The sequence below is a fragment of the Gordonia zhenghanii genome (genome assembly GCF_021738965.1).
GTDB classification, from domain to species: Bacteria; Actinomycetota; Actinomycetes; order Mycobacteriales; family Mycobacteriaceae; genus Gordonia; species Gordonia zhenghanii.
In genome coordinates this window covers 57672-228881 of record NZ_JAKKOQ010000004.1, presented here as the reverse complement: position 1 = coordinate 228881, position 171210 = coordinate 57672, and the positions used below count along the sequence as shown (strand labels likewise).

At 67.1% G+C, this 171210-nt stretch carries 165 protein-coding genes, 4 tRNA genes and 3 pseudogenes (1 of these 172 cut by a window edge); 63 read left to right on the top strand and 109 right to left on the bottom strand.

What is annotated here, in order from left to right; all coding sequences use genetic code 11:
* Positions 1 to 1033: mycothione reductase (locus tag L5G32_RS04705; protein WP_237009863.1), on the top strand; the 1033-nt coding region annotated here is incomplete at its 5' end.
* Between the two features lie 30 nt (positions 1034 to 1063).
* Here the strand turns inward: L5G32_RS04705 and L5G32_RS04700 are convergent.
* From L5G32_RS04700 to map, 3 genes are read right to left on the bottom strand one after another with little or no spacing between them, the layout of a single operon-like run.
* Entirely contained in the window at positions 1064 to 1888 is an 825-nt protein-coding gene (locus L5G32_RS04700) for an alpha/beta fold hydrolase (RefSeq protein ID WP_237009862.1), read from the bottom strand.
* Positions 1857 to 3407 (bottom strand): cobyric acid synthase, encoded by a 1551-nt coding sequence (locus L5G32_RS04695; protein WP_237009861.1) that lies wholly within the window; start codon positions 3405 to 3407, stop codon positions 1857 to 1859. Before L5G32_RS04695 ends, L5G32_RS04700 begins: the two co-directional genes overlap by 32 nt.
* On the bottom strand, positions 3404 to 4267 hold the full coding sequence (gene map / locus L5G32_RS04690) for a type I methionyl aminopeptidase (RefSeq protein WP_237009860.1): 864 nt from the start codon (positions 4265 to 4267) through the stop codon (positions 3404 to 3406). Before map ends, L5G32_RS04695 begins: the two co-directional genes overlap by 4 nt.
* Before the next feature lie 152 nt (positions 4268 to 4419).
* On the opposite strand from map, the gene L5G32_RS04685 reads away from it, so the two are divergent.
* From L5G32_RS04685 to L5G32_RS04675, 3 genes are read left to right on the top strand one after another with little or no spacing between them, the layout of a single operon-like run.
* A complete protein-coding gene (locus L5G32_RS04685; protein WP_237009859.1) occupies positions 4420 to 5388 on the top strand; it encodes a heme/hemin ABC transporter substrate-binding protein in 969 nt (322 codons plus the stop codon).
* Positions 5381 to 6454 (top strand): FecCD family ABC transporter permease, encoded by a 1074-nt coding sequence (locus L5G32_RS04680; protein WP_237009858.1) that lies wholly within the window; start codon positions 5381 to 5383, stop codon positions 6452 to 6454. Before L5G32_RS04685 ends, L5G32_RS04680 begins: the two co-directional genes overlap by 8 nt.
* Positions 6448 to 7236, top strand: coding sequence for a heme ABC transporter ATP-binding protein (locus tag L5G32_RS04675; protein ID WP_237009857.1), 789 nt, complete (start codon positions 6448 to 6450; stop codon positions 7234 to 7236). The genes L5G32_RS04680 and L5G32_RS04675 overlap by 7 nt, the downstream gene beginning before the upstream one ends.
* A gap of 10 nt (positions 7237 to 7246) precedes the next feature.
* Here L5G32_RS04675 and L5G32_RS04670 read toward each other — a convergent pair whose 3' ends face one another.
* From L5G32_RS04670 to dxr, 6 genes are all read right to left on the bottom strand, one after another.
* Positions 7247 to 7657: a hypothetical protein gene (locus tag L5G32_RS04670; protein WP_237009856.1), complete on the bottom strand. Its 411-nt coding sequence runs from the start codon at positions 7655 to 7657 to the stop codon at positions 7247 to 7249.
* A 359-nt stretch (positions 7658 to 8016) separates the two neighbouring features.
* Positions 8017 to 9822 (bottom strand): penicillin-binding transpeptidase domain-containing protein, encoded by a 1806-nt coding sequence (locus L5G32_RS04665; RefSeq protein WP_237009855.1) that lies wholly within the window; start codon positions 9820 to 9822, stop codon positions 8017 to 8019.
* 19 nt (positions 9823 to 9841) lie between these two features.
* Complete coding sequence (locus L5G32_RS04660) at positions 9842 to 10678, bottom strand: GNAT family N-acetyltransferase (RefSeq protein WP_237009854.1); 837 nt, start codon at positions 10676 to 10678, stop codon at positions 9842 to 9844.
* Positions 10679 to 10744: 66 nt separating this feature from the next.
* Positions 10745 to 11914, bottom strand: coding sequence for a flavodoxin-dependent (E)-4-hydroxy-3-methylbut-2-enyl-diphosphate synthase (gene ispG, locus L5G32_RS04655; RefSeq protein ID WP_237009853.1), 1170 nt, complete (start codon positions 11912 to 11914; stop codon positions 10745 to 10747).
* 36 nt (positions 11915 to 11950) lie between these two features.
* Positions 11951 to 13159 (bottom strand): M50 family metallopeptidase, encoded by a 1209-nt coding sequence (locus tag L5G32_RS04650; protein WP_237009852.1) that lies wholly within the window; start codon positions 13157 to 13159, stop codon positions 11951 to 11953.
* A gap of 18 nt (positions 13160 to 13177) precedes the next feature.
* Positions 13178 to 14350: a 1-deoxy-D-xylulose-5-phosphate reductoisomerase gene (dxr, locus tag L5G32_RS04645; protein ID WP_237009851.1), complete on the bottom strand. Its 1173-nt coding sequence runs from the start codon at positions 14348 to 14350 to the stop codon at positions 13178 to 13180.
* 134 nt (positions 14351 to 14484) lie between these two features.
* Here dxr and L5G32_RS04640 point away from each other — a divergent pair, with 134 nt between their 5' ends.
* Complete coding sequence (locus L5G32_RS04640) at positions 14485 to 14748, top strand: DUF2631 domain-containing protein (protein WP_237009850.1); 264 nt, start codon at positions 14485 to 14487, stop codon at positions 14746 to 14748.
* A 78-nt stretch (positions 14749 to 14826) separates the two neighbouring features.
* Here L5G32_RS04640 and rlmN read toward each other — a convergent pair whose 3' ends face one another.
* The 4 genes from rlmN to pyrH form a co-directional block, all read right to left on the bottom strand.
* On the bottom strand, positions 14827 to 15933 hold the full coding sequence (gene rlmN / locus L5G32_RS04635) for a dual-specificity RNA methyltransferase RlmN (RefSeq protein ID WP_237009849.1): 1107 nt from the start codon (positions 15931 to 15933) through the stop codon (positions 14827 to 14829).
* 63 nt (positions 15934 to 15996) lie between these two features.
* A complete protein-coding gene (locus L5G32_RS04630) occupies positions 15997 to 16830 on the bottom strand; it encodes a phosphatidate cytidylyltransferase (RefSeq protein WP_237009848.1) in 834 nt (277 codons plus the stop codon).
* Positions 16827 to 17384 (bottom strand): ribosome recycling factor, encoded by a 558-nt coding sequence (frr, locus tag L5G32_RS04625; protein WP_237009847.1) that lies wholly within the window; start codon positions 17382 to 17384, stop codon positions 16827 to 16829. The genes L5G32_RS04630 and frr overlap by 4 nt, the downstream gene beginning before the upstream one ends.
* Before the next feature lie 31 nt (positions 17385 to 17415).
* Positions 17416 to 18165 carry a UMP kinase gene (gene pyrH, locus L5G32_RS04620; RefSeq protein ID WP_237009846.1) on the bottom strand — a complete coding sequence of 250 codons (750 nt, stop codon included), beginning with the start codon at positions 18163 to 18165 and terminating at the stop codon, positions 17416 to 17418.
* Positions 18166 to 18359: 194 nt separating this feature from the next.
* Here pyrH and L5G32_RS04615 point away from each other — a divergent pair, with 194 nt between their 5' ends.
* Positions 18360 to 18725, top strand: a complete 366-nt coding sequence (locus L5G32_RS04615; RefSeq protein WP_237009845.1) for an ArsR/SmtB family transcription factor — start codon at positions 18360 to 18362, stop codon at positions 18723 to 18725.
* A gap of 5 nt (positions 18726 to 18730) precedes the next feature.
* Positions 18731 to 19210: an SRPBCC family protein gene (locus tag L5G32_RS04610; protein WP_237009844.1), complete on the top strand. Its 480-nt coding sequence runs from the start codon at positions 18731 to 18733 to the stop codon at positions 19208 to 19210.
* Between the two features lie 77 nt (positions 19211 to 19287).
* Here L5G32_RS04610 and tsf read toward each other — a convergent pair whose 3' ends face one another.
* Together tsf and rpsB are read right to left on the bottom strand one after the other, a co-directional pair.
* Complete coding sequence (gene tsf / locus L5G32_RS04605; protein ID WP_237009843.1) at positions 19288 to 20112, bottom strand: translation elongation factor Ts; 825 nt, start codon at positions 20110 to 20112, stop codon at positions 19288 to 19290.
* Between the two features lie 120 nt (positions 20113 to 20232).
* Positions 20233 to 21108: a 30S ribosomal protein S2 gene (gene rpsB, locus L5G32_RS04600; protein WP_237009842.1), complete on the bottom strand. Its 876-nt coding sequence runs from the start codon at positions 21106 to 21108 to the stop codon at positions 20233 to 20235.
* Positions 21109 to 21439: 331 nt separating this feature from the next.
* Here rpsB and L5G32_RS04595 point away from each other — a divergent pair, with 331 nt between their 5' ends.
* Positions 21440 to 21979, top strand: a complete 540-nt coding sequence (locus L5G32_RS04595) for a M23 family metallopeptidase (RefSeq protein ID WP_372491635.1) — start codon at positions 21440 to 21442, stop codon at positions 21977 to 21979.
* On the opposite strand, the gene L5G32_RS04590 is transcribed toward L5G32_RS04595, so the two are convergent.
* Both L5G32_RS04590 and L5G32_RS04585 read right to left on the bottom strand, forming a co-directional pair.
* Positions 21927 to 22826, bottom strand: coding sequence for a tyrosine recombinase XerC (locus L5G32_RS04590; RefSeq protein WP_237009841.1), 900 nt, complete (start codon positions 22824 to 22826; stop codon positions 21927 to 21929). The two genes, L5G32_RS04595 and L5G32_RS04590, sit on opposite strands and share 53 nt — an antisense overlap.
* A gap of 46 nt (positions 22827 to 22872) precedes the next feature.
* The gene (locus L5G32_RS04585; protein ID WP_237009840.1) at positions 22873 to 23676 is read right to left on the bottom strand and encodes a siderophore-interacting protein; all 804 of its coding nucleotides are present in this window, start codon (positions 23674 to 23676) and stop codon (positions 22873 to 22875) included.
* An 89-nt stretch (positions 23677 to 23765) separates the two neighbouring features.
* On the opposite strand from L5G32_RS04585, the gene L5G32_RS04580 reads away from it, so the two are divergent.
* Positions 23766 to 24350, top strand: a complete 585-nt coding sequence (locus L5G32_RS04580; RefSeq protein ID WP_237009839.1) for a hypothetical protein — start codon at positions 23766 to 23768, stop codon at positions 24348 to 24350.
* 43 nt (positions 24351 to 24393) lie between these two features.
* Here the strand turns inward: L5G32_RS04580 and dprA are convergent, their stop codons facing one another.
* From dprA to rpsP, 12 genes are all read right to left on the bottom strand, one after another.
* Positions 24394 to 25527, bottom strand: a complete 1134-nt coding sequence (dprA, locus tag L5G32_RS04575) for a DNA-processing protein DprA (RefSeq protein WP_237009838.1) — start codon at positions 25525 to 25527, stop codon at positions 24394 to 24396.
* Positions 25524 to 27041, bottom strand: a complete 1518-nt coding sequence (locus L5G32_RS04570) for a YifB family Mg chelatase-like AAA ATPase (protein ID WP_237009837.1) — start codon at positions 27039 to 27041, stop codon at positions 25524 to 25526. The genes dprA and L5G32_RS04570 overlap by 4 nt, the downstream gene beginning before the upstream one ends.
* Positions 27042 to 27051: 10 nt before the next feature.
* Entirely contained in the window at positions 27052 to 27447 is a 396-nt protein-coding gene (locus tag L5G32_RS04565; protein ID WP_237009836.1) for a YraN family protein, read from the bottom strand.
* A 162-nt stretch (positions 27448 to 27609) separates the two neighbouring features.
* Positions 27610 to 27921, bottom strand: a complete 312-nt coding sequence (locus tag L5G32_RS04560) for a DUF2469 domain-containing protein (protein WP_237009835.1) — start codon at positions 27919 to 27921, stop codon at positions 27610 to 27612.
* Positions 27921 to 28595 carry a ribonuclease HII gene (locus tag L5G32_RS04555; protein WP_237009834.1) on the bottom strand — a complete coding sequence of 225 codons (675 nt, stop codon included), beginning with the start codon at positions 28593 to 28595 and terminating at the stop codon, positions 27921 to 27923. The genes L5G32_RS04560 and L5G32_RS04555 overlap by 1 nt, the downstream gene beginning before the upstream one ends.
* A gap of 29 nt (positions 28596 to 28624) precedes the next feature.
* A complete protein-coding gene (gene lepB / locus L5G32_RS04550; protein WP_372491634.1) occupies positions 28625 to 29419 on the bottom strand; it encodes a signal peptidase I in 795 nt (264 codons plus the stop codon).
* Positions 29420 to 29513: 94 nt separating this feature from the next.
* The gene (gene rplS / locus L5G32_RS04545; RefSeq protein WP_236997456.1) at positions 29514 to 29855 is read right to left on the bottom strand and encodes a 50S ribosomal protein L19; all 342 of its coding nucleotides are present in this window, start codon (positions 29853 to 29855) and stop codon (positions 29514 to 29516) included.
* Positions 29856 to 30073: 218 nt separating this feature from the next.
* Positions 30074 to 31360: a hypothetical protein gene (locus L5G32_RS04540; protein ID WP_237009833.1), complete on the bottom strand. Its 1287-nt coding sequence runs from the start codon at positions 31358 to 31360 to the stop codon at positions 30074 to 30076.
* Between the two features lie 92 nt (positions 31361 to 31452).
* Entirely contained in the window at positions 31453 to 32136 is a 684-nt protein-coding gene (trmD, locus tag L5G32_RS04535) for a tRNA (guanosine(37)-N1)-methyltransferase TrmD (RefSeq protein WP_237009832.1), read from the bottom strand.
* 4 nt (positions 32137 to 32140) lie between these two features.
* The gene (gene rimM / locus L5G32_RS04530) at positions 32141 to 32677 is read right to left on the bottom strand and encodes a ribosome maturation factor RimM (RefSeq protein WP_237009831.1); all 537 of its coding nucleotides are present in this window, start codon (positions 32675 to 32677) and stop codon (positions 32141 to 32143) included.
* Between the two features lie 13 nt (positions 32678 to 32690).
* On the bottom strand, positions 32691 to 32933 hold the full coding sequence (locus L5G32_RS04525) for an RNA-binding protein (protein WP_237009830.1): 243 nt from the start codon (positions 32931 to 32933) through the stop codon (positions 32691 to 32693).
* Entirely contained in the window at positions 32930 to 33415 is a 486-nt protein-coding gene (rpsP, locus tag L5G32_RS04520) for a 30S ribosomal protein S16 (RefSeq protein ID WP_237009829.1), read from the bottom strand. Before rpsP ends, L5G32_RS04525 begins: the two co-directional genes overlap by 4 nt.
* A gap of 303 nt (positions 33416 to 33718) precedes the next feature.
* Between rpsP and L5G32_RS04515 the strand changes: the two genes are divergently transcribed.
* Complete coding sequence (locus L5G32_RS04515) at positions 33719 to 34375, top strand: hypothetical protein (protein WP_237009828.1); 657 nt, start codon at positions 33719 to 33721, stop codon at positions 34373 to 34375.
* A 167-nt stretch (positions 34376 to 34542) separates the two neighbouring features.
* Here the strand turns inward: L5G32_RS04515 and L5G32_RS04510 are convergent, their stop codons facing one another.
* The 20 genes from L5G32_RS04510 to rsmD form a co-directional block, all read right to left on the bottom strand.
* On the bottom strand, positions 34543 to 35613 hold the full coding sequence (locus L5G32_RS04510) for an amidohydrolase family protein (RefSeq protein ID WP_237009827.1): 1071 nt from the start codon (positions 35611 to 35613) through the stop codon (positions 34543 to 34545).
* A gap of 11 nt (positions 35614 to 35624) precedes the next feature.
* Positions 35625 to 37199, bottom strand: coding sequence for a signal recognition particle protein (gene ffh, locus L5G32_RS04505; protein WP_237009826.1), 1575 nt, complete (start codon positions 37197 to 37199; stop codon positions 35625 to 35627).
* Between the two features lie 42 nt (positions 37200 to 37241).
* Positions 37242 to 37640: a DUF2752 domain-containing protein gene (locus L5G32_RS04500; protein WP_237009825.1), complete on the bottom strand. Its 399-nt coding sequence runs from the start codon at positions 37638 to 37640 to the stop codon at positions 37242 to 37244.
* Between the two features lie 9 nt (positions 37641 to 37649).
* The gene (locus tag L5G32_RS04495) at positions 37650 to 38189 is read right to left on the bottom strand and encodes an NINE protein (protein WP_237009824.1); all 540 of its coding nucleotides are present in this window, start codon (positions 38187 to 38189) and stop codon (positions 37650 to 37652) included.
* Positions 38190 to 38275: 86 nt separating this feature from the next.
* Positions 38276 to 40651, bottom strand: coding sequence for a [protein-PII] uridylyltransferase (locus tag L5G32_RS04490; RefSeq protein ID WP_237009823.1), 2376 nt, complete (start codon positions 40649 to 40651; stop codon positions 38276 to 38278).
* Positions 40626 to 40964 (bottom strand): P-II family nitrogen regulator, encoded by a 339-nt coding sequence (locus L5G32_RS04485; protein ID WP_237009822.1) that lies wholly within the window; start codon positions 40962 to 40964, stop codon positions 40626 to 40628. Before L5G32_RS04485 ends, L5G32_RS04490 begins: the two co-directional genes overlap by 26 nt.
* A 69-nt stretch (positions 40965 to 41033) precedes the next feature.
* On the bottom strand, positions 41034 to 42368 hold the full coding sequence (locus tag L5G32_RS04480) for an ammonium transporter (RefSeq protein WP_237009821.1): 1335 nt from the start codon (positions 42366 to 42368) through the stop codon (positions 41034 to 41036).
* A gap of 149 nt (positions 42369 to 42517) precedes the next feature.
* On the bottom strand, positions 42518 to 44137 hold the full coding sequence (locus L5G32_RS04475) for an acyl-CoA dehydrogenase family protein (RefSeq protein WP_237009820.1): 1620 nt from the start codon (positions 44135 to 44137) through the stop codon (positions 42518 to 42520).
* Positions 44134 to 44712 carry a TetR/AcrR family transcriptional regulator gene (locus L5G32_RS04470; RefSeq protein WP_237009819.1) on the bottom strand — a complete coding sequence of 193 codons (579 nt, stop codon included), beginning with the start codon at positions 44710 to 44712 and terminating at the stop codon, positions 44134 to 44136. Before L5G32_RS04470 ends, L5G32_RS04475 begins: the two co-directional genes overlap by 4 nt.
* Before the next feature lie 145 nt (positions 44713 to 44857).
* Positions 44858 to 46279, bottom strand: a complete 1422-nt coding sequence (gene ftsY / locus L5G32_RS04465) for a signal recognition particle-docking protein FtsY (RefSeq protein WP_237009818.1) — start codon at positions 46277 to 46279, stop codon at positions 44858 to 44860.
* Positions 46280 to 46293: 14 nt separating this feature from the next.
* A complete protein-coding gene (gene smc / locus L5G32_RS04460) occupies positions 46294 to 49887 on the bottom strand; it encodes a chromosome segregation protein SMC (protein WP_237009817.1) in 3594 nt (1197 codons plus the stop codon).
* Positions 49888 to 49912: 25 nt separating this feature from the next.
* A complete protein-coding gene (locus L5G32_RS04455) occupies positions 49913 to 50191 on the bottom strand; it encodes an acylphosphatase (protein WP_237009816.1) in 279 nt (92 codons plus the stop codon).
* 4 nt (positions 50192 to 50195) lie between these two features.
* The gene (locus L5G32_RS04450; protein WP_237009815.1) at positions 50196 to 50603 is read right to left on the bottom strand and encodes an OsmC family protein; all 408 of its coding nucleotides are present in this window, start codon (positions 50601 to 50603) and stop codon (positions 50196 to 50198) included.
* 94 nt (positions 50604 to 50697) lie between these two features.
* A complete protein-coding gene (locus tag L5G32_RS04445; protein WP_237009814.1) occupies positions 50698 to 51234 on the bottom strand; it encodes a GNAT family N-acetyltransferase in 537 nt (178 codons plus the stop codon).
* A 23-nt stretch (positions 51235 to 51257) separates the two neighbouring features.
* Positions 51258 to 52115, bottom strand: coding sequence for a bifunctional DNA-formamidopyrimidine glycosylase/DNA-(apurinic or apyrimidinic site) lyase (mutM, locus tag L5G32_RS04440; RefSeq protein ID WP_237009813.1), 858 nt, complete (start codon positions 52113 to 52115; stop codon positions 51258 to 51260).
* 6 nt (positions 52116 to 52121) lie between these two features.
* Entirely contained in the window at positions 52122 to 52865 is a 744-nt protein-coding gene (gene rnc / locus L5G32_RS04435) for a ribonuclease III (protein ID WP_237009812.1), read from the bottom strand.
* Positions 52862 to 53413 carry a YceD family protein gene (locus tag L5G32_RS04430; RefSeq protein ID WP_372491633.1) on the bottom strand — a complete coding sequence of 184 codons (552 nt, stop codon included), beginning with the start codon at positions 53411 to 53413 and terminating at the stop codon, positions 52862 to 52864. Before L5G32_RS04430 ends, rnc begins: the two co-directional genes overlap by 4 nt.
* Before the next feature lie 35 nt (positions 53414 to 53448).
* A complete protein-coding gene (locus tag L5G32_RS04425) occupies positions 53449 to 54243 on the bottom strand; it encodes a DivIVA domain-containing protein (RefSeq protein ID WP_237009811.1) in 795 nt (264 codons plus the stop codon).
* 186 nt (positions 54244 to 54429) lie between these two features.
* Positions 54430 to 54918 (bottom strand): pantetheine-phosphate adenylyltransferase, encoded by a 489-nt coding sequence (coaD, locus tag L5G32_RS04420; RefSeq protein WP_237009810.1) that lies wholly within the window; start codon positions 54916 to 54918, stop codon positions 54430 to 54432.
* Positions 54915 to 55475 carry a 16S rRNA (guanine(966)-N(2))-methyltransferase RsmD gene (gene rsmD, locus L5G32_RS04415; RefSeq protein WP_237009809.1) on the bottom strand — a complete coding sequence of 187 codons (561 nt, stop codon included), beginning with the start codon at positions 55473 to 55475 and terminating at the stop codon, positions 54915 to 54917. The genes coaD and rsmD overlap by 4 nt, the downstream gene beginning before the upstream one ends.
* A 27-nt stretch (positions 55476 to 55502) precedes the next feature.
* On the opposite strand from rsmD, the gene L5G32_RS04410 reads away from it, so the two are divergent.
* The 4 genes from L5G32_RS04410 to L5G32_RS04395 all read left to right on the top strand — a co-directional run bounded on the left by L5G32_RS04410 (position 55503) and on the right by L5G32_RS04395 (position 58777).
* Positions 55503 to 56417, top strand: coding sequence for a Sir2 family NAD-dependent protein deacetylase (locus tag L5G32_RS04410; protein ID WP_237009808.1), 915 nt, complete (start codon positions 55503 to 55505; stop codon positions 56415 to 56417).
* 106 nt (positions 56418 to 56523) lie between these two features.
* The gene (gene ectA, locus L5G32_RS04405; protein ID WP_237009807.1) at positions 56524 to 57048 is read left to right on the top strand and encodes a diaminobutyrate acetyltransferase; all 525 of its coding nucleotides are present in this window, start codon (positions 56524 to 56526) and stop codon (positions 57046 to 57048) included.
* 35 nt (positions 57049 to 57083) lie between these two features.
* The gene (gene ectB / locus L5G32_RS04400; protein WP_237009806.1) at positions 57084 to 58352 is read left to right on the top strand and encodes a diaminobutyrate--2-oxoglutarate transaminase; all 1269 of its coding nucleotides are present in this window, start codon (positions 57084 to 57086) and stop codon (positions 58350 to 58352) included.
* Entirely contained in the window at positions 58349 to 58777 is a 429-nt protein-coding gene (locus L5G32_RS04395; protein ID WP_237009805.1) for an ectoine synthase, read from the top strand. The genes ectB and L5G32_RS04395 overlap by 4 nt, the downstream gene beginning before the upstream one ends.
* Before the next feature lie 75 nt (positions 58778 to 58852).
* On the opposite strand, the gene proB is transcribed toward L5G32_RS04395, so the two are convergent.
* The 16 genes from proB to L5G32_RS04315 form a co-directional block, all read right to left on the bottom strand.
* The gene (gene proB / locus L5G32_RS04390) at positions 58853 to 59968 is read right to left on the bottom strand and encodes a glutamate 5-kinase (protein WP_237009804.1); all 1116 of its coding nucleotides are present in this window, start codon (positions 59966 to 59968) and stop codon (positions 58853 to 58855) included.
* Positions 59961 to 61475 (bottom strand): GTPase ObgE, encoded by a 1515-nt coding sequence (obgE, locus tag L5G32_RS04385; protein WP_237009803.1) that lies wholly within the window; start codon positions 61473 to 61475, stop codon positions 59961 to 59963. The genes proB and obgE overlap by 8 nt, the downstream gene beginning before the upstream one ends.
* A gap of 137 nt (positions 61476 to 61612) precedes the next feature.
* Positions 61613 to 61876: a 50S ribosomal protein L27 gene (gene rpmA / locus L5G32_RS04380; RefSeq protein WP_237009802.1), complete on the bottom strand. Its 264-nt coding sequence runs from the start codon at positions 61874 to 61876 to the stop codon at positions 61613 to 61615.
* A 39-nt stretch (positions 61877 to 61915) separates the two neighbouring features.
* Positions 61916 to 62227 carry a 50S ribosomal protein L21 gene (rplU, locus tag L5G32_RS04375; RefSeq protein WP_237009801.1) on the bottom strand — a complete coding sequence of 104 codons (312 nt, stop codon included), beginning with the start codon at positions 62225 to 62227 and terminating at the stop codon, positions 61916 to 61918.
* A gap of 224 nt (positions 62228 to 62451) precedes the next feature.
* A complete protein-coding gene (locus L5G32_RS04370; RefSeq protein ID WP_237009800.1) occupies positions 62452 to 65832 on the bottom strand; it encodes a translation initiation factor IF-2 N-terminal domain-containing protein in 3381 nt (1126 codons plus the stop codon).
* Positions 65833 to 66162: 330 nt separating this feature from the next.
* On the bottom strand, positions 66163 to 66579 hold the full coding sequence (gene ndk, locus L5G32_RS04365; protein ID WP_237009799.1) for a nucleoside-diphosphate kinase: 417 nt from the start codon (positions 66577 to 66579) through the stop codon (positions 66163 to 66165).
* A 39-nt stretch (positions 66580 to 66618) separates the two neighbouring features.
* A complete protein-coding gene (locus L5G32_RS04360) occupies positions 66619 to 67113 on the bottom strand; it encodes a hypothetical protein (RefSeq protein ID WP_237009798.1) in 495 nt (164 codons plus the stop codon).
* A 91-nt stretch (positions 67114 to 67204) separates the two neighbouring features.
* Positions 67205 to 67606: a DUF4233 domain-containing protein gene (locus L5G32_RS04355; protein WP_237009797.1), complete on the bottom strand. Its 402-nt coding sequence runs from the start codon at positions 67604 to 67606 to the stop codon at positions 67205 to 67207.
* A complete protein-coding gene (folC, locus tag L5G32_RS04350; protein ID WP_237009796.1) occupies positions 67603 to 68997 on the bottom strand; it encodes a bifunctional tetrahydrofolate synthase/dihydrofolate synthase in 1395 nt (464 codons plus the stop codon). Before folC ends, L5G32_RS04355 begins: the two co-directional genes overlap by 4 nt.
* A complete protein-coding gene (locus tag L5G32_RS04345) occupies positions 68997 to 71660 on the bottom strand; it encodes a valine--tRNA ligase (RefSeq protein ID WP_237009795.1) in 2664 nt (887 codons plus the stop codon). The genes folC and L5G32_RS04345 overlap by 1 nt, the downstream gene beginning before the upstream one ends.
* A gap of 9 nt (positions 71661 to 71669) precedes the next feature.
* A complete protein-coding gene (gene mobA, locus L5G32_RS04340) occupies positions 71670 to 72272 on the bottom strand; it encodes a molybdenum cofactor guanylyltransferase (RefSeq protein WP_237009794.1) in 603 nt (200 codons plus the stop codon).
* A gap of 177 nt (positions 72273 to 72449) precedes the next feature.
* Complete coding sequence (gene clpX / locus L5G32_RS04335) at positions 72450 to 73733, bottom strand: ATP-dependent Clp protease ATP-binding subunit ClpX (protein ID WP_237009793.1); 1284 nt, start codon at positions 73731 to 73733, stop codon at positions 72450 to 72452.
* An 88-nt stretch (positions 73734 to 73821) separates the two neighbouring features.
* Positions 73822 to 74502: an ATP-dependent Clp protease proteolytic subunit gene (locus tag L5G32_RS04330; RefSeq protein WP_237009792.1), complete on the bottom strand. Its 681-nt coding sequence runs from the start codon at positions 74500 to 74502 to the stop codon at positions 73822 to 73824.
* A 41-nt stretch (positions 74503 to 74543) separates the two neighbouring features.
* Positions 74544 to 75122 carry an ATP-dependent Clp protease proteolytic subunit gene (locus L5G32_RS04325; protein ID WP_237009871.1) on the bottom strand — a complete coding sequence of 193 codons (579 nt, stop codon included), beginning with the start codon at positions 75120 to 75122 and terminating at the stop codon, positions 74544 to 74546.
* Positions 75123 to 75371: 249 nt separating this feature from the next.
* Positions 75372 to 76733, bottom strand: coding sequence for a trigger factor (tig, locus tag L5G32_RS04320; RefSeq protein ID WP_237009791.1), 1362 nt, complete (start codon positions 76731 to 76733; stop codon positions 75372 to 75374).
* A gap of 40 nt (positions 76734 to 76773) precedes the next feature.
* Positions 76774 to 76847: transfer RNA gene (locus L5G32_RS04315), tRNA-Pro, on the bottom strand.
* A 133-nt stretch (positions 76848 to 76980) separates the two neighbouring features.
* On the opposite strand from L5G32_RS04315, the gene L5G32_RS04310 reads away from it, so the two are divergent.
* A tRNA-Gly gene (locus L5G32_RS04310) sits at positions 76981 to 77054 on the top strand.
* A 296-nt stretch (positions 77055 to 77350) separates the two neighbouring features.
* Positions 77351 to 78058: a L,D-transpeptidase family protein gene (locus L5G32_RS04305; protein ID WP_237009790.1), complete on the top strand. Its 708-nt coding sequence runs from the start codon at positions 77351 to 77353 to the stop codon at positions 78056 to 78058.
* A gap of 113 nt (positions 78059 to 78171) precedes the next feature.
* On the opposite strand, the gene L5G32_RS04300 is transcribed toward L5G32_RS04305, so the two are convergent.
* From L5G32_RS04300 to L5G32_RS04290, 3 genes are all read right to left on the bottom strand, one after another.
* Positions 78172 to 79059 carry a PE-PPE domain-containing protein gene (locus L5G32_RS04300; RefSeq protein WP_237009789.1) on the bottom strand — a complete coding sequence of 296 codons (888 nt, stop codon included), beginning with the start codon at positions 79057 to 79059 and terminating at the stop codon, positions 78172 to 78174.
* Positions 79060 to 79156: 97 nt separating this feature from the next.
* Positions 79157 to 79975 carry an Fpg/Nei family DNA glycosylase gene (locus L5G32_RS04295; RefSeq protein WP_237009788.1) on the bottom strand — a complete coding sequence of 273 codons (819 nt, stop codon included), beginning with the start codon at positions 79973 to 79975 and terminating at the stop codon, positions 79157 to 79159.
* Positions 79976 to 79990: 15 nt separating this feature from the next.
* Positions 79991 to 80470: a ribose-5-phosphate isomerase gene (locus L5G32_RS04290; RefSeq protein ID WP_237009787.1), complete on the bottom strand. Its 480-nt coding sequence runs from the start codon at positions 80468 to 80470 to the stop codon at positions 79991 to 79993.
* Positions 80471 to 80492: 22 nt separating this feature from the next.
* On the opposite strand from L5G32_RS04290, the gene L5G32_RS04285 reads away from it, so the two are divergent.
* Positions 80493 to 81533, top strand: coding sequence for a M48 family metallopeptidase (locus tag L5G32_RS04285; RefSeq protein ID WP_237009786.1), 1041 nt, complete (start codon positions 80493 to 80495; stop codon positions 81531 to 81533).
* A gap of 10 nt (positions 81534 to 81543) precedes the next feature.
* Here L5G32_RS04285 and L5G32_RS04280 read toward each other — a convergent pair whose 3' ends face one another.
* The gene (locus L5G32_RS04280; RefSeq protein ID WP_237009785.1) at positions 81544 to 82152 is read right to left on the bottom strand and encodes a DsbA family protein; all 609 of its coding nucleotides are present in this window, start codon (positions 82150 to 82152) and stop codon (positions 81544 to 81546) included.
* A 91-nt stretch (positions 82153 to 82243) separates the two neighbouring features.
* On the opposite strand from L5G32_RS04280, the gene pepN reads away from it, so the two are divergent.
* Positions 82244 to 84826 (top strand): aminopeptidase N, encoded by a 2583-nt coding sequence (gene pepN, locus L5G32_RS04275; RefSeq protein WP_237009784.1) that lies wholly within the window; start codon positions 82244 to 82246, stop codon positions 84824 to 84826.
* A gap of 91 nt (positions 84827 to 84917) precedes the next feature.
* Here pepN and L5G32_RS04270 read toward each other — a convergent pair whose 3' ends face one another.
* Together L5G32_RS04270 and ctaJ are read right to left on the bottom strand one after the other, a co-directional pair.
* A complete protein-coding gene (locus L5G32_RS04270; RefSeq protein WP_237009783.1) occupies positions 84918 to 85385 on the bottom strand; it encodes a DUF5130 family protein in 468 nt (155 codons plus the stop codon).
* Complete coding sequence (gene ctaJ / locus L5G32_RS04265; protein ID WP_237009782.1) at positions 85372 to 85620, bottom strand: aa3-type cytochrome oxidase subunit CtaJ; 249 nt, start codon at positions 85618 to 85620, stop codon at positions 85372 to 85374. Before ctaJ ends, L5G32_RS04270 begins: the two co-directional genes overlap by 14 nt.
* Positions 85621 to 85787: 167 nt before the next feature.
* On the opposite strand from ctaJ, the gene L5G32_RS04260 reads away from it, so the two are divergent.
* Both L5G32_RS04260 and L5G32_RS04255 read left to right on the top strand, forming a co-directional pair.
* Positions 85788 to 86180, top strand: coding sequence for a globin (locus tag L5G32_RS04260; protein ID WP_237009781.1), 393 nt, complete (start codon positions 85788 to 85790; stop codon positions 86178 to 86180).
* Positions 86181 to 86202: 22 nt separating this feature from the next.
* On the top strand, positions 86203 to 87828 hold the full coding sequence (locus L5G32_RS04255; protein ID WP_237009780.1) for a glycoside hydrolase family 13 protein: 1626 nt from the start codon (positions 86203 to 86205) through the stop codon (positions 87826 to 87828).
* Positions 87829 to 87998: 170 nt separating this feature from the next.
* Here L5G32_RS04255 and L5G32_RS04250 read toward each other — a convergent pair whose 3' ends face one another.
* The 8 genes from L5G32_RS04250 to L5G32_RS04215 all read right to left on the bottom strand — a co-directional run bounded on the left by L5G32_RS04250 (position 87999) and on the right by L5G32_RS04215 (position 97808).
* Positions 87999 to 88682 carry a DUF8185 domain-containing protein gene (locus L5G32_RS04250; RefSeq protein ID WP_237009779.1) on the bottom strand — a complete coding sequence of 228 codons (684 nt, stop codon included), beginning with the start codon at positions 88680 to 88682 and terminating at the stop codon, positions 87999 to 88001.
* Entirely contained in the window at positions 88679 to 89155 is a 477-nt protein-coding gene (locus L5G32_RS04245) for an acyl-CoA thioesterase (RefSeq protein ID WP_237009870.1), read from the bottom strand. The genes L5G32_RS04250 and L5G32_RS04245 overlap by 4 nt, the downstream gene beginning before the upstream one ends.
* 23 nt (positions 89156 to 89178) lie before the next feature.
* Positions 89179 to 93729 carry an NAD-glutamate dehydrogenase domain-containing protein gene (locus L5G32_RS04240; RefSeq protein ID WP_237009778.1) on the bottom strand — a complete coding sequence of 1517 codons (4551 nt, stop codon included), beginning with the start codon at positions 93727 to 93729 and terminating at the stop codon, positions 89179 to 89181.
* A 126-nt stretch (positions 93730 to 93855) separates the two neighbouring features.
* Positions 93856 to 94059 carry a hypothetical protein gene (locus L5G32_RS04235; RefSeq protein WP_237009777.1) on the bottom strand — a complete coding sequence of 68 codons (204 nt, stop codon included), beginning with the start codon at positions 94057 to 94059 and terminating at the stop codon, positions 93856 to 93858.
* A gap of 11 nt (positions 94060 to 94070) precedes the next feature.
* Entirely contained in the window at positions 94071 to 94262 is a 192-nt protein-coding gene (locus L5G32_RS04230) for a hypothetical protein (protein WP_265738685.1), read from the bottom strand.
* Between the two features lie 98 nt (positions 94263 to 94360).
* On the bottom strand, positions 94361 to 95371 hold the full coding sequence (locus tag L5G32_RS04225; RefSeq protein WP_237009775.1) for an oxygenase MpaB family protein: 1011 nt from the start codon (positions 95369 to 95371) through the stop codon (positions 94361 to 94363).
* Between the two features lie 171 nt (positions 95372 to 95542).
* Positions 95543 to 97216, bottom strand: coding sequence for an energy-dependent translational throttle protein EttA (ettA, locus tag L5G32_RS04220; RefSeq protein ID WP_237009774.1), 1674 nt, complete (start codon positions 97214 to 97216; stop codon positions 95543 to 95545).
* A gap of 148 nt (positions 97217 to 97364) precedes the next feature.
* Positions 97365 to 97808: a hypothetical protein gene (locus tag L5G32_RS04215; protein ID WP_237009773.1), complete on the bottom strand. Its 444-nt coding sequence runs from the start codon at positions 97806 to 97808 to the stop codon at positions 97365 to 97367.
* Positions 97809 to 97919: 111 nt separating this feature from the next.
* On the opposite strand from L5G32_RS04215, the gene L5G32_RS04210 reads away from it, so the two are divergent.
* A complete protein-coding gene (locus L5G32_RS04210; protein WP_237009772.1) occupies positions 97920 to 98330 on the top strand; it encodes a hypothetical protein in 411 nt (136 codons plus the stop codon).
* Positions 98331 to 98757: 427 nt separating this feature from the next.
* Here L5G32_RS04210 and L5G32_RS19335 read toward each other — a convergent pair whose 3' ends face one another.
* The 4 genes and pseudogenes from L5G32_RS19335 to L5G32_RS04200 all read right to left on the bottom strand — a co-directional run bounded on the left by L5G32_RS19335 (position 98758) and on the right by L5G32_RS04200 (position 101248).
* Entirely contained in the window at positions 98758 to 99066 is a 309-nt protein-coding gene (locus tag L5G32_RS19335; protein ID WP_308192012.1) for an AMP-binding enzyme, read from the bottom strand.
* Positions 99067 to 99231: 165 nt separating this feature from the next.
* Positions 99232 to 99702 (bottom strand): annotated as a pseudogene (locus tag L5G32_RS19330) (AMP-binding protein); the annotation flags it as partial.
* A 218-nt stretch (positions 99703 to 99920) separates the two neighbouring features.
* Positions 99921 to 100394 carry an AMP-binding protein gene (locus tag L5G32_RS19325; RefSeq protein WP_308192011.1) on the bottom strand — a complete coding sequence of 158 codons (474 nt, stop codon included), beginning with the start codon at positions 100392 to 100394 and terminating at the stop codon, positions 99921 to 99923.
* A complete protein-coding gene (locus tag L5G32_RS04200; protein WP_237009771.1) occupies positions 100391 to 101248 on the bottom strand; it encodes an alpha/beta fold hydrolase in 858 nt (285 codons plus the stop codon). Before L5G32_RS04200 ends, L5G32_RS19325 begins: the two co-directional genes overlap by 4 nt.
* A gap of 26 nt (positions 101249 to 101274) precedes the next feature.
* On the opposite strand from L5G32_RS04200, the pseudogene L5G32_RS19435 reads away from it, so the two are divergent.
* Both L5G32_RS19435 and L5G32_RS04195 read left to right on the top strand, forming a co-directional pair.
* Positions 101275 to 101961, top strand: a pseudogene (locus L5G32_RS19435) (AraC family transcriptional regulator ligand-binding domain-containing protein); the annotation flags it as partial.
* 167 nt (positions 101962 to 102128) lie between these two features.
* Positions 102129 to 102527 carry a PGPGW domain-containing protein gene (locus L5G32_RS04195; RefSeq protein WP_237009770.1) on the top strand — a complete coding sequence of 133 codons (399 nt, stop codon included), beginning with the start codon at positions 102129 to 102131 and terminating at the stop codon, positions 102525 to 102527.
* A 12-nt stretch (positions 102528 to 102539) separates the two neighbouring features.
* Here L5G32_RS04195 and L5G32_RS04190 read toward each other — a convergent pair whose 3' ends face one another.
* On the bottom strand, positions 102540 to 104678 hold the full coding sequence (locus L5G32_RS04190) for a bifunctional copper resistance protein CopD/cytochrome c oxidase assembly protein (RefSeq protein WP_372491632.1): 2139 nt from the start codon (positions 104676 to 104678) through the stop codon (positions 102540 to 102542).
* 61 nt (positions 104679 to 104739) lie between these two features.
* On the opposite strand from L5G32_RS04190, the gene L5G32_RS04185 reads away from it, so the two are divergent.
* Positions 104740 to 104813, top strand: a tRNA-Arg gene (locus L5G32_RS04185).
* Between the two features lie 45 nt (positions 104814 to 104858).
* Here the strand turns inward: L5G32_RS04185 and L5G32_RS04180 are convergent.
* From L5G32_RS04180 to L5G32_RS04155, 6 genes are all read right to left on the bottom strand, one after another.
* Positions 104859 to 106079 (bottom strand): lipase family alpha/beta hydrolase, encoded by a 1221-nt coding sequence (locus L5G32_RS04180; RefSeq protein WP_237009769.1) that lies wholly within the window; start codon positions 106077 to 106079, stop codon positions 104859 to 104861.
* 78 nt (positions 106080 to 106157) lie between these two features.
* Entirely contained in the window at positions 106158 to 106463 is a 306-nt protein-coding gene (locus L5G32_RS04175) for a GlsB/YeaQ/YmgE family stress response membrane protein (protein WP_237009768.1), read from the bottom strand.
* 39 nt (positions 106464 to 106502) lie between these two features.
* Positions 106503 to 107150: an HAD-IA family hydrolase gene (locus tag L5G32_RS04170; protein ID WP_237009767.1), complete on the bottom strand. Its 648-nt coding sequence runs from the start codon at positions 107148 to 107150 to the stop codon at positions 106503 to 106505.
* Positions 107144 to 108250 (bottom strand): FAD-dependent oxidoreductase, encoded by a 1107-nt coding sequence (locus L5G32_RS04165; protein ID WP_372491631.1) that lies wholly within the window; start codon positions 108248 to 108250, stop codon positions 107144 to 107146. The genes L5G32_RS04170 and L5G32_RS04165 overlap by 7 nt, the downstream gene beginning before the upstream one ends.
* A 5-nt stretch (positions 108251 to 108255) precedes the next feature.
* The gene (locus L5G32_RS04160) at positions 108256 to 109056 is read right to left on the bottom strand and encodes a crotonase/enoyl-CoA hydratase family protein (RefSeq protein WP_237009765.1); all 801 of its coding nucleotides are present in this window, start codon (positions 109054 to 109056) and stop codon (positions 108256 to 108258) included.
* Entirely contained in the window at positions 109053 to 110183 is a 1131-nt protein-coding gene (locus L5G32_RS04155; protein WP_237009764.1) for a thiolase family protein, read from the bottom strand. Before L5G32_RS04155 ends, L5G32_RS04160 begins: the two co-directional genes overlap by 4 nt.
* 80 nt (positions 110184 to 110263) lie before the next feature.
* Between L5G32_RS04155 and L5G32_RS04150 the strand changes: the two genes are divergently transcribed.
* The 4 genes from L5G32_RS04150 to L5G32_RS04135 all read left to right on the top strand — a co-directional run bounded on the left by L5G32_RS04150 (position 110264) and on the right by L5G32_RS04135 (position 118042).
* On the top strand, positions 110264 to 114229 hold the full coding sequence (locus L5G32_RS04150; RefSeq protein WP_237009763.1) for a bifunctional nitrate reductase/sulfite reductase flavoprotein subunit alpha: 3966 nt from the start codon (positions 110264 to 110266) through the stop codon (positions 114227 to 114229).
* Between the two features lie 185 nt (positions 114230 to 114414).
* Positions 114415 to 116940 carry a nitrite reductase large subunit NirB gene (nirB, locus tag L5G32_RS04145; protein ID WP_237009762.1) on the top strand — a complete coding sequence of 842 codons (2526 nt, stop codon included), beginning with the start codon at positions 114415 to 114417 and terminating at the stop codon, positions 116938 to 116940.
* Complete coding sequence (nirD, locus tag L5G32_RS04140) at positions 116937 to 117353, top strand: nitrite reductase small subunit NirD (protein WP_237009761.1); 417 nt, start codon at positions 116937 to 116939, stop codon at positions 117351 to 117353. Before nirB ends, nirD begins: the two co-directional genes overlap by 4 nt.
* Positions 117350 to 118042 (top strand): sirohydrochlorin chelatase, encoded by a 693-nt coding sequence (locus L5G32_RS04135; RefSeq protein ID WP_237009760.1) that lies wholly within the window; start codon positions 117350 to 117352, stop codon positions 118040 to 118042. The genes nirD and L5G32_RS04135 overlap by 4 nt, the downstream gene beginning before the upstream one ends.
* A gap of 31 nt (positions 118043 to 118073) precedes the next feature.
* Here the strand turns inward: L5G32_RS04135 and L5G32_RS04130 are convergent, their stop codons facing one another.
* Positions 118074 to 119210 carry a uroporphyrinogen-III synthase gene (locus tag L5G32_RS04130; RefSeq protein ID WP_237009759.1) on the bottom strand — a complete coding sequence of 379 codons (1137 nt, stop codon included), beginning with the start codon at positions 119208 to 119210 and terminating at the stop codon, positions 118074 to 118076.
* Complete coding sequence (locus L5G32_RS04125) at positions 119207 to 120610, bottom strand: MFS transporter (RefSeq protein ID WP_372491630.1); 1404 nt, start codon at positions 120608 to 120610, stop codon at positions 119207 to 119209. The genes L5G32_RS04130 and L5G32_RS04125 overlap by 4 nt, the downstream gene beginning before the upstream one ends.
* Positions 120611 to 120859: 249 nt before the next feature.
* Between L5G32_RS04125 and L5G32_RS19180 the strand changes: the two genes are divergently transcribed.
* Positions 120860 to 120991, top strand: coding sequence for a hypothetical protein (locus L5G32_RS19180; RefSeq protein WP_265738668.1), 132 nt, complete (start codon positions 120860 to 120862; stop codon positions 120989 to 120991).
* Between the two features lie 89 nt (positions 120992 to 121080).
* Complete coding sequence (locus L5G32_RS04120; RefSeq protein ID WP_237009757.1) at positions 121081 to 123144, top strand: ABC transporter ATP-binding protein; 2064 nt, start codon at positions 121081 to 121083, stop codon at positions 123142 to 123144.
* Here L5G32_RS04120 and L5G32_RS04115 read toward each other — a convergent pair.
* A pseudogene (locus L5G32_RS04115) lies at positions 123049 to 123645 on the bottom strand (SMP-30/gluconolactonase/LRE family protein); the annotation flags it as partial. The gene L5G32_RS04120 and the pseudogene L5G32_RS04115 sit on opposite strands and share 96 nt — an antisense overlap.
* 110 nt (positions 123646 to 123755) lie before the next feature.
* On the opposite strand from L5G32_RS04115, the gene L5G32_RS04110 reads away from it, so the two are divergent.
* The 5 genes from L5G32_RS04110 to L5G32_RS04090 all read left to right on the top strand — a co-directional run bounded on the left by L5G32_RS04110 (position 123756) and on the right by L5G32_RS04090 (position 128248).
* On the top strand, positions 123756 to 124307 hold the full coding sequence (locus L5G32_RS04110) for a PadR family transcriptional regulator (protein ID WP_237009756.1): 552 nt from the start codon (positions 123756 to 123758) through the stop codon (positions 124305 to 124307).
* A gap of 49 nt (positions 124308 to 124356) precedes the next feature.
* Positions 124357 to 126420 (top strand): NADPH-dependent 2,4-dienoyl-CoA reductase, encoded by a 2064-nt coding sequence (locus L5G32_RS04105; protein ID WP_237009755.1) that lies wholly within the window; start codon positions 124357 to 124359, stop codon positions 126418 to 126420.
* 171 nt (positions 126421 to 126591) lie between these two features.
* Complete coding sequence (cmrA, locus tag L5G32_RS04100) at positions 126592 to 127398, top strand: mycolate reductase (protein WP_237009754.1); 807 nt, start codon at positions 126592 to 126594, stop codon at positions 127396 to 127398.
* Positions 127399 to 127433: 35 nt separating this feature from the next.
* The gene (orn, locus tag L5G32_RS04095) at positions 127434 to 128033 is read left to right on the top strand and encodes an oligoribonuclease (RefSeq protein ID WP_237009753.1); all 600 of its coding nucleotides are present in this window, start codon (positions 127434 to 127436) and stop codon (positions 128031 to 128033) included.
* Positions 128034 to 128175: 142 nt separating this feature from the next.
* Positions 128176 to 128248, top strand: a tRNA-His gene (locus L5G32_RS04090).
* Between the two features lie 141 nt (positions 128249 to 128389).
* Here the strand turns inward: L5G32_RS04090 and L5G32_RS04085 are convergent.
* Together L5G32_RS04085 and L5G32_RS04080 are read right to left on the bottom strand one after the other, a co-directional pair.
* Entirely contained in the window at positions 128390 to 128770 is a 381-nt protein-coding gene (locus L5G32_RS04085) for a PIN domain-containing protein (protein ID WP_237009752.1), read from the bottom strand.
* 23 nt (positions 128771 to 128793) lie between these two features.
* Entirely contained in the window at positions 128794 to 129324 is a 531-nt protein-coding gene (locus tag L5G32_RS04080) for a helix-turn-helix domain-containing protein (RefSeq protein WP_237009751.1), read from the bottom strand.
* Positions 129325 to 129486: 162 nt separating this feature from the next.
* Between L5G32_RS04080 and L5G32_RS04075 the strand changes: the two genes are divergently transcribed.
* From L5G32_RS04075 to L5G32_RS03970, 22 genes are all read left to right on the top strand, one after another.
* Complete coding sequence (locus L5G32_RS04075; RefSeq protein WP_237009750.1) at positions 129487 to 130440, top strand: aldo/keto reductase; 954 nt, start codon at positions 129487 to 129489, stop codon at positions 130438 to 130440.
* A 126-nt stretch (positions 130441 to 130566) separates the two neighbouring features.
* Positions 130567 to 132576 carry an ArnT family glycosyltransferase gene (locus L5G32_RS04070; protein WP_237009749.1) on the top strand — a complete coding sequence of 670 codons (2010 nt, stop codon included), beginning with the start codon at positions 130567 to 130569 and terminating at the stop codon, positions 132574 to 132576.
* Between the two features lie 116 nt (positions 132577 to 132692).
* The gene (locus tag L5G32_RS04065; protein WP_237009748.1) at positions 132693 to 133037 is read left to right on the top strand and encodes a YciI family protein; all 345 of its coding nucleotides are present in this window, start codon (positions 132693 to 132695) and stop codon (positions 133035 to 133037) included.
* A 17-nt stretch (positions 133038 to 133054) separates the two neighbouring features.
* A complete protein-coding gene (locus tag L5G32_RS04060) occupies positions 133055 to 134296 on the top strand; it encodes an RNA polymerase sigma factor (protein WP_237009747.1) in 1242 nt (413 codons plus the stop codon).
* Positions 134297 to 134300: 4 nt separating this feature from the next.
* Entirely contained in the window at positions 134301 to 135338 is a 1038-nt protein-coding gene (locus L5G32_RS04055) for a PQQ-dependent sugar dehydrogenase (protein ID WP_237009746.1), read from the top strand.
* Between the two features lie 29 nt (positions 135339 to 135367).
* Positions 135368 to 135985 (top strand): histone deacetylase, encoded by a 618-nt coding sequence (locus L5G32_RS04050; protein ID WP_237009745.1) that lies wholly within the window; start codon positions 135368 to 135370, stop codon positions 135983 to 135985.
* 58 nt (positions 135986 to 136043) lie between these two features.
* The gene (locus L5G32_RS04045; RefSeq protein ID WP_237009744.1) at positions 136044 to 136439 is read left to right on the top strand and encodes a hypothetical protein; all 396 of its coding nucleotides are present in this window, start codon (positions 136044 to 136046) and stop codon (positions 136437 to 136439) included.
* A gap of 169 nt (positions 136440 to 136608) precedes the next feature.
* Positions 136609 to 136971 (top strand): NADH-quinone oxidoreductase subunit A, encoded by a 363-nt coding sequence (locus tag L5G32_RS04040; RefSeq protein ID WP_237009743.1) that lies wholly within the window; start codon positions 136609 to 136611, stop codon positions 136969 to 136971.
* A 2-nt stretch (positions 136972 to 136973) separates the two neighbouring features.
* On the top strand, positions 136974 to 137528 hold the full coding sequence (locus L5G32_RS04035) for a NuoB/complex I 20 kDa subunit family protein (RefSeq protein ID WP_237009742.1): 555 nt from the start codon (positions 136974 to 136976) through the stop codon (positions 137526 to 137528).
* Entirely contained in the window at positions 137525 to 138217 is a 693-nt protein-coding gene (locus L5G32_RS04030) for an NADH-quinone oxidoreductase subunit C (protein WP_237009741.1), read from the top strand. The genes L5G32_RS04035 and L5G32_RS04030 overlap by 4 nt, the downstream gene beginning before the upstream one ends.
* Positions 138217 to 139518: an NADH dehydrogenase (quinone) subunit D gene (gene nuoD / locus L5G32_RS04025; RefSeq protein WP_237009740.1), complete on the top strand. Its 1302-nt coding sequence runs from the start codon at positions 138217 to 138219 to the stop codon at positions 139516 to 139518. Before L5G32_RS04030 ends, nuoD begins: the two co-directional genes overlap by 1 nt.
* A complete protein-coding gene (nuoE, locus tag L5G32_RS04020) occupies positions 139515 to 140183 on the top strand; it encodes an NADH-quinone oxidoreductase subunit NuoE (RefSeq protein WP_237009739.1) in 669 nt (222 codons plus the stop codon). The genes nuoD and nuoE overlap by 4 nt, the downstream gene beginning before the upstream one ends.
* On the top strand, positions 140180 to 141520 hold the full coding sequence (gene nuoF / locus L5G32_RS04015) for an NADH-quinone oxidoreductase subunit NuoF (RefSeq protein WP_237009738.1): 1341 nt from the start codon (positions 140180 to 140182) through the stop codon (positions 141518 to 141520). Before nuoE ends, nuoF begins: the two co-directional genes overlap by 4 nt.
* On the top strand, positions 141517 to 143880 hold the full coding sequence (locus L5G32_RS04010; protein ID WP_237009737.1) for an NADH-quinone oxidoreductase subunit G: 2364 nt from the start codon (positions 141517 to 141519) through the stop codon (positions 143878 to 143880). The genes nuoF and L5G32_RS04010 overlap by 4 nt, the downstream gene beginning before the upstream one ends.
* Positions 143877 to 145307, top strand: coding sequence for an NADH-quinone oxidoreductase subunit NuoH (nuoH, locus tag L5G32_RS04005; RefSeq protein ID WP_237009736.1), 1431 nt, complete (start codon positions 143877 to 143879; stop codon positions 145305 to 145307). Before L5G32_RS04010 ends, nuoH begins: the two co-directional genes overlap by 4 nt.
* Positions 145307 to 145816 carry an NADH-quinone oxidoreductase subunit NuoI gene (gene nuoI, locus L5G32_RS04000; RefSeq protein WP_237009735.1) on the top strand — a complete coding sequence of 170 codons (510 nt, stop codon included), beginning with the start codon at positions 145307 to 145309 and terminating at the stop codon, positions 145814 to 145816. The genes nuoH and nuoI overlap by 1 nt, the downstream gene beginning before the upstream one ends.
* Positions 145813 to 146646, top strand: a complete 834-nt coding sequence (locus L5G32_RS03995; protein WP_237009734.1) for an NADH-quinone oxidoreductase subunit J — start codon at positions 145813 to 145815, stop codon at positions 146644 to 146646. Before nuoI ends, L5G32_RS03995 begins: the two co-directional genes overlap by 4 nt.
* Positions 146643 to 146942: an NADH-quinone oxidoreductase subunit NuoK gene (gene nuoK, locus L5G32_RS03990; RefSeq protein WP_237009733.1), complete on the top strand. Its 300-nt coding sequence runs from the start codon at positions 146643 to 146645 to the stop codon at positions 146940 to 146942. Before L5G32_RS03995 ends, nuoK begins: the two co-directional genes overlap by 4 nt.
* 4 nt (positions 146943 to 146946) lie before the next feature.
* A complete protein-coding gene (gene nuoL, locus L5G32_RS03985) occupies positions 146947 to 148848 on the top strand; it encodes an NADH-quinone oxidoreductase subunit L (protein WP_237009732.1) in 1902 nt (633 codons plus the stop codon).
* Positions 148845 to 150374: an NADH-quinone oxidoreductase subunit M gene (locus tag L5G32_RS03980; protein ID WP_237009731.1), complete on the top strand. Its 1530-nt coding sequence runs from the start codon at positions 148845 to 148847 to the stop codon at positions 150372 to 150374. The genes nuoL and L5G32_RS03980 overlap by 4 nt, the downstream gene beginning before the upstream one ends.
* A complete protein-coding gene (nuoN, locus tag L5G32_RS03975) occupies positions 150371 to 152026 on the top strand; it encodes an NADH-quinone oxidoreductase subunit NuoN (protein ID WP_237009730.1) in 1656 nt (551 codons plus the stop codon). Before L5G32_RS03980 ends, nuoN begins: the two co-directional genes overlap by 4 nt.
* A gap of 117 nt (positions 152027 to 152143) precedes the next feature.
* The gene (locus L5G32_RS03970; RefSeq protein ID WP_237009729.1) at positions 152144 to 152476 is read left to right on the top strand and encodes a TfoX/Sxy family protein; all 333 of its coding nucleotides are present in this window, start codon (positions 152144 to 152146) and stop codon (positions 152474 to 152476) included.
* Between the two features lie 7 nt (positions 152477 to 152483).
* On the opposite strand, the gene L5G32_RS03965 is transcribed toward L5G32_RS03970, so the two are convergent.
* The 5 genes from L5G32_RS03965 to L5G32_RS03945 form a co-directional block, all read right to left on the bottom strand.
* Positions 152484 to 152762 carry a 4a-hydroxytetrahydrobiopterin dehydratase gene (locus L5G32_RS03965; RefSeq protein ID WP_237009728.1) on the bottom strand — a complete coding sequence of 93 codons (279 nt, stop codon included), beginning with the start codon at positions 152760 to 152762 and terminating at the stop codon, positions 152484 to 152486.
* Positions 152763 to 152794: 32 nt separating this feature from the next.
* Complete coding sequence (locus L5G32_RS03960) at positions 152795 to 153622, bottom strand: DUF4190 domain-containing protein (RefSeq protein WP_237009727.1); 828 nt, start codon at positions 153620 to 153622, stop codon at positions 152795 to 152797.
* Positions 153623 to 153713: 91 nt separating this feature from the next.
* A complete protein-coding gene (locus L5G32_RS03955; RefSeq protein ID WP_237009726.1) occupies positions 153714 to 153968 on the bottom strand; it encodes a hypothetical protein in 255 nt (84 codons plus the stop codon).
* 292 nt (positions 153969 to 154260) lie between these two features.
* Positions 154261 to 155670: an HNH endonuclease signature motif containing protein gene (locus L5G32_RS03950; protein WP_237009725.1), complete on the bottom strand. Its 1410-nt coding sequence runs from the start codon at positions 155668 to 155670 to the stop codon at positions 154261 to 154263.
* 247 nt (positions 155671 to 155917) lie between these two features.
* Positions 155918 to 156676: an IclR family transcriptional regulator gene (locus tag L5G32_RS03945; RefSeq protein ID WP_237009724.1), complete on the bottom strand. Its 759-nt coding sequence runs from the start codon at positions 156674 to 156676 to the stop codon at positions 155918 to 155920.
* 183 nt (positions 156677 to 156859) lie between these two features.
* Here L5G32_RS03945 and L5G32_RS03940 point away from each other — a divergent pair, with 183 nt between their 5' ends.
* Positions 156860 to 158137 carry a DUF6986 family protein gene (locus L5G32_RS03940; RefSeq protein WP_237009723.1) on the top strand — a complete coding sequence of 426 codons (1278 nt, stop codon included), beginning with the start codon at positions 156860 to 156862 and terminating at the stop codon, positions 158135 to 158137.
* Complete coding sequence (locus L5G32_RS03935; protein ID WP_237009722.1) at positions 158134 to 158949, top strand: bifunctional allantoicase/(S)-ureidoglycine aminohydrolase; 816 nt, start codon at positions 158134 to 158136, stop codon at positions 158947 to 158949. The genes L5G32_RS03940 and L5G32_RS03935 overlap by 4 nt, the downstream gene beginning before the upstream one ends.
* Before the next feature lie 82 nt (positions 158950 to 159031).
* Here the strand turns inward: L5G32_RS03935 and L5G32_RS03930 are convergent, their stop codons facing one another.
* Positions 159032 to 159754 (bottom strand): aspartate/glutamate racemase family protein, encoded by a 723-nt coding sequence (locus L5G32_RS03930; RefSeq protein ID WP_237009721.1) that lies wholly within the window; start codon positions 159752 to 159754, stop codon positions 159032 to 159034.
* Between the two features lie 18 nt (positions 159755 to 159772).
* Positions 159773 to 161278: an NCS1 family nucleobase:cation symporter-1 gene (locus L5G32_RS03925; protein ID WP_237009720.1), complete on the bottom strand. Its 1506-nt coding sequence runs from the start codon at positions 161276 to 161278 to the stop codon at positions 159773 to 159775.
* Positions 161279 to 161514: 236 nt separating this feature from the next.
* On the opposite strand from L5G32_RS03925, the gene allB reads away from it, so the two are divergent.
* Positions 161515 to 162882, top strand: coding sequence for an allantoinase AllB (allB, locus tag L5G32_RS03920; RefSeq protein WP_237009719.1), 1368 nt, complete (start codon positions 161515 to 161517; stop codon positions 162880 to 162882).
* A 28-nt stretch (positions 162883 to 162910) separates the two neighbouring features.
* Positions 162911 to 163474 carry a Type 1 glutamine amidotransferase-like domain-containing protein gene (locus tag L5G32_RS03915; RefSeq protein WP_237009718.1) on the top strand — a complete coding sequence of 188 codons (564 nt, stop codon included), beginning with the start codon at positions 162911 to 162913 and terminating at the stop codon, positions 163472 to 163474.
* Here L5G32_RS03915 and L5G32_RS03910 read toward each other — a convergent pair.
* Genes L5G32_RS03910 through L5G32_RS03900 form a run of 3 tightly spaced genes read right to left on the bottom strand, consistent with a single transcriptional unit; the run spans position 163464 to position 165590 of the window.
* On the bottom strand, positions 163464 to 163973 hold the full coding sequence (locus L5G32_RS03910) for a GNAT family N-acetyltransferase (RefSeq protein WP_237009717.1): 510 nt from the start codon (positions 163971 to 163973) through the stop codon (positions 163464 to 163466). The two genes, L5G32_RS03915 and L5G32_RS03910, sit on opposite strands and share 11 nt — an antisense overlap.
* Positions 163974 to 164005: 32 nt before the next feature.
* Positions 164006 to 165121, bottom strand: coding sequence for a methyltransferase (locus L5G32_RS03905; RefSeq protein WP_237009716.1), 1116 nt, complete (start codon positions 165119 to 165121; stop codon positions 164006 to 164008).
* Positions 165122 to 165146: 25 nt separating this feature from the next.
* Positions 165147 to 165590, bottom strand: a complete 444-nt coding sequence (locus tag L5G32_RS03900; protein WP_237009715.1) for a MarR family winged helix-turn-helix transcriptional regulator — start codon at positions 165588 to 165590, stop codon at positions 165147 to 165149.
* 67 nt (positions 165591 to 165657) lie between these two features.
* Between L5G32_RS03900 and L5G32_RS03895 the strand changes: the two genes are divergently transcribed.
* On the top strand, positions 165658 to 166761 hold the full coding sequence (locus L5G32_RS03895; protein ID WP_237009714.1) for an aminotransferase-like domain-containing protein: 1104 nt from the start codon (positions 165658 to 165660) through the stop codon (positions 166759 to 166761).
* Between the two features lie 29 nt (positions 166762 to 166790).
* On the top strand, positions 166791 to 168263 hold the full coding sequence (locus tag L5G32_RS03890) for a SulP family inorganic anion transporter (RefSeq protein WP_237009713.1): 1473 nt from the start codon (positions 166791 to 166793) through the stop codon (positions 168261 to 168263).
* 9 nt (positions 168264 to 168272) lie between these two features.
* Here the strand turns inward: L5G32_RS03890 and thiD are convergent, their stop codons facing one another.
* The 4 genes from thiD to L5G32_RS03870 all read right to left on the bottom strand — a co-directional run.
* The gene (gene thiD, locus L5G32_RS03885) at positions 168273 to 169070 is read right to left on the bottom strand and encodes a bifunctional hydroxymethylpyrimidine kinase/phosphomethylpyrimidine kinase (protein ID WP_237009712.1); all 798 of its coding nucleotides are present in this window, start codon (positions 169068 to 169070) and stop codon (positions 168273 to 168275) included.
* Complete coding sequence (locus tag L5G32_RS03880) at positions 169063 to 169563, bottom strand: nuclear transport factor 2 family protein (RefSeq protein ID WP_237009711.1); 501 nt, start codon at positions 169561 to 169563, stop codon at positions 169063 to 169065. Before L5G32_RS03880 ends, thiD begins: the two co-directional genes overlap by 8 nt.
* A gap of 76 nt (positions 169564 to 169639) precedes the next feature.
* Entirely contained in the window at positions 169640 to 170779 is a 1140-nt protein-coding gene (locus L5G32_RS03875) for an acyl-CoA dehydrogenase family protein (protein WP_237009710.1), read from the bottom strand.
* A gap of 139 nt (positions 170780 to 170918) precedes the next feature.
* Positions 170919 to 171210, bottom strand: the final stretch of a protein-coding gene (locus L5G32_RS03870; RefSeq protein ID WP_237009709.1) for a L,D-transpeptidase. It continues 920 nt past the right edge of the window; the window shows 292 of its 1212 coding nt (coding positions 921-1212); its start codon lies beyond the right edge, outside the window; it ends in the stop codon at positions 170919 to 170921.

Here is a 171210-nt window from a genome sequence, read left to right as displayed (position 1 = left end):
CGACACCGGCCGTTCCCGGTTGTGCACCGCCGCCGGCGAGAGGGTGCTGCCCACTGCCGTCGTCGTCGCTGCGGGCGCCCGCAGCGACGTCCCCGATGTGATCGCCGAGTCGGGCGTGCCGTTCCACACGAATGCCGATGTGATGCGGCTGCCGGAACTCCCGAAGCGCCTGGCGATCCTCGGCAGCGGATTCATCGCCGCCGAGTTCGCGCACGTCTTCTCGGCGCTCGGCACCCAGGTGACGGTGATCGCACGCGGACCCAAGCTGCTGCGCGCCCTCGACACCGACGTCGCCGACCGGTTCACCGAGGTCGCGTCCCGACAGTGGGACGTACGACTCGACTCACCGGTCGCATCCGCGGCACAACTCGCCGACGGCTCGGTGCGTCTCGAGTTCGCCGACGGCGACGCGGTCGAGGCCGACGCCCTCCTGGTCGCGACCGGACGCACCCCGAACGGCGACCGACTCGGCCTGGACAGCATCGGCATCGCACTCACCGACGACGGACGCGTGCCGGTCGACGCGCACGGCCGGACATCCGCGCGCGGTGTGTGGGCTCTCGGCGACGTGAGCTCGCCCTACCAGCTCAAGCACGTCGCGAACCACGAGCAGCGCGTCGTCCAGGCCAACCTGCTGAAGGGGTGGGACGCCGACGATCTCGACTCGTTCGACTACCGGGCCGTCCCGGCCGCCGTGTTCACCCACCCCCAGATCGCGTCCGTCGGCCTCACCGAGGAGCAGGCGCGCGGCCAGGGCGTCGACATCACCGTGAAGGTGCAGAACTACGGCGACGTCGCCTACGGGTGGGCGATGGAGGACACCGACGGCATCTGCAAGGTGATCGCCGAACGCGGCACCGGCCGCATCGTGGGCGCGCATCTGCTGGGTGCGCAGGCGTCGTCGATCGTCCAGCCGCTCGTGCAGGCGATGAGCTTCGGACTCACCGCCCCCGAGATGGCTCGCGGTCAGTACTGGATCCACCCGGCACTGCCCGAGGTGCTCGAGAACGCGTTGTTGGGGCTCGACGTCTGATCGGGACCGCCGGGGTCCGGATCGGTCGAGTCAGAACAGGCTGGACCTCAGGGACACCTCGCTGGCCACGGCGGGCGCTGCGTTCTGCGGCACCCAGTGGTCGACCCCGGCGATCACTGAGAACCGGTAATCGCCGTAGGCGTACCGGCCGCTGAGTTCGGCCTGTTCGCGGCCGAGCGCATCGTCGGCGTCGCTCCACACCATCGTGGTCGGGATCTCGACGGGCGGGCACGCCAGCTTGGTAGCGATGTCACCGGTGAAGTTGGCGCGATACCAGTTGAGGGGCCCGGTGAGCGCTCCCGGCTCGAGCAGCGGCTCGATCTCCGCCGCGCTCACACCGAACGTGCGCAGGCTCGCGCCGCCGTCGGCCGTCAGGCGGTCCTCGGCGTCGGGTTCGACGAACCACTTGATGTACGTCGACCGGTCCCGCTGGTCGCCGGCCATGAGAGCGTCTCGCATGGCCGACGGATGGCCGGTGCTGACTGCAACGAGGCTGGTGAAGCGATCCGGGTTGTTCGCGGCCAGGTGCCACGCGACGATGCCGCCCCAGTCGTGGCCGACGACCATCGAGTACGCGATGTTGAGGTGTCCGAGGATGGCGAGGACGTCGCCGGTCAGCTTGTCCAACGTGTACGCGTCGACTCCCTCGGGCCGTGCGCCCGGGCTGTAGCCGCGCTGGTCGATGGCGACCGTCCGCAGACCGGAGTCGTGCAGACGCGGGATCACGTCGTCCCAGCACCGCGAGTCGACCGGAAATCCGTGCAACAGCACGGCGACGGGCCCGCGGGCCGGTCCGGACAGATGTACGTCGAAACTCAGGCCGTCATGGTCGATGGTCAGGTGTTCGGTCTCCACTCAGCCAGGATAGGACGGTCGGCAGCCCGGGGGCACCCGCCGACAACAATCTGTGCACAGCTCGCATGTCGAGGTGCGAGGTGACCAAGTCGGCTATCGCGTCGAGTTGAGTCTCACGCACCTCCTTCGCCGACACCCGGGACGCTGGAACGAACCCAGGCTTTCCGACCGCTGCCGCCACTTCGAGCAGGTAGGAACGCCGGAAGTCGTCCGCGTCGAGCAGCCCGTGACAGTGGGTGCCCGCGACGGCGCCGCGCCTGGCCCCTTCCGGACCCCTCTCGTCGTCGACGAGCCACGTGTCCTCGGTGCTGCGAGCAATCACACCGTGGTGGATCTCATACCCGGACACTGCGTCCGATCCGCGGTGCCCGACGAACGGACGCAGCGTCTTGTCGGAACGGAACTCGATGTCGACGTCCAGCACGCCGAGCCCGTCGACGGCCCCCCGACCCGACTCGACCGAGTCGACGATCCGGCGCGCGAGCATCTGGAACCCGCCGCAGACCCCGAGTACCGGCCGGGCCGCCCGTGCGCGCTCGACCACGGCGTCGGCCAGCCCGCGATCGCGGAGCCAGTCCAGGTCGGCGAGGGTCGCTCGCGACCCGGGCAGCACGACGAGGTCGGCGGCCCGTACCGCGGCCGGGTCGTCGACCCAGGTGACGTCGACGTCGGGTTCGCACGCGAGCGCTTCGACGTCGGTGGTGTTGGAGGTGCGGGGGAACCGGATCGCGGCCACCGTCAGCCGCGGGCCGCCGGTGTACGCGACGCGCCCGCCGACCCGTCGCCCCACCGGGGATGCGAGGGAGTCTTCGGCGTCGATCCACAGGTCGTCGGCGTACGGCAGCACACCGAGGGTCGGGCGCCCCGTTCGTTCGCCGATCGTGTCGAGGCCGGGCGCGAGCAGAGCCGGGTCGCCGCGGAACTTGTTCACCACGAAGCCCGCGACGAGTGCCTGATCGGCTGGATCCAGGAGCGCGAGCGTGCCGAACAGATGCGCGAGCGAGCCGCCGCGGTCGATATCGGTGACCAGCAGCACCGGCATGCCCGCCGCGCGTGCCAGCCCCATGTTCGCGATGTCGGTGGCTCGAAGGTTCACTTCGGCGATCGAACCGGCGCCTTCGCAGATGACGACGTCGAATTCGTCACGGAGAGAAGCGAGTTCAGCAGCGACGACCTCGGCTAACTCGGTGCGCCTGGCGTGGTAGTCGGCCGCTCCGACGTCGCCGTACGGCCGACCGCGGACGATGACGTGCGATCGGCGGTCGCTCCCGGGCTTGAGCAGCACCGGATTGAAGCGGGTGTCCGGGAGAAGACCGCACGCCGTGGCCTGCAACGCCTGGGCGCGGCCGATCTCCCCGCCGTCGAGGGTGACGGCCGAGTTGTTCGACATGTTCTGGGCTTTGAACGGCGCGACCCGCACACCCTCGCGAACCAAGGCGCGGCACAGTCCGCCGACGATCAGGCTCTTTCCCGCGTCACTGCTGGTTCCACCGACCAGCAACGCGCCGCCCGGCGTCATGCGTCGGGCAGGGTGAGGACCTCGGCGCCGGTGTCGGTCACGACGAGCGTGTGCTCGAACTGGGCAGTCCAGCGGCGGTCTGCGGTGACGACGGTCCAGTCGTCGTCCCACATCTCCCAATCGAGTCCGCCGAGGTTGATCATCGGCTCGATCGTGAACACCATGCCGGGCTCGAGGACCGTGTCGACCGCAGGTTGGTCGTAGTGAAGCACGACGAGGCCGTTGTGGAACGTCTCGCCGATGCCGTGCCCGGTGAAGTCGCGGACGACGCTGTATCCGAACCGATTCGCATACGCCTCGATGACGCGGCCGACCACGTTCAGCGCGCGACCGGGCTTGACGGCCTTGATGGCACGGTCGGTCGCGATCCGCGTGCGCTCCACGAGATCCCGCGCCTCCTGCGAGACGTCGCCGGCCAGGAACGTCGCGTTGGTGTCGCCGTGCACGCCATCGATGTACGCCGTCACGTCGATGTTGACGATGTCGCCGTCCTGAACGACCGTCGAGTCGGGGATGCCATGGCAGATGACCTCGTTGAGCGAGGTGCAGCACGATTTCGGGAACGCCTTGTAGCCGAGAGTCGACGGGTACGCCCCGTGATCGATCATGTACTCGTGAGCGATCCGGTCGAGGCGGTCGGTGGTGACCCCGGGTTCGACGGCGCGGCCTGCCTCGGCGAGCGCATTGGCTGCGATCTTCGACGCGAGTCGCATCTTCTCGATGGTCTCGGGCGTCTGCACCCACGGCTCGTGGCCTTCGGCGACAGTGTCCTTCCACGCATACTCCGGGCGGTCGATGGAGTCGGGAACGGGCAGGATCGGCGAGACGACGCCAGGAGTCAACGGAGAACGAACTGTCATGTCCCGATTATTTCACGTCACGGTTCGCCGGACGCCCCGGCTCACTCGCCGACCCCGCGGGACCGGACGGTCGCCATCGACCGAGGATAGGTAAGGTGGTCCTAACAGTTCATTCCAGACAGGCAGGCTCGACGGTGGTCCACTCTCCGCGTATGCGCGTGGCGGTACTGCTCGCGGCGGCACTGCTCGCGGTGACGGGTTGCACGACCGAGCCGATCGACACCGGAGCTCTGCAGTCCGAGTCGACTGCTCCCCTGCGAGGGGGGCCTACAGTCGCGCACATCGCCGACGAGGACGTCGTCCCGGTGCAAGCCGATCCACCGGCGCCCGCGAAAGCGGACCGGATCGTCGCCCTCGACCGAAACGGCACGCTCGGCACGATCGTCTACGCGCTCGGTCTCGGATCGCATGTCGTCGGCCGCGACAAGTCGACGACGTTCCCGTCTGCGCTGGGTGTCCCCGAAGTGACCGAGACCGGGCACGCGATCAACACCGAACGCGTCCTCGACACCGATCCGACGATCGTCCTGGCGGGGACCGACGCCAACCCGACGACGGCGGTCGATGCGCTGCGCGACTCCGGAATCGACGTCGCGACCTTCGACTCGGAGCGATCGGTCGCGACCTCGCCGAAACTGATCCGCGACGTCGCGGCCGCGCTGGGGGTCCCCGAAGCGGGCGAGCAGTTGGTCGACCGGACGCAGGCCGAGATCGACGTGGCCGAGCGCTCGATTCCCGACCCGTCCGGTGATCCGACGATCGCGTTCCTGTACATCCGCGGTGAACACCTCATCCTGTTGGCCGGGCCCGACTCCGGCGCCGACGACCTCATCGAACAGCTCGGCGGAGTCGACGCCGGAACAAAGGCGGGCCTGTCGGCTCCGTTCACCCAGGTGAGCACGGAGAAGATGATGCGGGCCGATCCGGACGTGATCCTGGTGATGACACAGGGCGCCGATTCGGTCGGCGGCATGGACAAGGTGCTCGAGATGCCCGCCGTCGCCGAGACGAAGGCGGGCCGCGCCAAGCGGATCGTCGCGATGGACGAGACCCAGATCCTCATGTTCGGTCCGGACACCGGCCAGGTACTGCAGGCGCTCGCGAAGGCGATCTATGTCTGACGGGCCGTCAGCGGTGCGTGCACGGATCCTGCGCGTCTCCCGCAGCCGTACCGCGATCGCCTGCGGAGTCCTTCTGGTGCTCCTCGGCGTGATCGTCGTCTTCTCGGCAGGCACCGGCGCGGTGCACGTCTCCCCCGCCGAAGTCCTCGGCTCCATCGCGCACCACTGGCACCTCGACATCGGGCCGTTGCCGTCGCATCCGAACGGCGAGAACGCGCTGTGGGTCACCAGGTTCCCGCGCATCGTGCTCGGCCTGCTCGTCGGCGTCGCGCTCGGCGCAGCAGGCTGTCTCCTCCAGGGCATGCTCTCCAATCCGCTCGCCGAGCCCGGCATCATCGGCATCTCGTCGGGCGCCGCGGTGGGCGCGTGCCTGATGATCGTGATCGGCGGCACCGGGACCAACGGGTGGGCGATCGCGGGCGCGGCCGGTCTGTTCGGGCTGCTCACCACCTTCGCCGTCTACACGCTGAGCATGCGCGACGGCGCCTCGTCGACCGTGATGCTCGTGCTGACCGGTATCGCAGTGAACGCCTTCGCCCTCGGCATCATCGCGTACCTCACCTATGTCGCGAGCACGGCGGCACGCGAACAGATCGTGTTCTGGCAGCTCGGTTCGCTGGCAGGCAACGTGACCTGGGACCAGGTCAAGATCGTCGCGCCACTCGTGGTCGCGGGAGTCGCGGGCGGCATGGTGCTGGTCCGCAAACTCGACCTCCTCGCGCTCGGCGAGGTACAGGCTGCCGCCCTCGGCATCAATGTCGAGGTGGTCCGGCGCCAAGTGATCGTGCTGGTGGCGATCCTCACTGCCGCGGGCGTCGCATTCACCGGCATCCTGATGTTCGTCGGTCTCATCGTCCCGCACGTGATGCGTCTGATCGTCGGGCCGCGGCACGCGATCCTGCTGCCTGCCAGTGCCCTCGGCGGCGCACTCGTCGTCGCGGCGGCCGACCTCGCGGCGCGCACACTCACTGCGGGCGAACTCCCGCTCGGCATGCTGACGTCACTGATCGGCGGTCCCGCGTTCTTCATCTTGTTGCGCCGACGCAGCGCCGGTGCCGGATGGTGACCGCAACGCGCCCCGGGGCGCCGATCTCCGTCGACTCCGTCACCGTCGAACTGGGCCGCCGCCCCGTGGTGCGCGACGTGACGTTCGACGTCGCTCCGGGCGAACTCGTCGCGCTCGTGGGACCGAACGGGTGCGGCAAGTCCACGCTCCTGTCGGCGATCTCCGGCATCCGGACGCCCACCAGCGGCCGCGTGATGATCGGCGACGACGACGTCGCTCACCTCGATGCCCGGTCGCTCGCCCGCCTCCGGTCGCTCGGCACCCAGTCGAATCGGCTCGACACGCCGTTCACGGTCCGGGAAGTGGTCGAGATGGGTCGCTACCCGTGGACACGCACACCGGAGGCCACACACTCGGAGGAGTTGATCGACGCCGCCGTCGCCGAATGCTCGCTCGACGACCTCGTCGACCGCCCCTTCGCACACCTGTCCGGCGGGCAGCAGGCTCGCGTGTCACTCGCCCGCTCCCTCGCCCAGCACACCCCTGTCCTGTTGCTCGACGAACCGACCGCGGCCCTCGACATCGGGCACAGCGAACAGGTCCTGTCGATCCTGTCGGCGCGCGCGAAGGCCGGGGCGACCGTCCTGCTCGTGCTGCACGACCTGTCCCTGGCCGCCGCCTACGCCGACCGCGTCGCCGTCATGAAGGACGGCCTCGTCCGCGCCGTCGGGCCGGTCCCGGACGTGATGACCGAAGAACTCCTGTCGAGCACGTACGACCACCCGGTGATGGTGTTCGACCATCCGGAGACCGGCGAACGGATGATCGTCCCGCGTCGGTGACGACCCGCCCTCAGTGACGTCTCTCGACGACGAGAGTGGCGATCCCGACAGCGATGAACGCGAGTCCGCCGACCAGGGTGAGCCAGAGGCCGAACCCGACCGAGAAGTCGAAGACGAACCCGAACCCGGTCACCTGAGAGTCACCGACACTCGAGATGTCCACGATCGCGATCAACGTGACGATGACCCCGACGACGACCGACACGATGCCCGCGATCCGCGGAAGCAACTGCTGCCGGGCCGTGAGGAAGATCGCCGCCACCGCGACTGCGCCTGCGATCACCGCGACGATCAGGGTGAACACTCCGTCGCCGCCGCCCTGCGCACCGGACACGGACCCGCCGTCGAACGACACCCACGGAAGGAACGCAGCGACGAACACGACGAACGCGACCACCGCCGTCGCTCCGAGAAACGGCATGAGTCTCGGATTGACCGTTGCGGTCGGCGCCGCCGGAGATGGATACCCGCGCCCGACGTCACCGAAGGCCGCATGCCCGCCCATACCGGGATGTCGACCGCCGGGTTGCTGAAAGCCTGGTTGAGCGCCGGGTTGCTGAAATCCGGGTGGAGACTGGGGCGCGATCGGTAGAGACTGGGGCGGAGCCTGCGGGACTCCTGGTGATGGGTACTGCAGGCCTGGATCCTGGGGATTGGGAGGGGTCGGACCGCTCATGACCTTGACCGCCTTTCGTGACGAAGGTCACATGATCATGTCATGCCGCGGTTGTCTGAGTCATCCGATTAGTGCACTATTCATCCGCGCAGCCTAGTCATCCGTCACGGACGGAAGTCTGCGGGAATCCCGGCGAGGAAGTCCCGGGTGATGCCGACCGCCGCGTCCGATCCGCCGCCGAGGACGATCAGCGTGGCGAAGGCGATGTCGCCCCGGTACCCGGCGAACCACGCGTGCGATCCGCCGTTCACTTCCGCCTCGCCCGTCTTACCGAACACCTCGCCCTGATCGGCGATCGTCGACGCCGTGCCCTCGGTAACCACCGACCGCATCATCGGGCGCAGTCGCGCGTAGACGTCGCCGTCCAGCGAGACGTCCGGCCCGGTCACCTTCGTGTCGCGGCCGTTGATCAACTGCGGCACGGGCAGTCGGCCGGTAGCCGCGGTCGCCGCGACCAAGGCCATGCCGAGCGGGCTGGCCAGCACGGTGCCCTGACCGAAACCGTCTTCGCTGCGCAGCACCAGCTGCGGTTCGATCGGAACCGACCCCGATTCGGCTTCGATGCCTGCGATGTCGTACTCGGACCCGAGCCCCATCGCCGCACCCGCATGCGCGAGGTCGGACGGTCCCATCTGCGATGCCAAGTGCGCGAACGTCGTGTTGCACGACGCGGCGAACGCCTGCTGCAACGTCACCGCGCCGAGCGCGAATCCGTCGTAGTTGGGGATGGTGCGGTCGCCGATGGTGATCTCGCCGGGACAGTTCACCATCGCGTCCGGACGCGACAGATCGGCACTCATCGCGGCGGCCGATGTGACCATCTTGAACGTCGAACCGGGCGGATACTGACCTGCGGTCGCAGGCAGGCCGACCCGGTCGGCGTCGCCGTTCTGGGCGATCGCCAGGATCTTTCCGGTCGACGCCTGGACCGCCACGGTCATCGCCGCATGCCCCTGCACCGCGTTCACAGCACGCTGCGCTGAATCCTGCACCGAACGCGACAGGGTCAACGACACCGCAGGCGCCGGAACACTCGGCTCCTGATGCACGACGTCGGCGACGACTCCGTTCGGATTCACCACGGCCACTTGCCATCCGGGCTTCCCGACGACGTCGGCGCCGACCGTGGCTCCGACCCGCGTCAACACTGCCGACGCGAAACGGGGGTCGCGAGGTTGCAGTACCGACCGTTCATTCAGAACGATGCCCGGCAGGTCGAGTTCCCCGCGAAGTCGTTCGACGTCGCCCGCGGGCAGCACGCCGATCGGCAGGGGCTCCGCAGATGCGGTCGCCTGCTCCGCGAGCCGTTGCACCGACAACCCGGGCACGAACGGACCCATCACCAGCACCAGGCGCGCCGCCGACCCCACGACGTCGCCGCCCTCGATCGCCGCGCGCCCGTCGAACGACACGGAGGTGACGATCCCGTTGACCATCACCTCCGAGCCGTCGGACTCGTTGACCGACGCGCGCGGCGGGCTGAGGTCGCTGAGCAGGAGCCGCTGGTCGGCGCCCAGATGCGGATGGACCGCCGTCGAGGACCACCGGACGGCCCAGCCGGTGTCGCTGCGCCCCATCGAGAGCGTCGTGTCGTACTCCCAGGTCCGTCCGCGCGGCAGTGTCCACGTGTAGGTGACGTCGACGTCCGCGATGTCCTGGTCGAGGTGGACGCGCCCGGTCCGCGCGGACAGCGACTGCGCCGCCAACCCCTCCCACGCGCCAGCCAACACGGTCCGCGCGCGATCCGGCACGGTGGTCTGCGCCGCGGCGGCGTCGACGTCATGGTCGGCGAATGCACCGACGAACGCATCTGCGGCAGCGCGCGGCCCGTCGTCGTCCGACGCGCAGGCAGCGGCCGTCACCACGAGCAGGAGCGCACACAGCACAGCGAGAAGTCGTCGGAGAGGCATCGTGGACGAGAGTAACGGGTCAGTCGACGAGGACTGTGGCGAACGTCCCCACTTCGTCGAAACCGACGCTGCGATAGGTGGCCCGAGCCGCGGTGTTGAAACTGTTCACGTAGAGACTCGCGATCCGCCCCTGGCGAGCGATCGCGGCGGCGACCGCTGCGGTCCCGGAGGCGCCGAGCCCCCTGCCTCGTTGCTCCGGGTCCACCCAGACCCCCTGGATCTGTCCCACGCGGCGGGACATGGACCCGATCTCGGCCTTGTAGACCACTCGCCCGTCCTCGAAGCGGGCGAACACCCGGCGCGCCGAGATCAGCGCAGCCAGACGACGGCGGTACGACCGTCCGCCGTCACTCGCGCACGGGTCGACGCCGACCTCGCCGCGGAACATCTCGACGGCCGCGGGAAAGTAGGCCTCGAGGTCGGCGGTGCGGACCAGTCGAACATGCGGGTCCGGTTCGATCGCGGGGGCTCCGCGCAATGCGAGCAACGGCTGCTCGGGCCGGATCTCACGTGGAGTGCCCCACTCGGACTCGACTCGGTCCCACAGCCCGAGGGCCAATTCAGCATCGCCGACGACCGACGTGCACATACGCGGCGCGCTGAGCACTCGGTCGGCGAAGTAGTCGAGGTCGTTGGCGTCGCCGACGAGCGGCATCAGGTTGGCTCCCGAGAAGCACAGGGACTCCCCCGGCGTCGACGCGCTCCACATCTCACCGCCGAGCAGGCGTGGAATGATCCCGTACGCCTCGATGCGCGCCGCAACCATGCAGGACGCGACCGGATCTGCGTCGAGAGCGCGCGTGACCGCTTCCGCGTCCCGGGCCCCGAGCGGACGGCCGCCGAGCAGTCGAAGCACGTCGCACCTCCGATAGTCAGGTCAGTGACGTCAATCAGGTCAGGGACGACCTCACGGACTCGGACATCAACTGACGGACACCGTCGGTGTCCCGCTACCAGTGTCCTCTGTGCTCTCGGCGATACGCAGCGCTTCGGCGATCAATGTCTCGACGATCTGGGCTTCGGGTACGGTCTTGACGACTTCGCCCTTGATGAAGATCTGGCCTTTGCCGTTCCCCGATGCCACGCCGAGGTCGGCCTCGCGCGCCTCGCCCGGCCCGTTGACGACGCACCCCATCACGGCGACCCGCAACGGAACCTCCATGCCTTCGAGGCCTGCGCTGACCTCGTTGGCCAGCTTGTACACGTCGACCTGCGCGCGACCGCACGACGGGCAAGAGACGATCTCCAGCTTGCGGGGACGCAGATTGAGCGACTGCAGGATGGCGTCGCCGACCTTGATCTCCTCAGCAGGCGGCGCCGACAGCGAGACGCGGATCGTGTCGCCGATGCCGTCGGAGAGCAGCGAACCGAACGCGACGGCCGATTTGATGGTGCCTTGGAACGCGGGCCCGGCCTCGGTGACGCCGAGGTGCAGCGGGTAGTCGCTCTGCGCGGCGAGCTGACGATAGGCCTCGACCATGACTACCGGGTCGTTGTGCTTCACCGAGATCTTGATGTCGCCGAAGCCGTGTTCCTCGAACAGGCCCGCCTCCCACAGTGCGGACTCGACGAGCGCCTCGGGCGTCGCCTTCCCGTACTTCTTGAGCAGACGCGGATCGAGGGAGCCCGCGTTGACGCCGATACGGATCGGGATGCCTGCGTCGCCTGCGGCCTTCGCGACCTCTTTGACGCGGCCGTCGAACTCTTTGATGTTGCCGGGGTTGACGCGGACGGCGGCGCAGCCCGCGTCGATCGCGGCGAAGATGTACTTCGGCTGGAAGTGGATGTCCGCGATCACCGGGATCTTCGACTTCCGGGCGATCGTGGCGAGCGCGTCCGCGTCCTCCTGACGCGGGCAGGCGACGCGGACGATGTCGCAGCCCGACGCCGTCAACTCGGCGATCTGCTGAAGCGTCGAGTTCACGTCGTGCGTCTTGGTCGTACACATCGACTGCACCGAGATCTGATGGTCGCTCCCGACCCCGACGGATCCGACCTGGATCTGTCGGGTCTTCCGGCGCGGCGCGAGCACGGGCGGCGGCCCGGCGGGCATCCCGAGGCCCACGGCCAGCGGTCCGGACGATTCAGTCATTGACATCACTCCTATATTCGCTTGCCAGACTACCGGTCAGAAGATGCGGATCGGGTTGATGATGTCGGCCGTCACGGTCAACACCATGAACGCCCCCATCACCGCGACGACCGCGTACGTCAGCGGCAGCAGTTTGTAGTAGTCGACGGGTGCACCGTCCGACCGCCCGAATGCGCGGCGGAGCAGATTGCGCACCTTCTCGTAGATCGCGATGATCATGTGCCCGCCGTCGAGCGGCAGCAGTGGCACGAGGTTGAACGCTCCGAGGAAGAAGTTGATGCTCAGCAGCAACCCGAAGAACAGGTCCCAATAGCCGCGCTCGACCGCCTCGCCCCCGAGCCTCGAGGCTCCGACGACGCTGACCGGGGTGTCGGCAGCGCGTTCGCCGCCGGTGACGGCGGTCCACAGGTCGTCGATCTTGGACGGTAGCGACGCGAGCGACTTGACGGTCTCCTCGGCGATGTCGCCGGTGAACGAGACGGCTCCGCCCCACACCGACGTCCAGTCGTAGTGGGCGACGGTGACCCGATCCAGGGTCACGCCGATCGCGGGCACCGTGACCGGAACGAGAGTGCCGTCGTCCTTCTCCGTCATGCGCTGCACTTGGGTGACGGGAATCGTCACGTCCATCGTCTGACCGTCGCGGTGCACGGTCAGCCGGGCCGACGACGTCGAATCGCGCACCTTGTCGACGAGGTCGGACGAGTTCGCGACTTCCGCACCGTTCACCGCGACGATCTGATCGCCCAGGCGCAGTCCCGCCTCCTCGGCGGGCGCCGGGCCCGTGCACTCGACCGGATTGCCGGTCGCGTCCGTCGTCGGCGCGACGCAGGAGAGCGCGGTCGCGTGGACCGGCTGGTCACCGAGGATCGGCAGCCCCCATCCCAGTGCCAGCACGATGATCAGGATGAAGCCGAGAATGAAGTTCTGCACCGGACCTGCGATCATCACGACCAGGCGCTTCCACGTCTTCTGCTGGTACATGGCGCGACCTTGCTCGGTGACCGAGAGTTCGTCGTGGGGCGTCATGCCCGCGATATCGCAGAATCCGCCGAGCGGGATCGCTTTGAGCCCGTACTCGGTCTCCCCCACGTGCGTGGACCAGACCGTGGGACCGAAGCCGACGAAGAAGCGTCGCACCTTCATTCCGGTCGCCTTCGCCGCGACGTGATGCCCGAGCTCATGCCAGGCGATCGAGATCAGCAGCGCAGCCGCGAACAGCACGATGCCCAGGACGAAACTCAACTACCGACTCCGCTCAGATCACTTCGAGGCCGCGGCGACCAGGGCTGCCGCACGGTCGCGCGCCCAACGGTCTGCTGCCAGAACCTCGTCCAGAGTACCCGGCTTCGACGACCATTGATCTGCGTCGGCGAGCACGTCGGCGATAGTGCCGACGATCCGCGGGAACCCGATGTCCCCCGCGAAGAATCCGTCGGCGGCGACCTCGTTCGCCGCGTTGAACACGGCCGTCAGGCTTCCGCCGACGGTTCCGGCCTCGCGCGCCAGTGAGATCGCCGGGAACACCTCGTCGTCCACCGGCTCGAACGTCCACGTCGCCGACTGTGTCCAATCGCACGCCGCCGACGACCCGGGGACCCGGTCCGGCCAGCCGAGCGCCAGCGCGATCGGCAGTTTCATACTCGGGGGCGACGCCTTCGCGATGGTCGCACCGTCGACGAACGTCACCATCGAGTGGACGATCGACTGCGGGTGGACGGTCACGTCGATCCGGTCGTAGGGCACGTCGAACAACAGGTGAGCTTCGACGACCTCCAGCGCCTTGTTGACCAGCGTCGCGGAGTTCAGGGTGATCATCGGGCCCATCGACCACGTCGGATGCTTGCCTGCCTGCTCCGGGGTCACGTCCCGGACCTGTTCGGCCGTCCAGCCGCGGAACGGCCCGCCCGATGCGGTGAGCACGAGGCGATCCACTTCGTCCGTCGACCCGCCGCGCAGACACTGCGCGATGGCCGAGTGCTCCGAGTCGACGGGAACGATCTGGCCGGGCGCTGCCGCGTCGAGGACGAGCGATCCGCCCGCGACGAGCGACTCCTTGTTGGCCAGCGCCAGGCGGGCGCCGGTCTCGAGTGCCGCGAGGCTGGGGCGCAGACCAATCGCTCCGACCACACCGTTCAAGACGACGTCGGCCTCGACGGTCTCGATCAGCCGGACCATCGCGTCGTCGCCCGCCAGGACGCCGCCGCCGATCCGGTCGGTCAACGCCGCTGCGGCCGCGGGGTCGGCCACCGCGACCCGCGACGGGGCCAGCCCCGTCTCCGCGATCTGCTGACCGAGGAGTTCGAGGTTGCCGCCGCCTGCGCCGAGGCCGACGGCCTCGAACCGATCGGGGTGGTCGGCGATCACCTCAAGAGCCTGGGTGCCGATGGATCCCGTCGAGCCGAGAATCAATACGCGTGTCCTCACGGAAGCCATTGTGACGCACGCGCGGCCCTCGTGTGCGAGCGGTGAGACCACCGAGCGCGCCACGCTCCACCACATGCATACGCGCCACACCCCGCGGGTTATGCTGTAGCCCGAACTACTACCGGCTGTCATAAGGAGTGGACGTGGCAAGCACTGAGGTCGAACAGATCGATACCGGCTGGGTCCGCGAGCCGGCCGATGCGCCGTCGGCCCGCTTCGGCTGGAGCGGTACCGCACCCCGTACCTACGCGATCGCCGCGTTCGTCTCGGGCCTGATCTGCCTGGCCATGCTGGTCGGCAACCACGTCGGCCACGTCGAGGACATCTACCTCATCGTGATCGCCGTCGGACTGATCGGTTTCGCGGGTTACAAGATGATCCCGCGCAAGGGCGCCTGGCGACGCTAGAAATCGCAGACAGCAGGGCCGGACACCGTATGGTGTCCGGCCCTGCTGCTTGTGTCGGGTCGTAAGGAGAACGGCGTCCTAGCGCTCTTCGGCCGCCAACTGGCCACATGCCGCGGCGATCTCCTGTCCGCGCGTGTCGCGGACGGTGCACGAGATCCCTTGTTCGCGGACTCGACGCACGAACTCGGCCTCGACCGGTTTCGGGCTCGCGTCCCACTCCGAGCCCGGTGTCGGGTTGAGGGGGATGACATTGACGTGCGCGAGACCGCCGAGCTTGTGTCGGAGCTTCTCACCGAGCAGATCGGCACGCCACGGCTGGTCGTTGACGTCCCGGATCAGCGCGTACTCGATGGAGACGCGTCGACCCGTCTGGTCGGCGTAATAGCGAGCGGCGTCGAGCACCTCGGTCACCGACCAACGATTGTTCACGGGCACCAGAGTGTCGCGGAGTTCGTCGTCGGGTGTGTGCAGGGAGACGGCGAGCGTCACGGCCAACCCTTCGTCGGCGAGCCGCCTGATCGCGGGGGCCAGGCCGACGGTCGAGACCGTGACGTGTCGCGCCGAGATGCCAAATCCGTCTGGGGCGGGACGGGTGATCTTGCGAACGGCGTCCACCACTCGCTTGTAGTTGGCGAGCGGCTCCCCCATGCCCATGAAGACCACGTTGGACAGTCGCCCGGGTTCGCCCATGTCGCCGTCGCGAACAGCCCTCGCCGCGGCACGCACCTGGTCGACGATCTCCGCCGTCGACAGATTGCGGTCGAGTCCGCCCTGCCCGGTCGCACAGAACGGGCAGGCCATGCCGCAGCCGGCCTGCGACGAGATGCACAGGGTGTCTCGGTCGGTGTAGCGCATGAGGACCGATTCCAGGAGCGTCCCGTCGTGCAGGCGCCACAGCGTCTTGCGAGTGCTGCCGTCGTCGACCTGCTCGTGCCGGACCGGCGTCATCAGCGTCGGGAACAGCGCCTCGCCGACTGCATCGCGCTTGGCTGCGGGAACGTCGGTCATCTCGGCGACGTCGCCCGTCAACCGGCCGTAGTACTGCTTCGCGAGCTGATTCGCGCGGAACTTCGGGAAGCCCAGATCGGTGACTGCTTTGATTCGCCCCGCCTCGTCGAGGTCGGCGAAATGAGTGGGCGGACGCCCGCGTTTGGGCGCGTCGAAGACCAGCGGCAGAGACGTCATGCCCTCATTCTCTCACGGAGCGCGCACATGTCCGCTCCACACAGGATCACGATGCGCGCAGGATCACAGGAGAATCGTCAGCACCGCCCAGGTGACGAGCGCCGACGGGAGCAACGAGTCGAGGCGGTCCATGATGCCGCCATGGCCGGGGAGCAGGGTGCCCATGTCCTTGATGCCGAGGTCGCGTTTGACCTGAGACTCGACGAGGTCGCCGGTGGTCGCGACGATCACCATCAACGGGCCGAGCGCGATTCCCACCCACCAGGCCGCGTCGAGCAGGAACATCGAACACAGGACCGCGCCGACCGTCCCGACGACGAGCGAGCCGACGAATCCCTCCCACGATTTCTTCGGGCTGATCGCCGGAGCCATCGGATGTCTGCCGAACAGGACTCCGGCGGCGTAGCCGCCGATGTCCGAGCAGACCACCACGATCACGAGCGTGAGCACCCGGAAGTTGCCCTGGTCCTGCGCAACCATCTCGGTGCCGAACGTCGCCAGCATCGGCAGCCAGGCCAGCACCAACACAGACAGCGACAGGTCGCGGACGTAGTTCTGCGGAGCGTTCGAGAGCCCCTGGGCGAACAGCTTCCACACCATCAGCACGAGCACGGTCGCGGCGAACGCGACGAACGACGCCTCGATCCCCCACGGCCACGAGACCCAGATGGTGACCTGTCCGCCGACGAGGAGCGGCCAGAACGGCACCCCGAAGTCGCCGTCGTGCAGTCGCTTGCAGACCTCCCACGTCGCGATCCCCAACGCGACGGAGACGATGCCGTACCAGGCCATCGGCACCAACGTTAGGACCGCGATGAGCACGGCGCCGAGGCCGGCCCCCACCGCGATCGCCGCGGGGAGGTTTCGGCCGGCCTTGGACGTCGTGGGGGTCGTCATACCTCGAGCAGCTCGGCTTCCTTGTTCTTCACGAGCTCGTCGACCGCGTCGGTGTACGAATGCGTGGTCTTGTCGAGTTCCTTCTCGGCGCGGGAGACCTCGTCCTCGCCCGCCTCGCCGTCCTTCTGGATGCGCTTGAGCTCGTCGACGGCCTTGCGACGCACGTTGCGGATCGCGACCTTCGCATCCTCGCCCTTGCCGCGCGCCTGCTTGCCCAAGTCCCTGCGACGCTCCTCGGTGAGTTGCGGGATCGCGACGCGGATGACGTTGCCGTCGTCCGTCGGGTTGACGCCGAGATCGGAGTTGCGGATCGCCGTCTCGATGTCACGCATCAGCGACGGCTCGTAGGGCTTGATGACCACCAAGCGGGGTTCGGGCGTGTTGATGCCCGCGACCTGAGTGATCGGAGTCATCGCGCCGTAGTAGTCGATGACGACCTTGTTGAACATCGCCGGGTTGGCACGGCCGGTCCGGATGGACGCCATGTCGTCGCGTGCGACACTGACGGCCTTCTCCATCTTCTCCTCGGCGTCGAGCAGAGCTTCGTCGATCATGTCGATGTCCTTATCTTGTTGAGAAGAGTCTCTAGGGTGCCGGTTCGGTGCTGACGAGCGTTCCGATCGTCTCACCCGCGACCGCGCGTGCGATGTTGCCCCGTTCGAGGAGGTTGAATACGAGGAGCGGCATGTTGTTGTCCATGCAGAGACTGAACGCCGTCGCATCGGCCACCTTGAGCTCCTTCTCGATCACCTCGCGGTGGGTGATCTCGTGGAACAGCTCGGCGTCCGGGTTGGTGCGCGGATCATCGGAGTAGACCCCGTCGACGCCCTTCGCAAGCATGACGACCTGGGCCTTGATCTCGAGGGCGCGCTGAGCCGCGGTCGTGTCGGTGGAGAAGTACGGCATACCCATGCCCGCACCGAAGATCACCACACGCCCCTTCTCCAGATGCCGCACGGCACGCAACGGGAGGTACGGCTCGGCGACCTGACCCATCGAGATCGCCGACTGCACTCGCGTGATGATGCCGCGCTTCTCCAGGAAGTCTTGCAGCGCAAGGCAGTTCATCACAGTGCCGAGCATGCCCATGTAGTCCGACCGCGCGCGGTCCAGGCCTCGCTGCTGCAACTCGGCTCCCCGGAAGAAGTTGCCACCGCCGATGACGATGCCGACCTGCACACCGTCGGCCACGACCTCGGCGATCTGGTCGGCGACAGCGGCCACGACATCCGGATCCAGACCTACTCTGCCACCCCCGAACATCTCACCACCGAGCTTGAGAAGCACTCGCCGGTAACCGCCGGCCGGCGCACCGACTGGAGCCTGAGCAGTCATCAATCCTCTTCCGCTTCGACGTCGTGGTCTCGGCAGCACTCAGCGCCGCCGAAACCGATCCCATTCATCTTAGAAGAAGGCTCGTCGAATACGCCGACCGGCTGCGAACCGGGTGTCGGAACAACCGAACCGTTGACGTCGTCGCCGCCGTGTGCCACAGTTAAGTAGTCGCTTACTTAAGGAGATGCTTACGTATGGATCGTATCGATCCGCTGAGTGCCACGTTCCAGGCCCTCGGCGACCCGACCAGACGGCAGATCCTCGAGCGACTCGCCCACGGCCCGGCGACGGTGTCCGTTCTCGCCGAACCACTGGCCATGAGCAGACCCGCCGTCACACAGCACCTGAACGTGCTCGAGCACGCCGGGCTCATCGTCCGCACCAAGCAGGGACGTTGGCGGACCTGCGAGATGCGCGAGGAACCGCTCACGCAGGCGCAGGCGTGGGTCGTCGAGCACCGCAGCATCTGGCTCGAACGGTTCGCTCGACTCGAGGAGACCCTCGAAGCACTCGAAGTCGCTCGAACAGCCACCACATCCGAGACAACGGAGAAGGAGTAAGAAAGATGACCACCGACACCGAGAAGCAGTTCACCATCGACTACAGCTTCAATGCCTCACGCCGCCGAGTCTGGGAGGCGTGGACCGACCCGAGCATCGCCATGCTCTGGTGGCATCCGCACGACGTCGTCGTCAAAGAAGGGTCGCTGTACATCGACCTCCGCGAAGGCGGCTCGTACGGCTACACGATGGTGATCCCCGACGGGACCGAGTACCCGACCGTCGGCGCCTACACGAAGATCGTGGAGCCCGAACTGTTGCAGTTCACCTGGGGCGCCGACACGTCGTCCGCCACCGCCGAGGCGATCGATCAAGAGCCGCCGCTGATCACCGTGGAGCTCAGCGAATCAGGCGACGGCACGTGCGACATGCGATTCCACGTGCAGGGCGTCGCCGACGACCGCGGATCCGAGCACGGCATGTACGACGGCTGGGTTGAGGCGTTCGAGGAGCTGACCACCGCGCTCGCACACATCCACCAGTGAAGACGACGAGAGCCCGGCACCCCGTGAAGGAGTGCCGGGCTCTTGTCGGAATTCAACCGATCAGGTCGCGGACCAGATCAGACCTGTCCGACCTCGAAGCGGCTGAACGCGACGACGGAGGCGCCTGCCTCGTCGAGGATCGCCTTGACCGTCTTCTTCGAATCGGTGACCGACGGCTGGTCCACGAGGACGACGTCCTTGAAGAAGCCGTTGACGCGACCTTCGACGATCTTCGGCAGCGCCTGCTCGGGCTTGCCTTCTGCCTTCGCGGTCTCCTCGGCGATACGACGCTCGCCCTCGACGATGTCCGAGGGGACCTCGTCGCGGCTGGCGTACTTCGCCTTCAGAGCTGCGACCTGCATGGCGGCGCCGCGAGCGGCCTCCGCAGCGGTGTCGCCCTCGCCGGTGTACGAGACCACGACGCCGACTGACGGCGGCAGGTCCGACGCACGCTTGTGCAGGTAGACGGCGACCGGGCCGTCGTACGATGCGACGCGCTGCAGGACCAGCTTCTCGCCGATCTTGGCCGACAGTGCTTCGACGGCCTCGGCGACGGTGCCGTCGCCCAGCTTGGCTGCCGACAGCTCGGCGACATCGTTGGTCCGCAGTTCGACTGCAGCACCGAGGACGTCGTCGGCGAGCTTCTGGAACTCTTCGTTCTTGGCGACGAAGTCGGTCTCGCTGTTCAGCTCGACCATGACGCCGTCACGCGCAGCGACGAGGCCCTCGGCGGTGGAGCGCTCAGCACGCTTGCCGACGTCCTTGGCGCCCTTGATACGCAGCTCTTCGACAGCCTTGTCGAAGTCACCGTCGTTGTTGGCCAGTGCGTTCTTGCAGTCGAGCATGCCCGAACCGGTCATTTCGCGCAGACGCTTGACGTCCGCCGCGGTGTAGTTCGCCATGTGCGGCGATCCTCCTTCTTAGGATTCTTCGGTGTGACTAGCCCGCCCCGTCGCCTCGTCGCTGTCCGCAGGGAACCTACGGACAGCGACGGTACGGCGAGGAGACTATGCGGTCACTGCCTATTCTGCGGCAGGAGCAGCCGGAGCGTCGGCCGGAGCGGCAGCGGCCTCGGCCGGAGCGGCCTCAGCTGCCGGAGCGGCCTCAGCTGCGGGAGCGGCCGGAGCGGAGGCCTCGGCGAGCAGATCCTGCTCCCACTCGGCGAGCGGCTCGGCGCCGGCTTCGGGCTTCGCGTCGCCCGAGCCCTGGCCGGCACGCGCCTGCACGCCCTCGGCGACGGCCGATGCGATGACGCGGGTCAGCAGAGCAGCGCTACGGATCGCGTCGTCGTTCGCCGGGATCGGGTAGTCGACGACGTCCGGGTCGCAGTTGGTGTCCAGGATCGCGATGACCGGGATGTTCAGCTTGCGAGCCTCACCGACGGCGATGTGCTCCTTGTTGGTGTCCACGACCCACACGGCCGAGGGAACCTTGGCCATGTCGCGGATGCCGCCGAGGGTGCGGACGAGCTTGTTCTTCTCACGCGTGAGCATGAGGATTTCCTTCTTGGTGCGACCCTCGAAGCCACCGGTCTGCTCCATGGCCTCGAGCTCCTTCATACGCTGAAGGCGCTTGTGCACGGTCTGGAAGTTGGTGAGCATGCCACCGAGCCAACGCTGGTTCACGTACGGCATGCCGACGCGGGTCGCCTCTGCGGCGATCGATTCCTGCGCCTGCTTCTTGGTGCCGACGAACAGGATGGTGCCGCCGTGAGCGACAGTCTCCTTGACGAACTCGTAGGCGCGGTCGATGTACGACAGCGTCTGCTGCAGGTCGATGATGTAGATGCCGTTGCGGTCAGTGAAGATGAAGCGCCTCATCTTCGGGTTCCACCGACGGGTCTGGTGACCGAAGTGTGCGCCGCTGTCCAGCAGCTGCTTCATGGTTACGACAGCCATGAATGTGTCCTCTCTTGCAGTTTGCCGTCCTCCCCCAAGTCGGGTTCGGACCCTGGCGCCCGCAATCGCCTGCACCCGAACCGATTTCAGGGTCCGGGACCGCGCAGGACGACCGGTAGACCTTCGCTTTCGCGAGAGGTCCGCGCGGACGCGCGAAGTCACCCAGGCATACCCGGGTGCGTCGGAAAGACTACTCCAATGCGGCGCGACCAGGCAAATCAATGCAGTTCGCAGTAGGTGCGGCGAGTTGCGGAACCGTGCGAAGACCCGGTGCGTCTGACCTTGTATGAGATCGGTCCGGCCAGGTGTCGTCACGCGTCGAGTTGCTTCCGTGTGGCTCCCGACGGCCGTCTGCCTTCTGCTCGCTCTGCCGTTCGGGTCTACCGCGACCTCCGAGCCCGGATCTGCGTACCGCTGGCCGTTGGCGCCGACGCCCCAGGTGGTACGTCCTTTCGACCCGCCGGCACAGCGCTGGCAGGCCGGCCACCGCGGTGTCGATCTGGCGGCCCGCGCCGACGACGCCGTCCTGTCGGCGCGAGCGGGCACCGTGAACTTCGCGGGAAGCGTCGCGGGCCGTCCGACTGTGTCGGTGATGCACGCCGACGGAATCCTCACCACGTACGAACCGGTGGTGGCTCGGGTGCGTCGAGGCGATCACGTCGGGCGCGGCGAGGTGATCGGACTGCTCGCCGCCGGTCATGACGGGTGCCGGGCGTCGGCGTGTCTGCACTGGGGCGCCCGGCGTGGGCGCGGACGCGACGCCGTCTACCTCGATCCGCTCGGCCTTCTCGGCGTCGTGCAAGTCCGGTTGAAGCCGCTCACGCCCGCGGATGCGCCTGGTCGTGCACGGCCCGCAGACGCTCCACGCTGACGTGCGTGTAGAGCTGCGTCGTCGCCAACGACGAGTGTCCGAGAAGTTCTTGGACCACGCGCAGATCCGCCCCGCCTTCTAACAGGTGAGTGGCGGCGCTGTGCCGCAACCCGTGCGGACCGATCGAGGAGCCGTCGCCGTCGTCGGTGGCGCGGTGCACCACGCTGCGCGCCATCCGCTGGTCCAGCCTGCGTCCTTTGACCCCGACGAGCAGCGCCTCCCCCGACTCTGCAGTGGCCAGGGCCGGACGTCCGCTGCGCAGCCACGCGGTGAGCGCCTTCTCGGCGGGTCCGCCGTACGGAGCCGACCGCTGTTTGTCGCCCTTGCCGATCACCCGGACCACGCGACGGTCCCGATCGACTTCACCGAGGTCCAGTCCGCACAACTCCCCGACTCGGATCCCGCATGAGTACAGGAGTTCGACGATCAGCCGGTCGCGGAGCGCGACGGGATCGGTCGGGTCGGACAGCTCGGGCCGGGCCGCGGCATCGACGGCCGCCGCTGCCGCCTCCGGGTCGAGGACGTGCGGGAGGACGCGGTGCGACTTCGGAGCCTGCAGCCGGGCAGCCACGTCGGTCGCGAGGATCTCTTCGCGAACGGCCCACGCGCAGAACGTCTTCGCCGACGAGACGCGTCGTGCGATCGACGTTCTGGCCGCGCCTCGCCGAGTGTGTTCGGCGAGCCAGGCACGCAGCAGCGCGAGGTCGATGTCGGCGAGTTCGACGCCCCGGGCTCCGGCGAAGCTGATCAGTCCGCGTACGTCGCCGGTGTACGCGCGCACCGTGTGGTCACTACGCGCCTTCTCGTGGCGCAGGTGATCGGCGAATGCGCTTAGGACGTCGGCCATGATGCCCAGGGTAGGCCAGCGACTGCCCCGATCGTGGGAGCAGTGTTCAGACGTTCGACCAGGCTTCTTCGTCCGCCGCGATCGCAGCCTTCTGGTCGGCCTTCCACAACCGGAACCCGTCCTCGGTGCGTCCGCGTCGCCAGTACCCGGAGATCGAGGCGCGCGCTTTGCCCACGCCCCGCTCCTTGCGGATGTATGGGCGGAGGTTCTTCATGACGGCCTGCGCCTCGCCGTGGATGAAGACGTGCGGCTCGCCGTCGAGCCATTCGGCGTCCTTCACCGCGGTGATGATCGGCGCATTGTCGCCTGCGACGTCGTCGGGCGCGTCGTCTGATCCGTATCCGCGGTGGATCCAGGTGATCTCGGCACCGTCCGGGGCGGACAGTTCTACCTCGTCGTCGGGTCCCGCCACTTCGATGAAGACCTTCGCGACGGCGTCCGCGGGCAGTGTCGCGAGCGCTGCGGCCACCGCGGGCAGGCCTGCCTCGTCGCAGGCCAGCAGATGCCACGGGGCCGCCGGATCGGGACGGTAGCCGCTGCCGGGTCCGAGGAACGTGATCGTCTCCCCCGGCTGCACATGTGCCGCCCACGGGCCCGCGAGCCCTTCATCGCCGTGCACGACGAAGTCGACGGCGATCTCGCGCGCCACCGGATCGTGGAAGCGCACGGTGTAGGTGCGCAGTACCGGTCCGTCGCGGTCGGGTTGTGCGAACTGGAACTTGACGTACATGTCGGTGTCGTCGGTCGCCTGGAAGTCGTCGAATCCCGGATCGCCGAACCAGATCCGACGCATGTGCGTCGTCAGGTCCTCGGTGCGCAGCACCGTCATCGTGTTCTGTCGCTTCGCCATTGCGCAGCACCTCCTTCTTAGGTAATCCTAACGAACTGTGCTCTCGAACGTCGGGGCGGGCCGCACGGCGACGGTGTACAACTCTCCCTATGCCTACTCCGACAGCGCCGATCACGCGGACTCGGGCGGCCACGGTCGGGGCCGCGGTTGTGCTGTGCGCCGTCCCGATCGCCGCGTGTTCATCCGGCGGCGACGCTCCCGCCGGCGTCAGCGTCGAACTGCGATCGACGCCCGACCACGGGGCTACCGGCGCAGTCCCCCGGCTGGCCTTGACGGTGCACAACGACTCCGACGCTCCGTGCGCTGTTCCCAAGCACGGCATCGGCAGCGCGATCGTCACGTCGGTGACACGTGACGGGACGGACGTCGCGTCGTCGTCCCGACCGATCCCCACGTTCGCGCCCTCGATCGACGCGGTGCGCGCCGCCCTCACCGCGTTGCCACCAGGCGAGTCGCTCGCCTTGGACGTCCAGACTGCGACCGATCCGCCCGCGGTCGAGAGTCACGTGATCGACGCCGACGGGACGTTGATTCGAACCAGTTGGTCCCTCACGGAGCGCGGCGCGTACCGGATCACGGCCGCGCTTGCGACGCCACCGGCCGCGGCGCGCGACGATCTTCCGCCGCTCTGTGCCCCGACCGATCCGTCGACGGCGACGTTCACCGTGCAGTGACGGCGCCCCAGCGGTCGAGTCGCCGCGGCCCGTGGTCAGATCGTCACCGACGCAGTCGCCACAACCCGCCGTCCTCGTCGACGAGACCCGCGACGTCGAGACCCGCCAGCGCACTGCGCACCGCGTCGACGGGGATTCCCGCGCTGAAGGAGATCTCGTCGATGGACATCGATTCATGGGCGGGCAGAGCTTCGACCACGCGGAACTGGTCCGGCGGCAGCCCGTCGGTGTCGCGGAGCCGCGCCGGTCCACGCGTGTCTTCTCCGTCGGGTGCGACCAGCGACGCGACCCCGTCGACGTCGGCGACGAGCGTCGCCTGACCGTCCGCGATCATCGCGTGCGCGCCGACCGACGTCGCGCTCGTCACTGGTCCGGGCACTGCACCGAGCGGGCGACCCAGTCGAGTAGCCCACGCCGCGGTGTTCGCCGCGCCCGACCGTCGACCGGCCTCCACGACGATCGTCGCACCCGACAGCGCAGCGACCAGGCGGTTGCGCGTGAGGAATCGGTGCTTCGCTGCCGTCGTGCCTGGTGCGTATTCGGAGACGATCAGACCGCGTGTCGCGATCTCGTGCAGAAGCCGTGCATGACCGGTCGGATAGTCGCGGTCGATCCCACAGGCGAGCACCGCCATCGTGCGACCGCCTGCGGCCAATGCGCCGCGGTGTGCGGCTCCGTCGATCCCGTACGCGCCACCGGACACGATTGTCTTCCCGTGGCCGGCCAGGCCGGACGCGAATTGGCCTGCGACGTATTCGCCGTACGACGATGCTGCGCGCGAGCCCACGAGCGCGACGGCCACGTCACCCGACGACGCCAACGTCCCCGGACCTCGCGCCCACAGTGCGAGCGGGCCGCCGCCACGCGCGGCCGTCGATGCACGGTCCAGGACTGACAACGGCCAACCGGGCCACTCCTCGTCGTCGGGAGTCACGAGCCGTGCGCCGATCCGGTCGGCCGTGTCGAGGTCGCGGTCGGACGTGTCTGTCGCATAACGGGCCTCGGTCGCCGCGAGCGCCGCGAGATGACCTGTCGGAGCCTTCCGATCGCGAACCGCTGTCGCCGCATCGATGGCGCCGATCGCCGACACGAGCGCGATCACCGACGCCGACGGCGGCTCCGCGGCCGCTGCGAGATACGCCCACGCTCTGCGCTCGGCGTCGTTCATATCGGTCATCTCCCGGTCCCCCGATCTCGATACATCAATGCTTGCGCGACGTCGTCGGTGTCGGGGCGCTCGCTGCCGCGTAGGTCGGCGAGTGTCCACGACAGACGGAGTGCGCGATCCGCGCCGCGCGCGGTGATCCTCCCCTGTCCGAGGAATGCTTCGATGGGCCGCATCGCTTCCGGCGCAAGGCGATACCGCCGCCGCAGCGCACTGCCCGGTACTTCGGCGTTGGTCAACCAGCCGTGCTCGGCCCACCGTTCCTGGGCCGCCGCGCGCGCGTGTGCGACCCGGGCGGCGACGACCGCCGTCGACTCCCCTTGTTCAGTCATCAGTGCGGTGTTTCCGGGTGGCTCCATGTGGACGCGGATGTCGACCCGGTCCATCAACGGTCCGGACAGCTTCCCGAGGTATCGACGGCGGACGATGGACGTGCACACGCAGTCGACGTCGTTGGCCGGCGCGCACGGACACGGATTAGCGGCCAGCACGAGTTGGAAGCGCGCCGGGTACGACGCCGTGCCGTCGCGGCGTGACACCCGGACGACGCCGTCTTCGAGTGGCTGCCGCAGCGAGTCGAGGACCTTTGCGCCCATCTCTGCGCATTCGTCGAGGAACAGCACGCCGCGATGGGCCCGCGACACGGATCCCGGCCGGGCCATCCCGGTCCCGCCGCCGAGGAGCGAGGTGATGCTCGCGCTGTGGTGCGGCGCGATGAACGGCGGCGTCTCGATGAGTGGCCGGTGCGCGGGGAGCATGCCCGCGACCGAATGAATCGCCGTCACTTCGAGCGACTCGTCGTGGCCGAGTGGCGGCAGGATGCCGGGCAACCGGCAGGCCAGCATCGTCTTCCCGATTCCCGGCGGGCCGGTCATGAGCACGTGATGAGCTCCAGCCGCAGCCACTTCGAGTGCGTGCCGAGCCGCGGGTTGCCCTACGACGTCGGTCATGTCGGGGATCGGAGCGGGCGAGGGCCCCGATTCGGTGTCGGACACCGTGTCGAGAGCGCGATCCCCGGCGAGCCATGCGACGACGTCCGACAGCGAGTCCGCGCCGCCGATGTCGAGTCCGTCGACGAGCGTGGCTTCGCGAACGTTCCCGACCGGGACGACGGCACGCCGGAAGCCCGCAGCGCGGGCGCCGAGGAGTAACGGCAGGACGCCGCGCACCGGCCGAACCCGTCCGTCGAGCGCCAGTTCGCCGACCAGGACCGTCTCACCGAGAAGCGTGGTCTGCGCCTGACCCGTGGCGATCAGCACCGAGATCGCCATCGGCAGGTCGAACCCCGCACCGGACTTCGGCAGGTTGGCCGGAGCCAGCGCGACGACGATCTTCTTCTCCGGGAACTTGGCGCCGCTGTTGCCGATCGCCGCACGCACTCGGTCCTTCGCCTCGCGCAGCGACGTGTCGGCGCTCCCGCTGATGATGAACCCGGGCAGCCCGTTGCTGATGTTGGCTTGAATCTCGATGACGTCGGCGGCGAATGCGTTCAGACCCACCGAGTGGACCCGTCCCAAGCCGCTCATGACCGTGTCCTCACTCGACGACGCCGGCGTGGTGTGCCAGCGTCGCGCGTTCGAGGTCTTCGGGATCGGCGAGGTCGAGCCGGATCGACACGACGTCGAATCGAATCACCGGCCAGTACCGCTCCTGTTCGGACAGCCACTGCCGCGCGACGAGGCGCATGGTCCGCAATTTCTGCGGCGTCACGGCCGCGACCGGATCGCTGAAGGTCCGACTCGCCCGCGTCTTCACCTCGACGATGACGAGCGTGTCGCCGTCGGCGGCGATCAGATCGAGTTCGCCGTACCGCGTCCGCCAGTTGCGGTCCAAGACCTCCCACCCGAGGCCTGCGATGTACTCGGCGGCGACATCTTCACCGAGCCGACCGATTTGTCTGCGCCGGTCCGGGCGCTTCGTCGTGTCCCCCATGCGCAGACAATGACTGACAGACCCGACGTGCGGAAGATGATTTCAGCCAGATCCGCCAATCTGTGGAGAACGCAGAATCCATCCACAAATTCACCTGGACGCTTAACCCTCTCGTTGGTGTCACCTGGTGACACCAACGAGAGGGTCAAGCGAGATCGTCGATCACGGCTCGTCGGGTAGCCGCAGCTCCGCGCGCTCGAGTTCTTCGACGTTGACGTCCTTGAAGGTCACGACGCGCACCTGTTTGACGAAACGAGCCGGGCGGTACATGTCCCACACCCACGCGTCGGTCATGTGGATCTCGAAATACACTTCACCGTCGTTGCTTCGCGGGATGAGATCGACGCCGTTCGCGAGGTAGAAACGGCGCTCCGTCTCCACGACGTAGGTGAACTGACCGACGATGTCCTTGTACTCCTTGTACAGAGACAGCTCCATCTCGGCTTCGTACTTCTCGAGATCTTCAGCGCTCATCATGCAAGCCTATCGCGGACGTTTCGGTACGAGAGCCGGTGCTCTCCCGACGGACCGAGCGCGTCGAGTCGCGCCATGTGGCGAGCCGTGCTGTACCCCTTGTGAACTGCGAAATCATAGCCGGGGACCGCGTCGTCCATGGCGACCATGATGCGGTCACGCGTCACCTTCGCCAAGACGGACGCGGCCGCGATGCACGCCGCTGTCGCGTCTCCGCCGATCACCGGGAGCGAGGGTGCGGGCAGTCCCGGAACCTGGAACCCGTCGGAGAGCACGTAGCCCGGTCGCACGTCGAGCCCTGCGACTGCGCGACGCATCCCCTCGATGTTCGCCACGTGCACGCCGATCCGGTCGACTTCGGCGGCAGGCACCACGACGACGCTGTGGCTGACGGCATGCCGGTGCACCGCGTCGAACAGCCGCTCACGCGTCGCCTCGGACAGTCGTTTGGAGTCGTCGAGGTCGGCGAGCGATTTGAGTTGCGTCGGACCGAGCACACACGCCGCGACGACCAGCGGCCCGGCGCACGCGCCGCGTCCTGCCTCGTCGACGCCTGCGACCGGTCCCAGCCGGTGTCGCGCAAGCGTGAATTCGAGAGTGCGTAACGACGCTGCTTTGCGGACCGGTGAACGCGGCGGCCAGCGGTCGGAACGAGTCGTCGTGGACGAAGTCATCTGGAATCGGGGCGGTCTGTCGGGGTGGATCAGCTCTGCGGGTCGTGGTCGCCCACGCCGCCGATCCTCGAGAACGGGAACAGGATGAAGCGGACCTTGCCGCGGATATCGTCGACCGGCACCGTGCCGTGGTACTGGTCCTCCTGGTGGAAGCGCGAGTCGGCAGAACTCGACCGGTTATCGCCCATGACCCACACGTTGCCGTCGGGAACCTTGAGCGGGCCGAAGTCGTCGCCGTAGCAGGACCCGCCGCCGAGGATGCCCTCGGTCGACGTGTTGGTGTCGACTTGAAGATCCTTGTCGATGTACGGCTCGTCGAGCGGCTTCCCGTTGACGGTCACGCCCTTGCCGTCGGCGTTGTGGCATTCGACGGTCTGGCCGCCGGTCGCGATCACTCGTTTGACGAGATTGTTCTCGTCTGGCGGCGCCAGCGCGACCCACGACAGGACGTCTTGAATCTTGTGGATCACGGGATTGGACGATCGGGGCGACTGCCACGTGCCGTCCCACGACTCCGACGGAGCCTTGAACACGACGACGTCGCCGGGCTGCGGCTCGCCGAACCGGTACGCCATCTTGTCGATCACGATGTGGTCGTTGCTGCACCCGTAGCAGCCGTGGAGCGTCGACTCCATCGATTCGGACGGCACGACGTACTGACGGAAGAGGAACTGGGTGAACACGAACATCAAGACCAGGACGATCGCGACGACGATCGCGATCTCCTTGACGATCTTTCCGAAGCCCGAAGACTTCGCGTCGTCACCTGTGGCGTCGCCGTCCTTGATCACGAATTTCGGCTCGTCGTCGGTACTGTCATTCACTCGGTCAGCGTAGCGGCTTCACGTGTGAGGCAGCGAAAAGACCCCGATCACTGCGAGCGGCAGCGGTCGGGGTCTTTGGCTTAAGCGACTCAGATCAGCGCTTTTCCTTGATCTTGGCAGCCTTGCCGCGCAGATCGCGCAGGTAGTACAGCTTGGCGCGACGCACGTCACCGCGGGTCAGAACGTCGATCTTGGCGATGTTCGGGCTGTGCACCGGGAAGGTACGCTCCACGCCGACGCCGAACGAGACCTTGCGGACGGTGAACGTCTCGCGCACGCCGCCGCCCTGGCGACGGATCACGACGCCCTTGAACACCTGGACACGCTCTTTGGAGCCCTCAATGACCTTGACGTGCACGTCAAGGGTGTCGCCAGCGGCGAAGTCGGGGACGTCGTCGCGCAGCGACTGCTTGTCGAGGAAGTCGAGGGTGTTCATGTCTGGATCCGTTTCGTTCGGCTGGACAGAGGAACCTGGCGGCCCTGCTCGCAGGAGGCCTGCAGCGGGTTCGACCGGTTCGTGCCCGAATCATTGGTCTTCGTGCGCTGAGCGCGACAGACGCGTCGGCACAGGCAACCTGAAACATTCTGCCAGATCTCCGCTCGGAGACGAAATCGCCTCGGTGCCCGGCCCGTGAGGTCCAACCACAGGTCAGGTCACAGGGTCGGGTCGAGTTCCTGGTCTGCGTCGTCGCGGACGCCGCCGACCTCACCGTCCACCGCGACGTCACGCTCGTCGCCGGACTCGACCGGCGGTGGCAGGACGGCAGGCGTGACGAGCGGCGCGGTGCCGAGGAGCAGTTCCCCCTCCCTCGCCGACCGGAGGTAGTCGGCCGCGGTGTGCTCCTCGTCGTCTTGTCGGCGAACCGCGCCGGGCCCCATCGCCGGGCTCGCTCCCGTCCCGCGAGACGCCGCACTCGCCGCCGACGACTGCGCCGCCGTGGGCGATCCGTAGGCGATCGGTCTCGCCGTCCCCGCCGTCTGGGACTGTGGGGATCCGGCCGCGACCGATGGCGACGCCGTCCCACCGAGCCCCGGAATCGGCATTCCTCCGGGCACGATCGTGCCCGGCGTCGTCGGCGAGAGCCCGTCTCCGTCTCGCACAGGGGTAGAGACCGTGCGCGCCGACGTACCGACCACGGAGCCGGACACGCCTGATCCTGCTGGCCCCGATCCGCCCGGACCCGGTCCCGTCGGACCCGATCCCGCAGGCGCCGAACCCGTCGGACCTGAGCCGGTCCCGGCGGTGGCGGTCGGCGACGTCGCCTGCCCCACACCGTTCGACGCGGCATCGCCGGCGGTCGACGGCGCCGATGACGGGCTCGCGGCCGGCTGCGGTGCGGCCGGGTCCGATCCTGCTGCTCCGAGCGTCGACGCTCCGGAATCGTTCGACACGCCCGCACCCGACGCCTGGACGGCGCTCGTTCCCGGCACAGTGGGCACGGTAGCCGCCGAATTCGGGTCCGAGGTCGTACCCGGCCCGCCGGTGCGTTCAGCGCCCGAACTCGGCCCGCTCGGGTCGGCGATCCCGGTGGTGCTCGACGACATCGGAATGTTGTAGCTGCCCGCCATCATGGCGTGCACTGCGGTCCGCGCTGCGATGCGTATCTCGGGCGTCCGCGTCGCCCCGGTGAGCGCTGCGATCCGCTCGCGCTGCGCGATGCTGGCCGCGAGAGCGCCCGCCGCATCGTCGAGTGCGCCTGCCCCGGACTCCAATCCCGCGACCGACGTCTGCACGTGTGTTCCGAGCGCCACGCCGGCAGTCGTCGATGCGTCGGCCGCAGCGCCGGAGAGCACGCCTTGCGACGCGAACACTGTGACGAGCCGCTCGCCGACGGCTTTCGCCGCGGTGACGATGCGACGGATCTCTGCGGCGTCGCCCGCCGCGGCGCCTGCGTCCATGGAGTCGATGCGCGCCAGAGTCTGCTCGATGTCCGTCCACACGGTGCCCACATCAAGTCAGACGCACCGGACCCGAATTCGGTTCCACGACACGCGGAGGACTCTCGGGGACGATCTCGGGGATTGGGGCCGCGCTACTCGTCGGGAAGGAGGTTGGGACGACGTTCCCTGGTGCGCTCGAGCGACTGTTCGCGTCGCCACTGAGCTACCTTGCCGTGGTCGCCCGACAACAGAATCGGCGGGACTTCGAGGTCGCGCCACAGTTTCGGACGGGTGTAGCTCGGGCCTTCGAGAAGGCCGTCCGAGAACGAATCATCTTGGTGCGACTGCGGATTCCCGATCACGCCGGGAATCAGCCGGGTGGTGGCCTCCACCATGGCGAGTACCGCGACCTCGCCGCCGATGAGGACGAAGTCGCCGAGCGAGACCTCCTCGACACGGACGCGGCGCGCCGCGTCGTCGAACACTCGCTGGTCGATGCCTTCGTAGCGTCCGCACGCGAAGACGAGATGATCCTCGGCGCTCCACCGCTCTGCGGTCTCCTGGGTGAAGGGCCGCCCGGCCGGAGTCGGAACGACGAGCAACCCGTCGTCCGGGCACACCGCGTCGAGCGCTTCGCCCCATACCTGCGGTTTCATCACCATGCCTGGTCCGCCGCCGTACGGGGCGTCGTCGACGCTGTGGTGGACGTCGTACGTCCACTGCCGCAGGTCGTGGACACCGAACTCGAGGAGACCTGCCTCCACTGCCTTGCCCAGCAGCGCGGCCTTCAGTGGTTCCAGATACTCGGGAAAGATCGTGACGACGTCGATCCGCACGCGATCAGTCCCGATCCGAGACTGCCGCGTCGAGGTCGAGGAGGCCTTCGGGCGGATCGATCTCGATGAGCTCGGGGGTCACCGTCGGCACCATGGCGCGAACGAACGGCACGAGGACTTCCCGCTTGTCGGCGGCGCGGACGGCGAGGACGTCGCCGCCCGGCAGGTGGAGAATCGACTCCAGTACGCCGACGTCGACGCCGTCGACGGTCACGACTCGTGCGCCTTCGAGTTCGTGGTCGTAGAACTCGTCCGGATCGTCTCCCGAATCGACGTCCGCGGCATCGACGACGAACAACGTGCCGCGCAGTGCGTCGCCCGCCGTGCGATCAGCGACGCCCTTCAACGACAGCAACAGCCGCCCGGAATGATTCCGGGCGGCTGTCACCGTGTATTCAGTCGATCCTGCGCTCTTCGGAGCACGCCCGATCAGGCGTGCGCCGACAGCGAATCGGGTCTGCGGATCGTCGGTGCGGACATCGACGACGAGTTCCCCGCGGACACCGTGCGTCTTGACGACGCGACCGACGACGAGATCCATCGAGACGGACTCGTCAGCGATCTGTGTCGACGATGTCGACGCGCATCCCGCGGCCACCGATACCGGTGACGAGGGTGCGCAGAGCGGTCGCGGTGCGACCGTTGCGACCGATCACCTTGCCGAGATCCTCGGGGCTCACATGAACCTCGACCATCCGGCCGCGGCGACCGGTGATCAGGTCTACGCGAACGTCATCGGGGTTCGCGACGATTCCGCGGACCAGGTGCTCTACTGCGTCAGCGACGACAGTGCTCACGCCTGCGCCTTGTCCTCGCCGGACTTCTCGTCAGCGGCCTTCTCCTCGGCAGCAGGAGCCTCGGCGGCTGCGTCGTCGGCCTTCTCCTCGGCCTTCTTGTTCTTCTTCTTCGCGGTGGTGGCCGCGGCGGCAGGCTCGTTCTCGGCTGCGGCGAGCGCGGCGTTGAACAGGTCGAGCTTCGAGGTCTTCTCGGCCTTGGTCTTGAGGGTGCCCTCGGTGCCCGGGAGGCCCTTGCTCTTCTGCCAGTCACCGGTCACCTTGAGGATGGCGGCGACGGGCTCGGTCGGCTGTGCGCCGACACTCAGCCAGTACTGAGCGCGCTCCGAGTCGACCTCGATCAGCGACGGCTCTTCCTTCGGGTGGTACTTGCCGATGGTCTCGATGACGCGGCCGTTGCGGCGGGTACGCGCGTCAGCGACGACGATGCGGTACTGGGGATTGCGAATCTTGCCCAGTCGGGTCAGCTTGATCTTGACAGCCATGTCGGCGTCTCCTTGTGTCACAGCGCAATTCAGCGACCCGACGATTGTCGACGAGCCCGGTTTTGCGATCTCTTACGGGGTGACCGTCGGCCGGCCGTGGCCGGTTCGACGAACCAGCGTTGAATTCTGCCAGAGTCGAGGCGCTTACCCAAACCGGGCCGCCGCCGATCCCGATTCCCGAAGTCTCCGACATGTCGTTCACATGCGCGAATCCCGTCTCGCCGACCGATGCCGGTAGCGTGGCACCGAACATCGGCGCTTCGACGGAGAGCGCCGCGCGACGATCCGGAGACCAACGAGCCCATGCTGCACGCTTTGTCGTTCGCATTCATCGACTCGGTCAACGTCCTCCTGATCGGTGTCCTCGTCGCGCTCGCGATCATGGCCGCCCCCGGCCAGTACCGGCGGATCTCTCCCCTGCTGCTGCTCGGCGACTGGCTCGGCGTCCTCGTCTTGGCCCTGATCGTCCTCCTCGCCTTCGACGGACTGCAATCGATCGTCGATGCGGTGATCTCGTCCCCGCTGTTCGGCATTCTGCTGATCTTGACGGCCCTGCTGACGGCGGTCCTGACCTGGCGCGGCGGCGACTCGTCCGATCTCGTCGACCGAATCCTCACCCCACTGCGAAGTCCGTCGCCGCTGACGGTGTTGGTCGGGTTCATCCTCGGTGTCATCCAGTCGGCGACGTCCGTCCCGTTCTATGCCGGGCTCGCCGTCCTGTCGGCCAGCGACGTCGACACGCTGCACCGCTACCTGGGCCTGCTTCTGTACGCGACCGCCGCGCTGAGCCTGCCGTTGCTCGCCGGACTCGCCCTGGTCGTGGTGCGGGCTCGACCGCATTCGTGGATCGGCCGACTGTTCGCCCGCGCACGAACCAATCGAGACCAGGTCACCCGCTGGGCCGGCTGGCTGGTCACCGTGCTGCTTCTGGTGATCGGCATCGCCCAGATCCTTTCCTGAGGGGGTCGCGGCTCCGCTCGACCAGCAGGGTCTCGACTCCGCTCGACCAGCGAAGCTGTCTCAGCAGACTCCGCTCGACCAGCGAAGCTGTCTCGCAGACTCCGCTCGATCAGCGAAGGTCTCGACTCCGCTCGACCAACGAAGGGCGCTCGACCAGCGGGAAAGGCCTAGGCCAGTTTCTCGCCCGAGCACACGATGTGGACGGGGCGACGCAGCGTGGACAGGTCCTCGCCGGGGTCGGCGTCGAGGACCAGGAAGTCGGCGCGAGCGCCCTCAACGATGCCCGCGACGCCCAGCCAGTCGCGGGGCCCGGTGGACGCCGCGGCGACCGCCTCGGACGCCGAGAGCCCGATTCCGGTCAATGCGTCGATCTCGTCGACGATCCGCCCGTGCTCGATGGTGCCGCCTGCGTCGGTGCCCGCGTAGATCCGCACGCCGGCCTCACGCGCCTTGCCGATCACGTCACGACCGCGCGCATACAGCGAGCGCATGTTGGCCTGATAGTCGGGATACTTGTCGGCGCCGTCTGCGATCTCGGGGAACGTGTCGAGTTGAATGAGCGTCGGCACCAGCGCGATGTCGCGGCGCACCATCTCGTCGATGAGGTCTTCGTCGAGTCCGCTGCCGTGTTCGATGGAGTCGAAGCCCGCACCGATGATGTCGGGCAGCGCATCGGAACCGAAGACGTGCGCGGTGATGCGGGCGCCGTTTTCGTGAGCGGCCGCGACGGCGGCGTCGAGTTGCCCGCGCGTCCACAGCGGCCGCAGGTCGCCCACGCTGCGATCGATCCAGTCGCCGACGAGTTTGACCCACCCGTCGCCTGCCCTCGCCTGCGTCGCCACTTCCTGGGCGAGCGTGTCGGGGTCGTCGAGCTCGACGCCGTAGTCGCGCAGATACCGCTTGGGGCGCGCGATGTGCATCCCCGCCCGCAGAAACTGCGGACAGCGAGGATCGTCGTCGAGCGGGTGGGTGTCGACCGGTGAGCCGACTTCGCGGATGAGCAACGTCCCCGCGCGCACGTCCTGGTACGCCAGTCCGCGCGCCTGGTCGATGGTCACCCCGAGCCCCGGGGCGATCCCCACGTGGTTGTGGGCGTCGACGAGGCCGGGAACGATCCAGCCGCCGTCGACGGCGGTCTCCGCTCCCGCGATCTCCTCCATCGAGATCACCCCGTCGGACACCCAGAACTCCAGCGGTCGACCGGTGAACGGGTCGGTGCCTGCGAAACGCTGCGGCACGGCTCAGACTCCTATTTCTTCGGGAACTTCAGCTCGTCGAGGTCGATGCCTTCCAAGCCGGGAGGCAACTGGTCGAGCCCGGGCGGCATGTTCGACAGGTCCATGCCCGCGGGCAGCCCCATCCCCGGCGGCATCCCCGGGAATCCGCCGCCGCGCATCCCCTTCGGCGGCGTCGGTCCGCGCCCCTTGCCTTTGCCCTTCTTGCCCTTCTTGCCCTTGCGGTTGTTCTTCCGCTGGTTGCCGCCCATGCCCATCCGGCCGGACATCTGCGACATCATCTTGCGCGCCGAGAAGAAGCGGTCGACGAGCTGGTTGATGTCGGTGACGGTGACACCCGAGCCCTTGGCGATGCGGATACGACGCGACGCGTTGATGATCTTCGGGTTCTCGCGCTCGGCCGGCGTCATGCCGCGAATGATCGCCTGAATCTTGTCGAGCTGCTTGTCGTCGACCTGCGACAGGGCATCCTTCATGTCGCCTGCGCCCGGCAGCATGCCGAGCAGGTTCCCGATCGGACCCATCTTGCGGATCATCAGCATCTGCTGCAGGAAGTCGTCGAGAGTCAGCTCGCCTTGGCTGATCTTCTCCGCGGTCCGCTGCGCGTCGGCCTCGTCGAAGTGTTGTTCGGCCTGCTCGATCAGGGACAGGACGTCGCCCATGCCCAGGATGCGGCTCGCCATCCGGTCCGGGTGGAAGACGTCGAAGTCTTCGAGCTTCTCGCCGGTCGACGCGAACATGATCGGCCGACCGGTGATCTCGCGAACCGAGAGCGCGGCGCCGCCGCGGGCGTCGCCGTCGAGCTTGGTGAGGACCACGCCGGTGAAGTCGACGCCCTCGGCGAACGCCTGCGCCGTGGCGACCGCGTCCTGACCGATCATCGCGTCGAGGACGAACAGCACCTCGTCCGGGCTCGTCGCGTCGCGGATGTCGGACGCCTGCCTCATCAGTTCGGCGTCGATGCCGAGTCGGCCCGCCGTGTCGATGATGACGACGTCGTGCTGGCGCGATCGCGCCTGGTCGAGCCCGGCCTGCGCGACGGCGACCGCGGCCTGTGAGCCGTCGACTCCGAGGTCGCCTGCGCCACCGACCGAGGTTCCTGCGTGCGGTGCGAACACGGGGACGCCCGCGCGCTCACCGACGATCTGCAACTGCTGGACGGCGCCCGGACGCTGCAGGTCACATGCGACGAGCAGCGGTGTGTGGCCTTGACCGGCGAGCCAGTGCGACAGCTTGCCCGCGAGCGTCGTCTTACCGGCGCCTTGCAGTCCGGCGAGCATGATCACCGTCGGCGGTGTCTTCGCCAACTGGATACGACGGGTCTCGCCGCCGAGGATGCCGACGAGTTCCTCGTTGACGACCTTGACGATCTGCTGTGCCGGGTTCAGCGCCGCCGAGACCTCGGCGCCCTTCGCCCGCTCCTTGATCCGGCCGATGAATGCGCGGACGACGGGCAGTGAGACGTCGGCTTCGAGCAGTGCGAGCCGGATCTCCCGGGCGGTGGCGTCGATGTCGGCGTCGGTCAGTCGACCTTTGCCGCGCAAGTCCTTCAGCGCACCAGTCAACCGGTCAGAGAGGGATTCGAACATGCCTCCATCTTTCCACGTGCGAGGCGATCGGTGGCGGCTGCCTCACCCGGCGACGATCATCCGGGCGATCGCGTAGGCCATCCACACACCGACCCCGAGCAGGACGACGGGATGGGTGACGGCCTCCCGGAGGGCGAACGGGCCGCTGCCCCGCGCACGCCGCACGCCCATGACGACTGCCGACACCACGGCGAGAACGACGACGAACGGGCCGAACGCGTGGGCGGTCACTGCGGCCGAGAAGTCGCCGTGCATCGTGTAGACGAACGCACGCGTCAGACCGCACCCCGGACACGGCAGGCCGGTCAGATGCCGGAACGGACAGATCACCGGACCGTCCTCGACCGCAGACACCGGAATGCACGCCGCCGCGACGACCGCTGCCGCCCCGATGGAGGCCAACACCGTCGACTCGGCGACGCGCACAGTTCCGGTTCCCAATCGACAGCCCTAACGCAGTGCTCGGCCGTCGACGTCCGGGACGTTGCGCATTGCGATCAGGACCAGGTCGATGAGCGACCAGATGCCGCACCCGCCGAGAGTCAGCAGCTTCGCGACGCCGAGGCCCGTGTAACCGAGGTAGAACCGGTCGACGCCGATTCCACCGAGGAACAGAGACAGCAGCAGCGCGGTCATCCACTCTTTGTCCGAGAACACGCCGGGCAGCGACGACGCGGGCTGGTACTGCTGTCCGGTCGACGACCGGACGCCGTCTTCGGGCTTGAGCTGGCGGGCGCTCGCCATTTGGGCGAGGGTCGGGATGTCGAACGGCCCCTGCTCCTGGTCGAACGTACGGACGTAGAAGGTTCCGCCTACACCTGGTCCCGGAGGCATGCCGCCGGGGAACTGCGGCTGTCCACCGGGGTACTGCGGTGGCGGCCCCTGATACTGCTGGCCGCCGGGAATTTGCTGGCCGCCCGGGTACTGCTGGCCGGGCTGGCCGTCGGGGTACTTCGGGCCGCCGGGGAACTGCTCATTGGGATCTGTCATAGGTCAATGATCACCCACTCGGACGAGGATCCAACCACCAGAGCGGCGGGTTAATTCAATCAGACGACAGGTCGTCGCCCATCGGTTCAGCACACCGCCAGGACGGCCTTCGCCAGGGCCTCTCGAGCGTCGTCCGATCGCTCGGGAAGGGTGAGGCAGAAGGTGTCCACGGCCGTCGCGCCCATCGTCGCGACGCTCGCCCATGCGATGTCGAGACCCGCCTGCTCGAGTTCGCCTGCGACCCGCGCGAGGAGACCTGCGTCGTCGCGGCTCCGCAACTCCAGCAAGTCCTGCCCCGGCTGGTCGGCGCCCAACCACCGCACGCGCGGCGGCGCCGCGATCCGTGACGCCGGAACCGCCGCGTCTCCGACTCGAGCCGCGGCCCCGCGCTCGGCGGTCCGTTTCGCGAGGACGGCGTGAATGTCGAGACCCCCGTCGACGGCCGCTGCCAGTCGCTGCCGCAGCAGGACCGCATCGGGCGGAGTCCCGAACGTCGGCATCACGACGAAGGTGTTGACGGCCGATCCGGCGTGTGTCCGGACCGTCGCCGAGTGCGCCTGCAGATCGGCCAACGCCAGGACCGCCGACATCTTCGACAGCACGCCCCGACCGTCGGGCGCGATCATCGTCACGCTCGTCATGTTCGGACCACCGGCGCGCGCCGAGTGCACCTGGACGCCACCGGCCTCGGCGAGGGCCGAGATCTCCGGGGCGAGCGGTTCGGGTCGAGGAGTCTCGTGGCCGCCGAGATGGTCGACGACGCGGTCGACGAGGCCGCCGATGAGCGTCGCCTTCCAGTCGTTCCACACACCCGGACCGGTGGCCCGAGAGTCCGCTTCGGCGAGGGCGCCCAGCAGTTCCACGAGGACGCGGTCGCCGCCCACCTGGTCGGCGACCCACGCGATGGTCTCCGGCGCGGTCACGTCGCGGCGGGTGACCACCGTGGGCAGGAGCAGATGGTGCCGGACCAGTTCGACGAGGATTCGCCGGTCGTCCGGCCACAGACCGAATCGGTCGGCGATCGGTCCGACGAGGTCGGCGCCGATCACACTGTGGTCGCCGCCCCGCCCCTTCCCGAGGTCGTGCAGCAACGCGCCCAACAGGAGCAGGTCGGGCCGCGCGACACTCGTCGTCAGGGCGCCCGCGTACGCGACCGCCTCGAGAAGATGCCGGTCGACGGTCCATGAGTGGATGGCGTCGCGCGGCGGCAGATCCCGGACCGCGGGCCACTCCGGGAGGATCGTCTCCCACAGTCCCGTCGCGTCCAAGGCCTCGACCGCGCCGACGACGTCGTCACCGGAAGCCAACAGCACCAACAGATCCGACAGGTCTTCGGCCGACCACGGCGTGGGGATCGCGGGCGCGTAGTTGGCGAGGCGAGCGAGCGCCTGGCCGTTGATCGGCAGGCGGTTGCGTGCCGACGCGCTCGCGACTCGTAGAACCAGCCCGGGATCCGTGCTCGGCATCGCGTTCTTCGCGAGCACCACCTCACCGCCGTGTTCCACGACGCCTTCGTCGAGCGGCCGACGCAACGGCATACGGCGCAGCTTGGACAGCCCGCGCCTGCCGACGGCGTTCTGGGCGGTCCGGAAACCGGCGTCGACGGCGTACGACGTCGTCCGTGCAGCGTGGGAGATGACCCGCGACAGGTCGAAGCGATCGCCGACGTCCAGGGCTGCGGCGATCTCGTCCGCGTCCTGTGCTCGGACCTGGTCGCGGGCTCGGCCGGCCACGAGGTGGAGTTCGGTCCGGACGGCGAGCAGATCGCTGTACGCCGTTCGCAACGGCGACTCCACGCGTCCCGGGTCGAAGCGCCCGAGTCCGTCGGTCAGTTGAGCGAAGGCCAACGCGTCGAGCAGTTGGATGTCGCGGAGACCGCCGCGTCCGTTCTTCAAATCCGGTTCGGCACGGTGCGCGATCTCGCCGGTCCGATCCCATCGGGCCCGAGCACTGTCGATCACTTCGGGCAGTCGCATCCGGGCCTCGGCTCGCCACAGACCACGCACCGACGACGTCATCAGCGAGGCGAGATCCGCGTCGCCGGCGATGAAGCGGGCGTCGAGCAGACCGAGCGCAGCCGTCACGTCTTCGCGCGCGACCTTCATCGCCTGCGGGACGGACCGGACGCTGTGGTCGAGCCCGATCCCGGCGTCCCAGATCGGGTACCAGAAGCCGTCGGCCACGTCGGCCAGCCGATCGGGGTGGCGGTCGTCGTGGACCAGGACCAGGTCGACGTCTGAGTATCCGACCATCTCGCGCCGCCCGAGACTTCCGACCGCCACCAACGCGAACCCGCCGCCGTCGACGACGCCGAGTTCGTCAGCGCGACCGGCGAGCCAGGCCTCCACGTGGTCGGCGAGCGCGTCGCGCAACGCCTGACCGTGCAGATCGCCCGACGCGAGCAGCGACGTCCGTCCGGCCGCGAGCGCCTCGGCGCTAGATCGCGTCGGGTCCGCGTTCACCGGTTCGCACCCGGATGATCGTGTCCACCGACGTCACCCAGACCTTTCCGTCACCGATCTTGCCCGTACGTGCGGATTCGACGATGGTCTCGGTGACCTGATCGAGGAGGTCGTCGTCGACGATCACCTCGATCCGCACCTTGGGGACGAAGTCGACGGCGTACTCGGCGCCCCGGTACACCTCGGTGTGGCCCTTCTGCCGTCCGTACCCCTGCACCTCGCTGACGGTCATGCCGACGATCCCGATCTGTTCGAGTGCGGCCTTGACGTCTTCGAGCGTGAACGGTTTGACGATTGCGGTGATCAGCTTCATTGTTTGACCCTTCCCTCTACTTCGAGCCTAATGCGCGAGTCACATGCGGCTGCAACATGTTCGGCGGAATCACGCGGTCTCATATGCACTCTCCGCGTGCTCAGCTGCGTCGATGCCGGTCAGTTCGGCTTCCCGATCGACCCGCCATCCCAGTGGCTTCAGAACGAATGCGATGGCCGTCGTCAGCACTGCGGTGAACGCGAGCGCGACGAGTGCGATGACAGTCTGAACCGCCAACTGTCGGGCGTCGTGACCGTAGAGCAGGCCGCTGTCCTTGGCGAGCAGACCGACGCCGACGGTGCCCCAGAGTCCGGCGACCAGGTGGACGCCGACGACGTCGAGCGAGTCGTCGAAGCCGAACTTGAATTTGAGGCTGATGGCGAGTGCGGCCAGGGCGCCTGCGATCAGACCGAGGAGCAATGAGCCGACCGGAGTCAGCGCGCCGCAGGCGGGAGTGATGGCCACCAGTCCGGCGACGACGCCGGAGGCGGCGCCGACGCTGGTCGCGTGCTTGTCGCGGAACCACTCGACTGTCAGCCAGCCGACCATCGCGGCAGCGGTCGCGGCGGCGGTGTTGATCCAGACGAGTCCCGCGGTGGCGTCGGCGGCGAGTTCCGAACCCGAGTTGAAGCCGATCCAGCCGAACCACAGCAGAGCCGCGCCGAGCATGACGAACGGAATGTTGTGCGGGCGGTACGCCGTCCGACCGAAGCCACGGCGACGTCCCACGACGAGTGCGAGGACCAGACCTGCCATACCGGCGTTGATGTGGACCACGGTGCCGCCCGCGAAGTCGATCGGCACGACGTTCGCCTCCCCGTCGGTAGACCCGAACATCCAGGACGCGAACCCGTCCTCCGAACCCGCCAGGAGTCCGCCGCCCCACACCATGTGCGCCAGCGGGAAGTAGACGATGGTGGAGAACAGCACGCTGAACACGACCCACGTCCCGAACTTGACGCGTTCGGCGACCGCACCGCTGATCAGTGCGACGGTGATCACCGCGAACGTCAGCTGGAACGCCATGAACACGATGGCCGGGATGCCGGTGGTCCCCCAGACGACGACCTGTGTCTCGCCGGCGACCTCGCGGGTCTGCGTCAGCTGGTCCGAGCCGAACAACGCGAACGGGTTCGCGAAGATGCCCGCGATGTCGCCGGTTCCGGTGAGTCCGTTGCCGAACGACATCGAGAAGCCCCACAGGATGTACACGATCGTCACCGCGCCGAGTGCGGCGAACGACATCATCATCATGTTGAGGACCGACTTCGCTCGGGTCAGTCCGCCGTAGAAGAACGCCAGTGCCGGTGTCATCAGGAGCACGAGTGCCGCGCTCATGATGACCCAGGCGGTGTTCCCGGTGTCGATTGGGCCGAACACATCGTCCGGCAAAGCTGCATTCACTTGGCGCAGGCCTCCTCACTCGTCGCTTGTCGACGTGTGAGGACGACTTTGTCGCTCTCAGGTTGCGCTGTCGGTCTCCCCGTGTTTCGCGGGCGTCAACCGTGAGCGCTGCAGGTTTCCAGTGCGTTACGCGCCTTCTGCGAGGTCCGTCATGCGCGCGCAGCGATCGCGGCCAGGTCCAGACGCGAGTCGAGCACGCCGTACATCTGTCCCGCGTCCTCGAGCCTGCCCGACACGAATGCGTCCGACACGGACGCTGGCGCCTGCCTGATCAGGATCGACGCCTGCAGCGCCAACGCCAACGATTCAGTGAGACGACGCGCGACGGCTGGGGCGCCCGCCGGGTCGGCGGCGACCTGCGCGACGAGCTTCCGCGTGCGTTCCACGTGCAGGTCGTAGGCGCGGTGCTCGCCGAGCGCGAGCTCGAACTCGCTGTCGAGGGCGTCCACCGACAGCGGGTCGCGGACCATCGCGCGTAGGACGTCGAGCGCGATGACGTTGCCGGACCCCTCCCAGACCGCCATGACGGGCTGCTCGCGGAATCGCCGTGCGAGCGGGAACGCTTCGGTGTAGCCGTTGCCGCCCAGGCATTCCAACGCCTCGTAGGCGTGGTTGGGGCCGCGCTTGCACACCCAGTACTTGCCGACGGCCGTGGCCAGCCGCCGGAACGCCTGCGACTGCTCGCTGTCGTCGTCGTAGGCCGCTGCCAGACGCATCGCCGTCCAGGTGGCGGCTTCGGCTTCCACCTGGAGATCGGCGATCACCGCGGTCATGGCGGGCTGGTCGATCAACGACGCGCCGAAGGCGGAGCGATGCCGGACGTGCCAGGCCGCTTCGGCGACCGACTGGCGCATCCCCGCGGCGCTGCCGAGTGCACAGTCCAGTCGCGTCTGGTTGACCATCTCGATGATGGTGCGGACGCCGGAGCCCTCGTCTCCCAGCCGCCAGCCGATCGTGTCGGCGAACTCGATCTCCGACGAGGCGTTCGCCTTGTTCCCCAGCTTGTCCTTGAGTCGCTGGATAGCGAAGACGTTCCGTGTGCCGTCGGGCAGCGTGCGCGGCACCACGAAGCAGGTCACTCCGGGCTCGGTCTTCGCGAGGACGAGGAAGGCGTCCGACTGTGGTGCCGAGCAGAACCACTTGTGTCCGGTGATCCGGTACGTCCCGTCGTCGTTCGCCACCGCGCGGGTGGTGTTGGCCCGCACGTCGGACCCGCCCTGCTTCTCGGTCATCGCCATGCCGAAGATCGCGGACTTCTTCGCCGGGTCGGTCAGCGACGGGTCGTAGTCGCGCGACAGCGTCCTCGGGATCCACTGCTCGGCGAGTGCGGAATCCACGCGCAGCGACGGGACCACGGCGTGCGTCATGCTGACCGGGCACGCGTGGCCGGGCTCGATCTGACCGAACTGCGTGAACATCGCGGCCCGCGCGACGTGGGCGCCGTTCCGGGGTTCGTCCCAACAGCTGGTGTGCGCGCCGTGCGCGATGGCGTCGCCGATGATCCGGTGATAGGCCGGGTGGAACTCGATCTCGTCGACCCGGCGCCCCCACCGGTCGTGGGTGTGCAGGACCGGCGTGATCGTGTTCGCGAGGTCGGCGTCCCGCTGGAAGTCGGCTCGTCCGACCAGCGCCCCGGCTTCGGCGAGGTCGACGCTCGCCCAGCCTGCGCCGTACGCGTCGACGGCTTCGACCATCGGCAGGTTGGTCGTGTATTCGTTCACGTCGACGCGCGGCGGCGCCTGATTGAAGACCTCGTGAGTGGCGGTCATCGCTTCTCCTTCTGTGGCGGGACGGCGCCGAGCGCGCGGAAGCAGAACGCCCGGGTAGTGGCGAGCAGGACGTCGGGGTCGTCGCCCGCGAGCGGCGACGTGTCGGGATTCAACGCTCCGACGAGCGACTCGGCAATGGCGCCGAGCAGAGCCGACGCGGCCACGCCCGCATCCTGGTCGACGAAGGTGCCGTCCGCGATCCCGTCGGCGATCACGCCTGCCCCGAGCGCGCGGTACCAGCGGCGCAGACGGAGGCGTTCGGCGTCGACCGTCGGGATCACCGGTTCGAACAGCAGGGACCACGCGAGGCGCCTGCCACGCAGGGCGCGGTCGGCGAACGTCGAGACCAGCGCGTCGAGTCGGTCGGCGGACCCTGCCGTGGCGTCGACTGCCGCCGCCACCTGCGCGTACTCGTGCTCCGCACTGTCGCGGAACACCTCGGCCAGGAGGGCGTCCCGATTGTCGAAGTACGAGTAGACCGATCCGACGCTGACGCCGCTTCCCGCCGCGATCGCCGCGACCGTCGCCGCCGAGAAGCCCGCATCGGCGACCAGACGGCGAGCGGACGCCAGCATAGCGGCACGTCTAGCGTGCGCGCTGCGCCGAGTCTGCTCGGTCGGGCGATACGGCACGGTCGCCTCCTGCGGTGAGAAATGAAACTCTGAACTCTGTTTCAATTCTTACCACGTGCGGGCGCGGAGGGTGACGAGACGAGTCGAGCTACAGCAGCGCCTCGACGAAAGCCTCCGGCTCGAACGGCGCGAGGTCGTCGGCGCCTTCGCCGAGACCGACCAGTTTGACCGGGACCCCGAGCTCTTCCTGAATGCGGAACACGATGCCGCCCTTGGCCGTGCCGTCGAGCTTGGTGAGGACGACGCCGGTGAGCGAGACCACCTCGGCGAACACCTTGGCCTGCATCAGACCGTTCTGTCCGACCGTCGCGTCGAGGACCAACAGAACCTCGTCGACGGCGACCTTCTTCTCCACGACGCGCTTGACCTTGCCGAGCTCGTCCATCAGGCCCGCCTTGGTGTGCAGGCGGCCCGCAGTGTCGATGAGGACGACGTCCACACCGTCGTCGATTCCCTTGCTGACCGCATCGAAGGCGACGGACGCCGGATCCGCGCTTTCCTTGCCGCGCACGATGCCCGCGCCGACCCGCTCGCCCCAGGTCTGCAGTTGGTCGGCGGCCGCCGCACGGAACGTGTCGGCCGCACCCAACGACACCCGACGACCGTCCGCGACGAGGACGCGCGCGAGCTTGCCGGTGGTCGTCGTCTTACCGGTGCCGTTCACCCCGACCACCAGGACCACGGCGGGGCCCTCCGCATGCGGCAGAGCCTTCACCGACCTGTTCAGTTCCGGACGCAGTTGTTCCACGAGGATCCGCTTGAGGGCAGCACGCGCATCGTCTGCGGTCCGCACCTTGCCCGCAGCCAGTTCTTCGCGAAGCTTCTCAACGACGGTCGCCGTGGTCGCCGTGCCGAGGTCTGCCATGACGAGCGTGTCCTCGATCTCCTCCCACGAGTCCTCGTCGAGGTCGCCCGCGCCGAGGAGTCCGAGAACGCTCGCGCCGATCGCGCCCTGCGACCGCGACAGCCGGCCCCGCAGGCGGGACAGGCGACCCTCGGTCGGCTCGATCTCGTCGAGCTCAGGCTCGGGAGCGGCTTCGGGTTCGGGGGCAGGCTCGGGTTCGGGCTCGGTTGTGGGAACGACCCCCGCTTCAGGTGCCGTCCCCGTCTCGTCAGCCGGAGTCTCCGCTGCCGACCCGGCCTCTTGTGTCCTCTCGTCCTGGGGCGCGACGTCGGTCGGCATTGCCTGCTCCGACTCCCGCGTGGGAACAGGGTCAGGTGCCGGCGCAGCCGGCGGCACAATCTTCGGCTCGGTCGCTGGCTTCGGCTCCGGTCGCTCCAGCGTCGCGGATCCGCTACCGCCCTGGCTGAAGTTGAATCCCGATCCCGCCTGATAGCCGCCGGATCTGTCGACCTGCCGGGTGGTGCCGTCGGCCGCGTCCATCTGGTCGGTCGTCTTCTCGCTGATCGAGATCCGCCGTCGGCGGTTGATCACGTAGCCGGCCACGCCGATCAGAACGATCAGTGCGACCACTCCGACGATGACGCCGATCAGGACTTTAGTACTCACAGGGAGGATGCCTTTCAGGTGGAGGTTGCGAGGTCGACTCCGCGGAGCCGTTGCGAGATGACCTGGGTGATTCCGTCGCCGCGCATGCTGACGCCGTACAGGGCGTCGGCGACTTCCATGGTCGCCTTCTGGTGGGTGATGACGATCAGCTGCGACTTCTCCCGCAACTGTTCGAACAAGCTGATGAGGCGACGCAGGTTCGCGTCGTCGAGAGCGGCTTCGACTTCGTCCATCACGTAGAAGGGCGACGGTCGGGCACGGAAGATCGCGACGAGCATGGCGACCGCCGTCAACGACTTCTCACCACCGGACAGCAGTGACAGTCGTTTGACCTTCTTGCCGGGAGGACGCGCCTCCACCTCGATGCCGGTCGTCAGCATGTCCGACGGGTCGGTGAGCACCAGGCGCCCCTCCCCGCCGGGGAACAGCGTGGAGAAGACCTGTGTGAACTCCTTCTCGACGTCCGCGTACGCATCGGTGAAGACCTGCAGGATGCGGGCGTCGACGTCGGCGACCACGTCGAGGAGATCGTCGCGGGCCTTCTTGACGTCTTCGAGTTGGGTCGAGAGGAACGTGTACCGCTCCTCCAACGCCGCGAATTCCTCGAGGGCAAGCGGATTCACTTTGCCGAGTGTCGTCAGGTCCTTCTGCGCCTTCTTCGCGCGGGACTCCTGCGTGGCCCGGTCGTACGGCATCGACGCAGGCGCGACGACCTGCTCGCCACGCTCCTTCGCCTGCTCGTACTCACGAAGCTCCAACTCGGACGGCGGCATCGGGACATCGGGGCCGTACTCGGCGACCAGATCGTCCGGCGCCATCGCGAACTGTTCGAGGATCTGTTCTTCGAGCTGCTCGATGCGCAGCGCCGCCTGTGCTTTCGCGATCTCGTCGCGGTGGACGGCATCGCGCAGCTGGTTCATGGTGGCGGTCAACTCGTCGACGAGTCGCCGCAACTCCTCGGCTTCGGCCGTTCGCGCCGCCTTGACCTGCTCGAGTTCGTCGCGTCCACGCGCGGCGTCGTCGGCGGCCCGCGCGACGGCCTGCGCGACCGACTCCCCGGCATCGACGACTGCGCCTGCGACGCCTGCCGCATAGCGTCGGGCTGCGTCCTGCCGCTTGATCCGCTCGCGGCTGGCGCGCTCGTTGACCGCGGCGCGGCGGAGACTCTCGGCTTTGCCGCGGACCGAGCCGAGACGTTCTTCGGCGGTTCGCAGAGTCAGTCGGGTCTCCACTTCCACCGACCGCGCCTCGGCGACCTCGGCGGCCGCGGCCTCGCGCATCTCGCTGTCCATGTCGGTGGCGGCGCCCGGGTCGTCGTTCTCGTCGCGCGCACGGGCCAGGCGTTCTTCCACTTCGGTGAGCGCGGTCAGGTTATCCGCGCGCCCTTCTTCTGCGAGACGCCGTTGGCGCGTCAGCCGGTCGGCTTCGGCGCGCGCGGCCCGAATCTCCATGCCGAGTCGGCCGAGTTGTTCGTACGCGGCCCCGACGTTCGCATCCGACTCGTTGAGGGCGGCGAGCGACCCCTCGGCAGCCTCGTGCGCCTGTTCTCGGGCTGCAGTCGCCGCGCCCAGTTCGTGCCTGGACTTCTCGACGGTCTTGCGAGCCGTCTCCAGGTCGGCCGCCGCGGTATCGATGGCGGCCTGCACTTCGAGGGTCGACGGACGCGTGGACGATCCGCCTTCGACGGCTGCCGCAGACATCCGGTCGCCATCGCCGGTCACCGCGACGAGTCCGTGCTCGATCGCCAGCGCGAGTCCCTGCTCGGGGTCGTCGACGATCACGACGTCGCCGAGCAGGACGTCGACCGCTCCCCTCACCGAATCCGGCACGTCGACGACGTCGCGCGCCCACACGACGCCGGATGGGACGTCGGGACGGTCGCTGCGCGCGCGCCCGGAGAGTCCGCCGACGATCAGTGCTGCGCGACCGCCGTCCCCGTCCCGGAGCGCGGCGAGCGCCCGGACCGCGGTGACGCCGTCGACGGTCGCGATCGCGTCGACCGCCGGTCCGAGAGCCAACGCGACCGCCGTCTCGTACCCGTCGTGCACGGTCAGCAGGTCCGACAGCGGGGACAGGAGTCCGTCCGCGGCATTCTCCTGCAGCCAGGCGCCGCCGTCACCGCGTTCGAGCCCCATCTCGAGGGCCTCGATCCGCGCGGTCAGGGACGCGATGGCGTGCTCGGCGTCGCGCTCGGTCTTCTCCACCGTGGTGACGGTCGAGCTGGTCGCCTCGAGCGCCGCCATGCAGCGTTCGTGGTGTTCGTCGAGGCCCTGTTCCCGCGACTCGAGTTCCGCGGTGACCGCGGCCTGCTCGTCGAGTCGGACCTGAGCGGTGTCGGCGCGCTCGTGCGCGGCTTCGATCGCGGTGGTGAGCCGGTCGGTCTCCGCGTCCACCGACTCGACTTTGGTACGCAGATTAGCGGCTTGCCCTTCGAGCCGGGCAAGCCCCTCGCGCCGGTCGGCGACGGCTTGGACCGCAGCCATGTGCGCCTGCTCGGCAGCGGCAGCGGCCTGTTCGGCAGCCTGCAGGGCAGCGGTCGCGTATTCGAGCCGTCCCGCGGCCTCTTCGACGGTCTCCTGGTGTTCGGCCTCGGTCATCGCGGCACGCTCGGCCTGCGCTTCGAGCTCTTCCGGGTCCGGTCCGGTCGGGGCGGCGGCCGGACTCGCCAAGTGCGTCGCACGCTCACCAGCCACCCGGCACGTGCCGTCGACGCGCTCCCGCAGCGTCGACAACTGGTGGAACACGCGTCCGGCTTCGGCGGCCGCAGGCGCGACCTGCGCCAGATGCTCTTGCGCCGCGGTCAGTGCGGTGGTCGCCTCGTCGAGCTGCGCGGCCACCTCGTCCTGCCGCGCACGGATCTCCTGCTCGGTGCTGCTGTGCTCGGCCATCTCCGAGCGTCGGACGACGAGGTCGTCGGCGGCCAAGCGCAGACGGGCGTCACGTAGGTCGGCTTGGACCGTCGCGGCCCGACGCGCGATCTCGGCCTGCCTGCCGAGCGGTTTGAGCTGGCGACGGAGTTCGGTGGTGAGGTCGGTCAGTCGCGCGAGGTTCGCCGCCATCGCGTCGAGTTTGCGGACTGCTTTCTCTTTGCGGCGGCGATGCTTGAGGACGCCGGCCGCCTCCTCGATGAAGGCACGGCGGTCTTCGGGCTTGGACTCGAGGATCGCCGACAGTCGTCCCTGGCCGACGATGACGTGCATCTCGCGGCCGATGCCCGAGTCTGAGAGAAGTTCCTGTACGTCCATGAGCCGGCAGGAACTGCCGTTGATCTCGTACTCGCCCGCACCGTCGCGGAACATCCGGCGCGTCACCGATACTTCGGAGTACTCGATCGGGAGGGCCCCGTCGGAGTTGTCGATGGTCAGCGTGACTTCGGCGCGGCCGAGGGGCGCACGACCCGAGGTGCCCGCGAAGATGACGTCGGCCATCTTTCCGCCGCGCAGCGCTTTGGCGCCCTGCTCGCCCATCACCCAGGTGAGGGCGTCGACGACGTTCGACTTGCCCGACCCGTTCGGCCCCACCACACAGGTGATGCCGGGCTCGAACCGCAGCGTCGTCGACGACGCGAACGATTTGAAACCCTTCAGGGTGAGGCTCTTCAGGTGCACGACCAGCGAGTCTACCTGCGGTGGGTCATCGCTCGACGAACCCGGCGTGGTCTCCGCGCGCCGATGCGAAGTCCTCGACGACGAGGTCGACGCGACCGGGAGTCTCCCCCGAACGCAACGCGGCGACCAGTGCGTCGAGCGCTTCGGGCGGCCCCTCGGCCACGACGTGCACCCTGCCGTCGGCGTGGTTCGACGCATAGCCGACCAGACCGAGCTCCAGCGCTCGGGATCGAGTCCACCACCGGAAGCCGACGCCCTGGACGCGCCCGTGCACCCAGGCGCTCAGCCGCTGCGACTCCCCCACGGGCTCAGTCCGTCTCGATGGCCAGCTCGACCTGGGCACCGGCCTTGATGGTCCGCCCGACGGTGCACACCTTCTCGACCGCCCGCTCCACGACGACCAGAAGTCGTTGGGCGGCTTCGGGATCGAGCTCGGAGAGGTCCACTTCGAGGGTCTCCGACAGCACCGGATACACCTCGTTCTCGCGGTCGGCGGCACCCGAGACCCGCACGGTGGCGTCGTAGTCGTCGCCGAGACGACGCGAGAGCGGCTTGTCCGACGACATCCCGGTGCAGGCCGCGAGTGCGATCTTCAGCAGTTCGCCCGGAGTGAACACACCGTCGACGTTCTCCGAACCGATCAGCACCTCGGCGCCGCGCGAACTCTGCCCCGTGTACCGCCGGGTTCCGGTGCGCTGCACCCACAGATCAGTCATGTCTGACCAGACTCCTCATGTCTTTCAAAACGAATGCTTCCCCCGTCGACAACTGCCTGCTCCGAGAGTTTGTTCCAACATACGGTCCGGAGTCTCAGAGCACGTACTCGAACAGATGGAACCGGCTCAAGTCCGTGCCCTCGTAGGCCACCGTGTGACATCCGAGATCGGTGAATCCGTAGCGCTCGTACAGCTTCCGCGCAGGGATGTTCTCGACGTAGGTGTCCAGCCGGACGGCCTTGCAGCCCTGCTCGCGGGCGACGTCGAGCGTCGCGTCCACCAGGAAGCGCGACACGCCCTGGCCGAGGCGGCCGGGGACGACGCCAAGCGCGTGGACGACGAGCACCTCGTCTGGCGCTGCCTCGACGGCCCACGCCGCATTCTGGTAGGCGTCCACGGCGTCGTGGTTGAGTACCGTGACCCCGGCGACCTCCCCGTCCTCGCCCAACGCGAGGTAGAGCTCACCGGCCGCGACCCAGCCGACGACCTCGTCCGGGGTCGGATGGTTCTCGGTATGCCAGTGGGGGAAATCAACGGTCTCGGCCAGGTGGCCGACGATCCGCCGGTAAGCCTGCTGCGCGGCTGCGGTGTCTCCGGACTCCGCTCGTCGGAAACTCAGGGTCGTGCTCAAATGGGTCCTTCTGTTGTTCGCGCTCAGCGCTTCCGCTGACACACCGGGCAGAAATGGCTCGACCGGTTCATGAACGACTCCCGTTTGATCGGGGTTCCGCACCGGGGGCACGGCTCGCCGTCCCGGCCGTAGACGTTCAGGCTCCGGCTGAAGTAGCCGGACTGCCCGTTGACGTTCACATACAGCTCGTCGAACGACGTGCCGCCGACTTCGATCGCCTCGGCCATCACTTGCGTCGCCGCGTCGACGACGCCCGCCAACCGAGCCTTAGACGTGCGGCCGGTCTTCTGCGCGCCGTGTACCTGTGCGCGCCACAGTGATTCGTCCGCGTAGATGTTCCCCACGCCGGACACGACGGTCTGGTCGAGCAGCGCGCGTTTGACCTCGGTGTCCTTGCGGCGCAGCACCGCCACCACTCGCTCCGGGTCGAACGCGTCCTCGAACGGGTCGGGCGCAATGTGCGCAACAGACTCCGGCACGGCTCGTCCCCCGACGGTGACCAGGTCGTCGATGTGCCAGCCACCGAAGGTCCGTTGGTCGACGAACCGGAGTTCACGACCGTCGTCGAGACCGACTCGGATACGCAGGTGCTTCTGATGCGGGACGTCGGCGTCGGTGATCAACAGTTGCCCGCTCATCCCGAGGTGAACCACGACGGCGACCTCGTCGGTCGCATCGGCTCCGGTGAGCCACAGGTATTTGCCTCGCCGCTCGACCGCGTCGAATCGCTTGCCGCGCAGTCGGTTCTCCAGATCCGTGGCGCCGCCGACATGCCGTCGGACCGCCCGCGGATGCAGAATCGACACGTCGGCGATCCGCCGCCCGGTGAGGTGCGGGGCCAGCCCGGACCGGATGGTCTCTACTTCGGGGAGCTCGGGCACGAGAAGCTAGCTGCTCGACGCAGCGCCGTCGTCCGCGCTGCCGACGAAGTCGGTGGCCTCGCTCAACTCACGCCACGCGAGCGCTGCCGCATTCTGTTCGGCTTCCTTCTTGGTCCGTCCACGGCCTTCGCCGAGCTCTCGTCCCGCGACGACGGCGACCGCCGTGAACTCCTTGTCGTGGTCGGGCCCGGTCGAGGTCACCTGATAGTGCGGCTGTCCGGCATTCTTCTCAGCCGACAGCTCCTGCAACGACGTCTTCCAGTCCAGGCCTGCGCCGAGTTCGCCTGCACGGGCGATGATCGGCTCGAACAGAGTCATGATGACTCGCTTGGCCTCCTCGATGCCGTGATCGAGGAACAATGCGCCGAACACCGACTCGAGCCCGTCGGCCAGGATGCTCTCCTTGTCGCGGCCGCCCGTCAGCTCCTCGCCGCGACCGAGGTGGATATGCGCGCCGAGACCGCCTTCGCCGAGTCCGCGGGCGACGTCGGCCAATGCGTGCATGTTGACGACGCTCGCGCGGATCTTGGCGAGCTCGCCTTCCGGCCGATCGGGAAATCCGACGTACAGACGTTCGGTGACGACGACGCCGAGCACCGCGTCTCCCAAGAACTCGAGCCGTTCGTTGGTCGGGAGCCCGCCGTTCTCGTACGCGTACGAACGGTGGGTCAGCGCCAGGGTCAGCAGCTCAGGGCCGATCTGGACACCGAGCGCGTCGAGCAGGACGCCGGGATCGGGTTGTTTGGTCATTCGCGGTCGTCCGGAGCCGGGTCGACCAGCTTGTCAGCGAGCTTGGCCCACCGAGGATCGATGATGTCGTGACCGTGGTCTGGTTCGGCGTCGGCGAGCCGTACGCCGCACACCTGACACAGACCAGGACAGTCCGGTCGGCACACCGGCGTCAACGGGAGCTCCGTGGCGATCGCATCGATGATGGTCTGCTCGAGGTCGATCTCCTCGTCGACGATCCGCTCGACGTCTTCGTCGTCGGTGGTCTTGTCGGTCTCCGAGTCCAGATATGCGAACAGCTCGGTCAGGTACACCGACACCGAGTCGTCCATCGGATCCAGGCAGCGACCGCACTGCCCCTGAGTGCCTGCACTCACTGTCCCGGACACGAGGACGCCCTCAGTGACCGACTCCAGTCGCAGGTCGAGCCGCACCGGAGAGTCGGCCGGGATGCCGATCATCTCCGCACCGATTCGATCGGGAGTGGTTACGGTGCGGTCGACCTCGACCATGGACCCGGCACGCCGCGGCACGCTGCGGACATCGATGACGAACGGTTTGACACTCACGTTCAGTGATTTTACGCGAGCACTCAACCGCTGTGTCAGCCCGCCATCTGCGCGGGACTGCGGTCGTCCTCGTGCGCGACGTCGACGCTGTGCGGGTACTCGACGTAATCGTGCATGCCTGCGCCGGTGCGAAGCTGCTGTCGACCGCGATTGACCGACCGCAGAGTTCCGGTCAGGACGTCTTCGAAGTCGGCGAGCTTGTCGTCGACGTAGATGTCGCATTCGCCGCGCAGGCGGTCCGACTCGGCATGTGCAGCGTCGACGATTCGCTCGGCCTCGCTCTTCGATGCGGCCACGATCTCCGAGTCGGAGACCAGTCGCTGCTGTTCGGCGATGCCGTCGGCGACGGACTTGTGGTAGCTGGAGTCGCCTGCCTCGACCACCCGTGCGGCTTCGGCGCGGGCACGGCCGGTCACGGCTTCGAACTCACGGTTCGCGCTGGTCTCCAGACGCTGAGCCTCTTCGGCTGCGGCGTCGACCGTGTGCTGCGCGTGGATGCCCGACTCGGCGACGATGCGCTCGGCCTTGGCCTCGGCTTCGGCCAGGATGCGATCCGACTCCGCCTTGGCGTGCGCGAGCATCGCCTCCGAGTCGTTCTCGGCTCCGGTGATCAATCGGTCGGACGTCTCACGAGCATTGCCGACGAGGGTGTCGCGCTCGTCCAGCACGTCCTGTGCGTCGTCGAGCTCGGCGGGCAGCGCATCGCGCAGATCGTCGAGCAGTTCAAGCACGTCGCCCCGAGGGACGAGGCAGCCTGCGGTCATCGGGACGGTGCGCGCCTCTTCCACGAGAGCGACGAGCTCGTCCAGCGCTTCGAATACGCGGTACACGGTTACTCCGATCCGGCACAAGGCCTTGACGTCAATGAGGCCATTGTGCCGAATGTTGCGCGTGTGACTGGAGAGGCTGGGTCGGCGTGTCGGTATCTACGTTGTGGGCTGTTCGGCGGGGTCTCGACTCCGCTCGACCAGCATGGGGGCTCGACCAGCATGGGGGCTCGACCAGCGTCACAGCCGTCAGACGGACTGGACGCCGTCGATCTTGCCGCGGAGGGCGGCGTGGATGTGCGGCGCGAGGTACGGGGTGACGTCGCCGCCGAGCTTCGCGACTTCCTTGACCAGGGAGCTCGAGACGTGGGCGAACTTCGGGTCGGTGAGCATGAACAGCGTCTCGGCGTCGGCGAGTTCGCGGTTCATCTGCGCCATCGGCGTCTCGTAAGCGAAGTCGGTCTCCGACCGCAGACCCTTCACGATGGTCGGCAGGTCGTCGTCCCGGACCAAGTCGACGAGCAGGCCGGACCAGGACCGGACCTCGACGTTGGGCAGATCGGCGCAGTCACGTCGGATCAAGTCGATCCGCTCGTCGATCGAGAACATCCCCTGCTTGTTGGGATTGACCACCACCGCGACCACCACGCGGTCGAAGCGAGCCGACGTGCGCTCGACGACGAACCGGTGACCGAGGGTGAACGGGTCGTACGAACCGGGGCACACCGCAGCACTCATGACGGCGAATCTACCCGCTGCAGCAAGTGCACCACCGAGTCGCCGTACTTCTTGTCCACCACGGCTTCCAGTCCCACGGGCAGCTCGACGGGCCCACTCCGAGATCCCCGTTCGACCACCACCCAGGCGTCGTCCGCCAACGCGGGAACAAGCATCGTCAGGACTGCCGCGACGTCGTCGGACGTCACGTCGTAGGGCGGGTCGATGAAGACGAGATCGAACGGGCCTGCAGTCGAGGCGAGGAACGATTCGACGCTTCGGCCCACCACACGCACCCGACGTCCGGCCTGACAGACGGCGACGTTGTCGGCGATCACCTTCGCCGCACGACGGTCGGCTTCGACGAGCACGGACGACTCCGCGCCGCGCGAGACGGCTTCGATGCCGAGCGCACCGGTCCCCGCGTACAGGTCGGCGACCCGCACACCGTCGAGGTCGGTGCGGGCGCCGAGCATCGAGAAGACCGCCTCACGGACACGGTCGGACGTGGGTCGGGTCGTATCGGCTGGCACGCCCAGACGGCGTCCTCGGAACTCTCCGGCGATGATCCTGGTCATATCGGTGAACCATCGTATCCTCGAAGCATGCGCACGCGCGTCACTGCTTGGACTCCGGCACCGCCGACCCTCGCCGACACCGACCCCGTCGGACGCGCGAGCCTCGCGACCCGCGTCTTGGCCGGGCGACGGACCGTCGTCCTCACCGGGGCCGGAGTGTCGACGCCGTCGGGCATCCCCGACTACCGCAGCCCGGACGCCGTCCCCCGCAACCCCATGACCATCGAGCAGTTCCTCTCCTCGGCCGACTTCCGTCGCCACTACTGGGCGCGCAACCATCTCGGGTGGCGCCACATGGACGCGGCGACCCCGAATGCCGCCCACCGCGCGATCACCGATCTGCAGCGCGCGGGCGTCGCAACCGGAGTCATCACCCAGAACGTCGACATGCTGCATCTCAAGGCCGGCTCCCGCCCGGTGCTCGACATCCACGGTTCGTACGGGCGGGTGATCTGTCTGTCGTGCGGACACACCCAGTCACGTCATCTGCTCGCCCAGTCTTTAGAAGAAGCGAACCCGGGTTTCGCCGACCGAGTCCGTGGTCGCGGAGCCATCGAGGTGGCACCCGACGCCGACGCGGTGCTCGACGACACCTCCGACTTCACGATCGTCGACTGCGCCGCGTGCGGCGGCGTCTTGAAGCCCGACATCGTCTACTTCGGCGAGAGCGTCCCCCGGCCGGTCGTGGACCGTGCGTTCGCGATGGTCGACGACGCCGACGCCATGCTGGTCGCGGGCTCGTCGCTCAGCGTCATGTCCGGGCTCCGGTTCGTTCGGCATGCGGCCCGTTCGGGCAAGCCCGTCGTCATCGTGAATCGGGGCCGCACCCGCGGCGACGACGTCGCCGCGGTCAAGATCGATCACCGGTGCGAGGCGATCCTGCCGATGCTCGTCGATCTGTCACGAGCGTCTGCTCGGCACGTTTCGAACGCTTTCGTGTGATTTAATGCACAACCCGTGGTTGGCCTGCACAAAGCACAGGCTTTATCGGGGCTCCTGCGCCGATCGTGTGACATCGATGTGACCGCTGGCTAACCTTGAACACGTCATGAACCCGGAATCAGAGACTCAGTTCGATTTGAACGACGACAACGGTGTCGCCTACCGGCGGCCCCGGGTTGACGATGGAATCAGAATGTGGGAGATCGCTCGCGACTCGCAGGTACTCGATGTGAATTCGAGTTACGCCTACGTGTTGTGGGGCGCAGACTTCTCCGACACCTCCATTGTCGCCGAAGTAGAGGGAAGGGTCGTAGGCTTCGTCACCGGATACCGCCGACCGCAGGCCGATTACGCACAGATGGTGTGGCAGGTCGCGGTCGACTCCGATCAGCGCGGTAAGCGGATCGCCGGAACCATGTTGCGTGAGCTGTTCAAGCGCAACGCCGGGTCGGGCGTGACCGCGATCCACACGACGATCAGCCCAGACAACGAGGCGTCGCAGGCGCTCTTCGCCGGGGTCGCCCGCGAACTCGGGCTTGAGTTCACCCGCGAACCCTTCCTCAAGGCCGAACTCTTCGGCGATTCGCACGAGCCGGAAGATCTCTACCGGCTGTCGCCGGCGTCCAAGTAATCACGACGCCGACAAACTGTAAGGACAACTACACAATGACGCAGAAAAGCTCCGTGACGGAAGACATCTTCACCACGTACGAATCACAGGTCCGCTCCTACTGCCGTAACTGGCCGGCGATGTTCGACACCGCCAAGGGAAGCTGGATCACCGACGTCGACGGCAAGCGTTACCTCGACTTCTTCGCCGGTGCAGGCGCACTGAACTACGGGCACAACAACCCGACCTTCAAGGAAGCGCTGATCGACTACATCTCGCGCGACGGCATCACGCACGGCCTCGACATGAACACCGTGGCCAAGGGTGAGTTCCTCGAAGCATTCGCGAGCAAGATCCTCGCACCGCGAAACCTGGACTACGTCGTCCAGTTCCCCGGACCGACCGGCACCAACGCCGTCGAGTCCGCGCTCAAGCTGGCCCGCAAGGTCACCGGGCGCGAAGCCATCGTGAACTTCACCAACGCGTTCCACGGCATGACCCTCGGCTCACTGTCGGTCACCGGCAATGCGATGAAGCGCGCAGGCGCAGGCATCCCGCTGGTCCACTCGACCCCGATGCCTTTCGACAACTACATGGGCGGCGCCCACGAAGACTTCAGCTGGTTCGAGCGCGTCCTCAACGACGAGGGCAGCGGGCTCAATCACCCGGCCGCCGTGATCGTCGAGACCGTTCAGGGCGAAGGCGGCGTCAACGTCGCCCGCGCCGAGTGGCTCCAGGGCCTCGCCGAGCTGTGCAAGCGCCAGGACATGCTGTTGATCGTCGACGACGTGCAGATGGGCTGCGGCCGCACCGGCGACTTCTTCTCGTTCGAAGAGTCGGGCATCACCCCGGACATCGTCACGCTGTCGAAGTCGATCGGCGGCTACGGCCTGCCGATGGCACTGACCCTCTGCCGTCGTGAACTCGACGTCTGGGAGCCGGGCGAGCACAACGGCACGTTCCGCGGCAACAACCCGTCGTTCGTGACCGCCAAGGCCGCCATCGACACCTACTGGTCGGACGACTCCTTCGCCGAGCAGACCAAGGTGAAGGGCCAGCGCATCGCCGATCGCTTCGACGAGTTGTGCAAGCGCAACGAAGGCATCAAGCGTCGTGGCCGCGGCATGATCCAGGGCCTCGCATTCGAAGACGCCGAGAAGGCGGGCAAGGCCTGCGCCAAGGCGTTCGACAGCGGAATGTTGGCCGAGACGTCGGGACCGTCCGACGAGGTCATCAAGCTGCTGCCGCCCCTGACGCTCAGCGAGGACGAGCTCGAGCAGGGCATGGACATTCTGACCGCATCCGTCGAAGAGGTACTCCGATGATCGTTCGCACCACCCAGGAAATCACCGGCACCGACCGTGAGGTCGCCGACCCCAAGGGCAATTGGGTCTCCAAGCGCATCGTGCTCGGCGGCGACCGCGTTGGCTTCTCGTTCCACGAGACCACGATCAAGGCCGGCTCGGTCAACGAGTTCCACTACGCGAACCACATCGAGGCCGTGTGGCTGGTGGAGGGCGAAGGCGAACTCCTCGATCGCGAGACGGGCACCACCTACCCGCTCGCCGCGGGCACCATGTACATGATGGACAAGTACGACCGCCACACCGTCACCGCGAAGACGCAGCTCCGTATGCTGTGCGTCTTCAACCCGCCGGTCGTCGGCACCGAGGTGCACGACGAGAACGGCGTGTACCCGTTGGTGGAGGTTCCGCCGGTGGAGGACGCTGCGGGCAAGCACCGCGCCTGATCCGACGAGACTGACGACGAACGAGCGCGTCGCGGCCACTCGATACGAGTGGTGGCGACGCGCTCTTTCTCGTCTCTACGCAGGCACGAGGTGATCGGCGTGGATGATCGGACGTTGCAGATCCGACGGGAGGTCGTCGGTCGACTTACCGATCGTCCGTGCGACGTCGTCGGCGTCGTACCCCACCACTCCCCGGCCGCGAACGCGCCCGGCTAGGTCGACGAGGTCGACGACGTCTCCACTGGAGAAGTCACCGTGCGCCGCGACGACGCCTGCGGCGAGGAGCGAACGCCGCCGCAAGCAGACCGCCGTGACCGCACCGTCGTCGAGGACGAGTCGGCCGTGCGACTGCGCAGCGTGGCGCACCCAGAACCGGCGCGCCGACAGACGTTCCGGCCGCGCGGCGAACGCCGTGCCGACCGTCGCTCCGCGGAGTGCGGCGTCGGCGTCGGACGCTGAGGCCAACAGCACCGGCACACCCGAGTCGGAGGCGAGACGAGCCGCAGCGAGCTTGGACGCCATTCCGCCGGTCCCGAGAGCTCCGCCTGATCCGGCGATCACGCCGTCGAGGTCGTCGGGTCCGTCGACCTGCTCGATGAGGCGCGCCGGTGTGCCGTCGGGCCCCGGTTTGCGGGGGTCTCCGGTGTACAGCCCGTCGACATCGGACAGCAGAACCAGTGCGTCGGCGCTCACGAGATGCGCGACGAGAGCCGCGAGTCGGTCGTTGTCTCCGAACCGGATCTCGTTGGTCGCCACGGTGTCGTTCTCGTTGACGACGGCCACCGCGTGCAGCGAGCGCAGGCGATCGAGCGTGCGCTGCGCGTTCGCGTGGTGCCCACGATCGGAGAAGTCGTCGGCGGTCAACAGCACCTGGCCGACCACGCGACCGTACCGGGCGAACGACGTCCCCCACGCGTGCGCGAGCGCCAACTGGCCGACGCTCGCGGCCGCCTGTTTGGTCGCCAGATCGGTCGGCCGCTTACGCAGGCCGAGGGGCGCGATCCCGGCGCCTATCGCGCCCGAGGACACCACGACGACGTCCGTTCCGGACTGCATTCGGCCTTCGAGCGCGTCGACGAGCGCATCGAGACGGTCTCGGTCGAGTCCGGTCGTCATGTCGGTGACCGCAGACGAACCGATCTTGACCACGATGCTGCGTGCGGACGCTATGCCGCGGCGGACCTCACTCATCGTCCTCGAGCGAGTCGTCCCCGAGCGCATCGTCGCTCTCCCAACCGAGTGCGTCCGTGGACTCGTCGTCGGAGCTTCGACGACGCATCTCGCGAGCGACCTTACGTTCAGCGGCGCCGATGCGATCGGTGCGATCGAGACGGATATCGGTCCCTCGACCCGTCAGCGGCACCTGTTCGATGCCCGGCGTCGTCGGCTCCCAGTCGAACGTCACGCCTGCGATGGTCACGCCCGCGCCGGGCTGTGCGCCCTTCTTGACGAGTGCTGCCTCCACACCGAGTCGGTTGAGGCGGTCCGCGAGGTAGCCGACGGCTTCGTCGTTGTCGAACTGCGTCTGCCGGATCCACCGCTCGGGGCGAGCACCGCGAACGATGAAGCCGCCCTCGATCGCCGGATCGGCTTCGACCGTGAACTCGCCCTGGTCGACGGCCTTGGGCCGGATCACCTGACGGCGCGCGACGGGCTTCGCGTGCGCGGCACGGTACTCGCGGACCATCTCGCCGAGCGCGAAAGTCAACTCCTGCAAGCCCTTGTGCGCGACGGCGGAGATCCGGAACACCGGCCAGCCGCGTTCGGCGATGTCGGCTTCGACGAGCTCTGCGAGTTCGTCGGCCTCCGGGATGTCGACCTTGTTGAGCACGACGATCCGGGGCCGGTTCGCGAGATCGCCGAGCGAGTGGTCGGCGTCCAGTGCGGGCTGGTAGGCGGCGAGTTCGGCTTCGAGCGCGTCGATGTCCGACAACGGGTCGCGCCCGGGGTCGAGCGTCGCGCAGTCGACGACGTGCGCCAGAACCGCGCAACGTTCCAGGTGGCGCAGGAACTCCAACCCGAGCCCGCGACCCTGCGATGCGCCCGGGATGAGACCCGGAACGTCGGCGACGGTGAACACGTCGGCGCCTGCGGTGACGACACCGAGATTCGGGGTCAGGGTCGTGAACGGGTAGTCGGCGATCTTCGGTTTCGCGGCCGAGAGCACCGAGACGAGCGACGACTTGCCCGCTGAGGGGAAGCCGACGAGCCCGACGTCGGCGACCGACTTGAGTTCGAGTACCAGTTCGCGCTCCTCCCCGGGTTCGCCGAGGAGCGCGAAGCCGGGAGCGCGGCGTGCCTTCGACGCGAGGGCCGCGTTGCCGAGACCGCCACGACCACCCTGTGCGGCGATGAATTCGGTGCCCTCGCCCACCATGTCGGCGAGGATCGTCCCCTTGTCGTCGAGGACGACGGTGCCGTCCGGGACCGCGAGTACCAATTCGGTCCCGGTTGCCCCGCTTCGGTTTCCGCCCTCGCCGGGACGGCCACTGGTGCCGCGAGCGTGCGGACGGAAGTGGAAGTCCAGAAGCGTGTGCACCTGCGGATCGACGATGAGGCGTACGTCGCCGCCGTTTCCGCCGTTGCCGCCGTCGGGGCCGCCGAGCGGCTTGAACTTCTCGCGGTGAACCGACGAGCAGCCATGCCCGCCGTTACCGGCGACGACATCGATCTTGACGCGGTCGACGAAGCGCGACACGGCGTCTCCTTCCTAGGATGAATCTGTAATGGCCATCACGAGACAGGCCAGAAAAACGAAGCAGGGCGGGTCGGGGTTCTCGATGACCCTGACCCGCCCTGCTGCAGAGCTGAGTTGTTACCAGTTCGACCGGGTCGTCAGACCGAGGTCGGCTCCGGAACGATGTTCACAGTCTTGCGTCCGCGCTTGGTACCGAACTCCACCGCGCCCGACTCGAGAGCGAACAGCGTGTCGTCGCCACCGCGTCCGACACCCACGCCGGGGTGGAACTTGGTGCCGCGCTGGCGGATCAGGATCTCGCCCGCGCTGACGACCTGGCCGCCGAAGCGCTTCACGCCGAGTCGCTGAGCATTCGAATCGCGCCCATTGCGCGAGCTGGATGCACCCTTCTTATGTGCCATTGTTCATTCCTCCTGGGGAACTAAGAAAAAGTGGAGCTACTACTTGATGCCGGTGACCTTGAGGACCGTCAGGTTCTGACGGTGGCCCTGGCGCTTGTGGTAGCCGGTCTTGTTCTTGAACTTGTGGATACGGATCTTCGGGCCCTTCACGTGCTCGAGGATCTCGGCGTCGACCGACTTGCTATCCAGCTTGTCTGCATCGGTGGTGAGGTTCGCACCGTCGACGATCAGCGCCACAGGCAGCGACACGGTGCTGCCCTGCTCGGCGTCGATCTTCTCGACCTTCACAATGTCGCCCTCGGCGACCTTGTACTGCTTACCGCCGGTCTTGACGATCGCGTACGTTGCCATTCCCGCTGTCCTCTTACTCGTCTCATAGGGCCGAATCCGCAGGCCAGTCCTGCTCATCAGCGAATCTTTGGTGTGCTGCAGCTCCGATAACTCTCGGAGCAGCTTCCGCGCCGTGCGCGCACGTCAGCGCGCGTCTGCGGAAGGCGACTTGTCAAGGCTACGGGACCGCAGCCTATCGGGTCAAACTCATCGGCCGCGCGTCGGCGGCCGTCCCGCGACGCCGCTCACTGCTCTGACGGCGGCGGCCCCGCCGCGCGTCGCCCGGTCCGCCTGCGTGGTGTCCGCGTGACGGCGACGACCGGTTCGGCGGTCTGCGCCGCGACCGTCGTGACCGGCTCGTCCGACGTCACCGTGATCGGTTCCGGTGCGATCGCAGTCGGTGCCGACGTGCGTCGCACCGCGCGACGGCGACGCGTCACCGTCGTCACCGGCGCAACGGGTTCGGACTCCGGTGTGGCGGGCGCAGGCGTGGTCGGCGCTGGTGCCGCCTCGACGACCGGACTCTTCTCGGCGTCGGACGTGCTGGCTGCGTCTGTCGTGGCAGCGGAGTCCCCATCACGAGAATTCCCGTCACGAGAGTTCCGGTCCCGCGAGTTCTTGGTTCGCGAGTTCCGGCTGCCCGAGTTCCCGACGCCCGAATCCTTGGCGCCCGAGTCCTTGGCGCCCGTGGTCTCCGCTCCGGAATCGTTCGCTCCGGAGTCGGCCGCCTCGGCGTCGTCGTGGTGAGCCATCGCTCGGAACAGCGGGTGCTCGGCCGCAGGCTTGTGCGGGGCCTCCTTGGGCTGCTCCGATGCCTGCCGTGCCGACGACTCGGTGTTGCCGTTGCCGCCCTTCTTACGCCGCGAGCGCCTGCCACTCGAATCCGATCGGGACCCGTCGTCGGACGAACGGACCTCGACCGGGTTGGCGTGCACGATGACGCCGCGGCCCGAGCATGCGGTGCAGGTCGTCGAGAACGCTTCGAGCAGGCCGGTGCCGAGGCGCTTGCGCGTCATCTGCACGAGTCCGAGCGACGTGACCTCGGAGACCTGGTGGCGAGTACGGTCCCGACCGAGCGCCTCAGTGAGACGACGCAGCACCAGGTCCCGGTTGCTCTCGAGCACCATGTCGATGAAGTCGACGACGATCATTCCGCCGATGTCACGCAACCGCATCTGGCGCACGATCTCCTCGGCCGCCTCCAGGTTGTTGCGGGTGACGGTCTCTTCGAGGTTGCCGCCCGACCCGGTGAACTTGCCGGTGTTCACGTCGACCACAGTCATCGCCTCGGTGTGCTCGATGATCAGCGTTCCGCCGGACGGGAGCCACACCTTACGGTCGAGGGCCTTCGCAAGCTGCTCGTCGATGCGGTGCACAGCGAACGAGTCCGGTGCGTCGGCGTGCGCCTTGGTGAACTCCTCGACGCGGTCGAACAGGTCCGGCGCCACGTCACGGACATACCCGGAGACGAGCTTCCACGACTTGTCGCCTTCGACGACGAGTTTGGCGAAGTCCTCGTTGAACAGGTCCCGGACCACGCGGACGAGCAGGTCCGGCTCCTCGTACAGGGCGCGGGTGGTGCCCGACCCCTTCGCCTTGTGCTCGGTGGCTGCGGCCTCGATGGTCTTCCACTGCGACTCCAGGCGTTCGACGTCGGCCGCGAGCTCGGGCTCGCTGACGCCTTCGGACGCCGTCCGGATGATGACGCCTGCGCCGTCCGGCACGACCTTCGAGAGGATCTGCTTGAGTCGCTTGCGCTCGGTGTCCGGCAGCTTCCGACTGATTCCCGTCGACGAACCGCCCGGCACGTACACCAGGTAACGACCCGCGAGCGAGATCTGCGTCGTCAGCCGGGCGCCCTTGTGTCCGACCGGGTCCTTGCTGACCTGAACGAGAACGTTATCGCCCGGTTTGAGCGCCTGTTCGATCTTCCGCGAGCGACCGTCGAGCCCGGCGGCCTCCCAGTTGACCTCACCGGCGTAGAGGACGCCGTTGCGTCCGCGACCGATGTCGACGAACGCCGCTTCCATACCGGGCAGCACGTTCTGGACACGGCCCAGGTAGATGTTGCCGACCATCGACTGCGATGTCTCGGTCGTGACGAAGTGCTCCACGAGGACGCCGTCTTCGAGGACTGCGACCTGCGTGTAGTCCTCGGTCGGCGCGGAGTGCGAGTCGTGCGAGTTGACCGCCGAGTTCGCATTGCGCTCACGGACCACCATGACCCGCTCGACGGACTCGCGACGTGCCAGGAACTCGGACTCGGTCAGGATCGGCGGACGACGACGCCCGGCGTCCCTGCCGTCCCGACGGCGCTGACGCTTGGCTTCGAGACGAGTGGAACCCGAGATGCCTTGCACCTCGTCGCGGACGCGCTTGGTCCGCGGCTCACGCTCGTGGACCACCGTGTTCGGCGGATCGTCGGTCGGGGTCGAGTCGTCGCCCTCCCCGGTGCCACGGCGGCGGCGACGGCGGCGACGGCGCTTGCTCGTCGGCGACGAGTCGTCGTCCGAGTCGCCGTTCGACGACTCCTCGTCCGTGTCGTTGTCGTCAGAGTTCTTGTCGGCCGCGTTCTTGTCGGCACCACTCTTGGCAGCCGAGTTCTTGTCAGCGGAGTCTTTGGCGTCGGCGTCGTTGGCGTCGTTGGCGGAGCGGTTCTCGTCACCCGACTTGGTGCCGTTGCCGTTCCTGCCGCCGCCGTTCCGGCGGCCGTTCTTGTCCGCAGACGAGTCGCCGTCGGCACTGGACTCGGACGCGTCGCTCTGGCCGTCGTCGGAGCCACGGTCGTCGGCGTCCCGGTGGTCGCCGTCCTCGGCCTGATCTCCACGCCCGCGACCACGCCCGCGACGCCCACGGCGCCTGCGCCGCGACCTCGACTCGGCATTCGACCCGTCCGAATTCTCGCCGTCTGAGTTCTCGCCGTCTGAGTTCTCGCCGTCTGAGTTCTCACCGTCTGAGTTCTCACCGTCTGCGGAGTCACCTGCGGCGGTCTCACCGTTGGCGTTCTCGTTGTTCGCGGGTGCGGAATCGCCAGCGGACGCAGCAGACCCGGTCTCGCCGGTCTTCGGCGCGTTCCTCCGCGGCGACTTCTTACGCTCAGGGGTCGAATCCGCAGACTCGCTGTCTGCGGACTTCTTCGCCTCCGGCTCGTCCCCTTCGGGCTTCGCGGTCTCGTCGGGCTTGGTCGTCTCGTTAGGTTTGGCCGTCTCGTCTGGTTTGGCGGCCTCGGCCTTCTTCTTCGCACCCTTTGCGCCGGACTCCTCCGGCTCCGCGGCCAGGAACAGCGGCGCAGCGACGTCTGCGGCAGACGTTGACGCCGACGGCTCGACGACCTCGACCGCCGAGAACAACGACGGCCCGTCCGGTGTTGACTCCGACGGAGCCTCTGCTGCTGGTACATCCGGTGCGAGGGCACCGAAACGCGCTGCGACGCGCATGGCGTCGTCGCGCGAGATCGACGACTGCGCGGTGCGCGCCGTCACCCCTAACTCGCCGAGGTGCCCCAACACGTCCCGGCTGGTGGAACCCAGCAGTCGGGCGAGTGCGTGCACGCGGAGTCGTAGGGGAATGTCTTCCGCCGAGAGATGCGCCGAATCGGCGTTCACCGGCGACCCGTTATCGGTCACGTGGTCTCCTTGAGACCCCCGGGCGCGTCGAAAGAGCTGTACGACGCGGCCACGCGAGGGCCTTCCCAATGTGTGCCGGTCGTCGTGCGACCGGGTGTTGTGTGGTCTTCGCGTCTGAACTTCGACGCCTTGCTGTGACGGTTCCCATGCGACCACCGCTCACCCGGACCCTGTGGGGTGCAACCGATGGCGGGCGGGCCGCTAGCGTTCCGTCGAGCCCTCGAAGTCAAAGTGTGACTCCGCGGACCCAGTCAAGTATCCCACACAGACGGGGCGCTACCCGCACAGCATTGGAAAAGTAGTCCTCGCGCGCCGCGGCGCACGGGTGTTTCAGGAGTTCAGAGCCGGGAACCAGAGTGCGATCTCGCGTGCGGCAGACTCCGGCGAGTCCGACCCGTGCACGAGGTTGAACTGGGTCTCCAGTCCGAGATCACCGCGGATCGTGCCGGGAACGGCCTTCTCGACGGGGTCGGTGCCGCCTGCGAGCTGACGGAACGCCGCGATCGCGCGAGGGCCTTCGACGACCGCCGCGACGACGGGCCCGGAGGTGATGAACTCCAGCAGCGACCCGAAGAACGGGCGCTCGGCGTGCTCGGCGTAGTGCTCGGAGGCCAGCTCGGTGGTGACCGCCCTCAGTTCGAGAGCGGCCAGGGTGAGGCCCTTGCGTTCGATGCGGGAGATCACGTCGCCGATTACGCCGCGCTGCACACCGTCGGGCTTGATGAGTACGAGAGTCTGTTCAGTCACCAGCACACTCTAACAACGGGTGCGCGGTGCCGACTCACGTCACCGGGGGCAGTACTCCGGTTCCACGGCGTAGAAGCCGTACGTGAACAGGCCTCCGTCACGCGGACCGCCGACGATCACCTGGACGCACGCTCCGCGCTCGGCGACTGCAGCGTCCAGCTGGCCGCCGAGGACGTCGGCCATCGCCCGGTTGTCGTCACGGTGCCCGACGGGCAGGTTCGCGATGATGTTCTGGGGCTGGCGCTCGGCCATCCACCGGGTGGCAGCAGGCGTTGCGATGTACCCGAACGAGCCGTCGGCGACAGGCTGCGGAACACCCGGCTTGTTCGCCTGCTCCTCGACGGACATCGTGCTGGTCGACGGGGCGGTGCTGGTCGGGGCGCTCGTGGACGGGGTGACTGTTCGGCTCGCATCGGCATGAGCAGGCGCCGCGATCAGGGTCGTCGCCGTTCCTGCCGCCACTGCCAGGAGCGCGAAACGTGCGATCGCACGGTGACTGCCACCGCGACCGTTGCCGTCGTACCGAAATCCCATTGAGCGCACCTGTCTCTCGCCTCGGCGAGGTCGTCGAACTACCGAGTGTAGTCGAGGCATTCTGTCGAACAGTCGACGCCGCACGCGAGCTTCAGTTCAGGCGTTGACTCGGAAGCAGCCCGTGTTCGATCCGTCGGGCGACGTCGCGTCGAATGTACGCGATGTAGACCCAGACACAAAGAAAGATCACACCGATCACGGCGAGTGACCAATGAAACAGTCCGCCGACGATGAGCACCAGTTGCAACGCCAGGATCGTCGGCAGCGCCCACGACCGCGAGCACATCCCGGACAACGCGATGAACGCCACGGTCAACGCACCGAGGAGCAGTCCGGACCCCCACGAGAGACCTCCCCCGATCTTCGCGACGATCGGGAACGCGAGCAGGACGATGATGACCTCGAGGATCAGCGTTCCGGCCATCACTCCCCGGAACCCCTTCCACGGATCGGTGGCGGGCGGGTTGATCCCCGGTGGCAGGTTCGAGGTCATGACGGGTCCTTCCCGAAGAGTGTGCGTCCCGCCCCCGCCGTGACGACCGACCCGGTGATGACGACGCCCGCGCCGGACACGGATCCGCCTTCGCCGTCCTCGGCGAGTTCGACGGCCCGCGCGACGGCGTCGGGCAGGAACGCCACGGTCTCGACGCGCTCGTCGCCGAAGATCGGACGGGCGATGTCAGCGAGCGTCTCGGTGTCGAGGGCGCGCGGCGAGCCGTTGTTCGTGAGCACGACGGAGTCCAGCACCGGTTCGAGCTCGGTGAGGAGCCCTCGCGCATCCTTGTCGCCGAGCACGCCGACGACCCCGATGAGTCGACGGAAGTCGAACTCGGACGTCAACGCTTGAGCGAGCGCCTTCGCCCCGTGCGGATTGTGGGCCGCGTCGATGAAGACACTCGGGGCGTTGCGGAGGCGTTCCAGTCTGCCCGGCGTCGTGACACCGGCGAATGCTTCACGGACGGCGTCGACGTCGAGTCGACGGTCGGAGCCCGCACCGAAGAACGCTTCGACGGCGGCGAGCGCGAGCGCAGCGTTCTGCGCCTGGTGCGCGCCGTGCAGCGGAAGGAACACCTCGTCGTACACTCCGCCGAGCCCCTGGATGGTCAGGAGCTGTCCACCGACGGCAGTCGCCGAGGACAGCACACTGAACTCCGAGTTCTGCCGGGCCACGATCGTCCCCGCGTCGACACTCGCGCGGAGCAGGACGTCGGCCACCTCGGGTTCCTGCTGGCCGATTATCGTCACCGGGTCGGCTGGCACGATCGCGTCCGACGGCCCGGGCTTGATGATGCCGGCCTTCTCCCCCGCGATCGCGGTGAGCGTGTCGCCGAGGTAGTCGGCGTGGTCCATCGCGATCGGCGTGATCACAGCGACCTGGGACTCGATCACGTTGGTCGCGTCCCAGCGTCCGCCCATGCCGGTCTCCACGACCGCCACTTCGATCGGAGCCTCCGCGAACGCGGCGTACGCCATCGCGGTCAGCACCTCGAACTTGCTCATCCGCGGACCGTCCTGGGCCGTCGACGAGTCGTCGACCATCGTGATGAACGGCTCCAGCTCGCGATAGGTGTCGATGTAGAGGCGCGGGCTGATCGGCGCGCCGTCGATCGCGATCCGCTCGGTCGCCAGTTGCAGGTGCGGGCTGGTGATGCGGCCGGTCCGCCGGTGGAACGCCTGCAGCAGAGCGTCGATCATCCGGGTGACCGACGTCTTGCCGTTGGTCCCCGCGATGTGGATGGACGGGTACGCGTGCTGCGGGTTTCCGAGCAGCTCGAGCAGTGCGGTGATGCGCGTGAGCGACGGCTCGATCTTGGTCTCCGGCCACCGCGTGTCGAGTTCGGCTTCGACTGCCGCGAGCTCGGCGAGTTCGCTCGCGTCCGCCATCAGGCGCCCAGCGCTTCGAGCTTGGCCTTGAGGCGTGCGACGTCGGCCTCGGCGAGGTCACGCCGAGCCTTGATCTTCTCCACGACCGCGTCCGGAGCCTTCGACAGGAACTGCTCGTTGCCGAGCTTCCCGGTGGTGCCCGCGAGTTCCTTCTCCGCTGCGGCGAGGTCCTTGGCCGCGCGCTTGCGTTCGGCTTCGACGTCGACCGTCCCGGACGTGTCGATCGCGACGTTCGCGGTTCCCGCCGACAAGCGCACCTCGACGGTGGCCGTCGCCGTGAAACCGTCGTCGGCCGCTTCGAGTCGCGCGAGCGAGTCGAGCTGGCCGCGGAGCTCCGCGAGACCGAGTTCGTCGAGGCCCTCGACCACGGCGGCGACACGTTGTCCGGGCTTGAGACCCTGGTCGCTGCGGAAACGGCGCACCTCGGTCACCAGCTTCTGCAGGTCGTCGATGCTCTGAGCGGCGGCCACGTCGATCGGCTGCCCGGACGATGCGGGCCACTCGGCGATCACGACGGACTCGCCGCCGGTCAACGTCTTCCACAGGACTTCGGTGACGAACGGCATCACCGGGCTCAGTGCGCGCAGCAGCTTGTCCAGGACGGTGCCGAGCACGAGCGCGGTGCGTTCGGCGCGCTCCCCGCCCTCGGCCACCTGGACCTTCGACAGCTCCAGGTACCAGTCGCAGACCTCGTCCCACGCGAAGTGGTACAGCGCCTCGCACGCCTTCGAGAACTCGTACGTCTCGAAGCCCGTGTCGACGTCGGCGAGGACCTCGTCGAGGCGACCGAGGATCCAGCGGTCCGAGATCGTCAGATTCTCGACGTCGAGACCCTCACCCGCAGCGGGGACCCGCGCTCCGTTCATCAACGCGAACTTGGTCGCGTTGAACAGCTTGGTCGCGAAGTTGCGCGAGCTCTGCGCGTGCGACTCGCCGACCGAGATGTCGCTGCCCGGATTGGCGCCGCGCGCCAGCGTGAAGCGAAGCGCATCGGCGCCGAAGCGATCCACCCAGTCGAGCGGGTCGATGCCGTTGCCTTTCGACTTGCTCATCTTGGAGCCGTGCTCGTCGCGGACCAGGCCGTGCAGGAAGACGTCGGTGAACGGCACGCGCGCCGAACGATCCGTGAGCCCGGCGATGTCGAGTCCGCCGACGTAGGTGCCGAACATCATCATGCGGGCGACCCAGAAGAACAGGATGTCGTAGCCGGTCACCAAGACCGACGTCGGATAGAACTTGTCGAGCTCGGCGGTCTGCTCGGGCCAGCCCATGGTCGAGAGCGGCCACAGACCCGACGAGAACCAGGTGTCCAGGACGTCGGGGTCCTGCTCCCAGCCTTCCGGCACGCTCTCGTCGGGACCGAAGCATTCGATCTGGCCGTCCGGGCCGTACCAGACCGGGATGCGGTGGCCCCACCAGAGTTGACGCGAGATCGTCCAGTCGTGCATGTCGTCGACCCACGCGAACCAGCGGGGTTCCTGGCTCGTGGGATGGATGACGGTGTCGCCGCCGCGGACGGCGTCGCCTGCCGCGGTCGCGAGCGAACTGACGTCGACCCACCACTGCATGGACAGGCGCGGCTCCACCGGCTCGCCTGCACGCTCGGAATGGCCGACGCTGTGCACGTACGGGCGGACCTCTTTGACGATGCGCCCCTGCTCGGCGAGGGCTTCGCGCACGGCGACCCGAGCCGCGAACCGATCGAGTCCGTCGAACTGGGTTCCCGTGCCCTCGATGACGGCCGTCTTGTCCATGATCGTGATCATGGGGAGTTTGTGGCGCTGCCCGATCGCGAAGTCGTTCGGGTCGTGGGCCGGGGTGATCTTGACTGCGCCGGAACCGAATTCCGGGTCGACGTAGTCGTCCGCGATGACCGGGATCTTGCGGTCGAGGAACGGGTGGTCGAGCTCAACGCCGATCAGGTCGGCGTAGCGGGCGTCCTCGGGGTGGACGGCGATCGCGGTGTCGCCGAGCATCGTCTCCATTCGCGTGGTGGCCACGACGATGTGCGGCTGCGAGTCGTCCATCGAGCCGTAGCGGAACGAGACGAGCTCACCGTCGACGTCCTGGTACTTGACCTCGATGTCGGAGATGGCGGTCTGCTGAGCAGGCGACCAGTTGACGAGCCGTTCGGCACGATAGATCAGTCCGTCGTCGTACATCTTCTTGAAGACGGTGTGGACGGCACGGGACAGACCTTCGTCCATGGTGAACCGGTCACGGTCCCAATCGACGCCGTCGCCGAGGCGTCGCATCTGGCCTTGGATGGTGCCGCCGGACTCGGCCTTCCACTGCCAGACACGATCGATGAACTTCTCTCGACCGAGGTCTCGGCGGCCGACGCCTTCCTCGGCGAGCTGCTTCTCGACGATGGTCTGGGTCGCGATGCCCGCGTGGTCCATGCCCGGCAGCCACAGCACCTCGTACCCCTGCATCCGCTTACGTCGCGTGAGGGTGTCCATCAGCGTGTGGTCGAGTGCGTGACCCATGTGCAAGGAGCCGGTCACATTGGGCGGCGGCAGCACGATCGAGTAGCCGGGCTTGTCGGACGAGGCGTCGGCACGGAAGTATCCGGCGTCCACCCAGCCCTGGTACAGGGCCGATTCGTGGTCGGACGGGTCCCAGGTTTTGGGCAGGGCGTTGCTCAGCTCGGGGTTGCTCACCCTTTGATTCTAGGAAACGCCGGTGGCGCGTAGTCGGTGCAGGTCCTCGGGGGCGTCGACGTTGGTGAGCCAGTTCTCATCGCTGACCGTCACGCGGCGCGTCGCAACGGCGTCGACGGCCGCTCCCATCCGTAGTTCCCCGGCGTCCACCAGCTCGTGGAGCCCGCCCACAGCGCGGGTGCGGTAGACCCCGGCCATCGGGTGGTCACGCTGGCTGTCGTGCGCGATCACGACGTCGATCGACTCGGTGAGCCCAGCGAGGAGTTCGTCGACGAGGCCTGCCTCGATGAGCGGCATGTCGGTGGCGCAGACGAAGGCCACGTCGGCACCGGCTGCGTCCGCCGCATGCAGGGCGGCGACGAGGCCGCCGAGCGGCCCGCTCCCCTCCTTCTCGTCGGTGACCCACTGCAGATCCGACTCGTTCGACAGTTCGCGGTAGGCCTGCGACGTGGCGGGGGCCGCGACGAGGACCGGGGAACACCGCTGCGCGATCGTGTCCGCTATCCGGGTCAGCATCGTCACCCCGTCGAACTCCAACGCTGCCTTGTCCTGCCCCATCCGGCGCGAACGCCCGCCCGCGAGAATGATTCCGGCGACTGTGTCGTAGCTCATGCTGACCACCGTAGCGGGAGCGTCGCGCACGCGACGCCGCTTCGCTCACCTTGCCTGCACGGCGCGGTCCGACGAACGCGAACACGCGTGAGGCGTCGACTCCCGCTCCATGTCTGGACATAGAGCGGGAACCGACGCCTCACGCGTGTACGGCCCTGCAGTGGACTCTGCGGCGGGTTACGCCGACTTCTCGGCGGGACTGTCGTCGTCCTTGCGCGGGACGACGGTGGGGAGCACGTTGTCGCGGACCGTCTCCCCGGTCACGACGACCTTGGCGACGTCGTCACGGCTCGGGATGTCGTACATGACGGGAAGCAGGACTTCCTCCATGATCGCTCGGAGACCACGCGCACCCGTGCCACGATGGATCGCTTGGTCGGCGATCGCCTCGAGTGCCTCGTCGGTGAACTCGAGCTCGACGTCGTCCATGTCGAAGAGCTTGGTGTACTGCTTCACCAGTGCGTTCTTCGGCTCGGCGAGAATCGAAACGAGCGCTTCCTTGTCGAGGTTGCGCACCGACGCCACCATCGGCAGACGCCCGATGAACTCAGGGATCAGACCGAACTTGATCAGATCCTCCGGCATGACCTCGGCGAAGTAGTCGCTCGTGTCCGTCGCATCCTTACTCGGCACCTCTCGGCCGAAACCGATGCCGCGCTTGCCGATCCGGTCCGCGACGACCTTGTCCAGGCCGGCGAACGCGCCGGCGACGATGAACAGGACGTTGGTGGTGTCGAGTTGGATGAACTCCTGATGGGGATGCTTGCGCCCGCCCTGCGGCGGCACCGACGCCTGCGTTCCCTCCAGGATCTTCAGCAGCGCCTGCTGCACGCCTTCACCGGACACATCGCGGGTGATCGACGGATTCTCACTCTTGCGAGCGATCTTGTCGACCTCGTCGATGTAGATGATGCCCGTCTCGGCCCGCTTCACGTCGTAGTCGGCTGCCTGGATCAACTTCAGCAAGATGTTCTCGACGTCCTCACCGACGTAACCGGCCTCGGTGAGGGCGGTCGCGTCGGCGATCGCGAACGGCACGTTCAGCATCTTGGCGAGAGTCTGCGCCAGATACGTCTTACCGCACCCGGTCGGTCCGAGCATCAGGATGTTCGACTTCGCCAGCTCGACCGTCTCGGCAGTCGAGCGCTTGTCGCCCTTCTCGCCGGCCTGAATCCGCTTGTAGTGGTTGTAGACCGCCACCGCGAGCGTCCGTTTGGCCGTGTCCTGTCCGACGACGTAGTTGTCGAGGAAGTCGCGGATCTCCGCAGGCTTGGGAAGCTCGTCGAGCTTCACATCGCCACTGGTCTCGGCGAGCTCCTCCTCGATGATCTCGTTGCACAGGTCGATGCACTCGTCGCAGATGTAGACACCCGGACCTGCGATGAGCTTCTTGACCTGCTTCTGACTCTTACCGCAGAACGAGCATTTGAGGAGGTCACCACCGTCTCCCATTCGGGCCATGTGGCCACACCTACTTTCTCGGGGGTGCTGTGCGCGTCACCGTGAACGGTACTCGCGCGTGGGCGGGTTCGAAGGAGAAGAACACGACTTACTTGCGAGCCGACTTCTTGCGGTAGTCGAACACCTCGTCGATGATCCCGTACTCCTTGGCGTCGGTGGCCGTCAGAATGTTGTCGCGGTCGGTGTCCTTGCGGATCTTCTCGGTGTCCTGCCCGGTGTGGAACGAGAGGATCTCGTCGAGACGCTTACGGATGCGCTCGATCTCCGCAGCCTGGATCTCCAGGTCCGAGACCTGCCCCTGGTAGGCGCCGCCGGTGCGCGGCTGGTGGATCAGAATGGTCGCGTTCGGAAGCGCAGCGCGCTTGCCCGGCGTGCCGCCTGCCAGCAGGATCGCAGCGGCTGATGCAGCCTCGCCGAGGCACACGGTGACGACGTCGCAGTGGACGTACTGCATGGTGTCGTAGATGGCGAGCATGTCGGGGACGCTGCCACCCGGCGAGTTGATGTACATCGTGATGTCGCGGTCGGGATCCTGGCTCTCCAGGACCAGCAGCTGCGCCATCACGTCGTTCGCGACGGTCTGGTCGATCGGCGTGCCGACGAAGACGATGCGCTCCTCGAACAGCTTCGCGTACGGGTCGTACTGGCGCTGACCGTTCGGCGTGTTCTCGATGAACGACGGCAGGATGTAGCGGGCTTCGATGCTCTTGAGCGCCAGCGCGGCATCGGAGATGCCTGCGCGGACGTCGGCGGGAAGAGATGAGTTCATGGTGTCTCCGTAACCGGTGAAGGGTGTTGGGCGGGTGGCGTTCACACGCCGGGACGGGTCACGTGCGTCACAACGTGGTCGACCAGGCCGTAGTCCTTGGCTTCGGATGCGGTGAACCAGTTGTCACGGTCGGCGTCGGCTTCGATCCGCTCGAGCGACTGACCGGTGAACTCGGCGTTGAGCCGGTTCATCTCGCGCTTGGTCGCTGCGAACTGCTCAGCCTGGATGGCGATGTCCGACGCGGTGCCGCCGATGCCTGCGGACGGCTGGTGCATCATGATCCGCGCGTGCGGGAGTGCGTGCCGCTTGCCCTTGGCGCCTGCGGCCAGGAGGAACTGTCCCATCGACGCGGCCATGCCCATCGCGTAGGTCGCCACGTCGCAGGGTGCGAGCTGCATGGTGTCGAAGATCGCCATGCCCGCGGTGACGCTTCCGCCGGGCGAGTTGATGTAGAGGTTGATGTCCTTCTCCGGATCCTCTGCGGAGAGCAGCAGGATCTGTGCGCAGAGCCGGTTGGCGATGTCGTCGTCCACCTGGGTTCCGAGGAAGATGATCCGCTCGCGAAGCAGGCGCTCGAACACTGAATCAGTCAGGTTCAGGCCGGCGACGCCCGAGCTCATGGAGGGCGTGTCGAGATTGCTCACTTGTTGTCCCTATCTGTCGAAAATGATGGCCGTGCTCACGCGAAGGTGTGCGGCGTTGTCACCGAGGTTAATCAATTTCACCCCTCGAATTGTTCCGCCGACACCCCGTATTCGCTCACAGCGGAACAATGTCCGTCCGTTCGAACACTCGACCCGAACAGCACGACAGCCGGGACGCATTCGCCGTCCCGGCTGTCGAAGTGTGCCCAATGCAGGGCGTGCGGATCACGCGTCGGCGTCGTCGCCTTCCGTGGCGTCCTCGTCGTCGCTGCCGCCGAAGAACGCGTCGGTGTCGATCGTCTCGCCGTTGGTGTCGGTGACCGTGACCTTGCCGATGACGTCGGCGAGCGACTTGTTACGTCGCACGTCCGCGTACAGGGCGCCGATCTGGTTGGCGCTCTGCAACTGCTGGATGAACTCCTGCGGGGCGACGCCGTAGCGCTGGCTCTGCATGAGGATCTGCTGGGTCAGCTCGTCCTGGCCGACCTCGGTGCCCGCCTCGTCGGCGATCGAGTCGAGCAGCAGCTGCGTACGAACCGACTTCTCCGCGTCGGTGCGGCTCTCGGCGTCCCACTCTTCGCGGGTCTTGCCCTGCGCCTCGAGGAACTTGTCGACCTGCGCGTCGTCGTGGCCGAGCGCGTGGACCAGCTGGTGCTGGACGCCTTCGACCTCGGCGTCGACGACTGCCTCGGGCAGCGGGAACTCGACGGTCTCGAGGAGCTGATCGAGGACGGCGTCCCGGATGGCTGCGGCCTGCTCGTACTTCTTCGAGTCGGCGACCTGGTCCGAGAGGCTGGCGCGCAGTTCCTCGGCGGTGTCGAACTCGCTTGCGAGCTGAGCGAAGTCGTCGTCGACGGCCGGGAGCTCGCGCTCCTTGACCGAGTTGACGGTGACGACGACGTCGGCATCGGCTCCGGCGTGATCGCCTGCGACGAGCTTGGTCGTGAAGTTCTTCTTCTCGCCGTCCTTGAGCCCCTGAAGTGCCTCGTCGAGACCCTCGATGAGGTTGCCGCTGCCGACCTCGTGCGAGAGGCCTTCGGTGGTGGCGTCCTCGACGGGCTCGCCGTCGACGGTCGCTTCGAGGTCGATGGAGACGAAGTCGCCGTCCACTGCGCCGCGGTCGACGCCGACCAGCGTGCCGAAACGGGCGCGCAGGTTCTCGAGCTCTTCTTCGATGTCGGCGTCGGAGATCTCGATCGGATCGACCTCGACCGACAGAGTCGAGAAGTCGGGAAGCGCGATCTCCGGGCGGATGTCCACCTCGGCGGTGAACTTGACCGGCTCGCCGTAGACGAGCTCGTCGACGTCGATCTCCGGCTGGCTGATCGCCTTGATGTCGGCCTCGGCGACAGCCTCCGAGTACTTGTTTGGCAATGCGTCGTTGACGACCTGCTCGAGGATCGACTGGCGGCCGACGCGCGCCTCGATCAGCTTCGCGGGCGCCTTGCCGGGACGGAATCCCGGGATACGGATCTGCTGAGCGAGTGCCTTGTACGCCTGGTCGAAGTCACCGGAGAGTTCCTCGAACGGAACCTCGACATTCAGCTTGACTCGGGTCGGGCTGAGCTGCTCGACGATGCTCTTCACGGGGTAGAACTCCTTAGATCTTACGGACGACTCGTGATCGTCGGGATGACAGGATTTGAACCTGCGACCCTCCGCTCCCAAAGCGGATGCGCTACCAAGCTGCGCCACATCCCGCGGTCGGGTCCGTTGTACGGACACGGCCAAACGCACATAGTACGGCCACCCGGGTCGCAGACACGAACTCGGGACTGGTTTTGAAGTTCCGCGACCGACTGCTGTAGTGTTTTGCCTCGCACAGCAGTGCAACGCGGGTGTAGCTCAATGGTAGAGCCCTAGTCTTCCAAACTAGCTACGCGGGTTCGATTCCCGTCACCCGCTCCAGACGAGAACGACCCCGGTCCGCAAACATGCGGGCCGGGGTCGTTTCCGTTTCAAAGCCCTGACCGAGAACCTCGACTCACACACCCAGCACACATCCAGCACACATCACGGACACCACGCGCCCCAGATATAACAGCCGGGAGACGAGCATCACCGCTCGATACACCACTATTCGGACAAACCCCTCGTTTTCCTCGGCGTTTTGAGTTGGCGCGAAGGCAACGGTTGTGTAACGATGATGTTCGAGCGTCCACGGGGGTGGCGTGTCGTTACGACGAAACGAAGGTAGAGACGACGTGTTCAAGAAGAAGAGTGCGAGCCGTGCGGCTCGCCTGACCGCTATCGCAGTCAGCGTGGCGGCCCTCGGCGCAGGCGTTCCCGCCGTCGCCAGTGCGACGCCTGTCACCGTGATCCCGGGCCTCCCGCCGGTCGAGGTTCCCGAACTCCCCAAGGTCCCGAACGTTCCTAACGTTCCGAACCTCCCGAAGCCGGATGCTCCGAAGACCAAGGAGACGCCTAAGCCGACTCCGAAGTCGACGACCCCGAAGGCTCCGGCCATTCCGGCCATGCCGAACGTCAAGTCGGAGACCGGCTACGTGGCGCTGGCCTCGGACCGCACCCACCAGGTCTACTGGTGGAAGGACGGCAAGTTCATCAAGCAGATGCCTACCTCGATGGGCACTGACAAGCACCCGACCTCCAACGGTGTGTACTACACCAAGGAGAAGTACCGCGACATGTACATGGACTCGTCCACGTACGGTGTCCCGGTCGACTCCCCTGAGGGCTACCGCACGTACGTCGAGTACGCGACCCGTATGTCCTGGGACGGCATCTTCATTCACGCCGCACCGTGGTCGGTCGCACAGCAGGGCGTCTCGAACGCCAGCCACGGCTGCCTCAACGTGAGCACCGCGAACGGCAAGTGGGTGTACGACAACGTCGGACGCGGCACTCCGATCGTGGTCCGCGGCACCGTCGGCGGCCAGTACAACGGCGGCTAGTCAGTACGACGACTGCGCCTGCCGCAGACATCGACCGGGCCCCTTCCGACACTCGTCGGTAGGGGCCCGGTCTCGTCAGTAGGTCTTTGTCTTTGTCTCCGCTCGGGCGGCGGTCAGGCGACGAGCGCGACGTTCGCTCGGTGCATGGTCGCCTCGACCTGCATCCACTGTGCGAGCACCTGGCAACCGGTGATCTCCGGATCGGTCAGCGGCGCACGACGGTACGGCTCGCCGTCGTAGGAGACGTGGCGTCCACCGCCCGGATTGGTCAGTCGCCACATTCCGACGGCGATGGTCGACGGCAGGTAGCCGCGTACTTCGCGGACCGCCGCGCGAAGACGATGTGCGTCGCGCCGCCACTGGCGCGGCGTGACCGACGTTCGCTCGGCATTCTGCATCCGGCGAGAGAAGACTGCGCCCCACATGTCGGCCACCCAGCGTCGCACGTGCAGAACCGACAGCGAGTCCGTGAGATCGGCGACGTCCCGGATCAACGAGTCGTCGGACGCATTGCAGATGACATCGTCGGGAACACCGACCCAGCACGCGGGCACCGCGCCCGGAACCTCGGCTCCGGGGCCTGCGACGCCCCAGCCCGTGCAGCCCTCGACGACACCGGGCGGCTGGTGTGGATCGGCGACGAACCCGACGGCGAGTACGCGTCCGACGAGTGTCGTCGACGCTGGATGTGCGAGGAACGTCCGGATGACGGCAGCGCCCTGCGAGTATCCGATCACCATGACGGGACCGTCTGCGGCTCGCACAGCCCGCGCGAGTGCGGCCACACCGCACGCGACGCTGTCGACATACGCCATGCCCTCTCGGCCGGCAGTCGGTCCGTACGCTGCGGGATACCCCACCCAACGACTGGTGAATCGATGGTCGAGAGTCGAAGTGACGGCCGCGAGCATTCCAGTGACCTCGGTGCGATCGTCTCCAGGATGCGATTCGCCGGTACCGCCTACTGCCAGAACAGTGATCGGTGCGCCAACCTGCTTCATGCTCTCCATCCTGCACCTCGACTCTGACAACTCCCCGCCCCAAAGGCTGAGGGTGCGCTGAGACATATAAATCGCCGGGATGTGGGATCTCAGGATGTCAGGCCTGGCAGGTCGGGCACCAGAACAGATTTCGGGACTCCATCTCCTGCGCGGCGATCGGGTTCCCGCAGACACGACACGCCTCCCCCGCCCGGCGGTAGACGTAGGTCCGCGGTCGATCTGCGGCGTACGACGGCGCACCGTGATCGTCGTCGGGACGGATGACGTGCATCTTGCCGCGACGCACCCCGATCGGCATGAGGAACAACAGGTCTGCCCACAGGTCGTCGAACTCGGCGCGGGAGATCGTCGTCCCCGGCCGGTGCGGGTCGATGCCCGCCCGGAAGAGCACCTCGGCACGGTAGACGTTGCCGACTCCGGCCAGCACCTTCTGGTCCATCAGGAGCGCACCGATCGCGCGACGCGACGTCGAGATCGTTCGCCACGCCCGTTCCGGGTCGGCGTCGCTGCGCAGCGGGTCGGGGCCGAGTCTGGCCACGAGGGCGTCGAGGTCGGCCGGCGTGTACAGCTCGCACGCGGCCGGTCCGCGCAGATCGGTTCCGACCTCGGACCCTTCGATCCGCATCCTGACCTGTCCGACGGGCGGCGCCATCGGCGTCGGCTCTTCGCTGAACGCCCCGTAGATGCCGAGATGGACGTGCACCATGAGGCCGCCGTCGATCGGGCCGAGCCGGTCCGACGTGTATCGGTGGATCAGGTGTTTGCCCCATGCTTCGGCGCGCCGGAACACCAGCCCGTCGAGGCGGCCCGCCTCCGGGGAGAACCGCCCCTGCGGACTCGTCACGCGAACCCGCTGCCCGCCGAAGAATCGCTGCTGGCGCCGCGCGAGGCGGTGGAGTGTGTGGCCTTCGGGCACGACTGCCCTACCTGGTCAGCGCGGCGGCGCGGGGAGTTCCGGTGCGACGCCGGTGGTCTCGTACTCGGCGAGGATGTCGATGCGGCGCTGGTGCCGCGCCTCGTCGGACCACTCGGTGCTGATGAAGGCGTCGACGATCGCGAGGGCTTCCTCGGTGGTGTGCATACGTCCACCGATGCCGATTAGCTGCGCATTGTTGTGCTGGCGGGCGAGTTGAGCGGTCTCGACGCTCCACGCGAGAGCGCACCGGGCGCCCTTCACCTTGTTGGCCGCGATCTGCTCGCCGTTTCCGCTTCCGCCCAGCACGAAACCGAGGCTGCCGGGGTCGGCGACGACACGCTCGGCGGCGGCGACGCAGAACGCCGGGTAATCGTCCACCGCGTCGTATTCGTGAGCGCCGCAGTCGACGACGGCGTGCCCTGCGGACGTGAGATGTTCGGCGATCTGGTTCTTCAGTTCGAATCCAGCATGGTCGGCCCCGAGGTAGATACGCATGGCGTCACTATAGTTTGGAGGGGTGGAGAACGCTGAACCGATCCCCCGCACTCGCCTCCCTGGCGCACCGATCCCGTCGGTGCCCGACGTGGACGACTCCGTCGTCCCACTCGAGCCTGCGCCCATCGGGCCGGACACGGTGTGGCAGCCGCCTGCCCTGTATGCCCGCGAACCGCGTCGTCACCCGTGGGAGATACCTGTCCTGGTGATCGCGGTCCTGGCGTCAGTCGCCGCGTACGGCCTGGTCATCACGCTCGTGGCGCTCGGAATGATCAGCCAGTTCCTGCTCATCCCACTGGTGCTGCCGCTCCTTGTCTTCCTCGGCCGCGGACTGGGCTACGCGAGCATGCGAGCCAACGCCGTCCAGGTGACGCCGACGCAGTTCCCCGACGCGTTCGCGATCGTCGTCGAGGCCGCGGCGCGGTACGGGATGGAGTACGTCCCAGACGCTTACGTGATGAACGGCAACGGCCAGGTCAACGCATTCGCGTCCGGGCACGGGTTCCGCCGGTACATCGTCGTCTACTCCGACCTGTTCGAGGTCGGCGGACGCGCCCGCAGCCCCGAGGCTCTGAAGTTCGTGATCGGTCACGAAGTCGGCCACATCGCCGCCGGGCACACGTCGTACTGGCGTCAGTTGTTCAGCAGCCTGATCATGAGCGTCCCGATCCTCGGCTCGCTGCTGTCGCGAGCGCAGGAGTACACGGCCGACAATTACGGCTACTATTCGCGGCCGGACGGAGCGGCCCCGATGATCGGACTGCTGTCGTCGGGCAAGTATCTGCTCAGCGCTATCGACTTCGACCAGTTCGCCGACCGCGCCGTCCACGAACGCGGCTTCTTCATCACCCTCGTCAACGCACTGTCGGCGCATCCGGTCTTGACGTGGCGGGCAGCGGCGTTGCGCGACCGCACCCGCAGCGGTGCGATCCTCTTCCGGCCGCGGGCATTCGTCCGCGGCACGGGCAGCGGGCACGTCACCGCCGTGCCCGCCCCGCACGCCCCCGCTCAGGTAGCCGCAGGCTCGCTGCCGAACGGACTGTCGGAGACGGGTACGTACTGACCTGTCGGGCTCAGTCGAAGACCGGGTCTTCGGTGCGGCTGCGCTTGAGTTCGAAGAAGTGCGGGTACGACGCGAGAGCGACCACGCCGTCCCACACCTTGCCCGCATCTTCGCCGCGCGGGATGCGCGAGAGGACCGGGCCGAAGAACGCGACGCCGTTGACGTGGATGGTCGGAGTGCCCACATCGTCGCCGACCTTGTCCATGCCCTCATGGTGGCTGGCGCGGATGGTCTCGTCGAACTCGGTCGCGTCGACCGCGTCGGCGAGATCGGCCTCCAGGTCGGCGGCCGCCAACGCGGTGGCGACGAGGGACGGCACATCCCGGTTGCCGTTGTTATGCAGTTCGGTCCCCATCGCGGCGTACAGCGGGGCGAGCACCTCGTCTCCGTGACGCGCCTGCGCGGCGGCGAGCACCCGGACGGGACCCCACGCGTCCTTCAACATCTCGCGGTACGAGTCCGGGATGTCCTTGCCTTCGTTGAGGACCGCCAGGCTCATGATGTGGAAGCGGACGTCGAGGGTGCGCACCTGTGCCGCCTCGAGGATCCAGCGCGAAGTGATCCAGCACCACGGGCAGAAGGGGTCGAACCAGAAGTCAACGCGATCGTTTTCAGCCATGCCTCCGATTCAACCACCGTGAGCCACGTCCGGCCACGAACGTCGTCGCCCCGCCCCGCGCGGTGCGCCGCCGATCACTAGAGTGGGCCGAGTGAGCGCACCGAATCTGACACGTGACCAGGCGCAGCAGCGCGCAGCACTCCTCGACGTCGACGCGTACGTCGTCGACCTCGACTTGACCGACGGGTCCGGCGGCCCGGGCGAGGCGACGTTCTCGTCGTCGACCACCGTCACCTTCCGCGCGACGGCAGGGTCGTCGACGTTCATCGACTTGATCGCTCCCCGCATCCTGTCGGCGACGCTCAACGGCGTCGAGCTCGACGTGGCCGGGTACGACGAGTCCGCCGGTCTGACACTCCCCGACCTGGCCGCCGCGAACACGCTGCGAGTGGTCGCCGAGTGCGAGTACTCGAACACCGGCGAGGGTCTGCACCGATTCGTCGACCCCGCGGACGGCGCCGTCTACCTGTACTCGCAGTTCGAGACGGCAGACGCGAAGCGGATGTTCGCCTGCTTCGATCAGCCCGATCTGAAGGCCCGCTTCACCACCACGGTGACCGCACCGTCCGACTGGCAGGTCATCACCAACGGCGAGCCCGTCGGCGAACCCGAGGCGACGTCGTCGGGCTCGGTCGTCCACCGGTATGCAACCACCGAGCTGATCAGCACGTATCTCGTCGCGCTGATCGCAGGCCCGTACGCGAAGTGGACCGACGAGTACACCGACGAGCACGGCACCATCCCGCTCGGGCTGTACTGCCGTGCCTCGCTCGCCGAGTTCATGGACTCCGAGCGGCTGTTCACCGAGACCAAACAGGGCTTCGGCTTCTACCACCGGATCTTCGGGGTGCCGTACGCGTTCGGTAAGTACGACCAGTTGTTCGTCCCCGAGTTCAACGCGGGAGCCATGGAGAACGCGGGAGCCGTCACGTTCCTCGAGGACTACGTCTTCCGGTCCCGTGTGACTCGTTACCTGTACGAGCGGCGCGCCGAGACGATCCTGCACGAGATGGCTCACATGTGGTTCGGCGACCTCGTCACGATGACGTGGTGGGACGATCTGTGGCTCAACGAGTCGTTCGCGACGTTCGCCTCGGTTCTCTCTCAAGTGGAGGCCACCGAGTACACCAACGCGTGGACCACGTTCGCGAACGTCGAGAAGTCGTGGGCGTACCGCCAAGACCAGCTGCCGTCGACGCACCCGATCGCAGCAGACATCCCCGATATCGCAGCAGTCGAGGTCAACTTCGACGGCATCACGTACGCGAAGGGCGCGTCGGTCCTCAAACAGCTCGTCGCGTACGTCGGGCTCGATCCGTTCCTCGCCGGGCTGCGGGACTACTTCGCGGCCCACCGATTCGGTAACGCGACGTTCGCGGATCTGTTGGGCGCGCTGGAGAAGGCGTCCGGTCGCGACCTGTCGGGCTGGGGCGGCCAGTGGCTCAAGACCACCGGAATCAACGTGATGCGTCCCGAGTTCGAGACCGACGCAGACGGCCTCATCACGTCGTTCGCCGTCCTGCAGGACGGGGCCGCCCCGGGTGCAGGCGAGACGCGGGTGCACCGGATGCGCGTCGGCGTGTACGCCGCGAACGACGCCGGACGGCTCGTCCGCACCGAGTCGGTGGAGCTCGACGTCGAGGGATCGCGCACCGAGGTGCCTGCGCTCGTCGGCAAGCACCGCGGCGCACTGATCCTGCTCAACGACGACGACCTGACGTACGCCTCGGTCCGGCTGGACTCGGAGTCGCTGGCGACGGCCACCGCTCGGATCGGCGACATCGACGACTCGATGCCGCGCACGCTCGTGTGGTCGGCGGTCTGGGAGATGACCCGTCAGGCCGAGATGAGCGCCCGCGACTTCGTCGAACTCGTCAGTCGCGGTATCGAGACCGAGACCGAGGTCGGCGTCGTGCAGCGCGTGCTCATGCAGGCGACGACCGCTCTCGAGGCGTATGCGTCGCCCGAGTGGGCGGCGTCGACGGGATGGCCACGGTTCGCCGAACGTCTCCTGGAGTTGGCTCGCGGCGCAGAGGCCGGATCCGATCACCAGTTGGCGTTCGTCAACACGCTCCTCGCCGGGGTCACGACCGACGACCAGCAGACGGCACTGCGTTCGCTCTTGGATGGCGCCGAACCGTCGTCAGTCGGACTCGACGGCCTCGTCGTCGACGACGAACTGCGGTGGCGCCTGGTCAAGGCGCTCGCGACGCACGGCAGCATCGACGACGCGGTGATCGCCGTTGAGGCCGAACGGGACAACACTGCGGCAGGCGCCCGGCATGCGGCCGCGGCACGCGCCGCGTTCCCGACCGCCGAGGCCAAGCAGACGGCCTGGACCACGGCGTTCACCGACGACGACGTCCCCAACGTGACGGTCCGTTCCATCGTCGAGGGCCTCACTCGCCCCGGACAGTCCGCTCTCCTCACTCCGTTCACGCACCACTACTTCGACTCGATCGTCGACGTGTGGGCCCGCCGCACAAGTGAGGTCGCGCAGACCGTCGTCATCGGCCTCTACCCAAGTTGGGACCTCAGCGACGACGCGATCGCCGCGGCCGACGCCCTCCTCGCCACCGACCTCCCGGCGGCGCTGCGCAGGCTCATCGTCGAGGGCCGCGACTCGGCACAGCGCGCCATGCGTGCCCGGGCCTTCGACGCATCGCAGGCCTAGCCGGACTGACGACTGCGGAGCAACGGCTGCGGCCCCCGACCTTGAATAGGTCGGGGGCCGCAGCCGTTGAGATGTCTTAGGGACGCACGTATTACGGGCGCGCGACCGCGGTCGCCATGACGCGCAGCGCCGAGACGAGACCGTCGATCAGGTCCCCTTGCTTGAACCCCGAGAGCGCAGCCTGCACGCCGAGTTCGGCGACACGGTCGTTGACACGACCTGCGACGTCCGAACCGGACACGACTGCGACGTCGCGCGTGTTGGGCGAGACGGCGATGAGCGCACCGTTGTACGGCTCGGGAGCCTCGGCGAGGGCTGCACGCGCACCGCCGATGACGTCGGTGCCGAGGTCGCCGATGAAGACCGAGAAGCGCACGAGGGCGACTTCGCTGGTCTCCTTGAGCGTGTCGTCGAGAAGGATCAGGTCGTCACGAGAGAACGGCGGGGTGCCGAAGCCGTCGCGCGGCCACAGAGCCGCGGAGACGCGCCCACTCGACGTGACGACGGTACCGACCGGCAGCGATCCGGCGTCGACCTGTGCGATGTCACCACTTGCCACTTGCAGATCCTCCCTCGGTGTCGCCCGGCGAGGTGTGCCGTGCGAGAGTCATCGGATCGATCTCGGTCGCGGAAAGCAACTCGGGAGCGCGATCCCACCGCTGATCGAGCGTGTATTCCTTTGGCTGTGGGCGCTTGACGCTCCACGAGAACAACATCGACACAACGCAGAGCAGCACTGAGATCACGCACAGCACGACGACCGTCATCCCGACGGGGACAAGAAGCTGGTCCACACCCCACCCTTTCGACTCGCGCCTGAATTGAGAAGCGCATACGACCTGCCGTGTGCAGATCACTGGTGACCAATTTATCGCACCGCCCCGCCGTTGTCCCCATAGGGCCTACAGAGCGTCGTAGACGTTTGCGGTCCGTCAGCACCCAGTCGCGGCGATCATGGACAATGGGGCTCGTGAGCACCTTTTACGACGAGGTCGGCGGCCACGACACGTTCGCGCGGATCACCGCGCGGTTCTACGAAGAGGTGGCCGACGACGAGATCCTGCGCCCGATGTACCCCGAAGCCGATCTCGGTCCGGCCGAGCGGCGGCTCCGCATGTTCCTCGAGCAGTATTGGGGCGGACCGCACACCTACTCCGACGAGCGAGGACATCCGCGACTCCGGATGCGGCACGTGCCGTACCACGTCGGTCCGATCGAACGCGATGCGTGGCTGCGCTGCATGACGATCGCGATCGGTTCCATCGAGCCCGAGGTCCTCGACGAGGATCACCGCGCGCAGCTGATCGGCTACATGGAGATGGCTGCGAACTCGTTGATCAACAGTCCACTCTGACGAATATGGAAGAATCGCGACGGTGAGCGAACAGTACGTGACCAATTACGGGCCCACAGACGACTGGTGGCGCAACGCCGTCGTCTATCAGGTGTATCCGCGATCGTTCTCGGACTTGAACGGTGACGGGGTCGGCGACCTCGCAGGCGTCATCGACAAGCTCGGCTACCTGGAGTTGCTCGGCGTCGACGCGATCTGGCTGTCGCCGATCATGCGGTCGCCGATGGTCGACCACGGATACGACGTCGCGGACCCGCGGGACATCGACCCGCTGTTCGGCGACCTCGCCACTTTCGACAAGCTCGTCGCGGAGGCTCACGACCGCGACATCAGAGTCACGATGGATCTGGTGCCCAACCACACGAGCGACCAGCACGAGTGGTTCGCTCAGGCGCTGGCCGCGGAGCCCGGCAGCCCCGAACGTGACCGATACTTCTTCCGCGACGGACTCGGCGACGATGGCTCGCAGCCGCCGAATAATTGGACCAGTGTGTTCGGCGGCCCCGCGTGGAGTCGCGTCACCGACGAGGACGGCGAGCTCGGGCAGTGGTATCTGCACTTGTTCGCACCGCAGCAGCCCGACCTGAACTTCGAGAACCCGGATGTCCTCGACGACCTTCGCGCCACGATGCGGTTCTGGCTCGATCGCGACGTCGACGGCTTCCGGATCGACGTCTCACACGGGATGGCCAAGCCGGCCGATCTCCCGGACATGACCGACGCAGTGGAGATCCTCCGACACACCGACGACGATCCGCGGTTCAACGATCCGGGCGTCCACGCGATCCATCGCGAGATCCGCGCCGTGATGGACGAGTACCCGGGCACCGCGAACGTCGGCGAAGTGTGGGTGTCGTCCAACGACGCGTTCGCCGAGTACGTGCGCCGCGACGAACTGCACCTGGGATTCAACTTCCGGCTGGCCACCGTCGACTACGACGCAGACCAAGTCCGGGAAGCGATCACCGAGTCGCTCACCGCGACCTCCTCGGTCGGCGCAGTCCCGACGTGGACGCTCTCGAACCACGACGTGCCGCGCGAAGTGACTCGGTACGCGCCCGACCCTGCCGAGTCGGGCCTCAACGGTGGCCAGGCACTCGCGATCGGAGCACTGCGTGCCCGCGCGATGGCCCTGGTCGAGTTGGCGCTCCCCGGCACCGTCTTCATCTACAACGGAGCCGAGCTCGGGCTCCCGAACGCCGACCTGCCCGACGACGCCCTCGTCGATCCGGTGTGGGAGAACTCCGGTCACACGGACCGTGGCCGCGACGAATGCCGAGTCCCGATGCCGTGGGAGGGTGCAGAGCCGCCGTTCGGCTTCAGTTCGACGCCTGACACCTGGCTCCCGGTTCCCGCCGACTGGGCCGGGCTGACCGTCGAAGCGCAGTTGGAGGACATCTTCTCCACCCTGTCGCTATACCGGCAGGCGTTGGAGTTGCGGTACGCACGTCCGGAATTCTCCGGCGACACCGTCGAGTGGTACGGCGCGCCGGACGGCTGCATCGCGTTCCGCCGTCCCGGCGGCCTGATCTGCGCGATGAACGCATCGACCGAGCCGATACCGCTGCCCCCGGGCCAGGTCCTGTTGGTCAGCACTCCCCTCGACAACGGTCTGCTCCCGCCGAACACTGCAGCCTGGCTCATCTGAGGTTCTCCCCCTCAGCTGGTCGAGCGAAGTCGAGACCGAAAGTTTCGGTCTCGACTCCGCTCGACCAGCGTGGTGGCTCGACCAGCGTGGTGGCAGGGTCTCGACTCCGCTCGACCAGCGTGTCGACTCCGCTCGACCGGCGTGTTGGGGCTCGACCGGCGGCAGCAGGCTCAGCTGACGTTGAGGCTCAAGACATTTCGGCGACGGTAGACGGAGCCGAAGCGGGCGTCGAGACGCAGCCAGGCAGACGAGGCGCGAACCCGGACGGGCTCGTCGGATGCGATCGCGTCGATCGGTGAGTCGCCGGTGATCTCGTGCCCGGCCGCGTCGCGGACGAAGCCCATCGAGGTCAGAGCGAACACCGCGCGCATGCTCACGTCGACCGTCACGTCGCCGCCCGTCGCCGACAACACGTTCTGGTCGAGGAGCGATGACGCCATCCCGAGCGCACCCGACTCGTCGCGGGCGACCTCGGCTCCGCGTCGAGCGAGGTCGATCACCTCACGGGCGGGCACGTCGTCCACGTGCACGAAGCCGGAGACTCCGGGCAGTGCCCCCTGCCAAGCGATCGTCGGCATGGTCCCGACGTCGAGGACTTCGTCGCCTGCGGCCAACGACGCCGCGATCGACGCAGCGTCGGCGACGACGTCGTTCGGCGTCACCGAACCGAACACCGATCGCGTTGCGAGGACGTCGAATCCGGTCCGAACCCACAGGCCGACACGGGCGTCGTCGCGTTCATGGACACGCAGCACGCCGCCTTCGTCGGCCCGGCGCGCGCGTGCGACGAAAGCCGAGATGTCCGAACGGTCCGATGCACGATACGGCGAGATTCCGCGGCCTGGCGCGGTCACGGACGCACGAACTCGGTCAGGTACGCCTTCTCTTCCGGGGTCATCCGGCGAGGTCGTTGGGTGTCGATGTCGAAGGAGACCAGTTGTGTGCTCGCGACGACGGCGGGCTTGGAGTCGGGTGCCGCACCGTAAGGGCGGACCTCGTAGCCGACGGTGAAGTCGACTGCCCGCAACCGCTGCACGTACATCGTCACCGAGATCGGCGACTCGTCGTGGCGGATCTGCCCCTGATACTTCACGTGCAGGTCGGCGACGAGGCAGCCGCGACGCATCAGTGCCGTCGGCTTGTCGTCGTAGAACAGCCACGGGATCCGCGCCTCTTCCAGAAGCGTCACCATCCGTGCGTGATTCACGTGCGCGAACACGTCCATGTCCGACCAGCGGACCGGCACCGTGACGACGTATCCGTCGTCGGTGCGATGCCCGTCGTCGTCGAACAATCGCCGGTCAGGCTGTGCGCCCCGCTGCTCCACTTCCTCAGACTCCCCTCGTCGACTCACCCGATCACACTACGCAACGCGCGCACCGCCACTGACAGGGTGGCGATGTCCCAGCGCGCTGCCGCGGTCAGATCGTCGAGAGTCGCGCCTGCGCGAGCCAGCAGCGCCGTCCGGCCTGCCGACCACTCCGCGATCTTCTCGCTCGGCGATTCGTCGGTCTCACTCATCGACAGAATCGAATCGGTCAGTCCGCGAACCACAGTCAGCAGATCGTCGTGAAGCGCGACCCGCGCGAGCAGATGCCACCGGTCGCCGTGGTCGAGTCCGTCGACAGCGGCGAGGAGGCGGTCGATTCCGAAGTGGTCGAGCACCGCGAACAGCAGCTCCCCCACTTCGGACCGATCCCGGTCGGCGATGTCGGCGATGTCATGGACGTCGAGCAGATGCACCCGATGTTCGCTCTCGGCGACGGCACGTGCCACGGCGGGATCGGCTCCGGCGTCTCGATACGCCTGCTCGACGACGTCCTCGCCGTCCCGACGCAGCCATCCGCCGAGGTCCGCTGCCGAATCGGCGACGTCGGAGTAGCGGGTGATCTCGGCAGCGATCGCCAACGGCTGAGGGCGGTGCGCCAACAGCCAGCGCGACGAGGTCGCCAACAGACGGCGCACGCGACGGGTCATGTCGTCGCCGACCGCCGCAGGCACCGGCTGCTCGCGGATCGCGTCGATCAGACCGGTGATACCGAAGACTCCGTCGGCGACGACGAACGCCCTGGCGCCCTCGCCGGTGTCCGCGCCGGTCGACTCCTGGATCGACAACAGGTGCCCGATACCGCCGTCGTCGACGATCTGATTCACCAAGCTGGTCGTGACGATCTCGCGGCGCAACCGGTGATCGGCGATCCCGTCGGGAAACCGTTCCCGGATCGCGGGCGGGAAGTACTCGGCGGCCAGCGGAGTGAACAGATCGTTGTCGGGGAGGCTCGTCGCCAGCAGCGTCCCCTTGGTCTGGAGTTTGACGTGCGCCATCGTCGTCGCGAGTTCGGGGCTGGTGAGTCCGCGACCGAGCTCGCCGTGGCGGCGCGCACGCAGTTGCCGGGGATGCGGCAACGCCTCGAGTTCCAGGTCGACCCCGCCGTCGGCGAGTTCCCCGAGGAGCCGAGCGTGCAGTTCGACGTCGTCGTCGGCCGTCGCCCGAGCCAACCCCAACTCGGCGTTCTGCGCGATGTTGTCGGCCAAGACGAGGTCGGCGACGTCGTCGGTCATCGACTCCAGGAAGTCGACACGGTCGTCGGCGGCCAGTGCCCCGGAGGCGATCTGCGAATCGAGCAGCACCTTGATGTTGACCTCGTGGTCCGAGCAGTCGACGCCCGCCGAGTTGTCCATGGCGTCACTGTTGATCCGCACGCCGGACAGGTCTGCTTCGATGCGCCCATGCTCGGTCACTCCGAGGTTGCCTCCCTCCCCGACCACTTTGACGCGCAGCTGCGCACCGGTCACGCGGATCGGGTCGTTGGCCTTGTCGCCGACCTCGGCATCGGCTTCGTCGCTCGCCTTCACGTAGGTGCCGATACCGCCGTTGAACAGCAAGTCCACCGGCGCCAGAAGCACGGCGCGGATCAGTTCGGGCGGTTCGAGTTCGACGACGCCTTCGACCAGCCCCAGAGCGTCACGCATCTGCGGGCTCACCGGTATCGACTTCACATCGCGTGGCCACACACCGCCGCCCGGCGAGATGAGCGACGTGTCGTAGTCGGCCCACGACGACCGCGGCAGCCGGAACAACCGGTCACGTTCGCCATACGACGACTCGGCGTCGGGTTGGGGGTCGACGAACACGTGGCGGTGGTCGAACGCGCCGACCAGCCGGGTGTGGCGGGAGGCCAGCATTCCGTTTCCGAAGACGTCGCCGCTCATGTCCCCGACGGCGACCGCGGTGAAGTCCTGCGACTGCACGTCGACGTCCATCTCGCGGAAGTGCCGCTTCACCGACTCCCACGCGCCGCGGGCGGTGATGCCCATCGCCTTGTGGTCGTAGCCGACCGATCCGCCGGAGGCGAACGCGTCGCCCAGCCAGAACCCGTAGTGCGCCGACACTTCGTTGGCGATGTCGGAGAACGACGCGGTCCCCTTGTCGGCGGCGACCACCAGATACGGGTCGTCGCCGTCGCGGCGCACCACTCCGGGTGGGGCGACGACCGCCCCGGTCGTCGTATCGAGGTCGTCGGTCACCTGCAGCAAGGACGCAATGAAGGCGCGATAGCATTCGATCGCCTCGTCGCGAGTCGCCGGGCCGCGACGGACGACGAAGCCGCCCTTCGCCCCGACCGGAACGATCACGGCGTTCTTGACGGCTTGTGCCTTGACGAGGCCGAGTACTTCGGTGCGGAAGTCCTCCAAGCGGTCGGACCACCGGAGGCCGCCGCGTGCCACGTCGCCGAATCTCAGGTGAACGCCCTCCACCAGCGGCGAGTGCACGAAGATCTCGTACTTCGGGCGGGGTTGCGGCGCCTGCGGGACGTCGCCGGTCTGCAGCTTCACCGCGATCGTCGGGCGGGTCCATCCGTCGGACTCCGTGTAGAACGTGGTGCGCAGCGTCGCGCGGATGAGTGCCGCGAACGCCGACACGACGCGATCGGCGTCGAGGCTGAGGATCGCCGCTATCTGCGCGTCGAGCCGCTCGGACGCCTCGTCGCGTCGTGCGTCGTCATGACTGTCGGGGTCGAACGACGCCGCGAACAGGTCGACGAGCGCCTCGGTCGCGGTGCGCTGATCGCCGAGTACCCCGGCGATGTGCGAGAGGCTGTAGCCGAACCCGCACTGTCCCAAGTACCGCGCGTAGACGCGGAGCATCGCCACCCACCGCGAGGTGAGGCCGGTACGGAGCACGAGTTCTCCGAGCCGGTCGACGTCCGCGTGACCGAGCCACATCTGCTCGAACGCGTCGGCGACGCGAGCGGGCAGGTCGGGCGTCCGGTCGGCCTCGATCCCAGGGGCGGGCGCCACGGTGAACTCGTAGACGCGAACGGTGGGCTCGGCCGGGCGATCGATCGTGTACGGATGCTCGTCGACGACGGTCAGTCCCAGACTCTGCAGCACCGGAAGCACATCGGTGAGTGCGGCTTCCCGGTCGCACAGGTACAGCGTGAACGTCCATACGCCGTCGGCGTCGGGCGAGTCGTGGTCGTCGGGTAGGTCGACCCGCACGTGCAGGTCGCCCGCCGCGAGTGACGCCGCGATCGGGAGGTCGACCGCCGCAGCGGCGGGGTCACGACCGTCCCGATACCGTTCGGACACCTGTTGCAACAGGTGCAGCGAATCTGTGTCCGCAGCGGCGTGATCGCGTACTTTGTCGTCCCACGTACGAACTGCGTCTGCGAGCTGTCGCTGACAGGAGATGCCTTCGGCGTCGTCAAGGACCACTGGGTGTGGAACGTGCATGAGCAATTGCAGTTGGGCGAGCGGCGACTGCGACAAGCGCGTCGCGAACTCGGTCTCCTGGCCGCCGTGAGCGGCCTTGATGATCTCCGTGAGCCGGATGCGGACGGCCGTCGAATACACCTCTCTGGCCATGAACACCATGGCCGACACCGTGTGCCCGTCGACTCCTGGACGGACCTGGAACCGTGGGGTGCGCGCAGCCTGTGCGTCGAGGAGTTCGCCGACGCGCGCGGTGAGGTCGGCGGCGTCGGCGGCGAAAAGTTCGACGAGCGGGAACGCCTGGAGCAGGTCGACGGCTGCTGTACCGCCGTACGAGTCCGCGGTGAAGCCGAGCCCGTCGAGCACCCGAGCAGTCGTGACGCGCACGCCGGGGACGTCGTGGATCGACTGGTGCGCCCCCGCCCCGGTGATGATCCCGAGGAACTGGTGCTCCACACCGTCGTCGGTGACGCGCAGGAGGGTCGGGAACTGACCGCGCAAGAGGCCGGTCGGCAACCACGCCCGATCGACGTCGACGCCGGAGTCGGCCGTCAACGGAGTCGGACGATGAGTCGCTCGGGCCCGCCACACTCCGAGGACCTCGCCGCCGTCCGGATCGACTGTCGCAGCACGGTATCCGACGCCGACGAAGTTGCCTCGCGACGCGAACCATTCCAGGAGTCGCACGTCCTCGGGATCGGCTCCGTGGTCGGCGATCGCCGCGGTGACGTCGGTGAGTCGGGCGCGCATCGTCGCGGTGTCGTCACGGACCGACATCGCCAGGGACGCCGCTGCAGCCACCGACGATTCGAGCGCGCCCAGATCGGCGTCGGGCTCCGGTGCTGTGATGACGGTGATCCACGATTCGGCGATGCCGTCCTCGTCGAAACTGACGAGTCGGCCCTGCGCATCACGCTCCACGGTCAACTGAGGGTGATCGATCGCGGTGATCGCGTAGCCGGCGTCACCGACTGCGGTCAGGATCGACTCGACGAGAAGCGGAACATCGTCGAGAACCGCATGCACGTCGATCCCGCCGCCGTCGGCACGGGCCGCCGAGACCAGGATCTCGCCCGGCGATCTGGTGTCCCCCACCGCCAAGTGCCGTTCGAGTCGGCGATCGATCTGCTCTGCCGGTACATCGCCCGCTCCTGCGCGGTAACGTGCCGCGAGTTCGGATCTCACTGATGCCCACACCCTCTCATTGACTGCCCCAACCCTACGGCGGGCGACGCCGCCTCGTCGGAGCATCGGCGAGGTGGACAGGCCACATCGCCGAGCGGGTCGATCAGGTCCGAAACGGGCCAGTCGTCACTGCTGGGTGTCGTTGAGCAGGTCGATCAGTTCGGGGATCAGCGAGACTCCCCACGCGATGAGTGCGACGACCGCGCCGATCACCGCGATCAGCACGAGCCAGGCCGCCATGCGCCCGAGCACGTTCCGGTGACCAGGAGCGCCGACCAGTAGTTTCACGAATTCGACGAGCACGTCGATGAGTCGAACCAGAAGCATCATTGCGGGCTCCCCTAGGTCATGGTGACGTTCGAGAACGTCAGGACGGGCCAGCACACGATCGAGCCGAGGAACGAGATGACTTGATCCACGGGATTGTCGATGTCGGTCAGATGCGACGTGTGGGTGAGCGTCCAGATGACGCCGACGATCCCGTACGGGATCCCGATGAGGATCAGTGCGCCGAGGAACTCGGACACCTTCATCTCGTGGTCGAGTATCTTGCTGATCTGATTCCACACCGGAGGGAATCCTTTCGACGGTCGCGCGCGGCTAGGTGGGCAGACGTGCAGGCTGGGCCCGGTCAGATCAGATCCTTGTTCTTCTCGATCTTGTGGCGCAGGTCTGCCATGTTGAAGTAGAAGCTGCCGAAGCGCAGCGGGCGCGGCAGGAACCGGTTGACGAAGCCCACGAACAGGAAGAGGTTTGCGAACCGTCGCTGATCGACGGCTCGCCACCGTAGGCCGATCTTCTCCCGGAACAGCGGCGGCATCATGCCGATCGACAGGAAGCGCAGAAGGCCGCGCAACGGGAGTCCGAGCATCGGAGTGATCATCTTGAGGTCGATGAGGTCGTTGATGAACTGGATCTGTGTCTCGTCGTAGGAGATGCGCTCACAGGCGACGTTCCAGTAGTGGTCGAACTCTCGGCGCGTGCTCGGCCACATCTCCTCGGTCACCTGCAACGTCGTTCCGAGACTGCTGGCGCCTGCGTAGAACTGTTCGGCCTGCTCGTCGTCCATCTTCCCGTGCAGGAGTTCATGCGCGTCTTCGAAGCCGATGTAGAGGCAGGCTGCGACCCACATCTGGAGCTCGCGGTTGAACGCGTTGTACTTGACCGGCGAGTTCTCGTCGTCGCGCACATGCCGATGCGCAGTGTTGATCGCGTCTCGGTATGCGTCGCGCTCATCCTGCGTACCGAGGACTGCGACGGCCAAGTAGGTCGCGGTGGTCCGCAGCCGCTTCCACGGGTGGTGCATGAGCGCGCCGGACTCGACCTTGGACTCCATCACGCCGTAAGCCACTTCGCGCCAGCCGAGTTGCATGGCCACGTTCGCCGCCGACCCGGCCGCCGCCCAGAAGTCGAAGGCGTCCTGCAGGTCCGCGCGATGGTATTCGTCGTTTGGCTTGCGCTGCGGCGTCGTGATCTCGATCCGAGTGTCGGCGACGGTCAACGTCGGCACGGTGTCCCGCCAGTCCGGCACGTACCCGCGCCGTCCACGCCGCGTGCTCTCCGGTTCGTCCGTGGCGTCGTCGCCGACCACACTGCGAGCCATCGAGCCCTCCGCCTGAATGCGAGTGTCAACACCGTCCATAGTGTTACACACTATTATTATTTGTATCATTCAGGCAAGGTTTCGGCCCCCGACCATTCATCCCGCCCCTACGACGCGAAATTCCCCGCTCGGCGGCGGCGACCCCTGAGAAGGGGATGCCGACTCCGAACGGGGAATCGTAGGACGCGGACGCCCTTAGAGCGCTGGGCGTCAGTCGCGCGTGAGCTTGCGGTGCGTCACGCGGTGCGGGCGGGCCGCTTCCGCGCCGAGACGCTCCAGCTTGTTCGCCTCATAGGCTTCGAAGTTGCCCTCGAACCAGAACCACTGACCCTCGGCGACGTTGCCCTCCCACGCGAGGATGTGGGTACAGGTCCGGTCAAGGAACCACCGGTCGTGCGAGATCACGACGGCACATCCCGGGAACTGCTCGAGCGCGTTCTCCAGCGAGCCAAGGGTCTCGACGTCCAGGTCGTTAGTCGGCTCGTCCAACAGGATCAGGTTTCCGCCCTCTTTCAGGGTCAGCGCAAGGTTGAGCCGGTTGCGTTCACCGCCGGAGAGCACCTCGGACCTCTTCTGCTGGTCGGGTCCCTTGAACCCGAACGCACTGACGTACGCCCGCGAGGGCATCTCGTTCTGGCCGACCTCGATGAAGTCGAGTCCCTCGGAGACGACTTCCCACACGGTCTTCTTCGGGTCGATGTTGGCGCGGCCCTGGTCGACGTAGCTGAGCTTGACCGTCTCGCCGACCTTCACCTCACCCGAGTCGGGCTCTTCCAGTCCGACGATCGTCTTGAACAGCGTCGTCTTACCGACACCGTTGGGGCCGATGACGCCGACGATGCCGTTGCGCGGCAACGTGAACGACAGATCCTTGATGAGGACGCGGCCGTCGAAGCCCTTGTCGAGGTTGCTGACGTCGACGACGACGTTGCCCAGACGCGGCGGCGTCGGGATCTGGATCTCCTCGAAGTCGAGCTTGCGGTGCTTCTCGGCCTCCGCCGCCATTTCCTCGTATCGGCCGAGGCGGGCCTTGTTCTTGGTCTGTCGGGCCTTCGATCCGGACCGGACCCACTCGAGCTCCTCCTTGAGGCGCTTCTGCAGCTTCTGATCCTTCTTGCCCTGGACTTCGAGGCGCTCGGCCTTCTTCTCCAGGTACGTCGAGTAGTTGCCCTCGTACGGGTGCAACTGGCCGCGGTCGACCTCACAGATCCAGCCTGCGACGTGATCGAGGAAGTATCGGTCGTGAGTGACGGCCAGGACGGCGCCCTCGTAGTTGGCGAGGAACTGCTCGAGCCACAGCACCGACTCCGCGTCGAGGTGGTTAGTCGGCTCATCGAGGAGGAGCAGATCGGGCTTGCTCAGGAGCAGTTTGCACAGCGCGACGCGGCGGCGCTCGCCACCGGACAGGTGCGTGACGGGCGAGTCGCCGGGCGGGCAACGCAGGGCGTCCATCGCCTGTTCGATCTGACTGTCGAGGTCCCAGGCGTCCGCGTTGTCCAGGTCTTCCTGGAGCTTGCCCATCTCGTCCATGAGTTCGTCGGAGTAGTCAGTCGCCATCAGTTCGGCGATCTCGTTGAAGCGGGCCAGCTTGACGCCGATCTCGCCCATTCCCTCTTCGACGTTCTCCTTGACCGTCTTGTCCTCGTTGAGTTCCGGCTCCTGCATGAGAATGCCGACGGTCGCGTCGGGATCGAGGAACGCCTCACCGTTCGACGGCTGGTCGAGGCCGGCCATGATCTTCAGGATCGACGATTTTCCGGCGCCGTTCGGGCCGACGACGCCGATCTTGGCGCCCGGGTAGAAGCTCATGGTGACGTCGTCGAGGATCACCTTGTCGCCGTGCGCCTTGCGCACCTTCTTCATCGTGTAAATGAACTCAGCCATAGCGTTTTATACTCCTACCTGCATGGATGGTGTTCTCGGGTGTTCGTGAGGTCAAGCATTCAGTGAGCGTCGTCAAGGCAGAGTGCGAGCGGTGGCGCTTTCAGCATCGGACTCGACTACGAAACTGGGACGCCACCACCCTATCCGGTCAGTCCTTGCGAACCTGGTGGACGGTGCGCCGCGAGCCATAGAAGTGCGCCACGAGTTCACGAGTCGCCACAGCGAGCAGGATCAGCGCGAACGCGGCAATTTTCGGCACGCGCGGATCGACGCCTGTCGTATGATCGAGTGTCCACAGAATCAGCGCTCCACCGACAACGGGTGCCGCGACTACGACGATGCCGACCGATGGGCGGCGGACGATCACGGCGTGGACAAGTGCCGCGATCACCGTGACAGCTAGCGCCGCGAACGAGATCGACGTCAAGGCGTTCGAGTCGGTGAACGAACCGCCGATTACATCGACTCCCTGCGCATCGGAGTAGCGGACAGAGACGCCAGAAGTCGGCATCGCCAGCGCTGCCATGAGTTGAGCGATGACGAACACCCACCATCCCGCACGCCCGATCATTACGACAGTAAGAAACATCACAGAACGACCCTACCGAAGCGATGTGTGCTGTATGTTTGCCACACCCGTAAGGGTCGCGCCGATTCTTTGGGGGACGGTGCGTACATATGCACAATCAAGAGGGGGCCGACCATGGGGTCAGTCAAGAAATTCATCGCCGGGGCATGCGCCGCGGCAGCCATCGGAACACTCGGGGTCACCGCCACGAGCGCGTCTGCGGGAGAAGCCGGTGCGGTGCAGGTAGTCCAGAGCCGGAACTACGTCATGATCTGGCTCACCGCCAGTGAAACCAAGCAAGCCGCCCACATGGGACTTGCAAACTTCCTGAACCAACCCGTCGTCCGCCAGCACAGCACGGTCTCAGTAGAGCCCGATTCTGTGTACCAGCCGGTCGCCGTGCCCGGCAAGGACAAGAAGATGATCTACACGACCCCGCAACGCCTGGTCAACGAGGCCGCAGCGCACCGGGGCGGGCGCGCTGGCATCGGTATCCACACCAGCCGACCAGACAGGCCGATCACCATCGCCCAGTACTGGCCGTAGTCACCAACAGACGGTTCACCCGAACCTGTCCCTAGAACTGTGCCCCGCATTTCATATCGAGATGCGGGGCACGTCCACGCCCACCCACACCGCGAACGACGAGACCGATCCATGAGAACACCACTCGCCAATAGCCACTTGTCGATCCACGAGCGCCAGCACCGGAACCAGGCCACCACCTGGTGCACATTCCACGATGTTTGCTTTACGATTGCCTGAATCTGTTTCCGTTGCGGATCTGAGGATCATCGAACGACGAGATTCACAGCCTGTGGTCGGCCATTCGAGAAGCTTGGGTTTTTGAGGACACTGTCTACGGACAGTGGGGCTTGCATATACTCTCTCGCCCGCATGCACTTCGCGATCAAGAAGATGATGGAATCCGGAGGCGACAACTACAGGGAACGGACCGCCCAGCGTCCCTAGTTCACCTGCTGCCGGTCGTGCGGTCACGAAGATCTCGACGTAGCAGCTTCCCCACCGACGAACGTGGCAGGGCATCGACGAAAACGACGTCCCTGGGCACTTTGTGCCGTGCGAGATTCGCCTTCACATACTCACGCACCTCACCTGCGTCGAGATCCGCACCCGCCGATCGCACAACGAATGCGGCGAGTCGCTGCCCGAAGTCGGCGTCCGGGACCGCCGCGATCGCGGCTTCCGCGATACCGGGGTGGCCGTACAGCAGTTCTTCGACCTCGCCGGGAAAGACGTTCTCCCCGCCCGAGACGATCATGTCGTCGTCGCGGCCGTCGATGAAGAGTCGGCCGTCGGCGTCCCAGTGTCCGACGTCGCCACTCGACAGCAACCCGTCGATGACCTTCTTCTGTCCGCCACCGCTGTACCCCGTGAACGACAGCAGTCCGCCGACGTAGATCGTCCCCGTCTCATACGCGGCGTCGATACGACGGTCGTCGGAACCATAGAGTCGCACCACCGAGGTCACGGGCGGTCGGCCGACGGTCCCAGGCGAACACGCCAGATCGTGCGGGGTGGCCACGGCCACGACCCCGACTTCACTCGCCCCGTACAGGTTGTAGAGAACATGCCCGAACCGCTTCGTCGCCTCGGCAGCGACGGACACCGGGAGCGCGGATCCGGCACAGAAGATGACCGAGACGCTCGACGTGTCGAACCGGTGCAGCACATCGTCGCCGAGCGCGAGGATTCGGCTCAGCATCGTGGGCACGAGTACGACAGTCGTGCACGCGAATTCGTCGATCAACCACAGCGTCCGCTCCGGATCGAACTTTCCCATCAGGACGTTCGTCGTTCCCAGAGAGACTGACAGGAGAAACTGGCTGAGCCCCGTTCCATGGAACAACGGCGCCGCAAGGATGGTCGTACCGCGCGCAGGCAGCGGTATGCGGTCTAGGAACTGCGCTGCAGCGAGGGGTGAGCGGACAGTTCGAGGCGCCCCCCTTCGGCGTCCCCGTCGTTCCCCCGGTCAGGATGGTCAACGAACCCGGTCGTGGCAGTCGGCCGACCCTCGGAGACCGTGAACCTCGGGTGATGCACGCATCGAATCCGTCGTCGATCCCACCGATGACGAGTCGCTCGGCTCCGACATCGGTCGCCCGATCAGAGAACTCAGCGTCGTGGGATCAACAGATCGACCCGTTCCCGACGACAGACCTCACGCGTCTCGACGGCGCTCATCCCGGTATTCATCAGAACAAGCCCCGCACCGGTCTTCGTCGCGCCGATCATCGCTTCGACCATCGCGCAATGATCGCGGCACATCACCGCGATGGTGGTCCCCGAGCCGCGTCCGTCCGCGACCAGCGCCGCGGCGACGTCGTCGGTCCTGCAGTCCAGTTCGGTGAAGGTGACCGACCGTTCCTCATCGACCAGCGCTGTCCGCGCACCGTATCGCCGGACCGCGATGCGGAGCGCTCCAGCGACCGGGCCGTGCGTTCGAAAGTCTCTGACCGCAGCGAGCATCGACCACGGGCGGGCCAGGTCGACCATCCCGGAGCCCGCTATGACGTTGGCGGCACGCACCTGTTCCGTCGCACCGCCGACGGCAGTGACGATTCCTCGGGTTCGCTCGGCGATGTTCACGACACCGCCTCCGGGTCGCCCGCGATCTGCCGCCCCAGGAACTCGAGCATCGTCCGAGCCAGCCAGTCCGGATACTCCAACTGTGGGCAGTGCCCGGCCTGCGCGTGCACAGCCAGTTCGCTTCCAGGAACCCTCGCGTGAAGCGCCACGCTCGCGGAGGTGGGGATGAGCCGATCGTGTGCGCCGTGCACCACGAGGGTCGGGCACTCGACGGCTGCCGTGGGATGCCAGGCCTTCGCCTCGCACGCTATCCGATGAACGAGATCGGCGTACTGGCATAGAACGGCCGATGAGTCGACCGAAGCCACCCACCGGTCGACGACGCTGCGCTCGACGTGCGCGCGACGGTGGTAGATCAACCCTGGCACCGTCGCCCGAATCAGTGCTTGCACGAGTGAGAGAGGCAGCCGGTCGAGGATCGGCGAACACGCCACCAGTTCCAGCGCACGCGACTGCGCCAACCTCATCGGTCGATGGTCGGCCAGGAACGGGTCGTCGACGGCCACAACAGTGCTCACCCGGTCCGGTCGCCGAGCAGCAGCGCGGATGGCCGCTGCTGCACCGAGAGAGTTGCCGACGACGGCGACCTCGCCGTACTCGTCGATGACGTCGTCGACGAAGCAGTCCCATTGCGGCATGACGGGATCGGCCGTGAGTGGCTGCGTGACGCCGAAGCCTGGCATGTCGAACGCGACCGCTGTATGCCCTGCCTGTTCGAGACGCGTCAGAACACCGCGCCAGGTGTCCGCGCTGTCACCGAACCCGTGGAACGGGACGAAGGTGGCGCTGCCGCCGCCCACCGCCAGCGTTCGGGTATCGATGTCGCCGAAGCGGCGACGAGACTCCACGATCATGAGTCCCGCCCCGTGCCGAGCAGGCCCTTCGCGACGAACTCTTGGGATTCGGACCGCGAGACTTTCCCGTCGGCTCCCTGAGGCTCGCCGGACTCACCCTGATCCACGCCCGTGACCTGGGATCGGCGCTCACCCGCGTCACCGATTTCATCTCGGTCACCATGGGAGTGACCCTCCGCACTTCTGTCGAATCCGGAACCGCGACACTGAGTGCGGAGACCCCGATCGCTGAACGGTTCGACCCAGTCCTCGCCTTCGTGGCTACAGCGGGAGTTCAACGACTAGCGGCATGGTTGATAGACGCGCCGATACCAGCGATCCGGGTGGAGTATCCATTCGATGGAAGTCACCTCGCGAAGGACTACGAACAGATATTCGGAACCCCCGCAACGTTCCATGCGACCAGAGTGTCCATTTCGTTCAGCGCGAGCCTTCTCGAGCGTCCCGTCGTCCGCACTGAACCCGACATGGATGACCTCGTTCGTAATGCGCCCGGATCTCTCTTCTATTCGCGTGGGGCGCCGACGACCCTGACATCGCGAATCGAGCGCATCCTGGCCAACCGCAGTTCCGGGCCGTGGATCGATTCAACGGACCTCGCCGGCTTTCTCTATATGAGTGCTCCTCACATGCGGAGAACGCTACGAGCCGAGCGCCTTCCGTCGCGCGTTTCGCAGGTGGACCGGGCACGCCCCGATCGATTACCGCAATGATCGGACCAGCGCGATCGAATGACACGCGGTCACACCGAGTACAGGATTACAGTGTCATGTGTCACACTGGGAACCGCTTCGGCGTCGTCGTCCGTTGCATCTACAGCCCGGGGCGAAAGCCACCAGGGAAGAACCCATGAGGGACGAACTACGAGAGGTCGACGGTTTTGAGCACTCGTCTGCGGATCAAGATCTGGCACCGGAAGCAGCGTTACACGATCCGGAGCCACCGCAAGCTCAACATGTTGTACCGGGTCGGCGTCGCCGTCGTCGGTACCGTCCTCTTTCTGGCGGGGCTCGTGATGATTCCCTTGCCGATCCCCGGCCCCGGGTGGGGTGCGTTCTTCCTCGGCCTCGGCGCCCTCTCGACTGAATTCGCGTGGGCTCACCGAGTCACGTCGTTCATCTTCGCGTTCTTGCGCCGTGTCGGCCACATCACTCACGCGGTGTGGAATCGCTTCGACGCCGCCGTCCATCGTCGTGTCGAGCGGATCACCGGTGCACGCCTGGTGCAGACCTGGCTCGACTTCCAGTGGTCGTTCCAGACCCCGTACGCCCTCGCGTAGCAAGCGCCTTCTCTACTTCTCTACTTCTGACGTCCCCACTTCGTCGTGGGCCGTCGTCGCCGACTCGCCTTCGGTCACGTCTGCGTCCACGTCCGTATCCGGAGCCGTCGGCGCGTTCATTTCCCGCAACATCGCGTTGTAGCTCTCGAGTTCGGCGTCCTCGTCGCGCGCTTCCTTGCGGTCGAAGCGGCGGGCGACCTTCTCGTCCTGCCTGCGCCATTGGACGAGGAGCGCGAGCATCACGATGACGAGCGGGAACTCTCCCGTCGCCCATGCGATGCCGCCACCGACTCGTTGATCTGCCGCGAGGTCGAGCGCCCATGGATGCTCAAGGCCGCGGTAGTACTTCTCGGCGATGAGCGCCGTCGTCATCATCAACGCGACGCCGAAGAAGGCGTGGAACGGCAGCGCGCCCATCACCACTCCCAGCTTCGCGACGTGACTCGTCTGGCGTGGCGCCGGGTCGATGCCGATCACCAGCCAGTAGAAGAGGTAGCCGCTGATGAGGAAGTGGATGTTCATCAGCAGGTGCGCGGAGTGGTGTTCGACGACGACGTCGAAGAGCCCGCCCAGGTACAGCACGTAGAAACTGCCGACGAAGAAGATCACGACGATCGCCGGGTGCGTGACGAGCTTCGAGAACTTGCTGTGCAGAGCGGTCAGAATCCATTCACGCGGGCCGTCCGGGTTACCTCGGCCTGCGGGCGGGATCGCTCGCAGCGCCAACGTCATCGGTCCACCGAGGACCAGCAGCACCGGAACGAGCATCGTCAGCATCATGTGCGACATCATGTGACTGCTGAACAGTGCAGGCGAGTACCGACCGATGCCCGACGAGGTCGCGACCAGGAGGCTCAAGCACCCGAGGAGCCACGCCGCGGTCCGGCCGACCGGCCAGGCGTCGCCGCGCTTATGCAGGCGCCACACGCCGCGCAAGTACACGATCGCCATCACAAGGGCCGCCGTGCCGAAGATCAGATCGAACCGCCAGTCGAACAACAGGCGCATGAGAGTCGGCGGACCGTCGAGGTCGTAGCCGATCTTCAACGCCATCGGTGTCACGTCGGCCGTCGCCAGGTCCGGGGGCGGCGTCCGCGACAGTCCAGCGGCGAATCCGAACGCGATCGCGAACACGATCAGCTCGACGGCGGCGAAGCGGACGAACAGCGACTTACGCGGCTCGTCGGAGCCCTCGAGCTCGGCGACGGTGATCCTGCGGTGCAGTCCGCCGATCGCGCCCGCCACGACGAACGCCAGCGCCTTTCCGAGGACGATGAGTCCGTACGTGGTGGTGAACAGCTGCCCGATCGGCATCCGCACCAACGCGTTGACGACACCGCTGATCCCGACCACGATCAGGCACCAGAAGGCCACCCGTGAATAGCGCCGCACGGCGAGTGTTCGCCACCGGCCGTTGCCGAATGCATAGGCGACCACTACGAGCAGTCCGCCGGTCCACACTGCGGCGGCGACGATGTGCAGGATCAGACTGTTGGTCGCGACGTCGTGTCCGCCGCCCGCCGAGGAGTGCCCGGCCAACGCCGACGGCATCAGCGACAGGAACGCCAGTCCCAGGACGACGAACGTCCAGCCCCACTTGAGTGCTGCGCGCGCGACGATCGCCGCGAGAATCGCGAAGATGGCCGTCCACAACCAGTACCGCGCATCGGCGACCTGCCCGTAGGCGGTGAACAGGTTGTCCGGCTTCAACGTCTCACCGAGCGGATAGCCGCTCACGTTCGAGATCGTCAACGGGATCATCACGAGCGCGCAGAGCGCCCACACGAGCATCGCCGCGTAGGTCCACCGGACGGCGCGGAATCCACCGACGTCGAGGTGGCCGCCGCGCTGCGGCGGAACGAAGAACGCCGCGAACATCGCTCCGCCGAGACCGATCGCAGCGCTGAGCTGTCCGACGGCGGTGACGACGGGCACGCCGTAGGTGGTGAGGACGCCCGCATCGGGCACGCCTGCTAGCCGCAGCGCTGTCGCCGCGGACGCTGCTGTCACCAATGCGCCTGCAACAGCGCCTACGACCAGCATCGCCGCGACGATCACGCGTCGGGGCCCCGACGGATCAGTGAGGTGGTCGCGGTCGATCACATGAGCGGAACCAGGCTCGGTATCGGCCGTCGCAGACGTCGTTGACATACGTCCATCGTAGGACCCGATATACTTACTTCTCGCCGGCGCTCCCACCGCGACGGCGAATGCCCCCGTAGCTCAGGTGGATAGAGCAAGAGCCTTCTAATCTCTAGGTCGCAGGTTCGAATCCTGCCGGGGGCACCCTACGACTTCAGACGGCGCCGATATCCCGCACCGGAACCCAGTTCAGCCGATCCATTCGACGAGCATCTCGGTGACCGCCGGGGCGCCGAGCAAGGTGAAGTGGTGCGCTCCCGGCAGGTGCAAGCCGTTCTCCGGGTCGAACCCGATGCGTCGCGCCTTGTGCGAGCCGCGAGCACTCGGAGAGAGCACCAGGCCGTCGCCGATGACCCGGCCAATCGGGTTCTGCGGCGATCGGGTGACCGTGGCCGACACGAAGTAATGCTTCGCCTGAGGAAGTAGTGGCACTTCGGCGGCGACGGCCTTCCCCAGGGCGTCCGGATCGCGGCCGACCCAGTCCTCGTCGACGAGACTGCCGCCGCGCAGGTCACGGATGCCGACGCTGCGGCGCCGCAGCAGGCCGCCGAATGCGGAGGTCTCCGGAAAGAACGAAAGGCCTGCACTCGCGTAGTGCGCGAGATTCTCCAGCGGAGCCCCGAGATGCGGCGTCCCGAGACTCACCGTCGTCGTGACATCGCGGACCCATTCCCGGCCGTCGAGATCGGCCTGGTGCGCCGCGCTGCGGAGTACCAGGCCGCCCATCGAATGGCCGATCAGAACGATTCGTTCTACCGGCACCGGCCAGTTCCGGACCAGTGCGTCGAGCTCACCGGCGATGTCGCGCCCATTCACCGACACCCGCCTGCCCGTGTTGTAGCGGAGGTGCGCGGCGGTGAAGCCGCGCTCGGCGAGCACCTGCTCGTAGTGCGGACCTTCTCCGTACCGGAACGCGTGCTCGGTCTCCATCAATCCGTGCGCGAACACCACCAGTGTTCCTGTCGCCTCCGGGAAGGCCGCGGCCGCCCCGGATGCCGTGCAGTCCACCGGCTGTCCGTCGACGCGAACGCTGACGGCTTCCTCCGTGAGAGGTGAGCGCCTGCCCTCGAGTTCGTCCCCGATCAGACCGTTGACCGCTGCGATGACCGCCGATCCCGCCACGGTCTGGGAGACCGATGCCTTCAGCGGAAGGTCGGCGACGTGTCGGCCGACGACACCCGCCGAATCGACCCCGGCCCGCACCGCGGTGTAAACGCCATCGGTGATGACATCGTGCATCACCTTGACCGGCGTAGCCGACCGACGCGTGAACAGGCCGACCCCGCGGAACACCCGATCGGAGATCGCCCGATGCGTGTGGTGGATCCCACCGGTGGCACGACCGGTCTCCGACAACAGCAGACCGACCAGCTCCCGGACTTCTCTCCGGCGCACGTCACGATCATTCATGACGTGTCAGTGTACACCTGTGCACTGATATTCGCGGGTATCCGACGCCCCGCGCTCCCGGTGTTCAAGCCAGTGACGCTATACCCTGGTCTTCTGGAACTTTCCGACGATCCACAACAAGATCACCGAGCCCAGCACCGCTGTGAAGAGCGTGAACCACCAGCCGCCGCCCGCAGTGTCCAAGAAGAAGCTCAGAATGAATCCGCCGAGAAGCGCTCCGACGACGCCCACGACGATGTTCATCAGGAACCCGGAACCGCCGCCGTTGACGATCTTGCCTGCGATGAGTCCAGCGATCGCGCCGATGACCAGATAGCCAATCCAGCCGACGTTCGTCAGTGTGGATGATCGGGCGAGAATTTCTGTCGCTGCCAAGGTGTTCATGACTTGCCCCCTCTAGTGAAGTGACTTGCAGCACTCACCCTATCGGTCAATCAGATGAATCTGCACCGACTCGCCGTCGAAGTGCACCGAAGTGAGATCCGCGACGGTGTGATCGGCCCCGTAGCCGGCGACGTCCTCGCCGACGCCGATGACCGTCGCTCCGGCTGCGAGTCCGGCGGCGATACCGGCGCGGGAGTCCTCGAACACGACACACCGAGTCGGATCTACGCCGAGGATCTCCGCTGCCCGAAGGAATCCGCGGGGACTCGGTTTGGATTCGGTCACGTCGTCGGCTGTCACGGCGACGTCGGGGACGACGAGCCCGGCCGCCGTCATGCGTGCTTGCGCCAGCGGCAGGGTCGCGGACGTGACGAGGGCGTGTGGGACGTCGACGAGCGCAGCGAGCAGCCTGGCCGCCCCCGGGATCTCGACGATCCCGTCAGTGTCCGAGATCTCCGCGGCCAGCAGTTCCTCGTTGTCGGCGAGATTCTCTTCGGCGGGACGGTCCGGCAGGAGTTCGGCCATCACCTCGTGGCCTTGCCGACCGTGCGACATGCGCAACACTGTGTCGACGTCGAGACCGTGCGCAGACGCCCACCGCCCCATCAGCCGGTCGACGACCGCATCGGAGTCGACGAGCGTTCCATCCATGTCGAGCAGAATCGCGTGCGCGGGAATCGTCAGCATGACTCCAGTGTCCTGGAGAACGCGCGTCGCGACGCGACGGTTGCCAGATGCGCGCGGACGGCCACGTCCGGAACTAGGACACTCGACCGGATGAGGGCTTCCCACACGGCCGCTGGCCTCCCGTTGACTACGCGTCCGATGAGTTCGGATTCGCGCACCACAGCCCGGATGCGGCGCCGACGGACGCTCGCGTACCGCATCGTCGCCAGCGGGAGATCGTCTCCGGTACCGATGCATTCGGCGAGTGTCACTGCGTCTTCGATCGCCTGGCAGCCGCCCTGCCCCAAGTGCGGCCGCATGGGATGCGCAGCGTCGCCGACCAGCACCACACGTCCGCGGTGCAGCACCGTGGCCGTCGGTCGGTCGTACAGGTCGTTGCGCAGTAGATGGTCCGGATCGGTCGCGGCGACCAGCCGCGGCAGCGGATCGGCCCATCCGTCGACGAGCCCGCGGACGTGGGCGGCCTCGTCGTCGAAGGACGTGCCTGCAGGCAGCCGCGCAGTAGCGAACCAGTATGTGCGGTCGGCGCCGAGCGGGACCAACCCGAACTGGCCCTCGCGCCCGAGTACCTCACCGGCGAGGACCGGATCGAATCCCGCATCGGCGATGCCGCGCCACGCCGTATAGCCGGCGTATGTGTGCGGCAACGGGCCGTTGAGCTCACGGGCGAGCACCGACCGCGTGCCGTCCGCGCCGACGACGAGGTCGGCGTCCAGCCCGGCCGAGCCGTCGACTCTCGCCCCGAACTGCACTGTGTCCGGCGGGAGCATCCCCGCGAGGACGTCCCGCAGGGTCGCCCGCTCGATCACGACGAGCGGTTCGCCGAGCGCAGCGACGAGCCGGTCCGGGTCCGGTCGTCGAATCCAGCTCCCGTCGCGCCACCGCATCGCACCCGCGGTCACCGAGCCGCCCGACGCGCGGACGGCGTCGCCCGCACCGATACGGTCGAGTGCCGCAAGCGCATTGGGCCACAAGCTGATCCCGGCTCCCGCAGACGTGTCGTCGCGTGCTTCGAGCACGCGCACGTCATGACCCTGGCGGTGCAGCGCAATGGCTGTCGTCAAACCGGCTATGCCACCGCCCACCACGATCACGCGCACGGGGGTCACCGTCCTTGATAGACGCCGGCGCGCTTCTCGAGCATCGCCGCGATCGCTTCCTTGTGATCCTCTGTCTGATGGGCGATGCCCTGCATGGCGGCCGACATCTCCAACAACTGGTCGAGCGTCTGCTGCGACGACTCGCGCAACAGCTTCTTAGCCATCCGCACGGCGATCGGCGGGTTCACCGCGACGCGCTCGGCGAGCCTGCGGGCCTCCCCGAGCAACTCGTCGGGCTCGACAACGCGCGAGACCATTCCCCAGTCGAGCGCGGTGGCGGCGTCGACGCGGTCGCCGGTCAACGCCATCTCCGCCGCTCGCGCCGGGCCGATGATGCGCGGCAGGAACCATGCGCCGCCGTCACCCGGGATGATCCCCAGCTTCACGAAACTCTCCGCGAAGAATGCGGTGTTGGACGCGATCCTCAGGTCGCACATCATCGCCAGGTCACAGCCCGCGCCGACCGCCGGACCGTTGACGGCGGCGATCACCGGAACCTCCAGCCCGTACATGGCCCGCGGAATCCGTTGGATGCCATCGCGATACCCGACTCGCTGATCGTGCGCGGCACCACCGAACAGGCCTTCGCCCGCTTGCATAGCCTTCACGTTTCCGCCTGCCGAGAACGCCGATCCGGCACCGGTCAGAATCACCGCGCGGACACTCTGGTCCGCGTTGGCCCGAGCGACGGCGTCGATGATCGCGTCGATGATCGGCTCGTCGGAGATCGCGTTGCGCAGGTCGGGGAGATTGATGGTCCAGGTGACGACGTCGCCGTCGCGTTCCACCAGCAGTTCGTCGCTCACAGCAGCTCCAGGATCGTCGCGTTGGCCATTCCGCCTGCTTCACACATCGTCTGGAGGCCGTACCGAATACCGTTGTCGCGCATGTGATGCACGAGTCTAGTCATCAGAATGGCTCCCGACGCGCCGAGCGGATGGCCGACCGAGATGGCTCCGCCGAGCGGGTTGAGGACCTCGTCCGATGCGCCGATCTCCTTCTGCCACGCCATCGGAACCGGAGCGAACGCCTCGTTGACCTCATACGCTCCGATGTCGTCGACGGACAGACCCGACCGGTCGAAGGCCTTACGCGTCGCCGCGATGGGCGCCGTCAACATGATGACCGGGTCGTCGCCCGCCAGGACGGTGGTGTGCACGCGCGCGATCGGCGTCCAACCGTTGGCCGCAGCGGTCTCGCTCGACGTCACGAGCAGTGCGCCCGCGCCATCGGAGATCTGCGACGCGTTGCCCGCGGTGATCATCCCGTTCGGGTCGAACGGTGTCTTGAGGCCGGCGAGCTTCTCCGCGGTGGTACCCCGGCGAAGCCCTTCGTCCTGAGTGAGGTCGCCGATCGGAGCGAGTTGGCCGTCGAACGCTCCGGCGTCTGCGGCTGCCGCTGTGCGCTCATGCGACCGCGCCGAGTACTCGTCGAGTTCCGTGCGGGTCATCCCCCACCTCGTGGCCACCATCTCGGCGCCGATCCCCTGATCGAACCGCTCGATCTCGTAGCGATCGAGCACCGACTGCGGAGTGGGCGTGCCGCCTTTGCCTGCGGTCCCCATCGGCACGCGCGACATCGACTCGACGCCGCCGGCGATCGCGACGTCGTACTGGCCGGACATCACGCCCGCGGCGGCGAACGCGACCGACTGCTGACCGGACCCGCACCGCCGGTCGACGACGACCGACGGCACCGACTCGGGCCACCCCGCGGCGAGGACGCCGAGGCGGCCGATGTGGCCCGCCTGGTCACCGACCTGACTCACACAGCCCCACACCACGTCGTCGACGACGGCGGGATCGAACCCGACGCGATCGGCGAGTGCGTTGAGGACGTGCCCGGACAGGTCGCCCGGGTGGATGTCAGACAGGGCACCGTTTCGCTTGCCGATGGGGGTACGCACCGCATCGACGATCACTGCATCACGCATAGCCCCATCCTCTAGCACTGTTGACACTCGCGTAACACGAAACGGCGCAATCGGAAACATGTCACATCGACCATCGGGGCATGGACGATCCCTCGCGCACCGTGCCGACTGTGTGCGGATACTGCGGGGTCGGATGCGGACTCACGCTGCGGATCGACGGCGACCGAGTCGCGGCGTCGACCGGGACGCCTGATCACCCGACAAACCGCGGACGACTCTGCACCAAAGGCGCGACGACGGCCGAGATGCTCTCCGCGCCAGGACGTCTCATGTCCGCTACCGTTGACGGCACCCGAACCGGAATCGACGACGCGATCACCGAGACAGCCCGACGCCTCAGCGCGATACGCGACGAGCACGGCCCCGACTCGATCGCCGTCTACGTGTCCGGACAGATGACGACCGAAGCCCAGTACCTGGCGAACAAGCTGACGAAGGGGTTCCTCGGGACCAACCAGATCGAGTCGAACTCGCGGCTGTGCATGGCGTCGGCGGGCACCGGTTACAAGCAATCGCTCGGCGCGGACGGACCGCCCGGCAGCTACGACGACCTCGACCACGCCGACCTGTTCCTGGTGATCGGGTCCAATATGGCCGACTGCCATCCGATCCTGTTCCTGCGCATGATGGAGCGTGTCAAGGCGGGGGCCCGCCTCGTCGTCGTCGATCCTCGACGTACCGCGACGGCCGCCAAAGCAGACCTGTACCTCCCGATTCGCCCGGGGACCGATCTGGCACTCCTCAACGGCGTGCTCCGGTCGATCGTCGAGTCGGGTGGGGTGGACGCCGTGTTCGTCGCCGCGCACACCTCCGGGTGGGAGACGATGGCTCCGTTGCTCGACGACTATCCGCTCGACGTGGTCGCCGAGACGACGGGACTGCCCCTCGACGACCTGCGCACCCTCGCGCAATGGATCGTCGACGCGGACGACTGGATGTCGTTGTGGACGATGGGCCTCAATCAGTCGACACACGGCACCTGGCACACCAACGCGCTCGTGAACCTGCACCTGGCGACTGGAACGATCTGCCGCACCGGGTCGGGACCGTTCTCGCTGACCGGGCAGCCGAATGCCATGGGCGGTCGCGAGATGGGATACATGGGGCCCGGGCTGCCGGGCCAACGCACCGCGCTCGACGCGGAACACCGGGCGTTCACCGAGAACCTGTGGGGACTGCCCGCCGGGGCGATCCGCGACGATGCGGGCGGCGGCACCATCGACATGTTCGAGCGGATGGCCGCGGGCGAGATCCGCGCCGCCTGGATCATCTGCACCAACCCGGTGGCGTCGGTGGCAAACCGGAGCACGGTCATCGCCGCGCTCGAAGCGGCGGACCTCGTCATCGTCCAAGAGGCCTTCGACGGCGCCGAGACCACCGCGTACGCCGACATCGTGCTGCCCGCCGCCCTGTGGTCGGAGACCGACGGCGTGATGGTGAATTCCGAACGGACCCTGACGTTGTGCCGACCCGCACTCGCTCCACCCGGCGACGCTCGTCCCGACTGGAGGGTGATCGCCGACGTCGCGACCGCACTGGGTTTCGGCGAGGCCTTCGACTACCCGGACGCGTCATCGGTGTTCGACGAGTTGAGCGCATTCCAGAATCCGACGACCGGATGGGACGTGCGAGGTGCAAGCCACGAACGGCTGCGCGAGGGACCCGTCCAATGGCCTGCTGCGCCCGGCTGCGACGCCCGCAATCCGATCCGATACCGCGACGGCGCCACGCTGCGCTTCCCGACCGCCGACGGTCGAGCCCGATTCCTGCCACGCCCGTTCCTGCCGCCCGCCGAATTGCCGGACGACGAGTACCCGGTGCTGCTGACCACCGGCCGCCTCGCCCACCAGTGGCACACCATGACCAAGACCGGTCGGGTCGCGAAGCTCAACAGACTCGATCCGGCCAGTTTCGCCGAGCTGCACCCGGACACAGCTGCCGAGCACGCCATCGTCGACGGCGACCGCGTGACGGTCGCGTCCCGCCGTGGGTCGGTGACCGTCCCGGCCCGAGTGACGGCCGACATCGCACCCGGCTGCTGCTTCGTCCCGATGCACTTCAACGATGCGTCGGGGCCGGAGCTGGCAGTCAACGCCGTCACCAGCGACGCCGTCGACCCCGACTCGCTGCAGCCCGAGTTCAAAGCGTGCGCGGTGTCGTTGACGCCCGTGCCCGCCGAGCCTGTCTCCAGCCCGCCAGACTCCACTACACAGGGGGATCCATCTGTGACCGCTCTCGCGTCCGTTTTCGGCGGAGCTCCGACGCCCTCGACCGACGCCGCGGAGTCGGCGTACCTCTCCGGTCTGGCAGCAGGCATCGCGGCGAACCCGCCCGTGGACGCCGTACCGGTGATCCCGGTGACCGCTCCCCTCTCATCCGCCGTCCGGGCGTGGGCCGACGGAGTACTCGCGGGCTACTTCTCGCGCTCGGCCGTCCCAGTCGCCGCTCCGGCTGTCGCGACGACGGGGCCGCGCCTCACTCTCGTCTGGGCATCGCAGACCGGTACCGCCGAGGAGTTCGCCGAACGCGCCGTCCCCGGCCTGACCGCGGCAGGCTTCACCGTGTCGTCTCGCTCCGCGGCCGAGGTCGGTATCGACGAGTTGACCGGCCCGGTGCTGTTCGCGGTGTCGACCACGGGTGACGGCGATCCTCCCGACAACGCGACCGCGCTGTGGACGCGATTGACGGTAGCGACGTCCTCGGACGTGGCCGATCTGCGATTCGCCGTACTCGGCTTCGGCGACTCCTCGTACGCGGACTTCTGCGGGTTCGCTCGCAAACTGGACGGCCGACTCGAACTGCTGGGCGCGGACCGCATCGTCGACCGCGTCTCGTGCGAGCCAGGCGACGACGCCGTCGCCGATGCCTGGGTCCACACCGTGACCGAGGCACTGTCCGTGGAATCGGATGATCCCGTGGAGACTGTTCCACCCGTGGACTATTCGCGCCGGAATCCACTCGCTGCGCGACTCGTCGCCAATGAACGCCTGTCGGGAGACGGCTCGGCGAAAGAGGTGCGGCGCTTCGCTTTCGAGCTTCCGCCGGACACACTCACCTACCAGGCAGGCGACGCGCTCGGCGTCGTCCCGACGAACAGTCCCGCACTCGTCGACGAGTGGCTCGCGGTGACAGATCTGGACGGCGATCTGCCCGTCGACGCGGCAGGCGACACGATGCCGTTGCGGACCGCGCTCGCCGACCACTTCGAGATCGCGCGCATCACTCGAGACCTCGTCGGCTTCGTCGCCGACCGTCATGACGATCCGCATCTGCGGAGCCTGCTCGAACACCGGGACGCATTCGACGAGTGGGTGTGGGGTCGGCAGTCGGTTGACCTGCTCGCGGCGTATCCCGTCGACGCGGAGATCGCCGACTGGCTCACCGTCCTGCGGCCACTGCAGCCACGTCTCTACTCGATCTCGTCCAGTCCGGTCCACACCCCCGACCGGGTGGAGGTGACGGTGTCGGCAGTCCGGTTCCACGTGGGTGAGGTCCTACGCGGCGGCGTCTGCTCGACGTATCTCGCCGACGCGCCCGAGCCCACTCCCGTCAAAGTGTTCGTCCAGCCCAACAAGCATTTCGCCCCTCCCGCGGATCCAACGGCCCCGATCATCATGATCGGACCTGGTACCGGCATCGCCCCGTTCCGCGGTTTCCTGCACGAGCGCGGGGCCACCGGCTCCGCGGGCGACAACTGGCTGTTCTTCGGCGAGCAGCACCGTGCCACCGACTTCCTCTACGAGGAGGAGTTGACCGAGTTGCGCGACGTCGGTGTCCTGACGCGTCTCGACGTCGCCTTCTCCCGTGACCAGACCGACAAAGTGTACGTCCAGGACCTGATGCGCGAGCACGCCGCCGACCTCTGGGCATGGCTCTCGCGCGGCGCGTACGTGTACGTGTGCGGCGACGCGTCGAGGATGGCCCGCGACGTCGACGACACGCTGCACCAGATCATCGCCGAACAGGGCCGCCTCGCTCCCCGCAGTGCCGACGCCTACGTCGCCGCTCTCGCCGCCGAGCATCGGTACGTCCGCGACGTCTACTGAACGCCGGATCTCGACTCCGCTCGATCAGCGGGCGGAAGCTCGATCAGCGGGCGGGAGCTCGATCAGCGGGCGGGAACCTCTGCCGACGCCCTCACACACCGCGCCGTAACACGGTGAGGAGGCGGTGACTCGGAAGCAACCCGAAGCGCGATCGACGGCAACACCGCGTCCATAACGTCGTCGACATGAGCAGAACAGTTGCAGTCATCGGGCACGGAATGGTCGGGCACCGTTTCGTCGAAGCACTCCGCACCCGCGATGTGGACGCTTCGTGGAACGTCGTCGTGATCGGTGAAGAACACGAGCGCGCGTACGACCGGGTCGCGCTCTCGTCGTACATCGGCGGGTGGGAACGCAACTCGCTCGCATTGGCGGGCAACGACTACAGCGGCGACGACTCAGTGCGCGTCCTGTCCGGTCGTCGGGCGGCGGGCATCGACCGCGACACGAGAACGGTGCGCCTCGACGACGGCACCACAGTCGACTACGACGCGGTGGTCTTGGCCACCGGCTCGTACGCGTTCGTCCCGCCGGTGCCGGGGCACGACGTCGCCCACTGTCACGTGTATCGAACCCTCGACGGCCTCGACGCCATCCGGGCCGACGCGGACGCTGCGCTCGCACGCAGCGCAGGCGACCAACCGGTCGGCATCGTCATCGGCGGCGGTCTGCTCGGCCTCGAAGCCGCCGACGCCCTCCGCCGTCTCGGCCTGCGCCCGCATGTGGTCGAGATGAATCCGCGTCTCATGCCGCAGCAGGTCGACCCGGCGGGCGGCGAGCACCTGACTCGGTTGATCGGGGCCCTCGGGATCGACATCTCGCTGGAGACCGGCACCTCCTCGATCGCACCCGCCGGCGACGACCTCACCGTGACGTTCTCCGACGAGTCCACCGTCACGGCGGCGCTCGTGGTCTTCGCGGCCGGTGTCCGTCCCCGCGACGAGCTCGGTCGCGAATCCGGCCTCGACACGGCCGAACGCGGCGGCGTCCTCACCGACACCGCATGCGTGACCAGCGACCCCGCCGTGTACGCGATCGGTGAGGTCGCGGCCATCGACGGTCGCTGCTACGGCCTCGTCGGCCCGGGCTACGCGAGCGCCGAAGTCGTCGCCGACCGACTGCTCGGCGGCGACGCCTGCTTCCCCGGGGCCGACATGTCCACCAAGCTGAAACTCCTCGGCGTCGACGTCGCGAGCTTCGGCGACGCACACGGACAAGCGCCTGGCGCCCTCAATGTCGTCGTCAGCGATCCGATCAACGGAACGTACGCCAAACTCGTCCTGTCCGACGACGCATCGACCCTCCTGGGCGGTGTCCTCGTCGGCGACGCCTCCTCGTACGGCGTGCTCCGTCCGCTCGTCGGCTCGTCGATCCCCGGTGACCCTGTCGCCCTCATCAGTCCGGTCTCCGACGGCGCCCCGGCGCTCGGGGTCGGCGCGCTCGGTGACGACGCCCAGATCTGTTCGTGCAACGACGTCTCGAAGGGGACGCTGTGCAGCGCGATCGCCGACGGCGCGTGCGACGTCGCGGCCCTCAAGAAGTGCACGGGCGCAGGCACCTCGTGTGGGTCGTGTGTTCCGCTGCTCTCGCAGATCCTCGCCGACTCGGGCGTCGAACAGTCGACGGCGTTGTGCGAGCACTTCGACGTCTCCCGCGCCGAACTGTTCGAGTTCGTCCAAGCCAGCGGCATCCGCACCTTCTCCGGACTCGTCGAGCGTTTCGGCTCCGGCACCGGCTGTGACATCTGCAAACCGACGGTGGCGTCGATCCTCGCGTCGACGAGCAGCGACCACATCCTCGACGGCGAACAGGCGTCCCTGCAGGACTCCAACGACCACTTCCTGGCCAACATCCAACGCAACGGAACCTACTCGGTGGTGCCGCGGGTGCCGGGCGGCGACATCAGCGCCGAACACCTCATCCTGATCGGCGAGGTCGCCCGCGACTTCGGGCTGTACACGAAGATCACCGGCGGTCAGCGCATCGACATGTTCGGGGCCACCGTCGACCAGCTCCCCGACATCTGGCGCCGCCTGGTCGACGGCGGGATGGAGTCCGGGCAGGCCTACGGAAAGTCGCTGCGCACGGTGAAGAGCTGCGCGGGCTCGGACTGGTGCCGGTACGGGCAGCAGGACTCGGTGCAACTCGCCATCGATCTGGAGCTCCGCTACCGCGGGCTGCGATCACCCCACAAGCTCAAGATGGGCGTGTCCGGCTGCGCCCGCGAATGCGCGGAGGCGCGCGGCAAGGACGTCGGCGTCATCGCCACCGAGAACGGCTGGAATCTGTACGTCGGCGGCAACGGCGGTATGACCCCCAGGCACGCGCAACTCCTGGCAGGCGACCTCGACACCCAGACGCTCATCTCCTACATCGACCGATTCCTCATGTACTACATCCGGACCGCCGACCGTCTGCAGCGGACCGCACCGTGGTTGGAGGGGCTCGACGGCGGTCTCGATCGTCTGCGCGCCGTGATCGTCGACGACAGTCTCGGTCTGGCCGCCGACTTCGAGGCCGACATGGCCCGGCACGTCGACGGATACGAGTGCGAGTGGAAGGGCGTCCTCGACGACCCGGACAAGTTGTCTCGATTCGCCTCGTTCGTCAACGCCCCGAACGTGCCAGACCCGACCGTCTCGTTCGGCGAGAGCCACGGCCGCAAGGTTCCCGTGCTGCTCGGTGAGCCGACTGTGAGGAGCAACGCATGACCATCAACTTCGACCTGCACCGCTGGACCCGCGATTGGACCCCGGCCTGCGCGTACGACACGCTGCAGCCGCTCCGAGGGGTCGCCGTCCTGCTCCCCGACCACGGCCAGGTGGCGTTGTTCCGACTCGCTGACGACTCGCTGCGCGCCGTCGGCAACATCGACCCCATCGGTCGGGCCGCCGTCTTGTCGCGCGGCATCGTGGGCGACCGCAACGGCTTCCCCGTCGTCCAGTCACCACTCAAGAAGCAGGCGTTCAGCCTGATCGACGGGCGGTGCCTCGACGCGGACGGCGTGAAGATCCCGGTCTTCGCGACGCGCATCGGGATCGACGGGACCGTCTTCGTCGCGAACTCTCCGCTGGTCGGGTTCGGCCGACGCCCGGAACCGGTCACGGTGGACGCAGTGTCGTGACCGTACTCCTCGTCGCCCACGGCACCCGCAATCCGCACGGAGTCGCACTGATCGGCGACCTCGCCGCCGTGATGCGCGACCGCCTCGCCGAGCGTGTCACGGTCTCCTTCGTGGACGTACTCGGCCCGAACCCGTCCGAAGCACTCGCCGGTCAAGGGCCCGACCCCGTCACGGTCGTCCCCGCATTCCTCGGGCGCGGCTACCACGTCCGTCGAGACCTCCCCGAGTATCTCGGACGCCGCGGGCTCCCGCCGACTCGCGTGACCGACTCGCTCGGCCCGTCCGGCGAGGTCGTCGCGGCGCTCGCCGACCGTCTCCACCGGGCCGGACGTCGGGCCGGTGACGCCGTCGTCCTGGCGGCCGCCGGGTCGTCCGACCCGACAGCGCACCGGGATGTGGAGTCGGTGGCGGCGGCACTCGCCCTCGTCCTCGGCGCGCCGGTCGAGGTCGCCTTCGCCGCGCCATCGGCGAAAGCTCCGCAATATCCGGCGGTGAGCGACGCCGTCGCCCGACTTCGGCGCCGACACGCTCGGGTCTCGGTCGCCTCACACCTCCTCGCGCCGGGTCTGTTCCAGACCCGGCTGGAGCACTCGGGCGCCGACGTCGTCGCCGCGCCGTTGGGTCTGCACCCGCTGATAGTCGAGCGCGCGTGTGCGCTGGCGCGCAACACCGCACTCGTCGCTGGCTGAGCCTCGCTGACCTTCGCGTCAGCGGTACCACTCAGTCGATCGCCAGCCGGTAACCACGCTTGACGACCGTTCCCACGATCTCGCGGGCGCCCAGCGCGGTCCGCAGCCGGCCGACGGCCACCTCCACCGCGTGCGCGTCCTCGCCTGCCGCGGGAAGCAGGTCGAGCAGGTCCTGCCGTGACACGACGTCGCCGGGTGTCGCGGCCAATGCCTTCAACACGGCCAGCCCGGTCGCCGACACGTCCCGTACCTCGCCGTCGACCACTGCGGACGACGCATGCACGCCGAGACGGTGACCGGCCACCGCGATGTCCGGGGCCCCGGCAGGCAGGTCCTCAGCCATGAGTCGAGCGAGTGCGCCCAGCCGCATCCGGTCGGGCGCGACGCTCGGAACACCGTCCGCGTCGAGCGGCGCCGAGGTGACGGGCCCGACGCTGTAGGCGGTGATCGGGCCACGCATCGCGGCGACCAGCCGGTCGCGGACACCGAGTTCGCTCGCGCGCAGCAGGGTCGACGCGACGGCGGGAGCCGAGGTGAACGCGACCGCGTCGACGCGGACGTGGACGATGTCGTCGATGAGCGCATCGAATGCGGCCGCATCGCTCGGCCCCTCCCATCGGTAGACCGGTACGCCGACGACCAGTCCGCCGCGCGCGGTCAAACCGTCGAGGAATCCGGGGTTCGGATCCCACGAGTGCGTCGCGCCGTGCAGTTGCACGGCGACTCGCCTCTCCGCGAGGTCGTCGGCGGTCAAGTACTCGAGGACCTCTGCGGACGACTCCGATACCGGTGACCACTCCTCGCGCAGACCCGCGGCACGCAGCGCACCGGTAGCCTTCGGTCCGCGTGAGATGACGCGTGCCGACCCGAGTGCTGCCAGCAGGTCGTCGGCCATTCCCCACTCGTCGGCGGCTTCGATCCAGCCGCGAAAGCCGATGCCCGTCGTCGCGATCACGAGGTCCGGGGGCGTGTGAATGAGGCTGCGCGTCGCGTCCAACAGCCCCCGATCGTCGGCCAGCGGAACCATCGAGATCGCGGCGGCAGACACTACGCGAGCACCGCGACGAGTCAGCAGCGCGCTGAACTCCTCCGCGCGGCGTGCCGCGGTGATCGCAACGGAGAACCCCGCCAGCGTAGGCGGGGTTCCCTGATCGGAGCGTGAGGTCATGAACTCATCGTTCCAGACACGCGGGTGTCTTCCAGAGCAGGCGTCGTCGCAGGCACTGCGACGTACGCACGCCAAGTGACGAGCGCGGCGACGGCATAGAAGGTGGCGAACACGCTGAACGCCCACACCGGCGAACCGCCGTCACCCGATTGGTACGACTGCCGCAGCACCAGGTTGATGCCGACACCGCCGAGTCCGCCGAGCGCACCCGCGATACCGATCACCGCGCCGGACATCGACCGCGAGTAGGCGGCCCGGCCTGCAGCGTCGAGGGGAAGGTCGCGCGACGCTGCGTCGAACACCGACGGGATGATCTTGTACACCGAGCCGTTGCCCATGCCCGACAGGATGAACAGAAGCACGAACGCGATCGTCATCACGACCAGTGATCCGTTGCTCGCGATGAGGATCGCCGCTGCGCCGATCATGCCGACGAACACCGCGAGAGTCACGGTGCTGCCGCCGAACCGGTCGGCCAGCTTGCCGCCGTACACGCGACTGATCGAACCGAGCAGCGGTCCGATGAAGGCGATGGACGCTGCGTGCAGCGCAGCATCGGTGGCCGACTGGCCGTCAGCGCGGAAGTTGATCGCCAGCACTTGCGCAAAGGCGAACGAGAAGCCGATGAACGAGCCGAACGTACCGATGTACAGGAGCGAGATGATCCAGGTGTTGCGGTTCCGGGTCGCGGCTCGCATCGCGGCCGTGTCCACCCCCGGCCCCTGCAGATTGTCCATGTATACGGCGGAGCCGATGCCTGCCACCACGAGCGCCACTAGGTAGAACGCGCACACCCAGTACGGCTCGGTGTCGCCAGCCCAGGCAAGCACGAGGAGTCCGAGGAGCTGCACCGCGGGCACTCCGAGATTGCCGCCGCCCGCGTTGAGGCCGAGCGCCCAACCCTTGAGTCGCTGCGGGTAGAACGCGTTGATGTTCGTCATCGACGACGCGAAGTTGCCTCCGCCCAGTCCGGTGAGCGCCGCGCACACCAGGTACATCCACAGCGGCTGCCCCGGGTTCGCAAGGAGCACGATCGTCGCCGACACCGGGATCAGGAGGACGACGGCGGAGAAGATCGTCCAGTTCCGACCGCCGAAGCGCGTGGTGGCCATCGTGTACGGGAACCGCAGGAGCGCGCCAGTCAGTGTGGCGACGGCTCCGATCAGGAACTTGTCGCCGGTCGAGATGCCGTACACGTCGGTTGGCATGAACAGCACCATCACCGACCAGAGCGACCACACCGAGAAGCCGACGTGCTCGGCGACGACCGACCAGATCAGATTGCGCCGGGCGACGGCGGCTCCGCCCGCCTCCCACGCCACCGTGTCTTCGGGGTCCCAGTGCTCGATCGTGTGGCTTCGTCCCACGAGGTGCCGCCTCTCGTCGCGCCGACGGCGCATCCGCCAGCTGATTCGTCGAACCTACGAATCGCGTGTTGCGCACGAGGGCAGGCGCTGTCACCGCGAAGTTATGAACACCTCGCAGTGTGTCGAACCCGGGTGTGAGGACGTCCAGGAAACCGGCAGGGAATGACCTCCTGATCGTCCAGGAATCACTCCTACCTTGATCTGTGTGGCACCGAGAACCCCCCGGAGTCACACCCCCGAAAGAGATGCAGTCCGCATCTCCTGTCACGAAGGAGAAGCCGCATGGCAACCCCGAACAAGAACCGTCAGGCCGGCCGCGGCCAGCAACAGCAGCATCACTCGACGCCGCAGCGTCGTCGCCGCGTTCGTCAGTGGGACCGCCGCAGCCGCCGGTGGACCTGGATCTGGCGCTGATCTTCCGGCCCCGCCCGTAACCCCCGCGCGTGCGTCGGGCTCGTCGACGAGCCCGGCGCACGCGGCGTTCCACCCGAAGGACCCCACCCGTGAACCGTCACGCCGTCACCCGATTCCTCCCGTTGCTCCGCGGTCATCGACGACCGTTGATTCTGGCGGGCGTGCTGTTCGTCGCCGCAGCGGCGTGTGACGCGGCGGGCGTCTTCGCTCTCGCCGACGTGGTGGACACCGCGCTCGCCTACTCGTCGCTCATTGCGCTGATTCCGCTTGCCGCCGTGTGGATCTCGGTGACGGCGGTGTCATCGGCAGCCGACTACGTCGGCCAGGTGATGGCGGCGCGTGAATCGGAGAAGATCGTGTTGGCGCTACGCGACCGAGTCTTCGCGCACGTGCAGCGGCTCTCCCCCGCGGCTCACCGTCGACGCGGCATCGGCGACCTGGTGGTCCGTCACTCCAGCGACCTCGAGGCCGTCGAACACGCGATATCGTCCGGTCTGCTCGCCGCGGTCGTCGCCGCGGTCAACGCCGTCGCCCTGGTCGGTGCGGCGTGGTGGATGAGTCCGATCCTCACGCTGGTCGCACTCTGCTCGGTACCTCCGATCTGGGCGTTGTCGGCCTGGTACGGACGGCGCCAGAGCACGCACACCTGGCGCGAACGCGATGCCGAGAGCGCGCTGGCCGACACCCTGCAGTCGGCCTTCACCGGGCACGAGGTGACGATCGCCTACAACCGCGAGAGGGTCGAACAAACCGCACTGCACCGGCGTGGACAGGACGCGATGGCGGCGCGCGTCAGTCTGGCCCGAGTCGAGGCCGGGTTCGGCTCAGTCCTCGGCTTCGCGCAGATCCTGGTCACGCTCGCCGTCGCTGTCGTCGGCGTCTCACAGGTACGGTCGGGACACCTGACCGTCGGCCAACTCATGGCGTTGACCGGATATCTGGCCATGCTGTACCCGAAGCTTCAGGAGATCGCCGACGTCCGCCTGTCGCTGGCCGCGACCGGCGTGAGCGCCGCCCGCATCGGCGAGCTCCTCGACGAGCCGCCGCACTCCCCTGACGTCGACGGCGCTCCCGATCTCAGTGCGCCACACGGGGTCGTCGAGTTCCACGACGTGGTGCGCAGCCGCGGCGACCGAGTGGTCCTCGACGGCGTCGACCTCGCCTTGTCACCGGGCTCGATCACCGCCCTCGTCGGTCGCAGCGGCGCCGGAAAGTCGACGATGGCGAGCCTAGTGGCGCGGATGGACGCGCCGTCGGCGGGAATCGTCCGGATCGACGGCGTCGACGTCGGCTCGGTCACCGCCCGCTCCGTCCGCGACGCGGTCACACTGCTCCCCCAGACCCCGATGATCAAACCCGGATCTGTCGCCGACAACATCGCCTACGGAGTTCCCGACGCCACTCGCGCGGACATCGTCGCCGTCGCCACGGCGGCGGGCGCCGCCGACTTCGTGACTGCACTCGACGACGGCTACGACACGATTCTGGCCGCTGAAGGGCTGGAGTTGTCCGGCGGTCAACGCCAACGTCTGTGCATGGCGCGCGCACTGTTGCGCGACACCCCGATCCTGATTCTCGACGAGCCGACCGCGGCCCTCGACGACGACACCGTCGCCGGTCTCGTCGGACCGCTGTGCACGTTGGCCGCCGGGCGAACCACCCTGCTCATCACGCACGACGCGCGGATCCTCCCGCTCGCCGACGACGTCTACGAGCTCTGCGACGGCCGGTTACGCGCCGGGCACATCGAGCACGCCGATCGCATCGTGCATGATCGTGCCGAAGTAGAGGACGCCGTCGCGTTCGACGACGCCCGTGACGAACGAGAAGTCGGGATCGTCGATGTGGACGTCGTGCACGATCTCGCCGTCGAATCCGATGCCGAGGGCCCACACCGTCTCTTCGGGAGCCGGCCCCACCCGCTGCGGGGCGCGCGCCAGGACCTTGCGAGCCCGCGACGGCAGCTTGAACAGCGATTCGAGGACGGCGTTGCGCGGCGACGCCAACGCGACCCAGACCAGCCCGTCGCTGCCGATCGACATGTTGTCCGGATAGCCGGGCAGGTCGTCGACGAACAAGTCGGTGGTGCCCGCGGCATCGCCGGTCAGCCAGTAACGAGTGATCCGAGCGGCACCGGTCTCGGCGACCAGTAGATACGACTCGTCGGGCGCGAGCACGACGCCGTTCGCGAACTGCAGCCCGCCGAGGAGCACGTCCACTCGACCGTCGACGGACCGTGCCAGGAGACGGCCGGTGCCCGAGTGCTCGATGAGGTCCGAGCGCCATTTGTCGATGGTGAAGCGCTGCGTCGACGAGGTGAAGTACACGGTTCCGTCGGACGCGGTCGTCGCGTTCGACGCGAAGTGCAGCGGTCGTCCGTCCACTGTGTCGGCGAGGACCGTGGCCCGACGCTCCCCGGCGTCGAGCAGCAGAAGTCCACGGTCGTGATCGCAGATCACGACCGATCCGTCCGCGCGCACGTCGAGTCCCAATAGGTGACCCGCGGTGTCGGCGAGTATTTCGACGTCGCCGGTGTCGGGATCGACGGCGAGAAGTCGGCCATCGGCGAGGCCGGTGCCGATGCGGCCGTCGGACAGTACGACGACGTCTTCGGGCGCTGATCCGGGAAGCGAGATTCGACGCAAGCTGGTCACGGCACATTCTTAGCAGGGTTCGGACGGCGGCGCTGTCGCTCGCCTAGCCACACCCCGAATTGATATGAACATCGTTGCATAACACTTTGTTGCACTGCTACCGTGACGATATGGCTTTGGAACATGCCATCCTCGTGTCGCTGTCCGAGCGTCCGGGAACCGGCTACGAGATCGGGCAGCAGTTCGTGCGGTCCATCGGATACTTCTGGTCGGCGACGCACCAGCAGATCTATCGGACCCTGAAGAAGCTGCACGACGACGGCTTGGTGAGCTTCGAATCAGTCAGCCAGGACGGCCGCCCGGACAAGAAGGTGTACACGATCTCCGACGCAGGACGTGAGGTCCTGTCCGAGTGGGTCGTCACCCCGACTCCACTGCCGCCGTTGCGCAGCGAACTCGGCGTCAAACTCCGAGCCGCCGAGTTCGGCGATCTGTCGCAGGTCGTCAAACAACTCGAAGAGCATCGGGCCGAAGCCGCTGCCTCGCTCGAGCTCTACCGCGGATTCGAGCGCGACTACTACCCCGAACCCGACGCATTGCACGGCCGCAAGCTGCACCAATACCTGGTGCTTCGCGGTGGCGTACGCGTCACGCAAGGAACTGTCGAGTGGTGCGACGAGGTCCTCGCCGGACTGCGTCGCGAACTCGACTCACAGATCTGACTGTCGCCCGATCCACGAGTGGACAGCCCCGAGAGAGAAAGGTCCAGCCATGTCAGCCCCGACGGCCGAACCCAACACCCATTACCCGCTTCTGTTCGAGCCGTTGCAGATCGGCGGCACGACATTGAAGAACCGTCTCGTCATGGGCTCCATGCACACGGGTCTGGAAGACCGCCTGTGGGACACCCCCAAGCTGGCCGCCTACTACGCCGAGCGCGCCCGAGGCGGCGTCGGCCTCATCATCACCGGCGGGTTCGCGACGTCGCGCACCGGTCTGCTGCTGCCGTTCGCAGGCAAGATGACCAACCAGGCAGACGTGATCCGCCACCGTGAGTTCACCAAGGCGGTCCACAACGAGGGCGGCAAGATCGCCTTGCAGATCATCCACGCGGGCCGCTACGGGTACACGCCGTTCAAGGTCGCCGCCGGCAGCGCACCGTCGCCGATACATCCGTTCAAGCACGTGCAGATGACCGAGGCGATCATCTGGCACGTGATCCGCTCATTCGGGCAGAGCGCCAAACTCGCTCGCCGCGCGGGATACGACGCGATCGAGATCATGGGCGGCGAAGGCTATCTGATCAACCAGTTCCTGTGCCCGCACACCAACGACCGCACCGACAAGTGGGGCGGGTCCACGGAGAACCGTCAGCGCTTCCTGCTCGAGATCATCAAGGCGATCCGCGAGGAGGTCCCGCGCGACTTCCCGGTGATCCTTCGCCAGTCCGTCGCAGACTTCGTCAAAGGCGGCCAGACGTTCGACGAGATCGCGGGGCTCGCGAAGCGCGCCGAGGAACTCGGCGTCGACGCGATCAACACCGACATCGGCTGGCACGAGGCACAGGTGCCGACGATCGTCACGTCGGTTCCGCGCGGTGCGTTCGTCAAGTTCACCGAGCGTCTGCGCGATGTCGTGTCGATCCCGTTGATCGCGTCGAACCGCATCAACACGCCTGATCTCGCCGAGGAGATCCTCGCGGGCCGCAAGGTGGACGCCATCTCGATGGCGCGTCCGCTCCTGTCGGATCCGGACTTCGCGAACAAGGCTGCGTCCGGTCGCGCCGACGAGATCAACACGTGCATCGGCTGCAACCAGGCGTGCCTGGATCACGCTTTCGTCGGCAAGAAGGTGTCGTGCCTGCTCAACCCGCGTGCCGGCCGTGAGACGACACTGACGCTCGGCCAGACGCGCCGCGCCAAGCGGATCGCTGTGATCGGCGCCGGTCCGGCAGGGCTCGCGGCGGCCGTGTCCGCGGCCCAGCGCGGCCACCGCGTCGACCTGTTCGAGGGCGGTGAGCACATCGGCGGCCAGTTCTCGATCGCCGCCCGCATCCCGGGCAAGGAGGAGTTCAACGAGACGATCCGTTATTACACTCGCCAGCTCGAGGTGAACAACGTGAACGTCCGACTGGGCGTCAAGGCGTCCGCGCAGGACATCATCGACGGCGCGTTCGATCAAGTCGTCGTGGCGACCGGCGTCGTCCCGCGCATCCCGACGATCGACGGCATCGATCACCCGATGGTCATGTCGTACGCGGAAGCCGTCCTCGGCCATCGCGAGATCGGCAAACGCGTCGCGGTGATCGGCGCGGGCGGTATCGGTTTCGATGTCACCGAGTTCCTGACGACCGACGAGTCGCCCACTCTCAATTTGAAGGAGTGGGAGCAGGAATGGGGTGTCACCGAGGATCTCGACACTCCCGGCTTCGTCACCAAGCATCGCCCGCTCCCGGCAATCCGCCAGGTGTACATGGTGCAGCGCAAGCCGGGCAGCCAGGGCAAGACCCTCGGCAAGACCACCGGCTGGGTTCACCGTGCGACTGTCAAAATGAAGGGCGTCGAACAGATCTCGGCCGCGACCTACGACCGGATCGACGACGACGGCCTGCACATCACCGTGCACGACAAGCAGGGCAACGTCACCGGAACTCGAGTCCTCGAAGTGGACAACGTCGTCGTCTGCGCGGGCCAGGAGTCGGTCCGCGAACTCGTCGACCCACTGACCGAGGCCGGCATCATCACTCATGTGATCGGCGGTGCCGACTTCGCCTCCGAGCTCGACGCCAAGCGCGCCATCCGCCAGGGCACGGAAGTCGCCGCCGGCATCGAGTGACCCCTACTGCTTGCTGATCGAGCGTTCTGCTTGCTGATCGAGCGTTCTGCTTGCTGATCGAGCGGAGTCGAGATCGCCCTCGACTCCGCTCGAGCCCACTCCGTCGATCGAGCCCTTCCCCGTCGATCGAGCGGAGTCGAGATCCCCCCGCGCCCAGATATCATGTCCCTCATGCCTGTCCCTCCTCGTCACACAGCCCGCGCCGTCGTCACCGGAGCGTCGTCCGGAATCGGGATGGCGCTCGCACGCGCACTCGCACGTCGTGGCCACTCGGTCATCCTGGTCGCGCGACGCGGAGAGATCCTCGAGGCGCTCGCCACCGAGATCCGCAGCCGTTTCGACGTCGATGCTGAGGTCCGCGCGGTGGATCTCTCCGACCTGGACGCCGTCGCAGTTCTGTGTGACGAATTGCGTGGCCGCGAGGTCTCGGTACTGTGCAACAACGCCGGAATCGCCACCTTCGGCCCCGTCGCCGAGGCCGACCTGGACTACGAGCGCGCGCAGGTCCGCTTGAATGCGAACGCCGTCCACGACTTGACGCTCGCGGTTCTCCCCCAGATGGTCGAGCGAGGTACGGGCGGGATCCTGATGGTCGGGTCGGCTGCGGGCAATATGGCGATCCCGAACAACGCCACCTATGCGGCGACCAAAGCGTTCGTCAACACCTTCAGCGAGTCGCTGCGCGGCGAACTCAAAGGCACCGGTGTCCGCGTCACCCTGTTGGCTCCCGGGCCGGTTCGGACGGCGACACCGTCGGCCGACGAGGAGTCGATCGTCGACAAGATGGTGCCCGACTTCCTGTGGCACTCCTCCGACAAGGTCGCAGAGATGAGTCTGGACGCGTTGGCGCGCAACAAGATGCGCATCGTGCCCGGCACGCTCTCGAAGGCCATGTCGGTGGCGGGCGGGTATTCGCCCCGCGCGCTCGTCGCCCCGATCGTCGGACACTTCTACGGCAAGCTCGGCGAGGGCGACTGACACCGACGACCCGCATCGGGCATAGAGTCGATCGCGTGCAGGACAAACTCGTGTGGATCGACTGTGAAATGACCGGCCTCGACGTGGGCTCCGACAAGCTGATCGAGATCGCTGCGCTCGTCACCGACAGCGACTTGAACATTCTCGGCGACGGCGTGGACGTGGTGATCCACGCCGACGACGACGCCCTCGCCGCGATGCCCGAGGTGGTTGTGAAAATGCACGCCGCTTCCGGACTCACCGAAGAGGTCAGGGCGTCGACGGTGACACTCGCCGAAGCGGAGAAGATGGTCTTGGACTATCTGCGTGAACACATCACCGGCGACGCCGCCGCTCCGCTGGCCGGCAACTCGATCGGGACCGATCGCGGCTTCATCGCACGCGACATGAAGGAACTCGACTCGTTCCTCCACTACCGCATGGTCGACGTCAGCTCGATCAAGGAGCTGACCCGTCGCTGGTTCCCGGCGATCTACTTCGGTCAGCCGCCGAAGGGGCTCGCGCATCGCGCCCTCGCCGACATCCGCGAATCGATTCAGGAGTTGCGCTATTACCGCGCCGCAGCGTTCGTGCCCGCGCCGGGCCCTGATGCGAAGACGCTCGAGAAGGTCGTCGCCGACCTGCCTCCTATGTGAGGCTCGGTCCGCCGTCTGCGCCGCCAAAGATCTCGGCGGAACACGCAGGTCAGAAACCGATTGGAATTTAGCGCTTGGAACCGGATAGAGTATGAGCCTGGCTCGGCCAACAGCGTGTGAACGCTGAAAGTCGGTGCCGATGGTGGCTGTAGTTCAGTTGGTAGAGCACCAGGTTGTGATCCTGGCTGTCGCGGGTTCGAGTCCCGTCAGCCACCCCGCAGGTGGGAGACCCTTTCTAAGGGTCTCCCACCTTTTGCATTTCTGACCGTTGCGACCTTATGCCCTGATCCGGTGGAAGTAGAACTGCCAGACAGGTTCTCCGATCTGAAATGCTCACCGCTCATCCCGCAGCCGCGTCAACTCCCTGATTCGAAGTAGGGTGCGATCTCTCGGACGAAACCCCTTGCGCCAGAGGCGGCGAGAGATTCGAGAAACTCCTCGGTGGTTGCCGGTGGGTGGCCGCGTTTGTCGGCGGTTTGGGCTACGCAGGCGACCGCGCGTGCCGGGTCTCGATGGAGTAGATCGAGGAGGAACCGGTCGGAGCTGCGCGTGTGGAGCCCCAAAGGCTCCAAGACGGCCGGCGGAAAGTGTTTGATGTTATCGGTGACGATAGCGGACGCGTGGCCTCTCACTGCGGCTGCGACAACATGCCGGTCGTCGGGGTCTGGCATCCCCGTGATCGCCGCTTCGAGTGGCTCCCAACCTTCCACACAGGCATCCTCGAATACGTCATTCATGAAGCCGACGCGAAACCCTGCCACTATCCCTTGCGCTCCTCGGCGATCTGGTGGCGAGCGGTGCGTATCGCACTGTGGTAGTCCTCGGCGGGCACCTCGTACAGGGCGCTCTCCTCCGCGTCGTCCACAAGAGCTTGTAGCGCCTTGCGGCGGTCGACGGTGCGCTGTGACCGATAGTCGAGTAGGTCGCCCAACTCTACGCGCCTGTGGCGGCTGCCCTCGACGGTCTCGTGGGGGATTTTGCCGCTCTCTAGGAGCTTGATGAGTGTGGGTCGGCTGATGCCGAGGTAGTCGGCGGCTTCCTGTGTCGAGAGCTTCTGATCGACTGGAGCGACAACGACCGCGCGGTGAGCACGCATTGCTTCTACGATCTGCGTAAGCGTGCTGTAGACCTCTAACGGGAGGGGGATTTGCTCCCCCTCGGGACCGACGAGGGCTGCGGGCTCGTCGTGGTGGTCGAGGAACTTTGACAGGTCCATTAAGGCGTCGAAATTCGCGGCGTCTGTCGGAGGGAAGAACGTTCCTTTTCTGCGGGGTGCGGTGGCTGTGCTCATGCATCCAGTTTGCCGACTAATCGAAATAAACGCAACGCCCTAGGCCTCGGGGAGTCCGGCGGAAAGGGGTTGCCGGGGATCATCGTCCACGACCAACACCACCCCAGCCTCGCTCGATGTTGCACCATGGACGTGACACACCCGAGCGTCCGGAGGCATCCCATGACGAGCACCGATCCGAAACTTCCTAGCGTTGCGATGGGCACGTGGGCGTGGGGCGACAGCGGAGAGTCCGGCGACGGGATCTTCGGCAGTCGCATCACCGAGGCCGACGTGCAGGAGATCGCAGATCGGGCGCAATCGAACGGCTTCACTCTGTGGGACACAGCGGCGATCTACGGGATGGGCAGGTCCGAGACCGTGCTCGCCCACGCGTTGCGCGACTATCCGCGGGACGAGTACCAGATCTCGACGAAGTTCACTCCCCGGATCGCAGGCGCAGGCCAGAACCCCGCCGCCGACATGCTCAAGGAGAGCCTCGCCCGACTCGGCACCGACTACATCGACCTGTATTGGATTCACAGCCCCGCCGACGTGGCGCGGTGGACTCCACATCTGATCCCGCTCCTGCAGTCCGGCAGAGTCAAGCGGGTCGGCGTCTCCAATCACAATCTCGCCGAGATCAAGCTCGCGGACCAGATCCTTGGCGAGGCAGGCTTCCGGGTGGACGCCGTCCAGAATCATTACAGCCTCCTGTACCGCAATTCCGAACGAGCGGGCATCCTCGACCACTGCGCCGAACACGGCATCGACTTCTTCTCGTACATGGTGCTCGAGCAGGGGGTACTCACCGGCGTGTACAGCCCCGACCATCCACTGCCCGAGGGCAGCAATCGGGCCTCCGTCTACAATCCGATGCTCCCCCACCTGAAGGCTCTCACCGACCTTCTGACGTCCATCGGAAACGGCAACGACTCGTCCGCAGCCGACGTCGCGACAGCGTGGGCGATCTCGAAGGGGACCGTCCCGATCATCGGAGTGACGCGACCGGAGTACATCGGCGACGCCGTCAGCGCGAGCGGCCTCACGTTGAGCCGCGCTGAGATCGACGAGATCGAGTCGCTCGCCGACAGCATCGGCGTCGACACTCGCGGCGCCTGGGAGAACGAGATCTGACAACTGTCCACCCCAACGGAGACGTCCTCTGACGTTCACAGGAATCCCGCAGCTGCATCCCAGCCACGGCGAATCCTGGTTCCGCATCCTCGGTAGTCGATGAGGATTCAGAGAGGACACCCACCGATGACCGCACTGCTCCACCGACCGGCGCCTCCCCTGACCGCCGACGACCGTCTTCCAGACGAGAAGACGCCCCGCACTCCCGGATGGTGGGGGCCGCCTGCTCTGGCCGCGCTCCTCGTCGTCACCGGGGTTCTGTATCTGTGGAACCTCTCGGCGAGCGGTTACGCGAACACCTTCTACGCGGCGGCTGCCCAGGCCGGGTCGCAGAGTTGGACTGCGTGGTTCTTCGGCGCACTCGACTCGTCGAACTTCATCACGGTCGACAAGCCGCCCGCCGCATTGTGGGTGACCGGCCTGTCTGTCCGGATGTTCGGTATGAACAGTTGGGCCCTCCTCGTGCCACAGGCGTTGATGGGCGTCGCCGCCGTCGGACTCGTCTACGCTGCGATGCGGCGAACGTTCACCGATCGTGTCCATGGGACGGCAGCCGGTCTCATCGCGGGCGGTGTGCTCGCATTCACGCCGGCAGCAGCTCTGATGTTCCGCTTCAACAACCCCGACGCACTCCTGGTGCTCTTGATGGTCGCGGCCGGGTACGCCCTCATCCGCGCTGTCGCGACGAACTCCACTCGTTGGCTGGCGGTCGTCGGAGTCGCACTCGGCTTCGCGTTCCTGACCAAGATGCTGCAAGGGCTCCTCGTACTGCCCGCGTTCGGGCTCGCCTACCTCCTGCTCGCGAACAACACGTGGCTCAGACGTGTCGGCCAACTCGCGATCGCCACGGTGTCGCTGATCGTGTCGGCAGGCTGGTTCGTCGTCGTGACGATGATCGTCCCGGCATCGGCCCGCCCGTACATCGGCGGATCTGCGGACAACACCTTCATGGACCTGATGCTCGGCTACAACGGCATCGGCCGTATCAGCGGCAACGAAGGCGGCGGTGGCGGTGGTGGTGGCGGCATGGGCGGTGGCGCTGCCGGAAGCTCGTTCGGCGGCGAGACCGGATTGTCGCGCCTGTTCGGCTCGGAGATGGGCAATGAGATCTCGTGGCTCCTGCCCGCCGCTGTCGTGGCCCTCGTGTTCGCGGCCTACCTCGGAGCACCGAGTGTGTGGCGACGCCCGTTCGAGGGCGGTCTGTCGCGCGGGGAAGGCGCCGCTGTCGTTGCCTGGGGCGGGTGGCTGATCGTCACCGCGATCGTGTTCAGCTTCATGAGCGGCACCATCCACCCGTATTACACGGTGGCTCTCGCTCCGGCGATCGCCGCGCTCGTCGGTCTGGCCGCCGTGTTCGCGTGGCGGAAGCGCAATCAGTGGGACGGCCGCCTGGCGATCGCCGGGATGCTGGCCGCCGCATCGGCATGGTCGATAGTCCTGTTGAACCGCAACGACTTCGGACCGACGTGGTGCCGTTGGCTGATCGGTGCAGTAGCGATCATTGCGATCGTCGCGCTGCTGGTCGGCGGGCGGCTCGGGTGGCGCAAGACCGTCGGTGCTGCGATCATCGCGGGCTCGCTCGCCGGCTTCGGCGGGACGGCGGCGTTCTCGATCGCCACAGCGGCGACCACCCACCAGGGCTCGATCCCGACCGCAGTACAGACCTCGCTCGAGTCCGGCGGCATGGGCCCCGGTGGGGGTCACGGTGCAGGAGGCCCCGGTGCAGGAGGCCACAGTGCAAGAAGCCACAGTGCAGGTGGCTCACAGCGTCCCGGCAACGCAGCAGGCGGCGGTCCCGGCGGGGACGGCATGTCCACCAACGCCGAACTGGCGGCACTGCTCCGAACCACATCGACGAAGTGGGCCGCGGCGACCGGCGGTTCGCAGTCCGCGGCAGGCATCGAGATCGCTACCGGCAAGGCTGTGATGGCGATCGGCGGGTGGAGCGGCGATCCCGCTCCGACGCTCGACCAGTTCAAGGAGTATGTGCAGTCCGGCCAGATCGCCTACTACATCGGCTCGGGCTCGAGCAGCGGACACGGCGGGCCCGGCGGAAACTCGGAGATCTCGACCTGGGTGGCAGCCAACTTCACTGCGACGACGGTCGGCGGGACCACGGTGTACGAGCTGAGCTGATCGCCCCAGATCGGATCAGCGGGAGATTGTTCTCGCGCATCTGTCGATTTCGGCGCATCCCATCCGTCACCATGGTGTCGGACCGATCGGGTTCGACGAATCACCAAGGAGGAAACATGAAGTACGCATTGCTTCTCATGGGACACGTCGACGACCCGGCGTGCGGCGAAGACGGCGGCGCGAAGCCGGAAGAGTTCTTCGCCTTCGATCAGGAGATCACCGCCGCCGGCGTGGTCGTGAGTTCGTTCGCCCTGGAGGACGAGCGGGTCGTCGTGCACACCGATGAGTCCGGTGAACGCGTCGTCGCCGCATCCGGCCCGTTCGCGGAGGTGCAGGAGTTCGTCGGCGGTGGCTACATCATCGACGTCCCCGACGTCGATGAGGCAATCTCGTGGGCCCGGCGCAGCCCGGGGTCGGCACCGGGCGGACACGTCGAGATCCGTCCGCTCGCCCCGTACTGACCGGGCAGCTCTGACTGATGGATCACGAGACGCAGCAGGCGCTGGCGGCCGTCGACCGAGACGACCGCTCGCGCCTGCTCGCGGCGTTGACCCGCAGGTTCGGTGATCTCGACCTCGCCGAAGACGCGCTTCACGACGCCTTCACGAAGGCCCTGACCTCGTGGCCGACGTCTGGTGTCCCCAACTCTCCGGCGGCGTGGCTGATGACGACCGCCAAGCGCAAGGCGCTCGACGTCGTCCGACGCGATGCGGTCCTGGCAACCAGGCTCGCCGAACTGCACATCGAGTCGACGCGGCGCTCACCCACGCCCGAACCGACCGATCGAGCCGTGGTCCCGGACGATCGGCTCGGCATGTTCTTCGCGTGCACGCATCCGGTGCTTCGCCCGGAGGACCGGATCGCGGTGACGCTCCGCTTCGTTGGCGGACTGACCACGTCCGAGGTGGCTCACGCACTCCTCGTGCCGACGCCGACGGTCCAACAGCGAATCGTGCGCGCCAAGAAGCGGATCCGATCCCTGAGTGTTCCCTTCACCCCGCCGGAGGCCGACGACCTGCAAGATCGTCTGGGCGCCGTCCTTCGCGTCGTCTACCTGATGTTCTCCGAGGGCTTCGTCCGCTCCGCCGGCGACGCACACGTCAGCGACGACCTCGCCGATGAGGCGGTCCGGCTCGCCAGGATCCTGCACGGGTTGCTCCCCCGCGCCGAGACCAGCGGCCTGCTCGCCCTGCTCCTGCTCACCCACGCTCGGCGACCGGCTCGACTCGCCGCCGACGGGTCACCGGTGCCGCTGGCCGATCAGGACCGGACACTGTGGGATCGGATGCTGATCAACGAAGGAGTCGCCCTGGCCGAACGCGCGGCAGGATCCGCCGACGCCGGACCGTACGCGGTGCAGGCGTCGATCGCCGCCGTTCACGCCGAGGCCGCTGTCGCCGCCGACACGGACTGGCAACAGATCGCAGTCCTCTACCGCATTCTCGAGGGCTTCGACCCGGGGCCGGTGGTCCGAGTCGGGCGGGCCGTCGCCGTAGGTCGGGCCTTCGGCGCCGACCGCGGACTGCAGATGCTCGACGCGCTCGCGACCGATCCTGTGCTCGAGAAGTACCGCGGCTATCACATCGCCCGCGCCATCACGCTCGCCGAACTCGACGACCACGACGGCGCGGCCGCGGCATACCGTCGCGCTCTTGATCTTCCTGGGAACAATGCCGAGGACGCTTTTCTCGCGGCCGCCCTCGACTCCGACATACCCTGAGGACATGAAGCGGAGTGCACTCGCCGTGGCCGTGTCCGTCCTCGCCCTCGCGCCTGCGGCTTGCGCCGCCGACGAGCCGCGCACCCGTCCGACGTCCGCGGTGCGCGCAGACGCTGTCGTCGCCCAAGATCTCGACTCGCCCTGGTCGATCGCGTTCTACGGCGCGACTCCCCTGGTCAGCGAACGGGATTCTGCGCGCGTTCTGGAGCTGGACGCTGCCGGTACGCCACGGGAGGTCGCCGTGATCGACGACGTCGAACCGTCGGGTGAAGGCGGACTGCTCGGCATCGCCGTGCACGAGGACTTCCTGTACACGTACTTCACCGCCGACGACGAGAACAGGGTGCAGCGGTTCCCGATAGCTGGCGACGCCGGGGCACTCACGCTCGGCGAACCCGAGACCCTGATCGACGACATCCCGGCGGCGTCCAACCACAACGGCGGCCGGATCGCGTTCGGCCCCGACGGCATGCTCTACGTGACGACCGGCGACGCAGGCGAGGCCGAGAACGCCCAAGACTCCTCGTCCCTGTCCGGCAAGATCCTCCGGTTGACACCCGACGGAGCCGTTCCCGACGACAACCCGTTCCCCGGCTCGCCCGTCTACAGCTTCGGCCACCGGAACCCGCAGGGCATCGCCTGGGCCGACGACGGCACGATGTACGCCTCCGAGTTCGGGCAGGACACGTGGGACGAGTTGAACGTGGTCGAGCCGGGCCGCAACTACGGCTGGCCCGACGTGGAGGGAGTCGCCGATCGCTCCGGTTTCGTCGACCCGATCCAGCAGTGGTCGCCGTCGGAGGCGAGCCCGAGCGGCATCGCCGTGGTGGGCGACGACATCCTGATCGCGAATCTGCGCGGCGAGAGTCTGCGCCGCGTTCCGCGGAACGGACGCGACACGTCGACCGAGACGTTCACCGATCTCGGCCGTCTTCGCGACGTCGTGGTGGCCCCGAACGGCGAGGTATGGGTCGTCACCAACAACACGGACGGCCGCGGCGACCCGGCCGACGGCGACGATCGGATCATGCGCGCGCGGTGAGCCCGCCGCCACGAACTAACGTGCACAGCATGCCCGACGACACGACTCACCTCTGGTACGTCAGCTACGGCTCCAACCTGTGCACGGACCGACTCGCCTGTTACCTGCAGGGCGGCCGACCCGAGGGCGGACTCCGCACGTATCCGGGAGCGCGTGACACCACCGAGCCGCTGGATGCCCGCGCGACGACGCTGCCCGGCCGGATCTTCTTCGCAGGCGAGTCCACGACCTGGCGCGGCGGGATGGCGTTCTACGACCACGAGACACCGGGGCCGACGCCCGCAGGCGCATATCTGATCACGATCGAGCAGTTCGCCGACCTCGCCGCGCAGGAGTCCGACCGCGAGCCGACCGACGACAGCCCGCTCGAAGCAGCGCTCCGTGATCGCACGGTCCTCCACATGGACGGCGACACCCACGTCGTCGACGACGGCCTCTACTCGCGACTGGTCCGCGTCGGCACGATCGACCGCCTGCCCGCGCTCACCGTAACCTCGAATCCGGGGATCGCCGACGTCGATCACACCCGCCCGAGCGCGCCATACCTCGCGATGATCGGCCGGGGGCTGCGCGAGACCCACGGCTGGGACGACGACACCGTCCAGCGGTACTTCCAGGCGTGCATCGAGGCGACTGCCGCCCCCTGAGCGCCCGTGTTGATCATTTGCCGTCGCTGGGCCTCTCGGCGACGTTAGGGTCGGATCCGTGAGCTCCCCCGCAGATCGCGTCACTTTCCGTGTCCTCGTCTATTCGGACGATTCGGGCACGCGACGCGAAGTGATCACTGCGCTCGGAACCACGCTCCACCCCGATCTTCCCGACCTCGAGTTCGTCGAAGTGGCGACGGCGCCGATGCTGTTGACGCGCCTCGACGAAGGCGTCGTGGACGTCGCGATCCTCGACGGCGAGGCCGCTCCGGCGGGCGGAATGGGGATGGCCCGACAGATCCGCGACGAATACGATCCGTGCCCGCCGCTGGTGGTGTTGATCGCCCGACAGGCCGATCGGTGGCTGGCCGACTGGTCGCGCGCCGACGCGGTCGCCAGCGTGCCCGTCGACCCGATGGAACTGTCGCGTACACTCGTCGACCTTCTGCGCTGACACCGCGCTCACGTTCTCCCAGCGCACACGCATCGCCGCGCCCAGATAGCCGAAACCTCCCACGGCACACACCATTCCGCGAGTAGGGTGTGGTTCAAGTCACAAGAAACCGATCGACGCCGAAGGCAACCCCTACGACGCCGTCGAGACCGTGTGGAGGGCTTGAAGAATGAACGCGTACGGACCGATCCTGGTGCTCGCTGCGATCGCCTCGGCTTTCGCTGTCGTGTCCGTGGTCATCGCGTCCGTCGTCGGACCCCGTCGTCGCAACGCTGCGAAGCTGTCCGCGTACGAATGCGGCATCGAGCCGCTGCCGCCTGCCGCGGACCTCGTCCAGCGCTTTCCGGTGAAGTACTACCTGACGGCGATGCTCTTCATCATCTTCGACATCGAGATCGTCTTCCTCTATCCGTGGGCCGTCGCGTCCGAGAGCCTCGGCTGGTTCGGGCTCATCGCGGTCGCCCTGTTCATCGTCAACGTGTCCGTCGCCTACGCCTACGAGTGGCGGCGCGGCGGACTCAGGTGGGATTGATTGTGGGAATCGAAGAGAAGCTTCCCGGCGGTCTGCTGCTGACCACCGTCGAGAAGCTCGCCGGATACATGCGCCGCGGATCACTGTGGCCCGCGACGTTCGGGCTGGCGTGCTGCGCCATCGAGATGATGGCGTCGACGTCGGGACGCTACGACATCGCACGGTTCGGCATGGAGGCGTTCCGTGCGTCGCCGCGACAGGCCGATCTGATGATCGTCGCAGGTCGTGTCAGCCAGAAGATGGCTCCCGTCCTCCGTCAGATCTACGACCAGATGGCCGAACCGAAATGGGTCATCGCGATGGGTGTGTGCGCCTCGTCGGGCGGCATGTTCAACAACTATGCGGTGGTGCAGGGCGTCGACCACGTCGTCCCGGTGGACATCTACCTTCCGGGCTGCCCGCCGCGACCGGAGATGCTGCTCAACGCGATCCTCACCCTCCACGAGCAGATCGGGCAGATGCCCCTGGGCGTGCACCGCGAGGAGGCGATCCGTGCCACCGAGGAAGCCGCACTCGCGTCCAAGCCGACGATCGAGTTCACGGGACTCCTTCGATGAGCGGGGAGCTCTCCACCGGGCGCGACGGCCCGGAGGTCATCGCTACCCGGCGCGGGTTGTTCGGCGCGTCCGACTCCGGCGACACCTCCGGGTACGGCTGTCTGGTGGCCCCGATCACGGTTCCCGGCAACACCGAGCGCCCGTTCGGCGGCTACTTCGACGAGGTGGCCGACGCCCTCGCTGACGGTCTGGCCGAGCACGGCCTCGCCTTCGACGACGCGGTGCCCAAGTGTGTGATCTATCGGGACCAGATGACGATCCACGTGCACCGGACCCACCTGCAGGCGGTGGCTGCGACGCTGCGGGACGACCCGGCACTGCGCTTCGAACTGTGCCTCGGCGTCTCCGGCGTCCACTACCCGGAGGAGACCGGCCGCGAATTGCACGCCGTCTACCCGCTGCGGTCGATCACCCACAACCGGGCGGTCTCACTCGAAGTGACCGCACCCGACGACGACCCGCACCTTCCGAGCCTGTTCCGGATCTATCCGACGACCGACTGGCACGAACGGGAGACCTACGACTTCTTCGGCCTGATCTTCGACGGCCACCCGTCGTTGACCCGGATCGAGATGCCAGACGACTGGGACGGGCACCCGCAGCGCAAGGACTATCCGCTGGGCGGCATCCCCGTCGAATACAAGGGCGCCACCATCGCTCCTCCTGACCAGCGGAGGTCGTACCACTGATGACCGACACCTTCACCGTCACCGGGAACGACTGGCAGGACATCGTCACCGCAGTCGCCGACCGGGCAGCCGAGAGCACGGGGGACGAACGGATCGTCGTCAACATGGGACCGCAGCACCCGTCGACGCACGGCGTGCTGCGCCTGATCCTCGAGATCGAGGGCGAGACCGTCACCGAAGCCCGCTGCGGCGTCGGCTTCCTGCACACCGGGATCGAGAAGAACCTCGAGTTCCGCACCTGGACGCAGGGCGTCACGTTCGTGACCCGGATGGACTATCTGTCGCCGTTCTTCAACGAGGTCGCCTACTGTCTCGCCGTCGAGAAGCTGCTCGGGATCACCGACGACATCCCGCCGCGCGCCGACGTCATCCGAGTGATCCTGATGGAACTCAACCGGATCGCCTCCCATCTGGTGGCGCTCGCGACCGGCGGCATGGAGTTGGGCGCCGTGACCCCGATGTTCCTCGGCTTCGGGGCGCGCGAGGAGATCCTCGACGTGTTCGAGGAGATCACCGGGCTGCGCATGAATCACGCGTTCGTGCGCCCCGGCGGGGTCGCCGCCGACCTTCCCGACGGCATCGCCGACCGCATCACGGCGGTCTTGGACCGGCTGCCTGCGCAGATCGGCGAGGTCGAGGCACTGCTGAGCGAGAACTACATCTGGAAGGCCCGGACCAAAGGCATCGGCTACCTCGATCTCACCGGATGCATGGCGCTCGGTGTCACCGGGCCGGTGCTCCGCTCCACCGGCCTCCCCTACGACCTGCGCAAGAGTTCGCCCTACTGCGGCTACGAGGACTACGACTTCGACGTCGTCACCGACACCACCTGCGACTCGTACGGGCGGTACGCCATCCGCATCGAGGAGATGAAGCAGTCCATCCGCATCGTCCGCCAGGCCCTGGACAAGCTGGAGCCCGGGCCGGTGATGGTCGCCGACCGCAAGCTCGCATGGCCAGCCGACCTTGCCGTCGGACCGGACGGCTACGGCAACTCCCCCGAGCACATCGCCGAGATCATGGGCACCTCGATGGAGTCGCTGATCCACCACTTCAAACTCGTCACCGAAGGAATGCGCGTGCCCGCCGGACAGTGCTACGTGTCCATCGAATCGCCGCGCGGTGAGCTCGGCGTCCACATGGTGTCCGACGGCGGGACGCGCCCCTACCGGGTCCATTACCGCGACCCGTCGTTCACCAACCTGCAGGCCGTCGCGGCCATGTGCGAAGGCGGACTGATCGCCGACGTCATCACCGCCGTCGCCAGCATCGACCCGGTGATGGGAGGAGTGGACCGATGAGTGCCGAACCACTGGACCGGCGGCCGCTGCCGCTCGTGTTCTCGACGTCGGAGCCGACGCCGCCGATCGAGTTCAGCGGACCGCAGGCCTACCCGACCGACGTCGTCGAGACGTTGCGGCCCCAAGCCGAGGAGATCGTCGCACGCTACCCGCAGTCGAGGTCGGCGCTGCTGCCGCTTCTTCACCTGGTGCAGAGCGTCGACGGCTACCTCACCCGAGCGGGCATCAGGTTCTGTGCCGACCAGTTGCGACTCACGACGGCGCAGGTCGCATCCGTCGCCACGTTCTACACGATGTACCGGCTCGAACCGACCGGCGACTACCTGGTCGGTGTCTGCACCAACACGCTGTGCGCAGTGATGGGCGGCGACTCGATCGCCGCGCGCCTGACCGAGAAGGTCGGCGTCGAGGACGGGCAGACCACCGAGGACGGCGCGATCACCGTTGAGCGCATCGAGTGCAATGCGGCCTGCGACCACGCGCCGGTGGTGATGGTGAACTGGGAGTTCTTCGACGAACAGACTCCGGAGTCCGTCGACGCGCTGGTCGACGACCTGCGGGCCGGAAAACCGCCTGCACCGAGTCGCGGCGCATCGTCGCTGTGCACGTTCCGGCAGACCGCACGACTCCTGGCCGGACTTCCCGAGACCGGTGATGCGTCATGATCGCCATCGACCTCCCCACGCCGGGCGCCGAGCCCGCCGAGGCGCCCGTCCTCTCGCGCCACTGGTCCGACGACGAACCGTGGTTGCTGCGAAACTATGTGCACCGCAACGGGTACCAGGGACTCAAGGTGGCCCTGCAGATGGCTCCGGACGACGTCATCGACATGGTCAAGGCCTCGGGTCTTCGCGGTCGCGGCGGTGCAGGCTTCCCCGTCGGCACCAAGTGGTCGTTCATCCCGCAGCGCGAAGAACGGCCTAAACCGCACTATCTGGTGGTCAACGCGGACGAGTCCGAGCCCGGCACCTGCAAGGACATGCCGCTCATGTTGGCGACGCCGCACATGCTCGTCGAAGGCGTGATCATCGCGGCGTACGCGATCCGTGCCCGACACGCGTTCATCTATGTGCGAGGCGAGGTCGCATCCGTCATCCGCCGGCTGCGGGACGCTGTCGCCGAGGCGTACGAGATCGGGGTGCTCGGGAAGAACATCTTCGGATCGGGCTTCGACCTGGACCTCGTCGTCCACGCGGGGGCAGGCGCCTACATCTGCGGCGAGGAGACCGCCCTGCTCGACTCCCTCGAAGGACGGCGCGGCCAACCGCGTCTGCGGCCGCCGTTCCCGGCGAGCGAAGGCCTCTACGCGAGCCCGACCGTCGTCAACAACGTCGAGTCCATTGCGAGCGTCCCCGCGATCCTGCGCAACGGCGTCGACTGGTTCCGCGAGATGGGCACCGAGAAGTCGCCCGGCTTCACCCTGTACTCGCTGTCCGGTCACGTGACCCGACCCGGCCAGTACGAAGCGCCCCTTGGCATCACGCTCCGCGAACTCCTGGAGCGAGCGGGCGGGATGCGCGCGGGACACGAGCTCAAGTTCTGGACGCCGGGCGGATCGTCGACGCCGATGTTCACTGCCGAGCACCTCGACGTCCCACTCGACTACGAGGGAGTCGCCGAAGCCGGGTCGATGCTCGGCACCAAGGCGATCCAGCTGTTCGACGAGACCACGTGCGTGGTGCGCGCGGTGCTGCGCTGGACCGAGTTCTACAAGCACGAGTCGTGCGGCAAGTGCACGCCGTGCCGCGAAGGAACGTACTGGCTCGTGCAGATCCTGCAGCGCATCGAGGACGGGACGGGGACCCAAGCCGACATCGATCTCCTCGCCGAGACCACCGGCAACGTCGTCGGCAAGAGTTTCTGCGCGCTCGGCGACGGCGCGGGCAGTCCCATCACGTCCTCTCTGCAGTACTTCCGCGACGAGTACGACGCCCACCTGACCGGCGGCTGCCCGTTCGACCCCGCATTGTCGACGGTGTTCGCGAACGGAGGCTCGGCATGACCGACAGTGTTCCCGACAGCGATCTGGTGACCCTCGTGATCGACGACGTCGAGGTCTCGGTTCCCAAGGGCACGTTGGTGATCCGTGCCGCCGAGATGATCGGGGTCGACATCCCCCGGTTCTGCGACCACCCGCTTCTGGATCCCGTCGGGGCCTGCCGCCAGTGCCTCGTCGAGATCGAGGGCATGCGCAAGCCGATGGCGTCGTGCACCACTGTGGTCAGTCCCGACATGGTGGTCCGCACCCAGCATTCCTCGCTCGAGGCCGCATCGGCGCAGCGCGGTGTGATGGAACTGCTGCTCATCAACCATCCTCTCGACTGCCCGACCTGTGACAAGGGCGGCGAGTGCCCCCTGCAGAACCAGGCGATGTCGGCGGGACGTCCCGTCTCGCGGTTCGGTGGAACCAAACGGACCTACACGAAGCCGGTGGCTCTGTCCTCCGAAGTCCTCCTCGATCGCGAGCGGTGCGTTCTGTGCGCACGCTGCACCCGATTCTCCGAACAGATCGCGGGCGACCCGCTGATCGAGCTCGCCGATCGCGGTGCGCTGCAACAGGTCTCGGCGTACGCCGATGACCCGTTCACGTCGTACTTCTCCGGGAACACCGTGCAGATCTGCCCGGTCGGCGCGCTGACCGGCGCCGCCTACCGGTTCCGGTCCCGCCCGTTCGATCTGACGTCGTCGCCGAGCGTCTGTGAGCACTGCGCATCCGGATGTGCGCAACGCACCGACCATCGACGCGGAAAGGTGTTGCGCCGCTTGGCAGGCGACGACCCCGACGTGAACGAGGAGTGGAACTGCGACAAGGGTCGGTGGGCGCACGCGTACGTCGACGAGCCCGACCGGATCTCGACTCCGATGGTGCGCGGCGACGACGGCGTTCTTGCTCCGGCGTCGTGGCCGCACGCACTGACCGTCGCCGCGAGGCGTCTCGCCGACACTCGCGCCGGTGTCCTCGTCGGTGGTCGCGCCACCGTCGAAGACGCGTACGCCTACGGCAAATTCGCCCGCGCCGCGCTCGGGACCTCCGACGTCGACTTCCGCGCGCGCCTGCAGTCCGATGAGGAGACCGATTTTCTGGCCGCGCATGTCGCGGGCACCGGTGTCGGCGTCACCTACGCCGACCTCGAAGCCGCCCCGGTCGTCGTACTCGCCGGGTTCGAGCCCGAAGAGGAGTCGCCGATCGTCTTCCTGCGCCTGCGCAAAGCCGCACGGACCCGCGGACAGCGGATTCACACGGTCGCACCGTGGCTCAGCGGCGGCGCGCAGAAGATGTCGGCGACGCTGATCGACTGCGTTCCGGGTGATGAGGCCCGCGTGCTGCGCGGGGCCGCGGTCACCGAAGCTCTCGCCGAGCCAGGCGCGATCCTGATCGTCGGGGAACGCCTCGCGGGCAGCCCGGGCGCTCTGACCGCCGCCGCCGAGTCGGGCGCAAAGCTGGCCTGGATCCCCCGCCGCGCAGGTGAGCGAGGAGCGCTCGACGTCGGCGCGGCGCCCAACCTGCTCCCCGCCGGACGACCCGTGTCGTCGGCGCAGGCCCGCGACGAGATCGCAGGCGTCTGGGGCGTCGAGATCCCCGAGGAGCCCGGGCGGTCCACGTCGAAGATCCTGGACGCTCTCATCGCAGGCGACCTCGATACCGTCGTCGTCGGCGGCGTGGAACTCGACGACCTTCCCGATCCAGCCGCAGCCGCCGATGCGATCCGCGCGGCATCGTTCGTGGTGAGTCTGGAGCAGCGCGAGTCGGCGACGACTGCCCTCGCCGACGTCGTCCTACCGGTGGCGGCAGCACCCGAGAAGTCGGGGACGTTCGTCGACTGGGAGGGGCGTCCGCGACCGTTCGCCACCGCGCTGCCGGTCGAGTCAGGAAGCGTCTCCCTGTCGGATCACCGTGTGCTGCACGCACTCTCGGCGGAGATGGGAGTGAACCTGAACTGTGACGACGCCGAGTCGATCCACGACGAGTTCGCCCGGATCGGCGCCTGGTCCGGTCCGCGCCACGTCACCGAGCCGGTCCCGCCCTCGACTGCGAGCGAGTCCGACACTCGGCGAGTGGTCGTGGCCTCGTGGCGGATGCTCCTCGATCTCGGCCGGATGCAGGACGGCGAACCGCACTTGGCCGGAACGGCGCGAGAGCCGGTCGCACGACTCGCGCAAGTCACTGCCGACCGATTCGGTCTCACCGACGGACAGCCGCTGACGGTCTCGACCGAACACGGCTCCATCACTCTGCCCCTCGAGATCACCGAGATGCCCGACGGAGTCGTCTGGCTGCCGATGAACTCACCGGGCTCCCGCCTGTATCCGACCCTGCGGGCCTGCGCAGGCGACGCCGTCGACGTCGAGGGGGCTTCATGACAACAGCCACCGACTACCCAACGCTCGCCGACTTCGGTTACGACCCGTGGTGGCTGATGCTCGCGAAGGCGATCGGCGTGTTCGCCTTCCTCGTCGTCACCGTCCTCGCCGGGATCCTCATCGAACGCAAGATCATGGCGCGCATGCAGCGGCGTCTCGGACCGAACCGGGTGGGTCCGGGCGGTCTCCTGCAGTCGCTGGCCGACGGCGTGAAGCTCGCGTTGAAGGAGGGCATCACGCCGGCGGGCGTGGACAAGGTGATCTATCTTCTGGCCCCCGTCATCGCCGTGATCCCCGCGTTCACCGCGTTCGCCGTCATCCCGATGGGACCGGAGGTGTCGGTGTTCGGGCACCGCACCCCGTTGCAGCTGACCGATCTACCTGTCGGCGTGCTCTACGTCCTGGCGATCACGTCGATCGGCGTCTACGGGATCATCCTCGCCGGCTGGGCGTCCAGCTCGACGTATCCGCTGCTCGGCGGTCTGCGCTCGACGGCCCAGGTGATCTCGTACGAGATCGCGATGGGCCTCTCGTTCGCCTCGGTGTTCCTGATCTCGGCGACGATGTCGACGTCGGAGATCGTCGGCGGACAACAGCATCACTGGTACATCCTTCTCGTGCTCCCGGCGTTCGTGATCTACCTGATCTCGATGGTCGGCGAGACCAACCGCGCGCCGTTCGATCTCCCCGAGGCCGAAGGCGAACTCGTCGGCGGCTTCCACACCGAGTACTCGTCGCTCAAGTTCGCGATGTTCATGCTCGCCGAATACGTCAACATGGCGACGGTGTCGGCGCTGGCCACCACCCTGTTCCTCGGCGGGTGGCAGGCCCCATGGCCCATCAGCGTATGGGACGGCGCGAACTCCGGTTGGTGGCCGCTGCTGTGGTTCACCGCCAAGATGTGGTGCTTCCTGTTCATGTTCTTCTGGCTGCGGACGGCCCTGCCGCGTCTGCGTTACGACCAGTTCATGAACCTCGGGTGGAAGGTGCTGATCCCGGTCGCCCTCGGCTGGGTCCTGGTGGTCGGCGTCATCGACCAGGCCACGCGCGGCCAGTCCGACCTCGTGACCTCACTGATCCTCGCCGCCGCCGGGATCTGCGTCACCGCTCTGCTGATCTACGCGATCGCCTCCATCAGCCGGTCGAGCGACCCCTCCCGCCCGTCGAGCGACCCCGCCCGCCGGTCGAGCTCCTCCTCCCGCTGGTCGAGCGGAGTCGAGACCCCTCGCCCGTCGAGCGACTCCCCACGCCGGTCGAGCGGAGTCGAGACCTCCCGCCCGTCGAGCGACCCCTCCCGCCGGTCGAGCGGAGTCGAGACCTTCGACCCGATGGCAGGCAGCTTCCCCGTTCCACCCCTACCCGGCCAGACGCTGCCGGAGGGTGCTCTAGACAAGAAGATCGCGGTCGATCAGAAGGGAGCCCCGTGATGCCCGAGATCCCGGACAACCTGAAGCCAGTCGCCGGTTTCGGCACGACGTTCGCGTCGATGTTCCGCAAGCCGACCACCGAGCAGTACCCGGAGGAACGCAAGCCCGCACCGCCCCGCTACCACGGGCGGCACCAACTCAACCGGTACGACGACGGGTTGGAGAAGTGCATCGGGTGCGAACTGTGTGCGTGGGCGTGCCCGGCCGACGCGATCTTCGTCGAAGGCGCGGACAACACCGAAGAGGAGCGGTACTCGCCGGGCGAACGGTACGGGCGGGTGTACCAGATCAACTATCTGCGCTGTATCGGCTGCGGTCTGTGCATCGAGGCGTGCCCGACGCGGGCCCTCACGATGACCGGCGACTACGAGATGGTCGGCACCGACCGCGACGACATGATCTACGAGAAGGACCGCCTGCTCGCTCCGCTCACCGAGTCGATGACCGAGCCCCCGCATCCGATGGCCGAGGGGTCGCGTCCCGAGAACTACTACCGCGGTGAGATATGACGACGACGCTCGCCGCGGGACTCGCGTCGACCTCTGGCACTGAGGCAGTCACTTTCTGGATTCTGGGCGTCATCGTGGTGATCGGTGCGCTCGGCGTCGTCCTGAGCCCGAAAGCCGTGTACTCGGCGGTGTTTCTGGCGATGACGATGATCATCTTCGCCGTCTTCTACGTGATGCAGGGAGCATTGTTCCTTGGCGTGGTCCAGGTTGTTGTGTACACGGGCGCAGTGATGATGCTGTTCCTGTTCGTTTTGATGCTGATCGGCGTCGACTCGTCCGATTCGCTCGTCGAAGCCGTTCGCGGACAGCGCATCGTCGCGATCGGACTGTCGCTGGGGTTCGGTGTGCTGCTGGTGGCGGCTATCGGGTCGGCGAGTATCGCGCCGTTCGTCGGGGCTCCCGATTTGAGTCACGGCACGGCGCCCGGTGGCGGCAATGAGAACATCCGAGCACTCGCCGAGATCATCTTCGTCCGCTACCTGTGGGCGTTCGAGTTGACCGGCGCGCTCTTGATCACGGCGACGCTCGGCGCGATGGTGCTCGCCCACCGCCAGCGAACGGGGCCGGTTCAAGGCCAGCGTGAACTGTCCGTCGAGCGGTTCAAACGAGGCGGTCAGGTCACGCCGCTCCCCGCGCCTGGCGTGTACGCCCGCCACAACGCCGTCGACATCCCCGGTCGTCTGCCCGACGGCAGCCCGTCGCGTCTATCGGTCAACCAGCGTCTCACTCCTCGCGTCGTCGGCCCGTCGGGCAATGCCATCACCGCTGCCCCCACCGCTGGTCGAGCGACGACGAGACCTGAGCCCCGCGCCGAGGAGCCGCCCCGATGAGCCCCGCGGCCTACCTGTACCTCGCGGCCATCGTCTTCGCGATCGGCGCAGCGGGAGTCTTGTTGCGCCGCAACGCGATCGTCGTCTTCATGTGTGTGGAGCTCATGTTGAACGCAGCCAATCTGGCGTTCGTGACGTTCGCTCGCATGCACGGCAGCTTCGACGGTCAGGTCATTGCCTTCTTCACCATGGTGGTGGCCGCAGCCGAAGTGGTGATCGGTCTGGCGATCATCATGACCATCTTCCGTACTCGTCGGTCCGCTTCGGTGGACGACGCCGACCTGTTGAGGCGGTGACGGCATGGATCAAGCACTGACCGGACATCTGCTCTGGCTGATCCCCGCGCTGCCCGCGTTCGGCGCGGCGCTGGTGCTGATCGTCGGTCGTCGGACGCAGGCGTGGGCGCATCTGGCGACCACAGCGCTCTCGTCGACGTCGGCGGTCCTCGCGATCGTCATGTGGATCGCGATGACGGGCCGTGACGCCGCCGACAAGGCTGCGTCGAGCGACCTCTACTCGTGGGTCCCGGTCGGCGACCTCCAGGTCGACTTCGGGATGCGCTTGGACCAGTTGTCGATGTGCTTCGTCTTGTTGATCACGGTCGTCGGATCGCTCATCCACGTCTATTCGATCGGCTACATGCGGGACGATCCGGACCGCTATCGATTCTTCGCCTATCTGAATCTGTTCGTCGCGGCGATGCTGATCCTGGTCTTGTCGAACAACTATCTCGGGCTGTATCTGGGCTGGGAGGGTGTCGGCGTCGCGTCGTACCTGTTGATCGGCTTCTGGCAGCACAAGCCGGCCGCCGCCACGGCAGCCAAGAAGGCCTTCGTGATGAACCGGGTCGGCGACATGGGTCTGGCGATCGCCATGATGCTGATGTTCTCGACGTTCGGCTCGGTGAATTTCGACGACGTGTTCGCGCAGGCGTCGTCGGCGAGCGAGGCGACGCTGACGGGCATCGGGTTCATGCTGCTGTTGGCGGCGTGCGGAAAGTCGGCGCAGGTGCCGTTGCAGGCGTGGCTCGGCGACGCGATGGAGGGTCCGACACCGGTGTCGGCACTGATCCACGCGGCGACGATGGTCACCGCTGGCGTCTATCTGATCACGCGCTCGGGGCCGATCTTCGATCTCGCACCGAACGCGCAGACCGGCGTCGTGGTGGTCGGCGCGGTGACGCTGCTGTTCGGGGCGATCGTCGGCTGCGCCAAGGACGACATCAAGAAGGCGCTCGCCGCGTCGACGATGAGCCAGATCGGTTACATGGTGTTGGCTGCCGGTCTCGGTCCGGCGGGCTACGCGTTCGCGATCATGCACCTGCTGACGCACGGCTTCTTCAAGGCCGGTCTGTTCCTGGGCGCGGGCTCGATCATGCACTCGATGGACGACGAGACGGACATGCGGCGGTACGGCGGACTGTGGCGGGTCATGCCGATCACGTTCGCCACGTTCGGTCTCGGCTATCTGGCGATCATCGGGATCCCGCCGTTCTCGGGCTTCTTCTCCAAGGACGGGATCATCGAGGCCGCCCTCGCCGCAGGCGGCACGCGCGGCGTCGCACTCGGCGCTGCGACGATCATCGGTGCGGCGGTCACGGCCTTCTACATGACGCGCGTGATGGTCATGACGTTCTTCGGACCCCGTCGGTGGCGGGACGAGGCTCACCCGCACGAGTCCGGTGCGTCGATGACGGCTCCGATGATCGCGTTGGCCATCGGCTCGGTGGGCGCGGGCGGACTTCTGGCGATCGGTGGGACGCTGCAGGACTGGCTCGCGCCGGTCGTCGGTGACGCGCCCGAGCATCATGCGGGGATCCCGGTGTGGGTCGTCACGGTGATCGTGCTGGTGTGCGTCGTCGCGGGTGCGGCGGTCGCCTGGTTCCAGTACGGGCGCACCCCGATCCCGGCGACGGCCCCGGACGATGTCTCGGCGCTTACGCTCGCCGCACGCGCCGACCTCTACGGCGACGCGTTCAACGAGAGAGTGTTCGCCGGCCCGGGCGCCGCCGCGACCGCCGCACTCGTCGCCGTCGAAGACCGTGGCCTCGGTGCGGTGCCGTCCGGCGTGGGCTCCGCGGTGACCGGAGCGTCGGAAGTTACTCGGCGCGCGCAGAACGGGTTCGTGCGGTCGTACGCACTGTCGATCCTGGCGGGCACCGTGGTGATCGCCGCCCTGACTCTGGTGGTGAACGTACTGTGACGATGCCCTGGCTCACTGTGTTGTGGCTGCTGCCCGCCGTCGCGTCCGTGGTCGTGATGCTGCTGCCCGCCGAGCGTGCGGCGCGGGCCAAGACGACGGGCGTCGGAGCGTCGTTGATCGTGCTCGTCTGGGCGGTGATCCTGGCGTTCCGCTTCGATTCGGGTGGCGGGCGCTTCCAATTGACCGAGGACCTGAGTTGGATTCCGGAGTTCGGCGCGCGCTACTCGCTCGGCCTCGACGGTCTGGGGCTCGCGTTGATCCTGTTGACGGCTGCGTTGACTCCCCTGCTGCTGCTCGCGGGATGGCGGGACGCCGACTCGCCGGGCAGCGGGCGTCGCGCGAAGTCCGTCCACATCTACGTCGCGCTACTCCTCGCCGTCGAGGCGATGGTGTTGATGAGCTTCGTCGCCACCGACGTCTTGCTGTTCTACATCTTCTTCGAGGCGATGCTCGTCCCGATGTACTTCCTGATCGGCGGTTTCGGGTCCGACGGTCCGGGCGTGCGCCCCGAGCGGTCGCGCGCGGCGGTCACGTTCCTGCTCTACAACCTGCTCGGCGGCCTGGTGATGCTCGCCGCGGTCATCGGGCTGTTCGTCGTCGCGGGCGACTTCGACTTCGTGTCCATCTCGCAGGGCGTGCGCGACGGCTCGCTGGACATGTCGTCGACGACGCAGAACCTGTTGTTCGCGGGATTCGTGTTCGCGTTCGCGGTGAAGGCTCCGTTGTGGCCGCTGCACACGTGGCTGCCGAACGCCGCTGTCTCGACGACTCCTGCGGCGGCCGTGATGATGATGGCGGTGATGGACAAGGTCGGCACGTTCGCGATGCTGCGATTCTGCGTCGGCCTGTTCCCCGACGCGTCGGCCACCTTCGCGCCACTGTTGTGCACGCTGGCGGTGATCAGCATCGTGTACGGCGCGGTGATGGCGATCGGTCAGCGCGACGTGATGCGCTTGATCGCCTACACGTCGATCTCGCATTTCGGTTTCATCGTGCTCGGCGTCTTCGCGTTGACCTCGCAAGGGCAGAGCGGCTCGGCGCTGTACATGGTCAACCACGGCGTCTCGACAGCCGCGCTGTTCCTGATCGCCGGATTCCTCGTCAGCAGGCGAGAAAGTTCGTTGATCGCCGACTACGGCGGGGTCCAGAAGATCGCGCCGGTATTGGCCGGAACGTTCCTGGTGGCCGGTCTCGCGACGTTGTCGCTCCCGGGTCTCGGCCCGTTCATCAGCGAGTTCCTCGTGTTGATCGGCACATTCGTGCGCTACCCCGTCGCCGGGATCATCGCGGCCATCGCACTCGTGCTGTCGGCGGTCTACATCCTGTGGACGTATCAACGCATGATGGGCGGTCCGGTGCGGGAGTCCAGTTCGACGATCACCGACCTCGGGATTCGGGAGAAGGTTGTCGTCGTGCCGTTGATCGCTGCGCTGCTCGTCCTCGGCTTCTATCCGCGACTGATTCTCGACTTCGTGAATCCGACCGTCGACGCGAGCATCTCGTCCGTCCATGGAGGTGACCGATGACCGTCGCTCTCGATGCACCGAGTATCGACTATTTCCGACTCTCGCCGATGCTCATCGTGTTCGGCGTCGCAGTGGTGAGCGTCCTGGTGGAGGCGTTCGTCTCATCGTCGGCCCGCTACCGCGTGCAACTGGGACTATCGTGCGCGGGTCTCGTCGCGGCGATGATCGCACTCGGCTTCGTCGCGACGTCGGCCACCGACGACTCCCCCGCGACGCGCACGTTGATGAGCGGAGCCGTCCTCGTCGACGGTCCGGGACTGTTCGTGCAGGGCGTCGTGCTGCTCGTCGCTCTCGGCGCGGTCGCATTCATGGGCGAGCGACGTCTCGATCGCGTGTGGGCGTCCGTCGAGGTCCGCACCGCCGCCGGTGAACGGATCGCTGTCGGCGGAGGACCCGACGAGGTCACCGCCGGACACGACGCCGATCTGCCTGCCGACGCCTTCACTCCGTCGGGCGCGACGGTGCCCGGCTCGGGTGACGAACTCGCCGCAGGGCGCGCGGGTTTCCTGACGACCGAGGTGTACCCGCTGACGTTGATCGCGGTCGGCGGGATGATGCTGTTCGGATCGTGCGGCGACCTCCTGACGATGTTCATCGCGCTCGAGGTGCTGTCGCTGCCGTTGTATGTGCTGTGCGGGTTGGCGCGTCGTCGCCGGTTGCTGTCGCAGGAGGCGTCGCTCAAGTACTTCCTGTTGGGGGCGTTCGCATCGGCGATCTTCTTGTTCGGCACCGCCTTCGCGTACGGCGCGAGCGGGTCGCTCTCGTTACGCGATGTCGGCGCCACGCTGTTGACCGGCGACGAGCGGACCTTCGGGATCATCGCGTTGTGTCTGATCGCCGTCGGCCTGTTGTTCAAGGTCGGAGCCGTCCCGTTCGGATCGTGGGTGCCCGACGTCTACCAGGGCGCACCGACCCCGGTGACGTCGTTGATGGCGTCGGCGACGAAGGCCGCCGCGTTCGGCGCGCTCCTACGCGTGCTGCACGTGGCGTTCCCGGACCTCGCGGACGTCGCACGTCCGGCGTTGTGGACGGTGACGATCGCGACGATGGTGATCGCGACGGTCATGGCGGTGACCCAGAGCGACGTGAAGCGCATGCTCGCGTACTCCTCGGTGAGTCATGTGGGCTTCGCTCTCGTCGGCGCCATCACGATCACCGCGGACGCGTTGGGGGCGACGCTGTTCTATGTCGCCGTCTACGCGGTGTCGGCGTTCGGCGCGTTCGCCCTGCTCTCGGTGGTGCGCGACTCGGCAGGCCGTGAGGAGGCGAATCTGTCAGCCTGGGCGGGCCTGGGCAGGCGGCATCCGCTGGTCGGCGCGATGATGTCGCTGCTCTTGCTTTCGTTCGCCGGGATCCCGTTGACGGGTGGTTTCATCGCGAAGTTCGCGGTGTTCTCGGCCGCGGGCGAGGCCGGGTCGTGGCCGTTGGTGATCGTCGGTGTCCTGTGCAGTGCGGTCGCCGCCTACTTCTACGTCCGCGTGATCGTCGCGATGTTCTTCGCCGACCCGCCCGACGACGCGCCGACCGTGTTGACACCCAGCTTGCTGACTACGATCCCGATCGCCGTGAGCGTCGGCCTGACCCTGCTGCTCGGTATCTTCCCCCAGTGGCTCCTCGACCTGACCAGCAATATCGCAACTTTCATCGGCTGATGCTCTTACCCGTCCATTTACGCTGGTCGAGCGGAGTCGAGACCACTTACGCTGGTCGAGCGGAGTCGAGACCACTTACGCTGGTCGAGCGGAGTCGAGACCCCCGAAGGAGCCCTCATGACATCCGAGCAGACCGCGCTCGTCGAGCGCCTGCGTGAATTGTTCGGCGCCGAGCCGACACTCCGTGAGGTCTCGATGTTCGGCGGCCGAGCGTTCATGGTCAACGAGAAGATGGTCGTCAGTGCGTCGAAGGACGGTTCACTCCTGGTGCGGGTCGACGCCGATCAACACGACGCGATCCTCGCCGAGGACGGCGCGACCCAGGCGACGATGGGGGCCAATCGACGGGATATGGGTCCGGGCTGGATCGACGTGTCTCCGTCCGCCCTCGCCGGCGACGGCCTGGCCCACTGGTGCGACGTCGCACTGGCGTACAACCGCGGCGCATAACTACTCGCTAGTTGATCTCCATCTCGTCGGCGATGGCCGAGATCTCGCGTGCTGCGTTGTGATCCTTCTCGGTGACCGTGTCCCCTGCATCGTGCGAGATGAGGGTCAGCGTGACTTTCGGGTAGCGAAAGTCGATGTCGGGATGATGGTTCGCGGCTTCGGCAGCGTCGACGACTCGTGTCACGAAGTCGAGGCCGCGAACCATCGATCCGGTCTGGAAGGTGGCGACGAGACCGTCAGCGGTCTCGGTCCACCGTGGGTCGGCGGTCGCATCTGAAGTAGCCATGATTCGACCATGCCATTTCCCATCGACGATGGCTACGGAACGGCGACGAACGCCTCGTCTTCGAATACGCCGAGTCCGATGCGGATCACGCCGGTGGCGTTCTTCGGGATCGCGATCTCGACGTTGCCGGTTGCAGTGCCGCCCTTGTACAGCTCGCCTTCGAGCGCGTCGGGAGCCACGGCCATCGAGTCGGACTGGTTGTAGGTCTTGCCGTCGTCACCGACGAAGGCGACTGAGATGAACTCGGCGAAGTCGGAGCCGTCACCCGTGTGGGTCACGGTCAGATTCACCAGCGCATACTCTTGGCCGGCCTTGGGCTCGTCATTGAACTCGTTCTCCGCCATCACCTGTTCAGTGGCGTCCGGCGTGAACTTGTTGACGACGACGGTCCAGTCCTTGCCGGTGAGCGTCGCACCGATCTCGGCCGGGTTCTCGCGGGATCCTGCGTCGTTGGACTGCTCTTCACCGTTCTGCGACACGGTCGCGGTGTCCGGAGTGAACGCGTCGTCGACCGCATCGCTGACGACGGTCAGGAACACCACTGCCGCGACGATCGTCCCGATGACGGAGATGACGATGGCAGAGATGGAGGTGCCCTTCTTCTGCCCCGCCTGGAACAACCCGACGATGCCGAGGATGAAGGCGACGGGCAGGAGGATCCAGCCGACGATCAGCGCGCCGGGGATGCATCCGAAGACGAAGCCGATGATCGCCGCGATCAATGCGATGCGGCCGACTGTGTTGCGGCGCTTCTCGGTTGGCGGCACCGGCGGCATGTATCCCTGCGGCGGGAACTGAGCCTGGTACTGCGGCTGGGACTGGTACTGCGGCTGGGACTGAGCGGGATCGGGGATGGTCATCGTTAAGCCTTCGTCAGCGGGAATCACCCGAAGGATTTTCGGGCATCCGCAAGGTATCGCCCAGGTACGACAATTCTGGTTCGACTACGACTCAGGGCTCCGAACGATCGCCCTGACAGATGTCGCTTTCCGCACCCGTGCCGAGCGCACTCCGCTCCCCCGCGATAGTCAGCGAACGATACGACCACACGTCGTCGCACCAGCCCAGATCGGAGGCCATCAGCCACAGTTCGGATTGCGGGTCGGACGCGCCGCTCTGCTGACTACGACTCGTCGCGACAGCGTCCTCCCCGCCCCACGACTCCCATGTGATGCCCCCGAACGTGCTCGACGCGGTCGAGTTCATCGAGATGCTATCGGGTCTCACTGTCCCGAACCCCGACGCGTACTGCTGGTAACCGTCTCGACCCAATACGGGGGCGGGCGTGAAAGCGGTCGAGATCGCCGCTGGCGCTACAGATTCCGACTCGGACCGGCTCGGATCGCCATCGACCCCAGTACAACTCGCGACAACCAGGACGACAGGGATCAACGACAATGCCCACCTCAGTTTTCCAGCCATAGCGGGACGGTATGCCCGTCGGCGGGTCGAGCCGACGGTTCTCTCCAGAATTGGACCGAACAGGGTAACGAACTGCCTACGCGGCCGCGCGCAGCTCGCCGCCCATCTCGTCGCGGGCGGCCTTCCACGCCCACGCCGCGTACAGCACTTCGGTGGCGTACCCCAGATCGAGTCGCCCGCCGTCGGTTTGAGTCACCGCGTGCGGATCAACGTGGGGATTCTCTTCCCACCCGGCGGGCGTCGAGTGCAACGGAGCCTCCGCGAGGAGGTCTCCGTGCGTTCCGCGGAACGCGAACCGCTGGCCACCGAGAGCTTCGATCGAGAACAGGCCGTTGTGGAGCGCGCGGTGATGCTGACTGCAGAGCAGGACCAGGTTGTCAGCATCGGTCGTACCGTCCTGCGACCACGGGCGTACGTGATGAACGTGCAGGTGGCGAGTCCGGTTGCAGCTGGGTGCACGGCAACCGTGGTCGCGCATCAGAACTACCCGAACGAGGGCCGCGTTCGGGACGCGACGCTTGCGGCCCCAGGTGAGGACCGGCCCCAAACGGCGCCCGCCGACGGTCATGACGTCACCCACGCCGTGCTCGACGACGCGTTGCGCGGAGCCGCACTCGATCTCATCGCGTTCCGCGGAACGCAGCTCGGGCCCTCCGTCGACGGTGGCCACCCCGTCGACCTCGTGGAACAGCACTTCTCCACCGACCGCGACTTCGGGAAGTGCAAGGCCGCTGATGACGGCGTCGGACTGCGCGAGCAGTGCAGGCGCGACGTTGTAGGGAACGTTCTGCCACAGGTCCCGGCGCAGTCGCGGCTCGACGCCGGAGTCGGCCGACGCCTCGGCCACATCACGCGCCGCAGCGATGTCGGCCTCGCTCGGAGTAGCGTCGCCGGTTGTACGCGTGCGCTCATACTCGGCGTGCACCACACCGGCGAGGAAGTGCGCACCGTCGACTGCGGTGAGGCGGGCGGTGACGGTCAGCGTGCCGTCCAGTTCCCACCGCCAGTGGGCGACGGATTCGGCGACCTCCGGCTCAGGGTACGTGCCGTCGTCGGTCAGGCCGTCTTGCTTTCGAATCGCGGAGACGAGGCGCTCGACTTGGGCTGCAGTCGCGCAGAGCGCGAACTCGGTGAGCTCCTCGTCCCGCTCCGGCGAGGCGACGCGACTGATCGCGCGGACCTTCGAGTACGAGAGCTTCCCCTCATGGAACTGCGCGTCGAGCAACGGGAGTTCCGGCAGCGCACGAGCGACGCGGACCTGCTCCTGCGCAGCGCGGAGACCGACGCCGGTCTGCCACGACAACCAGTGCGCGCACGACCGAATACCGTCAGCCGCCCAGAACTCCTTCGCGTCGAACTCGCGAACGTAGTCGAGCACGATCGCCTTCATCGCCGTCATCTGCGACGCGAACCCGACGATCCGATCGGCGAGTTCGTCTCGCGACAGTGTCGTCGGATCTGCGGGACGGAAGATTGAGACTGTCATGGCTACCTCCAGGACTAGAACACTTGTTCGATATCCTTAAGGTAGCTGCTGGGTACGACAATTCTCGCTCGCAAAAACGTTCCGCGGAACGCGGTGTTATCTGTCAGGACAACTACGCCGACTCCGCCACGACTGCCGATTCTCTAACGGATCGCAGGGTCGGACGCTCGGAGGACGTCCACTCGTTCCGACGGGACGGAGGACTGTCAACCAAAATTCTGGCCAACCGCCGACAGCATAAGATCCACTACTCCATCGCTCCGATCAGCGCCTCCGAAATGACCCCGGTCGCCTTCTCCAACGCAGCCACCGCCTTCGCGATCAGATCCTTGTTCACGCGCGCGGACGGTCCGGAAATGCCGATGGCCATCGGAGTGGGAGCGCCGGGCACTGCCATGGCCACGCAACGCACGCCGACTTCGAGTTCCTGGTCGTCGATCGCATAACCGTCGGCACGGACTCGTTCGACGTTCGCGAACACCGTCGACAATGTCGATGCACTGTGCTGCGTCGGCGCCGGGAGGCCGGACTGAGTGACGAGCTTGAGAATCCGGGCGTCGTCCAACTCGGCGAGCACGGCTTTCCCTACCCCGGAAGTGTGCAGACCGACTCGCTTACCGATCTCGTTGTTCGTGCGCATCGTGTGCAGCGACGGGACCTGACCGGTGTAGATCACCATGTCGCCGTCGAGCACCGCGAGGCTCGCCGTCTCCGACAGTTCGTCGACTAACGACTGCAGCACCGGCCCCGCGACCGCGCCGAGTTGCCGGTTGGCGACCTCCCCTAGTCGGATCAGCCTCGGCCCCAACGCATACCGCCGGTTCGGCAACTGCCGGACGTAGCCGATCCCGACCAGAGTCCGCAGCAGGCGGTGGATGGTTGGCGGCGGCAGCGGCGATTCGGCCGACAACTCGGTGAGCGAGCACTCACCGCCCGCTCGGCCGATGAGCTCCATCAACTCGAAGGCACGCTCCACTGACTGCACACCCGACGATTTCTCCGCCATGTGAACCACTTCCGGCCGACGACTTTGATTCCATTGAACTGCACCACAGATACTTCCGCAATACGGAATACATCAAGCCTACTATCGGAGCACTGTCCTGTACTTTCCCGGCCCCACAAACTAAACTCCACGATGTGGAATTACGATTCCGCAAGTCTTCCCCAACGGCGAGGAGAGCCACCTGTGACACGACACCTCGAGGACGCGGTGCTCGCCGACGTCGACCGTCGCCTGGCAGATGCCGATACAGCGCTCGCGATGCAGTACCCCGGCGACGACGGACGACGGCAGCCGATCCACACCGTTTACGTCCCCGGTGACCGCTACACGGCGACGACGCCCGCAGACTGGAGCTCCACCGCTCTCGAGTCCGCCCGTACCGCAGGCGGACTCGACGCCGTCGCATCGATGGTCGGTGTCACCGAAGGGACCGACTGCGCGCCCGACACGCTCGCGACTCTGGTGCAGCACAAACTGTCCACCGAGCCGATCGAAGACCTCCGCGTCGACTTCGAGGACGGTTACGGCACGTTCGACGACGAGACCGAGGACGCCGACGTCGAGCGGGCGATCGCCGCGCTGCGCACCGCAGTCGACGCGGGCACGTCCACCCCGTTTGTCGGCGCCCGATTCAAATGCTTCGAGGCCAACACGCGGGCCCGCGGCCTCCGCACTCTCGACATGTTCGTCAGCGGGCTCGTCGAGTCGGGCGGGCTGCCCGACGGCCTGACCCTCACGCTCCCCAAGGTGACCTCGGTCGACCAGGTGGAGGCGATGGTCGCCGTCGCCGCGGCCCTCGAATCCGCGAACGGTCTGCCTGCCAACAGAATCCAGTTCGAGGTTCAGGTCGAGACTCCCCAGGCGATCCTCGGCTCCGATGGACGCGCGCCCGTCGCGCAGTTCGTCCACGCCGGTCAGGGACGCGTCAGCTCGTTGCATTACGGCACCTATGACTATTCGGCGTCGCTCGGCATCGCCGCCGCCTACCAGTCGATGGAGCATCCGGTCGCCGACCACGCCAAGAACGTCATGCAGCTCGCCGTGGCCGGAACAGGCGTCCACGTGTCGGACGGCTCCACGAACATCCTTCCGATCGGCGACGCCGACAACGTCGCGACGGCGTGGCGACTGCACGCCCGCCTCGTCCGACGGCATCTGGAGCGCGGGATCTACCAGGGCTGGGACATGCATCCGGCCCAACTCGTGACCCGCTACCTCGCAACCTACGCGTTCTACCGAGGCGCGTTCGGCCCCGCCGCGGCACGCCTGCGCAACTACGTCCACAAGCTCGACTCCACCGTGATGGACGAGCCCGCGACCGTCCGTGCCCTCGCCAACGTGATCCACCGCGGCGCCGTGTGCGGAGCGCTCACAGTCGACGAGATCGAGACCGCCGCCGACCTGCCCATGACAACCGTGCGCGACATCGCGCTCGGCCGCCCTACCAGGAGTGACCAGTGACCACAGCGTCGTATTACACGCCCCGCGGCGGTCTGCCGCCGCAGACCGACCTGCTGACCGACCGCGCGATCGTCACCGAGGCCTACACGGTGATCCCGCGCGGCGTCCTCTCCGACATCGTCACCTCAGTCCTCCCCGAGTGGACCGACACGCGGGCCTGGATCATCAACCGTCCCGTCGCGGGCGGAGCGACCACCTACTTCCAGGCGATCGTCGAGGTCAAACCGGGCGGCGGCGCGCAGCGACCCGAGCCCCAGCCCGAGGTCGAAGGCTTCCTGTTCGTCACGTCCGGAGCACTCACCGTCGACGCGGCTGGCCAGTCACAGACGCTGACCGAAGGCGGTTTCGCCTACCTCCCCGCGGGCACCGACTGGTCGGCGCGCAATGACGGCGACGCCGACGCGTCGTTCGTGTGGATCCGCAAACGCTACGAGGCGATCGACGGCCACACCCCCACGGTCAAGTTCGGCAACGAGCAGGACATCGAGCCGTCGGCCATGCCCGGCACCGACGGCAAGTGGCGAACCACCCGCATGCTCGACCCGCAGGATCTCGCGTACGACATGCACGTCAATGTCGTCACGTTCGAGCCCGGCGCGACGATCCCCTTCGCCGAGACGCACGTGATGGAACACGGGTTGCTCATGCTCGAAGGGAAGGCCGTCTACCACCTCAACGGCGATTGGGTCGAAGTTCAGGAAGGCGATTTCCTCTCGCTGCGCGCCTTCTGCCCGCAGGCCTGCTACGCAGGCGGCCCGTCGAACTTCCGCTACCTGTTGTACAAGGACGTCAACCGCCAGATCATGCTCTGATCTCGCAAGACTGAAATAGCTCCGCAAGACGACGGAACCGGGCGCCTGGGAGGCGACGCCCGGTTCCGTCTTCGTTTGCGCGCTACAGCTGGAACGGCCAGCCGGTGACCTTCTTCTCGCGGGGAGTCGCATAGGTCCGCACCTTGGACGTCGACAGCCCCATCCGTACCAGACCCTCGGCGATCGTCACCGCCGCGCGGACGCCGTCGACGATCGGGACGCCTGTCGCCGCCGTGACCCTCGCTTCGAGTTCGGCCATGCCGCCGCAGCCGAGACAGATCACTTCGGCGTGGTCGATCTCGACCGCCTCGCGCGACTGCGCGACGATCGCCTCGACCGCGCGCTCGGGATCGGACTCCAACTCGAGCACGCCCAGCCCCGACGCACGCACCGACGCGCACCGAGCATCCAGACCCGCGAGCTTGAGCCGGTCCTCGATGAGCGGGACCGTTCGGTCGAGCGTGGTGACCACCGAATACTTGTGACCGAGGTACATCGCTGTCGACGCCGCGGCCTCGGTGATGTCGACCACCGGAACGTCGAGCAGTTCTTGCAGACCCTCACGTCCGTGCTCGCCGTACCCGGCCTGGATGACGGCGTCGAACGGCTCCGGGTACGACGTGACAGCGTCCATCACGGCGATCGCCGCGAGGTAGCTCTCGAAGTTTCCCTCGCACGAGTCCGCTCCGAACCGCGGCGTGATGCCCACGATCTCGGTCCCGGGCGACGCAACGCCGCGTGCCGACTCAGCGATCGCGTCGGTCATCGACGCGGTCGTGTTCACGTTGGCGACAAGAATTCGCATGACGTTCCTTCTCTCGAACTAGTGAGTGCTGGCCACAGCGATGGGCTCGCCCGATACGTCGGCGAAGGGTCCGCGGCGGTCGGCGACCGCGAGGTACACGATCGCACCCACACCGGCGCCGATGAACCAGGAGAAGTCGGCGACCGATTCGAAGGCCGGAACGAACGCCACGAGGAGTGCGATCACCGCAGTGATGACCAGCGCGACGATGGCGCGCGGATTCACGCCCTTCACATACGCGTACTCGCCGTCAGGGTGCGAAGTGAACAGCGCAGGCACGTTGATCTTGGCGCGACGCACCAACCAGTAGTCGGCCATCACGATGCCGAACAACGGACCCAGGACGGCGCCGAGACCGCCGAGGAAGTACTCGATCACCGCAGGCGAGTTGTAGAGATTCCACGGCAGGATCACCAGTCCGATCACCGCGGAGACGAACGCTGCGCGACGGAAGTTCAGATGCCTCGGAAACAGGTTGTTGAGCGCGTAGATCGGGGCGACGAAGTTAGCCATCATGTTGACGGCCACCGTCAGGATCAGCAGCGCCAGGCACGCGAGGACCAACAAGAGCGTGTTGGGCACTTCCTGCACGATGTCGGCAGGCGATTCGATGATCCGACCGTCGATACGGAACTGCGCGCCCGCGAGCGTGACCACGATGCCGCCGAACACGAGCATGTTGAGCGGGATTCCCCAGAAGTTGCCGCGCACGATGGAGCGCTTCGACGTCGCGTTCCTGGTGAAGTCACAGAAGTTCAGGACGAACGTGCCGTAGATCGCGACCCAGAGGCTCGCGCCGCCGACGATCTTCAGCCACATGTCGCCGCCGGTCAGCGAGTCGGGCGTCGACCACGCGATTGCCCAGTCGCCGTTGCTGAGCATCCACACCGCGAGCGCGATCATCGTGACGAGGATGACGGGCCCGGCGAACGCCTCGTATTTACGGATCATCTCCATGCCGTAGCTGACGATGATCACCTGCACGATCCACAGCGCCACGAAAGAGATCCATCCGAGGGTCGACAGACCGAGGAATTCGTTGGCGTCCAACGTGGTCGCCGACGGAATGAGCGCGACGATCATGATGCGGAGGACAACCGAGGCCAAGTAGGTCTGGATGCCGAACCAGGCGATGGCGACCGCGCCGCGAATCAATGCGGGCACCTGGGCACCGCGGACACCGAACGAGATGCGGCTCATCACCGGGAACGGGACACCCGTCTTCTCCCCCATGAAACCGGACAGGTTCAGGAGCAGGAACAGGAAGACGCCGCCCAGTCCGAGCGCCAGCAGGATCTGCCAACCGCCGAGCCCGAGCGCGAACAGTCCGATCGCGAACGAGTAGTTGCCGAGGCTGTGGACGTCGTTCGCCCACAGAGTGAAGATGTTGTACGTGCCCCAGCGTCGGCCTTTGTGCTTGGTCGGCGCGAGATCGCCGTTGTACAGCGACGGACTCACGTCCTGCGACGGGGTGGCATCGTCACGATTGGCCTCGTCGACCAACCCGGTGGACTCTGTGCTCATGGATTCGCCTGTCACGGTCGGAGTGGCGACAGCAGCCGCCACTAAAATTCCACCTTGTGGAAACTATCTTCCACAAGTTCGATAAGTAACGCGCACATAGACGCCTTCTGTCAAGCGTCACGGCCGATTGACGGTGTCACTGCTCACATCTAGTATCTTCCGATAAGTAGAGTTTCTATTCCACGATGAGAAATTATTCTGCTGTTGAATCACGCTGCAGCCAAGGAGTCCCGTAGATGAGCACCGCCGCCACCGAGCAGCCGCGTCAGCCGACCTTCGATCTGGTCGTCCGTGGTGAGCGCACGCTCACCACGGCTGGCATCGTCGCCCGTGAGATCGGAATCCGCGACGGCCGCATCGTCGCAATCGAGCCGCTGGGCAGTGGGTTGACCGGAGCCCAGGTCGTGGAGCTCACCGACGAGCAGGTGATGATCCCCGGGCTGGTCGATACTCACGTCCACGTGAACGAGCCAGGGCGTACCGAGTGGGAGGGCTTCGACTCGGCCACCCGCGCCGCAGCAGCCGGCGGTGTCACCACACTCATCGACATGCCGCTCAACTCGATCCCGCCGACGGTGAACGTCGAGGCACTCGACGCCAAGCGCGCCGCGGCATCGGGCAAGACCCACATCGACGTTGGCTTCTGGGCCGGAGCCGTCCCCGGCAACACCGACGACCTGCGGGGTCTTCACGACGAGGGCGTCTTCGGCTTCAAGTGCTTCCTCCTGCACTCCGGCGTCGACGAATTCCCGCACCTCGAAGCCGACGAGATGGAGAAGGACATGGCCGTGCTGGCCGGGTTCGACTCCCTGATGATCGTGCACGCCGAGGACTCTCGCGCCATCGACCACGCCCCGACCGCAGAGGGCAACCAGTACTCACAGTTCCTCGCCTCGCGACCGCGCGGCGCGGAGAACGTGGCCATCGCCGAGGTCATCGAGCGCGCACGGTGGACGGGAGCGCGCGCCCATATCCTGCATCTGTCGTCGTCGGACGCCCTCCCGATGATCGCGACGGCCCGCCGCGACGGCGTCAAGATCACCGTCGAGACCTGCCCGCACTACTTGACCCTCCTCGCCGAGGAGATCCCGAACGGTGCAACCGCGTACAAGTGCTGCCCGCCGATCCGTGAGGCGTCGAACCGGGAACTGCTCTGGCAGGGGCTGCTCGACGGCACGATCGACTGCATCGTCTCGGACCACTCGCCGTCGACCGTCGACCTGAAAGACGTCGAGAACGGCGACTTCGGCGTGGCGTGGGGCGGCGTCGCCTCGCTGCAGTTGGGTCTCTCGCTGATCTGGACCGAGGCCAAGCGCCGCGGCGTCGAGCTTCCGCAGGTGATGGAGTGGATGGCGGCGAATCCCGCCGCGCTCGCCGGGCTGAACCGAAAAGGCAAGATCGCGCTCGGCTGCGACGCCGACTTCGCGATCTTCGAGCCGGAGTCCGCCCAGGTCGTCGACGTGAACAAGCTGCACCACAAGAACCCGATCACCCCGTACGACGGCCGCGCTCTCGCGGGCGTCGTGACGAGCACGTGGCTGCGCGGCGAGAAGATCGACTTCCAGAACGCGCACGGCCGGATGCTGCGGCGCGGCGACGTCTAGTTCGACGCGACGGGTAGCGTCGAACCTCGTGCATCTGCTTCTCCTCTCGCTCGGCGACGGAGCCATCGAACGCTTCGTCGCCGACACCGTCGGAAAATCGCCGCGCGACACCACGATCGGCCACGTCTCCGGCGCGGGTCGAGAGTTGTTCTCCGACCGAGGTTTCCGGGTGGTCGACTTCGCCGAGGATCCCGACGCGGTCGATGCGGTCTATGTCGGCGGCGGCAATACCTTCGCGATCTGGCACGAACTGCGAGCCGCCGGCACGGACCGCTTGCTCGACCGCCTGATTCGCGGCGGTCTCCCCTACATCGGACTCAGCGCCGGATCGGTCATCGCGGGCCCCGACATCGAGCCGTCCGGACTGCTCGACGATCCCGCCGCGGCACCAGGACTCGAGAGCACCACGGGCTTCGGCTGGATCTCAGACGTGCCGATCCCCCACGCGGGCGGAATGCTTCCGGCGTACCCGTCCGCGTTGATCGACCGGACATTCGCCCAGTTCGGCGACCGCTTTCCGCTGCTCGCACTCGACGACGATCAAGCGTTGGTCGTCCACGACGACGAGCAACAGGTCATCGCTAGTCCGTGAGACTCCAGTCGCGCGCGAAGACCGCCATCCTCACCACGTCTCGGTAGGCGCCGTCGGCGTAGAACTCTTCGTGCAGCGTTGCCTCGGCTTCGAACCCGGCCTTGGTGTAGACGTGGATCGCTCCGGCGTTCTCGACGTCGACCAGCAGGTACACCTTGTGCAGGTTCAACGTTCCGAACGCGTAGTCCAGGACCAGCTTCGTCGCGGTGTGCGCGTAGCCGCGTCCCTGGTTTCCCGGGGCGACGACGATCTGGAACTCGCACGTCCGGTGCAGCGGCGAGATGTCGACGAGTTCGACGATGCCGACGTCTGCACCCTCGTCGCTGATGACGAACCGTCGGGCGGAGCCGTCGCCGCGACGGCGCTCGAACTGTGCCTGCACGTCGGCGCGCGTCAGGTAGGGCTCGACGAACCAGTACCGAGTCGTGGCCGGGTCACTGAAGAGTGCGTGCAGAAACTCGGTGTCCGACGCTTCCTGCGCCCGGAGGGTGACCGTCATGCGCTCAGCGTACCGAGCTTGCCCTCAGTGGTTCAGCCGTCGGCAGCCAGACGCCACAACGACGTCCGCTCCCGACTGCGCGCCGTGTGGAACCGATCTGACGAGTCTTTCGATCGACGGTGAGTCGGCGTGGTGTCGAGCCGGTCGACGACGCGCAGTCCCGCGGCGGCGAAGCGCTGCGAGAGGTGATCACTCGCACGTTCGCCGAGGTGCTCGGCCAAATCGGAGAGGATGAGCCACCCCTCCCCGCCCACTGCCAGGTGAGCCGCGAGACCGTCGAGGAATCCGTGGAGCATCTGCGAGCCTTCGTCGTAGACGCCCTGTTCCAGGGCCGAGGTGGGTCGTCCCGGAAGCCACGGCGGGTTGCACACGATCAGGTCTGCTCGTCCCGACGGATACAGATCGGTCAGGGCGACGTCCACCTGGCCCCGATAGCCGAGGCGTTCGATGTTGGCTCGACTGCATTCGACCGCGCGCGGATTGATGTCGGTCGCGGTCACTCGTTGCATTCCTCGGCGGGCCAGGACTGCGGCGAGTACGCCAGTCCCCGTACCGAGGTCGAACGCCACCCGCGCACCGTCGGGCAGCGGGGCCCGAGCTGCGAGGTCGATGTATTCGCCGCGCACCGGCGAGAACACGCCGTAGCAGGGGTGGATTCGGGCGTCGAGTGCCGGGATCGACACGCCCTTCTCGTGCCACTGGCGGGCACTGAGCACGCCGAGGAGTTCGGTCAGCGCGATGCACATCGCGTCGTGCGGTTCGCCATACGCGTCGACGCACGCCTGCCGGACGTCCGGCGCGCGGCGCAGTCCGAGATCGTAGCCGCCGTCGAGCTGCACGGTCAGCGCGCCCAGGACGCGAGCCCGTTCAGCCCGCTGCGCGCGGTGGGCCGCGAAATCGGCATGGTCGCCTTCGCGTCGAGCGGCGGCGCGGTCGATCCGTCGCCCGATCGCCGTCAGCAACTGGCGGGCGTTGTGGTAGTCGCCGCGCCACATCAGTCCGGTGCCCGAGAGCGCGAGCCGGTACGCCTGGTTTGCCGTGGTGTCGTCGCCGACGACGACGACACGCGACGGTGCGGCCGCACCGGACTCCGAATGCCACCGAGCCGAATACTGGCGGTCGTCTTCGGTCCAGGTCATCGTCGGCATGAGGACAATCCTGCTGTATCGGGTCTCACTCGACGACGGGCGGCCCGGCCAGCCGCGTCATCACGTCTCGCCACCCCGCCTCTGCATCGGAGTCGACGCCGGTGAACACCGACTCCAGCAGGTCCAGTTGGGCGCCGGTCAGTCGCGCTTCGAGACGCGCACCCTCCTTCGAAGCAGTCAGGCGTCGCACGCGCCGATCGTGTGAATCCGGAGCGACTGAAACGAATCCGAGGGACTCCAGTTCTCTGATCGGGCGGTTGATCGCCTGCTTGGAGACGTCCAGCACTGTCCCGAGTGCCCCGACCGAGACGCCGGGCTCACGCCGGACGAAGTAGAGGATCCGGTGGTGCGCGCGACCGAGGTCGTACTCGGCGAGAATCTGATCGGGCAACGACGTGAAGGCCCGGTACCCGAAGTAGAGGGCTTCGACCGCACGGCGGAGCTCCACCTCACGATTTGAGTCAACCATATTGACCTATCTTGTCTCCGCCCCCACAATTAGGTCAATAGCATTGACCTACTGCTGGAGGTTCAGCGTGTTCTCGCAGCGTATCGAAGGACTCCGACCGTCACCGATTCGGTCGATCCTCGAAGTGATCGACCGGCCCGGGATGATCTCGTTCGCGGGCGGCCTGCCCGCCACCGCGACGCTTCCGGAGTGGTCTGGCAGCGTGCCGCCCTCGGTCCTGCAGTACGGCCCGACCGAGGGCGAGCCCGATCTACGGGAAGCCGTGTCTCGGCACTTAATCGATCTCGGCGTGGATGCGCCGGTCGAACGGGTCATGATCCTCAGCGGCAGCCAACAGGGCATCGACCTCGTCGCGAAACTCCTCGTCGACCCCGGAACCGTGACCGCTCTCGAGGACCCGACCTACCTCGCGGCTCTCCAAGTGTTCCGCTTCTACGGGGCGCAGTTCGTCGACGTCGCCGAACGAGCTGCCACGCCGGCACGGCTGGCCTACGTGGTTCCGACGTTCGGTAACCCCACCGGCGCGTGCATGTCCGACGCCGACCGCGACCGGTTGGCTCAACGCTGCCTGCGCGAGGACACCGTTCTCTTCGAGGACGACCCGTACCGTGACCTCGTCTACGAGCCGTGCGACCGCACGCCGATCGCGGCCCGTATGACAGACGGCTCCTGGATCTATCAAGGGTCGTTCTCCAAGACGTTCGCACCGGGCCTGCGCCTCGGCTTCATCGCCGCGTCGCGCGACCTGTTCGACAAACTCGTCATGATCAAGCAGGCCACTGACCTCCACACGTCGCGGCTGTCGCAGCACATCGTCCTCGACGCGCTCACCGACCCCGGCTGGGCCGCTCGGCTCAATCGTCTCGCCGACTTCTACCGCGAACGGCGCGACACCTTCGACGCTGCACTGGCCCGAGAGTTCGGGGACGTCGCGACCTGGGAGACGCCGAAGGGCGGATTGTTCTTCTGGCTTCGGCTCTCCCCGCGCGTCGACACCCGCCCGCTGCTCGCTACAGCGATCGAGCGCGGCGTCGCGTTCATGCCCGGAGAGGAGTTCTCACCGAGTCGGCCCGAACTCGGAACAATGCGACTGAACTTCAGTCACGCACGAGCCGACGACGCCGAGCGCGGCCTCGCGGTCCTGAGGCAGGTAATGTTTGCCCAGTTCTAGGCGACGTCGACCGACAGGAGAAGCCCGCGGTGCAGGAAACGGTGTTGACCGCGGTGCGCAGCCCTCGACTCCTGACGAGAGAGACCCTTGCCGGCGTCGTCACGGCGCTCGCGCTGATCCCCGAGGCGATCTCGTTCTCGATCGCAGCGGGCGTCGATCCGCGCATGGGACTGTTCGCGTCGTTCACGATGGCCGTGACGATCTCCATCGTCGGCGGCCGCCCTGCGATGATCTCCGGCGCCGCCGGATCGACCGCCCTCGTCATCGCCCCCGTCGTCCGCGACCACGGCGTCGACTACCTCATCGCGACAGTCATCCTCGCCGGACTGCTGCAGATCGTGTTCAGCGTGTGCGGAGTCGCGCGACTCATGCGCTTCATCCCGCGCAGCGTGATGGTCGGCTTCGTCAACGCGCTCGCGATCCTGATCTTCTCGGCGCAGATCCAGCACATGTTCGACGTGCCGTGGATGGTGTATCCGATGATCGCCATCGGACTGGCCATCATCGTCGGGCTGCCCAAGCTCACCACCGTGGTGCCGTCGCCGCTCATCGCGATCGTCGTGCTGACCGCCGTCGCGATGGCGTTCGGAATCGGGGTGCCCACCGTCGGCGACGAAGGCGAACTCCCCAGTTCCCTGCCCCACTGGCTCGTGCCCGACGTCCCGTTCGATCTCGAGACGTTGAAGATCATCGCACCGTATGCGGCAGGGATGGCGCTCGTCGGCCTCCTCGAGTCCCTGATGACCGCCAAGCTCGTCGACGACATCACCGACACCCATTCGGACAAGACCCGCGAAGGCTGGGGTCAGGGTGTCGCGAACGTGGTGACCGGATTCTTCGGCGGCATCGGCGGCTGCGCGATGATCGGCCAGACGATGGTCAACGTTAAGACCGCCGGCGCTCGCACCCGCGTCTCCACCTTCTTGACGGGCATAGCGCTCATCGTGCTCGTGGTCGGCCTCGGCGACATCGTCGGACAGATCCCGATGGCTGCCCTCGTCGCCGTGATGATCATGGTCTCGGCCACCACCTTCGACTGGCACAGCGTCCGCTTGTCCACCCTGCGGCGGATGCCCAGGAGTGAGACGGCCGTCATGGTGATCGCGGTCGTCGCAACGGTCGTGACGAGCAACCTCGCGATCGGCGTCGTCGCGGGCGTGATCGTCGCGACTCTGCTGTTCGTCCGGCGGGTCGCCCACTTCACGAGGGTGACTCACACCGACCGCGTCGACGGCGACCAGACAACCCGCGTCTATCACGTGCGCGGTGAGCTGTTCTTCGCGTCCAGCAACGACCTCGTCTACCAGTTCGACTACGTCGACGATCCCGATCACGTCGTCATCGACCTCTCGGACACGCACGTGTGGGACGCGTCGACCGTCGCAACGCTCGACGCCGTTGAGACGAAGTACCGCGACAAGGGCAAGGTCGTCGAGATCGTCGGACTCAACGAGGCGTCCGCCGAGCGGCGAGACCGACTGTCCGGCCAGTTGGGCGACTGACTCAGTCGGTCAGTCTGCGACGCCCTGGCGGACGGCGTCGAACGGGAGGTGTCCGCTCACGCGGGCCTTGATCGCCGCCCCCGTGAAATCCTTCGCGCGACGCGCCGCATCGACGACCGACGCCCCCTTGGCGAGCTCGGCCGTCAACGCCGCAGCCAGCGTGCAGCCCGCGCCGGAGACCCGCTCGCCGCCGATCTTCGGCGCGCACAGCACCGTCACGTCTTCACCGTCGAACAGGACGTCGACCGCGTCGTCGCCGGGCAGTTCGACGCCGCCCTTGGCCAAGACGTACTGCGGCCCCTGCGCACCGATGCGGCGGGCCGCCTCAGCGAGTTCGTCGACGGTGGTGATCTCGTCCATCCCGGACAGGGTCTGCGACTCGAAGAGGTTCGGAGTGACCACCGTGGCGTGCGGCAACACCTTGGCGCGCAACGCCTGATCGGTGTCGAGCGCCGCTCCGGGTTCCTGCCCCTTGCAGATCAGGACCGGGTCGAGGACCACGTGACGCCACGACTGGCGGCCCAACGCGTCGGCGACGACGTCGATCGTCGCGGGCGTCCCGAGCATGCCGATCTTGACGACGTCGAGGTCGTACGCGCTCGTCGCGGCTTCGATCTGGTCGGCGATGACTCCCGGCTCGATCGGCACGAACCGGTGTCCCCAGTCGTTCGCGGGATCGAACGACACGATGCAGGTGATGGTGCCGAGGCCGAACACCCCGGACGCCTGAAACGTCTTGAGATCTGTCTGGATTCCGGCGCCGCCGGTCGCTTCCGAGCCGGCGATCACATATGCGAAGTCAACCACGACTATCGAAAATACCCTCTTCGACCCGTGCGTCGTCACCCAGCGGCCTCGTGATGGACCACCGCGGGGTGAAACGGCACACCGACATCCGCCACGCACCGTCGGTGAACCGGTACTCGTCGTTGTACTCGCCGATCGACACGGTCTCGGTCCGCTCGACGGTGTTCACCTGGCGGAACCGCAGCGACCAGCGGCCGACCGCCGTGTCGTGCGCGGTCAGTTCGATCTCCGGGTGCGACCCGTGGTGCATGTCGAGCACCGCGTAGTGGCCGTCGACCTTCTTGCACGCGACGTTCCGGAAGATCTCGACCATCGGCTTCACGTCGTCGAAGCTCCCGAGTGGACCGTAGTCGATCACGGCGCCCTCGGCGATGAACGATGCCCCGAAACCCTCGGGATCCTTTGCGTCGCAGGCCCGCCAGTACCCGTGTTTGAGGCTCTTGATCGATTCGATCGCCTCGAGTGCTGCGATTCGGTCGTCGTTGGTCAGCATGCCTCCCGTTCTACACGTCGCCGAATCCCTCGCTGCGGACGCCCCGGCGCCTGGAAACTCCCGGTGCCCTGACTCGTCACAGCGAGCGCGAGATGACTTCCTTCATGATCTCGTTGGTGCCGCCGTAGATCATCTGGACGCGGTTGTCGGCCCACATGCGTGCGATCGGGTACTCGTTCATGTAGCCGTACCCGCCGAACAGCTGCAAGCAGGTGTCAGCGACCTGCATGGCGCGGTCGGTCGTCCACCACTTGGCCATCGCGACCGTCGGGATGTCGAGTTCCCCGCGCAGATGCTTCTCGATGCAGTCGTCGACGAAGACACGTGCGATGTGCGCCTCAGTCGCCACCTCAGCGAGCTTGAACTTGGTGTTCTGGAACCCGAACACCGGCTTGCCGAATGCGGTGCGCTCCTTGGTGTATTCGACCGTCTTCTCCAGCGCGACTTCCATGCCCGCGACCGATGCGACGGCGATGATCAACCGCTCCTGCGGCAGCTGCGTCATCAACTGGATGAAGCCGAGACCTTCTTGGTCGCCGAGGAGGTTCGACTGCGGGACTCGCACGCCCGAGAAGTTGAGCTCCGCGGTGTCCTGGCCACGCATGCCGACCTTGTCGAGAATGCGGCCACGACTGAAGCCCTCACGGTCGGTCTCCACCAGGATCAGCGAGATGCCCTTGGCGCCCGCCGCCGGATCCGTCTTCGCGACGACGATCACGAGGTCTGCCTGACCGCCGTTGGTGATGAAGGTCTTGGAACCGTCGATGACGTAGTCGTCGCCGTCCTTGACCGCCTTGGTCTTGACGTTCTGCAGGTCCGACCCCGTGCCGGGCTCGGTCATGGCGATGGCGCCGACGACCTCGCCGGAGGCCATCTTCGGCAGCCACTTCTTCTTCAGCTCTTCCGAGCCGTACGCCAGAATGTAGTGCGCGATGATGCCGTTGTGCAGGCTCTGCCCCCACGACGAGTCGACGGTGCGGGCCTGCTCTTCGATCAGGACGGATTCGTGGGCGAATGTTCCGCCGCCGCCGCCGTACTCTTCCGGAATCGACATGCAGAGGAGTCCGACTTCGCCTGCCTTGCGCCACAGGTCGCGATCCACGTGGTGCTGTTCGATGTAGCGCTCCGTGTTGGGAGCGATCTCCTTCTCGCAGAATCCACGCGCCATCTCACGCAGCGCGGTCAGGTCCTCAGTTTCCCAGGAGGGACGAGCCATGGTGTCCATACCAATCGTCAGTGACTTTTTTCTATCGAACGCGATACTAACACCACTCAATGGCAGAGTCCGGCTGAGGATGCCTCAGCCGGACTCTGTTCATATGTTCACTTATGGTCGGGTGGTCGCCCGTCAGGGTTTACGCGTTCCCCTTCGACCACGTCGACCACGGGATGTTCCAGTCGCCGAGACCGTCGGTCCCCGGAAGCTGCTCGCCGACGGTACCGGTGACAGTCACGGGATCGCCTCGCAGCGTGTTCCGCACGACCCACAGCGCGTCGGCGGGGCTCAGATTGAGGCAACCGTGCGACGTATTGGTGTTGCCCTGCGCCCACACCGACCATGGGGCCGCGTGCAGGTAGATGCCGCTGTAGGACATCTGGGTCGCGTAGTCGACCGGCGTGCGGTATCCGTCGGCAGAGGTGTTGGGG

Excerpts from the sequence above, each read along its gene's own strand:
- L5G32_RS04695 (WP_237009861.1), bottom strand. The coding sequence starts at position 3,407 with ATGACGCCGGGCGGCGCGTTGCTGGTCGGTGGAACCAGCAGTGACGCG.
- map (WP_237009860.1), bottom strand. The coding sequence starts at position 4,267 with ATGACAGTTCGTTCTCCGTTGACTCCTGGCGTCGTCTCGCCGATCCTG.
- L5G32_RS04685 (WP_237009859.1), top strand. The coding sequence starts at position 4,420 with ATGCGCGTGGCGGTACTGCTCGCGGCGGCACTGCTCGCGGTGACGGGT.
- L5G32_RS04680 (WP_237009858.1), top strand. The coding sequence starts at position 5,381 with ATGTCTGACGGGCCGTCAGCGGTGCGTGCACGGATCCTGCGCGTCTCC.
- L5G32_RS04675 (WP_237009857.1), top strand. The coding sequence starts at position 6,448 with ATGGTGACCGCAACGCGCCCCGGGGCGCCGATCTCCGTCGACTCCGTC.
- L5G32_RS04670 (WP_237009856.1), bottom strand. The coding sequence starts at position 7,657 with ATGCCGTTTCTCGGAGCGACGGCGGTGGTCGCGTTCGTCGTGTTCGTC.
- L5G32_RS04665 (WP_237009855.1), bottom strand. The coding sequence starts at position 9,822 with ATGCCTCTCCGACGACTTCTCGCTGTGCTGTGTGCGCTCCTGCTCGTG.
- ispG (WP_237009853.1), bottom strand. The coding sequence starts at position 11,914 with ATGACTGAATCGTCCGGACCGCTGGCCGTGGGCCTCGGGATGCCCGCC.
- dxr (WP_237009851.1), bottom strand. The coding sequence starts at position 14,350 with ATGGCTTCCGTGAGGACACGCGTATTGATTCTCGGCTCGACGGGATCC.
- rlmN (WP_237009849.1), bottom strand. The coding sequence starts at position 15,933 with ATGACGTCTCTGCCGCTGGTCTTCGACGCGCCCAAACGCGGGCGTCCG.
- L5G32_RS04630 (WP_237009848.1), bottom strand. The coding sequence starts at position 16,830 with ATGACGACCCCCACGACGTCCAAGGCCGGCCGAAACCTCCCCGCGGCG.
- frr (WP_237009847.1), bottom strand. The coding sequence starts at position 17,384 with ATGATCGACGAAGCTCTGCTCGACGCCGAGGAGAAGATGGAGAAGGCC.
- pyrH (WP_237009846.1), bottom strand. The coding sequence starts at position 18,165 with ATGACTGCTCAGGCTCCAGTCGGTGCGCCGGCCGGCGGTTACCGGCGA.
- L5G32_RS04615 (WP_237009845.1), top strand. The coding sequence starts at position 18,360 with ATGGATCGTATCGATCCGCTGAGTGCCACGTTCCAGGCCCTCGGCGAC.
- L5G32_RS04610 (WP_237009844.1), top strand. The coding sequence starts at position 18,731 with ATGACCACCGACACCGAGAAGCAGTTCACCATCGACTACAGCTTCAAT.
- tsf (WP_237009843.1), bottom strand. The coding sequence starts at position 20,112 with ATGGCGAACTACACCGCGGCGGACGTCAAGCGTCTGCGCGAAATGACC.
- rpsB (WP_237009842.1), bottom strand. The coding sequence starts at position 21,108 with ATGGCTGTCGTAACCATGAAGCAGCTGCTGGACAGCGGCGCACACTTC.
- L5G32_RS04590 (WP_237009841.1), bottom strand. The coding sequence starts at position 22,826 with ATGGCCGACGTCCTAAGCGCATTCGCCGATCACCTGCGCCACGAGAAG.
- L5G32_RS04585 (WP_237009840.1), bottom strand. The coding sequence starts at position 23,676 with ATGGCGAAGCGACAGAACACGATGACGGTGCTGCGCACCGAGGACCTG.
- L5G32_RS04580 (WP_237009839.1), top strand. The coding sequence starts at position 23,766 with ATGCCTACTCCGACAGCGCCGATCACGCGGACTCGGGCGGCCACGGTC.
- dprA (WP_237009838.1), bottom strand. The coding sequence starts at position 25,527 with ATGACCGATATGAACGACGCCGAGCGCAGAGCGTGGGCGTATCTCGCA.
- L5G32_RS04570 (WP_237009837.1), bottom strand. The coding sequence starts at position 27,041 with ATGAGCGGCTTGGGACGGGTCCACTCGGTGGGTCTGAACGCATTCGCC.
- L5G32_RS04565 (WP_237009836.1), bottom strand. The coding sequence starts at position 27,447 with ATGGGGGACACGACGAAGCGCCCGGACCGGCGCAGACAAATCGGTCGG.
- L5G32_RS04560 (WP_237009835.1), bottom strand. The coding sequence starts at position 27,921 with ATGAGCGCTGAAGATCTCGAGAAGTACGAAGCCGAGATGGAGCTGTCT.
- L5G32_RS04555 (WP_237009834.1), bottom strand. The coding sequence starts at position 28,595 with ATGACTTCGTCCACGACGACTCGTTCCGACCGCTGGCCGCCGCGTTCA.
- rplS (WP_236997456.1), bottom strand. The coding sequence starts at position 29,855 with ATGAACACCCTCGACTTCCTCGACAAGCAGTCGCTGCGCGACGACGTC.
- rimM (WP_237009831.1), bottom strand. The coding sequence starts at position 32,677 with ATGGATCTCGTCGTCGGTCGCGTCGTCAAGACGCACGGTGTCCGCGGG.
- rpsP (WP_237009829.1), bottom strand. The coding sequence starts at position 33,415 with ATGGCTGTCAAGATCAAGCTGACCCGACTGGGCAAGATTCGCAATCCC.
- L5G32_RS04515 (WP_237009828.1), top strand. The coding sequence starts at position 33,719 with ATGCTGCACGCTTTGTCGTTCGCATTCATCGACTCGGTCAACGTCCTC.
- ffh (WP_237009826.1), bottom strand. The coding sequence starts at position 37,199 with ATGTTCGAATCCCTCTCTGACCGGTTGACTGGTGCGCTGAAGGACTTG.
- L5G32_RS04495 (WP_237009824.1), bottom strand. The coding sequence starts at position 38,189 with ATGACAGATCCCAATGAGCAGTTCCCCGGCGGCCCGAAGTACCCCGAC.
- L5G32_RS04485 (WP_237009822.1), bottom strand. The coding sequence starts at position 40,964 with ATGAAGCTGATCACCGCAATCGTCAAACCGTTCACGCTCGAAGACGTC.
- L5G32_RS04475 (WP_237009820.1), bottom strand. The coding sequence starts at position 44,137 with ATGACCGCCACTCACGAGGTCTTCAATCAGGCGCCGCCGCGCGTCGAC.
- L5G32_RS04470 (WP_237009819.1), bottom strand. The coding sequence starts at position 44,712 with ATGCTGGCGTCCGCTCGCCGTCTGGTCGCCGATGCGGGCTTCTCGGCG.
- L5G32_RS04450 (WP_237009815.1), bottom strand. The coding sequence starts at position 50,603 with ATGACTGATCTGTGGGTGCAGCGCACCGGAACCCGGCGGTACACGGGG.
- rnc (WP_237009812.1), bottom strand. The coding sequence starts at position 52,865 with ATGACCAAACAACCCGATCCCGGCGTCCTGCTCGACGCGCTCGGTGTC.
- coaD (WP_237009810.1), bottom strand. The coding sequence starts at position 54,918 with ATGAGTGCTGCGGTGTGCCCCGGTTCGTACGACCCGTTCACCCTCGGT.
- rsmD (WP_237009809.1), bottom strand. The coding sequence starts at position 55,475 with ATGACCAGGATCATCGCCGGAGAGTTCCGAGGACGCCGTCTGGGCGTG.
- L5G32_RS04410 (WP_237009808.1), top strand. The coding sequence starts at position 55,503 with ATGCGCACGCGCGTCACTGCTTGGACTCCGGCACCGCCGACCCTCGCC.
- ectA (WP_237009807.1), top strand. The coding sequence starts at position 56,524 with ATGAACCCGGAATCAGAGACTCAGTTCGATTTGAACGACGACAACGGT.
- ectB (WP_237009806.1), top strand. The coding sequence starts at position 57,084 with ATGACGCAGAAAAGCTCCGTGACGGAAGACATCTTCACCACGTACGAA.
- L5G32_RS04395 (WP_237009805.1), top strand. The coding sequence starts at position 58,349 with ATGATCGTTCGCACCACCCAGGAAATCACCGGCACCGACCGTGAGGTC.
- proB (WP_237009804.1), bottom strand. The coding sequence starts at position 59,968 with ATGAGTGAGGTCCGCCGCGGCATAGCGTCCGCACGCAGCATCGTGGTC.
- rpmA (WP_237009802.1), bottom strand. The coding sequence starts at position 61,876 with ATGGCACATAAGAAGGGTGCATCCAGCTCGCGCAATGGGCGCGATTCG.
- rplU (WP_237009801.1), bottom strand. The coding sequence starts at position 62,227 with ATGGCAACGTACGCGATCGTCAAGACCGGCGGTAAGCAGTACAAGGTC.
- L5G32_RS04360 (WP_237009798.1), bottom strand. The coding sequence starts at position 67,113 with ATGGGATTTCGGTACGACGGCAACGGTCGCGGTGGCAGTCACCGTGCG.
- L5G32_RS04355 (WP_237009797.1), bottom strand. The coding sequence starts at position 67,606 with ATGACCTCGAACCTGCCACCGGGGATCAACCCGCCCGCCACCGATCCG.
- folC (WP_237009796.1), bottom strand. The coding sequence starts at position 68,997 with ATGGCGGACGCGAGCGAACTCGCCGAGCTCGCGGCAGTCGAAGCCGAA.
- mobA (WP_237009794.1), bottom strand. The coding sequence starts at position 72,272 with ATGAGCTACGACACAGTCGCCGGAATCATTCTCGCGGGCGGGCGTTCG.
- clpX (WP_237009793.1), bottom strand. The coding sequence starts at position 73,733 with ATGGCCCGAATGGGAGACGGTGGTGACCTCCTCAAATGCTCGTTCTGC.
- L5G32_RS04330 (WP_237009792.1), bottom strand. The coding sequence starts at position 74,502 with ATGAACTCATCTCTTCCCGCCGACGTCCGCGCAGGCATCTCCGATGCC.
- L5G32_RS04325 (WP_237009871.1), bottom strand. The coding sequence starts at position 75,122 with ATGAGCTCGGGCGTCGCCGGCCTGAACCTGACTGATTCAGTGTTCGAG.
- L5G32_RS04300 (WP_237009789.1), bottom strand. The coding sequence starts at position 79,059 with ATGAAGCAGGTTGGCGCACCGATCACTGTTCTGGCAGTAGGCGGTACC.
- L5G32_RS04290 (WP_237009787.1), bottom strand. The coding sequence starts at position 80,470 with ATGCGTATCTACCTCGGGGCCGACCATGCTGGATTCGAACTGAAGAAC.
- L5G32_RS04280 (WP_237009785.1), bottom strand. The coding sequence starts at position 82,152 with ATGGCTGAAAACGATCGCGTTGACTTCTGGTTCGACCCCTTCTGCCCG.
- L5G32_RS04260 (WP_237009781.1), top strand. The coding sequence starts at position 85,788 with ATGGGGCTCGTGAGCACCTTTTACGACGAGGTCGGCGGCCACGACACG.
- L5G32_RS04235 (WP_237009777.1), bottom strand. The coding sequence starts at position 94,059 with ATGATGCTTCTGGTTCGACTCATCGACGTGCTCGTCGAATTCGTGAAA.
- L5G32_RS04230 (WP_265738685.1), bottom strand. The coding sequence starts at position 94,262 with ATGAAGGTGTCCGAGTTCCTCGGCGCACTGATCCTCATCGGGATCCCG.
- L5G32_RS04225 (WP_237009775.1), bottom strand. The coding sequence starts at position 95,371 with ATGGACGGTGTTGACACTCGCATTCAGGCGGAGGGCTCGATGGCTCGC.
- ettA (WP_237009774.1), bottom strand. The coding sequence starts at position 97,216 with ATGGCTGAGTTCATTTACACGATGAAGAAGGTGCGCAAGGCGCACGGC.
- L5G32_RS04210 (WP_237009772.1), top strand. The coding sequence starts at position 97,920 with ATGGGGTCAGTCAAGAAATTCATCGCCGGGGCATGCGCCGCGGCAGCC.
- L5G32_RS19335 (WP_308192012.1), bottom strand. The coding sequence starts at position 99,066 with ATGATCGTCTCGGGCGGGGAGAACGTCTTTCCCGGCGAGGTCGAAGAA.
- L5G32_RS04200 (WP_237009771.1), bottom strand. The coding sequence starts at position 101,248 with ATGATCGTGGAGTCTCGTCGCCGCTTCGGCGACATCGATACCCGAACG.
- L5G32_RS04190 (WP_372491632.1), bottom strand. The coding sequence starts at position 104,678 with ATGTCAACGACGTCTGCGACGGCCGATACCGAGCCTGGTTCCGCTCAT.
- L5G32_RS04180 (WP_237009769.1), bottom strand. The coding sequence starts at position 106,079 with ATGAATGATCGTGACGTGCGCCGGAGAGAAGTCCGGGAGCTGGTCGGT.
- L5G32_RS04175 (WP_237009768.1), bottom strand. The coding sequence starts at position 106,463 with ATGAACACCTTGGCAGCGACAGAAATTCTCGCCCGATCATCCACACTG.
- L5G32_RS04170 (WP_237009767.1), bottom strand. The coding sequence starts at position 107,150 with ATGCTGACGATTCCCGCGCACGCGATTCTGCTCGACATGGATGGAACG.
- L5G32_RS04155 (WP_237009764.1), bottom strand. The coding sequence starts at position 110,183 with ATGCGTGATGCAGTGATCGTCGATGCGGTGCGTACCCCCATCGGCAAG.
- L5G32_RS04150 (WP_237009763.1), top strand. The coding sequence starts at position 110,264 with ATGGACGATCCCTCGCGCACCGTGCCGACTGTGTGCGGATACTGCGGG.
- nirB (WP_237009762.1), top strand. The coding sequence starts at position 114,415 with ATGAGCAGAACAGTTGCAGTCATCGGGCACGGAATGGTCGGGCACCGT.
- nirD (WP_237009761.1), top strand. The coding sequence starts at position 116,937 with ATGACCATCAACTTCGACCTGCACCGCTGGACCCGCGATTGGACCCCG.
- L5G32_RS04130 (WP_237009759.1), bottom strand. The coding sequence starts at position 119,210 with ATGACCTCACGCTCCGATCAGGGAACCCCGCCTACGCTGGCGGGGTTC.
- L5G32_RS04125 (WP_372491630.1), bottom strand. The coding sequence starts at position 120,610 with ATGCGCCGTCGGCGCGACGAGAGGCGGCACCTCGTGGGACGAAGCCAC.
- L5G32_RS19180 (WP_265738668.1), top strand. The coding sequence starts at position 120,860 with ATGGCAACCCCGAACAAGAACCGTCAGGCCGGCCGCGGCCAGCAACAG.
- L5G32_RS04110 (WP_237009756.1), top strand. The coding sequence starts at position 123,756 with ATGGCTTTGGAACATGCCATCCTCGTGTCGCTGTCCGAGCGTCCGGGA.
- L5G32_RS04105 (WP_237009755.1), top strand. The coding sequence starts at position 124,357 with ATGTCAGCCCCGACGGCCGAACCCAACACCCATTACCCGCTTCTGTTC.
- cmrA (WP_237009754.1), top strand. The coding sequence starts at position 126,592 with ATGCCTGTCCCTCCTCGTCACACAGCCCGCGCCGTCGTCACCGGAGCG.
- L5G32_RS04085 (WP_237009752.1), bottom strand. The coding sequence starts at position 128,770 with ATGAATGACGTATTCGAGGATGCCTGTGTGGAAGGTTGGGAGCCACTC.
- L5G32_RS04080 (WP_237009751.1), bottom strand. The coding sequence starts at position 129,324 with ATGAGCACAGCCACCGCACCCCGCAGAAAAGGAACGTTCTTCCCTCCG.
- L5G32_RS04075 (WP_237009750.1), top strand. The coding sequence starts at position 129,487 with ATGACGAGCACCGATCCGAAACTTCCTAGCGTTGCGATGGGCACGTGG.
- L5G32_RS04070 (WP_237009749.1), top strand. The coding sequence starts at position 130,567 with ATGACCGCACTGCTCCACCGACCGGCGCCTCCCCTGACCGCCGACGAC.
- L5G32_RS04065 (WP_237009748.1), top strand. The coding sequence starts at position 132,693 with ATGAAGTACGCATTGCTTCTCATGGGACACGTCGACGACCCGGCGTGC.
- L5G32_RS04060 (WP_237009747.1), top strand. The coding sequence starts at position 133,055 with ATGGATCACGAGACGCAGCAGGCGCTGGCGGCCGTCGACCGAGACGAC.
- L5G32_RS04055 (WP_237009746.1), top strand. The coding sequence starts at position 134,301 with ATGAAGCGGAGTGCACTCGCCGTGGCCGTGTCCGTCCTCGCCCTCGCG.
- L5G32_RS04050 (WP_237009745.1), top strand. The coding sequence starts at position 135,368 with ATGCCCGACGACACGACTCACCTCTGGTACGTCAGCTACGGCTCCAAC.
- L5G32_RS04040 (WP_237009743.1), top strand. The coding sequence starts at position 136,609 with ATGAACGCGTACGGACCGATCCTGGTGCTCGCTGCGATCGCCTCGGCT.
- L5G32_RS04030 (WP_237009741.1), top strand. The coding sequence starts at position 137,525 with ATGAGCGGGGAGCTCTCCACCGGGCGCGACGGCCCGGAGGTCATCGCT.
- nuoD (WP_237009740.1), top strand. The coding sequence starts at position 138,217 with ATGACCGACACCTTCACCGTCACCGGGAACGACTGGCAGGACATCGTC.
- nuoE (WP_237009739.1), top strand. The coding sequence starts at position 139,515 with ATGAGTGCCGAACCACTGGACCGGCGGCCGCTGCCGCTCGTGTTCTCG.
- nuoF (WP_237009738.1), top strand. The coding sequence starts at position 140,180 with ATGATCGCCATCGACCTCCCCACGCCGGGCGCCGAGCCCGCCGAGGCG.
- L5G32_RS04010 (WP_237009737.1), top strand. The coding sequence starts at position 141,517 with ATGACCGACAGTGTTCCCGACAGCGATCTGGTGACCCTCGTGATCGAC.
- nuoH (WP_237009736.1), top strand. The coding sequence starts at position 143,877 with ATGACAACAGCCACCGACTACCCAACGCTCGCCGACTTCGGTTACGAC.
- nuoI (WP_237009735.1), top strand. The coding sequence starts at position 145,307 with ATGCCCGAGATCCCGGACAACCTGAAGCCAGTCGCCGGTTTCGGCACG.
- L5G32_RS03995 (WP_237009734.1), top strand. The coding sequence starts at position 145,813 with ATGACGACGACGCTCGCCGCGGGACTCGCGTCGACCTCTGGCACTGAG.
- nuoK (WP_237009733.1), top strand. The coding sequence starts at position 146,643 with ATGAGCCCCGCGGCCTACCTGTACCTCGCGGCCATCGTCTTCGCGATC.
- nuoL (WP_237009732.1), top strand. The coding sequence starts at position 146,947 with ATGGATCAAGCACTGACCGGACATCTGCTCTGGCTGATCCCCGCGCTG.
- nuoN (WP_237009730.1), top strand. The coding sequence starts at position 150,371 with ATGACCGTCGCTCTCGATGCACCGAGTATCGACTATTTCCGACTCTCG.
- L5G32_RS03970 (WP_237009729.1), top strand. The coding sequence starts at position 152,144 with ATGACATCCGAGCAGACCGCGCTCGTCGAGCGCCTGCGTGAATTGTTC.
- L5G32_RS03965 (WP_237009728.1), bottom strand. The coding sequence starts at position 152,762 with ATGGCTACTTCAGATGCGACCGCCGACCCACGGTGGACCGAGACCGCT.
- L5G32_RS03960 (WP_237009727.1), bottom strand. The coding sequence starts at position 153,622 with ATGACCATCCCCGATCCCGCTCAGTCCCAGCCGCAGTACCAGTCCCAG.
- L5G32_RS03955 (WP_237009726.1), bottom strand. The coding sequence starts at position 153,968 with ATGAACTCGACCGCGTCGAGCACGTTCGGGGGCATCACATGGGAGTCG.
- L5G32_RS03950 (WP_237009725.1), bottom strand. The coding sequence starts at position 155,670 with ATGACAGTCTCAATCTTCCGTCCCGCAGATCCGACGACACTGTCGCGA.
- L5G32_RS03945 (WP_237009724.1), bottom strand. The coding sequence starts at position 156,676 with ATGGCGGAGAAATCGTCGGGTGTGCAGTCAGTGGAGCGTGCCTTCGAG.
- L5G32_RS03930 (WP_237009721.1), bottom strand. The coding sequence starts at position 159,754 with ATGCGAATTCTTGTCGCCAACGTGAACACGACCGCGTCGATGACCGAC.
- L5G32_RS03925 (WP_237009720.1), bottom strand. The coding sequence starts at position 161,278 with ATGAGCACAGAGTCCACCGGGTTGGTCGACGAGGCCAATCGTGACGAT.
- allB (WP_237009719.1), top strand. The coding sequence starts at position 161,515 with ATGAGCACCGCCGCCACCGAGCAGCCGCGTCAGCCGACCTTCGATCTG.
- L5G32_RS03910 (WP_237009717.1), bottom strand. The coding sequence starts at position 163,973 with ATGACGGTCACCCTCCGGGCGCAGGAAGCGTCGGACACCGAGTTTCTG.
- L5G32_RS03905 (WP_237009716.1), bottom strand. The coding sequence starts at position 165,121 with ATGCCGACGATGACCTGGACCGAAGACGACCGCCAGTATTCGGCTCGG.
- L5G32_RS03900 (WP_237009715.1), bottom strand. The coding sequence starts at position 165,590 with ATGGTTGACTCAAATCGTGAGGTGGAGCTCCGCCGTGCGGTCGAAGCC.
- L5G32_RS03880 (WP_237009711.1), bottom strand. The coding sequence starts at position 169,563 with ATGCTGACCAACGACGACCGAATCGCAGCACTCGAGGCGATCGAATCG.
- L5G32_RS03875 (WP_237009710.1), bottom strand. The coding sequence starts at position 170,779 with ATGGCTCGTCCCTCCTGGGAAACTGAGGACCTGACCGCGCTGCGTGAG.